The organism is Mycobacterium riyadhense, from assembly GCF_963853645.1.
GTDB classification, from domain to species: domain Bacteria; phylum Actinomycetota; class Actinomycetes; order Mycobacteriales; family Mycobacteriaceae; genus Mycobacterium; species Mycobacterium riyadhense.
Map to the genome: position 1 here is coordinate 1,726,188 of NZ_OY970456.1, position 230,686 is coordinate 1,956,873.

General features: G+C 66.3%; 178 protein-coding genes, 2 tRNA genes and 5 pseudogenes (2 of these 185 only partly in view). 118 read left to right on the forward strand and 67 right to left on the reverse strand.

The window, feature by feature from the left end; translation table 11 throughout:
* The 3 genes in view from AADZ78_RS07880 to AADZ78_RS07890 are tightly spaced (each overlapping or abutting the next) and all read right to left on the reverse strand, a layout consistent with a single transcriptional unit that may run on beyond the window.
* A protein-coding gene (locus tag AADZ78_RS07880; RefSeq protein WP_085249290.1) for a bifunctional 3-(3-hydroxy-phenyl)propionate/3-hydroxycinnamic acid hydroxylase crosses the window boundary here: on the reverse strand, positions 1-229 show its start. 1,328 nt of this gene lie to the left of the window's left edge; the window shows 229 of its 1,557 coding nt (coding positions 1-229); it begins with the start codon at positions 227-229; its stop codon lies beyond the left edge, outside the window.
* The gene (locus AADZ78_RS07885) at positions 226-1,164 is read right to left on the reverse strand and encodes a fumarylacetoacetate hydrolase family protein (RefSeq protein WP_085249289.1); all 939 of its coding nucleotides are present in this window, start codon (positions 1,162-1,164) and stop codon (positions 226-228) included. The genes AADZ78_RS07880 and AADZ78_RS07885 overlap by 4 nt, the downstream gene beginning before the upstream one ends.
* On the reverse strand, positions 1,161-2,291 hold the full coding sequence (locus tag AADZ78_RS07890; protein WP_085249288.1) for a VOC family protein: 1,131 nt from the start codon (positions 2,289-2,291) through the stop codon (positions 1,161-1,163). The genes AADZ78_RS07885 and AADZ78_RS07890 overlap by 4 nt, the downstream gene beginning before the upstream one ends.
* A 103-nt stretch (positions 2,292-2,394) precedes the next feature.
* On the opposite strand from AADZ78_RS07890, the gene AADZ78_RS07895 reads away from it, so the two are divergent.
* On the forward strand, positions 2,395-3,108 hold the full coding sequence (locus tag AADZ78_RS07895) for a TetR/AcrR family transcriptional regulator (protein WP_085249287.1): 714 nt from the start codon (positions 2,395-2,397) through the stop codon (positions 3,106-3,108).
* Here AADZ78_RS07895 and AADZ78_RS07900 read toward each other — a convergent pair.
* The 4 genes from AADZ78_RS07900 to AADZ78_RS07915 all read right to left on the reverse strand — a co-directional run bounded on the left by AADZ78_RS07900 (position 3,039) and on the right by AADZ78_RS07915 (position 7,187).
* Positions 3,039-3,422 carry a hypothetical protein gene (locus AADZ78_RS07900; RefSeq protein ID WP_085249286.1) on the reverse strand — a complete coding sequence of 128 codons (384 nt, stop codon included), beginning with the start codon at positions 3,420-3,422 and terminating at the stop codon, positions 3,039-3,041. The two genes, AADZ78_RS07895 and AADZ78_RS07900, sit on opposite strands and share 70 nt — an antisense overlap.
* 33 nt (positions 3,423-3,455) lie before the next feature.
* Positions 3,456-4,703 carry a glycosyltransferase family 4 protein gene (locus tag AADZ78_RS07905; protein ID WP_085249285.1) on the reverse strand — a complete coding sequence of 416 codons (1,248 nt, stop codon included), beginning with the start codon at positions 4,701-4,703 and terminating at the stop codon, positions 3,456-3,458.
* Between the two features lie 94 nt (positions 4,704-4,797).
* Positions 4,798-6,381, reverse strand: coding sequence for a glycoside hydrolase family 57 protein (locus tag AADZ78_RS07910; RefSeq protein WP_085249284.1), 1,584 nt, complete (start codon positions 6,379-6,381; stop codon positions 4,798-4,800).
* Positions 6,378-7,187: a class I SAM-dependent methyltransferase gene (locus AADZ78_RS07915; RefSeq protein ID WP_085249283.1), complete on the reverse strand. Its 810-nt coding sequence runs from the start codon at positions 7,185-7,187 to the stop codon at positions 6,378-6,380. The genes AADZ78_RS07910 and AADZ78_RS07915 overlap by 4 nt, the downstream gene beginning before the upstream one ends.
* A 206-nt stretch (positions 7,188-7,393) precedes the next feature.
* On the opposite strand from AADZ78_RS07915, the gene AADZ78_RS07920 reads away from it, so the two are divergent.
* The 15 genes and pseudogenes from AADZ78_RS07920 (at position 7,394) to AADZ78_RS28975 (ending at position 23,041) form a co-directional block, all read left to right on the forward strand.
* Entirely contained in the window at positions 7,394-8,194 is an 801-nt protein-coding gene (locus tag AADZ78_RS07920; protein ID WP_085249282.1) for an electron transfer flavoprotein subunit beta/FixA family protein, read from the forward strand.
* Positions 8,195-8,232: 38 nt separating this feature from the next.
* Positions 8,233-9,189, forward strand: coding sequence for an electron transfer flavoprotein subunit alpha/FixB family protein (locus tag AADZ78_RS07925; RefSeq protein WP_085249281.1), 957 nt, complete (start codon positions 8,233-8,235; stop codon positions 9,187-9,189).
* Between the two features lie 147 nt (positions 9,190-9,336).
* Positions 9,337-10,173: a GNAT family N-acetyltransferase gene (locus tag AADZ78_RS07930; protein WP_085249280.1), complete on the forward strand. Its 837-nt coding sequence runs from the start codon at positions 9,337-9,339 to the stop codon at positions 10,171-10,173.
* Positions 10,173-11,012, forward strand: coding sequence for a lysophospholipid acyltransferase family protein (locus AADZ78_RS07935; RefSeq protein ID WP_085249279.1), 840 nt, complete (start codon positions 10,173-10,175; stop codon positions 11,010-11,012). Before AADZ78_RS07930 ends, AADZ78_RS07935 begins: the two co-directional genes overlap by 1 nt.
* A 33-nt stretch (positions 11,013-11,045) precedes the next feature.
* Positions 11,046-12,224 (forward strand): cysteine desulfurase family protein, encoded by a 1,179-nt coding sequence (locus tag AADZ78_RS07940; protein ID WP_085249278.1) that lies wholly within the window; start codon positions 11,046-11,048, stop codon positions 12,222-12,224.
* Positions 12,225-13,316, forward strand: coding sequence for a tRNA 2-thiouridine(34) synthase MnmA (gene mnmA / locus AADZ78_RS07945; RefSeq protein ID WP_085249277.1), 1,092 nt, complete (start codon positions 12,225-12,227; stop codon positions 13,314-13,316).
* Between the two features lie 181 nt (positions 13,317-13,497).
* Positions 13,498-13,602: pseudogene (locus tag AADZ78_RS28970) on the forward strand (PE family protein); the annotation flags it as partial.
* Positions 13,599-14,900 carry a PPE family protein gene (locus AADZ78_RS07950; protein ID WP_085249276.1) on the forward strand — a complete coding sequence of 434 codons (1,302 nt, stop codon included), beginning with the start codon at positions 13,599-13,601 and terminating at the stop codon, positions 14,898-14,900. The pseudogene AADZ78_RS28970 and the gene AADZ78_RS07950, both read left to right, overlap by 4 nt.
* A gap of 1,319 nt (positions 14,901-16,219) precedes the next feature.
* A complete protein-coding gene (gene ltrA, locus AADZ78_RS07955) occupies positions 16,220-17,650 on the forward strand; it encodes a group II intron reverse transcriptase/maturase (protein WP_085253361.1) in 1,431 nt (476 codons plus the stop codon).
* A gap of 135 nt (positions 17,651-17,785) precedes the next feature.
* A complete protein-coding gene (locus AADZ78_RS07960) occupies positions 17,786-18,967 on the forward strand; it encodes an IS110 family transposase (protein ID WP_420873325.1) in 1,182 nt (393 codons plus the stop codon).
* A 1,237-nt stretch (positions 18,968-20,204) separates the two neighbouring features.
* Positions 20,205-20,519: a PE family protein gene (locus tag AADZ78_RS07965; RefSeq protein WP_085252640.1), complete on the forward strand. Its 315-nt coding sequence runs from the start codon at positions 20,205-20,207 to the stop codon at positions 20,517-20,519.
* The gene (locus tag AADZ78_RS07970; protein WP_085252647.1) at positions 20,516-21,802 is read left to right on the forward strand and encodes a PPE family protein; all 1,287 of its coding nucleotides are present in this window, start codon (positions 20,516-20,518) and stop codon (positions 21,800-21,802) included. The genes AADZ78_RS07965 and AADZ78_RS07970 overlap by 4 nt, the downstream gene beginning before the upstream one ends.
* Positions 21,803-21,863: 61 nt before the next feature.
* Entirely contained in the window at positions 21,864-22,157 is a 294-nt protein-coding gene (gene esxG / locus AADZ78_RS07975) for a type VII secretion system protein EsxG (protein WP_085252641.1), read from the forward strand.
* A 39-nt stretch (positions 22,158-22,196) separates the two neighbouring features.
* Complete coding sequence (locus AADZ78_RS07980; RefSeq protein WP_085252642.1) at positions 22,197-22,487, forward strand: WXG100 family type VII secretion target; 291 nt, start codon at positions 22,197-22,199, stop codon at positions 22,485-22,487.
* 278 nt (positions 22,488-22,765) lie between these two features.
* The gene (locus AADZ78_RS28975) at positions 22,766-23,041 is read left to right on the forward strand and encodes a hypothetical protein (RefSeq protein ID WP_085252643.1); all 276 of its coding nucleotides are present in this window, start codon (positions 22,766-22,768) and stop codon (positions 23,039-23,041) included.
* On the opposite strand, the gene AADZ78_RS07990 is transcribed toward AADZ78_RS28975, so the two are convergent.
* The gene (locus AADZ78_RS07990) at positions 23,038-23,667 is read right to left on the reverse strand and encodes a sensor domain-containing protein (protein ID WP_085252644.1); all 630 of its coding nucleotides are present in this window, start codon (positions 23,665-23,667) and stop codon (positions 23,038-23,040) included. The two genes, AADZ78_RS28975 and AADZ78_RS07990, sit on opposite strands and share 4 nt — an antisense overlap.
* Positions 23,668-23,716: 49 nt before the next feature.
* On the opposite strand from AADZ78_RS07990, the gene AADZ78_RS07995 reads away from it, so the two are divergent.
* Positions 23,717-24,730: a methionine synthase gene (locus AADZ78_RS07995; RefSeq protein WP_085252645.1), complete on the forward strand. Its 1,014-nt coding sequence runs from the start codon at positions 23,717-23,719 to the stop codon at positions 24,728-24,730.
* A 6-nt stretch (positions 24,731-24,736) separates the two neighbouring features.
* Here the strand turns inward: AADZ78_RS07995 and AADZ78_RS08000 are convergent, their stop codons facing one another.
* Positions 24,737-26,386: a PE family protein gene (locus tag AADZ78_RS08000; RefSeq protein ID WP_085252646.1), complete on the reverse strand. Its 1,650-nt coding sequence runs from the start codon at positions 26,384-26,386 to the stop codon at positions 24,737-24,739.
* A 143-nt stretch (positions 26,387-26,529) separates the two neighbouring features.
* Positions 26,530-28,212 (reverse strand): PE family protein, encoded by a 1,683-nt coding sequence (locus tag AADZ78_RS08005; protein WP_204903437.1) that lies wholly within the window; start codon positions 28,210-28,212, stop codon positions 26,530-26,532.
* Between the two features lie 160 nt (positions 28,213-28,372).
* Between AADZ78_RS08005 and AADZ78_RS08010 the strand changes: the two genes are divergently transcribed.
* The 7 genes from AADZ78_RS08010 (at position 28,373) to AADZ78_RS08040 (ending at position 35,833) form a co-directional block, all read left to right on the forward strand.
* Entirely contained in the window at positions 28,373-28,864 is a 492-nt protein-coding gene (locus AADZ78_RS08010) for an SRPBCC family protein (RefSeq protein ID WP_085250873.1), read from the forward strand.
* The gene (locus AADZ78_RS08015) at positions 28,861-29,175 is read left to right on the forward strand and encodes an ArsR/SmtB family transcription factor (protein WP_204807975.1); all 315 of its coding nucleotides are present in this window, start codon (positions 28,861-28,863) and stop codon (positions 29,173-29,175) included. Before AADZ78_RS08010 ends, AADZ78_RS08015 begins: the two co-directional genes overlap by 4 nt.
* Positions 29,176-29,220: 45 nt before the next feature.
* Entirely contained in the window at positions 29,221-31,290 is a 2,070-nt protein-coding gene (gene ligA, locus AADZ78_RS08020; protein ID WP_085250871.1) for an NAD-dependent DNA ligase LigA, read from the forward strand.
* A gap of 6 nt (positions 31,291-31,296) precedes the next feature.
* Positions 31,297-31,725 (forward strand): tautomerase family protein, encoded by a 429-nt coding sequence (locus AADZ78_RS08025; RefSeq protein ID WP_085250870.1) that lies wholly within the window; start codon positions 31,297-31,299, stop codon positions 31,723-31,725.
* 19 nt (positions 31,726-31,744) lie between these two features.
* Entirely contained in the window at positions 31,745-32,356 is a 612-nt protein-coding gene (locus tag AADZ78_RS08030; protein ID WP_139828747.1) for a TetR/AcrR family transcriptional regulator, read from the forward strand.
* Between the two features lie 172 nt (positions 32,357-32,528).
* On the forward strand, positions 32,529-32,933 hold the full coding sequence (locus AADZ78_RS08035) for an MmpS family transport accessory protein (RefSeq protein WP_085250869.1): 405 nt from the start codon (positions 32,529-32,531) through the stop codon (positions 32,931-32,933).
* Positions 32,930-35,833, forward strand: coding sequence for an RND family transporter (locus AADZ78_RS08040; RefSeq protein ID WP_085250868.1), 2,904 nt, complete (start codon positions 32,930-32,932; stop codon positions 35,831-35,833). Before AADZ78_RS08035 ends, AADZ78_RS08040 begins: the two co-directional genes overlap by 4 nt.
* Here the strand turns inward: AADZ78_RS08040 and AADZ78_RS08045 are convergent.
* A complete protein-coding gene (locus AADZ78_RS08045) occupies positions 35,830-36,486 on the reverse strand; it encodes an amino acid-binding protein (RefSeq protein WP_139828743.1) in 657 nt (218 codons plus the stop codon). The two genes, AADZ78_RS08040 and AADZ78_RS08045, sit on opposite strands and share 4 nt — an antisense overlap.
* A gap of 103 nt (positions 36,487-36,589) precedes the next feature.
* Here AADZ78_RS08045 and gatC point away from each other — a divergent pair, with 103 nt between their 5' ends.
* The 3 genes from gatC (at position 36,590) to AADZ78_RS08060 (ending at position 39,494) form a co-directional block, all read left to right on the forward strand.
* A complete protein-coding gene (gatC, locus tag AADZ78_RS08050) occupies positions 36,590-36,889 on the forward strand; it encodes an Asp-tRNA(Asn)/Glu-tRNA(Gln) amidotransferase subunit GatC (RefSeq protein WP_085250866.1) in 300 nt (99 codons plus the stop codon).
* A complete protein-coding gene (gene gatA / locus AADZ78_RS08055; protein WP_085250865.1) occupies positions 36,886-38,367 on the forward strand; it encodes an Asp-tRNA(Asn)/Glu-tRNA(Gln) amidotransferase subunit GatA in 1,482 nt (493 codons plus the stop codon). Before gatC ends, gatA begins: the two co-directional genes overlap by 4 nt.
* Before the next feature lie 95 nt (positions 38,368-38,462).
* On the forward strand, positions 38,463-39,494 hold the full coding sequence (locus AADZ78_RS08060) for an ATP-dependent 6-phosphofructokinase (RefSeq protein WP_085250864.1): 1,032 nt from the start codon (positions 38,463-38,465) through the stop codon (positions 39,492-39,494).
* Between the two features lie 13 nt (positions 39,495-39,507).
* Here the strand turns inward: AADZ78_RS08060 and AADZ78_RS08065 are convergent, their stop codons facing one another.
* Genes AADZ78_RS08065 through AADZ78_RS08075 form a run of 3 tightly spaced genes read right to left on the reverse strand, consistent with a single transcriptional unit; the run spans position 39,508 to position 43,423 of the window.
* A complete protein-coding gene (locus AADZ78_RS08065) occupies positions 39,508-42,339 on the reverse strand; it encodes an RND family transporter (protein ID WP_085250863.1) in 2,832 nt (943 codons plus the stop codon).
* Positions 42,336-42,770 carry an MmpS family transport accessory protein gene (locus AADZ78_RS08070; protein ID WP_085250862.1) on the reverse strand — a complete coding sequence of 145 codons (435 nt, stop codon included), beginning with the start codon at positions 42,768-42,770 and terminating at the stop codon, positions 42,336-42,338. The genes AADZ78_RS08065 and AADZ78_RS08070 overlap by 4 nt, the downstream gene beginning before the upstream one ends.
* Entirely contained in the window at positions 42,767-43,423 is a 657-nt protein-coding gene (locus AADZ78_RS08075; protein WP_085250861.1) for a TetR/AcrR family transcriptional regulator, read from the reverse strand. Before AADZ78_RS08075 ends, AADZ78_RS08070 begins: the two co-directional genes overlap by 4 nt.
* Before the next feature lie 617 nt (positions 43,424-44,040).
* Here AADZ78_RS08075 and AADZ78_RS08080 point away from each other — a divergent pair.
* The 4 genes from AADZ78_RS08080 (at position 44,041) to AADZ78_RS08095 (ending at position 48,344) form a co-directional block, all read left to right on the forward strand.
* A complete protein-coding gene (locus tag AADZ78_RS08080) occupies positions 44,041-44,895 on the forward strand; it encodes a MinD/ParA family ATP-binding protein (RefSeq protein ID WP_239656768.1) in 855 nt (284 codons plus the stop codon).
* Between the two features lie 219 nt (positions 44,896-45,114).
* Positions 45,115-46,098, forward strand: a complete 984-nt coding sequence (locus AADZ78_RS08085) for a MinD/ParA family ATP-binding protein (protein ID WP_204903436.1) — start codon at positions 45,115-45,117, stop codon at positions 46,096-46,098.
* Between the two features lie 77 nt (positions 46,099-46,175).
* The gene (gene gatB, locus AADZ78_RS08090) at positions 46,176-47,687 is read left to right on the forward strand and encodes an Asp-tRNA(Asn)/Glu-tRNA(Gln) amidotransferase subunit GatB (protein WP_085250859.1); all 1,512 of its coding nucleotides are present in this window, start codon (positions 46,176-46,178) and stop codon (positions 47,685-47,687) included.
* 72 nt (positions 47,688-47,759) lie between these two features.
* The gene (locus AADZ78_RS08095; RefSeq protein ID WP_085250876.1) at positions 47,760-48,344 is read left to right on the forward strand and encodes a flavin reductase family protein; all 585 of its coding nucleotides are present in this window, start codon (positions 47,760-47,762) and stop codon (positions 48,342-48,344) included.
* Between the two features lie 9 nt (positions 48,345-48,353).
* Here the strand turns inward: AADZ78_RS08095 and AADZ78_RS08100 are convergent, their stop codons facing one another.
* A complete protein-coding gene (locus AADZ78_RS08100; protein ID WP_085250858.1) occupies positions 48,354-49,475 on the reverse strand; it encodes a PQQ-dependent sugar dehydrogenase in 1,122 nt (373 codons plus the stop codon).
* Between the two features lie 202 nt (positions 49,476-49,677).
* Here AADZ78_RS08100 and AADZ78_RS08105 point away from each other — a divergent pair, with 202 nt between their 5' ends.
* Positions 49,678-50,532: a DoxX family protein gene (locus tag AADZ78_RS08105; protein ID WP_085250857.1), complete on the forward strand. Its 855-nt coding sequence runs from the start codon at positions 49,678-49,680 to the stop codon at positions 50,530-50,532.
* 23 nt (positions 50,533-50,555) lie between these two features.
* Here AADZ78_RS08105 and AADZ78_RS08110 read toward each other — a convergent pair whose 3' ends face one another.
* A complete protein-coding gene (locus tag AADZ78_RS08110; protein WP_204079280.1) occupies positions 50,556-50,933 on the reverse strand; it encodes a PH domain-containing protein in 378 nt (125 codons plus the stop codon).
* 265 nt (positions 50,934-51,198) lie between these two features.
* Between AADZ78_RS08110 and AADZ78_RS08115 the strand changes: the two genes are divergently transcribed.
* From AADZ78_RS08115 to ilvC, 3 genes are read left to right on the forward strand one after another with little or no spacing between them, the layout of a single operon-like run.
* A complete protein-coding gene (locus AADZ78_RS08115; RefSeq protein ID WP_085250856.1) occupies positions 51,199-53,055 on the forward strand; it encodes an acetolactate synthase large subunit in 1,857 nt (618 codons plus the stop codon).
* Positions 53,055-53,573, forward strand: a complete 519-nt coding sequence (gene ilvN / locus AADZ78_RS08120) for an acetolactate synthase small subunit (RefSeq protein ID WP_085250855.1) — start codon at positions 53,055-53,057, stop codon at positions 53,571-53,573. The genes AADZ78_RS08115 and ilvN overlap by 1 nt, the downstream gene beginning before the upstream one ends.
* Before the next feature lie 33 nt (positions 53,574-53,606).
* Positions 53,607-54,608, forward strand: a complete 1,002-nt coding sequence (gene ilvC, locus AADZ78_RS08125; RefSeq protein WP_085250874.1) for a ketol-acid reductoisomerase — start codon at positions 53,607-53,609, stop codon at positions 54,606-54,608.
* Between the two features lie 66 nt (positions 54,609-54,674).
* On the opposite strand, the gene wrbA is transcribed toward ilvC, so the two are convergent.
* From wrbA to AADZ78_RS08140, 3 genes are all read right to left on the reverse strand, one after another.
* Positions 54,675-55,277 carry an NAD(P)H:quinone oxidoreductase gene (gene wrbA, locus AADZ78_RS08130; RefSeq protein WP_085250854.1) on the reverse strand — a complete coding sequence of 201 codons (603 nt, stop codon included), beginning with the start codon at positions 55,275-55,277 and terminating at the stop codon, positions 54,675-54,677.
* Positions 55,278-55,323: 46 nt separating this feature from the next.
* Entirely contained in the window at positions 55,324-58,083 is a 2,760-nt protein-coding gene (locus AADZ78_RS08135; protein ID WP_204903435.1) for a PE family protein, read from the reverse strand.
* Positions 58,084-58,257: 174 nt separating this feature from the next.
* The gene (locus tag AADZ78_RS08140) at positions 58,258-59,700 is read right to left on the reverse strand and encodes a phytoene desaturase family protein (RefSeq protein ID WP_085253564.1); all 1,443 of its coding nucleotides are present in this window, start codon (positions 59,698-59,700) and stop codon (positions 58,258-58,260) included.
* Between the two features lie 54 nt (positions 59,701-59,754).
* Here AADZ78_RS08140 and serA point away from each other — a divergent pair, with 54 nt between their 5' ends.
* Positions 59,755-61,341, forward strand: coding sequence for a phosphoglycerate dehydrogenase (serA, locus tag AADZ78_RS08145; protein WP_085253565.1), 1,587 nt, complete (start codon positions 59,755-59,757; stop codon positions 61,339-61,341).
* A gap of 2 nt (positions 61,342-61,343) precedes the next feature.
* Positions 61,344-62,354, forward strand: a complete 1,011-nt coding sequence (locus AADZ78_RS08150) for a 3-isopropylmalate dehydrogenase (protein WP_085253600.1) — start codon at positions 61,344-61,346, stop codon at positions 62,352-62,354.
* Here AADZ78_RS08150 and AADZ78_RS08155 read toward each other — a convergent pair.
* Complete coding sequence (locus tag AADZ78_RS08155) at positions 62,351-63,640, reverse strand: MFS transporter (RefSeq protein WP_308204477.1); 1,290 nt, start codon at positions 63,638-63,640, stop codon at positions 62,351-62,353. The genes AADZ78_RS08150 and AADZ78_RS08155 overlap by 4 nt on opposite strands.
* Positions 63,641-63,860: 220 nt before the next feature.
* Between AADZ78_RS08155 and AADZ78_RS08160 the strand changes: the two genes are divergently transcribed.
* From AADZ78_RS08160 to AADZ78_RS08175, 4 genes are all read left to right on the forward strand, one after another.
* The gene (locus AADZ78_RS08160) at positions 63,861-64,658 is read left to right on the forward strand and encodes a fumarylacetoacetate hydrolase family protein (RefSeq protein ID WP_085253566.1); all 798 of its coding nucleotides are present in this window, start codon (positions 63,861-63,863) and stop codon (positions 64,656-64,658) included.
* On the forward strand, positions 64,655-66,133 hold the full coding sequence (gene gltX / locus AADZ78_RS08165; protein ID WP_085253567.1) for a glutamate--tRNA ligase: 1,479 nt from the start codon (positions 64,655-64,657) through the stop codon (positions 66,131-66,133). Before AADZ78_RS08160 ends, gltX begins: the two co-directional genes overlap by 4 nt.
* Before the next feature lie 94 nt (positions 66,134-66,227).
* Positions 66,228-66,299 (forward strand) — tRNA-Gln (locus tag AADZ78_RS08170).
* Positions 66,300-66,372: 73 nt separating this feature from the next.
* Positions 66,373-66,445 (forward strand) — tRNA-Glu (locus AADZ78_RS08175).
* 76 nt (positions 66,446-66,521) lie between these two features.
* Here the strand turns inward: AADZ78_RS08175 and AADZ78_RS08180 are convergent.
* From AADZ78_RS08180 to AADZ78_RS08190, 3 genes are all read right to left on the reverse strand, one after another.
* Positions 66,522-67,022 carry a PPOX class F420-dependent oxidoreductase gene (locus AADZ78_RS08180; RefSeq protein ID WP_085253568.1) on the reverse strand — a complete coding sequence of 167 codons (501 nt, stop codon included), beginning with the start codon at positions 67,020-67,022 and terminating at the stop codon, positions 66,522-66,524.
* Positions 67,023-67,097: 75 nt separating this feature from the next.
* Positions 67,098-71,318, reverse strand: a complete 4,221-nt coding sequence (locus tag AADZ78_RS08185; RefSeq protein ID WP_085253569.1) for a PE family protein — start codon at positions 71,316-71,318, stop codon at positions 67,098-67,100.
* 425 nt (positions 71,319-71,743) lie between these two features.
* Positions 71,744-74,104: a PPE family protein gene (locus AADZ78_RS08190; RefSeq protein WP_169726434.1), complete on the reverse strand. Its 2,361-nt coding sequence runs from the start codon at positions 74,102-74,104 to the stop codon at positions 71,744-71,746.
* Between the two features lie 360 nt (positions 74,105-74,464).
* Here AADZ78_RS08190 and AADZ78_RS08195 point away from each other — a divergent pair.
* A pseudogene (locus AADZ78_RS08195) lies at positions 74,465-74,575 on the forward strand (transposase); the annotation flags it as partial.
* A gap of 137 nt (positions 74,576-74,712) precedes the next feature.
* On the opposite strand, the gene AADZ78_RS08200 reads toward AADZ78_RS08195, so the two are convergent.
* Positions 74,713-75,630, reverse strand: a complete 918-nt coding sequence (locus tag AADZ78_RS08200; RefSeq protein ID WP_085253572.1) for a helix-turn-helix domain-containing protein — start codon at positions 75,628-75,630, stop codon at positions 74,713-74,715.
* 232 nt (positions 75,631-75,862) lie between these two features.
* Positions 75,863-76,564: an IclR family transcriptional regulator gene (locus tag AADZ78_RS08205; RefSeq protein WP_085253573.1), complete on the reverse strand. Its 702-nt coding sequence runs from the start codon at positions 76,562-76,564 to the stop codon at positions 75,863-75,865.
* Positions 76,565-76,620: 56 nt separating this feature from the next.
* Here AADZ78_RS08205 and leuC point away from each other — a divergent pair, with 56 nt between their 5' ends.
* The 3 genes from leuC (at position 76,621) to AADZ78_RS08220 (ending at position 79,546) form a co-directional block, all read left to right on the forward strand.
* Positions 76,621-78,042, forward strand: a complete 1,422-nt coding sequence (gene leuC / locus AADZ78_RS08210; protein ID WP_085253574.1) for a 3-isopropylmalate dehydratase large subunit — start codon at positions 76,621-76,623, stop codon at positions 78,040-78,042.
* Positions 78,043-78,077: 35 nt separating this feature from the next.
* A complete protein-coding gene (leuD, locus tag AADZ78_RS08215) occupies positions 78,078-78,674 on the forward strand; it encodes a 3-isopropylmalate dehydratase small subunit (RefSeq protein ID WP_085253575.1) in 597 nt (198 codons plus the stop codon).
* 224 nt (positions 78,675-78,898) lie between these two features.
* Complete coding sequence (locus AADZ78_RS08220) at positions 78,899-79,546, forward strand: HU family DNA-binding protein (protein ID WP_085253576.1); 648 nt, start codon at positions 78,899-78,901, stop codon at positions 79,544-79,546.
* Positions 79,547-79,604: 58 nt separating this feature from the next.
* Here the strand turns inward: AADZ78_RS08220 and AADZ78_RS08225 are convergent, their stop codons facing one another.
* The 3 genes from AADZ78_RS08225 to cofC all read right to left on the reverse strand — a co-directional run bounded on the left by AADZ78_RS08225 (position 79,605) and on the right by cofC (position 83,544).
* Positions 79,605-80,549 (reverse strand): NUDIX hydrolase, encoded by a 945-nt coding sequence (locus AADZ78_RS08225; protein WP_085253577.1) that lies wholly within the window; start codon positions 80,547-80,549, stop codon positions 79,605-79,607.
* A gap of 81 nt (positions 80,550-80,630) precedes the next feature.
* Positions 80,631-82,865 (reverse strand): RNA degradosome polyphosphate kinase, encoded by a 2,235-nt coding sequence (locus tag AADZ78_RS08230; protein ID WP_085253578.1) that lies wholly within the window; start codon positions 82,863-82,865, stop codon positions 80,631-80,633.
* A gap of 37 nt (positions 82,866-82,902) precedes the next feature.
* Complete coding sequence (cofC, locus tag AADZ78_RS08235) at positions 82,903-83,544, reverse strand: 2-phospho-L-lactate guanylyltransferase (RefSeq protein WP_085253579.1); 642 nt, start codon at positions 83,542-83,544, stop codon at positions 82,903-82,905.
* A gap of 134 nt (positions 83,545-83,678) precedes the next feature.
* Between cofC and AADZ78_RS08240 the strand changes: the two genes are divergently transcribed.
* Positions 83,679-84,695 carry an NAD(P)H-dependent glycerol-3-phosphate dehydrogenase gene (locus AADZ78_RS08240; RefSeq protein ID WP_085253580.1) on the forward strand — a complete coding sequence of 339 codons (1,017 nt, stop codon included), beginning with the start codon at positions 83,679-83,681 and terminating at the stop codon, positions 84,693-84,695.
* 40 nt (positions 84,696-84,735) lie between these two features.
* Positions 84,736-85,857, forward strand: coding sequence for a D-alanine--D-alanine ligase family protein (locus AADZ78_RS08245; protein WP_085253581.1), 1,122 nt, complete (start codon positions 84,736-84,738; stop codon positions 85,855-85,857).
* 149 nt (positions 85,858-86,006) lie between these two features.
* On the opposite strand, the gene AADZ78_RS08250 is transcribed toward AADZ78_RS08245, so the two are convergent.
* Positions 86,007-86,543 (reverse strand): DUF3515 domain-containing protein, encoded by a 537-nt coding sequence (locus AADZ78_RS08250; protein WP_085253582.1) that lies wholly within the window; start codon positions 86,541-86,543, stop codon positions 86,007-86,009.
* Between the two features lie 52 nt (positions 86,544-86,595).
* On the opposite strand from AADZ78_RS08250, the gene AADZ78_RS08255 reads away from it, so the two are divergent.
* From AADZ78_RS08255 to AADZ78_RS08275, 5 genes are all read left to right on the forward strand, one after another.
* Complete coding sequence (locus AADZ78_RS08255; protein ID WP_085253583.1) at positions 86,596-87,564, forward strand: thiamine-phosphate kinase; 969 nt, start codon at positions 86,596-86,598, stop codon at positions 87,562-87,564.
* 91 nt (positions 87,565-87,655) lie between these two features.
* Complete coding sequence (locus AADZ78_RS08260; protein WP_085253584.1) at positions 87,656-87,946, forward strand: DUF1330 domain-containing protein; 291 nt, start codon at positions 87,656-87,658, stop codon at positions 87,944-87,946.
* Positions 87,943-88,626: a uracil-DNA glycosylase gene (locus AADZ78_RS08265; RefSeq protein WP_085253585.1), complete on the forward strand. Its 684-nt coding sequence runs from the start codon at positions 87,943-87,945 to the stop codon at positions 88,624-88,626. Before AADZ78_RS08260 ends, AADZ78_RS08265 begins: the two co-directional genes overlap by 4 nt.
* Before the next feature lie 5 nt (positions 88,627-88,631).
* Positions 88,632-89,564 carry an NADP-dependent oxidoreductase gene (locus AADZ78_RS08270; protein WP_085253601.1) on the forward strand — a complete coding sequence of 311 codons (933 nt, stop codon included), beginning with the start codon at positions 88,632-88,634 and terminating at the stop codon, positions 89,562-89,564.
* Positions 89,565-89,566: 2 nt separating this feature from the next.
* The gene (locus tag AADZ78_RS08275) at positions 89,567-90,217 is read left to right on the forward strand and encodes a nitroreductase (protein WP_085253586.1); all 651 of its coding nucleotides are present in this window, start codon (positions 89,567-89,569) and stop codon (positions 90,215-90,217) included.
* A 4-nt stretch (positions 90,218-90,221) separates the two neighbouring features.
* On the opposite strand, the gene AADZ78_RS08280 is transcribed toward AADZ78_RS08275, so the two are convergent.
* A complete protein-coding gene (locus AADZ78_RS08280; protein ID WP_085253587.1) occupies positions 90,222-90,881 on the reverse strand; it encodes a TetR/AcrR family transcriptional regulator in 660 nt (219 codons plus the stop codon).
* A gap of 104 nt (positions 90,882-90,985) precedes the next feature.
* On the opposite strand from AADZ78_RS08280, the gene AADZ78_RS08285 reads away from it, so the two are divergent.
* On the forward strand, positions 90,986-92,299 hold the full coding sequence (locus tag AADZ78_RS08285) for a cytochrome P450 (protein ID WP_204081521.1): 1,314 nt from the start codon (positions 90,986-90,988) through the stop codon (positions 92,297-92,299).
* Between the two features lie 5 nt (positions 92,300-92,304).
* Here the strand turns inward: AADZ78_RS08285 and AADZ78_RS08290 are convergent, their stop codons facing one another.
* Entirely contained in the window at positions 92,305-92,991 is a 687-nt protein-coding gene (locus tag AADZ78_RS08290) for a response regulator transcription factor (protein WP_276062929.1), read from the reverse strand.
* Positions 92,988-94,205: a sensor histidine kinase gene (locus tag AADZ78_RS08295; RefSeq protein ID WP_139829115.1), complete on the reverse strand. Its 1,218-nt coding sequence runs from the start codon at positions 94,203-94,205 to the stop codon at positions 92,988-92,990. The genes AADZ78_RS08290 and AADZ78_RS08295 overlap by 4 nt, the downstream gene beginning before the upstream one ends.
* 134 nt (positions 94,206-94,339) lie before the next feature.
* Between AADZ78_RS08295 and AADZ78_RS08300 the strand changes: the two genes are divergently transcribed.
* Together AADZ78_RS08300 and AADZ78_RS08305 are read left to right on the forward strand one after the other, a co-directional pair.
* The gene (locus AADZ78_RS08300; RefSeq protein WP_139829116.1) at positions 94,340-94,738 is read left to right on the forward strand and encodes a hypothetical protein; all 399 of its coding nucleotides are present in this window, start codon (positions 94,340-94,342) and stop codon (positions 94,736-94,738) included.
* Positions 94,701-97,577 carry an RND family transporter gene (locus tag AADZ78_RS08305; protein ID WP_372510516.1) on the forward strand — a complete coding sequence of 959 codons (2,877 nt, stop codon included), beginning with the start codon at positions 94,701-94,703 and terminating at the stop codon, positions 97,575-97,577. Before AADZ78_RS08300 ends, AADZ78_RS08305 begins: the two co-directional genes overlap by 38 nt.
* Positions 97,578-97,639: 62 nt before the next feature.
* Here AADZ78_RS08305 and rpmB read toward each other — a convergent pair whose 3' ends face one another.
* Positions 97,640-97,834, reverse strand: coding sequence for a 50S ribosomal protein L28 (gene rpmB, locus AADZ78_RS08310; RefSeq protein ID WP_085253589.1), 195 nt, complete (start codon positions 97,832-97,834; stop codon positions 97,640-97,642).
* A gap of 174 nt (positions 97,835-98,008) precedes the next feature.
* On the opposite strand from rpmB, the gene AADZ78_RS08315 reads away from it, so the two are divergent.
* Genes AADZ78_RS08315 through AADZ78_RS08325 form a run of 3 tightly spaced genes read left to right on the forward strand, consistent with a single transcriptional unit; the run spans position 98,009 to position 102,599 of the window.
* Positions 98,009-99,679, forward strand: coding sequence for a DAK2 domain-containing protein (locus AADZ78_RS08315; protein WP_085253590.1), 1,671 nt, complete (start codon positions 98,009-98,011; stop codon positions 99,677-99,679).
* Between the two features lie 2 nt (positions 99,680-99,681).
* Entirely contained in the window at positions 99,682-101,889 is a 2,208-nt protein-coding gene (recG, locus tag AADZ78_RS08320; RefSeq protein ID WP_085253591.1) for an ATP-dependent DNA helicase RecG, read from the forward strand.
* Positions 101,886-102,599, forward strand: a complete 714-nt coding sequence (locus AADZ78_RS08325; protein ID WP_085253592.1) for an HNH endonuclease family protein — start codon at positions 101,886-101,888, stop codon at positions 102,597-102,599. Before recG ends, AADZ78_RS08325 begins: the two co-directional genes overlap by 4 nt.
* On the opposite strand, the gene AADZ78_RS08330 is transcribed toward AADZ78_RS08325, so the two are convergent.
* Both AADZ78_RS08330 and AADZ78_RS08335 read right to left on the reverse strand, forming a co-directional pair.
* Complete coding sequence (locus tag AADZ78_RS08330; protein ID WP_139829117.1) at positions 102,600-103,445, reverse strand: aldo/keto reductase; 846 nt, start codon at positions 103,443-103,445, stop codon at positions 102,600-102,602. It lies immediately after the preceding gene.
* A gap of 6 nt (positions 103,446-103,451) precedes the next feature.
* A pseudogene (locus AADZ78_RS08335) lies at positions 103,452-103,710 on the reverse strand (aldo/keto reductase); the annotation flags it as partial.
* A 121-nt stretch (positions 103,711-103,831) separates the two neighbouring features.
* On the opposite strand from AADZ78_RS08335, the gene AADZ78_RS08340 reads away from it, so the two are divergent.
* The 6 genes from AADZ78_RS08340 to coaD all read left to right on the forward strand — a co-directional run bounded on the left by AADZ78_RS08340 (position 103,832) and on the right by coaD (position 111,059).
* Positions 103,832-104,953, forward strand: coding sequence for an alpha/beta hydrolase (locus tag AADZ78_RS08340; protein WP_085253593.1), 1,122 nt, complete (start codon positions 103,832-103,834; stop codon positions 104,951-104,953).
* Between the two features lie 62 nt (positions 104,954-105,015).
* Complete coding sequence (locus tag AADZ78_RS08345; RefSeq protein ID WP_085253594.1) at positions 105,016-105,780, forward strand: DsbA family protein; 765 nt, start codon at positions 105,016-105,018, stop codon at positions 105,778-105,780.
* 5 nt (positions 105,781-105,785) lie between these two features.
* Positions 105,786-106,424: a vitamin K epoxide reductase family protein gene (locus tag AADZ78_RS08350; protein ID WP_085253595.1), complete on the forward strand. Its 639-nt coding sequence runs from the start codon at positions 105,786-105,788 to the stop codon at positions 106,422-106,424.
* A gap of 12 nt (positions 106,425-106,436) precedes the next feature.
* On the forward strand, positions 106,437-109,820 hold the full coding sequence (locus AADZ78_RS08355; RefSeq protein WP_085253596.1) for a pyruvate carboxylase: 3,384 nt from the start codon (positions 106,437-106,439) through the stop codon (positions 109,818-109,820).
* 73 nt (positions 109,821-109,893) lie between these two features.
* Positions 109,894-110,448, forward strand: a complete 555-nt coding sequence (gene rsmD / locus AADZ78_RS08360; RefSeq protein WP_085253606.1) for a 16S rRNA (guanine(966)-N(2))-methyltransferase RsmD — start codon at positions 109,894-109,896, stop codon at positions 110,446-110,448.
* Positions 110,449-110,573: 125 nt separating this feature from the next.
* On the forward strand, positions 110,574-111,059 hold the full coding sequence (gene coaD / locus AADZ78_RS08365; protein ID WP_085253597.1) for a pantetheine-phosphate adenylyltransferase: 486 nt from the start codon (positions 110,574-110,576) through the stop codon (positions 111,057-111,059).
* A 33-nt stretch (positions 111,060-111,092) separates the two neighbouring features.
* Here the strand turns inward: coaD and AADZ78_RS08370 are convergent, their stop codons facing one another.
* From AADZ78_RS08370 to AADZ78_RS08390, 5 genes are all read right to left on the reverse strand, one after another.
* Entirely contained in the window at positions 111,093-111,278 is a 186-nt protein-coding gene (locus tag AADZ78_RS08370) for a hypothetical protein (RefSeq protein WP_085253598.1), read from the reverse strand.
* Positions 111,279-111,384: 106 nt separating this feature from the next.
* Positions 111,385-112,296, reverse strand: coding sequence for a formyltetrahydrofolate deformylase (purU, locus tag AADZ78_RS08375; protein WP_085253599.1), 912 nt, complete (start codon positions 112,294-112,296; stop codon positions 111,385-111,387).
* A 71-nt stretch (positions 112,297-112,367) separates the two neighbouring features.
* Positions 112,368-113,729: an HNH endonuclease signature motif containing protein gene (locus AADZ78_RS08380; RefSeq protein ID WP_204903433.1), complete on the reverse strand. Its 1,362-nt coding sequence runs from the start codon at positions 113,727-113,729 to the stop codon at positions 112,368-112,370.
* 90 nt (positions 113,730-113,819) lie between these two features.
* Positions 113,820-115,040, reverse strand: coding sequence for a permease (locus AADZ78_RS08385; protein WP_085252367.1), 1,221 nt, complete (start codon positions 115,038-115,040; stop codon positions 113,820-113,822).
* Between the two features lie 28 nt (positions 115,041-115,068).
* Positions 115,069-116,892 (reverse strand): PE family protein, encoded by a 1,824-nt coding sequence (locus AADZ78_RS08390; RefSeq protein WP_204800809.1) that lies wholly within the window; start codon positions 116,890-116,892, stop codon positions 115,069-115,071.
* Between the two features lie 144 nt (positions 116,893-117,036).
* On the opposite strand from AADZ78_RS08390, the gene AADZ78_RS08395 reads away from it, so the two are divergent.
* Positions 117,037-117,723: an LppX_LprAFG lipoprotein gene (locus AADZ78_RS08395; protein WP_085252374.1), complete on the forward strand. Its 687-nt coding sequence runs from the start codon at positions 117,037-117,039 to the stop codon at positions 117,721-117,723.
* Here the strand turns inward: AADZ78_RS08395 and AADZ78_RS08400 are convergent.
* The 5 genes from AADZ78_RS08400 to fadD28 all read right to left on the reverse strand — a co-directional run bounded on the left by AADZ78_RS08400 (position 117,720) and on the right by fadD28 (position 125,988).
* The gene (locus tag AADZ78_RS08400) at positions 117,720-118,370 is read right to left on the reverse strand and encodes a TetR/AcrR family transcriptional regulator (RefSeq protein WP_085252373.1); all 651 of its coding nucleotides are present in this window, start codon (positions 118,368-118,370) and stop codon (positions 117,720-117,722) included. The genes AADZ78_RS08395 and AADZ78_RS08400 overlap by 4 nt on opposite strands.
* Before the next feature lie 10 nt (positions 118,371-118,380).
* Entirely contained in the window at positions 118,381-119,529 is a 1,149-nt protein-coding gene (locus AADZ78_RS08405; protein WP_085252372.1) for an aromatic ring-hydroxylating oxygenase subunit alpha, read from the reverse strand.
* A 148-nt stretch (positions 119,530-119,677) separates the two neighbouring features.
* Positions 119,678-121,474 (reverse strand): IS1634 family transposase, encoded by a 1,797-nt coding sequence (locus AADZ78_RS08410; RefSeq protein ID WP_420873311.1) that lies wholly within the window; start codon positions 121,472-121,474, stop codon positions 119,678-119,680.
* Positions 121,475-121,612: 138 nt separating this feature from the next.
* Positions 121,613-124,237 carry an MMPL family transporter gene (locus AADZ78_RS08415; RefSeq protein ID WP_085249916.1) on the reverse strand — a complete coding sequence of 875 codons (2,625 nt, stop codon included), beginning with the start codon at positions 124,235-124,237 and terminating at the stop codon, positions 121,613-121,615.
* Between the two features lie 8 nt (positions 124,238-124,245).
* Complete coding sequence (fadD28, locus tag AADZ78_RS08420) at positions 124,246-125,988, reverse strand: fatty-acid--AMP ligase FAAL28/FadD28 (protein ID WP_085249945.1); 1,743 nt, start codon at positions 125,986-125,988, stop codon at positions 124,246-124,248.
* Positions 125,989-126,295: 307 nt separating this feature from the next.
* On the opposite strand from fadD28, the gene pks2 reads away from it, so the two are divergent.
* Positions 126,296-132,580, forward strand: coding sequence for a sulfolipid-1 biosynthesis phthioceranic/hydroxyphthioceranic acid synthase (pks2, locus tag AADZ78_RS08425; protein WP_085249917.1), 6,285 nt, complete (start codon positions 126,296-126,298; stop codon positions 132,578-132,580).
* Positions 132,581-132,657: 77 nt separating this feature from the next.
* On the opposite strand, the gene AADZ78_RS08430 is transcribed toward pks2, so the two are convergent.
* The 11 genes and pseudogenes from AADZ78_RS08430 to AADZ78_RS08480 all read right to left on the reverse strand — a co-directional run bounded on the left by AADZ78_RS08430 (position 132,658) and on the right by AADZ78_RS08480 (position 165,354).
* Entirely contained in the window at positions 132,658-133,917 is a 1,260-nt protein-coding gene (locus AADZ78_RS08430; RefSeq protein ID WP_085249918.1) for a phthiocerol/phthiodiolone dimycocerosyl transferase, read from the reverse strand.
* A gap of 21 nt (positions 133,918-133,938) precedes the next feature.
* Positions 133,939-134,769, reverse strand: a complete 831-nt coding sequence (locus AADZ78_RS08435; protein ID WP_085249919.1) for an ABC transporter permease — start codon at positions 134,767-134,769, stop codon at positions 133,939-133,941.
* Positions 134,766-135,623: an ABC transporter permease gene (locus AADZ78_RS08440; RefSeq protein WP_085249920.1), complete on the reverse strand. Its 858-nt coding sequence runs from the start codon at positions 135,621-135,623 to the stop codon at positions 134,766-134,768. The genes AADZ78_RS08435 and AADZ78_RS08440 overlap by 4 nt, the downstream gene beginning before the upstream one ends.
* Entirely contained in the window at positions 135,620-136,615 is a 996-nt protein-coding gene (locus AADZ78_RS08445) for an ATP-binding cassette domain-containing protein (RefSeq protein ID WP_085249921.1), read from the reverse strand. The genes AADZ78_RS08440 and AADZ78_RS08445 overlap by 4 nt, the downstream gene beginning before the upstream one ends.
* A gap of 10 nt (positions 136,616-136,625) precedes the next feature.
* The gene (locus tag AADZ78_RS08450) at positions 136,626-141,038 is read right to left on the reverse strand and encodes a type I polyketide synthase (protein ID WP_085249922.1); all 4,413 of its coding nucleotides are present in this window, start codon (positions 141,036-141,038) and stop codon (positions 136,626-136,628) included.
* A complete protein-coding gene (locus tag AADZ78_RS08455) occupies positions 141,035-146,488 on the reverse strand; it encodes a type I polyketide synthase (RefSeq protein WP_085249923.1) in 5,454 nt (1,817 codons plus the stop codon). The genes AADZ78_RS08450 and AADZ78_RS08455 overlap by 4 nt, the downstream gene beginning before the upstream one ends.
* Entirely contained in the window at positions 146,485-152,874 is a 6,390-nt protein-coding gene (locus tag AADZ78_RS08460) for a type I polyketide synthase (RefSeq protein WP_085249924.1), read from the reverse strand. Before AADZ78_RS08460 ends, AADZ78_RS08455 begins: the two co-directional genes overlap by 4 nt.
* A 5-nt stretch (positions 152,875-152,879) precedes the next feature.
* A complete protein-coding gene (locus AADZ78_RS08465) occupies positions 152,880-157,403 on the reverse strand; it encodes a type I polyketide synthase (RefSeq protein ID WP_085249925.1) in 4,524 nt (1,507 codons plus the stop codon).
* Positions 157,403-162,175 (reverse strand): type I polyketide synthase, encoded by a 4,773-nt coding sequence (locus AADZ78_RS08470; protein WP_085249926.1) that lies wholly within the window; start codon positions 162,173-162,175, stop codon positions 157,403-157,405. Before AADZ78_RS08470 ends, AADZ78_RS08465 begins: the two co-directional genes overlap by 1 nt.
* Entirely contained in the window at positions 162,172-163,923 is a 1,752-nt protein-coding gene (gene fadD26 / locus AADZ78_RS08475) for a long-chain-fatty-acid--AMP ligase FAAL26/FadD26 (RefSeq protein WP_085249927.1), read from the reverse strand. Before fadD26 ends, AADZ78_RS08470 begins: the two co-directional genes overlap by 4 nt.
* A 682-nt stretch (positions 163,924-164,605) precedes the next feature.
* A pseudogene (locus tag AADZ78_RS08480) lies at positions 164,606-165,354 on the reverse strand (thioesterase II family protein).
* Positions 165,355-165,597: 243 nt separating this feature from the next.
* Here AADZ78_RS08480 and sepIVA point away from each other — a divergent pair.
* The 11 genes from sepIVA (at position 165,598) to AADZ78_RS08535 (ending at position 178,795) form a co-directional block, all read left to right on the forward strand.
* Positions 165,598-166,335 (forward strand): cell division protein SepIVA, encoded by a 738-nt coding sequence (sepIVA, locus tag AADZ78_RS08485; protein ID WP_085249946.1) that lies wholly within the window; start codon positions 165,598-165,600, stop codon positions 166,333-166,335.
* An 87-nt stretch (positions 166,336-166,422) separates the two neighbouring features.
* Positions 166,423-167,004 carry a YceD family protein gene (locus AADZ78_RS08490; RefSeq protein ID WP_085249929.1) on the forward strand — a complete coding sequence of 194 codons (582 nt, stop codon included), beginning with the start codon at positions 166,423-166,425 and terminating at the stop codon, positions 167,002-167,004.
* Positions 167,001-167,714 (forward strand): ribonuclease III, encoded by a 714-nt coding sequence (rnc, locus tag AADZ78_RS08495; protein ID WP_085249930.1) that lies wholly within the window; start codon positions 167,001-167,003, stop codon positions 167,712-167,714. Before AADZ78_RS08490 ends, rnc begins: the two co-directional genes overlap by 4 nt.
* A gap of 2 nt (positions 167,715-167,716) precedes the next feature.
* Entirely contained in the window at positions 167,717-168,577 is an 861-nt protein-coding gene (mutM, locus tag AADZ78_RS08500; RefSeq protein ID WP_085249931.1) for a DNA-formamidopyrimidine glycosylase, read from the forward strand.
* Between the two features lie 87 nt (positions 168,578-168,664).
* The gene (locus AADZ78_RS08505; RefSeq protein WP_085249932.1) at positions 168,665-169,078 is read left to right on the forward strand and encodes an OsmC family protein; all 414 of its coding nucleotides are present in this window, start codon (positions 168,665-168,667) and stop codon (positions 169,076-169,078) included.
* Positions 169,065-169,346 (forward strand): acylphosphatase, encoded by a 282-nt coding sequence (locus AADZ78_RS08510; protein WP_085249933.1) that lies wholly within the window; start codon positions 169,065-169,067, stop codon positions 169,344-169,346. The genes AADZ78_RS08505 and AADZ78_RS08510 overlap by 14 nt, the downstream gene beginning before the upstream one ends.
* Positions 169,347-169,413: 67 nt before the next feature.
* Positions 169,414-173,031: a chromosome segregation protein SMC gene (gene smc, locus AADZ78_RS08515; protein ID WP_085249934.1), complete on the forward strand. Its 3,618-nt coding sequence runs from the start codon at positions 169,414-169,416 to the stop codon at positions 173,029-173,031.
* Positions 173,032-173,077: 46 nt separating this feature from the next.
* A complete protein-coding gene (gene ftsY / locus AADZ78_RS08520) occupies positions 173,078-174,352 on the forward strand; it encodes a signal recognition particle-docking protein FtsY (RefSeq protein ID WP_085249935.1) in 1,275 nt (424 codons plus the stop codon).
* Positions 174,353-174,566: 214 nt separating this feature from the next.
* On the forward strand, positions 174,567-175,985 hold the full coding sequence (locus AADZ78_RS08525; RefSeq protein WP_139828626.1) for an ammonium transporter: 1,419 nt from the start codon (positions 174,567-174,569) through the stop codon (positions 175,983-175,985).
* Between the two features lie 2 nt (positions 175,986-175,987).
* A complete protein-coding gene (gene glnB, locus AADZ78_RS08530) occupies positions 175,988-176,326 on the forward strand; it encodes a nitrogen regulatory protein P-II (RefSeq protein ID WP_036354580.1) in 339 nt (112 codons plus the stop codon).
* A gap of 24 nt (positions 176,327-176,350) precedes the next feature.
* A complete protein-coding gene (locus AADZ78_RS08535) occupies positions 176,351-178,795 on the forward strand; it encodes a [protein-PII] uridylyltransferase (RefSeq protein ID WP_085249937.1) in 2,445 nt (814 codons plus the stop codon).
* Here the strand turns inward: AADZ78_RS08535 and AADZ78_RS08540 are convergent.
* Positions 178,792-180,468 (reverse strand): DEAD/DEAH box helicase, encoded by a 1,677-nt coding sequence (locus AADZ78_RS08540; RefSeq protein ID WP_139828627.1) that lies wholly within the window; start codon positions 180,466-180,468, stop codon positions 178,792-178,794. The two genes, AADZ78_RS08535 and AADZ78_RS08540, sit on opposite strands and share 4 nt — an antisense overlap.
* A gap of 384 nt (positions 180,469-180,852) precedes the next feature.
* On the opposite strand from AADZ78_RS08540, the gene ffh reads away from it, so the two are divergent.
* The 5 genes from ffh (at position 180,853) to AADZ78_RS08565 (ending at position 188,150) form a co-directional block, all read left to right on the forward strand.
* Positions 180,853-182,427, forward strand: coding sequence for a signal recognition particle protein (gene ffh, locus AADZ78_RS08545; protein WP_085249939.1), 1,575 nt, complete (start codon positions 180,853-180,855; stop codon positions 182,425-182,427).
* The gene (locus AADZ78_RS08550; protein WP_239655362.1) at positions 182,423-183,508 is read left to right on the forward strand and encodes a metal-dependent hydrolase family protein; all 1,086 of its coding nucleotides are present in this window, start codon (positions 182,423-182,425) and stop codon (positions 183,506-183,508) included. The genes ffh and AADZ78_RS08550 overlap by 5 nt, the downstream gene beginning before the upstream one ends.
* A gap of 331 nt (positions 183,509-183,839) precedes the next feature.
* Positions 183,840-185,606 carry a serine/threonine-protein kinase gene (locus tag AADZ78_RS08555; RefSeq protein WP_085249941.1) on the forward strand — a complete coding sequence of 589 codons (1,767 nt, stop codon included), beginning with the start codon at positions 183,840-183,842 and terminating at the stop codon, positions 185,604-185,606.
* A 71-nt stretch (positions 185,607-185,677) separates the two neighbouring features.
* Positions 185,678-187,519 carry an N-acyl-D-amino-acid deacylase family protein gene (locus AADZ78_RS08560; RefSeq protein ID WP_085249942.1) on the forward strand — a complete coding sequence of 614 codons (1,842 nt, stop codon included), beginning with the start codon at positions 185,678-185,680 and terminating at the stop codon, positions 187,517-187,519.
* Between the two features lies 1 nt (position 187,520).
* Positions 187,521-188,150, forward strand: coding sequence for a TetR/AcrR family transcriptional regulator (locus AADZ78_RS08565; protein WP_085249943.1), 630 nt, complete (start codon positions 187,521-187,523; stop codon positions 188,148-188,150).
* Positions 188,151-188,174: 24 nt separating this feature from the next.
* Here the strand turns inward: AADZ78_RS08565 and AADZ78_RS08570 are convergent, their stop codons facing one another.
* Positions 188,175-189,047 (reverse strand): D-alanyl-D-alanine carboxypeptidase family protein, encoded by an 873-nt coding sequence (locus AADZ78_RS08570; RefSeq protein WP_085249944.1) that lies wholly within the window; start codon positions 189,045-189,047, stop codon positions 188,175-188,177.
* Between the two features lie 138 nt (positions 189,048-189,185).
* Between AADZ78_RS08570 and AADZ78_RS08575 the strand changes: the two genes are divergently transcribed.
* Positions 189,186-190,814: a transposase gene (locus AADZ78_RS08575; protein ID WP_085250103.1), complete on the forward strand. Its 1,629-nt coding sequence runs from the start codon at positions 189,186-189,188 to the stop codon at positions 190,812-190,814.
* Positions 190,815-190,912: 98 nt separating this feature from the next.
* On the opposite strand, the gene AADZ78_RS08580 is transcribed toward AADZ78_RS08575, so the two are convergent.
* Positions 190,913-191,212, reverse strand: a complete 300-nt coding sequence (locus AADZ78_RS08580) for a MoaD/ThiS family protein (protein ID WP_085250344.1) — start codon at positions 191,210-191,212, stop codon at positions 190,913-190,915.
* On the reverse strand, positions 191,205-192,386 hold the full coding sequence (locus AADZ78_RS08585; protein ID WP_204903432.1) for a WD40/YVTN/BNR-like repeat-containing protein: 1,182 nt from the start codon (positions 192,384-192,386) through the stop codon (positions 191,205-191,207). Before AADZ78_RS08585 ends, AADZ78_RS08580 begins: the two co-directional genes overlap by 8 nt.
* Positions 192,387-192,466: 80 nt before the next feature.
* Here AADZ78_RS08585 and AADZ78_RS08590 point away from each other — a divergent pair, with 80 nt between their 5' ends.
* The 5 genes from AADZ78_RS08590 (at position 192,467) to trmD (ending at position 195,072) form a co-directional block, all read left to right on the forward strand.
* Positions 192,467-192,886 (forward strand): nuclear transport factor 2 family protein, encoded by a 420-nt coding sequence (locus AADZ78_RS08590; protein WP_085250343.1) that lies wholly within the window; start codon positions 192,467-192,469, stop codon positions 192,884-192,886.
* Between the two features lie 174 nt (positions 192,887-193,060).
* Positions 193,061-193,573 carry a 30S ribosomal protein S16 gene (gene rpsP / locus AADZ78_RS08595; protein WP_085250342.1) on the forward strand — a complete coding sequence of 171 codons (513 nt, stop codon included), beginning with the start codon at positions 193,061-193,063 and terminating at the stop codon, positions 193,571-193,573.
* An 8-nt stretch (positions 193,574-193,581) separates the two neighbouring features.
* Positions 193,582-193,824 carry an RNA-binding protein gene (locus AADZ78_RS08600; RefSeq protein WP_085250341.1) on the forward strand — a complete coding sequence of 81 codons (243 nt, stop codon included), beginning with the start codon at positions 193,582-193,584 and terminating at the stop codon, positions 193,822-193,824.
* Between the two features lie 25 nt (positions 193,825-193,849).
* Positions 193,850-194,383 carry a ribosome maturation factor RimM gene (gene rimM, locus AADZ78_RS08605; RefSeq protein WP_085250340.1) on the forward strand — a complete coding sequence of 178 codons (534 nt, stop codon included), beginning with the start codon at positions 193,850-193,852 and terminating at the stop codon, positions 194,381-194,383.
* A gap of 2 nt (positions 194,384-194,385) precedes the next feature.
* Positions 194,386-195,072, forward strand: coding sequence for a tRNA (guanosine(37)-N1)-methyltransferase TrmD (trmD, locus tag AADZ78_RS08610; protein ID WP_085250339.1), 687 nt, complete (start codon positions 194,386-194,388; stop codon positions 195,070-195,072).
* A 79-nt stretch (positions 195,073-195,151) separates the two neighbouring features.
* Here the strand turns inward: trmD and AADZ78_RS08615 are convergent, their stop codons facing one another.
* Positions 195,152-196,108 carry a hypothetical protein gene (locus tag AADZ78_RS08615; protein WP_085250338.1) on the reverse strand — a complete coding sequence of 319 codons (957 nt, stop codon included), beginning with the start codon at positions 196,106-196,108 and terminating at the stop codon, positions 195,152-195,154.
* Positions 196,109-196,483: 375 nt separating this feature from the next.
* On the opposite strand from AADZ78_RS08615, the gene rplS reads away from it, so the two are divergent.
* The 16 genes and pseudogenes from rplS to AADZ78_RS08695 all read left to right on the forward strand — a co-directional run bounded on the left by rplS (position 196,484) and on the right by AADZ78_RS08695 (position 212,755).
* A complete protein-coding gene (gene rplS, locus AADZ78_RS08620) occupies positions 196,484-196,825 on the forward strand; it encodes a 50S ribosomal protein L19 (RefSeq protein ID WP_085250337.1) in 342 nt (113 codons plus the stop codon).
* A gap of 79 nt (positions 196,826-196,904) precedes the next feature.
* On the forward strand, positions 196,905-197,729 hold the full coding sequence (gene lepB / locus AADZ78_RS08625; protein WP_085250336.1) for a signal peptidase I: 825 nt from the start codon (positions 196,905-196,907) through the stop codon (positions 197,727-197,729).
* 13 nt (positions 197,730-197,742) lie between these two features.
* A complete protein-coding gene (locus AADZ78_RS08630; protein ID WP_085250335.1) occupies positions 197,743-198,471 on the forward strand; it encodes a ribonuclease HII in 729 nt (242 codons plus the stop codon).
* A gap of 94 nt (positions 198,472-198,565) precedes the next feature.
* Complete coding sequence (locus AADZ78_RS08635) at positions 198,566-198,871, forward strand: DUF2469 domain-containing protein (RefSeq protein WP_067243032.1); 306 nt, start codon at positions 198,566-198,568, stop codon at positions 198,869-198,871.
* A gap of 129 nt (positions 198,872-199,000) precedes the next feature.
* The gene (locus AADZ78_RS08640) at positions 199,001-199,981 is read left to right on the forward strand and encodes an NAD-dependent epimerase/dehydratase family protein (RefSeq protein ID WP_085250334.1); all 981 of its coding nucleotides are present in this window, start codon (positions 199,001-199,003) and stop codon (positions 199,979-199,981) included.
* Positions 199,974-202,337 (forward strand): FdhF/YdeP family oxidoreductase, encoded by a 2,364-nt coding sequence (locus tag AADZ78_RS08645; protein WP_204903520.1) that lies wholly within the window; start codon positions 199,974-199,976, stop codon positions 202,335-202,337. The genes AADZ78_RS08640 and AADZ78_RS08645 overlap by 8 nt, the downstream gene beginning before the upstream one ends.
* Positions 202,337-203,158: a formate dehydrogenase accessory sulfurtransferase FdhD gene (gene fdhD / locus AADZ78_RS08650; RefSeq protein ID WP_085250332.1), complete on the forward strand. Its 822-nt coding sequence runs from the start codon at positions 202,337-202,339 to the stop codon at positions 203,156-203,158. The genes AADZ78_RS08645 and fdhD overlap by 1 nt, the downstream gene beginning before the upstream one ends.
* A gap of 112 nt (positions 203,159-203,270) precedes the next feature.
* Positions 203,271-203,648 (forward strand): YraN family protein, encoded by a 378-nt coding sequence (locus AADZ78_RS08655; RefSeq protein ID WP_085250350.1) that lies wholly within the window; start codon positions 203,271-203,273, stop codon positions 203,646-203,648.
* Entirely contained in the window at positions 203,648-205,159 is a 1,512-nt protein-coding gene (locus tag AADZ78_RS08660; RefSeq protein ID WP_085250331.1) for a YifB family Mg chelatase-like AAA ATPase, read from the forward strand. Before AADZ78_RS08655 ends, AADZ78_RS08660 begins: the two co-directional genes overlap by 1 nt.
* Positions 205,156-206,331 (forward strand): DNA-processing protein DprA, encoded by a 1,176-nt coding sequence (gene dprA / locus AADZ78_RS08665; protein WP_085250330.1) that lies wholly within the window; start codon positions 205,156-205,158, stop codon positions 206,329-206,331. The genes AADZ78_RS08660 and dprA overlap by 4 nt, the downstream gene beginning before the upstream one ends.
* Positions 206,332-206,403: 72 nt before the next feature.
* Positions 206,404-206,842 (forward strand): annotated as a pseudogene (locus AADZ78_RS08670) (IS607 family transposase).
* A gap of 1 nt (position 206,843) precedes the next feature.
* Positions 206,844-208,229 (forward strand): IS607 family element RNA-guided endonuclease TnpB, encoded by a 1,386-nt coding sequence (tnpB, locus tag AADZ78_RS08675; protein WP_239656322.1) that lies wholly within the window; start codon positions 206,844-206,846, stop codon positions 208,227-208,229.
* A 50-nt stretch (positions 208,230-208,279) separates the two neighbouring features.
* A complete protein-coding gene (locus AADZ78_RS08680) occupies positions 208,280-209,128 on the forward strand; it encodes a siderophore-interacting protein (protein WP_085250329.1) in 849 nt (282 codons plus the stop codon).
* A gap of 34 nt (positions 209,129-209,162) precedes the next feature.
* Positions 209,163-210,323, forward strand: a complete 1,161-nt coding sequence (locus AADZ78_RS08685) for a lactate 2-monooxygenase (RefSeq protein WP_085250328.1) — start codon at positions 209,163-209,165, stop codon at positions 210,321-210,323.
* A gap of 32 nt (positions 210,324-210,355) precedes the next feature.
* Positions 210,356-211,264 carry a tyrosine recombinase XerC gene (locus AADZ78_RS08690; RefSeq protein WP_085250349.1) on the forward strand — a complete coding sequence of 303 codons (909 nt, stop codon included), beginning with the start codon at positions 210,356-210,358 and terminating at the stop codon, positions 211,262-211,264.
* A gap of 288 nt (positions 211,265-211,552) precedes the next feature.
* A complete protein-coding gene (locus tag AADZ78_RS08695; RefSeq protein WP_139828679.1) occupies positions 211,553-212,755 on the forward strand; it encodes a PPE family protein in 1,203 nt (400 codons plus the stop codon).
* A 9-nt stretch (positions 212,756-212,764) separates the two neighbouring features.
* Here the strand turns inward: AADZ78_RS08695 and AADZ78_RS08700 are convergent, their stop codons facing one another.
* Complete coding sequence (locus AADZ78_RS08700) at positions 212,765-213,223, reverse strand: M23 family metallopeptidase (protein ID WP_169726287.1); 459 nt, start codon at positions 213,221-213,223, stop codon at positions 212,765-212,767.
* 319 nt (positions 213,224-213,542) lie between these two features.
* Between AADZ78_RS08700 and rpsB the strand changes: the two genes are divergently transcribed.
* The 4 genes from rpsB to AADZ78_RS08720 all read left to right on the forward strand — a co-directional run bounded on the left by rpsB (position 213,543) and on the right by AADZ78_RS08720 (position 217,304).
* Positions 213,543-214,379: a 30S ribosomal protein S2 gene (rpsB, locus tag AADZ78_RS08705; protein ID WP_085250326.1), complete on the forward strand. Its 837-nt coding sequence runs from the start codon at positions 213,543-213,545 to the stop codon at positions 214,377-214,379.
* 12 nt (positions 214,380-214,391) lie between these two features.
* Positions 214,392-215,207, forward strand: coding sequence for a translation elongation factor Ts (gene tsf, locus AADZ78_RS08710; protein WP_085250325.1), 816 nt, complete (start codon positions 214,392-214,394; stop codon positions 215,205-215,207).
* Positions 215,208-215,250: 43 nt separating this feature from the next.
* Entirely contained in the window at positions 215,251-216,651 is a 1,401-nt protein-coding gene (locus AADZ78_RS08715; RefSeq protein ID WP_085250324.1) for an amidase, read from the forward strand.
* 173 nt (positions 216,652-216,824) lie between these two features.
* Entirely contained in the window at positions 216,825-217,304 is a 480-nt protein-coding gene (locus AADZ78_RS08720) for an MPT63 family protein (RefSeq protein WP_085250323.1), read from the forward strand.
* 38 nt (positions 217,305-217,342) lie between these two features.
* On the opposite strand, the gene AADZ78_RS08725 is transcribed toward AADZ78_RS08720, so the two are convergent.
* On the reverse strand, positions 217,343-218,080 hold the full coding sequence (locus tag AADZ78_RS08725) for a winged helix-turn-helix domain-containing protein (protein ID WP_085250322.1): 738 nt from the start codon (positions 218,078-218,080) through the stop codon (positions 217,343-217,345).
* A gap of 378 nt (positions 218,081-218,458) precedes the next feature.
* Here AADZ78_RS08725 and pyrH point away from each other — a divergent pair, with 378 nt between their 5' ends.
* The 7 genes from pyrH to AADZ78_RS08760 all read left to right on the forward strand — a co-directional run bounded on the left by pyrH (position 218,459) and on the right by AADZ78_RS08760 (position 223,743).
* Positions 218,459-219,226 (forward strand): UMP kinase, encoded by a 768-nt coding sequence (pyrH, locus tag AADZ78_RS08730; RefSeq protein ID WP_085250321.1) that lies wholly within the window; start codon positions 218,459-218,461, stop codon positions 219,224-219,226.
* Positions 219,227-219,294: 68 nt separating this feature from the next.
* Entirely contained in the window at positions 219,295-219,852 is a 558-nt protein-coding gene (gene frr, locus AADZ78_RS08735; RefSeq protein ID WP_085250320.1) for a ribosome recycling factor, read from the forward strand.
* A 32-nt stretch (positions 219,853-219,884) separates the two neighbouring features.
* The gene (locus tag AADZ78_RS08740) at positions 219,885-220,799 is read left to right on the forward strand and encodes a phosphatidate cytidylyltransferase (RefSeq protein WP_085250319.1); all 915 of its coding nucleotides are present in this window, start codon (positions 219,885-219,887) and stop codon (positions 220,797-220,799) included.
* Positions 220,800-220,818: 19 nt separating this feature from the next.
* Positions 220,819-221,916 (forward strand): 23S rRNA (adenine(2503)-C(2))-methyltransferase RlmN, encoded by a 1,098-nt coding sequence (gene rlmN, locus AADZ78_RS08745; protein WP_085250318.1) that lies wholly within the window; start codon positions 220,819-220,821, stop codon positions 221,914-221,916.
* 57 nt (positions 221,917-221,973) lie between these two features.
* Positions 221,974-222,483 (forward strand): protein disulfide oxidoreductase, encoded by a 510-nt coding sequence (locus AADZ78_RS08750; RefSeq protein WP_085250317.1) that lies wholly within the window; start codon positions 221,974-221,976, stop codon positions 222,481-222,483.
* Between the two features lie 4 nt (positions 222,484-222,487).
* Positions 222,488-223,345, forward strand: coding sequence for a cytochrome c biogenesis CcdA family protein (locus AADZ78_RS08755; protein ID WP_085250316.1), 858 nt, complete (start codon positions 222,488-222,490; stop codon positions 223,343-223,345).
* 17 nt (positions 223,346-223,362) lie between these two features.
* Positions 223,363-223,743 carry a hypothetical protein gene (locus AADZ78_RS08760; protein WP_085250315.1) on the forward strand — a complete coding sequence of 127 codons (381 nt, stop codon included), beginning with the start codon at positions 223,363-223,365 and terminating at the stop codon, positions 223,741-223,743.
* 3 nt (positions 223,744-223,746) lie between these two features.
* On the opposite strand, the gene AADZ78_RS08765 is transcribed toward AADZ78_RS08760, so the two are convergent.
* The 4 genes from AADZ78_RS08765 to AADZ78_RS08780 all read right to left on the reverse strand — a co-directional run bounded on the left by AADZ78_RS08765 (position 223,747) and on the right by AADZ78_RS08780 (position 227,277).
* Positions 223,747-224,001 (reverse strand): DUF2631 domain-containing protein, encoded by a 255-nt coding sequence (locus AADZ78_RS08765; protein WP_085250347.1) that lies wholly within the window; start codon positions 223,999-224,001, stop codon positions 223,747-223,749.
* Positions 224,002-224,062: 61 nt separating this feature from the next.
* Positions 224,063-224,659 carry a fasciclin domain-containing protein gene (locus AADZ78_RS08770; protein ID WP_085250314.1) on the reverse strand — a complete coding sequence of 199 codons (597 nt, stop codon included), beginning with the start codon at positions 224,657-224,659 and terminating at the stop codon, positions 224,063-224,065.
* A gap of 108 nt (positions 224,660-224,767) precedes the next feature.
* Positions 224,768-226,510, reverse strand: a complete 1,743-nt coding sequence (locus tag AADZ78_RS08775) for a cytochrome c biogenesis protein DipZ (RefSeq protein WP_085250313.1) — start codon at positions 226,508-226,510, stop codon at positions 224,768-224,770.
* A 101-nt stretch (positions 226,511-226,611) separates the two neighbouring features.
* On the reverse strand, positions 226,612-227,277 hold the full coding sequence (locus AADZ78_RS08780; RefSeq protein ID WP_085250312.1) for a fasciclin domain-containing protein: 666 nt from the start codon (positions 227,275-227,277) through the stop codon (positions 226,612-226,614).
* A gap of 69 nt (positions 227,278-227,346) precedes the next feature.
* Here AADZ78_RS08780 and dxr point away from each other — a divergent pair, with 69 nt between their 5' ends.
* The 3 genes in view from dxr to ispG are tightly spaced (at most 35 nt apart) and all read left to right on the forward strand, a layout consistent with a single transcriptional unit that may run on beyond the window.
* On the forward strand, positions 227,347-228,573 hold the full coding sequence (gene dxr / locus AADZ78_RS08785; protein WP_085250346.1) for a 1-deoxy-D-xylulose-5-phosphate reductoisomerase: 1,227 nt from the start codon (positions 227,347-227,349) through the stop codon (positions 228,571-228,573).
* A 35-nt stretch (positions 228,574-228,608) separates the two neighbouring features.
* Positions 228,609-229,823, forward strand: a complete 1,215-nt coding sequence (locus AADZ78_RS08790) for a M50 family metallopeptidase (RefSeq protein WP_085250311.1) — start codon at positions 228,609-228,611, stop codon at positions 229,821-229,823.
* A gap of 23 nt (positions 229,824-229,846) precedes the next feature.
* On the forward strand, positions 229,847-230,686 hold the 5' portion of the coding sequence (gene ispG / locus AADZ78_RS08795) for a flavodoxin-dependent (E)-4-hydroxy-3-methylbut-2-enyl-diphosphate synthase (protein ID WP_085250345.1). It continues 306 nt past the right edge of the window; the window shows 840 of its 1,146 coding nt (coding positions 1-840); it begins with the start codon at positions 229,847-229,849; its stop codon lies off the right edge, out of view.

Here is a 230,686-nt window from a genome sequence, read left to right on the forward strand (position 1 = left end):
CCAGCGCCGCGCGCGTTATCGCAGCAAACTCGTCGCCGATGCCAAGCCGACCCATGATCCGTCGGATCTCGTCGTCGAGGTGCACCGCCCGCGGTTGCGGGTACACGGTTTCCCACCGGTCAAGAAGCAGGCACGAAATGCCGTATTGGGCAAGCAAGGTTGCCGCCGTGACGCCGGTCGGGCCGGCGCCGACGATGACGACCGGCGCTGAGCGCGGTGATGGGTTCACTTGTACCGCACTACCGTGCGTTGGCTGCCCAGGTCGATCGTGCCGTCGTCGGTGGCCACGCTGGCCTCGACGATGTCGCCGTCATGCAGATACCTGGGATTCTTGGCCTGCTGCTTGAAGAAGGCCGTCCACTTGACCGGGGGCGGCAGCAGGGAACTGATGATCTGCACCGTTTTTGGGGGAGCGCTGAACGCGGTACCCACCGGTGTACCCGTCAGCAGCAAATCGCCAGGTTGGAGGTGTTGAAACCGGGTGAGTGCCTGCAGTGCTTGCAGGGGTGAGTAGATGATGTCGCCACCGACCACCATGTCTTGCCTGGTTTCGCCGTTGACCTGCAATCGGAGCCGCAGGTCGCCGAAACGATTGAGTTCGTCGGCGTCCAGCAACACCATCGCCGGGCCGACGGGAGTGAACGTCGGATACGACTTAGCCTCGTAGAACTGGGTTTTGGGAAGCTGGATGTCACGAGCCGATACATCGTTGGCGACCACCAGACCGGCAACGAAATCGGACAGATTGGCCGCGGTGATGGTGGCGCCGACAGGCAGCTCTCGGCCGATGACTAACCCGATTTCGACCTCGTAGTCCAGAAACTGGACATGATCGGGTTTGACGATGTCGTCGAACGGCCCGCTGATCGAGCCCGAGGCTTTGCGGAAGAACGTCAATGGGGTCGTCTTCGGGTCCATGCCGGAGTCGTTGACGTGTGAGGCAAAGTTTGTCATCTGAGCCACCACCCGGCATGGCGCCGTCACTGGTGAGACGAGCTGCAGGCTCTCCACGGGCACAACGTCATCGCCTTGCGCTGCCGCGTTGATGGCCTCGCGGTCGGCGAGCAACTGCGCGGTGCTGACCGCGTCGGTAGCGACTTGGACTGCCCCACTGGATACTTGCACCCACCAGTCGTCACTGGTGCGCAGCACTGAGACGGTCATGAGTTGGCTGCTTTCATCAGGCCGATCAGGCGGCGGCAATCGAGCTCGTTGTCGGCGCGCAGTGCGCTGACGGCTGACAGCGCCTCGCGCGGTAAGGATTTGGGACTAGTGCCGAGGAAATCTTTGGTCGGCGCAGGCCCCCACTGAGCTAGTCGCGAGGCGGCGAACGGTGCCCAGCCCGGCTCCACGGAGCAGTCGAACATGTCTCCGTCGCTGAAGTGCTCGACCATGAACCCGTCTGGGTCGCGCCAGTAGTCGAATATCTGGCTGCCCTCAATGTGGCGGCCGATTCCCCAAGACCGGTGATAACCGCACTCGGCGAGGTATTCGCCGCCCGCCGCCAGGCTGTCGAGATCGCAAACCTGATATGCCGAATGCACATAACGGTTGGCCGCTCCCAATGACAGCGCCAGCGTGTGGTGGTCGGCGGGCGTCGTGCCGCGATCGCAGCGGATGAAGCTCATGGTCGGTCCCCGGTCGCGCTGGCCGGAAATGAACAGGAAGTCGCTGACGATCATTCCCAGGGTGTCGAGGTACCAATTGAGCGTCTGTAGATATGCGGGGGTCTGCAGAACCAGGTGCCCGAGCCGTTGCACCTTGGCGGGTCTACGTGGCGGGCGCTGGGTTGCGTTGACGCGCTTGAGATCATGCGCGACGTTGAGGGTGCGCGGCGCCTGTGCCGGCAACGGCTCGAGCTGATGGGTGCCCGCCACCACGCGAACGGTGAACCCGTTTGGATCCATGAGGTCGACGGCTCGGCCGCCAAGCATCGGTGGCAGACCGCGCGCCTGACGTCCCGTCGCGCCCACCAGCCGCAGCAGATCGCTGTCGTCTTGGGCGGTGAAGGCGGCCGCAGTGAAGCGAGACCGGCGCCCGCGACGGATCAGCATGCACGGTACCCCCGCGTCAGCGCCGCGCAGGTGCAGCACGTTCGGCGTGCGGGCGGCGATGGCGAACCCGAATGCCTTGCCGAAGGTCTCGGTGCGATCGAGATCGGGCTTTTCGAACTCCAGCCACGCGATGTCGTGAACCTTGATCACGGGATTACGCGAGCGGCCGGGATGCTCGCCTCTATGGGCGCCGTTCTCGCTGTGTAAGCCACTGTGTGCTGCGACGTCCTGCGTCATGAAGCGTCTCCAACCTCTGCTAGTTGAAGATATCTTCATTCACGAACCGTCCGTCAGTCAAGATTTGTGAAGAAATATTCACAAGTGAGGTAAGCTGTCGTCTGTGGCAAACGCCAACGCGTCACCCAACCGCCTGCAAAGGCGCAAACAACGCACCCGCGAAGCTCTGATCAGCGCAGCGCAGGGATTCATCGCCACCGGCAAGCTCAATGTGCCGATCCAGGACATCAGTCAGGCCGCCGATGTCGGCGTCGGCTCGTTCTACAACCACTTCGAGAGCAAGGAAGAGCTCTTCGAAGCCGCCATTAATGAAGTACTCGACGCCCACGGGGCTTTGCTCGATGCGTTAACGGCATCGATCGACGATCCCGCCGAAGCCTTCGCTATTAGTTTTCGGCTGACGGGGCGCATGTTTCGTCGGCCGGACAGCCGCATCGTTCTCAACCACGGACTGCGCATGATTACCGCCGACCGTGGGTTGGCGCCACGCGCCAAGCGCGACATCGCGGCCGCAGCCGCGGCCGGGCGATTTCGGGAGGCCGACCCGCAACTGGCGATGGCGGTCGCCGCAGGCGCGCTGCTCGGTCTCGGTCAATTGCTGCAAGACGAACCCGACCGCGACGCGGCACGGGCCACAGACCAAGTCACGGAGGATTTGTTGAGGATGTTCGGGCTGTCCGCCGACGACGCGCACCGATTGTGCAACATGCCGCTGGATGTCGATGCGCTCAGCGAGGACCGGGACGCCTACGTCGCACCCGTGAGCGCGGCGACCAGTCCCTCGGTATCTGCGACCGTCACCGTCAGTGCTGAGTGATCCTTCAGGCCGATCACCCGGTGGATACGGGGGTCGAAGTGGACGCAAACCCCGGCATCTGCGTTGGTTCCGAAGGTGAGCCCGTCATCGACGAACGACAGTCGGGGGCCGACCGCCGTCCACCATCGGTACGGGCCGGTGATGTGCGCGTCGCGCACGTGAGATAGCGGGGCTTCGGCGCGAAAGGGCCCGTAGCGGGCGACGAACCGGCCGTCGTCGGTCAGCGTCACGCCTTGGCTACCCGGCCATCGAAACGGCAGCCAGAGTGGGGCAAGCCGAGGATCGTACCGATAGGGAAAGTGGCGATTCGTCACACGACGAGGCTACTGGTGGCAGGTCGGCCCGGATCAACGGTCCGGTAACGCGTGTTCGACGATGGGCAGCCGTGGCTGCGGTTGGCGTTCGCCGCGCTTGGCGGCCAGGTATACCTGCGCGGTCTCCTCGGCGACCGTCTGCCACGCGAAGTCGGAAGTGAGGCGTTCTCGGGCCGCGTGGGCGCGTCGCTGCGCGGCGGCCGGATCGTCGAGCACGGTCCGCACCGCGGCAGCCAACCTCAACACGTCGCGCGGTGGACACGACACCCCGGTGTGCCCGTTGATCACCGCTTCGCCCAGGCCACCGATGTTCGATGTCACCAGTGGGGTACCGGCCGCGGCGGCTTCCAATGCCACCAGCCCGAACGGTTCGTAATGGCTGGGCAGCACCGCGGCGTCGGCGCGGTGCAGCGCGGCGAGCAGTTCGTCGTGGTGGAGGTGACCGACGAACCGGGTTGCCTTGAGCACCTTGTGTTTACGGGCTTGTTCGATGAGCCATTCCTGTTGGGTACCGTCGCCGGCGATGGTCAGCGTGGTACGGGGGTGGTGGCGCCTGATCCGGGGCAGCGCTGCGATGGCATCGTGCACGCCCTTCTCGTACTCCAGCCGTCCGACGTAGAGCAGCTCTGGCGGCCCGCTGCGAGAGTGGGGGCGGGCCGCGAATGGCCAGCGTGCCGCGTCAATGCCGTTGCGGATCACCGTGATTTCGGCAAGGCCGGGTCCGAACAGTTCGGTGATCTCGTCACGCATCGACGCTGAACATGTTATGAGCGAATCGGATTCACGCACCAGCCACGACTCGACCGCGTGGACCTGACGGCTCAGCGCCCCCGAGACCCAGCCGGAGTGCCGCCCGGCCTCCGTCGCGTGAATCGTGGAAACCATTGGTACGTCGTAGAATTGGGCCAGTGCAATGGCCGGATGGGCAACCAGCCAGTCGTGTGCGTGGACCACATCGGGGCGCCACGGCCGGTCGGACCCGTATCGCTTTAGGGACAGACCCGTGCGGATCATCGCGTGGCCCATCGCCAGAGTCCACGCCATCATGTCGTCGCCGAAGGTGAACTCGTGCGGGTCCTGTGCCGCCGCGATCACCCGGACGCCCTCGCTGACCTCATCAGAGGACGGGTGTGTGCTGGGGTCGGTGCCGGTGGGGCGGCGAGACAGCACCACGACGTCGTGTCCGGCCTCGGCCAGCGCGGTCGACAGGTGATGCACGTGCCGGCCCAGCCCGCCGATCACGACCGGCGGGTACTCCCACGACACCATCAGGATCTTCATGCGCGTGTCCTATTCCGCTGCGAGGGTGCGCAAAATGCCGCGTGCGGCGGCGTGTCGCCGTACAAACACGCGCGCTCGCCGGACAAGGGGGCGCTCACCGCGGCAGCCTACGGGCATCCAAAGCGCCGAAGAGGCCGTCGGCGCGATTCCATCCGTCGGCCAGCTTTTGTGCGCTGTCGCGCCGGCCGGAGGCCAGCGCGCCGGCGATCTCCCGGGTGGCATGTGCATGCAAGTGCGCGCGGTAGCGGGCGTAGTCGGCCGCGGAATCCTTGCTCACCATGAACGGCCAGTCGCTGGACACGGTCAGCAGCGTCTCGCGCAGGATCTGGTCGGCCACGTGATCGCGGGGGAGTGGTCCGTCCAGCGATGCCGTTTGCGTCCCCAGAGCCTTGTCGACGGTGGACAGCGCGGTGTCGACAACTTCGGCGTTGAGCTGGACCAAATCGGCCACCTTCTCGCCGTTCCACACCTGCCAGTCCTTGCCGGAACCCCAAGAGCTGGGCGGTAATTCGACGGCATCGCCGACGAATCCGTCGTGGAGTGCGTCGCGTAGGGTGCCCACCCGCACGCCGGCGGCCGGCAACGCCCGTAGCACCCGCTGCAGCCACGTCGGTCCCTCGTACCACCAATGGCCGAACAACTCGGTGTCGAAGGCCGCGACCACATGGGCGGGTCGGCCGATGCGCTGGGACTCCGACAGCAGCCGGTTGCGTACCACGTCGACAAAGTCGGCGACGTGGACGTCAACCGCGCGATCGGCGCGTTCGGGTTCGTAGGGCGCCTTGGCGTCCGACGAAACATTGCGGCCGGTTACCCGGGCCGGCTTGAGACCGGTGAGGTGGTCGTAGGTGTGGAAATCGCGATAGGCGGCGTGTCCGGGGTAGCCGGATTTCGGCGACCACACCCGGTAGCTGACCTGCAGGTCACGCCCGAACGCGACCACGTCGCTGTCGCCAACCGGCCTGCCTAAAGCGGTGTCGCCGTGCAGGGACGGGCCGTCGACCATAAAGTGGCTGACCCCCGCGGCGGCGTAGTCGTGCTCCATACCCGGTGCGTAGGCGCATTCGGGTGCCCAAATCCCGGTTGGGGTGTGGGCCAGCCGGTGCCCTGCGTCGGCCAGGCCTTCGCGCAGCGCGAACTCGCGCAGCCGCGCCGCCAGCAGCGGCTGGAATGGGTGGGCCAACGGGCCGCCCAGCAGCTCGACGGTGCCGGCGTCGATCAGGCCGCGCAGCAACGGGCTGCCGCCGTGGCGCCACAGCGTGGCGAAGTCGTCAAGCGCTACATCCGCTTCGGCGCACTCGCGAATGCCGAAGGCCCGCAACGCCTTCGGTGTGCACGACAGATAACTTGCCGATTCCGAGCGCGGAGCAGAGCGCACACTGGCAGCCTCCTCCGCACGCAGCCGCCAGTTGGCCAGCCAGTGGTGCATACCGTCGAGGCAGTACGGGTCGTCGAGCTGGGCGTTGACCACCGGTGTCATGCCGAGCGTGATCAGGCCGTGGCGATCTTCGTCGGCCAGCGTCTGCAACACCCGCAGCAACGGCAGGTAGGCCGCCGCCCATGACTGGTAGAGCCATTCCTCGCCGACCGGCCAGCGGCCGTGATGCGCCAGCCACGGCAGGTGCGTGTGCAGCACCAGTGTGAACAGGCCGGGCACTGGCGTTGCGGACGACATCAAGAGCGCACCGCGATTGCAATGAGGTCCAAACTGGCTTCTATGTCACCCATGCCGCGGGGCACTATGTCGAAGTCGGCGGTGGTCACCGCCGCGACGTCGGCGGCCAGCTGGGGCGGCCAGGGTGCTCCGTCGTCGCTGGCCAGCGCTTGCGCGATCTGGGCGTCGATGATCGAGCCGCCGTGGCGAGCGTCCATCTCCTGCAGGCGTGGGCCATGAAACAACCCGCACATGTCCACCTCGCAAAAGCCCCCGTCGACCAGCAATTCGGTGAGCTCGTCGGCATTCAGCTCGCGGGTGTGAAACGGGTTGATCGGGGTGTCGCGGCCGGGCGAGAAGGTGATCCGGTTGGGGGTGGACACCATCAGCAGCCCCGAGGGGCGCAACACCCGGGCGCACTCGCGAACGAACTGGCCCTGGTCCCACAGATGCTCGATGACCTGGAAGTTGACCACGACGTCCACCGAAGCGTCGGGCAGCGGCAACTCCGCCAGGTTCGCCCGCATCACCTCGACCCGGGGGTAGCGGTGGCGGACATGCGCAACCGCGGCCTCGTCGTAGTCCACCGCGATCACCCGGCGTGCGACGCCGGCGATCAGGTTGGCGCCGTAGCCCTCTCCGCAGCCGGCTTCCAGCACGTCGCGGCCCGCGCAGCGGGTAGCCAGCCGCTCGTATACCACTTCGTGGCGGCGAAACCAGTAGTTCTCGATGTCCAGATCGGGAATGGTGCGCTCGCCCGTCAGCGTCAACACCGCATCGACCGCCGGGGGTTTGTCGGCGGCGGGTACGTCGGGGACGAATGCGCTCATTGCTAAGGCAGGCTAACCCCTAGGCTCCGATTCGCGAACCGGGCACCGGATGCGGGAAGCAGAACCTGCACTACGACCCGCTATGGTGTGAGGGCAGACCGCACGAAGTTACCGTCTAGTAACATACCGGTGCGGTTGCGAATCGCGTGACCGAAGTCCTGCAGTCCACCGCTGTGGGACGCCTTTGAGGAGGACGAGCCACACTCATGACGAACATCGTGGTCCTGATCAAGCAGGTCCCAGACACCTGGTCGGAGCGCAAGCTCACCGACGGCGATTTCACGCTGGACCGCGAGGCCGCCGACGCGGTGCTGGACGAGATCAACGAGCGCGCCGTGGAAGAGGCACTGCAGATCCGGGAGCGAGAGGCCGCCGACGGCATCGAAGGGTCGGTGACCGTGCTGACCGCAGGCCCCGAGCGAGCCACCGAGGCTATTCGCAAGGCACTTTCTATGGGCGCCGACAAGGCCGTCCACCTCAAGGACGACGGCATGCACGGGTCCGACGTCATCCAGACCGGATGGGCTCTCGCGCGTGCGCTGGGCACCATCGAAGGCACCGAACTGGTCATCGCCGGCAACGAAGCCACCGATGGCGTCGGCGGCGCGGTGCCCGCCATCATCGCCGAATACCTCGGCCTGCCGCAGCTCACTCACCTGCGCAAACTGGCCGTCGAGGGCGGCAAGGTCACCGGCGAGCGGGAGACCGACGAGGGCGTGTTCACCCTGGAGGCCACCTTGCCCGCGGTGGTTAGCGTCAACGAGAAGATCAACGAGCCGCGCTTCCCATCGTTCAAAGGCATCATGGCCGCCAAGAAGAAGGAAGTGACGGTGCTCACCCTCGCCGAGATCGGCGTCGAGAGCGACGAGGTCGGGCTGGCCAATGCCGGGTCGACGGTGCTGTCGTCAACGCCGAAGCCGCCCAAGACCGCTGGCGAGAAGGTGACCGACGAGGGCGAGGGCGGTAACCAGATTGTCCAGTACCTGGTTAGCCAGAAGATCATCTAACGAGCGCTAATCCCCTGAGACGAGAAGAGCGATAACCCATGGCTGAAGTATTGGTGCTCGTCGAGCACGCTGAAGGTGCGTTGAAGAAGGTCAGCGCCGAATTGATCACCGCCGCGCGCGCGCTGGGCGAGCCGGCTGCCGTCGTGGTCGGGGCGCCGGGGACGGCCGCGCCGCTGGTTGACGGGCTGAAGGCGGCCGGTGCCGCCAAGATCTATGTCGCCGAGTCCGACGCCGTCGACAATTACCTGATCACGCCCGTCGTCGACGTGCTGGCCGCGCTGGCCGAATCGAACACTCCGGCCGCCGTGTTGCTGGCTGCAACCGCCGACGGCAAGGAGATCGCCGGCCGGCTCGCGGCCCGGATCGGTTCGGGTCTGCTGGTCGACGTGATCGAGGTGCGAGAAGGTGCGGTGGGCGTCCACAGCATCTTCGGTGGGGCGTTCACCGTCGAGGCGCGCGCCAACGGCGACACCCCGGTGATCACGGTGCGGGCCGGGGCCATCGAGGCCGCGCCGGCCGATGGCGCGGGTGAGCAAGTCAGCGTGGAAGTGCCGGCTGCGGCCGAGAACGCGACCAAGATCACCTCTCGCGAGCCCGCGGTTGCCGGTGACCGGCCGGAACTCACCGAGGCCACCGTGGTGGTGTCCGGTGGTCGTGGCGTCGGGAGCGCGGAGAACTTCAAGGTGGTCGAGGAGCTGGCCGACTCACTGGGCGCCGCTGTCGGGGCGTCGCGTGCCGCGGTGGACTCCGGCTACTACCCGGGCCAGTTCCAGGTGGGCCAGACCGGCAAGACGGTGTCGCCGCAGCTCTACATCGCGCTGGGGATTTCCGGGGCGATTCAGCACCGCGCCGGGATGCAGACGTCCAAGACCATCGTTGCGGTCAACAAGGACGAGGAGGCGCCGATCTTCGAGATCGCCGATTACGGGGTGGTTGGTGACCTGTTCAAGGTTGCACCGCAATTGACCGAGGGGATCAAGGCCCGCAAGGGCTAAGTTCTCTGGCCGAGCAGACGTAAAAGCTCCCAAAACCGGGCGGTTTTGGGAGCTTTTACGTCTGCTCGGCCCATTTGTCACCTGGCGTGCACCGACATGTCAGCGCCCCGATGCCGATTAGCTGACCGGCTGCGCCACGTTGTTGGCATGACCGTTGCTTCAGTACTAATACCCAGCGATAAGCCGCGAGGCCTGGCGACACGGTCGTCGTCCGGGCCGCACTATTCCCTGTTGCTGTCCACCGACCCTTCGCTCATCGAAGCCGCGCAGCGGCTCCGCTACGACGTCTTTAGCAGCACACCCGGCTTTTCTCTTCCCGCGGCCAGCAACGGCCGAGATGTCGACCGTTTCGACGAGTACTGCGACCACCTGCTGGTCCGCGACGACGACACCGGTGAGTTGGTGGGTTGCTACCGGATGTTGCCGCCGGCGGGAGCCATCGCCGCCGGAGGCCTCTATACGGCCACGGAATTCGACGTGCGAGCACTCGACCCGCTGCGGCCGTCGCTGGTGGAGATGGGCCGAGCGGTGGTACGCGAAGGTCACCGCAACGGTGGGGTGGTGCTGCTGATGTGGGCGGGCATCCTCGCGTACCTGGACCGATGCGACTACGACCACGTGACCGGCTGCGTGTCGGTACCGATCGGTAGCGGCGACGGTCCGCCGGGGAGCCAGATCCGCGGCGTGCGCGACTTCGTGCTAAGCCGTCACCCTGCCGAATACCGGGTGCGCCCCTATCGGCCGGTGAGCATCGACGGCAAGGGCCTGGACGACATCGCACCGCCGAAACGACCGGCGATCCCGCCGCTGATGCGTGGCTACCTGAGACTCGGCGCGCGGGCATGTGGAGAGCCGGCCCACGATCCGGACTTCGGGGTGGGTGACTTCTGCGTGCTGCTGGCCAAGCAGCACGCAGATACCCGCTATCTCAAGCGACTGCGGTCGGTTTCCGCGGCCTCAGGGATTGTGGACGGAGCGGCCTGATGGACAGGCTGGCCGGGCACCCCTGGCTGCCGCAAGCATCGTGTGACGCCAGTTGCGTGACCATCGGCGACGCCGCGCACATGCGGCGGCCGCTGGTGGTGTTGCGGGTGGCGCTTCGAGTCACGCTGGCGTTGCTGCTCGCACCGGGCGTGCCATTGCTTGGCGTTCCGCTGCCCGGCCGCAACCACGTGCAGCGTGCCTATTGCCGGTTGGTGCTGCGCTGTTTCGGTGTCCGGATCACGGTGTCGGGCAGTCCAATTCGCAATCTGCGCGGCGTCCTTGTGGTCAGCAGCCACATATCCTGGCTGGACGCCTTCGTCATCGGTTCGGTGTTGCCGGGTTCGTTTGTCGCCCGCGCAGATATGTTCACGGGGCGGGCCACCGGGATGGTGGCCCGGATCCTGAAGATCATCCCGATCGAGCGGGCCAGTCTGCGACGGCTGCCCGGTGTGGTGGACACGGTGGCCCGCCGGCTCCGTGCCGGCCACACGGTCGTGGCCTTTCCGGAGGGCACGACCTGGTGCGGTCTGGCGTCCGGGGCCTTTTACCCGGCAATGTTCCAGGCCGCGATCGATGCGGCCCGCCCGGTGCAGCCACTTCGGCTGGCATATCACCATGTGGATGGCACCGTGTCGACCGCACCGGCTTACGTTGGCGACGACAAGTTGTTGCGGTCCGTCGGCCGAATGCTGCGCGTGCGCCGCACGGTGGCCTGGGTGTGCGTCGAATCCCTGCAACTACCGGGTACCGATCGGCGAGCCCTGGCTGGCCGTTGTCAGTCCGCGGTGGACGTCGGGAAGCCGCGGCACCCAGGTCACGGGCACGCGCTGGTGGCCTGAGCCCTCGGCAGGACCGGTATCCTGGGGCGCGTCATGGTCTACCTGGATCACGCCGCTACCACCCCGATGCACCCCGCCGCCATCGAGGCGATGACAGCTGCGCTTGGCACCGTCGGCAACGCGTCGTCGCTGCACACCACCGGACGTTCGGCCCGTCGGCGGATCGAGGAATCGCGTGAACTGATCGCAGACAAGTTGGGGGCTCGTCCGTCCGAGGTGATCTTCACCGCAGGGGGCACCGAGAGCGACAATCTGGCGGTCAAGGGTATCTACTGGGCGCGCCGTGACGCGGAGCCAAGCCGTCGGCGCATCGTCACCACCGAGGTGGAACACCATGCCGTATTGGACTCGGTGAACTGGCTCGTCAAACACGCAGGCGCCCAGGTGACTTGGCTGCCCACGGGCGCCGACGGCTCGGTGTCGGCCGCCGGGCTGCGCGAGGCGCTGCAGAGCCACGACGACGTCGCACTGGTGTCGGTCATGTGGGCCAACAACGAGGTGGGCACTATCATGCCGACCGCCGAATTAGCATCTGTCGCAGCTGAATTCGACGTCCCCATGCATAGTGATGCCGTTCAGGCGGTCGGACAGCTTCCGGTCGACTTCGGTGCCAGCGGGCTTTCTGCGATGAGCGTGGCGGCGCACAAGTTCGGGGGCCCCCCGGGGGTTGGTGCGTTGCTGTTGCGGCGCGATGTGTCGTGTGTACCGCTGTTGCACGGCGGCGGTCAGGAGCGCGATATCCGCTCTGGCACACCGGATGTCGCCAGTGCTGTCGGAATGGCGGTGGCTGCGCAGATCGCGGTGGACGGGTTGGAAGCCAACGGCGTTCGGCTGCGCGCGTTAAGGGACCGCCTGGTCGATGGTGTGCTCGCCGATATCGACGATGTTCGCCTCAACGGCGCCCTCGACCCGCTGCGGCTGCCGGGCAACGCGCACTTCACCTTCCGCGGCTGCGAAGGCGACGCGCTGTTGATGCTGTTGGACGCCAACGGAATCGAATGCTCCACGGGATCGGCCTGCACCGCGGGTGTGACGCAGCCGTCGCACGTGCTGATCGCGATGGGCGCCGACGCTGCGAGCGCTCGCGGATCGCTGCGGCTTTCGCTGGGCCACACCAGTGTTGACGCTGACATCGACGCTGCTCTGCGGGTGTTACCCGGGGCGGTAGCGCGTGCACGGCGTGCCGCCCTGGCCGCTGCGGGGGCTTCCTAAGTGAAGGTTCTCGCCGCAATGAGCGGGGGCGTCGACTCGTCGGTTGCCGCCGCCCGCATGGTCGATGCCGGCCACGACGTGGTTGGCGTGCACCTGGCATTGTCATCGGCGCCCGGCGCGCTGCGCACCGGCTCGCGCGGCTGCTGCTCCAAAGAAGACGCATCAGATGCCCGTCGCGTCGCCGATGTGCTGGGAATCCCATTCTATGTTTGGGATTTCGCGGAGAAGTTCAAGCAAGACGTGATCGACGATTTCGTGTCGTCCTATGCCCGCGGCGAGACCCCCAATCCCTGTGTGCGGTGCAATCAGCAAATCAAGTTCTCGGCGCTGTCGGCGAGAGCGTTGGCGTTGGGATTCGACACCGTAGCCACCGGCCACTATGCCCGGCTGTCCGATGGGCGGCTGCGCCGCGCCGTCGACCGGAACAAGGATCAGTCCTACGTGCTGGCCGTTTTGACCGCCGAGCAACTGCGCCACGCCGCGTTCCCGATTGGGGACACCCCTAAGCCGCAGATCCGCGCCGAGGCGGCCCGTCGCGGCCTGGCGGTGGCCGACAAGCCGGACAGTCACGATATCTGCTTCATTCCGTCCGGGAAAACCAAGGCGTTTCTCGGTGAGCGGATCGGTATTCGCCGCGGAATCGTGGTCAATTCCGACGGCGCAGTGCTGGCCGAACATGACGGGGTGCACGGATTCACCATCGGCCAGCGCAAAGGTCTGGGCATCGCCGGGCCGGGGCCAGACGGTCGCCCGCGTTACGTGACGGCGATCGACGCCGACACTGGCACCGTGCACGTGGGCGAAGCGGCCGACCTCGAGGTGCATGCGCTGATCGGGCGGGCACCGGTTTTCACCGGGGGAGCCGCGCCGGCGGGTCGGATCGAGTGTGCGGTTCAGGTGCGCGCGCACGGTGAAATGGCCAGTGCGGTAGCGGAATTGGTCGGCGACGAGCTTGTCGTGCAGTTACATACCCCGCTGCGCGGTGTGGCCCGAGGCCAGACGCTGGTGCTGTACCGTCCGGATCCCGACGGTGACGAGGTGCTGGGCAGCGCCACCATCGCCAACACCTCGCGGTTGTCGACAACTCACTGACAGGGTTTGTCGCGCCGGTTGTCCGGGTCCGCAACCTACGGAAACGTCACTTCCCCCTACGTAATAGTAGTAATATGCAACTATTGCCAATAGCAATAATCTGCGGTATCCAGAACGGGTGCAGTTGCTTATTTCGTCGGTTGGCATGAGTTTTTGGCCGTACAGGCAAGCGAGACAGCGGAAGCTTTCCCGCTCCGGGGTCGCTGTCGGTGATGCCGGTATCGGGTATGTCGCCGGTGCCGTAGCAGCCGCGTCGACGGCTTTGATCTCGGGTGGCTCGCTATGACGGCGCCGGTCTGGATCGCATCGCCGCCGGAGGTGCATTCCGCGCTGCTGAGTTCGGGTCCGGGCACTGGCTCGTTGCTGGCAGCCGGGGCAGCATGGGCGTCGGCGAGCATCGAATACGCTTCTGTAGCAGAAGAGCTGACTGCAGTGCTAGCCGCCGTGCAGGCTGGAGCATGGCAGGGTCCGAGTGCTGAATGCTATGAGGCCGCGCATGTGCCATATGTGGCCTGGTTGATCCAGGCCAGCGCCGACACCGCGGCACTTGCCGCCCAGCATGAGGCTGTGGCGGCAGCGCACGTCAGCGCGCTTGCGGCTATGCCGACGTTGGCGGAGTTGGCCGCTAACCATGTCACGCATGGGGTGTTGGTGGCTACGAATTTCTTTGGGATTAACGCGATTCCGATCGCGGTCAATGAGGCCGACTATGTGCGGATGTGGATCCAAGCGGCTGCCACGATGAGCGTCTATGAGGTGGTCTCGGGTACGGCGGTAGCGTCAGCGCCACACGCCACCCCGGCGCCGGTGCTGGTCAAACCCGGTGCCGGTGCCGTCGGCAATATCGCGGCCACCGTCGCGCAAACGCTCACACCATTTCCGTGGCTACAAATAGAGCTATTCTTAGAAGGAGTTTTCTTGCTATACCAGCAATATCTGTACGCGTTGATTTCCGAGCTCCCTGCCGTCTCTCTTGTTGGGCTACAGCTTCTTTTGGATTTACTGAGTTTGAATCCCATTGGATTCATGATCACTTTGATGGCCAACGCACAACTATTGATCGACTTCGGTTACAATGTCGCTGTCGTCTTGGGCGGATTGTTTTATGCTGTCGCCGGTGTTACGCAGATTATTGTGCACTGGATTCTTGGGAATTTCTCCGGTGTTGTTCCGGCCTTAGTTGGGGCGATGGCTGTGACGGGTGGCGTGCTCACCCCGGGAGTGGGCGCGATAGCCGATGCAGCGGCCGTGGCTGGTATGGCTAACGTGGCCGGGGTTGGTGTGGCGCCTGTCGTCGCCGTTGCAGTAAGCAGCGTGGCGCCATCGGGGCTGGGTGCTTCTGGAGTGGTTTCGCACGCGCGGTTGGCTTCCGCGGTGGAGCCGAGTTCGGTGGGCACGTCGGGATCGGTGCTGGCTTCCGGTCGCGGAGCTGGGACATTGGGGTTTGCCGGGACGGCCGGTAACGAGATGGGCGCGCAGCCTTCCGGTTTGACGCTGCTGCGGGGTGATGAGCTTACTGGCGGTCCGCGGGTTCCGATGTTGCCGAGCACCTGGGATCCTGGTTTGGTCGGCGCGGTGACCTAACGGGGTTACGTGAGTTTGACGATGTGACGGCTACGGTTGTTCACGCCGAAAATATTTGGTCCCCAACGCGACATCCCTACTCGGTCACCTCGGTTCGAATGTCGGCTTGGCTCACGATTCGGAGCTCGGCATCGCTGGAGCCCGCTTACCTGTGAGTATGGTTCGGGACGCGTCCAGAGTTGCGCACTAAACCCAGACCTGCGGCGCGCCGCTGGAGTCTTCCTGGTGGGCCGGTCACTCAAGCGCACCTGGACGCGACGATAGCGAGCCGGGGCTACTCCGAACTGCGGTGGCGCGCACCAGGACTCAAAATTTGGCGCGAGGTTGTGCTCTGGCTGTCTGTATTGCTCTGTAGTCACATCTGCAACTCTGGCCTGCGCCGGAGGCTATGGTCTCGCTGCCCACCTAATGGGAATGGATCGGCTGTAGTCGTTGACCGTGCTTTATGGATGGTCATCGGCGAGGCTGATTTGGTGAGCCGCCGGCCGGTGAGCACTATTGCCCACCAGGAACGATTGATTCCTTCTGGGGAGACCGTTGCCCCGGTCCGGTCGTGGGTCAGTTGTAGCGCTACTGGGATGTTGTGCCATGCGAGCACTGGACCATTAGGCCGCAGCCGGGTGGCTTCAGGCTCGAACAAAGAGTAGTTCGATCCAGTGAGGAGAAGGTGGTGAGGTGATGTTGTTTGTTGGCGATGACTGGGCCGAAGACCATGTGCGCCACGAGGCGTCTGAAGTCGAATGGAGGTGAGAGACCTTCGTCGCCCTGTCGTCGCAGCGGCTGGGTGAAGCTGGGGGCAGCCTGATCCAGGAGATGCTGGTGAGGGTGGGAGCAGCCCTGACAACGCCGGGACGCGTCGGCACTGCCAGACGGTGCGGGTCCGGTCAGCAAGACGAGAAGGTGTACGCGAGAAATCAGTGTCTGACGCCCCTTAACGGCCCACCAGCTCAAATCTGGCGGATATGGGCTGGTCGCGGTGCGTACCCGACTCCGTTGTGTGGAGTCGGGGAACTCCTGGTCGCGATGTGACAACCGGCCAGGAGGCCACGGTGAAGACCTGCGGTGTAACCGTGGCGATGCCGCAGGGGTAGAGCTGGACGCCTCGCTCGTCGATCGACTTTGAGATGAACGTGGGAACCGTCCGGTGTCGCCCTTCACTGCCCGTGCAGCCAGCGCGGGGGAAGGGCAGGTCCATCGTCGGCTGATGGCACCGGCCGGGGCGGAGGCTTCGTAGTAGTCCGAGGCCGGGAAAGCCGGTCACATGGCGAAGGGAGCCAGCAAGTCAGTAGCCGAAGTGCTGGAATACCGGGAGAACGCTGGTGAATACGAGTGAACCACTGCTGGGCTTATTGCACGCTCGGCAGCGGGTACTGGAGATCCAGACCAAGCTGCACCGTTGGGCGAACGACGATCCTGATCGTCGCTTCGATGATTTGTTTAACCTCGTCGCCGATCCCAGCTTTCTGTTGATGGCATGGGAGCGGGTGGAGGGCAACAAGGGCGCGCGCTCGGCCGGAGTCGACGGCAAGACCGCCGACTCCGTTCGGGAATGCATCGGCGTGGAGAGACTCCTCGTCGAGCTGCGGGATCAGTTGCGGTCCCGCAGTTTTCGCCCGCGGCCGGTCAGGGAACGGATGATCCCCAAACCGGGGTCGCGTAAGCGGCGTCGGTTGGGTATTCCGACCGTGGCCGACCGGGTGGTGCAGGCGTCCTTGAAGCTGGTGCTGGAGCCGATCTTTGAGGCGGATTTTCAGCCGTGCTCATACGGTTTCAGGCCCAACCGGCGTGCGCACGACGCCGTGGCTGAAACACGTTTTCTGGCATCCAAGAGCTACGAGTGGGTGTTGGAGGGCGATATCGCGGCCTGTTTCGACGAAATTTCGCATTCGGCCTTAATGGATCGGGTGCGGTCACGAGTCGGAGATAAGCGTGTGCTCGCGCTGGTGAAGGCGTTCCTGAAGGCGGGCATTCTCACCGAGATTGGCACCGTTCATGAGAGCGTCACCGGCACCCCACAAGGTGGGATCCTTTCGCCGCTGCTGGCCAATGTGGCGCTGTCGGTCCTCGACGAGCATTTCGCCGAGTCACCCGGCGGACCACGATCGACCACCAAGCAGCGGTGGACTCGCCGCCAGAAAGGTCTGCCCAACTATCGGCTTTACCGGTACGCGGACGACTTCGTGATTCTGGTGGCCGGGACACGGTCGCAGACTGAGGCGCTGCTTCCCGAAGTAGCGGCTGTCTTGTCCACTGTCGGCCTGCGGTTGTCGGTGGACAAGACGTTGATCACCCACATCGACGAGGGCTTCGACTTTCTCGGTTGGCGCATCCAGCGTCACCAGAAACGGGGCACCAACCGGTATTTCGTCTACAACTATCCGGCCAAGAAGGCCCTGCGGTCGATCAAGGCCAAGTGCAAGACGATCTGCCGGATGAATGTCAGCCTGCCACTGGCGGTCCTCCTGCACCGGCTCAATTCGGTGTTGCGGGGCTGGACCGCCTACTTCCGCGCCGGGGTGTCGGCCCGGGCCTTTCAGTACCTGCGCATGATCGTGTGGCGTCAGGTGTTTGGCTGGCTCCGGCGCAAGCACCCGAATTCGGGGTGGAAGAACCTGCGCCGCCGCTACTGCGACGGTGGCTGGTGGCCACGTGACGGAGAGGTCGTGTTGTTTAATCCCGATTCGGTAGTCACCACGCGTTACCGTCCCAGGGGCTCAACGATCCCTTCACCGTGGCCGTTGGCAAGCTGATCAGATCAACTGCTCGACGGGGCTTGTGGAGAGCCGGATGCGGGGCCAACTCGCACGTCCGGTTCGGGAGGGCGGCATGAAGAAACGGGCCGGGAGTAATCCCGAAACCGCGCTTCATGTCGACCCCACCACGACGTGTATCTGATGGACGAGGCTGGCGCACGTTTGGCCGCAACGCGATTACCTGAGGGGTTGACCGGGATCGGGCAGTTCCACGAGTTGCTCGCCGAGCATGCCGACGATCCCGGCGAGGTGATCATCGGGATCGAGACCGACCGCGGCGTGTGGGTGGGTGCGCTGGTCGCGGCCGGTTATCAGGTGTACGCGGTCAATCCGAGGTCGGTGGCCCGGTACCGGGACCGCCATGGGGTTTCGGGCGCGAAATCCGACGCCGCTGATGCGAAGTTACTGGCCGATCTGGTCCGCACCGACCGCCACAACCACCGCCCACTCAGCGCCGATAGTTCGCAGGGCGACGCGATCCAGGTGCTGGCCCGTGCCCATCAGGGCCTGATCTGGACGCGGGCGCGCCAGTCGGCCACACTGCGCGCCAACTTGTTGCAGTACTATCCGGCGGCCCTAGAAGCGTTGCCCAGTCTGGGCGACCGGGATCGCGACCGCGACGCGCTGGCAGTGCTGGGCCGAGCTCCCACCCCCACACAAGGTGCCCGGTTGAGTCTTAGCAAAATCGGATCGGCGCTTAAAGCCGGTGGGCGCCAACGCAACATCGACGAACGCGCTCGCCAGATCCAAGCGGCCCTGCGCACCGAGCAACTGGCCGCCCCCGAGGCCGTCACACAGGCCTGCGGCGCCATCACCAGCGCCACGGTCAACGTGCTGATCGAACTCACCGATCAGATCAGCCAGTTGGAAACCACGCTGGCTGAGCATTGTGAAAAGCACCCGGACGCCGACATCTACCGCTCCCTGCCAGGACTTGGTGTCATCCTCAGCGCCCGGGTGCTCGGTGAGTTCGGGGACGCCCCGAACCGCTACACCACCGCCAAGTCTCGCAAAAACTACGCCGGCACATCACCGTTGACCGTCGCGTCGGGAAGACAAAAACTGGTGCGGGCCCGCTACGTCCGCAACGACCGCCTCTACGACGCCATCGACCGCTGGGCGTTCGCCGCCCTGCAATGCAGTCCCGGTGTGCGCGCCTACTACGACCAACACCGCGCCGCCGGCGACACCCACCACCAAGCCCTACGGGCCTTGGGTAACCGCCTCGTGGGCATCCTGCATGGTTGTCTACGTCACCAAACCCTCTACAACGAAGACACCGCCTGGGCCCACCGACAACTCACCGCCGCTTGACTCTTCCAACGTACCCGCGACAACTGGGGTTTCTGCAGGTCATTCCCGAAGCAGAGGGCCGCGCGGTCAAGACCCCACGGCTGCGTTTGTTTTTGCTTGTTTTGAAGCTTCCTGGTCCTGGCTGGGCGGGCGTCGAAGTCGGCGTCGGGGTCAAGGTTCGGGCGCAGCCCGACCGCGTAGCGGCCGTAGGGCCTTGACGGCGGCGCCGTTCGGCGCATGCTGTTCAGGGCAAGGGAGATCGAGATCGCTTGTGCTGCTTTCGGCTTTTGGGGTTGACGATATTGGTCGTTGACGCTCTTCAGTGCCCGGTTTGCCGGGTTGCGGCCCAAACCGACAACCCACCGCCGCTTGACTCTTCCAACGCTGGGATGTCTATCCGCGACAACGCGGTTTGTGCAGGTCAACGCCACCCCGAAACCCGCGCGGCCACCACCAACGTGGGCACAACACCGCAGCTCAGGCGATTGTCGCTAGGAGCCGGGCACATCGGGTGTGTCACCGGGCGCAGCGACACATGTGACTGTTGTGACCGTGCGATCTGCCCGATTTATGGTGCGCACCAATTTTGAGCCAGTCAGGCTGTCGAGCACATGGGATCCGGGTTTCGTCGGCGCGGTGACTCAACAGGGTTACCTGAGTTTGACGATGTGACGGCTAGGCTTCGTCGCCGGAAATATTTGGTCACCAACGCGACATCCTCACTCAGTCACCTCGGTTGAAATACCGGGAAGGAGTGCGACCGGCGGGGCCGCGCCGTCGAGAGTGTGCTGGCCCTAGATTGACGACGTTCGTCTCAATGATGCAGCCGACCCGTTTTCGCTTCTGGGCCACGCTTACTTTATATTTCGCGGTCGCCAAGATGATGCGCGACTGATGCTGTTGGGCACCAACAGAAGCTGGTGTGCGACTTTCCCTGGGGCGCTAGAACGTTGGCGCTGACGAGGCCCAAAGCGATTGTCCTGGTTGCGATGAGCGGTGATGGCGACTTGTCGCCCGCCGCCCGCTGCTCGGAATCGTGCTCTGCCTTGGCGGTCAAGTGGCGCCAAAAACGTACGGAGCCGTCGCTTTTGCCTACGTAACCGTAACTATATGAAACAGTTGACAATGGCTATGAATGTTGGGTTTTATGACTGTGCGAGATCGACAACCCTGACGTGTGCAGGTCGGTCAATTCGCCGGTATGGCACGAGTTTTGGCCGTACCGGCAGGCGAGCCATGTTCGGAAGGAGTATCGGGTATGACGTTGCGGGTGGTTCCGGAAGGTTTGGCGGCGGCCAGTGCAGCGGTGGAAGCGTTGACGGCCCGGTTGGCGGCTATGCATGCTGCGGTGGCGCCTGTGGTTACGGCGGTGGTGCCGCCGGCGGCTGATCCGGTGTCGCTGAAGACCGCGGTCGGGTTTAGCGCCGTAGGTGTTGAGCATGCGGCGGTCGCGGAAGAAGGGGTCGAAGAGCTCGGCCGCTCGGGGGCCGCTGTGGGTGTGTCCGGCATTAGTTACGCTGCTGGTGACGCCGCGGCGGCGGCGTTGTATTTGGGCTCGGGTGGATGGGCATGAGCGCGCCGGTCTGGATTGCTTGCCCGCCGGAGGTGCATTCGGCGTTGTTAAGCGCTGGTCCGGGGCCTGCTTCGCTGCAGGCGGCCGCCGCGGGCTGGACGTCGTTGGGCACCGAATACGCGTCGACGGCACAAGAACTCACGGTGATCCTGGCTGCGGTGCAAGCCGGTGCCTGGGAGGGACCCAGCGCCGAGATGTATGTGGCCGCGCACGCGCCGTATCTGGCGTGGCTGATGCAGGCCAGCGCAGACAGTGCGGCAACGGCCGCTGGGCATGAGGCGGCAGCGGCGGCCTACGTCGGTGCGTTGGCGGCGATGCCGACGTTGGCGGAACTGGCCGCTAATCACGTCACGCACGCGGTGTTGTTAGCGACGAATTTCTTTGGGATCAACACGATTCCGATCGCGGTCAATGAGGCTGACTATGTACGGATGTGGATCCAGGCCGCTACCACGATGAGCGTCTATGACGCCGTCTCGACTGCGGCGTTGGTCTCGACACCGCGCACCAGCCCAGCACCGGTCATCGTCAAACCCGGTGTGGGTGAGGCTGGGGAGATCCTGACCCTGTCCGGTCAAATCGGACTCGACCCCTGGTACTGGGTCGATTTGGCTATTACTTACATAGTCGCGGCGCTTGAAGATGTCGCAGTCATCGGGTTGATACTGGCCATTTCGGCGCTATTGGCCTTTGTGGCCATCGCGGTCATCGCGATCGCCGCGCTCTTGGTAATTGTTCTCATTCCGGTACTTCTGTTCAACATGGTTGTGCTGCTTGGCTGGGCGGCTGTCTACCTTGCCATTGCGGCGATCGAATTCATCATTCAATGGATTATCGGACACCTAATTGTCGCAATTGGCTTGTCGTCGGCGGTCCTGCCCGCTCTGGTCAGCCCGTTGACCGCCGCGGCCGTTGCCCCGGTGGGTGCGGCGGCCGCGATACCGGCCGTTGCTTCCGTTGGGGGCGTAGCCGGTGGGGTAGGGGCAGCGCCCGTGTCGGCCGTTGCCGTAAACAGCGTGACGCCGTCGAGTGATGCTCCGACGGTGGCGCCGCAAACAAGGTTGGTTTCGGCGGCGCACCCCGGCTCTGGGGGCGTGTCGGGGTCAGTGGTGGCTTCTGATCGGGGTACTGGCACGTTGGGGTTCGCCGGCACCGCCGGCAAGCAAACTGTCGGGCAGCCTTGCGGGTTGACGGTGTTGCGGGGTGATCAGCTTGGCGGCGGTCCGCGGATGCCGATGCTGCCCAGCAGCTGGGAGGCAGATCTGGTGGGGGCGGTGATTTAGAGGGGGTAGCCGAACTTAGCGATATGGCCTAGCAACAGAAACCTAAATCGAGAGGATCATTATGAGTTTGTTGGATGCCCATATTCCGCAGTTGGTCGCGTCGCAGTCGGCGTTTGCTGCTAAGGCGGGGTTGATGCGGCACACGATCGGTGAGGCTGAGCAGTCGGCGATGTCAGCGCAGGCGTTTCACGTCGGCGAATCGGCGGCGGCGTTTCAGGCTAGCCATGCCCGGTTTGTGGCCGCGGCCACCAAGATCAACACCTTGTTGGACATTGCGCAGGCCAACTTGGGCGACGCCGCGGGTGCCTATGTGGCCGCCGACGCCGCCGCCGCGTCCACCTACACCGGGTTCTGAGTCGCCGGCTCACCGCTACACCAACCGAAAGGACTTGTTATGTCGCAGATTATGTACAACTACCCCGCCATGATGTGGCATGCCAGCACGATGTCGGGTTACGCGGGCACCCTGCACAGCCTGGGTGCGGATATCGCCAGTGAGCAGGCCGCGCTGTCGAATGCCTGGCAGGGCGACACCGGGATGACCTATCAGGGTTGGCAGACGCAGTGGAACCAGGCCATGGAGGAATTGACGCGGTCATATCAATCGATGGCCAGCACACACGAGTCCAACACCATGGCTATGTTGGCCCGCGACACCGCCGAAGCCGCCAAGTGGGGAGCCTAGCTGAACCCAACGCCGTTGAACTCACCGTCGAATCCGTGGGTCCTGGCCATCACCACACCGTATCGGGATGCCCAGAACGCGATGCCTGGACGGCTGGTCAAACTGGGGAATTGACCGTTTCGGACCGGTGGGTCGACCTACGTTATGCGGGCTTCGGGGCCACGGTGCCCGGGCACTGTTGCGCGGAATCGTCGTACCGCGTGGCGATTTCGGAGACAAGACTGTGGTCGCGATGCGCAGCGCGTAATCGGCGGCGGCCCGCGTTCGAGGAGTTCACCATGCCGGTACAGGTCGGGGCGCGGGCTGGTGAGTGGCTTCGGGGCGGGGCCTCGCTCACGGAAGTCATTGAATACCAGGGTATCCCGGCATTGGCCCGACCGGTGGTGGAATCAGTGTTCGGCAGCCCGAGCGGTCACGTCGAGATCGTCGTCGGCTGTCGCCACGGGCGACGCCCACTACGTGACCAGATTTCGACGTTCGTCGATCCAGGGCTTTCGCCGCGTCATGACCGCGCGGTCGGCCGATCCCAAAGTCGTTGGCGGATAGGCGGCTAACCCGGCATATTGGCGACGATGTTCGTCATCACGATGTCGGACACCGATTCCGGGAAGCCGCAAAAGGTGACTTCCAGCAGGGCCACCGACAGGACGCGGTAGTCGCGGCCGCAGCCGCCCGGCCGCAGGTGCAGTGAGTCACCGTCGGCCCTCCACCTGCTGACCAACAGCCAGCCGCTCGAACTGTCCGCACAATTCGCGACAGTGTTGACCAGGGCGTCGAAGGCGTGCCGGGCGGTGCTGGCGTCGCGGTAGGCGGCAGCGCCTTCGGAGATCAGACGGCCGTCCGGCGGGTCCTGGAAGGTGGTCTTGTGAAACGCCGCAATGTCGGGCCCGAAGGTGGCGGTCTCGGCGAATATAAACCGGCAGTCCCGCGGCGCGGTCTCGGCGAGGGAGTCGATGTCCACCGGTTGCGTGCCGTCCATCGAGGGGATGATCGTCAGGTGGTCACCGGCGCCGGTGATCGCCTGCATTCGCGATTGGTCCAAGAGCAGCGCGCCGACGTCGAGCACGCCCAAGGGCTGAACACCGAACGCTGGCAGCGCGGTGCCACCCACCACCCGTGTGCACGCCGCTGTCAGTAACTCTGCGGAAAATAACAGCAGCGGACGCATCCACCTCGCCATTTGCCACCCTTCTCGCTCGAACCTACCCGATGTCGAATACGGTTGCCGGGTGAGCCATTTCGCAACCGCCACCGGCATCGGTTCGTGGCCGGGCACCGACGCGCGGCAGGCCGCCGAGGTTGTCGTCGGCGAGTTGGCGGGCACTTTGGCTCATCTCGTCGAGCTACCCGCCAGGGGAGTGGGGGCCGACATGCTGGGGCGAGCCGGCGCCCTGCTCGTCGACGTGGCCGTCGACACGGTGCCACGCGGGTACCGTATCGTCGCCCGGCCCGGGGCCGTGACGCGGCGGGCCGTCAGCATGCTCGACGAGGACATGGACGCCCTGGAAGAGGCGTGGGAGACGGCAGGTCTGCGCGGCGGCGGCCGGGTGGTCAAGGTGCAGGCTCCCGGACCGGTGTCGCTGGCCGCGGGATTGGAGCTGGCCAACGGCCACCGGGCGATCACCGACGCGGGTGCCGTGCGTGACCTGGCGGCGTCGTTGGCCGAAGGCGTAGCCGCGCACCGCGCGGCGCTCGCCCGTCGCCTCGATGCAACGGTCGTGGTGCAGTTCGACGAGCCGTCGCTGCCGGCGGCATTGGGCGGACGGCTGACGGGGGTGACGGCGCTGAGCCCGGTCGCCCCGCTGGACGAAGCGGTGGCCGGCGCACTGCTCGATACCTGCGTCGGCGCAGTGGGCCCGGACGTACTGCTGCATAGCTGCGCCGCCGAGTTGCCATGGAACCTGTTGCAGCGCAGCGGTATTAGTGCTGTATCGGTGGATGCGGGCACACTGCGTGCGGCGGATTTGGACGACATCGCGGCATTCGTCGAGTCGGGCCGCACCATGGTGCTGGGCGTGATCCCGGCGAGCGCGCCGCAGCGGCGACCGTCGGTGGAAGAGGTTGCCGCCGCGGTGGTCGCGGTCACCGATCGTCTCGGCTTCGGCCGCTCGGTACTGCGCGATCGCGTCGGCGTCGCCCCGGCATGCGGCCTGGCCGGTGCAACCCAGGAGTGGGCCCGCACCGCGATCGAACTCGCCCGCAAAGCCGCCGAGGCGTTCGCCGAAACCCCGGACGCGATCTGACCTGCGTCAGCCCGGATGTCCAGGGGAGCCGTGCGCGCCGGTAGCGCCTTGATCCCCGACGCCGCCGGCCTTTCCGGTATTGAATCCGGTTCCGGGGTCGCCGCCCGACCCGCCGCTGCCGCCGGTGCCACCGCTGCCGCCGGCCCCGGCGCCACCGGCGCTGCCCGTGTTGCCGCTGAACAGTCCGCCCTGGCCGCCTGCGCCGCCGTTGCCGCCGTTTCCGCCGGCGCCGCCGGTGCCGCCGTCGCCGCCGGTGCCGCCGTCACCACCGTTGCCCTGCTGGAGCGGGCTGAGGCCGCCGGTCCCGCCGGCGCCGCCCGTCCCTCCGGTAGCACCGGTACCGCCGCCGCCGGCGGTGCCGCCGAGGCCGCCGCTGCCGCCATCACCGACCAGCAGCCCACCACGCCCGCCGGCGCCTCCGTTCCCGCCGCCACCGCCGGCCCCGCCAGCGGCGCCGACACCGCCGGTGCCGCCGTCGCCGCCGCGGCCGCCGATATTGCCGTTGCTGCCGTTGCCGCCGTCGCCGCCGCGGCCGCCGCTGGCACCGGTGCCGCCGACGCCACCGGTCCCGCCCTCGCCGCCGGAACCGTTGGCGCCCGCCGCGGAGCCGCCGGTGCCGCCCTCACCGCCGGCACCGCCGGCACCGCCGGCACCCCCGGGACCACCCTTGCCGCCGGCGGCAAAGGCGTTGAGGGCGACGGCGTTGCCGCCGTCGCCGCCGTCGCCGCCGGGCGCGCCATCCCCACCGGTGCCGCCGGCCCCGCCGGTGCCCCCGTTGACGGTAGAAGTCGTCGACCCACCGTTGCCGCCGGCCCCGCCGTTGCCGCCTTGCTCCCCGATGGCGGTGCCGGGATTGCCGGGCCCGCCGTTCCCCCCGCTGCCATTGGTGCTGGATAAGCCTTCGGCGCCGGGGCCGGCCTGGCCATTGGGCGGAGCGGGGCCGGGGTTGACACCGGCTGCCCCGGTGGCACCGGCCCCGCCGGCCCCGCCGGCGCCGCCGGTACCGAACAGCCCGGCATTGCCGCCGGCGCCGCCGTCACCACCGGCCTGGCCCGCTAGGGTCGCGGCGCCGCCGGCGCCGCCGGCACCGCCGTTGCCGTACCACCACCCGCCGGAACCGCCGCGCCCGCCGGCCTGCCCGGGCCCGCCATTGCCGCCCTGGCCGCCGGCGCCGATCAGCCCGGCGTCACCGCCGGCCCCGCCGGCTTGGCCGGCCACCCCGTCACCGCCGCGGCCGCCGTTGCCGTACAGCAGCCCGCCGGCCCCGCCGGGCTGCCCCGGCCCGCCGTTGGCGCCGTTGCCGATCAGCGGGCGGCCCAGCAGCGTCTGGGTGGGCGCGTTGATCGCGTCCAACAACAGCTGCCCCGGCGCTGCGTTAGCGGCCTCGGCCAGCCCATACTGGGCCGCACCGGCGGCCAGGGCCTGCACAAACCGGTCGTGAACCGCCGCCGTCTGGGCGGCCAGCGCCTGATAGGCCTGGGCGTGCCCGGAAAACAGTGCCGCAATCCCCGCCGACACTTCATCGGCGGCGGCCGCCAGCACCGAGGTGGTCGAGGCCGCCGCCGCGGCATTCGCCGTAGTGATTGCCGATCCGATCCCGGCCACATCTCCGGCCGTTGCCGCGAGCGACTCCGGCGTAACGAACACAAACGACATCGCTGTCCTCCCAACACGAATCGGCACCGCGACGGTCGCGTTGGCACCCAAGCCGCGGTATCCGTGGATGGTATCGCCCCCCGGGGCACGGCATGCGGCGTTTGCCCGAACCGAGCGCGGTAGCCTCGGCTTTGATGGACCTGTCAGCCCGGATGTCCAGAAGCGCCGACCGCTCCGGTGGCGCCTTGATCGCCGGCGCTGCCGGCGATGCCGTTGACGGACCCGGTTCCGCCGGCACCGCCCCCGCCGCCGGCCCCGCCGACGCCGCCCTGACCACCAGCCCCACCCGGGCCTGAACTGCCCGCGTGACCGCCCAACAGTCCACCCGCACCGCCGCTGCCCCCGTTGCCGCCAACTCCACCGTCACCGCCCGCGCCGCCGACGCCGCCGTCGCCGCCGGCCCCACCCACGTTGCGGTGGTCGGAAGGACCGCCGCCGTTGCCGCCATGGCCTCCCATGCCGCCGGAATCGCCGCCGCCACCCTGGCCGCCGACGCCACCAGCACCGCCCGCGCCGCCATCGCCGAATAGCAGGCCGCCACGCCCACCGGCGCCACCGGTGCCGCCGACGCCGCCGATGCCGCCCTGGGCACCGGCACCCCCGACTCCTCCGGCGCCGCCGACGCCCCCAACCGTAACGTCGCCAATCGCCTTGTTGTCTGCCGATCCACCGTTGCCACCGGCACCCCCGGCGGCGCCGAGGCCGCCGGCCCCGCCGGCCCCGCCGGCACCTCCAACGGCGATGCTGGTCGCGTTATTGGCTTGGGCGAACCCGCCATCACCGCCGTCGCCTCCCGGGGCTCCGGCGCCGCCGGCGCCACCGACACCGCCGGTGCCGCCGTACGAGGTGCTGAGGTCCTCGGTGGTAGTGGCCTGACCGCCTTGACCGCCCGTGCCGCCGGGCGCCCCGGTGCCGCCCGCGCCCCCGGCGCCCCCGATGCCGCCGACGGCGTTTCCAGAGCCTCTGTTGCCATCGCCACCTGCGCCGCCGTTGCCGCCTTGCTCGCTGGTGGTGGTGCCGTCGTGGCCGGGCGAGCCGTTCCCGCCGTTGCCATTGGCGTTGTCGGCGCCATCGTTCCCTTTGGCCGCCTGGGTGAACGGCGGCTGTGCGGTGGGGTTTACCCCCGCGGCGCCGGTGGCCCCGGACCCACCGGCCCCGCCGGCCCCGCCCGTGCCGAACAACCCGGCGTTGCCGCCCGCGCCGCCGTCACCGCCCGACTGGCCGGCGGCGCTGGCGATGCCGCCAGCGCCCCCGTTTCCGCCGTTGCCGTACAACCACCCACCATTGCCGCCCGCGCCGCCGGCCGCGCCCGCACCGCCGGTCCCGCCCATCCCGCCGTTGCCGATCAGCCCGGCGTTGCCGCCGGCGCCGCCGGCCTGACCCGACAAGCCGACCCCGCCGTTACCGCCGTTGCCGTACAACAGCCCGCCGGGTCCGCCCGGCTGCCCCGGCGCCCCGTCGGCGCCGTTGCCGATCAGCGGACGTCCCAGCAGCAGTTGGGTGGGCGCGTTGATCGCGTTGAGTAGCTGCTGCTCCAGCGTGGCGTTGACGGCCTCGGCGGACACATACTGATCCACGCCGGCGGCCAGGGTGCGCACAAACTGGTCGTGAAATGCCGCCGCCTGCCCCGCGACTGTCTGATACGCCTGGGCGTGCGCGCGGAACAGGGCGGCGATGGCCACCGATACCTCATCAGCGGCGGCCGCCACCGCACCTGCGGTCGGGGCCGCCGCGGCGCCATTGGCCGCGCTGATCGTCGAACCGATCCCGCTCAACTCTCCGGCCGCCGCCGCTAACACCTCAGGCACCACGGTCGCAAACGACATACCTCACCTCCACGCCCCCGAATTTGGTGACGCCGATCGTATCGCGTTGTGGGGCGCGGTATCCCGCGATTGTGCGCGCTCATCTGAGACCAATACGCAATCAAATGGTTGCGTAACTGGCCGAGTTGTGGTGGACTAATAGGCAACCAGGAGGCTGCATATGAGTACCGATCGAATCGAGAAGCGCGTCGTGTTGCGTGCGCCGCTGGACCGGGTATGGCGGGCCATCACCGACTCACAGGAATTCGGGCGCTGGTTCCGCGTCCGCTTCGACCAGCCGTTTGTCGCGGGAACGTCGATCACCGGGGTCATCACCCCAACCGTCGTCGACGACGAGATCGGCAAGCGTCAGGAGGCGCACAGCGGGGTGAAAAGCACCTGGCACATCGTGGCCGTTGAACCGCAGCGGCGGTTTGCCTACCGCTGGCATCCGTTCGCCATCGACCCCGACGTCGACTACGACCTGGAGCCGACCACGTTGGTCGAGTTCATGTTGTCGGAGACACCGGACGGGGTACTGCTCACCATCGTCGAATCCGGATTCGACGCCATCCCTGAGGCACGCCGCACCGCCTCCTATGAGGCCAACGCCGAAGGCTGGGCGATGCAAACCGATCTCGTCCGCAGGTACCTGGAAGAAATGCGGGTGTGAGCGCCATCGGTGCGCAGGTCTTCGACGCGCTCGGGGACCCGAATCGACTACGAATCATCGTCCGCTTGTGCGAGGTCGGACCGTGCTCGACTTCGCAAGTCACCCAGGCGATTCCGGCCACTCGGCAGGCGGCCAGCAAGCACCTGCAGCTACTCGAGGCTGCGGGATTGGTCACCAGCAGGCGACGCGGTCGCGAACGTGTTTGGACGGTACAAACCGAACCGCTGGCCCGGGCGAGCGACTACCTCACCCAGTTGTCGCGTCGGTGGGACGCCGCGGTGGATCGGCTGCGGGCGTACGTCGAGGACTGACGTGTCAGCTCGCTTCGATAGCCTGCCAAGGTGAGCTCACCCGACATGCTGCGCCCAGAAGTGCTGCGGCAGTGGCAGGAGTTAGCCGAAGAGGTCCGCGAACACCAATTCCGTTACTACGTGCGCGACGCGCCCATTATCAGCGACGCGGAGTTCGACAAGCTACTGCGCAAGCTGGAAGCGCTCGAGAAAAAGCATCCTGAGCTACGCACGCCCGATTCACCCACCCAGCTGGTCGGCGGGGCCGGCTTCGCAACCGACTTCGAGTCGGTCGAGCACCTCGAACGGATGCTCAGCCTCGACAACGCATTCAGCGCCGAGGAACTTGGCGCCTGGGCCACCCGCATCCACGCCGAGGTCGGTGATGCCGCGCACTACCTGTGTGAGCTCAAGATCGACGGCGTCGCACTGTCATTGGTCTATCGCGGCGGGCGCTTGACCCGGGCGGCGACTCGAGGCGACGGCCGCACCGGCGAGGACGTCACGCTGAACGCTCGCACCATCGATAACATCCCCGAGCGCCTCACCGCCAGCGACGACTACCCGGTGCCCGAAGTTCTCGAGGTCCGCGGCGAGGTCTTCTTTCAGCTCGAAGACTTCCAGGCGCTCAACGCGAGTCTCGTCGAGGCGGGGAAGGCGCCGTTCGCCAACCCACGCAACAGCGCGGCGGGATCGCTACGCCAGAAAGACCCGGCGGTCACAGCCCGGCGCAAGCTGCGGATGATCTGTCACGGGCTCGGCCACACCGAAGGCTTTCGCCCGGTCACCCAGCATGACGCATACCTGGCGCTAAAGGACTGGGGGCTCCCGGTTTCCGAGCACACGAAAGTCGTCAACGACATGGCCGGTGTGCAGGAGCGCATCGAGTACTGGGGCGAGCATCGCCACGAAGTGGCCCACGAAATCGACGGTGTCGTCGTCAAAATCGACGAGGTGGTACTGCAGCGCCGGTTGGGTTCCACCTCGCGGGCCCCCCGCTGGGCCATCGCCTACAAGTACCCGCCCGAGGAAGCGCAGACCAAGCTGCTCGACATCCGGGTGAACGTCGGGCGCACCGGGCGGGTCACGCCGTTCGCGTTCATGACACCGGTGAAGGTTGCGGGATCGACGGTGGCACAAGCCACCTTGCACAACGCCTCGGAGGTCAAGCGCAAGGGCGTGCTGATCGGTGACACGGTGGTTATCCGCAAGGCCGGCGACGTGATTCCCGAGGTGCTGGGACCTGTGGTCGACCTGCGCGACGGGTCCGAACGCGAATTCGTCATGCCCACAACGTGTCCCGAATGCGGAACCACCCTGGCGTTCGAGAAGGAGGGTGACGCCGACATTCGCTGCCCCAACGCGCGGCGCTGCCCGGCGCAGCTGCGCGAGCGGGTATTTCACGTCGCCAGCCGCGCGGCATTCGACATCGAAGCACTGGGTTATGAGGCCGGCGTGGCGCTACTGCAAGCGCAGGTGATCACCAGCGAGGGAGACCTGTTCGCACTTACCGAGGATGACCTGTTGCGCACCGAGCTGTTTCGGACCAAGGCTGGTGCGCTGTCCGCCAACGGTAAACGGCTGTTGGCCAACCTCGACAAGGCAAAGGCCGCCCCGTTGTGGCGGGTGCTGGTGGCGCTGTCGATCCGCCACGTCGGGCCGACGGCTGCGCGCGCGCTGGCCACCGAGTTCGGCTCCCTCGAAGCGATCGTTGATGCGTCCACCGAGCAGCTGGCGGCGGTCGAGGGTGTGGGCGCGACCATCGCCGCGGCGGTCACCGAATGGTTCACCGTCGACTGGCACCGCGAGATCGTCGACAAGTGGCGGGCGGCCGGGGTGCGTATGGCCGACGAGCGCGACGAGAGTGTGCCGCGCACGCTGGCCGGGTTGACCGTGGTGGTCACCGGCTCGCTGACCGGCTTCTCGCGCGACGACGCCAAGGAGGCGATCGTGGCGCGCGGCGGCAAGGCCGCGGGTTCGGTGTCGAAGAAAACCTCCTTCGTCGTCGCCGGGGACTCGCCGGGATCCAAGTACGACAAGGCCGTTGAGCTCGGCGTGCCCATTCTCGACGAGGACGGGTTCCGGAAACTCTTGGCGGAAGGACCCCCTGACACCGACGCGGCAGAAGTGCCATAGTGGTTGATGCCGTTCTATCAATGTCTGGTCCCAGCGGGATCGCTCAGCGCCGATACCCGCGCACAACTGGCGAAAGCCATCACCGAAATCCATTGCGACGTAACGGGTGCACCGCGCGGATTCGTCAACGTCATGTTCGCCGAGTACGACCCCACCTGCTACTTCACCGCCGGTAGACTCAACACCTGTTCGGTGATCAACGGCAACATTCGCGCCGGCAGAGATCGCGAGACGCGGGCGCGACTGCTCACCGAGCTGTCGGAGGCGTGGGTGGCGATCACCGGGCAGGATGCCCGCTCCCTGTTGATCGGCTTGAACGACGTAGACCCCACCTCGATCATGGAGGCCGGGCTGATCATGCCCGCCCCCGGCGAAGAGGCGCAATGGCTGGAACAAAACCAGGAAGTGCTTGGCGAGCTCCTCGCCAGCCAATAGCGATTACCGGGGTGGTTCTATCGTGGGCATCATGACCCAGGCTGCCGACCGGTCCGCGGACCTATCGCCGTGGTCGCCCCGCGAGGCCGAGTTGCTCGCGGTGACTTTGCAGCTGCTGCAGGAGCACGGCTACGACCGCTTGACGGTTGATGCCGTGGCCAACACCGCGCGTGCCAGCAAGGCCACCGTGTATCGACGTTGGCCGTCGAAAGCCGAATTGGTGTTGGCCGCATTCATCGAAGGCGTCCGTCAAGTCGCGGTTCCCCCGAATACCGGCACGCTGCGCGGTGATTTGCTCAAACTTGGCGAGATCTGCTGCCAGCAAGCACACCAACAGGCCAGCACCATGCGTGCGGTGCTTTTCGAGGTATCTCGCCACCCCGCGCTCAACGAGGCCATGCAGCATCAATTCATCGATCAGCGCGAAGCCTTGATCAAGAACGTGCTTCAAGATGCCGTCGACCGCGGAGAGATCGTCGAAGCCGCCATTACCGACGATCTGTGGGATCTGTTGCCCGGGTACCTCATTTTCCGGGCCATCGTCTCGGGTCGTCCGCCCACCTGTCGCACCGTGCAAGCGCTCGTCGACGACTTCATCATCCCCGGGCTCACCCGATCCACCGGGCGTTGAGCCGTCAAAGTGTACGCTCACGTCTCTTGTGCAGTACGGTTCAGTACCGTACTGTCATAGGCGTCGATCATGCTCGAAGCGTCGCCGTCCGAGACGTAGGCGTATCACCCGATCATCGAAAGGGCTACGGGTGAAGGGGATTTCGATTACGGCGCTCGTTAAACGAGGGTGGATGGCGGTGGTCGCGGTGGTCGTCGTGGCGATCGCGGGATTTGCGATCTACCGCCTGCACGGAATCTTCGGCTCTCACAACAACGTGTCGGCCAACAGTGGCATCTCCAACGAGATCATTCCGTTCAACCCCAAGCACGTGGTTCTCGAGGTCTTTGGCGCACCGGGCGCCGTCGCAACCATCAACTACTTGGATGTCAACGCGCAGCCGCAGCAAGTCCGGGACGCGCCCCTGCCCTGGTCGTTCACCATCACCACGACCGAGCCCGCGGTGGTCGGCAACGTTGTAGCACAGGGCAACGGCGACACCATCGGCTGCCGCATCACCGTCAACGGTGAAGTCAAAGACGAACGCACCGTCAACACACCGACCGCCTACACCTTCTGCCTGGACAAATCCGGATGACCGACTCACAACCCACGCGGCCTCGCATACCGCACACCATCCGCCGGCTCTCGGTGCCGATCCTGTTGTTCTGGATTGCGTTGGCCGCCGTCACCAACTCCGTGGTGCCCCAACTGGAGGAGATCGGCAAGACCCACAACGTCGCGTTGATCATGTCCGATGCACCCTCGCTGCAGGCGACCAAACGCATCGGCCAGGTGTTTCACGAGTTTGACACCGACAGCTCGGCCATGGTCGTCCTGGAAGGTGACAACCCCCTCGGCGCGGACGCGCACCGTTACTACGACGGGTTGGTCCGCCAGCTCGAACGGGACCGCAAGCATGTCCAGCACGTTCAGGACTTTTGGGGCGACACCCTGACCGCGGCGGGATCACAGAGCGCCGACGGCAAGGCGGCGTACGTGCAGCTGAATCTCGCGGGTAATCAAGGGTCGGCGTTGGCCAACGAGTCCGTCGGAGCTGTCCGCGACATTATCGAGCACACGCAACCGCCACCGGGTGTCAAGGTCTACGTCACCGGCGCCGCCCCGCTCATCTCGGATCAGTTTGACGTGGGCAGCAAGGGGACCGCAAAGGTCACCGCGATAACCGTCGGGGTGATCGCAGTGATGCTGTTCTTCGTTTACCGCTCCTTCCTCACCACGCTTCTGGTGCTCGCCACGGTCCTCATCGAGATGGCCGCCGCCCGGGGACTCGTCGCGGTTCTTGGGCACGCCGGGATCATCGGGCTGTCGACGTACTCGACGAATCTGCTCACGTTGCTGGTGATTGCCGCCGGAACGGACTATGCGATATTCCTCGTCGGCCGCTACCAGGAAGCCCGTGGTGCCGGCGAGGATCGAGAAACCGCTTACCACACCATGTTTCGTGGAACGGCCCACATCGTCTTGGGTTCGGGCCTGACCGTCGCCGGTGCCGTATTTTGTCTGAGCTTTACCCGGCTGCCCTATTTCCAAAGCCTGGGAGTTCCTGCCGCACTGGGCATTCTCGTTGCGCTTGCCGCCGCGCTCACCTTGGCCCCTGCCGTCATAACGCTCGGCGCTCTGGTGGGCATCTTCGAACCCAAACGCATGATGAGAACACGCGAATGGCGCCGGATCGGCACGGCCATTGTCCGCTGGCCCGGACCCGTTCTGGCGGTGGCCCTTGCGTTGGCATTCGTGGGTCTGCTCGCCCTGCCGGGATACCAGACGAGTTATGACACGCGTCCCTACATGCCGGCCAGCGCCCCGGCCAATGTCGGATATGCGGCCGCCGAGCGGCACTTTTCCCGGGCCCGATTGGAGCCCGAATTAATGATGATCGAGACGGATCACGACATGCGGAACCCAGCCGACATGCTCATCCTGGACAAGGTCGCCAAGGCGGTGTTCCACGTACCCGGTATCGCCCAGGTGCAGTCGATTACCAGGCCGTTGGGAACTCCACTCGACCACAGTTCGCTCGCGTTTCAAATCAGCGCGCAAAGCGCCAACCAGATCGAAAATCTTGGGTACCAACGAGATCGCGCCAACGACGTGCTGCGGCAGGCCGCGGAGCTGTCGAAAACGATCGACATTCTCAAACAGCAATACGCCCTGCAGCAGGAGCTGGCGACCACCACCCACAGCGAGGCCGAAAGCTTCCACGACACGATCGCCACCATTAATGACCTGCGAGACAAGATCGCGAATTTCGACGACTTCTTCCGGCCGATTCGCAGCTACTTCTATTGGGAAAAGCATTGCTACGACATCCCGGTCTGCTTTGCGATCAGGTCGGTGCTAGACGCGCTCGACGGGATCGATCAGCTCGCGGAAAAATTTGAAGACCTCACGGCTACCTTGGACAGACTCGATGCGCTGCAGCCCAAACTTGTGGAGTTGATCCCGCCCCAGATCGCCAGCCAGCAGACCAATCACGAGTTGACCATGGCGAACTACGCCACACTTTCGGGCATCTATGCCCAGACGGCGGCGGCGATCGAAAACGCGACGGCGCTCGGTCGCGCTTTCGACGTGGCGAAAAACGACGACACCTTCTACCTGCCGCCCGAGGTTTTCACCAACCCCGATTTCAAACGCGGCCTGAAATTGTTCCTCTCGCCCGACGGCAAGGCCGCGCGCATGATCGTCACCCATGACGGTGATCCCGCGACGCCCGAGGGCATCTCGCATATCGAGCCGATCAGAAAGGCGGCGCACGAAGCCGTCAAGGGCACCCCGATGGCCGGCGCCCAGGTCTATCTGGGTGGCACCGCGGCCACCTACAAGGACATCCAGGACGGCGCCAAATATGACCTGATGATCGCCGGAATCGCCGCACTCGCTCTGATTCTGCTGATCATGATGATGATCACCCGAAGTTTGGTGGCCGCGCTGGTCATCGTGGGCACGGTGGCCCTTTCGCTCGGCGCCTCGTTTGGGCTCTCTCTATTGGTCTGGCAATACATTTTCGGCATCCAGCTGTACTGGGTCGTTCTTGCGCTTGCCGTGATCCTGCTGCTGGCCGTCGGATCCGATTACAACCTGTTGTTGATATCCCGGTTCAAAGAGGAAATCGGTGCCGGACTCAAGACCGGCATTATCCGTGCGATGGCCGGTTCCGGCTCGGTCGTCACGTCCGCCGGCCTGGTTTTTGCCGTCACGATGTGTGCGTTCGTGTTCAGCGGCTTTCAGGTTCTCGGTCAGATAGGCACCACTATCGGCCTCGGGCTGTTGTTCGACACGCTGATCGTGCGGTCCTTTATGACGCCGTCAATCGCGACGGTGCTCGGTCGCTGGTTCTGGTGGCCCCAGCGCGTACGTCCACGTCCGGCCAGCACAATGCTCCGCCCGTACGGGCCGCGTCCGGCCGTTCGCCAGCTACTGCTGTGGGAAGACGACGACCCGGCGGTCACCGACGCTGCCCGCGGTAGCTAGCGCAGCATCGTCGCCACGATGCCGGCCAGATAGCCCAACCGGGCCACCTCCGAAGGCCGGAATTCCGGGCCTGGACGGCCCAGGACCACCGCGGTGTGGGGATCGCCCAGCGGCGCCGCGACCATGGTGGTGTCCATATCGCGCCAGGCCTGCGGCACCCACTCGGCGCCCCCGTCCAGCGGCGCGGCCCGCTCAATGGGCAGCCACGGCGCGGAATCCGCCCGGGTCTCCGGCGCGCCCGGGCTGCCCGCGAGGCGCAGCAGCTCTGCGTCGGAGCTGCGCAACACCGTGCACCAGCTCACCCGCAGCACCCTGGGCGCCTCGTCGACCAGAACCTGCAGCCTGGACGCATTGTCGTGGGCGGCTGCGACATGGTCGAGGAGCTCCAGCTCGCGGTGTGCTTCCAGGAGACCCGAATGGGGGCGGACGCTGTCCACGCGGACGCCGGTCAGTGACTCGGCGGCGGTAATCAGCGTGTCGGGCATCGCTCCCGGGGGCAATTCGACCACCAGATCGTCGATGGCATATCCCGAGCTGCGCTCGACGACGTCCAGCGACAGAATGTCGGCCCCCACCGACCCGAGTGCGACCGCCAGCGACCCCAGGCTGCCCGGTCGGTCGAGTAGCTCGATGCGCAACAGATACGACGGCACGGCCAACACTGTTGCACAGGCATGTATCCGTGGCATTTCGGCCGGGCCGGGCGGGCGAACGTGAAGCCAGCCCCACGCTCGCGAACGGTTAGGCTTTTCGCTCGTGTCACAAATCTCTCGCGACGAGGTTGCTCACCTAGCCCGACTCGCTCGGCTGGCGTTGACCGATGCCGAGCTGAACAGCTTCGCCGGCCAGCTCGACGCCATCCTGACCCACGTCAGCCAGATCCAGGCGGTCGACGTCACCGGCATCGAAGCCACCGACAACCCACTCAAGGACGTCAACGTCACGCGCCCGGACCAGACCGCGCCGTGCCTGACGCAGCAGCAGGCGCTCGACCAGGCGCCGGTAGCCGTCGACGGCCGCTTCGCCGTCCCGCAGATCCTGGGCGAAGTCGAGTGACGGACATGATCAGATCGGACGCCGCCACGCTGGCCGCCAAGATCGCCACCAAGGAGCTGTCCTCCACAGAGCTCACCCAGGCCTGCCTGGACCAGATCCAGGCGACCGATGACCGGTATCACGCCTTCCTGCATGTGGCGGTCGACGAGGCATTGAGCGCCGCGGCCGCCGTCGACAGGGCATTGGGCGCAGGGGAGCGGCTGCCGTCACCGCTGGCCGGGGTGCCGCTGGCGCTCAAGGACGTGTTCACCACCGTCGACATGCCCACCACCTGTGGGTCCAAGATCCTTGAGGGCTGGCGGTCGCCGTATGACGCCACGCTGACCGCGCGGCTGCGTGAGGCCGGGATCCCGATCCTGGGCAAGACCAACATGGACGAATTCGCGATGGGCTCGTCGACGGAAAACTCCGCCTACGGCCCAACCCGCAACCCGTGGAATGTCGACCGGGTGCCCGGTGGCTCCGGTGGTGGCAGTGCGGCGGCGCTGGCTGCGTTCCAGGCGCCGCTGGCCATCGGCTCCGACACCGGCGGCTCCATCCGGCAGCCGGCCGCGTTGACCGCGACCGTCGGCGTCAAACCCACCTATGGAACGGTTTCGCGCTACGGGCTGGTGGCGTGTGCGTCGTCGCTGGACCAGGGCGGTCCCTGCGCGCGTACCGTGCTGGACACCGCGCTGCTGCATCAGGTGATCGCCGGCCACGATCCCCGCGACTCGACGTCTATCAACGCCGAGATCCCCGACGTCGTGGGCGCCGCGAAGGCTGGCGCGGCCGGTGACCTGAGCGGTGTGCGGATCGGCGTGGTGAAACAACTGCGCGGTGAGGGCTACCAGCCCGGCGTGCACGAGTCCTTCGAGGCCGCGGTTGAGCAACTGACCGCACTGGGCGCGGAGGTGAGCGAAGTCGACTGCCCGCACTTCGAATACGCGCTGGCCGCTTACTACCTGATCTTGCCGTCGGAGGTGTCGAGCAACCTGGCGCGCTTCGACGCCATGCGCTATGGGCTGCGGGTCGGCGACGACGGCACCCGCAGCGCCGAGGAAGTGATGGCGCTGACCCGGGCCGCGGGCTTCGGTCCAGAGGTCAAGCGACGCATTATGATCGGCGCCTACGCATTGTCGGCCGGCTACTACGACGCCTACTACAACCAGGCGCAGAAGGTGCGCACGCTGATCGCCCGCGATCTCGACGAGGCCTACCGGTCCGTGGATGTGTTGGTGTCGCCGGCGACTCCGACCACCGCGTTCGGCCTGGGCGAAAAGGTCGACGATCCGCTGGCCATGTATCTGTTCGACCTGTGCACCTTGCCGCTCAACCTCGCTGGCCACTGCGGTATGTCGGTGCCGTCAGGGTTGTCTCCGGACGACGGACTGCCAGTGGGCTTGCAGATCATGGCACCCGCATTGGCCGACGACCGGCTATATCGGGTCGGCGCCGCTTACGAGGCCGCCCGCGGCCCGTTGCCCTCGGCTATCTAGGGCGAGCAGACGCAAAAGCACCCAAAACGAGCCGTTTTGGGGTGCTTTTGCGTCTGCTCGCGCCACCTAAGCCGGCCGCGAGGCAAGATGAAGGCATGCGGATCGGAGTTCTCACGGGGGGCGGAGACTGTCCCGGCCTCAATGCCGTCATCCGGGCGGTGGTGCGCACCTGCGACGCTCGCTACGGCTCGTCGGTGGTCGGATTCCAGGACGGGTGGCGCGGGTTGCTGGAGAACCGGCGCATGCAGCTGCGCAACGACGACCGCAACGACCGGCTGCTGGCCAAGGGCGGAACGATGCTGGGCACCGCGCGCGTGCACCCCGACAAGCTGCGCGCCGGGCTGGACCAGATCAAGCAGACCCTCGACGACAACGGCATCGACGTACTCATTCCGATCGGCGGTGAAGGCACCCTGACCGCCGCGCACTGGCTATCGGAGGAGAACGTTCCCGTGGTCGGTGTCCCGAAGACCATCGACAACGACATCGACTGCACCGACGTGACTTTCGGCCACGACACCGCGTTGACGGTGGCCACCGAGGCCATAGACCGGTTGCACAGCACCGCCGAATCCCACCAGCGGGTGATGCTGGTGGAGGTGATGGGCAGGCACGCCGGCTGGATCGCATTGAACGCCGGGCTGGCGTCCGGCGCTCACATGACGCTGATCCCCGAACAGCCCTTCGACGTCGAAGAGGTGTGCCGGCTGGTCAAACGGCGTTTCCAGCGTGGCGACTCCCACTTCATCTGCGTGGTGGCCGAAGGGGCGAAGCCCATCGCGGGGTCGATGCAGTTGCGCGAGGGCGGAATTGACGAGTTCGGCCATGAGCGATTCACCGGCGTAGCCGCCCAGCTGGGCGCCGAGGTGGAGAAACGCATCAACAAGGACGTCCGGGTGACCGTGCTGGGCCACGTCCAGCGCGGCGGCACTCCGACGGCCTACGACCGGGTGCTGGCCACGCGGTTCGGGGTCAACGCCGCCGACGCGGCGCATGCCGGTGAGTACGGCCAGATGGTGTCGTTGCGCGGGCAGGACATTGGTCGGGTGCCGCTGGCGGATGCGGTGCGTCGGCTCAAGCTGGTGCCGGAAAGCCGGTACGACGACGCGGCCGCCTTCTTCGGATAACGCACGCTGGAGCCTACGAGCCCACCAGTGCTGCGATGTGTCGAGGTTGCGCCGGAGTCGGGACCGGCAATGGCCTGGTGCGTACGTGCTGCGGCCACCAGAACCAGCGACCCAACAGCGCCGCGATCGACGGTGTCATGAACGAACGCACGACCAGCGTGTCGAACAGCAGGCCCATCCCGATGGTGCTGCCCACCTGGGCGAGGATGAGCAGCGCGCTGGCGCCCATGGAGATCATCGTGAACGCGAATACCAGGCCTGCCGAGGTGACGACGGCGCCGGTGCCCGCCATGGATCGGATGATGCCGGTTTTGATGCCGGCGTGGATTTCCTCCTTGAACCGCGATACCAGCAGCAGGTTGTAATCGGATCCCACCGCCAACAGGATGATCACCGACATCGCAAGGATCATCCAGTGCAGATCGAAGCCCAGGATGTACTGCCAGATGAGCACCGACAGCCCGAACGACGTGCCGAGGGAGAGCACCACCGTCCCGACGATGACCGCCGCGGCGATCACGGCGCGGGTCAAGATCAGCATCACGATGAAGATCAGGACTAGGGCTCCCACGCCGGCGATCAGCAGGTCGTAGGTGGATCCCTCTTTCATGTCTTTGGCGGTGGCCGCGGTGCCGGCGATATAGATGCGTGCGTTCTCCACCGGCGTGCCCTTGATGGCCTCGAAGGCCGCGTTGCGGATCGAGTTGACGTGGGCAATGCCTTCGGGGGTGGCCGGGTCTCCGAGGTGAGAAATGATGAACCGCACCGCTTTTCCGTCCGGCGAGATGAACATGTCCATGCCCCGTTTGAAGTCGGGATTGTCGAACACCTCCGGAGGCAGGTAGAACGAGTCGTCGTTCTTGGAGGTATCGAAGGCCTGACCCATCGCGTTGCCCTTGCCCTGCATCGCGGCGCCCTGGTCCTGAATTCCGGCCATCGTGCTGTGCATCGACAGCATCATGTTGTGCATCGATTTCATCATCGAGACCATCGGGGTCAGCAGTTTCAGCATCTGCGGCATAATCGCGTCGAGTTTGTCCATCTGCGCTACCAGTTCTCCGATGGAGTCGCTGATCGTGTCGATGCCATCTAAGGTGTCGAACACCGAACGCAGTGCCCAGCACACCGGGATGTCGAAACAGTGCTTCTCCCAATAGAAATAGCTGCGGATGGGCCGGAAGAAATCATCGAAATCTGATATGCGGTCCCGCAGGTCGTTGACCTCGGCCACCATGGATTTCGTCTGCTCAACGAGGTTATGGGTAATGCCGGTGAGCTCCTTCATGATCCCGATCATGGTTTCCATCGTGGTGACCATGGTCTCCATCTGGTCGGCCATGACCAGCATGCTGTCCATTTGGCGCTGCATGTAATCCCGCGTCAACTCCTGCCCGACGGCCTGCATGCCCATCTGATAGGGAATCGACGTGTGGTCGATCGGGGTGCCCAACGGCCGGGTGATGCCCTGCACCCGCGCGATGCCCGGAGTGTGAAAAACGTTGCGGGCAATGCGTTCGATGATCAGCATGTTCGCCGAGTTGCGCAGATCCTGGTCGGCTTGCACCATCAGGACTTCCGGATTCATCCGGGCCTGGGAGAAATGCCGGTCGGCGGCGTCGAATCCCTCCATCGCGCTCATGTTTTTCGGCATGAACTTCCGGTCGTTGAAACTGGTCTTGTAGCCGGGGAGCGCGATCAGCCCGACCAGTGCAAGGGCACACGCCGCGGCCAGGATCGGCCCCGGCCAACGGACCACTGCCGTCCCCACTCGTCGCCAACCACGGGTGCGCGCAGCACGTTTCGGCTCGAAGAGTCTGAACCGGCTGCCGACCACCAACATTGCCGGTGCCATGGTCAGCGACGCCAGCACCGCCACCATGATGCCGATCGCGAGCGGAACACCCAGCGTCTGGAAATAGGGCAGCCGGGTGAAGTGCAGGCAGTACGTCGCACCCGCGATCGTTAGGCCCGAACCCAGGATTACGGGCGCGGTACCGCGATACATGGTGTAGAAGGCGGTTTCGCGATCCTCACCGGCGTTGCGGGCCTCGTGGTAGCGGCCCAACACGAAGATCGCGTAGTCGGTGCCCGCCGCGATGCCCAACATGGTCAGGAGGTTCACCGAGAACGTCGACAACCCGATGAGGTCGTAGTGCCCAAGCGCGGCCACAACACCGCGGGCCGCCGCGATTTCCAGGAACACCATCACCAGGACCAGCACCACCGTGGTAACCGAGCGATACACGATGAACAGGCTGACCAAAATGACCACCACCGTGATCGCGGTGACCAGCCGCAGGCTGGTATCCCCGATGTGGTGCTGATCGGCGATGAGCGCGGCCCCGCCGGTGACATAGACGTGGAGGCCGGCCGGTAGCGGTGTGCTGTCGACGATTTGGCGGACCGCGGCGATCGACTCGTTGGCCAGCGATTCACCTTGGTTGCCAGCGAGGTTGAGCTGGACATACGTGGCTTTGCCGTCGCTGCTTTGGGCTCCGGCGGCGGTCAGCGGGTCTCCCCAGAAATCCTGAACGTGCTGGACGTGGGCTTTCTCGGCCTTGAGCTTTTTGACCAGATCGGCGTAGTAGCGGTGCGCTTCATCGCCAAGCGGCTGGTCGCCCTCGAGCACAATCATCGCCGAGGCGTCGGAGTCGGACTCCTTGAAGACACGTCCGATGTGCTTCATGGCTTGCATCGACGGAGCATCCGCCGGACTTAGTGACACCGAGTGCTCCTGGCCCACATCCTCCAGGGACGGCACGGCGACGTTGAGCAGCACGGCCAGCGCCACCCAACCTAACAGGAGGGGCACCGCGAACGCGTGGATGAACCGGGGAATGCTCATGCCGACTTCACCTGGCAGAAGGTGAAAGCGTCGACGCCGTGAGTGGACTTCTCGTCTTTGACCTTGCCGTCAACGGTGATCCGGCAGCCGATCGTGTGGGTGTTTCCCTGGGCCAGCAGGATCGGACTGGTCGCCGGGGCCGTCGTTGTCAGCGTGAGCGTCCATGGCAGCGGGACCTGTTTGAGGCTTCGTGGATTGGCCGACAGGTCAAGGTAATTGATGGTGGCGAGGGTGCCCGGTGGTCCGAAGACTTCGTAGGTCACCTGCTTCGGGTCAAATGGCACCGCGTCTTTCGCGATCCCGGAGCCTTCGCGGGTGATCTCGTTGTTTGACCCAAAAACCCCGTGCATTCGGTGAATCACGAAACCCCCTAGCGCGAGCACCACCAAGACCAACAGCGGGAGCCAATACCGCCGCACCCTCTGCATCATGAGAGCCCTTGACGATTGGCGGTCAGATGCGCCGTGACCATGTCGGCCATTTCGCGGGCCCACTGTTGCCACGTCAGGCCGTCCGGCAACCAGGGTGATATCGCGGCGCGGTGGGTGCCGGCCGCAAGCACGGTGCGAAACGCAATGTTGAGCGCGACCACGGGATCCGGGTGGCGGATCTGCTCCTGATGAGCCGTCGCAGCATCGACGAACCGCTGCTGCAATCCGGTGACAGCGCGCAGCCCTTGCTCCGGCGGATCAGCGCTGCGTGCACTGGCCAGCAGGGCGGGAATGAGCCGGCCGTTTTGATTCAGGGTCTCGGCCAGCGCCGTGGCAAAGGCGTCGATGACACCACCCAGTGACGGCTCGGCCGTGTCAAATGCCGCGGCGACGGCCTCTTCGAGTCGCTCGGCGAGCGCCTGTTTTACCGCCTCGATCAACTGCTCCTTGCTCGCGAATCGTCGGTAGACGCCACCAACGGATACCCCGGCGTGGTTGGCGACGCGGGCGATCGTGAGCTCGTCGAGCCCGTCATTGATCAAGACGTGTTCGGCGGAGGCGAGTAACCGTTGCAGCGCTGCGCGGCTGCGTGCCTGCTGGGGCGGATGGAATCCGGATGGAGCCGACCGGTCAGTGACTGGCGGTGCCGACATGGCTGGGGGTCACAAGGCCGGATCCTTTTGCGAATGCATCACGAAAAGTGTTTTGGTGCACCGCCACCACCTCTTAACAAGAATGCGAATTACTGTTCGCATATTACGAGCCGGGTCGTTCATGCTCAATACCCTTACTGGGTTGTGCCCGATCTGTACGGCTTACAACAAATCGGCCACAGCGGTCGAACCTTAGGGTTTCCAATGAGGAAACACGACGAGGTTTCCGAGAAGACAAACCGGGTAACGCACGATGCATGAATAACCGCGGTCGATATCGCGGTGAAGCACCGCAGCGCCTTCCGGCGCCGGAGCCCCAGGGCCCACCAACACCGCGCCCAGGCCCGCCCGCGCGGCGTGATGGCCCGCGAATGGACGTCGCAACCGTGCCTCGGCGCGTCCAGCAGCCGGGTAATCCCGGCTACCAACGGCCGCTTGAATCGGGGCGCGCGCCGGCGCCCACGGCTCCGGCTCAACGGCCTCCGGTCAGACGTGCGCGATCGCGGTCGCCGGTTGCACGCGAGGATCGCTGGGCACTCGACCTCGACGCGCGGGAAACCAGTGACAGCGGCAGGTTCAATTGGCGCGGTTTGCTACATCGCTTCTTCCGGGTCGCTGTGCGCCCCGGAAGAGGCGAGATATATCTGCGCTGGCTGCGGGATCGGGCCGGGAGACCAGTGGGGTGCGCCTTTCCCGTCGCTGTCCTCAACCTCAAGGGCGGCGTGGGCAAGACCACGATCGTGGAAGCGCTCGGGTCGACCTTCGCCGACGTCCGTAACGGCGGGGTCATCGCCGTGGACCTCGATTCCGGGGATCTTGCTGAGCGGCACGGTCGCCGACACCGAGTGAATATGATCGACATCCTCGCTGACGGATCGATTACCCGGTATCTCGATGAGCGGGCGCACGCGTACAAGAACGGTTCAGGCCTCGACGTGTTGGGTTTGCCCGACTATGCACCCAGTGAGTGGCGGATCGAGCATGACGACTTCGTCAAAGCGTTCTCGGCGCTCAAGAAGCATTACTCGGTCGTGTTGGTGGACTGCGTCAAGTCGATGAAGTCCACTGTCATGAAGGCGGTCCTTTTGGAGTCCCGAGCCCTGGTGATCGTCAGTGACGCCTCAGTCGACGCCCTGAAAAAGACGAGAGTCACGCTGAATTGGTTGCGCGACAACGGATATCAGCGACTGCTTGAATCGACTGTGCTGGTGGTAAACCATACCGACAGACGTAGGACCAACGCGTCGGTGAGCACGGAACTTGGCCAGCTGGTTGGCCGGGTGGCGTGCGTTGTGATGTTGCCTTTTGATCGGCACTTGCGTGACGGCACCCAGGTTACCCTCGAGCAGATGAGCCGGAAGAGCAGGCTCCGCTACCTCGAACTGGCCGCCGTGCTGGGCGACATGTCTTCCGGAGCGGCCCTGCAGCGAGATCACCCGGCAGAAATCGGCGCCAATCCGCTGTCAGTCTGACTATTGTCGGTTTCCGACCGACGCAGACTGGCTATTCCGTCGGGTATGAGCGACCGCGGTCGTTTTCATGGAGACCGTCCCACGAGGCGGCCGTCGTCCAGTTGGCGTGTTCGCGTCAATTGGACGTCGACAACGGTGCCGCAGTTCTATCGCGCGGATGGGGCAGGGTACCGGTTGCCACCCGAGTCGTCGCGGCCGTTGGCAACGAGCCCGTCAGCAATGCGGGCGCCCGAACCGGTTCCGCGCGAACGGATTCCGGGTGGGACGGCGCTCGACGGCCTCGACCCGCGGGACACCCGGGAAGCGGCCAGGGCAAGCTGGCGCGACGTGATTTATCGGATTACCCGGATCGATCTCGGTCGGATTAAAGGCTCGGCCTATGAACTCGGGTTGCGCGACCAAATCCGTACACCGGTTGGCGGCGCATTTCCCATCGCCGTGCTCAACCTCAAGGGTGGGGTTGGCAAGACTGTGGTGGTTGAGGTGCTGGGCTCAACGTTCGCCGATGTCCGCGACGACCGAGTGATCGCCGTTGATATCGACGGCGGGGATTTGTCCGATCGGCACGGCCGGCGCAGCCGTCTGAGCATGGTCGATCTCGTCAGGGACTGTTCGGTCACTCGGTACGTGGACGTGCGGGCGCATACGTTCATGAACAGCTCGGGGCTGGAAGTGCTCGGTCTGCCCGAATATGCGAACACTCATTGGCGGTTGGAGCGTCCCGACGTCGTCAAAGTGTTTTCCATTCTGCGCAAGCATTACTCGGTAGTCCTGGTGGACTGCGTGAAGGCGCTCAAGTCCAGCGTGATGGAGGCCGTCTTGCCGGAGGCGCAGGCGCTTGTGGTGGTCAGCAGCACCTCGATCGACGCTGTTCGGAAGACGAGAACCACGCTGGAGTGGTTGCGTAACAATGGATATCAGAAATTAGTTGGGTCAACGGTACTAGCCATAAACCACACCGAACCTGCCCAACTGAGCGTCTTGTCGGGTAAGGAACTTGAGCGACTGTCCGCTCTGGTGGCCGCCACGGTGGTGCTGCCGTTCGATCGGCATGTACACGAGGGCAAAGAGATCGGCCTGGACCGGCTGAGCAGGAAAAGTCGCCGCTGTTACTTAGAGATGGCGGCCGCCCTGGCCGAGATGTTCCCCAGCGGCGGTAGAGAGCGCCGCCAACCAGTCGGCGCGCATTCACCCTCCCGCTGACCGACCAGGTGCGGCGACCCGCCTCGGCCGGCTCCGCCCCGCTTCGAGCCACCGGCCAAGTCGTTAGGATCGAGCGCATGAGTGTTGCTACGGGCGCTGACCTGCTGGATTACGACGACGTCGTCGCGCGCTTCGATCCGGTGCTCGGCCTAGAGGTCCATGTCGAGCTCTCCACCGTGACCAAGATGTTCTGCGGCTGCGCCACCGCCTTCGGTGCCGAACCCAACACCCAGGTGTGCCCGGTGTGTCTGGGTCTGCCCGGCTCGCTGCCGGTGCTCAACCAGGCGGCGGTGGAGTCCGCGATCCGGATCGGGCTGGCGCTGAACTGCGAGATCGTGCCCTGGTGCCGCTTCGCGCGCAAGAACTACTTCTACCCAGACATGCCGAAGAACTACCAGATATCGCAATACGACGAGCCGATCGCCGTCAATGGCTACCTTGATGCGCCTCTGGATGACGGCACCACCTGGCGGGTGGAGATCGAGCGTGCGCACATGGAGGAAGACACCGGCAAGCTCACCCACATCGGCAGTGAGACGGGCCGCATCGAAGGTGCGACTGGCTCGCTGATCGACTACAACCGCGCCGGCGTGCCACTGATCGAAATCGTCACCAAACCTATCGTGGGAGCCGGAGCCCGAGCGCCGCAGATCGCCCGCGCCTATGTGACGGCGCTGCGAGACCTGTTGCGCGCGTTGGATGTATCCGATGTGCGGATGGACCAGGGCTCGATGCGGTGTGACGCCAATGTGTCGCTAAAGCCTACGGGGGCAACCGAGTTCGGCATCCGTACCGAGACGAAAAACGTCAACTCGCTGAAGAGTGTCGAAGTCGCGGTGCGTTACGAAATGCAACGCCAAGGCGCCGTCTTGGTTGCCGGCGGTCGGATCACTCAGGAGACCAGGCACTTTCACGAGGCCGGGTACACCAGCCCGGGCCGCGCAAAGGAGACCGCGCAGGACTATCGGTATTTCCCGGAGCCGGACCTCGAGCCCGTCGCGCCCAGCCGCGAACTGGTCGAGCGACTGCGCCAGACCATCCCCGAGTTGCCGTGGTTGAGTCGCAAGCGGATTCAGCAGGAGTGGGGTATTTCCGACGAGGTAATGCGCGATCTCGTCAACGCCGGTGCGGTCGAGTTGGTCACCGCCACCATCGAACACGGCGCGCCCAGCAAGGAAGCCCGCTCCTGGTGGGGGAACTTCCTGGTGCAGAAGGCCAACGAGGCCGGCGTGCAACTCGACGAACTGGCCATCACTGCAGCCCAGGTCGCCGCGGTGATCGCACTGGTCGACGAAGGCAAGCTGTCCAACAAGCTGGCCCGCGAAGTCGTGGAGGGTGTGCTAGCCGGCGAAGGCGAACCCGAGGAGGTGATGACCGCTCGCGGCTTGGCGCTGGTTCGCGACGATTCACTCACCCAGGCCGCCGTCGACGAGGCCCTGGCAGCCAATCCTGATGTGGCGGAAAAGATTCGCGGCGGCAAGGTGGCCGCTGCGGGAGCGATCGTCGGTGCGGTGATGAAGGCCACCCGGGGACAGGCCGATGCGGCCCGGGTTCGCGAACTCGTCCTGGCGGCCTGCGGTCAGGGCTGAGTACCTAAGAGCTCGCCCAGTGATCGCTGCAAAGGAGTAGGCGAAGACGTCGTGGCGGTTCATGATGGTCGTATGGTCGGTGAAGCGTTCGATGACTTGATGGCGATGCTGGACGGCCCGGTGTTCGTCGTGACCACCCAGGCAGACGGCCACCCTTCGGGTTGTCTGGTCGGCTTTGCCACTCAAACGAGCGTGCAGCCCCCGAGTTTCATGGTCGGTCTGCCCAGGAGCAGCGGCATCTCAGACGTGGCGAGCCGATCCGAGCACCTGGCGGTGCATGTGCTTGCGCAGCGCCAGCATGTGCTGGCCGAACTGTTCGCCAATCAAACCGACGACCAGATCGATCAATTCGTGCGTTGCAAGTGGCGCGCCGGCCCCTATGGGACGCCGATTCTCGACGACGCGGTCGCCTGGTTCGTCGGTCGGATCGCCAGTCGCAGTGAAGTTGGCGATTATGTGGCCTACCTGTTGGAACCGGTCAGCGTGTGGGCTCCCGAGTCAGAGGAGGATCTGCTCTACCTCTCCGACCTCGACTTTGATATCGATGACAACGACGACCCCGGCCAGGAGGCCGCACAGCAGCGGTTCTACAACCGCGAAAGGGGCGAAGCGACACGCCGATACGGCGGCGTGAGGTTCACCCTCGACGTACCCTGACCGGGCGCGTTAGGTCTTGTCGTCGTTGTTCCGCGGGAAGCCGCCACCCTGCGGGAACAGCGGGAACACCACGTCGTCGAGCTTCTCGGCGTCACCGGCGGTCTTGTTGATGGTCGCCCCCCAGACGTTGCCGTCCGGTGACATTCGCAACGCCCACGCGTGGGCGTGAGTGTCCTTGCGAACGACGTCCGGTTCACCGGTGACCGCGCCGGTCGACGGCGCTAGCCGGACCGCCACCGTCAGCTTGGTGTTGATCAGGTTGACCAGCACGGTGCCGTCCATGGCCGCACACCCGGCCACGCCGGGCTTGTCCGGCCAGGTCCACACAGTGGAGACCTCGGACTTCTTGGTGATGCGCTGCAATCGGTCCGCGGTGGGGGTGCGATCGGCGACATACAGCGAGCCGTCGATGGGGTCGATGCATAGGCCGCCGCCCGAGCCGATGCCCGACAGCGCCGTCGTCGGCGGCGCCTGGCCAATGGTGGTGGGCTGTTCGATCCGCAACACCTTGCCGGCCAACGACTTGGGGTCGGCAGCCATCGCCGGGTCGCCCGCATCTCCGGTCATCACGACCAGCGTGGTGGGGCTGGTGAAGATCAGTGCCCCGGTGTTTCCGGAAGCGCCCTTAGGAATTCCGGTCAGGATGTCCTTCGGGATATCGCCGTCGGCGATCCGGATGACCCGGTTGTCCGTGGGGGTGCTGACATAGGCGTACATCAGCCGGTCTTGCGAGTACGTGGGCGACAACACGATGTCCATTAGGCCGCCATCACCGGACGGGTCGACCGGGATGACCATCTTCACCTTCGGCTCGGCGCTGATGGAAATCTCCTTGACCGCTCCGGTGGTGCGCTCGGCAACCAGTGCGGTCTTGCTGTCGACACCCATGATCAGCCCGCTGGTGCTCTCCAGGCAGCCCTGCATGACCCCGGGCGCCGGACATTCCTTGGGGAAGGGTGTCGGCGGCAGCGGCGGCGGCGGTGGCGGCGACGAACTGGGCGGGGGCCGCAGTTCCGGATTGGTTGTGAACGGCTGCGACTGGGAGTCGTTGAACCGTGCGCAGCCGCTCGACACCAGCATCGCCGCACACAGGGCAGCGATCCCGCATCGAACCGACCGCGTTATCCGCATGATCGACAGGCTACGGACATTGCGGGCATCGCCGCCACACGCCCCATCGGCACGAGCGCGGAGCCTTTTGGGGCCGATGCATGCTCATCCGGGGCCATTTTGGGCCTCGTGGTGTGCTTTTCACGGATAAAGTGCGGATTTGTCGGGTGAAAGCGCGGCTCAAATCCCCAATTCAGGTCTAAATGCCCTTACCCTGACACGCGTGACCAGTTCGCATGACTCACATTGGCAGCGGCCCGGCGATTCACCCGAGCCAGCACCGGGCCGCCCCGTCTCGGCAAGCCTGGTCGACCCCGAAGACGACTTAACCCCCGTCAGGTATTCCAGCGACTTTGGAACCAGCGGAACCGGAACCACCACCGTCATCCCGCCGTATGACCCGGTTAACTCCACCGCCGCCAGCTCGACATACAACCTGCTCGACGCTCAGGAGCCGTTGCCATACGTCCAGCCATCGGCGGCCGGTCGGCAGATTCAGGCGGCACCTGCCGCCATCGACATCGATGAGGAGGACGATCGGGTTCGAGCGGCCTCTCGGCGCGGCACCCAGAATCTCGGTCTGCTGATCCTGCGGCTCGGGCTGGGCGCGGTGCTGATCGCCCACGGGTTGCAGAAGCTATTCGGCTGGTGGGACGGTCAGGGGTTGACCGGATTCAAAAACTCGTTGTCCGACGTGGGCTACCAGCACGCCGACATCCTGGCCTATGTGAGCGCCGGCGGCGAGATCGTAGCGGGAGTGCTGCTGGTGCTGGGGCTGTTCACCCCGCTGGCCGCCGCGGGGGCGTTGGCCTTCTTCATCAACGGCCTACTCGCCAGCATGTCGGCACAGCATTCGCACCCCTTCACCTACTTCCTGCCGAACGGGCACGAGTACCAGATCACCCTCGTCGTGATGGCCGTCGCCGTCATCCTGACCGGTCCCGGCCGCTACGGCTTCGATGGCCGCCGGGGCTGGGCACACCGGCCGTTCATCGGCTCATTTGTAGCGCTGCTAACCGGCATTGCCGCCGGCATCGCCGTGTGGGTCTTTCTGAACGGCGTGAATCCGCTCGGCTGACCAGCTGGCGGCGACCCGCTGCGCTAGCGGTAAGGGTTGGGAACCCGCCCGGAACTGGCTTCGGTCAGCTGCGGCAGGGTTGAGAACGTCACAGCAGGCAATCGCAGCTCCGCACCGCTCTTGAGCTGGGCGCGCGCCCAGGAACCCCGGTGGAACCGCAGCCCATCGATGTCATCCCACCGCACCGTTTGGCTACCCAGCAGCGTCCGTGCCGTCACGCCGTGCTCGTCCGCAACTGTGCGTAGCCGGACGATTAACGCCGACAAGACCAGCGGAATGACCAACAGCGGCGCGCTCGCCGGCCAGGTGAGCACCGGCACCAGCAGGCCCAGGGTCAGGAATCCGACAGCGAAGTGCGCGATCGGCGACACCTTGATCACTACCGGCGACTCGGTAACCACTCACGCATCATTGCACCGCAAGACGATCCGGCCGTCGCCGTGTTGAGCATGACCTCATGGCGCCCGCCCGCGGATTTGACGGCTGAGCTGTGCGAAGGCTACCGTCGGACGCTATGAATACCGCCGGAAACCCCGGAATCGTAGTACTTGGTCGGCGCGTTGGTGCGTGACTAGCCGGTCGAGTACCAACGCGCAACCCTCGTGCAGCAGCTGAGCTGGCGGGGGTTTTTTCTTGCCCAACAGGACTAAGAGGACTGAAAGAACAGTGAGCGCACCTACAAAGCCACCCACCGAGCCTGCGGCCAATGGCGCGCCGAGTGCGGTGAAACCCGCCGCCACTCGCGCGGTTCAGCCGAAACGTGTTGCACCGCAGCAACTTACCGGTGCGCAGTCAGTCATCCGGTCGCTCGAGGAACTCGACGTCGACGTCATCTTCGGGATCCCCGGCGGTGCCGTGCTGCCGGTGTATGACCCGCTGTTCGACTCGCAAAAGCTGCGCCACGTGCTGGTCCGCCACGAACAGGGCGCCGGTCACGCGGCCAGTGGTTACGCGCATGCCACCGGCAAGGTCGGCGTGTGCATGGCGACGTCCGGTCCCGGGGCGACCAACCTGGTGACGCCGCTGGCCGATGCGCAGATGGACTCGATCCCGGTCGTTGCCATCACCGGTCAGGTCGGGCGTGGGCTGATCGGGACCGACGCCTTCCAGGAGGCCGACATCTCGGGCATCACCATGCCGATCACCAAGCACAACTTCCTGGTCCGCTCCGGTGACGAGATTCCCCGCGTGCTGGCCGAGGCCTTCCACATCGCGGCCTCCGGACGGCCGGGCGCGGTGCTTGTCGACATCCCCAAGGACGTACTGCAGGGCCAATGCACCTTCAGCTGGCCGCCGCGAATGGATCTGCCGGGCTACAAGCCGAATACCAAGCCGCACAACCGACAGGTTCGCGAGGCCGCCAAGCTGATCGAAGCCGCGCGCAAGCCGGTGCTGTATGTCGGCGGCGGCGTCATCCGCGGCGAGGCAACCGAGCAGCTGCGCGAACTAGCCGAACTGACCGGAATTCCGGTGGTCACCACGTTGATGGCGCGCGGCGCGTTTCCGGACAGTCACCGCCAGAACCTGGGCATGCCCGGCATGCACGGCACGGTGGCCGCGGTGGCCGCGCTGCAGCGCAGCGACTTGCTGATTGCGCTGGGAACCCGATTTGACGACCGAGTCACCGGCAAGCTCGACTCCTTCGCGCCCGAGGCGAAGGTCATCCACGCCGACATCGATCCGGCGGAGATCGGCAAGAACCGGCACGCCGACGTGCCGATCGTCGGCGACGTGAAGGCCGTCATCACCGAGCTCATCGCGATGCTGCGCCACTACGAGATTCCCGGCAGCCTCGAGATGACCGACTGGTGGGAGTATTTGGACGGCGTTCGGGCGACGTATCCGCTGAGCTACGGACCGCAGAGCGACGGCAGCCTGGGCCCCGAGTATGTGATCGAGCAGCTGGGCAAGATCGCGGGCCCGGACGCGATCTACGTCGCGGGCGTTGGCCAGCACCAGATGTGGGCGGCGCAGTTCATCTCCTACGAGAAGCCACGCACCTGGCTGAACTCCGGCGGGCTGGGCACGATGGGGTTCGCGATCCCGGCGGCCATGGGCGCCAAGATCGCCCTGCCCGACACCGAGGTCTGGGCAATCGACGGCGACGGCTGCTTCCAGATGACCAACCAGGAACTGGCCACTTGCGCGATCGAGGGCATACCGATCAAGGTGGCGCTGATCAACAACGGCAACCTGGGCATGGTGCGGCAGTGGCAGAGCCTGTTCTATGAGGAGCGGTATTCGCAGACCGACCTGGCCACGCACTCGCACCGCATCCCGGACTTCGTCAAGCTTGCCGAGGCTCTCGGTTGTGTCGGATTGCGTTGCGAGCGTGAAGAAGACGTCATCGACGTCATCAACCAGGCGCGCGCGATCAACGACCAGCCGGTGGTGATCGACTTCATCGTTGGCGCCGATGCGCAAGTGTGGCCGATGGTGGCGGCCGGCACCAGCAATGACGAAATCCAGGCGGCGCGCGGAATCCGGCCGCTGTTTGACGACGAGACTGAAGGGCACGCGTGATGGCCACGGGTTCGGCACCGAAGTCGCACACGTTGTCGGTGTTGGTCGAGGACAAGCCGGGTGTGCTGGCGCGCGTTGCGGCGCTGTTTTCGCGACGCGGGTTCAACATCGAGTCGTTGGCGGTCGGTGCGACCGAGCAGAAGGACATGTCCCGGATGACCATCGTGGTCTCCTGCGAGGACACTCCGCTCGAGCAGGTCACCAAGCAGCTCAATAAGCTGATCAACGTCATCAAGATCGTCGAGCAAGATGCTGACAACTCGGTGGCCCGGGAATTGGCCCTGATCAAGGTCCGAGCCGACGCGGGCACCCGTAGCCAGGTGATCGAAGCGGTGAACCTGTTCCGTGCCAAGGTGATTGACGTATCCCCGGAGTCGCTGACCGTTGAGGCCACCGGTAACCACGGCAAGCTTGAGGCCCTGCTGCGAGTACTGGAGCCGTTCGGTATCCGCGAAATCGCGCAATCCGGAATGGTGTCGTTGTCCCGCGGTCCCCGTGGTTTCGGCACGACCAAGTAGCAAACAAGGAGATATTCAACTGTGGCATTAGAGATGTTCTACGACGACGATGCTGACCTGTCGATCATCCAGGGGCGCAAGGTCGGTGTGATCGGGTACGGCAGCCAGGGGCACGCGCACTCGCTGAGCTTGCGCGATTCCGGTGTCCAAGTGCGCGTCGGCCTCAAGGAGGGCTCGAAGTCCCGGGCCAAGGTCTCCGAACAGGGCTTGGATGTCGACACCCCCGCCGAGGTCGCGAAGTGGGCCGACGTGATCATGGTGCTGGCTCCCGACACCGCGCAGGCCGAGATCTTCGCCAATGACATTGAGCCCCATCTCAATTCCGGTGATGCCCTGTTCTTCGGTCACGGCCTCAACATCCACTTCGACCTGATCAAGCCGCCCGCCGACGTCACCGTGGCGATGGTCGCCCCGAAGGGGCCCGGCCACCTGGTGCGCCGCCAGTTCGTCGACGGCAAGGGCGTGCCGTGCCTGATCGCCGTCGACCAAGACCCGACCGGCACGGGCGAGGCGCTGGCGCTGTCCTACGCAAAGGCCATCGGCGGGACTCGCGCCGGTGTCATCAAGACCACCTTCAAAGACGAGACCGAAACCGACCTGTTCGGCGAGCAGGCCGTGTTGTGCGGTGGCACAGAGGAATTGGTGAAGGCCGGGTTCGACGTCATGGTTGAGGCTGGCTACCCGCCAGAGATGGCCTACTTTGAGGTGTTGCACGAGCTCAAGCTGATCGTCGACCTGATGTACGAAGGCGGCATCGCGCGGATGAACTACTCCGTCTCCGACACTGCCGAATTCGGCGGGTACGTGTCGGGTCCGCGCGTCATCGATGCCGGCACCAAGGAGCGGATGCGCGGCATTCTTCGCGAGATCCAGGACGGCACGTTCGTCAAGAAGCTGGTCGCCAATGTCGAGGGCGGCAACAAGCAACTCGAGCAGCTGCGCAAGGAAAACGCCGAGCACCCTATCGAGGTCACCGGTAAGAAGCTGCGCGATTTGATGAGCTGGGTGGACCGGCCAATCACCGAAACGGCGTAGCGGGCCGCGTCGGTTCGCCGAGACTCAAACCACGCACACACTTTTCGGCGTGTCGTGTGCGCAGGTTTAGTGTCGCGATAGCCGGTCGGCGACGGACACCACCCGGCGCGCCAGGTGGTCCAGTGCGTTGGCCGTAGCTTCGTCGAGGTCGTGGATGTTCTCCCGGGTGGCGACGAGGCTCACCCCGTAGGGGTTGCCGTCGACGAACTTCAGCGGATCGGTGTAGCCCGGCGGCACGATGATGCCGCCGAAATGCATCAGCGATACATAGAGGCCCATGAGGGTGGTCTCCTGGCCGCCGTGCGGCGATTCTGTCGAGGTCCACGCCGCGTAGACCTTGTCGGCCAGCTTGCCCTGCGCCCACAGACCCCCGAGCGAGTCCATGAATGTCTGGAATTGCGATGTGGTGGAACCGAACCGGGTCGGCGATCCGAAAATCACCGCGTCCGCCCAGACGATGTCCTCGCCGGTGGCCGCGGGCAGATCCTTGGTGGCTTCGTAGTTTGCTGTCCAGGCCGGGTTCTGCGCGAACGACTCCGGGTCCCGGGTTTCGGCGATGTGGCGCACTCGGACTTCGGCGCCGGCGGCCTCGGCCGCCGCGGCGACACGCCGCGCCATCGTCGTTCCGTGACCGGTGGCGGAGTAGTAGATGATCGCGAGTTTCGTCATGGCGTCAGCCTAAGCAGTTCAACGACGCCGAACTCGCGGCGGACGATTACGGCAACCCGGTCAGCCCGTTCTGGCCGAGTAGCAGCCCGCCGGTGCCGCCGGCGCCGGCGGTGCCCGCGGGCGCGCCGGTCCCGCCGTTGCCGCCGTTGCCGCCGTTGCCGATCAGCGCGGCATCGCCGCCGCTCCCGCCGGCACCGCCGGCCTTGCCGTTGCTGGCGCCGCCGTTACCGCCGTCACCGCCGTTGCCGATGAGTCCGGACTTGCCGCCGGCGCCGCCGGTGCCACCGGTGCCAAGCACGACGCTGCCGCCGGCGCCGCCGGCGCCGCCCGCGCCGCCGGAGCCGGCGAGTATCCCAGCGTCGCCGCCGGCACCGCCGTGCCCGCCGAGAACGCGGCCGAATCCGCCGGCCCCGCCGGCGCCGCCGAAGCCAAAGAGCGTGGCGCCGTTGCCGCCGGCCCCGCCGGCCCCGCCGGTGTTGAACCCCCCGAGGCCACCAGCGCCGCCCGCGCCGCCGGCGGCACCGAACGCGAGCATGCCGGCGTTGCCGCCGACGCCCCCCTGCCCGGCGATACCGAGGTCGCTGTCCCCGCCGGTGCCGCCGTTGCCGCCGGCGCCGAACAGTCCGCCGGCGCCGCCGGCCCCGCCGGGTCCGCCGGGGTTGGCGTTGCCCGTCGAACCGCCGGCCCCGCCGGTCCCGCCGCTGCCGAACAGCCCCCCGGTGCCGCCAGCTCCGCCGGCCGCCCCCGCCCCGGCGTTGGTGCCCCTTCCGCCGGTCCCGCCGGGCCCGCCGTCGCCAAACAGCCTGCCGTCCCCGCCGGCGCCGCCGGCCCCGCCGTCGCCAAACTGGTTGAGCCCACCGATTCCGCCGGTCCCGCCGCGGTCGAACAGTCCGCCCATCCCGCCGGCGCCGCCGGCGCCGCCGGCCTTACCGATGCCATTGGAGGACCCGCCGGCCCCACCGGCGCCGCCGGCACCGAACAGCAAGGCTGCCCCGCCGGCCCCGCCGGCCCCACCGTCGCCGCTGTTGCTGGCCCCGCCCTCCCCGCCGGCGCCGCCGCTGCCGAACAAGATCCCGCCTTCCCCGCCGGCCCCGCCGTTGGCACCGGCCGCCCCGGACCCGCCGGACCCGCCGTCGCCGAATAACCACCCGCCGGGCCCGCCCGGCGCCCCGCTCCCCGGCGCCCCGTTGGCGCCGTTGCCGATCAGGGGGCGCCCGGTCAGCGTCTGGACGGGCGCATTGACCGCGGCGAGCGCCTGTTGCTGCAGGTTGTGTAGTGGGTTGGTGCTGGCCGGAGCGTTGGAGCCGTCGAGACCTAACAGCTGCCCACCAATGCCGCCGGCGCCGGTGCTACCCGCAGGTGCCCCGGTCCCGCCGTTGCCGCCGTTGCCGCCGTTGCCGATCAGCGCGGCGTTGCCGCCGGTCCCGCCCGCCCCGCCGGTGTTGCCGATGCCGGCCCCGCCGGCGCCGCCGCTACCGCCGTTGCCAATCAGCCCGGCTGTGCCGCCCGCTCCGCCGTCACCGCCGGTACCCAGCCCGGTGAGGTAACTTGCGCCGCCGGCACCCCCGGCGCCGCCCGAGCCGGTGAGCAGGCCGGCATTACCACCCACCCCCCCAAGCCCGCCGGCGGCGTTGCCGAACCCGCCGGCGCCGCCGGCGCCGCCGGCGCCGCCCGAGCCGAACAGCAAGCCGCCGTTACCGCCGCCACCTCCGGTCCCGCCGACGGTGCTGAGGCCTTCCCCGCCGGTGCCGCCGGCTCCGCCGGCCGCACCGAGGCTAAGCATGCCGGCGTCGCCGCCGACCCCGCCGACCCCGCCGGATAGCGCGCCTTGCCCGCCGGTGCCGCCGTTGCCGCCGGCGCCGAACAACCCGCCGATCCCGCCAACGCCGCCGGCCCCGCCGAGCCCGGAGCCGGTGCCTCTACCGCCCGTCCCGCCGTCCCCGCCGGCGCCAAACAGCCCGCCGGCGCCTCCGGCCCCGCCGTCCCCGCCAGCTTGGACACCGACGCCAGCCCCGACCCCACCGGATCCGCCGGTACCGCCATTGCTGAACAGCCCGCCGGTCCCTCCGGCCCCGCCGGCGCCGCCAACGGCGGCAGTGGAGAATCCGCCGACCGCGCCGGCACCGGCCGCACCGGCCAGCAAGCCGGCGGCTCCGCCGGCACCGCCGACCCCGCCAGCACCGGCCGAGGAGAATCCGCCGGCCCCGCCGGCGCCGCCGGAGCCCCACAGCCAGGCGGCCCCACCGGCGCCACCGGCCCCGCCGGACCCGATCGTGGACGACCCGCCGGCCCCACCCGCCCCGCCGGACCCGATCAGCCCGGCCGCCCCGCCGGCCCCACCGGCGCCGCCGGTGCCGGCCGCGCCCGACCCGCCGGCCCCGCCGTTGCCGATCAACCATCCGCCGTCGCCGCCGGCGGCTCCGGTACCCGCGGCGCCGTTGGCGCCGTTGCCGATCAGCGGCCGCCCGGTAGCCGCCTGCACTGGCGCGTTGACCGCGTCGAGCAGGCTCTGCAGCGGCGAGGCGGCGGCGGCCTCAGCGGCAGCATACGATCCCGCACCGGCGCTCAACGCCTGCACGAACTGGGCATGAAACGTCGCCGCCTGCGCGCTGAGCGCCTGATAGCTCTGGCCGTGGGCGGAAAACAGCGCCGCGATGGCCGCTGACACCTCGTCCTCGGCGGCGGCCAGCACACCCGTCGTCGAGGCCTCCGCGGCCGAAGTGGCCGCGCCGAGTGTGGAACCGAGACTGGCCAAATCCGAGGCCGCCGCCACCACCGCCTCGGGTACCGCAATTAGAAACGGCATTTTGCGCACCTCCCACTACGCCATGACTACCACCACCGAGGAATCGGCAGCTAAGGAGGATAGTGTCACGAGAGTGCGGCATTTTGGACACTTCCAAATAAATTCTGCACAATGTTGCCGACCCGCGACCCCGACAAATGGCTACGTGCCAACGGATTCCGGCCCCAGGAAGCCCTAAGCTGGCCCCAAAAATGGCAACGCATCGATGCCGAACTCGCGGCGCAGCAGGGTACGAGCGGCGTAATACCCGGCCATTCCATGCACGCCGGCGCCGGGCGGGGTGGCCGCCGAACACAGGTACACCCTGGGAATCGGTGTGCGCCAAGGATTTAGCCGAGGTACTGGGCCGGCGATCGCGCGCACGGTCGAATTGCTGCCCACGCCGATGTCGCCGCCGACGTAGTTGGCGTTGTGGTCAGACATCAGTGCCGCGGGCACGCTGCGCGCCGCCACGACGATGTCGCGGAATCCTGGGGCGAAGCGCTCGACGACGGCCGTGACGGCCTCGGTCGCATCGAGGGTCGATCCCGCCGGTACGTGGGCATAGGTCCACAGCGGGCGGTTGCCGCCCGCGTCGATACGGCCGGGATCGGCGATATGCGGCAAGGAGGCAAGCACCATCGGCCAGTGTGCGTGACGTCCGGCTGCTATGGCCGCCTCGGCGCGCGCCATCTGTTCTCGGCTGCCACCGAGGTGAAGCGTCGGCGCCTGCCGAAGGCGGGGGTCTGACCACGGGATGTCATCGTTGAGCACGAAGTCCACCTTGGCGACGCCGGGTCCGAAGCGGTAGCGGCGCAACGCCTTCGCATACCTAGGAGGCAGAGCGTCACCGTAGATCCGCAGCAGTGCGGTCGGTGCCGTGTCGAAGGCTACGACACCGCCCGGCGGGGCAGTGATTTCCGTGATTTCCAGGTCAGCCGTCAGCTCGCCACCGTGCGCCCGCAGATCATCGATCAGCGCGTTGGTGATCCCCTGGGTCCCACCGACCGGAATCGGCCATCCGACCGCATGGCCCAGCGTCGCCAGCATCAAACCGGCGCCAGCGGACGCCAATGACGGCAGGCGCGAAATCACATGCGCGGCAACGCCGGTGAACAAAGCGCGAGCATCCTCACCGACAAGCGACTGCCACGCTGGAGTGCCCTGGGCCAGCATCCGCAACCCGAGGCGCGCGACCGCCGGCAACGAACGAGGCACCGAACGCTTGTCGCCGAGCAGGAATGCTGCTACCGCATCGGAGTTCGCTACCAACGGACCGAGCAGGCGCCGCCACGACGCGCCGTCGTCCAACTCGGCACAGGTGCGCTCCAGATCCCGATAGGCCACCGCCGCGGGCCGTCCCGGCAGCGGGTTGGCGTAGGAGACCTCCGGTACCGTCAGCGCCACGCCGCGAGCCGCCAGGTCGAACTCGGCGAAGAACGGGGACGCCAAAGCAAGTGGATGCACCGCCGAGCACACGTCGTGTACGACTCCGGGAAATTCGGGGTCGGCCGCGCTGCGAGCGCCGCCGCCAAAGCTCGGCTGAGCCTCGACGACCTGCACCTTCAGTCCCGCGCGGGCGCAGATTACGGCCACTGCGAGCCCGTTGGGGCCGCTACCGACGACGGTGACGTCCACCCTCCGATTACAGCCGACTCTGCCGACGGCGGCATCCCCTACTACGCTGGCCGCGTGAACCTGCCTGTTGTGTTAATCGCCGACAAACTCGCCCAATCAACGGTCGCTGCCCTGGGAGACCAGGTTGAGGTGCGCTGGGTAGACGGTCCCGACCGGGAAAAGCTGCTGGCCGCAGTGCCCGAGGCCGACGCGCTGCTGGTGCGTTCGGCTACCACCGTGGACGCCGAGGTGCTCGCCGCGGCGCCGAAACTGAAGATCGTCGCCCGCGCCGGCGTCGGGCTGGACAACGTCGATGTGGACGCGGCCACGGCCCGCGGCGTGCTGGTGGTCAATGCCCCGACATCGAACATTCACAGCGCCGCGGAGCACGCTATTGCGCTGCTGCTGGCCGCATCCCGCCAGATCGCGGCGGCGGACGCTTCGCTGCGTGAGCGCGCCTGGAAGCGGTCGTCGTTTTCGGGGACCGAGATCTTCGGCAAGACCGTCGGCGTGGTGGGTCTGGGCCGGATCGGGCAGCTAGTCGCTCAGCGGATCGCAGCCTTCGGCGCGCACATCGTCGCCTACGACCCGTATGTGTCGCCCGCACGGGCGGCCCAGCTGGGCATCGAGCTGATGTCGTTGGACGAGCTACTCACCCAAGCCGACTTCATCTCGGTGCACCTGCCCAAGACGCCCGAGACCGCAGGCCTGATCGACAAGGAGGCCCTTGCCAAAACCAAGCCGGGTGTCATCATCGTCAACGCCGCGCGCGGCGGTTTGGTAGACGAGGCTGCACTGGCCGACGCGATCATCAGCGGACATGTGCGGGCGGCCGGCCTCGATGTCTTCGCCACCGAACCTTGCACCGACAGTCCGCTGTTCGAGCTGCCGCAGGTGGTAGTCACGCCGCACCTCGGGGCCTCCACCGCTGAGGCCCAGGACCGCGCCGGCACCGATGTCGCCGAGAGCGTGCGACTGGCCCTGGCCGGAGAGTTCGTTCCGGACGCGGTCAACGTCGGCGGCGGAGTGGTCAACGAGGAGGTTGCGCCGTGGCTAGATCTGGCGCGCAAACTCGGGGTGCTGGTTGCCGCGTTGTCCGACGAACTGCCGGTGTCGTTGTCGGTGCAGGTGCGCGGTGAGCTGGCCGCTGAAGAGGTGGAGGTACTCAAGCTTTCGGCGCTGCGCGGCCTGTTCTCGGCTGTCATCGAAGATCCGGTGACGTTCGTCAACGCGCCGGCCCTGGCGGCCGAACGTGGCGTAACCGCCGATATCACCAAGGCCACGGAAAGCCCCAACCACCGCAGCATGGTCGATGTTCGCGGCGTCGCCGCCGACGGCTCGGTCGTCAATGTCGCAGGCACGCTGTCGGGGCCGCAACTGACGGAAAAGATCGTGCAAATCAACGGCCGCAACTTCGACCTGCGCGCCCAGGGGACGAACCTGGTGATCAACTACATCGATCAGCCTGGCGCACTTGGCAAGATCGGCACCTTGCTCGGCATGGCCGGGGTGAACATCCAAGCCGCGCAGCTGTCCGAGGACGCCGAGGGCCCCGGCGCGACGATTCTGCTGCGGCTGGATCAGGACGTGCCCGACGATGTGCGGTCGGCGATCAGCGAGGCCGTGGGCGCTAACCGGCTTGAGGTGGTTGATCTTTCGTGAAGCTGAAGCTGGCCGTCATCGCCGGCGACGGCATCGGTCCGGAGGTAGTCGCCGAAGCCGTCAAGGTTCTCGACGCCGTCCTGCCCGGCGTGGAGAAAACCAGCTACGACCTCGGTGCGCGACGCTTCCACGCCACCGGCGAGGTGCTACCGGACTCGGTGGTACCGGAACTGCGCGAACACGACGCCATTCTGCTCGGGGCGATCGGCGACCCGTCGGTTCCCAGCGGCGTGCTGGAGCGCGGGCTGTTGCTGCGGCTGCGCTTCGAGCTGGATCACCACATCAATCTGCGACCCGCCCGGCTGTACCCCGGGGTGCGCAGCCCCCTGGCGGGCGACCCCAGCATCGACTTCGTCGTGGTGCGTGAGGGGACCGAGGGGCCGTACACGGGTACCGGGGGCGCGATTCGGGTCGGCACGGCCAACGAAGTGGCCACCGAGGTCAGCGTCAACACCGCGTTCGGCGTGCGTCGCGTGGTACAAGACGCGTTCGAGCGGGCTCAGCAGCGTCGTAAGCACCTGACACTGGTGCACAAGAACAATGTGCTGACGTTCGCCGGGGCGCTGTGGTGGCGAACCGTGCAGGAGGTCGGCGAGAAGTACCCCGACGTCGAGATCGCGTATCAACACGTGGACGCGGCCACCATCCACATGATCACCGACCCCGGTCGCTTTGACGTGATTGTCACCGACAACCTGTTCGGCGACATCATCACCGACCTGGCCGCGGCGGTGTGCGGTGGTATCGGCTTGGCCGCCAGTGGAAATATCGACGCCACCCGGACCAATCCGTCGATGTTCGAGCCGGTGCATGGAAGCGCGCCAGATATCGCCGGTCAGGGCATCGCCGATCCGACCGCGGCGATCATGTCGGTGGCGCTGCTGCTTGCCCACCTCGGCGAGGACGACGCCGCTGCCCGGGTGGACCGAGCGGTCGAGACCTACCTGGCAAGTCGCGGGAACGAACGGCTTGCCACCAGCGATGTCGGCGAACGGATTGCCGCCGCGCTTTAGCCCGGCGACGATGCAGACGGCGGAGCCGTCTGCGGGGGTGCCGGGCCGTCAGCTGTAGTCTCCAGCCCCGGCGGCAGCAATCGGGTCGGCACCAGCGGCACCGCTGCCAGCGGGAACAAACCGCACAGCGCCCATGCCAGCGGATAGGCGGACGCGCTGATCAGCGCACCGAAGAGGGGTGGCCCGGCAGCGGCCGCCAGCCGCTGCGTGGTGTTTTGGGCGCCCAGCGCGCGACCGCTCCAGAATTGTCCGGCGTACTCGGTGATCGCGGTGGCCTCCAGTCCGTTGTCCAACACGGCGAGCACAGAGATCGTGATCATGAGCAATACGTCGTAACGCGAACCGATGTTGTCGGTGAGGGCCAACGAGAACAGCGCCAACGCGGCGGCAATGGCGATGACGCGGACCGGGCGCATCCGGGAGCCGACGCGATCTGACCAGCGGCCGACGGCGATGCGGCCCACCGCTCCGAGCAGCTGCGAGATGGTCACCAAGCCGCCGGCCGCCGCGGTCGACCAGCCATGGTGATTCATCAGCCAGACCAGCATGAATGTGACGGTCACCGTCTGCGGCATCATCAGCAGCGCCGATACCACGTGAATTCGCCACAACACCGACGACCCGCGATACGGATTGGCCAATTCCGCTTGGGTGGCCGTCTTGCGGGATTTCCGCGGCGGATCGACGACGCCGATGAGGCTGGCCACCGCCGCCACCGTGCATGCCGCTGCGGGAAACATCAAGCCCGTGTGTGGACTTCGTTCGGCCAGTTCGGGAATAACCAACGCACCCACAGCGATTCCCAGCGGCTGTGCGGTCTGTCGGATACCCATGGCCAGTCCGCGCTGCTGTGGCGGGAACCAGCCGGAAACCAGCCGGCCACCGGCGCTGTTACAACTGGCGGCGGCCATGCCGCCGAGGAACAAAAAGAACCCCATCAGCACCAACGAATCGACCGAAGCCGCGGCATAGGCCGCAATCGCGGTGAGCGCCGAGCCCACAGTCATCACAATCCGCTCGCCCACACGGTCCAGTACGTAGCCCCAGCCGACCAGCGTGATCACCATGCCCCAGCTCGGCATCGACGACAACAGACCGGCTTCGGTCAGCGAGGCATCGCGCGTGGCTTTGAGCGCGGGGATCAGGAATGCGACGCCGTTGATGAACACGAAAGAGCTCGCCGTCACTCCCAGCGAGATGATGACGATCGACCAACGTGCGCCGGCGCTGGCCGGGACGTTCGACATCCACCCATGCTCGCACAGGCGGGTGAGACCTGATGGCATGCGCAGTTTGCGCACCGCTGCTGGGGGTGCGGTCAGCCATTTTGCAGCCTCGACGTTGATAGCGCATGTGCTATCGAGTTTGAGGTCGAGCCGTCTCACCCGGCTAAGCCGGGCTCGCGACCGCCGCAGTGCTGGATTGCCGGCCTCTCCCCCGCAAGCGGGAGGTGCCCCCACCTCGGGTCCTGCGGGCCCGCATCGTCACCCGGCTAGGCTCATCCGAATGCGCCTTGGTCGAATTGCCAGCCCTGACGGGGTCGCTTTCGCCAGCATCGACGGCGAGTTGGACGACCCAGGCGCGATGACCGCTCGCGAGATCGCCGAGCACCCGTTTGGCACACCGACCTTCACCGGCCGCTCGTGGCCGCTGGCCGACGTCCGGTTGCTGGCCCCGATATTGGCCAGCAAGGTGGTCTGTGTCGGCAAAAACTATGCCGATCACATCGCCGAGATGGGCGGCCTCACTGGCCCGGCACCGGCGGACCCGGTGATATTCCTCAAGCCCAACACCGCAATTATCGGACCTAATGTGCCGATTCGGTTGCCCGCCAACGCATCACCGGTGCACTTCGAGGGTGAGCTGGCGATTGTGATTGGCCGGCCGTGCAAGGACGTCCCAGCGGCACAAGCCGCCGACAACATCCTTGGCTACACCATCGGCAATGACGTGTCGGCTCGCGATCAGCAGAAATCCGACGGGCAGTGGACGCGGGCCAAAGGACACGACACCTTCTGCCCGGTCGGGCCTTGGATCATCACCGACCTGGACCCGGCCGATCTCGAACTGCGCACCGAAGTCAATGGCGAAGTCAAACAGCACAGCCGCACCTCGCTGATGATCCACGACGTCGGCGCGATCGTGGAATGGATCTCGGCCGTAATGACATTGCTGCCCGGTGATCTCATCCTCACCGGAACACCCGCAGGAGTCGGTCCCATTGAGGATGGTGACACCGTCTCCGTTACGGTCGAAGGAATCGGCACACTAACCAATCCCGTAGTCCGCAAAGGAAAGTCGTGACAGCAGCCGCCCCGGTCCGGGTACGATTCTGCCCGTCGCCCACCGGCATTCCCCATGTCGGGATGGTTCGCACCGCGTTGTTCAACTGGGCTTATGCCCGACACACGGGTGGCACCTTCGTCTTTCGCATTGAGGACACCGACGCCGAGCGCGACAGCGAGGAAAGCTATTTGGCACTGCTCGACGCGCTGCGCTGGCTCGGCCTGAACTGGGATGAGGGCCCCGAGGTGGGCGGGCCCTACGGCCCGTACCGGCAATCGCAGCGCGGCGATCTCTACCGCGACGTTGTAGACCGGCTGCTCGCGGCAGAGGAGGCCTACTACGCCTTTTCAACACCCGAGGAGGTCGAGGCCCGCCACGTCGCCGCCGGCCGCAATCCCAAGCTGGGCTACGACAATTTCGACCGACAGCTGACCGATTCGCAGCGAGCCGCGTATCTGGCGGAGGGGCGTAAGCCGGTGGTGCGGCTGCGGATGCCCGATGACGATCTCAGCTGGAACGATCTGGTGCGTGGGCCCACCATGTTCGCGGCGGGCTCGGTGCCCGATTTCGCGTTGACCCGGGCCAGCGGAGATCCGTTGTACACCTTGGTAAACCCGTGTGACGACGCGTTGATGAAGATCACCCATGTGCTGCGTGGCGAGGACCTGCTGCCGTCGACTCCGCGCCAGCTGGCTTTGTATCAGGCGCTGATCCGCATCGGGGTCGCCGATCGGGTTCCGGAATTCGCCCACCTGCCAACGGTATTGGGGGAGGGGACCAAGAAACTCTCCAAGCGCGACCCGCAGTCGAATCTATTCGCCCATCGCGACCGGGGCTTCATCCCCGAGGGGCTGCTGAATTACCTTGCTTTGCTTGGCTGGGCGATCGCCGACGATCGCGACCTGTTCAGCCTCGACGAGATGGTGGCGGCGTTCGACGTCGTAGACGTCAACTCCAACCCCGCCCGTTTCGACCAGAAGAAGGCCGACGCGCTCAACGCCGAGCACATCCGGATGCTCGACCTAGCCGACTTCACCGGCCGGCTGCGCAGCTACTTGGACACACATGGCCATCACATCGAGCTGAGCGACCCAGAATTCGCCGCGGCTGCTGAACTGGTGCAGACCCGCATCGTCGTGCTCGGTGACGCGTGGGATCTGCTGAAGTTTCTCAACGACGACCAGTACGCCATCGACCCCAAGGCCGCCGCCAAGGAATTGGGTCCCGACGCGGGTCCGGTGCTCGATGCCGCGCTTGCCGCGCTGGAGGGCGTGACGGACTGGACCACGGCGCGCATTGAGGCCGCCCTCAAGGTCGCACTGATCGAAGGCCTCGGTCTCAAACCCCGTAAGGCGTTCGGCCCGATCCGCGTCGCCGCCACCGGGACCACGGTCAGTCCGCCGCTGTTCGAATCGCTGGAGCTGCTCGGTCGCGACCGCAGCATGCGGCGGCTGCGGGCAGCGCGCGACGATGCGACGGCGAATCTTTGGTAGTCTGCACAGCGGCTTACAAAGGCCAACAAACGGCTGGCTGGGTCGTGTTGCGGTTTGCAAAACGGGGCTCTGACCAGCGGTTTTAGGTAGCCGATGGGGTATGGTGTAATTGGCAACACAGCTGATTCTGGTTCAGCCATTCTAGGTTCGAGTCCTGGTACCCCAGCAAAGTCTCACCGCGGCAAAGCGATTAGGTGCCCTTACCGGGGTGAGCTATGCTGACAGCTCGGATCGGTTACGGCCCCGTCGTCTAGCGGCCTAGGACGCCGCCCTCTCACGGCGGTAGCGTGGGTTCGAATCCCATCGGGGCTACTTTTTACTGGCGAGCAGACGCAAAATCACCCAATTTCGTGCCGAAATTGGTGATTTTGCGTCTGCTCGCCGGGCACTATTGCGCGGCCGCTGCGGTCGACCCGCCCACGGGCATGTGCGGCATCCCCAGCTTGCGGTGATCCCACGACCGGATACGGCGGCTGACGATGCGCACGCCGACGCGCTTGTGCATCATCTGGTCGACCATGGGCCGGCAATCGTCGGTGTAGGGGCCGGTGTAGCGCTCCCAGACGCTGACTCCGACTCGGTGCAGGGCGTCGGGATCGTCGACGATCTCGGCGACGCCCTCGAAGGATACCCCGCGCAGCGTGTCATAGGTATGGCCACCCTCGATCAGGAAGCTGACCCGTGGATCGCGAGCGAGGTTGACCGCCTTCTGCGACTTGGCTTTGGTTTCCAGCCAGATTTCGCCGTCGAGCACCGCGTACCACATCGCAGTCAGGTGCGGCTGGCCGTCCGCGCCGATGGTGGCCAGCGTTCCGGTGCGGCTGTGGGTGACGAAGTCGGCGATCTCAGCCTCGGACATGACGATGCGCGCGCGCTGATTGATTCCCATCGCGTCAGTGTGTCAGGCGATCACCCGGGCGAGCACCCGCGGGGCTGCGGCATGCCTGCGAGCCTTTCGCCGTGATCAGCCGCCGCCGCCGCCCCCGCCGCCGCTGCCGCCGCCGCCGCCTTCTTCACCAACGCGTTGGCCGCCGGGTTGGCCGGGCAGGCCCAGGCCACCTAGCGTGCCGTCGCCGCCTTTGCCGCCGTCGCCGCCGGTGCCGCCGCCGCCGCCCGTGCCGCCGTCGCCGCGGGGTTGATCTGGGCCGGCGCCAGGGCCGCCGAATCCGCCGTTGCCGCCGGTGCCGCCGACCCCACCGCCGCCGCCGTGGTCGCTGCCCGCGCCATCGCCGCCGTCGCCGCCGTCGCCGCCTCTGCCGCCGTTGCCGGCGTTGCCGCCGTCGCCGAGGGATTCGCCGCCCCTGCCTCCGGGGCCGCCTTCGCCGGCGTTGCCTCCGGCGCCGCCGTTGCCGCCGTTGCCGCTGGAGCCGGTAGCATCACCGCCGGCACCGCCGGTGCCGCCGTTGCCGCCGAGGCCGCCGATGCCCCCTTCCTCGTCGGCGCCGCCAGAGCCGCCACCACCGCCGATGGCGCCGTTGCCGCCGTTGCCGCCGTTGCCGGCGTCGCCTGAGCCGGAGTTGTTGCCCCCGGCGCCGCCGGTGCCGCCGGCACCGGAATTGCCGCCCCTGCCCCCGTCGCCTTCGATGGCGTTGCCGCCGCGGCCGCCGTGGCCGGCGAAACCGCCGGTGCCGCCGTTGCCGCCGTCGCCGGCGGTGCCGCTGCCGGTGGCCTCGCCGCCGGCGCCGCCAGTGCCGCCCTGCACGCCGTGACCGCCCCTGCCGCCGTCGTCGCTACCGACGCTGTCGCCGCCGATGCCACCGGGTCCGCTGTTGCCGCCGCGACCGCCGTTTCCGCCGTTACCGGTGCCGTTGCCAATGCCGCCGGCGCCACCGGTGCCGCCGGCGCCACCGGTGCCACCGGCACCGCCCGTGTGGCCGGTGCCCCGGGCGTCGCTGCCGTTGCCGCCCCTGGCGCCGCTACCGGCAGCGCCGCCGTCGCCGCCGGAGCCCCCGCCGGCTGCGCCGTTGCCGCCGTTGCCGCCGTTGCCTCCGTTGCCGCCGGCGCCTCCTTGTTCCCCCTGGCTGAGAAGCTTGGCTGTTCCGCCGTTGCCGCCGACCCCGCCGACGCCGCCCCTGCCGCCGTTTCCGCCGTCTCCGCCGCCGACGCCGTCGATGCCCTGGCCGCCCAGGCCGCCGTTGCCGCCGTTACCGCCGTTACCGCCCGCGTCGCCCGGCTCGCCGTCGCCGCCCGTGTCGCCGGCGCCGCCGTTGCCGCCGAGGCCGCCGGTGCCGCCGGTGCCGCCTCTGCCGATCCCGCCGTCAGTGCCGCCGTCGGTTCCTTTGCCGGCCGCCCCAGCGATACCGCCGGGGCCGCCTGCCCCGCCGTTCTTGCCGTCGCCGCCACTAGCAGTGCTGGAGCCGCCGGTGCCGCCGGTGCCGCCGTCGCCGCCGATGCCGCCGTTGCCGCCGTTGCCGCCATGAGCGCCGTTGCCGTCACCGGCGCCGCCGGTGCCACCCGTGCCGCCAGTGCCACCCCGGCCGGCACCCCCACCCTGAGTGGGGGAGCCGCCGGTGACGCCGTTGGCGCCGTTGGCGCCTTTCCCGCCGTTGCCGCCGGTGCCGCCGTCGCCGCCGGTGCCGATGCTGCCGCCCGTGCCGCCGTCGGTTCCTACGCCGGCCGCCCCGGCGGCGCCGCCGGTGCCGCCCTGACCGCCGTTGCCGCCGGTGCCGTTGACGACAGAAGTGTCGTCGCCACCGTTGCCGCCGACACCGCCCAGGCCGCCGGCGCCGCCCGTGCCGCCGTCGCCGCCGCCTACCCCGCCAATGCCGGCACCGCCGTCGCCGCCGGCGCCGCCTTTGCCGCCGTCGCCGCCCTGGCCGCCGGCGGTCGGGTCGGCTGCATTGGTGCCGGCCTTGCCGAACCCGCCCTGCCCGCCGGTGCCGCCGGTGCCGCCGTCGCCGCCGGCGCCGATCCCGCCTTGCGTGCCGCCGTCGGTTCCTACGCCGCCCAACCCGGCGGTGCCGCCGGTGCCGCCCTTGCCGCCGGCCCCCCCGGCACCGAAGCCGGGACCAGCCAGGCCGATGTTGTCACCGCCGTCGCCGCCGACACCGCCTTTGCCGCCGATGCCGCCGGTGCCACCGTCGCCGCCGCCTACCCCGCCGATGCCGGCGCCGCCGACGCCGCCTTGGCCGCCGGCGCCGCCCTGGCCGCCCTGTCCGCCGGCGGTGGGGTCGTCGGCAGTGACGCCGGCCTTGCCGAACCCGCCCTGCCCGCCGGTGCCGCCGGTGCCGCCGGTACCGGCGGTGCCGCCGGCACCGGCCGCGCCGCCGTCGGTTCCGCTGCCGCCTACCCCGGCGCTGCCGCCGGTACCGCCTTGGCCGCCGTCGCCACCGGCGCCGAAGCCGGGGCCAGCGAGGCCGATGTTGTCGCCGCCGGTGCCGCCTTGGCCACCCTGGCCGCCGATGCCGCCGGTGCCGCCGGCGCCGCCGCCGATCCCGCCGATGCCCTTGCCGCCGGCGCCACCCTGGCCGCCCTGGCCGCCCAAGCCGCCCAGGCCGCCGGCGGTCGGGTCGTCTGCAGTGACGCCGGCCTTGCCTTGTCCGCCTTGTCCGCCTTGTCCGCCTTGCCCGCCTTGCCCGCCGATGCCGTTCTTGCCACCCGCGCCACCGGAGGGTCCGGCTTGGCCCCCGGCGCCCCCGGTTCCGCCGATACCACCCTCACCGGGGCCGGTGCTGTCAGTGGCATCGGTCCCGCTCGTGCCCAATCCACCGGTGCCGCCGGATCCGCCGTTACCGCCGTCGCCGCCGGGGCCGCCGCCGGATCCGCCGGCCCCGCCGCTACCGCCCGCATAGGCGTTGGTTCCCGTGGCGTCACCGCCGCGCCCGCCCGTTCCTCCGTCGCCGCCGAGTCCGGAGTTGCCCCCTTTGCCGCCGAGACCGCCGGACAACCCGCCTGCACCGGGCGCGCCGCCGGTGCCGCCGGTTCCTCCGCTTCCGCCGGCGCTGCCGCTGACCAGGCCCGAGCCCCCGTCCCCACCGGTGCCGCCGGTGCCGCCGTTGCCGCCGTTGCCGCCGTTACCGCCCATCCCGCCGGGCAGTGCCGCCCCGCCGGCACCGCCTTTGCCGCCCGCACCACCGGTAATGCCCAAGCCGCCGGTGCCGGCCGTGCCTGGCGCAGCAGAGATGCCGGGGGCAGCGTTGCCCCCGTTTCCACCCAGGCCCCCGGTACCACCGGCGCCCGGGGCTCCCGCCTGTCCGGCGGCGGACAATCCGGCGCCGGCACCTCCGGCGCCACCGTGGCCCGCGGCCCCTCCGGTGCCCCCGGTTCCGCCGGTACCGGGGGTAACGCCGTCGCCACCGTTTCCGCCGATCCCACCGGCGCCGCCGGATCCCCCGACGCCGCCGGCCCCGCCTTTGCCGAACATCAGTGGGGCCTGGCCTCCTGGGCCGCCGTCGCCGCCGGCGCCACCGGTGAAGCCGATGCCACCTTGGGTGTTGGCGGGGCCGTTGGCGCCGTTGCCGCCGTTGCCGCCCATGCCGCCGGCCCCGCCGGCGCCGCCGTTGGTGAACCATCCGCCGGGCCCGCCGGCCCCGCCAACGCCGCCGGCGCCACCGACGCCGGTGGGGTTGTGGGTGCCGATCCCGCCGGCGCCGCCCGCTCCGCCGACCCCCATCAACAAACCGGCGGCCCCACCATTGCCGCCCGCGGCGCCACCGGCCCCACCGGCCCCGCCGGCCCCGCCATTGCCGATCAACCCGGCAGCCCCGCCGTTGCCGCCGGCCTGGCCGGGCGCCCCTGCCGCGCCATTGCCACCGTTGCCGATCAACATCCCGCCCGCACCGCCATTGCCGCCCGGGGTGGTCGCGTTGGCCCCGTCGCCGATCAGCGGGCGCCCCAGCATCGCCTGGGCAGGCGCGTTGATCACCTCCAGCACGCTTTGCTGAAGGGTCTGCAGCGGAGATACGTTCGCCGCCTCCGCGGCCGCATATGCGCCGCCCGTCCGGGTCAAGTTCTGTACAAGCTCGTCATGGATCAGTGCGGCCTGCGCGGCGGCCGCCTGGTAGGCCTGGGCATGTTGACCGAACAGCGCCGCGATGGCCACCGACACCTCGTCCCGGGCCGCCGCCACTAGGCCGGTGGTCACCGATGCCGCCGCGGTGTTGGCTGTGCTCAGCGACGACCCGATGGAATTCAAGTTAGCGGCAGCCGATGCCAACACCTCGGGAGTGATGATCACGAATGACATTAGCGTTGCCTACTCTCCGAATGTGACGGGTGCGAAGCATCCCGGGTTTCATACACACCTCTTACGTGTGACGACAAAACCCAATGCAGGGCAGCGAGACCACTTCCGCACGAATGGCTACCCAGAGTCCTGCTCGACCGCTTCTCGCCTTGCGCGGCGCGTCATCACTCGTAGCGGTATGACAATTATTTGTCATCTTGATGACAAATAATAAGTGTACCTGAGAGCGGAAGGCGTGTACACGGATTCGGCAATCTTCACGAAAAGTCTCCGCGAGACGCCCCTCGCCTCGGTGCATCACGTATGTATGCCCGCGAAACGGGTGACCATCGTGAGGCATGGGGAGTGGGTTGTCGATGTCGTCTCGTGCCGAGGTCACCGCGACATTCCCTCGCCTCGCCGGCCGGGTCAATTCCAGGCAGGTGCTACAGCGGTATCGCTGGCAGCAGGGTGAAGCTCGGCAAGATGGTCTGAGTGAGGTGGATCGGCGGAACGACAATTAAGGGGCTGGTGAAGGCCCCAACCTGAATGCCGCCGAGCTCGATCTGCGGCAAAGTGGTGCCGGTGAGTGGTCCGATTGCGATGGGCGGAACGGTGATTTGGGGGAGGTCGAAGGTATTGAACGCGATGTTGCCGATGGCGAGATTCGATAGATTCAGCTGCAGGCCGGTGGGCAACTCGAGATTGATCGGGTTAATCGTGAAGGTCGGCAGGGTCAACGTCCCGAGTGTTCCGTCGATCACCAAGCTATATGGGCTGCCGACGTCGGTAGCGTTTACTAATGTCAAGGACGGGATTTTAGTTGCGGGAACCCCAAAGTGTACCTGTGTATGAAACGGGTTGGGTTCGATATTAATGTCGGCGCCTTGCATGCCGATGAATGCAAATGTGTCGAGGTCTAAGCCGAAAGTATTCACTGGATTGGCGGGGTTATATAGCGATATTTCAGGCAGGGCTATTCGTGGGATTTTGATCGTCGGTAGGCTAAAGTTGCTGACGGAGATCGCGGGCACCGTGAATGTGTCCACACTAATACTAGGCAATTGCGGTCTTATGCCGATACTTGGTATGTTAATTGCGCCGATGTTGATTCCGTTTACTTGAATGTTCGGTACGTCAATTTGACCCAGGCTGAACGGCGCCAGATTAATCGGTGGAACACTTATGGCGTTCAGGTTGAACGGGGGGAACGAGATTTGGGGAATGGTTATTTGCGGAACGTCGATGGTGGCAGTGACGGCCGGCGTGGTGATGGGCCCTAGGGTGGGGCCATCGGGTCCGGGGTTAATGAGGCCGGAGAACGGGTTTGTCCACTCGATGCCGATCCTCGGGATCAGCTTGAAGAAGTCGAGGTCGAGCGAACCGCCGGTTAGGGCGAGGGGATCGGGAGTGTTGAATCCGGCGATGTCGATGGCGCCGACGGCGATGTTGGGTATCTGGAATTGTCCAATGTCGATGGGGGGAACGATCACTGGGCCAAAGGTGATATCCGACACGCCGATCGACCCGATGTCGATCGTCACGCCGGGGTTGGTGAGGGTGATCTCGGGGGTTTGCCAAGAGGGAATGGATATATCCGGGATGGTGAACCCGGTGATTTCGATGGGCGGGAGGACGAAGCCGGTGTTTCCGGTGAACTGTCCGGTGCCGAGGTCGAAGTCGCCAATATATATTCCTGGCGTGGCCGTCGGCCCCTGTACTTCGATGGCGAAGTTAACGAAGATGGTGGATGGGATGTCCAAATTAATGAAGATACCTCCCGGACCATTAACTTCTATATTCGGGACGCCATTCAGCACTACGCTGACATAATTCAAAGAAGGATTGGCGCTCGTTAGCTGGCCCATATTACCGGGGATGTTGGAGCCACCAAATGGGATCCAGAATCCGCTTGCCGGTATTTGCACTGAAGGTAGGACAAGCGGGGACGTGGCGAGTTGCGGTGTGCTGAATCCGCCGAGAGTTATGCCCGGTATGGAAATGGCGGGAAAGCTAAACGACGGTATGGTCAGAATTTGTGCCGATATAGATATGGTTGTGGGCGGTAGGCTAAAACTGCCTATCGATATTTGGGGGATGTTGAGTTCGGGAATAGAGAAGCTCCCGATGCCTAAACCTAAAAGGTTTAACGTGGGTAGCTGAAGGTTAGGGATGCTTACGGGCGGAATGGTTATCGTGGGTATCTCGACGGCCACGGCGGGCTGCGGGCCGGTCACCGTGGGGGCGGACGCGGCCGCGGCGGCCTGAGCCGGCAGGTTTGCAAGGTTCGCCAGCGGTTGGACGATAGGCGCCAACGCCGCGGTGATGGCCGAAGACTCGCCGTGGTAGCCCACCATCGCGGCTATGTCCTGGGCCCACATCAACTCGTAGTCGGCTTCGGCGGCAAAGATGGCTGGCGTGTTGAGCCCCAGCAGGTTCGAGTTCACCAGCGCGACCAGTTGGTCGCGGTTGGCCGCGATCGCCGCCGGATACACCGTCGCCGCCTGCGCCGCTTCAAACGCCGCCGCAGCCGCCCGAGCTAGGCTGGCCGCCGTCTCGGCGTGCGCGCTGGCCGCGCTGAGCCACCCTAGGTGCGGCGCGGCGGCGGCCGTCATCGCCGCCGAGGCCGCGCCCTGCCACGCGTGGCCCGCCAGCCCTGAGGTCAACGACTCGAACGAAGCCGCCGCCGAGCTCAACTCTGCGGCCAGCCCATCCCAGCCCCCCGCTGCCGCTAACAGCGGTCCCGACCCCGCGCCAGTGAACATCTGCATCGAGGTGACCTCGGGCGGCAGCACCTGGAAACTCATGTGGATCCACTCCTTGTGTTCATGCAGGCGGGGTGGGATGAAGCCCCCCGGGGTTACATGGACACCTCGTTGCGTGTGGCCATAGACCAAATGCTCGGGCGGCGAGGCCATTCCCGCGCAGATGGAAAACCCGGAATCTTGCTCGACCGCTTCTCGCCTTGCGCCACCGCCATCAGATAACGATTATTCGTCATATTGATGGCAGATATTTAATCTACCTGATGGACGGAAACGCCCACAAGGGTTTCGGCGCGCCTGCACTTTGAGGAATCCCCGGTTTCATGCATACCTCGCTACGTGTGCGCCACGGCGATGCGGGCCAGCCTTCTTGTCGCCGGCATAGCCAACGCCCGCACTCGGGCCAGAACCGACTGCGCCGCCTTCCACAAGGGACTGTGGCGCCAAGTCTGGTCGAATAATCCCAACGAACGCCTAAACCGCGAAATCCGCAGGTGCGCAGACGTTGTCGGCAACGCCGCGCTGCCCCATCAGCCACCGACGGCCTGCAAGAATTGGAGCCCGCAACATGACCAACCCCATCGCTTGTGATCAACCGTTCGACCGGAATCGAATGGCAGCCGCCCCAAGGTACCTCGAGGGGCGGATCGTCAACCGCTGCGGTACAAGGTCTTTGCACCGCAGCTGAGCGTGCCTGCCGTCGCGCGGATCTCAGCTATATAGCGTTCGCGCTCCGATTTGCTGACTTCCGCGCGCAACGGCCCGAGCTGTAGTTCGTAACTCGCCTTGCCGTCGGCGAACACCGGAGCCGCCAGATAGCCGATCGACAGCGGCTGCGCAGACGCGAGTTGCTCTTTCGTGTAAGGGATTGGAGCGAGCTCGGCAAACAGCTTGAACATTTGCCGTCGCAGCGAGCTACGCTGCGGGTTCTCCGCCAGCAGTTCGGCTACCTCGCCGAGCAAGTCGAGCACCTTTGGGTCCGACTCGCCCAACCCGTAAACCGCCACGCGGGTCGTATGTATTTGTGACAGCACATCCTTGAGGATGCGCCGATCAGCCGGGCTAGCCGTGGCCAGCCACTCGCGGCGCGCGGGCAGATCACGGTGCGCAATCACCGCCGCGCAGGCAGGCGCGCCAACCGGCAAGCGGAGGCCGGCACCGACCCCGGCCGGCATCTTGCCCCTGCCGGGGACGCTGACGAGGAAGGTCATGTCAGTGGAACCGACCCAGGCCAGCGTTGCCCCGCAACCCGCGCGCTCCGCCAATTCCTCAAGCGCGTGGCTGATCTCGGCTGAAACCGGGAAGGCTCGGTGCACTGCGTCGGCCACGCCGATCAGCCCCGGACCCAAGGCGTATCTGCGATCCGATTGCCGAGTCACCCACCCGGCACGCTCAAGCGCTAGCAGGATCGATGTCGCGGTCGATCGATTGAGCTCCAGCCGGGAGGCGATCGACGCGACCGAATTCGGCTCATGCTGGGTCGCCAGCAGTTCGATGACTGCGACTACCCGATCAGTCGGCGGCGATCCGGGCCGCTGACTTGCGTCGGCTGGGCGGGGCTCGGCCATCTCGCTCCTCTTCAGCTGTGCCGGAAGTCACCGATCATACGTCAAATACTTGTCAGCTCACCTCGACGCCGCCCTAATTAAATCTTAGGCATGAAGAGGAACACGTTCGACGCTCACGGCACACTGAGTCGTCAACTGAGTAGGCCGCACGTCAAATCCGTTGCGCGTGTGTCGAATTGGCGGACGTTGCACGTCGATGACGCCGAAACTCTGGTAGCCGTCGCAGTGATCGCTAGAGGCGGCGAGCAAGCGTGTCGGCAGCGGCCACTAGGTCTGCTGCCCAACGCGCCCCAGGGCGTCGGCCCATCCGATCGACGGGACCGGACACCGATATCGCGGCCACTACAACACCGCGGCTATCGCGCACCGGGGCCGACACGCTTGCTACCCCGGCCTCGCGTTCGGCCACGCTCTGCGCCCAGCCGCGGCGGCGTACTTCGGCCAGCGCTCGGTCAGTGAACTTCGCATGAGGTAGCACGGCCTGCTGGGTGGCAATGTCGCTGTGAGCCAGCAGAACTTTGGCCCCGGAGCCCGCCGTCATCGGCAACCGGGCCCCGACCGGGACCGTATCGCGAAGGCCTGCAGTCGGTTCCAGCGCGGCCACACAGACGCGCAACGTACCTTCGCGGCGATAAAGCTGCACGCTTTCACCGGTGGTCTCGCGCAGCTGGGGTAGCACGGACGCACTGGCGGCCAGCAGCGGATCGTTGACATGGGCCGCAAGTTCGGTGACCGCAGGGCCAAGTCGCCAACGCCCCTCGTCGTCGCGGCCCAGCAGGCGATGAACCTCCAAAGCGGCCGCCAGCCGATACGCGGTGGCCCTGGGCAGACCGGTTCGGTCGCACAGTTCGGCCAGCCCGCAGGGGGATTCCGCGACCGCGTGCAGCACGCCCACGGCTTTGTCGAGTACGCCAATACCGCTATGCTGTCTCATAAAGAGATATTAGCGTCTCGCATTGTGAGATGACGCGGAATCGAGGCCACTTCGACATGGAAAACGCAACCGACAAGCCGCGCACGCTGGCCGAGAAGGTTTGGGACGACCACGTCGTGGTACGCGGCCAAGACGGTGCGCCCGACTTGATTTACATCGACCTGCACTTGGTGCACGAAGTGACCAGTCCGCAGGCTTTCGACGGTCTGCGTCTCAACGGCCGGAAGGTGCGACGGCCCGACCTAACAATCGCCACCGAGGATCACAACGTGCCCACCGTTGACATCGACAAGCCGATCGCCGACTTGGTGTCGCGCACGCAGGTGGAGACGTTGCGTCGGAACTGCGCCGAATTCGGTGTCCGGCTGCATCCGATGGGCGATATCGAGCAGGGCATCGTGCATGTCGTCGGACCGCAATTGGGTCTCACCCAACCGGGGATGACAATCGTGTGCGGCGACAGCCACACCTCGACCCACGGCGCATTCGGCGCGCTGGCGATGGGCATTGGCACCTCCGAGGTCGAGCATGTGCTTGCCACCCAGACGCTGCCGCTACGGCCGTTCAAGACGATGGCGGTCAATGTCGATGGGCAATTGCCCGAAGGAGTGTCGGCCAAGGACATCATTCTTGCGTTGATCGCCAAGATCGGCACCGGCGGCGGGCAGGGTCATGTCATCGAATACCGCGGCAGCGCCATCGAATCGCTGTCGATGGAAGGTCGGATGACGATTTGCAACATGAGCATCGAAGCCGGCGCCCGAGCCGGCATGGTGGCTCCCGACGACACCACTTACGAATTCATAAATGGCCGGCCGCACGCGCCGACGGGCGCCCAATGGGACGCCGCGCTCGCGTATTGGCAACAACTGCGCACCGACGATGGCGCCGTATTCGACACCGAGGTATATCTCGATGCCGCGTCATTGAGCCCCTTTGTCACCTGGGGAACCAACCCCGGCCAGGGCGTGCCACTGGACGCCGCCGTACCCGATCCCGAACTGATGACCGACGACGCCGAGCGACAGGCCGCCGAGAAAGCGTTGGCATACATGGACCTTCGCCCCGGCACTCCGATGCGCGATATCGCGGTCGACGTCGTATTCGTGGGATCGTGCACAAACGGCCGCATTGAGGACTTGCGGGTGGTGGCCGACGTGTTGCGTGGGCGCCAAGTGGCCCAGGGCGTGCGGATGTTGGTTGTTCCGGGATCGATGCGGGTGCGTGCGCAGGCCGAAGCCGAAGGTCTGGGAGAGATCTTCACCGCCGCGGGTGCCGAATGGCGGTTGGCCGGATGCTCTATGTGCTTGGGGATGAACCCCGATCAGCTCGCGCCCGGGCAGCGGTGCGCGGCGACGTCAAACCGCAACTTTGAAGGGCGGCAGGGCAAGGGCGGCCGAACACATTTGATGTCACCGGCGGTTGCCGCCGCTACCGCGGTGCGCGGCACCCTTTCCGCTCCGGCCGATTTGAATTGAACTGACCCGCACGAACCCAGAAGAACAGGGAGAGCATGGAAGCCTTTCATACCCACACTGGCATTGGTGTGCCGTTGCGGCGGTCCAATGTCGACACCGATCAGATCATTCCCGCGGTCTTTTTGAAGCGCGTCACCCGAACCGGTTTCGAGGACGGCTTGTTTGCGAGCTGGCGCTCGGATCCGGCATTCGTCCTAAACCTCAGCCCCTTTGATCGGGGTTCGGTCTTGGTCGCTGGACCGGATTTCGGCACCGGATCTTCGCGTGAGCATGCGGTGTGGGCACTCATGGACTACGGATTCCGGGCGGTTATCTCGTCTCGATTCGGTGACATTTTTCGCGGCAACGCGGGCAAGGCCGGGCTGCTGGCGGCCGAAGTCGACCAAGACGGTGTGGAACTTCTTTGGAAGCTCATCGAGCAGAGTCCAGGTTTGGAAATCACTGCCAATCTTCAAGATCGAAATATCACCGCGGGAACGGTGGTGCTGCCGTTCAAGATTGACGATCACACTGCGTGGCGACTGCTCGAAGGTCTTGACGATATAGCCCTTACGCTGCGGAAACTCGACGATATCGAGTCTTTTGAGGTGGCTTACCCGGACTGGAAACCGCGCACATTGCCCACCTCCTGAAGGGTCGAGCGAGCGGAATTTTCGTCGCTTGGAACCCTCTCCGGCGTGGGCAAGCCGGACCGATTTTGAGGTCGCGCCACCGGTCAAGGGCGGCAATCGGATTGCGAAAATTCGGATCGACGTGGCCTGAAATTGCGCGTGGCTCTTGGCAATTTGCCAGGTGAGGGTTTACCGTGTTCGCTAGTCGGTTCCAAAACGAGGACCACTAGCTTCGGAGGGATTGGATGAACAAAGCAGAGCTCATAGATGTGCTCACACAGAAATTGGGCTCGGACCGTCGGCAGGCCACCGCCGCCGTCGAGAATGTCGTCGACACGATTGTGCGTGCGGTACACAAGGGTGACAGCGTCACCATTACCGGGTTCGGTGTGTTCGAACAGCGCCGCCGCGCGGCTCGCGTGGCCCGCAATCCCCGGACCGGCGAAACGGTGAAGGTAAAGCCGACGTCAGTGCCGGCGTTCCGTCCAGGCGCCCAATTCAAAGCGGTTGTGTCTGGCGCACAGCGTCTCCCGGCGGAAGGGCCCGCCGTCAAGCGTGGTGTAGTGGCGAGTGCCGCCAAGAAGGCGGCAAAGAAGGCGCCGGCCAAGAAGGCCGCGACCAAGGCGCCGGCCAAGAAAGCCGCGACCAAGGCGCCGGCCAAGAAGGCCGCGACCAGGGCGCCGGCCAAGAAAGCCGCGACCAAGGCGCCGGCCAAGAAAGCCGCGACCAAAGCGCCGGCCAAGAAAGCCGCGACCAAAGCGGTGAAGAAGGCCGCCGCCAAGGCACCGGTGCGCAAGGCGGCAACCAAGGCTCCGGCTAAAAAGGCTCCGGCCAAGAAGGCCGCGAGCAAGGCTCCGGCCAAGAAGGCTACGGCCAGGCGGGGTCGCAAGTAAGTCAGTGAGCGCAAATACCCTTCGGGCGGCAGCGATGTCCCCGAAGGGTATTTGCGTGTTAGGCCCGCACGTTGGCCGCCAATGCGCCACCGATGTGGTCGGCGGCGATGAGCCGGCCGGCCGACAGCGATAGCACCCACGTACTGCCCTTGTGGTTGCGGGCTTTGTCGGGGCGCACGCCGTCGCGCTCACACCACCATGCGATCAGATCCGGAATTACTTTGCCCTGCGAGCAGATCACCGGTGTTCCTTCTTGCGAGGCGATCCGCAGAACTCGGTGGCGGCTGCGTTTGGGATTCTTGGCATAGGACTCCTCGGTGAGGGTGGGCTCGTTGCGAATCGGCACACCCAGTTCCGCGGCGAGCGGTTCCACCGTCTGATGGCAGCGCACCCTGTCGGCGGCATAGACGTCGGTTGCGCCGAACGCGAGCAGCTGTCCAACCAGTGCCTCCGCTTGCGCACGTCCCTTTTTGTCCAACGGTCGCTTGGTGTCGTCCCCGGAGTAGCGTGCCTTGCTACCCGCCGTGCCATGTCGCACCACCAGCACCGTGTGCGTGGCCGGCGGGTGTTTGGCAAACCGGCGCAAGACCTTTCGATCTTGGGCGTAGTCGAGCCTTCTCATCGCGTCGGCAACCGGCAACCAGATCAGGTCATCGACCTCGCTTCCCGGGACGAATGAGCCGCCGATGCTGCGCGCCGCCCAGTAGTGCACCTTCTTGAGGCCGCGAGAGTTTGAGTCGATCGGGTAAGCCACCATGGTGAGTCGCCTGCCGAGGTGTGCGTGGTGACCGGTCTCCTCGAGCACCTCTCGCACCGCGCCCACTGGCGCGGTCTCGCCCGGGTCGACTTTGCCCTTCGGCAGCGACCAGTCGTCGTAACGCGGGCGGTGAATCACCGCAATCTCGACCGATTTGCCGTTGCCGGGGCGCCACAACACGGCGCCGGCGGCATGCACGATCCGGGCCCCTGGACGTCGGCGGGCCGCCGAGTTTTGGATCGACACCTCAACTCCTGCAGGTCAATTCGGCCAGGGCCGGTCGCGGTCGTGGGTGTGGCCCGGAAACCCCGGAGGCACCACACAGTGTCAGGGGCTGGTGTGTCGCTCCATCAGCGATACTTGGTGGTCGCGCACGCTGCGACCTTCTTGGGGCGAAGCGGTCCACTGCCCGTCGGGGCCGAGCTCCCAGCAGCGGGTGGACGGGTCCAGCGCGGACTCGAATAACTCGTCGAGTTGTGCGGTCAACCTGGCGTCCTTGACTTGAACCATCACCTCGACGCGGCGGTCGAGGTTGCGGTGCATCATGTCGGCACTGCCGATCCAGAATTCGTCGATGGCGCGGAAGTGCAGGATCCGTGAGTGTTCCAGGAAGCGGCCGAGAATCGATCGCACGAATATGTTTTCGGAGAAGCCTTCCGCACCTGGGCGCAGTGAACAAATGCCACGCACCACCACTTCGACCCGCACTCCTTCCCGCGACGCGCGATACAGCGCGTCGATGACCTGTTCATCCACAAGGGCATTCATCTTGAGTCGGATATGACCGTTGCCGCTATCGCGGTGGGCGGCAACTTCCCGCTCAACGCGCTCGATGATGCCGGTGCGAATCCCATGCGGCGCCACCAAAAGGTTGCGATAGGACAGCTTGCGCGAATAGCCGGTGAGCGAATTGAACAAGTCCGTCAGGTCGGCTCCGATATCGGGTGCCGCCGTCAACAGGCCGACATCCTCATACAGCCGCGCGGTCTTGCTGTTGTAGTTGCCCGTCCCGATGTGGCAGTACCGCCGGATCGCCGAACCCTCCCGGCGCACCACCAACGATGTCTTGCAGTGCGTCTTGAGCCCGACGAGCCCGTACGCCACATGCACACCCGCCTGTTCCAGTGCACGTGCCCACCGAATGTTGGCCTGTTCGTCGAAGCGGGCCTTGATCTCGACCAGTGCCACGACTTGCTTTCCGGCCTCGGCGGCGTCGATCAGGGCGCGGACGATCGGCGAGTCGCCGGAGGTGCGGTACAGCGTTTGTTTGATCGCCAGCACATTTGGGTCGGCGGCGGCCTGCTCGATGAATCGCTGCACGCTGGTGGAGAACGAGTCGTATGGATGGTGCACCAGCACGTCGCCTTCGCGCAGTGTGGCGAAGATGCTCTTGGGTGTCTCGCGCTCGGCGAAAGCGGGATGGGTGGCCGGAACGAATGTCCGATCCTTGAGCGCCGGCCGGTCGATGCCGTAGACCTGCCACAGCGACGAGAGGTCGAGCAGCCCCGGCACTTCGATGACGTCACCGGGATGCACGTCGAGTTCGCGCAGCAGTAATTCCGACATGCTCTCGGTCATGTCGTCAGCGACCTCAAGCCGCACCGGCGAACCGAACCGGCGGCGGGCTAGTTCCCGTTCCAGCGCCTGCAACAGGTCCTCGTCGCGATCCTCTTCAACCTCGAAGTCGGCGTTGCGGGTGATGCGGAATGCATGATGTTCGACGATTTCCATCCCGGGGAAAAGCACCGGCAGGAAGGCCGCGATGAGCTCCTCCATGGGCAGGAATCGGAGGACGGCCTGGCCGTCGGTCCCATCGGCCCCTTCTCTATCGGTACGACTTTCCAGTTCGACGAAGCGATCGACGTTGTCGGGCACCTTGACACGTGCGAAATGCTGTGCGCCATCCTCGGGTTGCCGCACCGTGACCGCCAGGTTCAGACTCAACCCGCTGACAAATGGGAAGGGATGCGCGGGGTCGACGGCTAGCGGGGTCAGCACCGGGAAGACCTGGTCATTGAAATAGGTCGACAGCTGCTCGCGCTCGGCCTCGTCCAGATCGGCCCACGTAACGATGTAGATGCCTTCCTCGCCGAGCGCTGGCAGGACTGCATCAAGGAACACCCGTGCATGATGGACGGCGATCTGCTGGGTCTTCTCGCCAATGAGCCGCAGCTGCTCGCGCGGTGTAAGACCGTCGGACGAGCGGACCGACAACCCCATCTCGTCGCGGCGCTTGAGCCCGGCCACCCGAACCATGTAAAACTCATCGAGGTTGGAAGCGAAAATCGCCAGGAACTTGGCTCGCTCCAACAATGGCAATGAGTTATCGGCGGCCAGTGCGAGTACCCGCGCATTGAAGTCCAGCCAGCTCAGTTCGCGGTTGAGGTAGCGATCGTCTGGCAACAGGTCGCTGATCGTGTCGGCGGTCGCGGCGGGAGGTGCTGCCAGGGCAGAGTCGTCTGAGTCCCAGGCGTTCTCGTCGGTACGCACCTCAGCTTTGATATCGGTCACTCTGCGATCATTGCCTATTGCCCAGCAGTGCTGCCACCGCTCGGCGGACATCCATTTGCTGTTGGTCTGTCGTTCATCGTACGGACGCTCAGGCGCGCCCGCTAACGGCTCGCGCGGTTGCCGGGCCTACCCCGAGCCGACGAGCGGCCGTCAGGTCGGCGGGTGTGTCGACGTCACATCGCAGGCCAGGCCATGCGCCGGTTAGCTCGATAGCGCCTGAACGGCGGTGCCGCGCGGAGGAATCCGGACCGAACCGCGGGTCGAGCGCAGTTCCGAAGGCGCACAGCACGGCCGTTCCGGTGCCCAGCCGGTCCGCGACAAAACTGCGTTGATGATGGCGCGCGGCCGAGATCGCCTCGGAAAGCTCCTGTGTCTGCAGCGCAGGCAAATCGCCTTGTAACACAACGATATTGGCGAACGAATCGGCGACGACGCGTTCGGCGGCGACGATCGCGTTGTTCAGCGGGTCGGGATCGCCCTCCGGCGTCGGGTCGGCTAGTACGTCGGCTCCGAGCTCTGCCGCTGCAGCCGCCGCGGCCTCGTCGGGTGTAATGACGGTGATTGAGCGCAATGAATCTACGCGTGCAGCAGCGGTCAGGGTGTCCACCAGCATGGCTAGCACCACGTTTTCGCGGGTCTGTGCCGAGAACACCGGGGCCAACCTGGTCTTGGCGGCGGCCAACCGCTTTACGGCGATGATCAAGCCGACATCGCCCTGGGTGCCGCTCATGCTCACGAGCGTCACACTAGCGCGATGGTGACAACCGAGCGTCCAGCTAGCGTGACGATAGCCGGTCGCTGAACTAGGGTGTAGCGGCTGCAGATGCCGCGACAGACGACATGTGAGACGGATAGGAGCGGTAGATGGCCAGCACGGGAACCGTGGCGGTGATGGGCGCCGGTGCATGGGGTACGGCCCTGGCCAAGGTGCTCGCCGAGGCCGGTGGCCCAGAGGCAGCGGTCACGATGTGGGCGCGGCGGGCTGACGTGGCCAACCAAATCAACACCACCCGGTACAACTCCGACTATCTACCCGGCGCGTTGTTGCCACCCGGTATCCGTGCCACCGCTGATGCGGCTGAGGCGCTGCACGGCGCGTCGACGGTGATGCTGGGAGTGCCGGCGCAGACGATGCGTAGCAATCTCGAGCGGTGGGCGCCACTGTTGCCAGAGGGTGCGACATTGGTCAGCCTGGCCAAAGGCATCGAACTCGGGACGCTGATGCGGATGAGCCAGGTGATCGTGGCGGTGACGGGATGCGACCCCACGCAGGTTGCGGTGATTTCCGGGCCCAACCTGGCTAGCGAGATCGCCGAGTGCCAGCCCGCCGCGACGGTCGTCGCATGCAGCGACTCCGGTCGGGCCGTCTCCTTGCAGCGGGCCCTGAACAGCGGCTACTTCCGCCCCTACACCAACGCCGATGTCATCGGCACTGAAATTGGCGGGGCCTGTAAGAACGTCATCGCACTCGCTTGCGGGATGGCGGTCGGTGTGGGCTTGGGCGAAAACACCGCGGCGGCGATCATCACCCGCGGCCTCGCCGAGATCATGCGGCTGGGGCTAGCGCTCGGCGCCAAGGGTGCAACGCTGGCCGGCCTGGCGGGGGTGGGCGATCTGGTAGCCACCTGCAGCTCACCGCATTCGCGTAACCGATCGTTGGGCGAACGCTTGGGCCGGGGCGAGCCCATGGAATCGGCAATACATGGCCAGGACGGTCATGTCGTCGAGGGGGTGACGTCGTGCGAGTCCGTGCTCGCGTTGGCCTCCAGCTACGACGTGGAAATGCCACTCACCGACGCCGTGCATCGGGTCTGCCACAAGGGACTGTCGGTGAACGAGGCGATAGCCCTGCTCTTAGGGCGCAGCACCAAGCCCGAGTGACCGACGGCGTGAGTACCCGACCCGGTAGCCTCTTTTAACTGTGAATGCCAGCGACCGCCGTGGCGAGCGTATCCGAGTTGCCGTCGTGTTCGGCGGGCGCAGCAATGAGCATGCCATCTCGTGTGTGTCCGCGGGCAGTATCCTGCGCAATCTGGATCCGCAGCGGTTCGAGGTAATCGCCATCGGTATCACCCCGGAAGGTTCGTGGGTGCTCACCGACGGTGACCCCGACGCACTGGCAATCACCAACCGGCAACTGCCGGCCGTGAGTTCCGAATCGGGCACCGAGTTGGCATTGCCGGCCGACCCGGTGCGCGGCGGCCAGTTGGTGTCGCTACCGCCCGGCGCCGGTGAGGTGCTGGGCTCGGTCGACGTGGTGTTCCCAGTGCTGCACGGTCCGTATGGCGAGGACGGAACGATCCAGGGACTGCTTGAACTTGCCGGCGTGCCCTACGTCGGCGCCGGCGTGCTGGCCAGTGCCACGGGGATGGACAAGGAATTCACCAAGAAGCTGCTGCTGGCCGACGGACTTCCGGTTGGCGCGCATGCGTTGTTGCGTCCGTCGCGACCGACGCTGGGCCCCGGTGAGTGCGAGCGCCTGGGTTTGCCGGTTTTCGTCAAACCCGCACGGGGTGGATCGTCGATCGGTGTCAGCCGGGTGACGAGCTGGGATCAGCTGCCCGCCGCGGTCGCGCTGGCCCGTCGGCACGATCCGAAGGTGATCGTCGAGGCGGCGATCAACGGTCGCGAGCTGGAGTGCGGTGTGCTCGAAAAGCCCGACGGCACAGTGGAAGCCAGTACGGTGGGGGAGATCCGCGTGGCCGGTGTGCGCGGCCGCGAGGACGCCTTCTACGACTTCGCGACGAAATACCTCGACGACGCAGCCGAATTGGACGTGCCGGCCAAGGTCGACGACGATGTCGCCGACGCGGTGCGGCACTTGGCGATGCGGGCGTTCGCGGCCATCGACTGCCAGGGCCTGGCCCGGGTGGACTTTTTCCTCACCGACGACGGCCCGGTGATCAACGAGATAAACACCATGCCGGGATTCACCACCATCTCGATGTACCCGCGGATGTGGGCGGCCAGCGGCGTGGACTACCCCACCCTGCTGGCGACGATGGTGGACACGGCACTGGCCCGCGGCGTGGGCTTGCGCTAAGCCAGATGGTGCCGACCCGCCGCGCCCGGCGCTAGCGCCGCGCTTGCGATCGGCACTAAGCCAGATGGTGCCGACCCGCCGCGCCCGGCGCTAGCGCCGCGCTTGCGATCGGCGCTAAGCCAGATGGTGCCGACCCGCCGCGCCCGGCGCTAGGGCGCGGGCGCCGGATTGATCGGCACCGCGGCGATGGTGCGGTCGATTACCTCTGACAGCTGCTGGATCGGGGTGGGCCCGGATCCAGCCGGCAGCGTCAGTGCCACGTATACCGGACGGTCCACGCAGTACCAGGTGGATCTGTTCTCGCCGGATTTCCCGGAGATCTCGAACCACTGCACCCGGTCGACCATCTGGATCGGAGAGCCCACCACGAAGTCGGCGGGGCGCTCGAGTCCGCAGCGCATGACCACGGGTTCACTGTCGCGTCCGGTGCGCCAGGCGCTGGTCCCTTCGGGGGCCGGCGCCGCGATGGATGCTCGCCGGTAGTCCCCGAGTTGCTGGGGCAACGCCGTTATGAGCGCTTGGCATGCGGGAGTCGTGGCCTGCGGCGCGGACACCGCGGGCACGGCGATCGGTTGCTGCGCAGAGTGGCGGGTGGCCGCGATCACCAGGATTATCCCGATCGCGAGCACGGCCAGCGCGACGGCGGCGATTATCAGGACGCGTGGCGGCCCGTCGGACTCGGGCACCGGCCACCTCCGATCTCATAGACTGGCGCGCGGTCCAACTTACGGAGGCGGCGTGAGCGACGACGCATCGGGTGAGTCCCCGACGCTGGCCCAGTTCGGTGAGTTCGCGGTTATCGACCGGTTGGTGCGCGGCCGCCGACAGCCCGCTGCCGTTGCAATCGGCCCCGGTGACGACGCGGCGGTCGTATCCGTCAGCGATGGTCGCAGCGTGGTATCGACCGACATGTTGGTGCAGGATCGGCATTTTCGGCTCGACTGGTCGAAACCTCACGACGTCGGCCGCAAGGCGATCACCCAGAACGCGGCCGACATCGAGGCGATGGGCGCGCGGCCCATCGCGTTCGTGGTGGGTTTCGGTGGACCCGGCGATACACCGACTGCTGAGCTGGCCGGACTGGTCGACGGAATGTGGGACGAGGCAGAGCGAATCGGCGCCGGTATCGTCGGCGGCGATCTGGTCAGTTGTCCGCAGTGGGTGGTGTCGGTGACCGCGCTAGGTGACCTTGGCGGACGGGCGCCGGTGTTGCGTTCGGGTGCCAGAGCCGGCTCGAGGCTTGCCGTCGCCGGCGAACTGGGTCGTTCTGCTGCCGGATATGCGCTGTGGCACAACGAGATTGAGGGATTCGACGAGTTGCGGCGGCGCCATCTGGTGCCGGAGCCGCCCTATGGCCAGGGCGTTGCCGCCGCGGTCGCCGGGGCCCAGGCGATGATCGACGTCTCGGACGGCCTGATCGCCGACCTACGGCACGTCGCAGCGGCATCCGGTGTGGGTATCGATGTGTCCACGGCGGCCTTGGCGGCCGACCACGGCGCGCTGACCGCCGCTGCCGCCGCCGTCGGCGCCGATCCGTGGCCGTGGGTGCTGGGCGGGGGCGAAGACCACGCCCTGGTGGCCTGCTTCAGCGGACCGGCGCCGACCGAATGGCGCGTGATCGGTCGCGTACTCGACGGGCCGGCCCGGGTGCTGGTCGACGGCGAGGAGTGGGGCGGGTACGCGGGATGGGAATCTTTCCGCCCGTGAGTTACCGCCCGAGCGTGCGCAGAATGCCAGTCCATGCGGCGTGTCGCTGCACAAACACGCACGCTCGCGGGCAAAAAAGTAGGGTGACGCGGTGACCGTCTACGCGATCGCCCAGCTGAGATTCTCCGACCGGACGGCCTATGACCGCTATCAGGCGAAGTTCATCGAGGTCTTCCGACGTCATGCGGGAACACTGCTCGCGGCCGACGAGTCGCCAGAGGTGGTGGAAGGGGAGTGGGACCGCGACAAGGTGGTGCTGATGTCTTTTCCCGATGAGGACGCATTCCGCGGCTGGGCGCAATCTGCTGAATACCAAGAGATTTCGAAGGACCGCCGTGCGGGAGCCGACACGGTGGTACTGCTGGCGAAGGGACTGGGATGACCGCGCGTCCGTTGAGTGAACTCGTCGAGCAAGGGTGGGCGGCCGCGCTGGCGCCGGTGACTGAGCAGGTGGCCCAGATGGGACAGTTCCTGCGCACCGAGATTGCGGCCGGGCGCAGGTATCTACCCGCTGGTTCGAATGTGTTGCGCGCCTTCACTTTTCCGTTCGACGAGGTACGCGTCCTGATCGTGGGGCAGGACCCGTACCCTACGCCCGGACATGCGGTAGGTCTGAGCTTCTCGGTGGCACCCGACGTCCGGCCGCTACCACGCAGCCTGGCCAACATCTTCGACGAGTACACCGCCGACCTGGGCCATCCCCAGCCCTCGTGCGGAGATCTGTCGCCGTGGGCACAGCGCGGTGTGCTGTTGCTGAACAGGGTGCTCACGGTGCGCCCCAGTAACCCGGCGTCGCATCGAGGCAAAGGCTGGGAAGCCGTCACCGAGTGCGCGATCCGTGCATTGGCCGCGCGTTCAAAGCCGTTGGTGGCGATCTTGTGGGGCCGCGACGCGTCGACGCTCAAGCCGATGCTGGCCACAGGCAATTGTGTCGCGATCGAGTCGCCGCACCCCTCACCACTGTCGGCGTCGCGCGGGTTCTTCGGCTCGCGGCCCTTCAGCCGCGCCAACGAGCTGCTCGCCGGGATGGGCGGCGATCCCGTCGACTGGCGGCTGCCGTGACCGAGATGAGGGCGTTGCGCGCGCATCGTCGGGGCGGCCCGGAGGTGCTCACAGTCGAGCACGCGCCGGTGCCGGTGCCTACCGCCGGGGAAGTCTTGGTGGCGGTACATGCCGCTGCCATCACCTTCGACGAATTATCGTGGGAGGAAACCTGGACCCGCGCCGGTGCCAGTCGGACTCCGACCATCGTGTCGCACGAAGTGTCGGGTGTCGTTGCCGATATCGCCCCGGATGTAACGGATTTCAAGGCCGGCGATGCGGTCTACGGACTGATCCAATTCGACCGTGACGGTGCGGCAGCCGATTTCGTCGCAGTGCCAGCGGCCGACCTGGCCGCCAAGCCGGCGACGGTTACGCACACGGTTGCCGCGGCCCTGCCGTTGGCCGGGCTGACCGCGTGGCAGGCCCTGGTCGACCACGCCGCGGTCCAGCCGGGCGAGTCGGTGCTGGTGCTTGGTGGGGCTGGCGGAGTCGGTGCGCTGACGGTACAACTTGCCGCCCGCCTCAACGCGCACGTCGCCGCGACCATCCGCAGCGATGCCGGTGACCTGGTCCGCGGCTTTGGTGCGCAACGGGTAATCGATGTGCGCAACGAAGCGTTCGATGAAGTCGGCGCCACCTTCGATGTGGTCATCGACACGGTCGGCGGACAGACGCTTGACCGATCCTTCGCCGTTCTGCGCCCGGGCGGACGGTTAATCACCTTGTCGGCGCCCCCGCCGGATGGCAAAGCCGACGAATATGGCGTCACGGCAACATTTTTTATTGTCGCGCCCGATCGACGGCAACTCACCGAACTCGCGGCGCTGGTCGATGGTGGCCGGCTGCACGTGGAAATCGCGCGGACCTTTCCCCTCGACCATGGCCGCGAAGCATTTGAAAGCGGCCGGCGCCCGGGTCGGCGCGCCGGCAAGACCGTCCTGGTGGTGAGGGATTAGCCATGTACGACCTCGACGCAACGATCCGGCTGCGGTGTTCGACGCGGATGTTCCTACCCGACCCGGTTCCACAACACCTGGTCGAGGAGTCACTCGAGCTGGCAGTGCGCGCGCCGTCCAACTCCAACGCGCAGCCATGGCACCTCGTCTTGACCTCTGGCGCCGCTCGGGAGCGACTGGTCGCGGCCATGCTGGAGAAGGCGAGGTCCGAACCCCCGAACGTTCCGGAATTGCCGGCCGCGTTTGCTCACCTACGACGTGAGTTGGGCGCCCAGGTGTATGGCTCGATGGGCATCGCCCGCGACGACGCCGAGGCCCGGCGCATTGCCGTGCTGCGCAATTGGGAATTCTTCCGTGCCCCGGTGGGAGCGGTCGTGTCGATGCACCGGGATTTCGGTCTGGTCGACAGCATGGGTGTCGGCATGTTCTTGCAGACTCTGTTGTTGGCTTTGACCGCGCGCGGGCTTGGCACCTGCGTTCAGGTTTCGATCGCCGGCTATCCCAACATTGTCCGCAAGCAGCTGGGCATAGCCGCCGACATGACCATCCTGTGTGGTCTGGCGATCGGCTACCCGGACCCGGACTTCCCCGCCAACTCGCTGCGTGTTGGGCGCGACAGCATGGACAAGCACGTGGTATTCCTCGACGAGTAGGACATCAGCGGGTGATCATCGGCAGCAGATAGGTGCGCACGTATGCGCGGGTGTCGTCGATGGTGGCGAGGTTGATGCTGGTGTGTGGGGTGACGATGAACGAAAGCGTGAGTCGAGCGTGCAGCTCCGCGACGGTGCGCAGGTGCCGCTCCTGTTCGGGTGTAATGGGGTTCGCGCCGTAGAGCTCGGTGCGCAATTGGGACGCTGACTGGTCGGTAGCGAAATCGAGGATGGCGCCGGCGTCGATGGTCAGGCTGGGCAGGATCGTCTCGGGCTCGGTGCGAAGTAGCTTTCGCAGCAGGGCGTGCTCCCGCAGGAAGGTCACGGTGAACACGGTGCCGTAAACCAGGCGGTCTTCCAGGGTGGTGCCCTGTGCCCGGGCCGCTGCGCTGCCGTCGAGGTAGCGGTGTGCCTCGGCGAGAACGAGGGCGTCGATGAGGGCGGCCTTGGTCGGGAAGCGGCGATAGACCGTGGCGCGGCCCAGACCGCTGCGGCGGGCGATGTCTTCCATGGTGGTGCGGCGGATCCCGACGAGTTCGGCCTGCTCAAGTGCGGCGTCCAGGATGCGAGTGGTGATTTCGTCGGGGTTCTGTAGCTGGGCAAGGACAGCGGGATCGGGCGTGGTCAGGCGTCGAACGAACGCTGCCGTTCGGGTCGCGGTCACGTGGATGCTCCTTGCTTGCTTGGGTTGCTCACCGTATCGTGAATCATACGAGACAATTATCGTAAATATGTCTCTTATGCCTCAAAAGATTTACGGGGGTTGATATGGGCGTCGGACTGTGGGCTAGATGGCTGGCCATGCATGGCATACCCCGCGCGTTCATGAAGATCCGAGCGCGACGGGGCGATCCCTTGGCCCGGCTAATTGTCGGTGATGGGCGGCGCCAGGATCCGTATCCACTGATGGAGGAAATCCGCGCGCGCGGACCGTTGGTGCGCACACCATTCACCTGGGTTAGCGTCGATCACCAGATTTGTCGGCAAGTATTGCGAGACAAACGCTTTGGTGTCACAGCGCCGGCTATGATGGACCTGCCGCGCCCACTGCGGGCGCTGATCACGCGGACCGACCCCGGCGTTGCCAACCCCGTCGAACCGCCGGCCATGGTGATCGTCGACCCGCCCGAGCACACCCGCTATCGGCAACTGGTGGCACGAAGCTTCACCCCACGCGCAATCGACCAACTCGACTCTCGGGTCGCCGAAGTGACCCAGGACCTCGTCGAGAAGCTCGCCCGCACAACACATCCCGATCTCATCGCTGACTTTGCTGCGCGGCTGCCGGTCGCGATCATCGGCGAGATCCTCGACCTCGCTGCCGATACCCATCCGCGGATGCTGGAATGGGGGCACAGCGGCGCTCCACTGTTAGACCTGGGGATCGGCTGGAAGACCTACCGGCACGCCATCGATAGCCTGCGCGGCGCCGATCGCGAGCTGCGGGATCGCTTCCATGAACTGCGCGCCGGCACGGCCGGCGACACCCCGTTCAGCCGGCTGGCCGCCGACGGCACGTTGACCGACCGCGAGTTCACCGCCAACGCCGCGCTACTGGTAGGTGCCGGGTTCGAAACCACCGTCAACTTGATCGGCAACGGCATCGTCGTGCTGCTGCAACACCCCGAGCAGCTGGCACAGCTACGCGAGGACCCGGATTTGTGGCCCACCGCCGTCGAGGAGATTCTGCGCTACGACAGTCCGGTGCAGATGACCGCCCGAACCGCACACTGCGATGTTGTGCTCGCGGGACAACGCGTCGCCGCCGGCGACATGGTGGCGCTGCTGCTCGGCGGCGCCAATCGCGACCCACACGTGTTCGCCGACCCCAGCCGCTTTGACATCACCCGCGCCAACGCGCGCGAGCATCTGGCGTTTGCGTCCGGCATCCATGCCTGCATCGGTGCCGCGCTGGCCCGCATCGAAGGAACCACCGCGCTGCGGGCCCTGTTCGAGTCCTTTCCCGAACTGCGGCTCACCGCGCCCCCACAGCGGCGGGCGTTGGCCAATCTACGCGGATTCACGCATATGCCAGCACAACTCGGCAGCAGCCGGACCACGCCAGCCGGGCTGCCGGCTTGACCGGATCAACGCGGTGCGACGATGCCGTTGTCGTAGGCGTAGACGATCGCCGCGGCGCGGTCACGCAGGTCGAGCTTTCCGAAGATCCGGCCGATATGGCTCTTGACCGTGACGCCTGAGATACCGAGTTCGTCCGCGATCTCTTTGTTGGAAAGGCCTTTTCCGATAAGCGTGAGGACGTCGAGCTCTCGGGTGGTCAGCTCGGCGATGTCACCGCCCGGTTTTCCATCAGGACCTCGGCCTGCCTTTCGGTAGGTGCTGAGCACGCGTGAGGTGACCGCCGTGTCCAGATAGCTGTCTCCTCTCGCGACAGCCCGGACTGCGCGAATCAGCTCCTCGGCCGGAGAGTCCTTGAGCACGAAGCCGGCCGCGCCCGCCCGCAGAACCCCGGACAATAACTCGTCCTCGTTGAAGGTGGTCAGTGCGAGCACCGGCGGCGCTCCATCCTGCCCCCCAACCAATCTCCGCGTCGCCTCGATGCCGTCGACGCGTCGCATTCGCAGGTCCATCACGACGACGTCGGGTCGGTGCCGGGCCACGGCCGCTGGGACCTCGTCACCGTCGGCGCATTCGGCGACGATGTTGAAACCGTCCTTGCGGCGCAGGATTCGGCGCAGCCCGGAGCGCACCAGATCCTGGTCGTCCACGAGCAGCACGGCGATCTCGGGTGCGTTGTCGGTCACAGGGATCATGGCGTGCACCGCCATGGGCGCCAGCCGGTGTCGCTGTCATGCAGCGGTATTTCGGCGCACACCGACCACCCGTCGGGTGTCGGGCCGACATCGATGGCTCCGCCGAGCAGCTCGACCCGTTGGCGCATGCCGCGTAGACCGCGACCCTCCGGCGATTTGGCGGCGGCTACCGCGGCCGGTAATCGATTATTGACGGTCAGCCTTGCTAGGCGCATTGAAATATCAAGCACCACAGTTGATTTGGAATCGGGAGCGTGTTTGGCGACGTTGGCCAGCGATTCCTGGGTGATGCGGTACAGCGCTAGGCCGACCGCTGCCGAGACGTGCTGGGTGCTTCCTTGGAGACGCAGTGCGACGGACAGGCCGGCCCGCTCGAAATCCTCTACGAGGACACTGATGTCGTCGATACCGGGTTCGGGCGTCCATTGCGCGGTCTTCGCTGGAGAACTGTCAAGGAGGCCCACGGTGCGACGGATGTCGGCCATCGCCTGCCGGCCGAGTTGCTCTGCCTGTTCGAGCGCCTCCACGGCGTCGTCGACGTCGCGATCCTGCTGCAGCACCCGCCGGGCTCCGGTCACATGCAGCAGCGTGACGGTAAGCGAGTGGGCGATGACGTCGTGCACTTCACGCGCGATGCGCCGGCGCTCGTCGGCCGCCGCGTGCTCTGCCAGCGCCTCGTGGGCCAGGATTTGTTCGGCCAGCAGCCTGCGCTGGGTGTTCATGAGGTAGCCGATCAGCCAGCCGCCCGCAACGAAACCCAGGTACAGCACCACCGGATCGAGGCGGTCTAGCGCCGCGGCGGCGAGCAACAACGCGGTCGCCGACATGGCGGCCAGGAACCCCCCGACGCCAGAGGTCAACGTCCCGACAACGCCGACCATCAGCACCAGCAATGCCGGGGCGAAATCGGCGTGAACGTGCGTTGACGTGGCGAACAGCATCACCGCGGTGGCCGCGGACCAGGTCGCCCACAGCAGCACGGGGCCGAACTTCATGTTGAAGAAATAAAACGCCAGCGCCGGCGAGACGGTCATCGCGAACGCAACCAGGGTCACCGGAAGGTCGACAGCGGGTCGCTGCAGTGTCGCGAGCAATCCGCCGAATAGCAGCATGGCATCGGTGATGATCACGAACGACCACGTGATCCCGACGGGGATCAGTTCACCCCGTCGGCGTAGCTGTTCCCGCAGGTAGCACGCTGCGGTATCGAACACTTTTCAATCGTAGGACTGCACGGCGTCCGGTCACATCCTGCTGGGGTCGGCACCCGCCTCCGCCCGTGGTAGGAGACGAAGACCGAACCCTGGCACGACGCGCGGAAGTGGTGTGACTTCCTAACGTTCGACTCATGACATGGACACTTCTGCACGACCGCATGGCATTTATGGCCCAATTGATCCGAGCCGCCGAGACCGACCCAGAGGCAGCGCTGGCAGAGCTTTCCGAGCCTTCCGGGGCAGCCAGAGCTTCCGAGGTGTCGCGGCTGTTCGGTGATGAGGAGGGATTATTGCTCTCGCTCCGGCAGCGCTGGCTGACGATGTTGGCCGCGAAGCTGGATCAGGCTGCCTACGATGGCGCTACCGCCGAACAGGCCAGAGCCGACTTGGAGACCGCGCAGCCCGGCCTGCATGCGCTGCTGGAGATTGCGGCCCGGCGATCGCTGCGAGTGCGAGCGCTGTCTCGCGGCGAGCAGCAGGCGATGGACCTGTTTGACGGATCGACGAGTGATCGCCAGACCGTTGCATGAAGGCCGATCCGCGATCCTGATCGTCGGCCTCTGGGTTGTAGCGGCAGCCGTGGGCAACTTGGTTGTGCCGCAACTGGAGCGGGTCGTCGACTCGCACTCCAGATCTTTCATGCCTCACGACGCGCCGAGCTTGATCGCCGCCACCCACGCCGCGCAATTGTTTGCTCAGACGCCGAGCAACAATTTCGTTTATCTTGTGCTGGAACGAAACACCCCGCTAACGGCGCGCGACCGCCAATTCTACGACGCGCTGACGGCCGCGCTGCATGCCGATCGGCGCCACGTGTACTCGCTAACGGACCTGTGGTCACAACCCGCGACCGCCGCAGGCGCGCAAAGTTCCGACGGGTGCGCCGTCACCATGATGGTCCGGCTCGCCGGAATGCTCGGCACGTCGCAGGCGCGCGATTCGGTGAACTCCGTGCGCGACACCGTCACCGGACTGTCACCACCGGACGGCCTGGCGGTCCACGTCACGGGTCCGGGAGCCACCATCGTGGACGAATTCGCCGCGATCGATCGGCAGATGCTCGGGATCACTGCTGCCACAGTCGTTCTCATTCTGTTCTTGTTGCTCGTGGTGTACCGGTCACCAATCGCTGCGGCGATCCCGCTGGCATCGGTCGGTCTCGGCCTGGTCGTGGCTCGGTCCGTCGTTGCCGCGCTTGGACAGTTCGATGCTGTTGAGGTGTCGCTGTTCTCGGTGGCGCTCATGGCGGCCATGACGCTGGGCGCGGGCACCGACTATGGGATCTTTCTCATCGGCCGCTATCACGAAGGCCGGCGCCGGGGCGTGGCGCCGACTCGGGCGCTGAGCGAGGCTTACCGCGCCGTAGCGCCGGTGGTGGTCGGATCGGCATTGACGGTGTCGGTGGCGCTTGCATCCCTGGGCTTCGCCGAGGTGAGCATGTTCCGTAGTACCGGGATACCTTGCGCCATAGCGATTCTCGTGACAATGACGGCGGCGCTGACGCTGACGCCTGCGCTGATGGGTCTTTCGGTGCGACGTGGATTTCTCGAACCGCGACCGTCGACGACGGCGCGATCCTGGCGTCGCGTCGGCGCCACGGTGGCACGCTGGCCTGGGCCGATTCTGGTGACCGCGGGCGCGACCACCCTAATTGCGGCGTTGCCACTGGCGGACGTGCGGGTCGGCTGGAACGAACCCGCAGCCACGCCGTCGAACACCGACTCCAGCCGCGGCTACGTCGCCGCCGACCGGCACTTTGCGGCCAATAGGTTGCTACCCGATGTCGTCACCATCCAGGCCGACCACGACCTGCGCAATCCAGCGGGACTGATCGCCATCGAACGAATCACCAGCCAGGTCATGGCAATACCGGGTGTGCGGACGGTACAGTCCGCGAGTCGTCCCGACGGCCGGGTTCCCGATGAGGCGACGTTGAGCTATCAGGGCGGCGTGGTTGGCCGTCAATTGGGCGAAGCGATCGATTCGCTGACCCAGCGACTCGGCCGGATCGCCGAACTGGACGCCGCGTTGGCACAGACGCAATCGGCGGTGCGCCGACTCGGCTCCGGACTACAAGGCGGCAGTGCGGGAATCGCCGAGATGTCCGCGGCTGCGACCGACATGCGATCCGGTCTGGATGGTGTACAACGCACTGTCACAACGGTTTCGAGCTACCTTGACCCATTGCGGGACTTCGTTGCGCGAACCCCGGACTGTGCCGCGAATCCGCTCTGCTCACCGGTCGAGCGACTGCTGGAACCCGTTGACGGTCTAATGCGGACCACGACGCAACTCGGTGACGGCGCCGCGAAGCTCAGCGGCGGGTCGGCAACGGCCTCTCACGCGATGGCGGGGCTACCGCAGGCCGTGTCGTCGATGAATGACGCACTGGCGCAAGCACGTTCGGCCACCCACGAGTTGCAGGGGCTGGCCCAAACGATTGGGCCTGCGCTGCGTCAGCTGACCGATTATCTCGCCGAGATCGATGCGCAATTCCGAGGCAGCGCCGCGGCGGGTTTCTACATGCCGCAGCGAGCGTTGTCCGATCCGCGGTACCTTGCCGTTCTGCGCAACCTGGTTTCCGCGGACGGTCACGCAACCTATCTGCTGGTCTATGGCGACGATGACGAGTGGGGGAGCGCCGGCGCCCAACGGGCCGAGCAGGTGCGCGTCGCGGTCAGGGAAGCAACGAAAGAGGGCGCCCTGATGCCAACGGGGGTCGATCTGGCCGGTGTCGGGCCCGCGACGGCCGACCTGCAACGGTCTGTCACCCGCGACACCGCATTGCTCGTGGCTGCCGGGCTGGTCCTGATCTTCCTGATTGTCGCGGCGATGTTGCGCAGCCCGATCGCTGGACTGGTGGTGGTTGGGACCGTCGTCGCGTCTTTCGCATCGGCGCTCGGCGTCAGTGTGCTGATCTGGCAGTACCTGCTTCATCAGGACCTGCACTGGGCCGTTGCACCGATCGCGTTCATGGCACTGATCGCCGTCGGCTCGGACTACAACCTACTGTTGGCGCTGCGGATCAAGCAGGAGGCTTTTTCGGGGGCGCGTACTGGTCTCAAAACGGGCATCATCCGGGCGTTTGGCGGCACCGGGGGCGTGGTGACGACGGCGGGCATCGTCTTCGGGCTCACCATGTTGGCGCTGCTGGGCAGCAGCGTGCTCAGCATCGCCCAGGTCGGCACCACCATCGCGGTCGGATTGCTGGTGGACACCCTCGTCGTTCGTGCCCTCGTCGTGCCGTCCATAGTTGCGCTGTTGGGCCGGTGGTTTTGGTGGCCAGCTGGCCTGCCCACGAGGCCAGTGGCGCGGGCGAAAGCGGAGCCGAGCGATTCGAGGGTGGCGCTCAGCGTTCGCCGAAACTGAAATTACGTACACCCAAAGCGGCGTGTCTTGTACGTAGCTGCAGTGTCGCGGTACAGCTAAAGCTAGCCGCGGGTGACCTTGCCGGCCTTGATGCAGGACGTGCAGACGTTGAGGCGCTTCTTGTTGCCGCCCGGACGTGCCGCGGCGTGCACGGTCTGGACGTTAGGGTCCCACCGGCGGCTGGTGCGGCGGTGGGAGTGCGACACCGACTTGCCGAAGCCGGGGCCTTTCCCGCAGATATCGCACACAGCGGCCATTGTTCAAGCTCCTCAAGTCTCTTGCCGGACGACAGCCCAGGATAGCTGCTGTCGCAGGCGAGCACCAAAACGATGCACCGGCGGCGCTCATGGCCTGTGCTGTCACCGCGTCTGGCTAGGCTCAATGCGCCGGCTAGAGCCGGCTAGAGCCCGGCTAGGGGAGGTGCGGTCAGGTTGGGCACGGCGGATCGACTGCTGGACGCCTCGGCGCTGCGGGACTGGGCGCACGCGAGCGTCAGCGACCTGATTACCCACATTGACGAGATCAACCGCCTGAACGTGTTCCCGGTTGCCGATTCCGACACCGGCGCAAACATGCTGTTCACCATGCGTTCCGCGGTGGCCGAGGCCGATGCCGGCGGTTTGCGGACCGGCGGGGATGTTGCCCAGGTAGCGGCCGCGCTGTCCGCCGGGGCGCTGAGTGGAGCACGCGGCAACTCCGGGGTGATCCTGTCCCAGATCCTGCGCGGCATCGCCGACGTGACCGCGTGTGCGGCCGCGGACTGCGGCGGTGTATTGACCGCGGTCGATGCTGCCGTCCTCGGCGCCGCACTGTGGCGCGGCGTCGACTTGGTCATCGCGTCGATGGGCGGCGAGGAGGTCCCCGGAACCATCGTCACTGTGCTGCGCGCCGCCGCGTGCGCGGTCGAACGCTGCGCCAACGGCGGCGAGGCCTTGGCCCGGGCGGTCACCGCCGCCGGTGACGCGGCGGTCGTCGCGCTGGAGAAAACCCCCGAGCAGCTCGATGTGCTTGCCGAGGCGGGTGCGGTCGACGCCGGCGGGCGGGGCCTGCTGGTCATGCTGGACGCGTTGCGTGCGACGATCACCGGACACGCGCCCGTCCGGTCGGTGTATGAGCCGGCGCCGCGCCCGCAGCCGGACGACGCGACAACACACGTTCCGTTGCGAAGTCGCGTGCCGCAATTCGAGGTGATGTACCTGCTGGCCGGCTGCGATGCCGGGGCGGCGGACACGCTGCGAAATCGCCTCGAGCACTTGGGCGAATCGGTGGCGATTGCGGCAGCTTTGTCCGACAGCTACTCGGTGCACGTCCACACCGACGACGCCGGTGCCGCCATCGAGGCAGGACTGGCAGCGGGACGACTCAGCCGCATCGTGGTCTCGGGGCTGAGTTCGGGCGTCTCCGGACTGCCGGCGGGCAGCTGGACGCGGGAACGCGCCGTGCTGGCCGTCGTCGACGGCGATGGTGCGGCCGATTTGTTCTCGGGGGAGGGCGCCAGCGTGCTGCGACCGAGCCCCGAGGGCGACATCAGCGCCCACCAGTTGGTGCGGGCCGTGGTAGACACCGGCGCCGCGCAAGTGATGGTGCTGCCCAACGGGTATGTGGCCGCTGAGGAGCTGGTTGCGGGCTGCACAGCGGCGACCGGCTGGGGCGTCGACGTGGTGCCCGTGCCGGCCGCGTCGATGGTGCAGGGGTTGGCCGCGCTGGCCGTGCACGACCCGGGCCGCCAGACCGTCGACGACGGCTACGCCATGGCCCGCGCCGCCGGCGCCGCTCGACACGGATCGGTACGCATCGCCGCGCAACGGGCGTTGACCTGGGCCGGCACCTGCGAGCCGGGCGATGGCCTAGGCATCGCCGGCGACGAGGTGGTGATCGTCGCCGACGATCTGCCCGCGGCGGCGATCGGTCTGCTCGATCTGCTGTTGGCGTCGGGAGGCGACTTGGTGACGGTGCTGGTAGGCGCCTGCCTGGACGAAATTGCGGCCGCCGACATTGCTGGCATCCTGGAACGGCATGTGCACGACCATCACCCCGGCACCGAGCTGGTCACCTACCGCACCGGACATCGGGGTGACGCGTTGCTGATCGGAGTTGAGTAGCCGTGGTGTCACTAGGCGATCGACTGGATAACGTCTTGGGCGCCAAGGCTGCTGTGCCCCTCGACGAGGAGTTCGGCATCCGGACCGTCGACGATCTGTTGCGGCACTATCCGCGCAGCTATACCGAGAGCGCTTCGCGCCTCGGCAGCGAGCGCCCGGAGCCCGGAGAGCACATCACCCTGATCGACACGATCACCTCAGCGGTGATGCAATCGGCGAAAAGGGACCCGTCGAAAAAGTTTCTGCGCGTCACCCTGGGCTCTGCCCGCAACAAGGTGACCGCCACGTTCTTCAACCCGAGGTTCATCAGCAAGGGGCTGACCAAGGACACGAAAGTCATGCTGTCCGGGGAAGTCAGTTACTACAAGGGCGCGATGCAGCTCACGCACCCCGCGTTCCTCATCCTCGACTCGCCGGACGGCAAACACCACGGCACGAAGTCGATGAAGGCCATCGCCGACGTGTCCCAGGCGAACAGCAGCGAGGATTTGATGTCGGCGTTCGAGCGTCGCTTCTTCCCGATCTATCCGGCCAGCGCCAAGGTGCAGAGCTGGGACATCTTTGCCTGTGTGCGTCAGGTGCTTGATGTGCTTGACCCGGTGTCTGATCCGCTACCCGACGCGCTGCGCGCCGAGCACGGCCTGATCTCCGAGGACGAGGCGCTGCGCGCCATTCACCTTGCCGAGAGCCAGTCGTTACGCGAGCGCGCCCGGGAACGCCTGACGTTCGACGAGGCCGTGGGTCTGCAGTGGGCGTTGGTAGCCCGACGGCATGGTGAACTGTCGGAATCGGGACCCCCGGCGCCCTGGCAATCCGACGGTCTTGCCGCTGAGCTACTGCGGCGGTTGCCCTTTGAGCTGACGGCGGGACAGCGCGAGGTGCTCGACGTGTTGTCCGACGGGCTCGCGGCGACCCGCCCGCTGAATCGCCTGCTGCAAGGCGAAGTGGGCTCGGGGAAGACGATCGTCGCGGTGCTGGCGATGCTGCAGATGGTGGACGCGGGTTACCAGTGCGCGCTGCTGGCGCCGACGGAAGTCCTTGCCGCGCAACATTTACGATCGATTCGCGATGTTCTGGGGCCGTTGGCCATGGGCGGCCAGCTGGGCGGGGCCGAAAACGCCACCCGGGTGGCACTGCTCACCGGCTCGATGACGGCGGGGCAGAAAAAGCAAGTTCGCGCCGAGATCGCCAGCGGTCAGGTCGGCATCGTCATCGGCACGCACGCGCTGCTGCAGGAGGCCGTTGACTTTCACAACCTGGGCATGGTGGTGGTCGACGAGCAGCACCGGTTTGGTGTCGAGCAGCGAGATCAATTGCGCGCCAAGGCTCCCGATGGCATTACCCCGCACTTGTTGGTGATGACCGCGACGCCGATACCGCGCACCGTCGCGCTCACCGTCTATGGTGACCTGGAAACCTCGACGCTGCGCGAACTTCCGCTGGGGCGCCAGCCGATCGCCACCAACGTCATCTTTGTCAAGGACAAGCCCGCCTGGCTCGACCGTGCTTGGCGGCGCATCATCGAAGAGGCGGCCGCCGGCCGCCAGGCATATGTGGTGGCGCCGCGAATCGACGAGTCCGACGACGCGGACGCTCAAGAAGGCGTCCGACCATCGGCGACCGCCGAGGGCCTGTTCGCCCGATTGCGTTCCGGCGAGCTCGCAGAGTTGCGATTGGCGCTGATGCACGGACGGCTGTCGGCCGACGACAAGGACGCGGCGATGGCGGCTTTCCGGGCCGGTGAGGTCGATGTGCTGGTGTGCACCACGGTTATCGAGGTTGGCGTTGACGTCCCCAACGCCACGGTGATGCTGGTGATGGACGCCGACAGGTTTGGAATCAGTCAGTTGCATCAGCTGCGTGGCCGCATCGGCCGCGGCGAGCATCCCAGCGTGTGTCTGCTGGCCAGTTGGGTGCCGCCGGATTCGCCGGCAGGTGAGCGGCTGCGTGCGGTCGCCGGGACCATGGACGGGTTCGCGCTCGCCGATCTCGACCTCAAGGAGCGCAAGGAGGGAGATGTACTGGGCCGCAACCAATCCGGCAAGGCAATCACGCTGCGGTTGCTGTCACTGGCCGAACACGAGGAGTACATAGTGGCCGCGCGGGACTTCTGCATCGAGGCCTACAAGAACCCCGATAACCCCGCATTGGCGCTGATGGCAGCGCGATTCACCAGCACCGACCGCATCGAGTACCTGGACAAGTCATGACCCGCCGAATGCTGCTGTGGTTGGCGGCGGCAACGGTGCTCGCGTTGGTTGTGGCCTATCAAACGCTGGGATCGTCGGCGACCAGGCATGCCGACGAGTTCGCCGCGCGTGCCGACATCCCGACCGTGCAACCCGGCACCGATGTGCTCGCGGGCATTACCGTGCTGCCCCAGCGGGCCCACCGCTACGACTACCGCAGGTCGGCTTTCGGTGACGCCTGGGACGACAACAACGATGCGCCGGGCGGGCACAACGGATGCGACACCCGCGACGACATCCTCAACCGTGATCTCGTCGACAAGACCTACGTCTCGATCAAGCGCTGTCCGGCTGCGGTGGCCACTGGCACCCTGCATGACCCGTACACGAACGCCGTGATCGCCTTCCAGCGAGGCGCCAAGATCGGCGAGTCGGTGCAGATCGACCACATCGTCCCGCTGGCCTACGCCTGGGACATGGGCGCCTATGGCTGGCCCGATCCCGAGCGGTTGCGGTTCGCCAACGATCCGGCCAACCTGCTCGCGGTGCAAGGGCAGGCCAATCAGGACAAGGGCGATTCGCCCCCGGCTCAGTGGATGCCGCCCAACAATGCCTTCGCCTGCCAGTACGCGATGCAGTTCATCGCCGTGCTGCGCGGCTACTCACTGCCGGTCGATCAGCCATCGTCCGACGTCCTGCGTCAGGCCGCGGCCACCTGCCCGACGGGCTAGCTAGCCGGCGTAGGTCAACGGGTCCTCGCCTACCCGGGTGCCGTCATTGAGTCCGTTGATGGCGTCCATGTGCTCTGCGGCCAATTCAAAATCGAACACGTCGAGGTTGCTGGCGATGCGTTCGGCTTTCGACGAGCGGAACACGACCGCATTGCCCAGTTGCAGGTTCCACCGAAGCAGGATCTGGGCGGGTGTTTTGCCGTACTCAGCGGCAGTCGATGTCACGGTTGGGTTGTCCATAAGCTTTCCGAGAACCAGCGGAGTGTAGGACTGCGTGACGACGTTGTGTTGGGCATTTGCTTTTCGCAACTCGGCCTGGTTGAGCAATGGGTGCAACTCGATCTGGTTGACCGCCGGTGTGACGAATGTGAGGTCGATGGTCGTCGAAATATGGTCCTCGGTGAAATTGGAGACGCCGATCGTCCGGGCATGTCCATTGCCGCGGGATTGGATCATGCCGCCCCACGCGTCCACATACTTGCCCACCGGCGGGGCCGGCCAGTGAATCAGGTAGAGATCGACATAGTCGAGGCCGAGTCGCTCCAGGCTGGCGGTGCAGGCGTCCTGGGCACTGTTGAAACCGTGGTCAGCGGTGGCCAGCTTGGTGGTGACGAACAATTCCGCGCGTGGAATGCCGGATGCCGCAATCGCGCGGCCCACGGCGGCTTCGTTGCCGTAGACCGCGGCCGTGTCAATGAGCCGACAGCCGATTTCCAGGGCCGCCGACACCGCACGTTCGGCCTCGTCGACCGACAATCCCGCTACGCCCATGCCAAGTACCGGCATGGTGTTCTCGTCATTAAGGGTTATCGAGGGTACGGCGGCGGCGCCCGACACGCCAGTCACGTCATCTCACCTGCCTGTGAAATTGAAGGTTCTCGGATTAGGACCAAGTCGTATTCCATCATCGCGCGAGGAGATCGACGCCATTTCGTTCGCGATGAGTGCGAAGTCGAACACGTCGAAGTTGCTCGCGATCCGTTCCGGGTTAGCCGACTTGGGGACCACGATATTACCGAGTTGGATATGCCACCTAATCAAACCCCTGGGCGGGTGTCCAGCCCCAACCGTCAGCGACGGCGGTAGCCGTCGGATGAGCCAAGAGCGATCGCCGGCTGCAGTGGTCAGGATTCGTCAACTTGGTCACCACGTACAGTTGGTCGCGGGGGCACGTCAGCGGGGATCGAACTGCCGTCGCTCAGCGTCACAGAGGGGTTTCTAGGGAGCAGCCTATGACCAAGAGTTTGCCAGGCTCACCGGACCTCCACCTCGGTGCAACGCACGCACCGATTCGGTGGACGAGTCGCATGCAGAACATCGTCACAAGCGTTGGCATCAAAGTCATTCCATGGATTCCAGAACGGGCGAAGCGGCTTTTGACGGGCGGTCGTTCGGTGGTCATCGATGGCAACACTCTGGATCCGACGCTGCACTTGATGCTGTCGGCTCAGCGGACGTTCGGCATCGACGGCCTGGTCGTCGACGACGACGCGGCTACCTCCCGATCGTTGATGCTGCAGAGCATGCTGGATATGCCCGGTCCGCAGATTCACGTCGAAGTGAACGACATGGTGCTGCCGGGGCCGGACGGTGAGCTTCGAGCTCGGCACTACCGGCCGGTCAGTGATGTTGCCGCGCCGTTGCTGGTCTTCTACCACGGTGGCGGCTTTGCGCTCGGCGATCTGGACACCCATGACGCACTGTGCAGGTTGACTAGCCGCGACGCCGGGGTACACGTGCTGTCGGTCGATTACCGCCTGGCCCCCGAACATCGCGCCCCAGCCGCCGTCGAGGATGCTTACGCGGCCTTCCAGTGGGCGTACGAGCATGCTGGTGGGCTCGGCGCGATCCCCGGACGGGTCGCCGTCGGCGGCGACAGCGCGGGCGGCAACCTGGCGGCCGTCGTGGCGCAACTGGCCCGCGATAGCGGCGGTCCCGCCCCCGTGCTGCAGTGGTTGATCTACCCGCGAACCGACTTCACCGCACAAACCCGATCCCTGAGCCTGTTCGCCCGCGGCTTCTTGCTGACCAGACGGGACATAAATTGGTTCGAATCGCAATACCTGAGGGGTTCCGGCATCGCGCGAACCGATCCCCGGGTCTCCCCGGCGCTGGCCGACTCGTTGTCTGGGCTGGCGCCGGCACTCATCGCGGTCGCGGGGTTCGACCCGTTGCGCGATGAGGGCGTGGAGTACGCGATGGCGCTGCGAGCTGCCGGGACGGCGGTGGACCTGCGTCGCATGGGTTCGTTGACGCACGGCTTCGCCAATCTGTTTCAGCTCGGGGGCGGCTGCGCCACCGGGACCAACGAGCTGATTTCGGCGCTGCGCGCGCACCTGAGCCGATGCAGCTAACGCCGCCGGTACGCTAGAGGCGCCGTCGCCCGACAAGCTCACACGTGAGGACTAGCGAACCTGTGGCCGATAAAAAGAAGCCCCCGCGGATCGACCTGAAATCGCCCGAAGGCAAGTTCGGCCGCCTGCTTCAAATCGGCGGAACCGCGGTCATCGTGCTCTTTGCCGTCGCCCTGGTCTTCTACATCGTGACGTCGCACCACAAGAAGACGGACAGCGCCACCGGGCCGGGCCATGCGGTACGGGTGACGTCGAGCAAACTGGTCACCCAACCCGGGACGAGCAACCCCAAAGTCGTGATCGCCTTTTACGAGGACTTCCTGTGCCCAGCCTGCGGCAATTTCGAACGCGGCTTCGGGCCGACCGTGTCCAAGCTGATCGACATCGGCGCTATCGCCGCCGATTACACCATGGTCGCCATCCTCAGCAGCCCGCGGAACCAGAACTACTCGTCGCGAGCGGCGGCCGCGGCCTACTGCGTAGCCGATGAATCCCTCGAGGCGTTCCGCCGGTTCCACAGCGCGTTGTTCGACCCGAACATCCAACCCTCCGAAGTCGGTAAGACCTTCCCCGACAACGCGAAGCTGATTGAAATCGCCCGCGAATCCGGCGTCGTGGGCAAGGTGCCGGACTGCATCAACAGCGGGAAGTACATCGAGATGGTCGACGGGTTGGCGGCGGCTGCAAATGTGCGCGCAACCCCGACTATCAAGCTGAATGGCAACGACTACGAGTGGTCTACGCCGGCAGCGTTGGTTGCCAAGGTCAAAGATGTCGTGGGCAATGTGCCAGGCATTGACGCCATCGTGGCCGGCGAGCCATCCTGACGATTGTGGTGTCAGCCGAACCTGCCGAGCGATCCGGCGACCTGGAAGCGGCCGCGGTAGGTGACATCGAGGTACCCGCGCCCAGCGCATGGTGGGTGCTGGTCGGCGGTGTGATCGGACTGCTCGGCTCCCTGGCGCTGACGGTGGAAAAGGTCAGGATTCTGCTCGACCCGCACTACGTGCCGCCGTGCAACATCAACCCGGTTGTGTCGTGCGGTTCGGTGATGATGACGCCGCAGGCGTCGCTGCTGGGATTTCCCAATCCGCTGGTCGGCATTGCGGGTTTCGCCGTCGTGGTGGTAACGGGTGTGTTGGCTGTGACGAAAGTTTCTCTACCCCAATGGTATTGGACCGGGTTAACGTTCGGGCTCCTGGCAGGCGCGGGGTTTGTGCATTGGCTGATTTTCCAGAGCCTGTACCGTATCGGGGCTTTATGTCCGTACTGCATGGTGGTCTGGGCGGTCACGATCACCCTGCTGACCGTGGCGGCCTCCATCGCGTTTCGGCCGGTGCTGCAGCGCCGGGAGAGCACCGTATTGCGGTTGACCTTCCAATGGCGATGGTCGATCGTCACGCTTTGGTTCACCGCGGTGCTCCTGATGATCATGGTCCGGTTCTGGAACTATTGGTCGACACTCGTTTGAGAGGGGCCAGCGGTGATTTCCAAAGTCTTGGTGGCCAACCGCGGAGAGATCGCGATCCGGGCGTTCCGCGCCGCCTACGAACTTGGTGTGGGCACCGTAGCGGTGTATCCGTACGAGGACCGCAATTCGCTGCATCGAACCAAGGCCGACGAGTCTTACCAAATCGGCGAAATCGGGCACCCGGTGCGCGCATACCTGTCCATCGACGAGATCGTCGAGACGGCTTGTCGTGCCGGCGCTGATGCTATCTACCCCGGTTACGGCTTCTTGTCGGAGAACCCCGACTTGGCCGCGGCGTGTGCGGCCGCGGGAATCACCTTCGTCGGCCCCAGTGCCGAAGTGCTTGAGCTGACCGGGAATAAGGCCCGTGCGATCGCCGCCGCCCGCGAGGCTGGCCTGCCCGTGCTGACGTCCTCGGCGCCATCGGCTTCGGTCGAGGACCTGGTCATGGCGGCCGACGGCATGCGCTTTCCGTTGTTCGTCAAGGCGGTTGCCGGCGGCGGTGGCCGCGGTATGCGCCGGGTCAACGATGTGGCCGCGCTGCCCGAAGCGATCGAAGCCGCCAGCCGGGAAGCGGAGTCGTCGTTCGGCGACCCGATGGTCTACCTCGAACAGGCGGTGCGCAACCCGCGTCACATCGAGGTGCAGATCCTCGCGGACGCTAGCGGCAATGTCATCCACCTCTACGAGCGCGACTGCAGCGTGCAGCGTCGCCATCAGAAGGTCATCGAACTTGCGCCGGCGCCGAACCTGTCAGTCGAGCTGCGCGACAAGATCTGCGCGGACGCGGTAGCGTTCGCCCGCCATATCGGATATAGCAGCGCAGGCACCGTTGAGTTTTTGTTGGATGCCAGCGGCGACTACGTCTTCATTGAGATGAATCCGCGGATACAGGTAGAGCACACCGTGACGGAGGAGATCACCGACGTCGACCTGGTCTCCAGCCAGCTGCGGATCGCTGCCGGGGAGTCGCTCGACTACCTGGGGTTAGCGCAAGAAGCCGTCCGGCCACATGGTGCCGCGCTGCAGTGCAGGATCACCACTGAGGATCCGGCCAACGGTTTTCGGCCGGACACCGGCCGGATCAGTGCGTTACGCACGCCAGGCGGGGCCGGCATCCGCTTGGACGGCAGCACCAACCTGGGCGCAGAGATTGGCGCGCACTTCGATTCCATGCTGGTCAAGCTGACCTGCCGGGGCCGTGACTTTGCGACCGCGGTGAGTCGCGCCCGCCGGGCGATGGCGGAGTTCCGCATTCGCGGGGTATCGACGAATATTCCCTTCCTGCAAGCGGTTCTGGATGACCCCGACTTCCAGGCCGGCCATATCAACACGTCGTTCATCGACGAGCGGCCGCAGCTGCTGACCTCGCGATCCTCCGCCGACCGCGGCACCAAGATCCTCAACTACCTGGCCGATGTCACAGTCAACAAGCCGCACGGCACCCGCCCGTCAAAGGTGTACCCGCACGACAAGTTGCCCGATATCGACCTGAAAGCGCTACCGCCCGCCGGATCAAGGCAGCGGTTGGTCGAGTTGGGGCCGGAGGGTTTCGCGAACTGGCTGCGCGGATCGCCGGCACTGTGCGTGACGGACACGACGTTTCGCGATGCGCACCAGTCGCTGCTCGCGACTCGGGTGCGCACCAGCGGATTGAGTTATGTGGCACCCTATCTCGCCCGGATGATGCCGCAGCTGCTGTCGGTGGAGTGCTGGGGTGGTGCGACATACGATGTGGCGCTGCGTTTCCTCAAAGAAGATCCCTGGGAGCGCCTGGCGACATTGCGCGAAGCGATGCCCAACATCTGCCTGCAAATGCTGCTGCGGGGCCGTAACACGGTCGGGTACACGCCATACCCGGCATTGGTTACGTCGGCGTTCGTCGCGGAGGCGACGGCGACCGGTATCGACATCTTCCGGATATTCGATGCGCTCAACAACCTGGATTCGATGCGCCCGGCCATCGACGCGGTGCGCGAAACGGGTTCTGCGGTAGCCGAAGTCGCGATGTGCTACACGGGGGATTTGTGCGACCCGGGTGAGCGGTTGTACACGCTGGACTACTACCTGAAGTTGGCCGAGCGGATTGTCGACGCCGGCGCACACGTGCTCGCGATCAAGGACATGGCGGGACTGTTGCGCGCGCCCGCAGCACACCGGTTGGTCGGCGCGCTGCGTAGCCACTTCGATCTGCCCGTGCACGTGCACACCCACGACACACCGGGCGGCCAGCTGGCCAGCTATATGGCCGCCTGGCACGCCGGAGCCGACGCCGTCGACGGTGCCGCCGCGCCGCTGGCGGGAACCACCAGCCAGCCCGCGCTCAGCTCGATCGTGGCCGCGGCCGCGAACACCGAGTACGACACCGGCCTGTCGCTTGCGGCGGTATGCGCGCTGGAGCCCTACTGGGAGGCGCTGCGAAAAGTGTACGCGCCCTTTGAATCCGGCCTTCCCGGGCCTACGGGTCGGGTCTATCGCCATGAGATTCCGGGTGGGCAATTGTCGAATCTGCGTCAGCAGGCGATTGCGCTGGGGCTGGGGGATCGCTTCGAAGACGTAGAGGAGGCGTATGCCGACGCCGACCGGGTACTGGGCCGGCTGATCAAGGTCACCCCGTCGTCGAAGGTGGTCGGCGATCTGGCCCTGGCGCTCGTCGGTGCCGGGATCAGCGCCGACGAATTCGCCGCCGAGCCAGCACGATTCGATATCCCGGAATCGGTGCTGGGGTTCCTGCGGGGTGAGCTCGGTGACCCGGCCGGCGGATGGCCGGAACCGCTGCGCACTGCGGCACTGGCCGGTCGCGGCCCGGCGCGGTCTGTGCAGCAGCTGACCGCGGAGGACGAGGCCGCCCTAGCGCTGACCGGTCCCAAGCGTCAGGCCACCTTGAATCGGCTGCTATTCCCTAGCCCGACAAAGGAATTCGAGGAGCATCGAGAAATCTACGGCGACACATCGCAATTATCGGCCAACCAGTTCTTCTACGGCCTGAGGCAAGGCGAAGAGCACCGGGTGAAGCTGGAGCGCGGCGTGGAGCTGCTGATCGGGCTGGAGGCCATCTCCGAACCCGATGAACGAGGCATGCGAACCGTGATGTGCATCATCAATGGCCAGCTGCGGCCGGTGCTGGTGCGCGATCGCAGCATTGCCCGCGCGGTACCGGCGGCGGAGAAAGCCGACCGCGGCGATCCCGGACACATCGCGGCACCGTTCGCCGGGGTTGTCACCGTGGCCGTGTCCGTCGGCGACCAGGTGAGCGCCGGGCAGACCATCGCCACCATCGAGGCAATGAAGATGGAAGCCCCGATCACCGCTCCCAGCGACGGCACCGTGGAGCGGGTGGCGGTGTCGAGCACCGCTCAGGTGGAGGGCGGAGACCTGCTGGTGGTGGTGAGCTGACGCGCCGGCGACGATGCAGAGCACAAAGCGATGTGGGGGTACCTCCCGCTTGCGGGGGAGAGGAGTGGCGCACTTGACCCGTATCGTCGGCGGCGTCGTCGGGGGTCGTCGCATCGCCGTGCCGCCGCGGGGGACCAGGCCGACCACTGATCGGGTACGCGAGGCGCTGTTCAACATCGTGACCGCGCACCTGGATCTGACGGGCCTGGCGGTGCTGGACCTGTATGCGGGTTCGGGCGCACTCGGGCTGGAGGCGCTGTCGCGCGGAGCGGATTCGGTGCTCTTTGTGGAGTCCGACCGGCGCACCGCGGGCGTCATCGCACGCAATATCGACACGCTGGGTCTGCCCGGTGCGACCGTTCGCCGCGGCGCGGTGGCAGCCGTGCTGGCTGCTGGAACGTCGTCGCCGGTGGATTTGGTGCTGGCCGATCCGCCCTACGACATTGGCGCCGACGAGATCGAGGCGGTTGTGGCGTCGCTGAGTGCTCACGGTTGGGTGCGGGAGGGAACCGTCGCTGTCCTGGAGCGCGCTGCCGCCCGCACCACGTTGAACTGGCCGCCCGGCTGGTCGGTGTGGCCCGAGCGTGTTTACGGCGACACCCGTCTAGAGCTAGCGGAATTCGGCTAGCCAGCCCTGCTAGCGTCATCGGTCATGGGCGTCGCTCCTCCGCATCGCTTCGTCCCGCGCAAGCGGGAGGTGCCCCCACCCACTTGTGGGGGCATGCGCCCACTGCATCGTCGCCGGTGCGCGTCATGACCGGCGCGGTATGCCCAGGCTCCTTCGACCCGGTGACGTTGGGCCACATCGACGTTTTCGAGCGTGCCGCGGCGCAGTTCGACGAGGTGGTGGTCGCCATCCTGGTCAACCCCGCCAAGAAGGGCATGTTCGACCTCGACGAGCGGATCGCGATGATCAACGAGTCGACGACACATTTGCCCAACTTGCGAGTGGAGGCTGGACAAGGTTTGGTGGTTGACTTCGTGCGGTCCCGCGGGATGAGCGCCATCGTGAAAGGACTGCGGACGGGCACCGACTTCGAGTACGAGCTGCAGATGGCGCAGATGAACAAACACGTCGCCGGTGTCGACACCTTTTTCGTCGCGACCGCACCGCGGTATTCGTTCGTGTCGTCATCGTTGGCCAAAGAGGTCGCGATGCTGGGCGGCGACGTGTCGGAGCTGCTGCCCGAACCGGTGAATCGGCGGTTGCGCGAGCGGATACACAACGAAAGGACCTAGCCCCAGGGGCTAGGTCCTTTCGGTCCGCGACGACTAGCTGGGGTCAAAGCAGGTGTAGAACGTCTGCGTTGCGTAGTCGTAGCAGGTGTAGGTGCCGTACTCGGGTTGGTGGCTGGGGGCCGCGTTGGCGGTGCCGATGGACGTTCCGAAGGCCGCCAGGCCGATTGCGGAGGCCAGCAGTGACATTCCGGCGAGGGCACGGATACGGGTGCTGAACATGGGGACCTCTCTTTCGCGTCGTTGCGCTTGTGTGGGGCGGCGGTTGCCGTGACCAAAGATTGCGGGCTGACGCTTGGCGAAACCTTCTGAAATTCTTGGGTTCGGTTCAGAAGACGACCGTCTGCTTATCGTGCACAATGACGCGGTCCTCGCAGTGCCAGAGCACGGCACGCGACAGCACCGCGCGTTCCACGTCGGCGCCAACACGCACCAGGTCATCAACCGTATGAGTGTGGTTGACGCGCACGACATCTTGTTCGATGATCGGCCCCTCGTCCAGCATTTCGGTGACGTAGTGGGCGGTCGCACCGACCAGTTTGACGCCGCGTTCCCGCGCGCGCTTATACGGCGATGCGCCAATGAAGGCCGGTAGGAACGAATGATGAATGTTGATCAGGGGGCACCCGATTGCATCGAGGAACTCCGGTGTGAGTATCTGCATGTAGCGGGCCAGTATCACCAAATCCACATTGCCGCTAAGCAATTGAAGCTGACGCTGTTCGGCTTCGGCGCGGGTGTCACGGGTGGCGGGGATGTGGATGAATGGCACGCCGAAGGGGCGCACCCGCTCGGCCAGGTCGGGGTGGTTGGCGATCACCATGACGATGGACATTTGGAGTTCGCCACGACGATTGCGCCAGAGCAGATCCAACAGACAGTGGTCCTCTTTGGATGCCATGATGGCGACCCGTTTGGGCTTGGCGGCCTCGGTAAACCGGTAGTCGATGCCGAATTTGTCGGCGACGGCAGTGGCGAACTCGCGTTCCAGCGGCTCGATGGCAGCTGTCAGTCCGGGCAAGTGGAAGATCGCGCGCTGCAGGAAAGTGCCGTCCTCCGGCGCGGTGGAGTGTTGGTCCAAGGAGATGATGTTGGCCCCGGTTTGGGTCAGGAAGGTGCTCACCGCGGCGATGATTCCCGGTCGGTCGTGGCAACGAAGCAGCAGCCGGCCGATATCGGCCGGGGGCGGGGGGCCGGCAGGTCGCTGCGGATATTTGTCAGGCTCGGTCGCCGATGGCACCCACGGCCCCCTTTGGCGGTTGGTCAAGTTTCCGCAGGCCACGATACCGCCGCCGGCGGCTGTGGCAGCAGCTACGGCTCGTCGTCGTCTTCTTCCACCAAGTGCTTTTCCGGGTGGTGGAAGGAATTCGTTCGCGGTTGGCCGTGGTCGAGGTGGGGCGGCGGTATCCATTCGGTGTCGCCGGTGGTGTTTTTGCGGGTGGTCCAGCCCTTTTCGGCCAGCGGGTGATGCCCGCCGCAGGCGAAAGTGAGGTCGTTGACGTCGGTGGTGCCACAGGTCGCGTAGGGGGTGCAGTGATGGACCTCGCAGTAATACCCCGACACGTCGCAGCCCGGTGCGCTGCAGCCGCGTTCCTTGGCGTACAACACGATTCGCTGCCCCGGCGAGGCCAGGCGCTTGGTGTGATACAAGGCGACCGCTGTGCCCTGGTCGAAGATCGCCAGAAAGTGGTTTGCGTGGCGGCCGAGGCGGATCACATCCGACATGGGCAGTATGGTGCCGCCGCCGGTCAGGCCCCGGCCGGCGGCTTTTTCCAGCTCTTGCAGCGTGGTGGTCACAATGATCGACACCGGCAACCCGTTGTGCTGACCCAGCTCCCCTGAGGCCAGCAGCCCGCGCAGCCCGGCCAGCAGGCCGTCATGCTGACGTTGGGCCTGGCTGCGGATGTCGCGGCGCACCGCCTCCTCCGGGGCTTCCCCGTCGACCACAGGGTTTTCGTCGGTCGGGTTGCACATGCCCGGGGTGGCCAGCTTGGCCAACACCGCTTCCAGGGTGGCCCGCAGCTCCGGGGTGAGCAGCCCGCTAAGACGTGACATGCCATCGAATCCCTGGTTGCCGATGCTGATCCCGCGCCGGCGGGCCCGCTCGTCGTCGGTGTAGGTGCCATCGGGGTTAAGGCAATCCATGAGCACCTGGGCGTATGTGGCCACCTGGTCGGGCCGGTACTGGGTGGCTTTACTGGCCAGGTCGGCTTCGGCGGCCTCGCGGGTGAACAGGTCCACCGCGGCGGGCAGCCGCTTAAAGAACCCGCGGATCTGGTGCACATGCTCCCCGCCGAGCAGCCCATCCCGCTGCGCTTTAGCGGTGGCGCTTAGCCGCGCCGGCAACGGCTCGCCGGTCAACGCCCGACGCTGCCCCAGATCCTGCGCTTCGGCCACCCGCCGGCCGGCCTCGGCGCGGGTGATGCGCAGCCGCTCGGCCAACGCCGCAGGCAACCTTCCCCCCAGCTCTTGCTCGCTGGATTGTTCGGCGAGCTGGTTGATCAGCGCGTGCCCGGGCACCGGCAACCGCCGCGCCGCCCGCTCCAAGCGCTCCAGAAACGCTAACCGCTCCGGGGTGGTCAACACCTCAAACGTCAACCCGCACAACCGGTCCAGCTCGGCATCGAGCGCATCGAAGACCCCCACGATGTCCTCACGCGTGCTCGAACCCATGCCCGCATACTATGAGCACCCACCGACAACAATCGGTCCAATGAAACCACTGAAACTAAAGTAGCCCAAGTGATTTGATGGCCGGCGCCGTTAGTGGCAGTGGTGGCTGTGACCGTCGTGGTCATGCTGCCCGTCGGGCGGCGAACCGCCCATCATGCGCAGCATCGGAATTCCCCCGGAGGTGACGAAGCGGACGACCAGCACCGCCGCTAGAGCAAGAAAAGCAATGTTGAGCCAGGTAGTGTAGTTCCAAGAAACGCCCGCCGTCATGACCGTGGCGTTGCGCTGGCTCGGAATGAGATGCGCTGCACCGAAAAGAAGTTCGATGAGGTAACCGGCGGCGACCATAGCGGCGTAGAAGGTGCCGAGCAGCGTCAGCATCATCCTGGTGCCGTAGTACTTGCGGTAGATATTCAAGATCGGCAGGATCAGCAGGTCGGCGAAGATGAACGCGATGACCCCGCCGAAGCTAATGCCGCCGTTCCACAGCACAGCGGCAAGGGGCACATTGCCGATAGAGCAGACGAAAGAAACGATGGCCACGACCGGACCAACAATCGGTCCCCATAGCGCCGACAACGCCGGGTGATTGGCCAAAAAGAAGTTCTTCCAGAATGTTTCGGGCACCCAAGCCGCGATTGCACCGGCGATAAGCAGCCCAAGAACCAGATCACGCAAGATCGCCAACCACTCCATCACGAACACATGCGAGACCGAGGTCAAGCCCTCCGCGGAAACCAGCCGCCGCCAGAATGAGCCTTCTCCCTTGATGGACATGTCCATGGCGGCGTGGCCTTCCATGGACCCCGCGATTCCCCGCTCGGCCTGTTCCCGAGCCGCGTCGATGAGCCGGGTGCGCACGAACAACCGGAACAAGACCGCCAACACAATGATCATCAGGGGGCCGCCGACAAACTCCGCGGCGGTGAACTGCCAGCCCATCAGCAGAGCCAGGATGATGCCCAACTCCACCACAAGGTTGGTGGAACCGATCTCGAACGCCATCGCGGCGGTGAAATTGGCGCCTTTGCGGAATAGTGATCGGGCCAAGGCCACCGCGGCATACGAGCACGACGACGATGCCGCTCCCAGTCCGGTCGCGACCGCCAGGGTGCGTGGCTTGTCGTCGCCCATCAAGCTCACGATCGTCGACCGGCGCACCACGGCCTGGACTACCGCCGATAGGGCGAAGCCGAGGATCAGCGCCCACAGGATTTCCCACGTCATGGATCCGGCCAGCGCCAACGCGTGCCCGAGCGCTCCCAGCACTTTGTCTGTCACGCGGTTCTCCCTTCGGTCGACGCCCACCATATACCCCACGGGGGTATATGCACAAGCCTTAGGCGCCCGGGAGTCCGGAGTTGCCGGCCGTGCCTATCTCGCCTGAGTTGCCGCCAGATCCTGCGAGCCCGTTGACGTGGCCGGTACCACCAGCGCCGCTCCCGCCGGGCATACCGCCGTCTCCGCCGGCGCCGCCCACTCCGCCGGCCCCCCCGATCCCGGCGCTGCCGGTGCGGCCCAGCAGCCCATGGGCGCCGCCGGCACCGCCGTTTCCGCCGTTACCTCCATTGCCGCCTGCACCGCCCTTGCCGCCGTCGCCGCCGTCGCCACCGTCGCCGCCGTCGCTGCCGGAGACGCCCGAGATACCGGCGCCGCCTTTTCCGCCCATTCCGCCCATACCGCCGGCGGCTCCCGCGCCGCCGGCTCCGCCGCTGCCACCGGCGCCGCCCGCGCCGCCGTCGCCGATCAGCAGGCCGCCACGACCCCCGGCCCCACCGGCGCCGCCGGCTAGGCCGCCATCACCGGCCGCACCGACCCCGCCGACACCACCGGTGCCTCCATCGCCAGCGCTGGCACTTCCGGTGCTGTTGCCGCCGACGCCCCCGATGCCGCCGGCTGCTCCGGTGCCGCCAACGCCACCCGTTCCGCCGCCGCCTCCGCCTCCGACTCCGCCCTTGCTTACTTCGCCGACTCCGCCGAAGCCGCCACCCGTTCCACCTCCATTGCCGCCTTGGATGATGCCGTGGAACTTGCCGATGCCGCCGAAGCCGCCGTCGACACCGCCACCGGTCTGGCCTGGCATGTCGCCGGTGTTGCCGTTGCCGCCCTTCCCGCCGACCCCGCCGCCGCCGCCACCGCCGCCGCCGGGGGTGTCGCTGCCACCGCTGCCGCCCGCGCCGCCCGTCCCACCGGGCGCGCCGGCTCCGCCAGCACCGCCGACCCCGCCGCCTCCTCCGCCGCCGCCGTTACCGTCGCCGCCTGCGCCGCCCGCCCCGCCGGGCGCTCCGTTACCGCCCGCGCCGCCGGCGCCACCGCCACCGCCACCACCGATGCCCATAGCTCCTGCTGCACCGGCGCCCCCGGTCTGCCCGGCAACGCCGTCCGAACCTGCCCCGCCTCCGGTTCCAGTGAAGGGGCTCCCTGCGGTACCGGCCTTGGCATCGGGCTGGGTCACGTGCTGCGTCGGATTGACCCCCGCTGCGCCTGCCAACCCGTCGCCGCCGGCCCCACCTGCCCCGCCGTTGCCGAACAACCCGGCATTGCCGCCGGACCCACCCATCGCGCCGGCCCCGCCGTTACCACCCGCGCCGCCGCTGCCGTACAGCCAACCGCCGTTGCCGCCTGCGCCGCCGGCAGCGCCGACCCCGCCGGCCCCACCGCGTCCTCCGGCGCCGATCAACCCCGCACTGCCGCCTGCGGTGCCGCCCACCCCGGCGGTGGTGCTGCTGTAGCCGGCGCCCCCGTTGCCGTACAACAATCCGCCGTCGCCACCGTTCTGGCCGGGTGCGGTCGCGTCGGCGCCGTTGCCGATCAGCGGGCGTCCCAGCAGCATCTGGGTGGGCGCGTTGATCGCATCGAGCACGCATTGCAAAGGGTTGGTGCTGGCGGCCTCAGCGCTGACGTACCACCCGGCGCTGGCCGTGAGCGTCTGGACAAACCGGTCGTGAAACGACGCCGCTTGGGCGCCCAGCGCCTGGTAGCCCTGGGCGTAGCAGCCGAACAGCGCGGCGATGGCCACCGACACTTCGTCTTCGGCCGCGGCCAGCACCGTGGTTGTTGGGGCTGCGGCCGCCGCGTTGGCCGCGCCGATCGTTGATCCGATCCCGGCTAGTTGTCCGGCCGTGGCCGAGAGCAGCTGTGGCGCAGTGATCACAAATGACATCGGGAACCTCACACAAGGTGATCCATACCGCGCGGGCAGCGCCCACTCATCGTAGGAGGATCTGTTTCGCGCCCTTGCGAAACCGCTCATATCGGGCGTCTAAGCTTGGCGATTCACCCAAAGTTGAGACGAGGTTTAACGGCAATGGCAACACGCGTCACTTCCATTGCGGTCATCGGAATGGCCTGTCTGATGCTTTTGCTATCCGGTTGCTCGACTGCCCCGCCTAGTTCGGAGGCGCCGAGCTCGGCCACCTCGACGGTTGACTCTCCGCTGATGGCCGATATCCGGCAGGCGGTGGACGCGACCAAGGCCTTGACCAGCGCGCACCTGGCGGTCCGAACGACGGGGCAAATCGACAGCATGCTCGGTATCACCAGCGCCGACGTCGATGTTCGGGCCAACCCGCTCACAGCGAAGGGAGTCTGCACCTACCACGACGAGGCGGGCGTCCCGTTCCGGGTCAAGGACGACACCATCTCGGTGAAGCTGTTCGACGACTGGACCAATCTCGGTTCGGTCTCCGATCTGTCGGCCTCACGCCTGCTTGACCCCATCAATGGGGTGGCGAAGATGCTGTCGGGTGTCACCAACTTGCAATCGCAAGGTCCGGAGGTGATCGACGGAGTTCCCACCACCCGCATCACCGGGACCCTCCCGCCCGACACCGTCAAAATCCTGGTTCCGGACGCTCGAAATTCGGCGCCCGCGACGGTGTGGATCGCCTCTGACGGTTCGCACCGACTCGTCCGGGCCAGCGTGGACCTTGGGTCCGGGAAGTCAGTCCAGGTCACGCTTTCCAAATGGAACGAGCCGGTGAACGTCGACTAGTTGTTAAGCCGCCCGGTGCTGGGTCGTGCCATCTGGATTTCCAAAGCATTTGCGGCAGAGCGGATCTCGGCTAGCCGAGTGGGATCCGACAGCAGCGCCGTCATCGCGAACTCGACAATCTCGTCCGGGCTGACCGCAAATTCAGGCAGGGCCAGGGCGTCGAACAACGCCTGCACCAGCCTGGCCGCCGACAATGGACTCATTGCGCGCACATCGCTTTCGGCCTGCCCCGTCTCGATCAGGCCGACGAGCGCGCGCTCTATCTCAGCGACCAGCTCTCGTTCCGTGACGAAGGCGTCCTGCTGCAGGTCAGGCGTGATAAGGATGGAAACCAGTACATAGGGCGAAGCCTGGAGATGATTCAGCGATTCCTGCAGCCAGCGGTGCAGCTTGACGACCGCGGGAACGGACATCGCGATGATGTTGGCGTACAGTTCGAGCGGCCACTCCACGGCGAGCCGGACCAGGGCCGCGAGGATGTCGCGTTTGGCCGAGAAGTGTTTATAGATGGCCGGCTGCTCCACCCCCACCGCTGCGGCGATGTCGCGCGTCGAGGTGGAGGCGTAGCCCCGCACGGCGATGAGCTCGGCGGCGGCCCCCAGGATGCGAAGTGCTGTTGGGCTCCACCGCCCGGCCTCCATCGGCATGCCGGCAAGGTTAGCCACTACCTGTCTGGTCGCCGCCTAGTGCCTGTGCCAGGTTGCGGTAGAACGCGAGCATGCCGGGTTGTTCTTTCGGGCTGAGGTGCCCGCGTTCGGCGAACCGGGAGCCCGCGCCAACCTGCACGCCCTCCAGGCCAAGCCGGTCCTCGTCATTGATCATCGCCGTCACGAACTGCGCCGTCTGGGCTGTGGCTGCCGAGTCGGCAGCCAGCTCGGGGGTGGTGAGCACTCCGCCGAGCACCTGCACCCGGTCGATGCTCAGCGGAATGAAGCCGAACCACACGACCCGCTCGCCCGCGGCGGCCAGCGCGCTGTTGGGAAACGTCCATAGCACTGACAGGTTGCTCTTTTGAACCTCGTTGAGCTGCAACGATTTCACGTCCAGCGGAAAGGTGAAGGGAACCCTGAGGCGCAGCGCCCACGGCGAATACTGCCGAACGTCCACGTCGCCTCCGCCCGGCACGAACGGCTCCAGGGTTTGCCGATGCAAGCCGAGCACGTGGTAGTTCTCGTGACCATTCTCCGACGCCAGCTTCCAGTTTGCCCGCCACTCATGCGACCACGACTCAACCTGCACCATCTCAGCGAGCCGATAGCTGGCGAACTCGTCGTTAGCGAGATCAAGATGCGCACCGATTGGTTCGGCGTCGGCATCGAGGTTCACCCACACCAGCCCGTTCCAGGTGGCCACCGCGAACTGCGGAAGCCGGCAATCCCGAGGGTTGAAGTCTTTGTTGGCAGCCATGTGGGGTGCCCCGCGCAAGCGGCCGTCGAGGCCGTATCGCCACATGTGGTATTGGCAAGTCAACGTGTCGGTGCGTCCAGCACCGGTTTCGACCAGGGGCATCATCCGGTGCCGGCAGATCGGCGAGATGGCACGCAGTTCACCATCGCCGCCCCGCACCACCATGACCCGCTCTCCGGCGATGGAAACTGCAACATAGTCGCCGGTTTCGGCGAGTTGATCGACATGCGCGACCAGCATCCAGGACCGGTTGAAGATCCGCTCCCGTTCAAGCTGCCACAGCTCCGGGGAAGTGTAGGCACTCGGCGGCAGGCTCAGTGCCGGTGGATTGTCGTCGAGGTAACACCCGATGTCTGTGAGAATGCGTCCGAGCTCGGCTCGGTTATCAGTTGATAACATGAGGACTATGTTATCGGCTGATAACCACCTGTCAAGGGCGAGCACTACACCGGCACTATGAGCCTTAGGCCGAAGTTAAGGTTGTTGAACTAGGTGAATTCCCTGGTTGACCTGGGGATTGGCTGGTTTGGGTGGGTGGTGGTTCTGGCTACGCGGCGATGGTGAGGGGGATCGGAGCGTCAATGAGGTCGAAGGCGCGGCGCTGGGTGGGGGTGGGCTCGGTGAGTTTGTCGATTTCGATGTTGGTCTGGTGGTAGCGGATCCGGTCGCGGGTGAGGGTGGCCAGGTGATTGAGCAGGTCGCGGAAGCTTCGTACCGGGTTGCCAGCCGCGTCGTGTTTGGTGGAGGCTTTGGCGTGTGCAGCTGGGGAGCGCTGCGCGGGGGCGACGGGGTTGTCCCGATGCGGCGGTGTTTCGTCGGTGAATGTCAGTGGCGCCCAGGCCTTGCGCAGGTGCCAGATGAGGTAGCAGGCCAGCATGCAGATCAGCACGTGGGCTTTGACGCGGTCCTCGAGGCGGTGGTGGATGGGGCGTAGGTCGAGGTCGTCGGTCTTGATGATGCGAAAGTCGCGTTCGATGTTGGCGAGGTTTTTGTAACCCTCCACCACGGCGGCGGGGTCGAGGACCTTGGTGTTGACGCTGGTGCGCAGCACGTAGATGCCGTCGAGGGCGGCTTGGGCGTCGATGGCGGCCTGGTCGCGGTGGTAGGTGAACTCGGTGTCGGTGATCGTGAGGTGGAAGAGCTGGCCCACCTTGAATTTTCCGCTGACCTTGCCGACTGCGATGCCGATCTTGTCGGCGCCGGACAGGGTGGCTTTGGTGACGCGTTGGGCGATGTGGGCCAGTTCCTTCTCGGTGGCAGCCAGCAGGTCGTGGCGTTTGCGGGCACGTTCGGCGGCCAGGGCGGGGTTGCGGCAGGCGATCAGCCGTTCACCGGGGTAGTCGGGGTGGGTGATCTCGGCGAGGTCCTGGGTATCGAACAGGCTCATCTGCAGCGGCCCGTCGTCGCGGGCGAGTTTGGCGATCGCGGGTGCGCGTAGCGCGGTGATCCAATCGAAGGCGGTTGGGGTGTCGGGGTTGTCGTTGAGTTCGCGCAGCGCGTCGATGCGGGCGGTGGTGATCATGCCGCGATCGCCGACCAGCACCAGCCGCTGGATGGCGAGCTTGTCCTTGATCACCTGCACGATCTGGGTGAACGCGGTCGGGTCGGCGGTGGCACCGGAAAACACGCGCACCGCGACCGGGCGGCCCTCAGGGTCGGTGAGCACCCCGTATTCGATCTGCTCGCAGCCCTTCTTGCCGTCGCGGGAGTAGCCGCGCGCGGCCAGCTCGCAGCATCGGCCGGTCACCCACGAGGAAGTCAGGTCGAACAACGCCATCCGGCCCGGGTTCACCGACTCGTTTAAATGCTTTGCCGCCAGCTTCTTTTCGATCCTATCCTGTCGGTCGGCCAGCCAGTCCATCCCGGCGTAGATCTCGTCGGTGGAGGCCTCGGCCACCCCCAAATCGACGCCGAGGGTGGTGTTGGGCCACCACGACAGGGTGGACAGCTTCGACTTGGGCCGCACCACCCGCGAGATGATCAACGCGAGCACGATATCGCGGGCTCGGCACGGCGGGCCCAGCACTGCGGCCAGCTCGAGCTTGCGCGCCATCGCGGCCACCGCCGCCACGTCCCCGTGTGGCAGCGACCGGGACTTGCTGAACTCGGAGCCGGCCGGCACCAGCGTGTGGCCCTTCAGCGTCGCCTCGATCGCATCGACGGCCTGCGGCGGCAGCATCGACAGGTTGGCCACGGTCTCGTTGCGCACCTTGGCCCCGTCTCGGTAGGTGCGGCGCAACAGTACAGACTCATAGACGCGCTCGTGGCCTTGCTTATCCACGTGAGTCTTCTTAACTCTGACTACGTGAGCTTTGCCGGTATTGCGTGGCACACCAAGAATCATAGCTGGATTCCGCTGCATTGATAGAAACGACACGCATCTATTCGTGACTACATATGAGCACACAACAACGCCCATATTGTCAGTTCAGACCACCAATACTCAGTCAAAACCATCGCAACTTCGGCTTAGGCAGACGATTCAGTTCAAGAAAGGAGCGTGGGGGGGAGTTCGATCCCCGAACACCGCTGCCGGGATGCACCTGCGCACCACGGTCAGCGTCCCTAACCCGAGAACGATGACGCTGCCGATTTGACCGAGGGCGCTGAAGGAACCGCTCGACACAAGCACCAGCCCGCCGCCGAATACGGCGCCGAGCGCCATGAGCGGCGCTAGGGCACTCCGAACCGACACCGCTGCGGCCAGAAGATACGGAATGCCGCACGCCGCGAGGATGGCGAATGACACCGGAGCCACCGAGGGGTGCAGGGCGTGGCCCAGCAGATGCTGCCACACCGCAACCGAGATCCCTAGCGCGGCAAGGTAAGAGGCCAACACCCCGAGACCGGTCGCAAAGCCGATGACGGCGCCGCGCCACATGGCGACCAGGGCCAGCACCGCGAGCAGCGTGATGGCCAGCAGCGCCGCATCGTGGGTGACGGCGCTGCGGACGGTCGCGGCCAAGTGCGCGGCCCCGTTCAGGGTGATCTGGCTGTCGACGAGGCTTCCGTACTTGGTCGCGTTGGCTGCGACGGTTTCGAGCTGCTGCGCACGCGCCGCGGCATTCAGGTCCGGTTTGTCCCCGGCGGAATAGACGAACAGCCGGGTCGCCGCGCCGTCCGACGAGAACATCGTCGCGCGCACGTTCTGGTACGACGGATCCGCCAGCGCCTTTCTGGAGAGGTAGAACCCGCCCTCGCCGGTGTCGGCGAAATCGTTGCTGAGGTTCTTCAGGAACGTCGACAACTGTACGACTTGCGGGATGGTCTGCTCGACGGTCCGTTCCAGGGTGGGCACGAAGCTGCGCAGCTGCTCTAGCGCCGACTGCATTTGCGCCACCGCGTGCGGCGTGGCGGTCAAGGCGCCCGCGGTCCTGGCCGATATCGCGGCAATGCGGTCTGCCCCATCGGAGAGCACCGCCACGTCGGCGACCACCCTGTCCAGGGGATCGACGATCTTGCGCGCTGCCGAACACAGCACGTCCGCCGGACAGTCCGCGATGCCGCCCGCCCAGTCACGCACCGGGTCCAGGTATCCCGACACCTGCACGGTGGTGTCCTTGATGTTGTGCGTGCCGGCGACCACGCGGTTGATGACTTGCTGCATTTCGGTCAGCCCGGACAGGCCGGCGGTCATGCTGGTTTCCAGCTCCTTGACCGCGGCGTTCACCTGATCGACCGCGGAAGCCAGTGACTTGATCGCATTCACCTGAGGCACAAACGTCACTGCCTGGCGATCCAGCTGATCGCCCAGCCGTCCCGCGGCCGAGGTCAGCGAGGCCTCGGTCCACGGCACGCCGGCCGGCCACGCAGCCGATTCCACCTTGCGGACGCCGGGAATTTCCATCAGCCGACGGCTCACCGCGTCGATGGCGATGAGGCCCGCCGGGTCGCGAAGGTCATGGTCGGACTTGATTACCAGCACATCGGGCAGCGATCTCCCCGGAACGAACTGGCCGCCGCCTGCCTTGGCCGAGCCGTCGAGGGAATTCCACCGCATCCCGATAACGGGCAGCGCGCAGATGACTAATACCACGCCGACAGCGACTGCCGGGTTAAGGAAGCCGGGCATGGATCGCGACGGTGTCATGGCGCGGCCGTCGCCTTGCGGGGCCGACGGCCCGGCGAACCCGATCAGCGCGGGCAATAGCGTCAACGAAGCCACAAGTGCCACAACAACTCCCACCGCGGCGAAGCCCACGCTGTGCAGCGCCGGGGTTCGGGCAAGCAGTAGTGGTCCGGTGAGCACGGCGACGCACCCCCCGGGCAGGGCTAACGCCGGCAGGGCGTCGCGGTATGCGCGCTTGGCCGTTCGGTCAGGTTCGCGGCGCGCAACCAGCATGGTGGATGCGGTGACGGTGCCGAGCGTCAGGACGGCTGCCAGGCTCACCGAGAACACCGTGTTTCCGCGCAACACCGCGGTCAGCGGCCACGCCACCGTCAGCGCCAGCCCGGCGGTCAGCAGCATGACGCCCACCGAAGACTTGGACAGCCGTGCCCGCAGCATGAGCAGGATGGCGAGCAACGTCGCGGCGGTCACGATCGCCGCGCCCTGCCACGCGGTCATACGCAGGGGCATGTCGCTGGTGGTAGCCGGGGCGGTGATGCGGGCGCGAAGCCCCGCACTCGGCGGGAGCTTGCTTATCGCCAACCGGGCGGCCTCGAGCGACTGCCGCGCTTGGGCGCTGCCCGCCTCGCCCTTCAGCCACACCATCGCGATGCCGGACCGGCCGTCGGGGCCAGTTCCCAGCGGGGCGGTGAGCGGATCTGACCACCAGTCGAGGACCGATCCCACGTGGGCGCTGTCGGCGCGCAAGGCGCTGACGACGGTGTCGTAGTAGCGCTTGTCCGCCGACCCGAGCGTGTCCCGGCCGTCAACTATCAGGTAGGCGATGGCGTTGGTGCCGGTGCCCGGGAAAGCCTGCTCTATCCGGCTGGCGGCGGCGGCCGTCTTGGCGTCTTGCGGCAGCAGCGTCGAGCCGGCATCGCCGGCTTTGGTATGCGTGAGCGAGAGAATCACATTCGCAATCACCGCCACCGCAATCCAGGCGGCGACGACGACGAGTTTGGCGAGCCGTGATCGGGGTTCGGCCTCGTCAGTACCCACGGTGATACTTACACGTCCAAGCGGGCGAACTGATCCTGCCGATACTGCTCGACACACGCCCCCCGCCTGACCTTGCCGCTGGTGGTGATGGGAATCGAGCCCGGCGGCACCAGAACCAGATCCGCGACGCGCAGACCGTGCGAACTGGATAACGCCGAGGTGACTTCGCGTTTGATGGCGCCCATCCGGTCGGCCGCCTCGTCGTCGGAATCCGCGCGCTTCTTGAATTCGATGATGGCGACCAGCTTTTCGGTGCTGCGATCGCCGGGAACCGATATCGCCGCGCAGCGGCCCCGGGTGATCTCATGGATCGTGGCTTCGATGTCGTCGGGAGAGTGGTTGCGCCCATACACGATCAGCAGATCCTTGATCCGGCCGATGATGAACAACTCGCCGTCGGCGACGAAACCTGAGTCTCCCGTTCGCAGCCACGGACCTTCTGGTGTGCCGTCGGAAGGGGTGACAATCTTCGCGCCGAACGTGCGCTCACTTTCTTCGGGGCGCTGCCAATAGCCGGCGGCGACGTTGTCGCCGTGCACCCAGATTTCTCCGACCATTCCCTCGGGACGCTCGATCGAGGTGTCGGGATCGACGATGCGCAGGATCGGCGATTGCGGCACCAGGTAGCTGACCAACGGTGTACCGGCACCGGTTGCGCACCGCTTCGCTTGGCCGTCGGCCAATTGCTCCGTTTCGAAGTCTAGGAATTTTGGTGGGTGGCCCGGCCTACTGTTCGCCACGTACACCGTTGCCTCCGCGAGCCCATACGAGGGCCGGATCACGTTGTCGCGCAGATTGAAGCGCGCAAAGCGGTCGGCGAAACGCTTGATCGCTGCGGGCTGTACCCGCTCGCTACCGCTAAGGATGGTGTTTACACCGCCCAGATCAAATCCGGCCATGTCGGCGTCCGATACTTTCTTGGCCGCCAGCTCAAAGGCGAAGTTCGGTGCCGCCGTGAAGGGTTGAGAATTGTTGGCCAACATATGCATCCACCGGGCCGAACGCTGAAGGAAAGATATCGGGCTGGTGAGCACGGCGGGATACCCGCCCAAAATCGGTGCGCAAACTCCCAGAACCAAACCCATGTCGTGGAAGAACGGCAGCCACGATACGAGCGTCACATCCGGCGGGGGGATCCCGTCGGACTCCGCAAAGAAGCCCGACATCAGCTGTTCGAAATTGGCCCGCAAGTTCTGATGCGACATCATCACGCCGGCGGGCGTACGGGTGGATCCGGACGTGTATTGCAAGTACGCGATGGGCGGGTAATTTCCATCGCCGCCACCAGATCCATTGGGGGAGTCCAGGTCTAGCGAATCAACCTCGATGATCGAGGAAACAGAATTCCCCGACTGCGCCGTAACACGCTGGGCGACATCGCCTACGACAGAAGATGTGGTGAGAACGGCAACGGGCGACGCATCGCGCAGCACCGAATCCACCCGTTCGTCGGTAGCACCACCCTGCGGCACCGAAAGCGGGACGGCGATAAAACCGGCCTGCAACGCGCCCAGAAAGGCGACGATGTAGTCGAGTCCCTGCGGAGCCAAGATCACCGCGCGATCACCCTGGGAACCGCAACCACTTAGCTCCCGTGCGACGTTGAGCGTGCGCCGATACAGCTGCGACCATGTCAGCCGCAGCGCAGCACCATCCCAGTCCTGCTCGTAATCGACAAATGTGATCGCTGTGTCGTTGGGCTGCAGACGGGCCCAATCGCGCAGCACAGCGGGAATGGAACGCACACTCATGGGCACGACGTTACCGGCGTCGTTGCGCGAGCAGACACAGAATCGCACCCACGAGCCCCTGACCGGGCGATTCTGTGTCTGCTCGGCCGCAACCAACCTGTCCACGACCTGGGAATTCGCTTCTTTGTCCTCGGCTTCCCAGTTCGACGTCTAAGCTTGAATTCCCGAGACCTGCCTATGGTATCGAGACCCGAGTCAGCTCGGGTTGGGGGTTCTGCGAGCGGCCTACGCCATTCCGTTGCCCGTATCAAAAATTCGGTGATGTGGTCGGGTAACGGTGGTTGAGCTGAGACGAGGTTGTAAAGCGATGGAAACACGTGTGACTCCTATTGCGGTCATCGGAATGGGATGTCGGCTTCCCGGGGGGATCGACTCGCCCGACTTGTTGTGGGAGTCGTTGCTGCGCGGCGACGATCTGGTGACCGAGATTCCACCGGACCGCTGGGACGCCGACAGCTACTACGACCCCGAGCCGGGGGTTCCCGGACGGTCGGTGTCGAGATGGGGCGGGTTTCTCGACGACGTCGCGGGCTTCGATCCCGAATTTTTCGGGATCAGTGACCGCGAAGCGATCTCGATCGATCCGCAGCACCGATTGCTGCTGGAGACCTCGTGGGAGGCGATCGAGCATGCCGGTCTGGATCCCGCGTCGTTGGCCGGGTCGGCCACGGCCGTGTTTACCGGGTTGACTCACGAGGACTACCTCGTGCTCACCAAGGGTGCGGGTGGTTTGGCGGGTCCGTACGCGGTCACCGGCCTGAACAACAGCGTGGCGTCCGGCCGGATCGCCCACACCCTGGGCCTGCACGGTCCGGCGATGACGTTCGACACCGCGTGTTCGTCAGGGCTGATGGCGGTGCACCTGGCCTGCCGCAGCCTGCACGACGGCGAGAGCGACCTCGCGTTGGCCGGCGGTTGTGCGGTGCTGTTGGAGCCCGACGGCAGTGTGGCGGCGTCCGCGCAGGGCATGCTTTCCCCGACCGGTCGCTGCCACACCTTTGACGTCGCGGCGGACGGGTTCGTGCGTTCCGAGGGCTGCGCGATGGTGTTGCTCAAGCGACTGCCGGATGCGCTGGCCGACGGTAACCGGATCCTCGCCGTGATTCGCGGCACCGCCAGCAATCAGGATGGTCGCTCGGAGACGATCACGATGCCGTCGGAGAAGGCGCAGGTCGCCGTCTACCGTGCGGCGCTGGCGGCGGCGGGCGTAGACCCCGAAACGGTCGGTGCGGTGGAGGCGCACGGCACCGGCACCCCCGTCGGTGACCCGATCGAGTACCGTGGCCTGGCGCAGGTATACGGCACCGCCGGCAACCGCTGCGCGGTCGGATCGTTCAAGAGCAATATGGGCCACAACGAATCCGCGGCGGGGGCAGTGGGGCTGATCAAGACGATCCTGTCGTTGCGGCACGGAGTGGTCCCACCGATGCTGCACTTCAACCGGCTGCCCGACGAACTCGCCGAGATCGAAACGGGACTTTTTGTGCCGCAAGCGGTTACCGAATGGTCGAGCACCGATGAGCGCGCACCGAGACGGGCCGCGGTGTCCTCGTTCGGAATGTCGGGGACCAACGTGCACGCCATCCTCGAGGAAGCGCCTTCGGAAGCTGTTGTACCGCCGCCCGCGGAAGCGCCCGCACAGTCCGTGGGCCCGTTGGTGTTCGCATTGTCGTCCACCTCCGCCGACGGACTGCGGCAGACCGCGCGCCGGCTCGCCGAGTGGGTGCAGGCCCGCGACATTCCGCTGCCCGACCTGGCCTACACGCTCGCGCGCCGGCGTGCGCACCGACCGGTGCGCACCACAGTGGTGGCCGCCGGCCTGCCGGAACTGACCAAGGGTTTGCAGGAGGTCGCCGACGGTGACCTCCCGTACGACGCCGCGGTGGGTCAGGGCGATCGGGGACCGGTGTGGGTGTTCTCCGGGCAGGGGTCGCAGTGGGCCGCGATGGGCGCTGAGCTGCTGGAAACCGAACCGGTGTTCGCCGCGACCGTCGCGGCGGTGGAGCCGGTGATCGCCGGAGAGTCTGGCTTCTCGGTGACCGCGGCGATGACGGCGCCACAGACCGTGACCGGGATCGACAAGGTGCAGCCGACCCTGTTCGCGATGCAGGTTGCACTGGCCGCAACCATGGAGCGGTCCTATGGCGTACGGCCGGGCGCGGTCATCGGGCACTCGCTCGGGGAATCGGCCGCGGCCGTTGTCGCGGGGGCGCTTTCGCTCGAAGACGGGGCGCGCGTCATCTGCCGTCGCTCAAAGTTGATGACCCGCATCTCCGGTGCCGGCGCCATGGCTTCGGTGGAATTGCCTGCCAAGCAAGTGAATTCGGAGCTCATGGCCCGCGGTATCGACGATGTCGCGGTCTCGGTGGTGGCCTCGCCGTCCTCGACGGTGATCGGTGGCACCACCGAGATGGTGCGCGATCTTGTCGCGCGGTGGGAGCAGCGTGACGTGATGGCGCGCGAGGTGGCCGTCGACGTGGCATCGCACTCGCCTCAAGTCGACCCAATCCTCGACGAGTTGGCCGCGGCGCTGGCCGACATAACGCCAACGGCACCCAAGGTGCCGTACTACTCGGCCACCCTGTTCGACCCGCGCGAGCGGCCAGTGTGCGACGGCCGCTACTGGGTGGACAATCTGCGCAACACCGTGCAATTCGCCGCGGCTGTGCAGGCGGCGCTGGAGGACGGCTACCGGGTCTTCGCCGAGCTGTCGCCACACCCCCTGCTTACCCACGCCGTCGAGCAGACCGCCCGCAGCCTCGACATGTCGGTGGCCGCCGTGGCCGGCATGCGGCGTGAGCAGCCGCTGCCGCACGGGCTGCGCGGCTTACTGACGGATCTGCACAGCGCGGGTGCCGCCGTGGACTTTTCGGTCCTCTATCCCACGGGCCGGCTGGTGGACGCGCCGCTGCCGGCGTGGAGCCACCGTCGGCTGTTCCTCGAAGGAGACGGTCAAGAACAGAAGGCGCAGGGCGCCTGCACCATCACCGTGCATCCGCTGCTGGGTTCCCATGTGCGGCTCAACGAGGAACCGAAGCGCCACATTTGGCAGACCGACGTCGGAACCTCGACATTGTCCTGGCTCGGTGATCATCAGGTGCACAACGTCGCTGCCCTACCCGGGGCCGCCTACTGTGAGATGGCGCTGGCCGCCGCCGAGACGGTCTTCGGCGATGCCTGCGAGGTCGGCGACATCGCCTTCGAGCAGATGCTGTTGCTCGACGAAGAAACCCCGATCGACGCCGTCGCGGCGGTCGATGCGCCGGGTGTTGTGAGCTTCGTGGTGGAGTCGAACCAGGACGGGGAAATCACCCGGCATGCCTCCGCGGTGCTGCATGCGACGGAGGATGATTCGCCGCCACCCGGCTACGACATCGCCGCCCTGCTGGCGGCGCATCCTTGCTCTGTGAACGGGTCCGAGTTGCGGGAATCGTTCGTTGAGCGCGGTGTTGCGCACGGCCCTGCGTTCAGCGGTTTGGCCACCGCGCGCACCGCGGAGACTGCGGGCAGCACCGTGCTGGCCGAGGTTGCGCTGCCCGCTTCGATCCGCTTCCAGCAGGGCGCCTACCACGTGCACCCGGCGCTGCTGGACGCCTGTTTCCAGTCGGTCGCCGCGGGTGTGCAAGCCAACGGGGGCGGCCTGTTGTTGCCATTGGGCGTTCGCCGGCTGCGCGCCTACGGACCTACCCGCAATACCCATTACTGCTATACGCGGGTGATCAGAGCTGACGCGACGGGCGGCGAGGCCGACATCGACCTGCTGGACCAGCACGGGGCGGTGCTGCTGACCGTGCGTGGGCTGCGCATGGGCACCGGAACGTCGGAAAGCGGCGAGCGTGATCGGTTGCTGCGAGAGCGGCTGCTGACGCTGGTCTGGCAGCAGCGACCGCTGCCCGACACCGCGCACGCCGAGGCCGGATCATGGTTGCTGATCGACACCTCCGAGGCCACGGACATGTTGGCGACCACGCTGACGGATGCGTTGAAAGCCCAAGGCCCCCAAGGCATCGAATGCAACATCCTGCAGTTGTCGAGGGGTGCCGAGCCCGCGACCAACGTGGAACGGTTGCGCGGTCAATTGCGTACCCGCCCCGCTGACGGAGTGGTGATCCTCTGTGGGTCAGGTGTCGGCGATCCGGATGAGCAGACTTTGCTTCAGGGCCGTGAGCAGGTGCGGCATCTGGTTCGGATCACCCGCGAGCTGGCCGAGCTGGAGGGCGAACTTCCGCGGCTGTTCGTCGTGACCAGGCAAGCCCAGCTAGTCCGGCCGGAAGACGAGCTCAACTTGGAGCACGCCGGGCTGCGCGGCCTGCTGCGGGTGATCGGCAGTGAGCATCCGCTGTTGCGCACCACCCAGGTCGACGTGGACGAGCGCACGCAGGCCGAACAGGTGGCCCAGCAACTGCTGGGCGGATCAGAGGAGGACGAGACCGCCTGGCGCAACGGCGAGTGGTACGTGGCCCGCTTGAGCCCCAGCCCGCTGAGCCACGACGAGCGGCACACCGCCATCGCCGACCACAACCGCGACAGCATGCGGATGCAGATCCGCACCCCGGGCGACCTGCAAACCCTGGAACTCGTTGCGTGTGACCGCATTCCGCCCGGACCGGGGCAGATCGAGGTCGCGGTCACCGTGTCCACGATCAATTTCGCCGATGTTCTCATCGCGTTCGGCCGGTTCCCCGTCATCGACGACCGCCAACCGCAGTTAGGTATGGACTTCGTGGGTGTGGTGACCGGGGTCGGGGACGGCGTCACCGGCCATCGGGTCGGCGACCGGGTTGGCGGATTTTCCGAAGCCGGCTGCTGGCGGACCTACCTCACCTGTGACGCCAACCTTGCCGTCACGCTGCCGCCCGGCCTGGCCGATGACCGGGCGATCGCGGCCGCCACCGCGCACGCCACCGCGTGGTACGGCCTGCACGACCTGGCCGGCATCAAGGCCGGCGACAAGGTGCTGATTCACTCCGCAACCGGCGGTGTCGGGCAGGCGGCCATCGCGATTGCGCGCCACGCCGGAGCGCAGATATTCGCGACGGCGGGCAACCCGCAGAAGCGGGAACTGTTGCGCAACATGGGCATTGAGCACGTATACGACTCGCGCAGTATCGAGTTCGCCGAGCTGATCCGGCGCGACACCGACGGGTACGGCGTGGACATCGTGCTGAACTCGTTGACCGGTGCCGCCCAACGCGCCGGACTGGAGCTGCTGGCCTTCGGTGGACGGTTCGTCGAGATCGGCAAGGCCGACGTGTATGGCAATACCCGGCTGGGGCTGTATCCGTTCCGCCGCGGCCTCACGTTCTACTACGTCGATCTGGCGCTGATGTCCATCGTGCAGCCCGACCGGGTCCGCGAGTTGCTCACCACGGTATTCCAGCTCACCGCTGACGGTGTCCTGGCTGCACCTGAGTGCACCCACTACCCGCTGGCCGACGCGGCCAATGCGATCCGGGCCATGAGCAACGCCGAGCACACCGGCAAGCTGCTGCTCGACATGCCGCGCGGCGGGCGCAGCAGTGTCGTGATGCCGCCGGAGCAGGTTCCGGTGTTCCGCGGCGACGGCGCCTACATCATCACCGGTGGCTTGGGCGGGCTGGGCCTGTTCTTCGCCTCGAAGCTGGCAGGGGCGGGCTGTGGCCGGATCGTGCTGACCGCCCGCTCGCAGCCGAATCCGAAGGCGCGGCAGGCCATTGAGCGCCTCCGCAAGGCCGGCGCGGACATCGTGGTGGAGTGCGGCAACATCGCCGAATCCGACACCGCGGAGCGTCTGGTGAGCGCGGCAACGGCCACCGGGCTTCCGGTGCGGGGCGTGCTGCACGCGGCGGCGGTGGTTGAGGACGCCACGCTGACCAACATCACCGACGAGCTGATCGACCGGGACTGGGCGCCAAAGGTTTACGGATCTTGGAACCTGCACCGCGCTACCAGCGAACAGCCGTTGGACTGGTTCTGCTTGTTCTCCTCGGGTGCAGCCCTGCTGGGCTCGCCGGGTCAGGGCGCCTACGCCGCGGCCAACAGCTGGGTCGACGCCTTCGCCCACTGGCGTCGCGCGCAGGACCTGCCGGCCAGTGCGATCGCGTGGGGTGCGTGGGGAGAGGTCGGCCGCGCCACGTTCTTGGCCGAGGGCGGCGAGATCATGATCAGCCCCGACGAAGGTGCGTACGCCTTCGAGACGTTGCTGCGCCATGACCGCACGTATACCGGTTACATTCCGATCCTGGGAGCGCCCTGGCTCGCCGATCTCGTCCGGCGCAGCCCGTGGGGCGAGATGTTCGAATCCACCGGGCAGAGCACAAGGGGCCCAAGCAAGTTCCGTGCCGAGCTGCTCGCGCTGCCGCAGGACGAATGGCCCGCCCGGCTGCGGCGGCTGATCGTCGAGCAGGCCAGCGTGATCTTGCGTCGCACGGTCGACGCCGACCGCCCCTTCATCGAGTATGGGCTGGACTCGCTGGGCATGCTCGAGATGCGTACCCACCTCGAAACCGAAACCGGGATACGGCTAAGCCCCAAGGTCATTGCCACGCACAACACCGCGCGCGCGTTGGCTCAGCACCTGGCCGACACGCTGGCCGAGGAGCCCGCTACGTAGCGCGAGCAGACGCAAAAGCCCCCATTTCCCTACGGAAATGGGGGCTTTTGCGTCTGCTCGCGCAACGCAACGCAACGTCACTCCATGACCCAGCCGTACTCCGAAGGGATAGTGCACAGCAGCGAACGTATCTCCTCGAGAGGCTTTTCCGATCCCGGCGAGTATCCGTGACGCTCGATCGTCAGCTGCCCCGCCGAAACGCCGCAGCCGTAGAAGTCGATGGGAACGGGCATGGCGCAATGGAACTGGCCCTGGAAGTCATCCAGTTCGATACCCGCGGGGGTGCGGATGTCGGGCAGCGCGCTGACGTCGGTGCAGAACACCAGTGGCGGCAGCCCAGGAGGGTTCTCCTGGAATGCCACCGTGTTGTAAAGGCCGGACTGCTGAATCAGCCCATCGGACAAGTCATTTCGAAATGTTTCGGCGATATCGCTGGCCAGATCCACGATGTCGGTATCCGGCCCGATCTCGGCGAGATACGTCGCCACTCCCACGAGGTTGGTACTGTCCGTCGGGTTCACCGGCGGGTTGAGCACATACCGCAGGTCGACGGGGTAGCAGTAGGGGATGGGCACATGCGGCGTCTCGCGAAGCTTCCACTCGGTCATCAGGATGGCCCCCGCCACCACGGTGCTGACGCTGACCCGGTTTTCCCGGCCGAACTCTACGAGGTCCGCTGTCTCCTGCTCGGTGAGACGGACTCTGGTTACCGGAACGGGTTGGGGTGAACCAGGTTTCGCACTAACCGTGGGTCGCGGCGCCGCGGGGAGGTCGTAGGCATGCAACAACGGCAAGAAGCGCTCGATGCCCGACATTCCCAGCTTCTTGACGCCTCGCTGCTCCAGCATGGCCTCCGGTGAATAAGGCACCGGCTGCGGGACTACCGGACCGGGGTCACCGTTGGTCACGACGTCGGTGTACCGGGAGAACAGCTCGTCGAGGAGCGCGGCCCCATGGTGTCCGTCGGCGATGGCGTGGTGGAGAAACACCGTTAGTTCGGAGGCCGCCTCGCCGAGCGTCAATCGCATGTTCACCAGGGACAGGCTCTGATCGAGAGGCATCTCGGCCTCGCCAACCCGCATCCCGTTGTTACCGTCGGCGACCCACATGCCGTTGTGGAGGAAGTCGTCGGCGACGATGTGGTAACTCCCATCGGAACCTTGCTCGAGGTGCGTGCCAAGCACCGGGTGGGCCTCCAGCAGCGCGTCCAACGCCTCCGACATCGCGTCGACATCGACCCGACCGCGTAGTCGCACGGTCATGGAGGTGAAGGCCTCGAACTTGGCGAACACTTCCTCGCTTGGCGCCAGCCTTCGGATCACGGATCCGGCAAACACGTTAAGACTCCTGCCCTTTCGTCAGTGCACGCAGGCCCGTCGATAGCCGATCGCCAGCGGTATCGCGCATGCCGCCGAAATGCCCGCGGCCCACAGCAGCGTGGCGATCATCGGTGCCTGAATTGGCCCGCCCAACGCCAAGCCGCGCATCGTTTCGATGGCGTAGCTCACCGGTTGATGCGCGACGATCGGCTGGACCCAGCGTGGATATTGGTTCAACGGCAACAGTCCTGTGGAGAAGAAGATGGCGAGCGCTTGCACCACCTCGACCGCCTCAACGACGAGTGTTTTCACCGTGTACAGCGCCACGGTGGTGACGATGACTGCGAATGCCGTGCCGAGTATCACTGGCACAGCGAGCCAGGTCAGGCTCATGAGCAGGCCCTGCTGAAACCGGAACCCCAGTAGTACACCGGCGCCCAGCATCACCACGGTGGTGAACAGAATCCGAATCGCCTCGGCCAGAATTCGAGCCAGCACGCCCGACGCTCGGTGCACCGGCAGCACCCATAATCGCGAAAGCAGACCCGAGGAGCGTTCGCGCATCAGGTCCATCGCGACGAATGTGGAGCCAGTGATGGCGCCGCCGAGCGCGATCAGCGGCACGATGCTGTACAGCGCGCTCCGGTGGGTCATCGCGTAGACCAGTTCGCCAAGCACGATGTACAGCGTCAGCAGGAAAAGGATTGGCAGCACCAGCGATTCGACGACGGTCACGAGGTCACGTGCCCACCGGGACAGAATCCGCTTGGTCTGCACCAGGGTTTGCGGAATCAGCAGCACCACGGAATTCTCCGGGTGCCGCCAGTGGAGCGGGCGAAACCCGACTGCCTGATCTGTCGCGGAACTCATGGCCGCCTTGACAAAACGATCACCGATGATGGCACCAGGACCACCATCACACCGAACAACCACGCCAGCGTCGGCGCCATGAGGGGCCAGGATACCGACAGGGCATTGCGGGTGGTATCCCCGGCCAGCGCGCGCAGCGCAATCACGAACTGCGAGATCGGCTGGTTGCGGACCAGGGGCTGAATCCAATGCGGGAACAGCTTGAGCGGTTGCACGCCAACCGACAACAGCCCGAAGATCATGATCGGCAACGAGAGCAGCGGCAGCATCGCGTCCGGGTTTCTGCTGGCGGTACCGATCAGGTCCGCGGCGAACGACAGCACCGCGCCGATCGCGATCACCAGGACGCAATATCCGGCGATGTGCGCCGGCCCGTAATGGAACCGGAATCCGATCACATGGCCACAGATCAGCGACCCTGCCAACCCAATCGAGCAGCGGTACACGCTGGCTGTCGTGCGGGCAAGGACCGGCGTCAGCGGTGCGATGGGCATGGACCTGAACCGGCGGTTGACACCCTCGAGCGAATCGGTTGCCGCCCGGAAGGCCGCCGACATCGCGGCGAACGCGACGGCCTGCAGTCCAATCAGCGGCGTGATGTATTGCCCCAGGCTGCTGCTGATGCCCTTGCTGCCGCCACCCACGTAATGGTTCCAGGGTATGGAGAACGGAACGTAGAAGGCCGCGGTGAAGGCTATCGATGCCCCCACCACGGTGATCAACTCACCGTTGCGCAGGGATGGTGCGATGAAGCGCACGGTGAGCACCCACCATTGCCGGAGCCGCGACGGTTGCCGTCTCGGCACCGCCGGCGCCCCCGCGGGTTCTAGGGCTGCTAGGATCGGCGCGCTCATGGCAGGGCCTCTACCGCCAGATGGCTCAAGGCGCGAGCCTCGCTGGGATCGGCCGTCATCGAAAGGAACACATCGTCGAGCGACGGCCGGCGTAGCGCAATGTCGGCCAGCTCGATATTCGCTGCGTTGAGCCGCTTTACGGCCTCGATCAGCGTGCCGGTGCCGTCCGGCGCCGGCATCGTGATCCGGTCGGATTCCGCGGTCAGCATTTCTCTTTGTTGATCGGGTAACAACGGACCGAGCGCTTCGACGATGGCGCCCAGATCCGTCAGATCCTGCGGCACTATTTCGCAGAAAGTGCCGCCGGCGCGATGCTTGAGCTCGTCCGCAGTGCCCTCCGCGATGATCGTGCCGCGATCGATCAAGATGATCCGGTCACTGAGCGCGTCCGCCTCTTCGAGATACTGCGTGGTCAACAGCGTGGCGATGCCCAATTTCTTGAAGCTGCCGACCAGGTCCCAAATGGCTTGCCGGCTCCTGGGATCCAGCCCCGTGGTGGGTTCGTCCAAGAACGCCACCTGAGGCTGGACCACCAAACCGCAGGCGATGTCGATGCGTCGGCGCATCCCTCCCGAGTAGGTGCTGACCCGCCGCTTGGCGGCATGCACGAGGTCGAATTGCTCGAGCAGTTCCTGCGCCCGCGCGCGCGCCGCTGCCTTGCTCAGGCCGTATAACCGGCCGAACACCACCAGATTCTGCTCACCGGAAAGCATGTCATCGACGGCCACCTGCTGTCCGGTGAGCATGATCGAACGGCGCACCCCGGCCGGCTCGGAAACCACGTCGTAGCCGGCGACGGTCGCGGTGCCCTGGTCCGGCCGGGTCAGCGTCGACAAGATGTCCACCATGGTGGTCTTGCCGGCGCCGTTCGGGCCAAGCAGGCCAATCACCTCTCCGCGGCCCACGTCGAAACTGACGTCATCCAGGGCCACGACGTTGCCGAACTTCTTGCGAATTCCGCGAACCACCACAGCCGCATCGTTATTGGACATCCGATTCTCCTCAGTCAAGGCTCGACAGATCCACCAGAGCGCCGGCTTCGGTTGCCCCGACCATTTCACTCTCCTCGTGCTCGGCCGCGATGGCCTCCTGGATCAGCTCGCTGAGCGCGGGCGGGAAGTTCCGCATCAGCGCTTCAGCCGTTGCTGCCGGGATCCGACGGGTGTCATACCACCAATCGAGATGTATTGAGCCGCCGGACCGATACGCCCGAAGTTCGATGGGGTGGCCCAGCCCGGGGGTCGTCTCGCGCAGCGGCATCGACAGGTCGGAATCGAATTGCACCGGCGGCGCCGCCCCTGCATCGAATGCGGAAAAGTCTGGGATCACACCGGCATACCGGAAGTGGATGTCGGGTGTGCGTTGCGCACCGAGGACGCGTCCGGTAGGTGCGTAGACATGCCGCAACAGCCCGTATCCGATGCCGTAGTGCGGCACGGCTTTGAGGGTGCTGTGTACGGCGTCGATCTGTTGAATCGCCGTCTCGCTGCGCCCCTTCGCGCATGCCAGCGCGACCGGGTAGTAGGTCGTGAACCAGCCAACGGTTCTGCGGACGTCGACGTCGGGTCGCAGCACCGAACGTCCATCGCCCGCGAGTTCCACGGCGACGACGCCCTCACCGATCGTCTGGGCGACCGTGCGGCCCAGCGCGGCAAGCAGGATCTCCTGAATCGAGCGTCGGAACCTGCGCCGAGCGTCATCGACCTCGGATGTTTGCTCGCCGTTCAGTGTTGACGACAGCCGGGTCAGATCGTCGGCCTGCGGCGGTTGGGTTACGTCGGCATCGGCCGGCCACAACGTGACCTTGCGGAAGTTCTCGAGCCAGTAGGTGCGGGTGTCCAGGGCGGCCGGATGCGTGGCGAGCGCCGCGCAGCGCAGCGACCAGTCCCGCCACCCGGTGCTGACCGGTTCCAGGGTGATCTCTTGGCCTGCCAGCCGTTGCCCGAATGCGGTGACGATGTCGGTGCCCAGAATCTGGCGACCCGCATCGTCGGCGACCATCTCGTGCACGCCAAGACCCAGGTAGTGCGGACCGCCGTGCGCGCCGGTGATATGAACGGCGGCCAGCGGCGCGTTCGAAGAACCTTGTTCCGCAATCAGTTCGGCCAGGATGGTTGTCACCGCCGCCCGCTCCTCCGGGCTTCCGGCGGCCACATCATCGGGAAGCGACCGGGTCGAGAGCCGGGTGAATTCGGAGGGCGCCTCGATGTGCTGAGCCCAGATTCCCGAGTCGTCGACGAGGCGTAGCCGCAACGCCTCGTGATGGTTGGTCACCGCGGTCAGCACCGCCTCGATGTCTTCGGGACTCACCGTCGGAGCAAGACGCAGGATCAGCGGGACACGCCAGCGGCCGGTGTCGCGCAATCCCCGGTCCAGGAAGTATGCGATGTTTGGCGGAACCGCCGGATTCGCCTCAGCCTCTGGCGGTTTCGCCAATCCGCTGGCCGCAAACGAGGCATCGACGGCTGCGGTCAGCGAAGCCAGGGTCGGGTGTTCGTACAGATCCTGCGGCGTGATGGTCAGGCCTTCGTTGGCGGCGGTCATCGCGATGCTGATCGCCATCAGGGAATCGCCGCCCAGGTCAAAGAAGTTGGCGTGACGATCGATTGAACTGACCCCCATGGACTGTTGCCAGATGCGCTGCAACGTGGCTTCGGTCTGGGACTGCCCATTGGGCGTCACCTCGACGGTGGCGGCGCCGGCAGCGACCGATGCGCCGTTGGTCGGGGCGGGCGTCCAGACCGTGGGCCTGGGATCGATCCAATGCCGTTGGCGGGCAAAGGGGTAACCGGGCAGCGAAACGATGCGTGGCCGCTCCGGGCGTAGCGGCGCCCAGTCAATGTCGATTCCCGCCGACCACAACTCACCGACACCGCGCAGGAAGGTGTCGCGGTCGTCGACGTTCTGGATGGGGTGGCGCATCAGCCGAACGGCGCGGTGCCCGGTTGACCACTTGGGGTGCCGCATCGCCGAGCCGGTCAGGCTCCCGCCGGGACCGACCTCGACCAGGATCCGTCCCGGATCGCTCAGCACCACATCGAGCTCGTCGGCGAACCTGATCGTGGAGCTGATTTGACGCGCCCAGCTGGCCGGGTCGGCCACCTGCTCGGCCGACATCCAGGTTCCGGTGAGGTTACTCAGCAACGGCGTCTGGGGAGCGCGCAGTTCCTGACGCGACAGGAAGGATTCGAACTCGCCCAGCATGGGATCCATTGCGCTGGAATGGAAGGCGTGGGTGGCGCGCACCCGCCGAACGGGGACCCCGCGCTCGGTGAGGCGTTGGGTGAACGCCCGAATCGCGTCTTTGGGTCCGGCGACAACGCAGTTTCCGGGATCGTTCACCGCGGACAGCTCGACCCCCGGCAGCAGGTACTCCGCGACGTCATCGGGGCTCAGCGCCACCGCGATCATGGCGCCCGGCGCCGACTCGTTCATCAGGCGGGCCCGCAACGAGACGGTCTTGATCGCTGTCTCGAGGTCGAATACCCCGGCCAGGGTGGCCGCGATGTATTCGCCCGTGCTGTATCCGATGTACGCGCCCGCGCGTACGCCAAAGGTGTCGACCAACTTCGCTAGCGCGTACTCGACGGTGAACAGCGCCGGTTGCGAACGGTCAATGCGCTCTAGATCCGTTGCGGTACCGCTGAATATCTCGGTGTGCAGATCGATACCCATCTCGTCGCGGAATCCCGCGGCGCAAGCGTCGAAGTGTTCGGCGAAGACGGGCTGGGTGTCGTAGAGGCCCTTGGCCATTCCCACGTGTTGAGCGCCCTGGCCGGGAAACAGGAAAACGACTCGTTCGCAGCCCGATGCGGCGGCTTCGCCATCCAAGGCGGACTCGCCGACGAAAACATTGTCGTGCTCGGCCGCACGCAGCAATGTGACCGCCTGTTCCCGGTCGTGCACGACGGCTGCCATCGTGATGTGGTGCTTGCGGCGCTCGGCGAGCGTATGGGCGACCTCGGACAGTTCCGGGGCGTCGGGCTTTTCTAGCGCGGCGGCCAAGGCGGTCCGCGACTCCCCAAGTGCGGCGGCGGTTTTAGCTGATACCAGCAGCACCTGGGGGCCGCTCGGCTCGGTGCGCGCGGGAACGCCCGGCGCTTCCTCGATCACCACGTGCGCGTTGGTGCCACCGATCCCGAACGAGCTGACCCCGGCCCGGCGCACGCCGTCGCATTCCCACGGGCCGTACTTGCTTTGCACCGTGAACGGCGTCTCGTCGAGATGCAGTTCCGGGTTGGGACTGGTGAAGTGCAGGGTGGCGGGGATCGCTTTGTGCTTCAGGCACAGAATCGTTTTGATCAGCGCCGCGACTCCGGCGGCCACCTCCAGGTGCCCGATGTTCGATTTGACGGACCCGATTACGCAGGGGCTCGGTCTGGGTTCTTCAGAGACCCCGAAAGCCGTTTTCAGCGCGGAGATTTCGATGGGATCGCCCAATGGTGTGCCGGTTCCGTGTGTTTCGACATAGCTCACGGTCGACGCATCGATGCCGGACACCGCATGCGCCTCGGCGATGCAATCGGCCTGGGCGGATGCACTCGGTGCGGCGAAACCCATTTTCACGGAGCCGTCGTTGTTTATCGCCGATCCGCGGATGACGGCGTGAATCCGGTCCCCGGCGTCGATGGCGGCCTGCAGCGGCTTGAGGGCCACCATCCCGACGCCACTGCCGAAAACGGTTCCGTCGGCGCGTACGTCGAACGGCCGGCAGTGGCCGACGGCCGAAAGCATTTGTCCCGGTGAGTGCCAGTACCCGACATGGTGTGGGACGGCAAGCGATACGCCTCCGGCGAGCGCCAGGTCGCATTCACCGCTGAGCAGGCTCATGCAGGCCAGGTGCACAGCAACCAGCGACGACGAGCACGCGGTTTGGACCGCGATGCTCGGGCCGCGCAGGTTGAACTGATGAGAGACCCGGGTTGCCAGAAAGTCCTTGTCGTTCTGCAAGAACATGCTGACCTGGTCGAAATCGAGTCCCTCGGCCATGACCTCGTTCGGGTCGCGATGCGAGAGCAGGTTGTGCAGGAGATAGCCGCTGGGCGAGCTGGTTCCGTACACGCCGATCGATCCGTCGAACCGCGCGGGATCACAGCCTGCATCTTCCAGCGTATGCCACGCGCACTGCAGGAACAACCGGTGTTGTGGATCCAGCGATCGAGCGAGCACCGGCGGAAACCCGAAGAAGTCTGCGTCGAACTCGTCGATCCCGTCGACGATCGGCGCGCGCCGCACATACTTCGGATTCGCCAGGACCTTGTCGCTGATCCCAGCGTCCCTGAGCTGTTGCTCCGAGAGCGTGACGATCGACTCCTTGCCGCGGCGAAGGTTGTCCCAGAACGCCGAAACATTGTTGGCGCCCGGAAACTTGCCGGCCATGCCGACCACCGCGATCGCGTTGTCGGGGATGCTCACTGGTTTGTTCCTCCCTGCACTCCAGGCCTGGGTCGTCGCCGCATCGCGGCTCCTTGTCGCGCCGCCGCGCGCTGCTGCGCCCGGTCGCGAACGGTGTCCGTATTTTTCAGGTTTGTCGCGCCTCGTTCGGGCGCGGAGATCCCGAGTTGGCGCATGAGGTCGGCTGCCACATCGTGCAGCGACGCGCCCTGCAACAGCAACGCCACTGGTGGTTCGGCACCGAAGTCCGCGCGGGCGGTGTTGCGGATCCGCACTGCCATCAGGGAGTCCATCCCGAGATCAAGCAACGGCATGGTGGGATCGACGGCGGATTTGTCGGCGTAGCCCATCACCGCCGCGATCCGTGCGCGCAGCTGATCCGTCATGATGCGTTGCGCTTCAACCGGATCCAGGTCGGTCAACGCGTCGGGGCCAGCCCAGTCGTCGCCACCGCCGGCGGCGTCCAGCTCCTCGACCACGGCGGCGAAGAAGTCGTGGTTGCGGATCTCCGGGAAGGCGATCAGGGCACGGTCGGGTCGCAGCCGCGCAACGCCGGTCTGGCGCCTGTTGCCGGCCAGCAGCGCTTCCATGGCCTCGATGCCCTCGGCGGGAGTGATCGGGTCGAGCACGCTGACGGCCAGCGTACGGGCCATGCCCACGTCCGACCACGGCCCCCAGTTGATCACCGCCGCCGGCAGACCGGCGGCCCGACGCCACGCGACCAGCGCGTCGAGCCACGCGTTGGCGCACGCGTAGGCCCCCTGCCCGGGGGCGCCGAGCAGTGCGGCCGTGGACGAGAAGCCAACCCACCAGTCCAGTTCGCGAGTGGCGCTGGCTTGGTGCAGCCGCAGTGCGCCAACGGCTTTGGGAGCCCAGACCCGTTCCAGGCTGTCCCGTTTCATGGAGTACAGCAGGCTATCGTCGATCACGGCTGCCGCGTGCAGGATGCCGCGCAGTTGGCGACCGTGGTCCTCGGCGGCCGCGACAAGGCCTTCCGCCATCCCAGGGGCGGCCACATCGCCTCGGACGACGACGATTTCGGCTCGGTCTTCCAACTCGGCGAGGATCCTGCGCTGCTCGTCGGCGGGTTCGCTGCGGCCGTTGAGGACCACCCGGCCCGCGCCGTTGTCCACCAGCCACCGGGCGACGACCAGGCCGAGTCCGCCGAGGCCGCCGGTGATGATGTACGACACTCCCGAGCGAACGACCGGATCGCCCACGGGCTCACCTTGTTCTGCGCGCATTAGCCGTTCGACGTATCGGTGTTCACCCCGCCAAGCGATCGCGCTGCTCAGCAGCTCGGGATCGGGTGCGGAAAGCTCGGCGTTCAAAACCTCGAGGGCCGCGGGCTTTTCCCAGGTGGCGTCCAGGTCGACCAGGGTGGCGCGCAGCTCCGGATGCTCGTAGGTCAGGACCCGCACCAGTCCCTGCAACGCGCCGATCGCCGGTCGACCCGCCTCGCCGTCGTCGACGGCCAGACCGCCCGCGGAGACCAGCCACAGCCGCGGGGATTGGCCATGCCAACCGCCGACGACCGCCCGCACCACGGTGGAGATCGACCACACCAGATCGCGCGCTTGGGCGACTTGGTCCGGGCCGGTCGGGCCGTCAGGGAGGAAAGCGATTACACCGGCGGGCGGGTGTTCGGGATCGCCCGCGGTTTCCGCGAATGCAGCGAGCATGGCGGGTTCGTCGTCGAGGCTGGCGGTGGTCACTCGGCGCGATTGGCTCCGCCACCCGGCGGTGAATGCATCCGCTGCGTCCATAGCGCCCGCGCTGAGCACGAGCCAACTGCCGGGATCGGCTTGGGCAGCAGTTGCGGCTGGGAGGGTTTTCTCGACCCACCTCGACTCGAAGATCTTTTGCGTCAACGGCAGTGGGACACTGCGGCGTTCGACGGAGCGCAGGTAGATGTCGTTGAGCTCGGCGGTCACGTTCCCGGCCTCGTCGGTCATGACGATCCTGCCGACCTTTCCCGCCCCGCCTTCGTCGAGGCTGGTCAGCTTGGCCCGGCAGCGGGCATATCGGCCCGGGTCGCGATACACCCGCAGGCTTGCGATAGAGACTGGGAGGTAACTGGACTCGGATGATCCGGCCGACCCGTCGTCCGGCATCGCGGCGGCCAGACTTTGCAGGGCGGCATCGAGCAGGGCCGGGTGGATCCGATAACCGGGATGCCGGGGAGCCTCGGCGGAAAGGGTGACTTCGGTTTCAGCCGAACCATCCGAAAGGCGGTCGATGCGGGTCAGGGCCGCGAAGGCCGGACCGTAATGTTGTCCGGCCTGCCGCAGCACGGCGTACATATCGGCCGGCGACACGGCAACTTTGGTTTGACCGGCCGCCGGTGCGGGCCGATCGGGGGTGGTGTCCGACGGTGCCGCTTCGGCTTTGGCGACGGCGTGCCGGGTCCAGTCGCCGGCGACGGAGCGCGAGTAGATCTCGATGCGAATCTTGCTGTCCCCGTTGCGAATCAGGTGAGTCGTCAGCCGGGTGTGGCGGTCCAGGGTGAGCATCTGCTCGACCTCGAGCTGGTTGATCGACACGGCAGCGACCGGCAGGCCGAGCGCCTCGCTGGCGGCCGCCAAGGCGATCTCGGCATAGCCCGCTGCCGGCATAATGGACTGGCCGAACACCCGGTGGTCCGCCAGCCACGGACACACGTCGGTTCCGACGTCGGCTTGCCACACGTGATCCTGGCTGGACGGGACTTCGACGTGCACACCCAACAACGGGTGGGCGTGGGCGCCCAAGAGGTCCGACATCGTGGACCGGTCCTCGACCCAGAACTGGGCGTGCTGCCACGTTGTCGTCGGGATGTCGGCCAGGCGAGTGCCGGGGATGGTTGGCTGGTTCTTGCGCACCGATGCGAGTTGGGTGTGGAAGGCGATGGTGTCGTCGGCGTCGCGCGCCAGGGTGCCGATGCTCCGGTAGCTGCGTTCGCGATGCGCGTCTTCCAGTGTTTCGGTGATGGCGTGGGTCAGCAGCGGGTGGGCGCTGATTTCGATGAAGGTGTGCTGGTTGGCGCCGGCGGCGATGACGGCCTGCTGGAATCGCACCGGGTTGCGCATGTTGGTGGCCCAGTGCTCTGCGCCGAAAACCGGTGTGCTGTCGATGTTTTCGTAGGTAGTCGAGATGATCGGAATCGTGGGCGTTCGCGGCCTCAAATCGGCCAGCTCCGAACGCATCGCGGGTTGCAATGCGTCCATCGCCGGGTTGTGCGGGGCCACTTCGATATTGACCCGGCTGGCGAAGCGGTCCTGGGCGCGCACGTGAGTGATCAGTTCGTCGATCTGCTCGGTCGGTCCGGCGATCACCGTCTGGCGGGGCGAGTTGTAGATCCCCAAGGTCACCTGCGGGTAGTCGGCGATCAGCGCCTCGGTGGCCGCGGCGTCGAGTTCCAGCAGCGCCATGCCGCCTTGTCCGGACAGCGGGGCCATCAGCCGCGAGCGGGTGGCGGTCACCCGCAACCCTTCGGCGGGGGTGAGCGCCCCGGCGACCACGGAGGCGGCCACCTCGCCCATGGAGTGGCCGATCACCAGGTCGGGTTGCACGCCGTAGGAACGCCACAGCGCGGTCAGCGCCAGTTGCATGCCGATCAGGCCCAGCTGGATCTGTTCGATGCCAACCAATTCTTTGCCGCCGGCGATGACGTCATGGAACGAAAAGCCGGCTTGGGCAAGGAAATCGGGTTCGAGCTCGGCGACGGCCTGGGCGAAGGCGGGTTCGTCGGCCAACAGCCGCCGACCCATGCCGGCCCACTGCGATCCGCGCCCGGAGTAGACGAATACCGTGCCCCGCCCCGGCGCGCCGTCCTGGTAGCCGACCACGCCAGGCGCGGGCCTGCCCGCGGCAACCGACCGCAGCCCGGCCACTGCTTGGGCACGGTCGCGGGCCACCACGGCGGCGAACTTGGCGTGCCGGGCGCGGTGTTGGTTGAGCGTCTGCGCCACATCGGCCAGGGCCACCTTGGCGCCGGGGCCGTCCAGCCAGTCCGCCAACGCCGTCGCCGCGGCGGCCACCCGTTGTGGCGCCTTGCCGGAGACCACCAATGTGGATACGGCGGGTTCGGGTCCACGCTGTGCGGGTGCGGGATCGGGGGCCTGCTCGATCACCACATGGGAGTTGGTGCCACTCATGCCGAACGACGACACGGCCGCCCGGCGCGGACCAGCTTGGGCCGGCCACGGCGTGCCTTCAATAGGCACGAACAGCCGCGTCGCGGATGGGTCAATTGCCGGGTTCCAGCGGGTGAAATGCAGATTCCGTGGGATGTAGCCGTGTCCCACGGCCAAGATCGCCTTGATCAATCCAGCGACCCCGGCGGCCGCCTCCAAATGACCGATATTGGTCTTGACCGCGCCGAGTGCGCAGCTACCGTCGCCGCGGCCGTAGCTGGCGGCCAGCGCTTCGAACTCGATCGGGTCGCCCAAAATGGTTCCGGTGCCGTGGGTTTCGACGTAGCGCACGCTGTCGGCGGTGACGTCGGCCTGTCTTAGCGCGGCGTTGATCACCTCCCGCTGCGCCGACGCATTGGGCGCGGTCATGCCGTTGGATCGGCCGTCCTGGTTGATCGCCGAACCGCGGATCACCGCCAGCACCCGGTCGCCGTCCCGGGTGGCGTCGGACAACCGCTTGAGCACCACGACGCCGCATCCCTCGCCGCGGGCGAAGCCATCGGCCGTGGCGTCGAAGGCCTTGGACCTACCCGTCGGCGACAGCGCCGTCCACTTGGACACCGCAATCGAGGTGAACGGAGACAGCGAAAGCTGCACCCCGCCCGCCAGGGCCACGTCGCTTTCCCGCAACCGCAGACTCTGGCATCCCAGGTGCACCGCCACCAACGACGACGAACATGCGGTGTCCACCGCCATCGCCGGGCCGCGCAGCCCGAGCAGATACGAAATCCGCCCCACCGCGGCCGAGTGCGGGGTGCCGGTGCTCAGGTACGCGTCGATCTCCGCGCGGCGTTCGATGTTGACGATGGTGTAGTCGAACGTCGACAGCCCCATGATCGCGGCGGTTTGGGTGCCGTTCAACGAATCCGGCGGCAGGCCGGCATGTTCGAGCGCTTCCCAGGCAACCTCCAGCAGCAATCGGTGCTGGGGGTCCATCGCGGCGGCTTCGCGCGGGGTGATGCCGAAGAAGTCGGCGTCGAAGCCGGCGACGTCGTCGATAAACGCCCCCCACTTGGTCGTCATCCGTCCCGGTGCCTGCGGGTCGGGGTCGTAGTACGCGTCGGCGTCCCACCGATCGGCCGGCACCTCGCCTACGGTGTCGCGGCCCTCCACCAAGAGATCCCAAAAGCTTTCCGGTCCAAACACATTGCCGGGCATCCGGCAACCGATGCCGACCACCGCGATCGGCTCGGCAACATCGGTGGGAAAAGCCGTTCCCGCACGCACGAGCTCACGCGCGAGAACTTCGCGCGCCTTCGGCGACATTTGCGCCGCGCGTTCGGCCAGACTGGTCATGACTCGGCGCCCTCCGTTGCAGCCTCGAGCTCACTTGCCGCGACTAGGTCGGACAGCAATTCCATTTCCTCGTCCGAGAGCGCTTGTTCGGCATCGCGCACCTGCTCCGCATCGGTCGCGGGTGCATAGCCGAGCCGTTCACACAACGCGCCGGCCAGATCGGTAATGGTTGGGTATGCCCAGACCAAGGCGACGGGCAACGTGGTGCCCAGGTTTGCTTCCAGCCTGTTGCGGAGTTCGAGGGCCATCAACGAGTCCAGACCGAGGGACTCCAGCGGCCGGTCGTGGTCGATCGGTTCCGTAGACCGCAGCACCGAGCGGATTTCGTCCGCGATCGCCGCGGCCAGCCGGGCTGGGCGCTCGTGGTCGGCGAGGCCGTCCAGCTCGGCCCGGATCCGGCCACTCCCGCGTTGCTCGACTCTGATCGAATCCTGCAGCTTCGCAAACAGCGACGACCCCGCTGCGGCGGGGAAGGACTGGAACCACTGCCGTGCATCGAGGGCGAACACGCCGGTGTGAGCCCGGTCGGCCGACAGCACCACCTGCAGGGCCGCGAGCCCTTGCGCGGGAGTAGTCATCGAGACGCCGAGATCGGCGAAGAACTGGGCGCGTCCCACCTCGGCCCAGGGGCCCCAGTTGATCGCGGCCGCAGGCAATCCCAGCGATCGCCGGTAGGCGACCAGACCGTCGATCCACGAGTTCGCGGCCGCGTAGGACCCCTGGCCCGGTGCGCCGAGCAGCGACGCGACCGATGAGAACGACACCCACCAATCCACGTCGGCGTGCTTGGTGGCCTCGTGCAGCCACCAACCGCCGGCCACCTTCGGCGCGAACACCCGCGCCGAGGCCGACTCGGAGATGTTCAGCACGATTTCGTCGGCGAGCACCATCGCGCTATGCACGACACCGGCCAGCCGGAAACCGGCGTCTTCGACGGCGGCCACCAGCCGCCGCGGGGTATCGGGGTCGGACAGGTCGCCGGTAACGACCTCGACGCGACCCCCTGCGGCGTTGATATCGCCGATCTCGGCGAGCACCTCCGCGCTCGGCGCCGAACGGCCGTTCACCACAACCAATCCCGCGCCGTGGGCGGCCAGCCAGCGAGCCGTCACCAAACCGAGGCCGCCCATGCCGCCGACGACGAGGTAGCCGCCGTCCGGTCTGACCAGTAGCTGAGGCGGTCGCGGCGCCAGCGCCGCAAAGCTGCCGGTCTGCGGTATCGAAAGGACGATCCTGCCGGCGTGCTCGCCCGATTCCAGCGACCGCAACGCCTCGACGACGTTGTCCAACGCGAACTCGGTGACCGGCAACGGGGCCAATTCTCCCTGCGCGGCACGCTGCAGGATCTCTTCGAGGTATTCGCGATACCGTTTCGGCTGCAGCCGCAGGTTCAAGTCGATGTCGACGACCGACAAGGACGCGCTGCGAGACAGGGCCGCCAATCCGATCGAGGTATCGGCGCGGACGTCCGTCTTGCCCAGTTGGATGAATCGGCCGCCGGGGGCCAGCAGCTTCATGCTCGCGTGAATAGCCTCTCCCGGAAGTGAATTGACGACGACATCCATCCCCGCACCGTTGGTGAGGTCGAGAATTTCTTCGACGAAGGCGGCGCTGCGCGAGTCGCCGACGTACTCGATGCCCAGCTCGGACAGCCGGTCGCGCTGGACCCGCGATCTAGCGGTCGCGTAGATCCGGGCGCCGATCATCGTGGCGATGCCCACCGCCGCCAAATCCACGCCGTCGCTTGTGGAATGGATCAACACGCGTTCGCCGCGCGTCAATCGCCCGACCGTGCACAGCGAATGCCACGCGGTGAGGTAGGCCGACCCGAATGCCGCCGCCTGGGAATCCGGCAGTGTCTGCGGGACGGGAACGACGAGATCGGCGTGCATGGTGACGTGCGAGCCAATGGTCCCGTCGCCGAAAGCGATGACGCGCTGTCCTACGTCGAGGGCGGTATCGGCGCCGACGGCGATCACCACGCCGAGAACGTCACTGCCGTTCAGTGCCGCGGTGACGACGCGGATCTCGACCTGGTCGTCGGCGGGCGGGATGCGCTTGACGGCGCGGATTTTCAGCCCGTCGAGACCGCCCGCTTCGTCGCGTTCCAGCTGGAACGCCCCGCCGGCGTCCAGATCGACGGTGACGTCCCGACTTTCGGCGGCTAGCTCACCGGCGGCGGTGGTCGGCGCGGCCACCAGCCTTCTGACGTACCGTTGCCCATCGCGCAGTGCCACCTCGTCGTCGGCGTCTGCCAGCAATTCGTCCACCAGACCCGGCAGCGCGCCGTCGGCGTCGACATCGACGAGCGTCGTCTTGAGCTCGGGGTGCTCAAATGTCAGCACCCGCGCGATGCCACGAAGCTGTGCCTGCGGCAACGTCACTGGGTCGCTGGGATTGAGCTGCTGGGCACCGCGCGTGACTATCCACAAGCGCGGACTGTTTCGGGCGCCCACCCGCGACACCGTCTTGACGATGTCGGCGATCCGCAGGGTGCGTTCGCGCGCCAGGTCCAACTGTGCGTCGATCGGCCGAGACTCGTCGACCGCCCGCGACGGGTGGACGACAACAATGCCGTCCCATTGGGTGTCGCGTCGGGTGATCGCTTCGCGGATCGCTTGCTCGTCGCCGCCGGAGACCAACTCGCACTGCCCGACCCGCTCCCGGAGCCCGGTCAACAGCGCGCCACCGGCGGCATCGTCGGCAACCAGCAGCAGCGCGCCGAGATCACCGGTCTGGTTGTCCAGCGGCACCGGCTCCCATTCCAGCGTGAACAGGCGATTGATGAGTTCGCTGGCACCGCTGCGTGATTGCAGCACCGCCATCTCGACCTCGTCGATTTCCAGCAGCAGCCGGCCATCGGCATCAGTGAGCACTACCTGGCCGAGCAGCCGATCCGGGTTTGCGGTCGGGGTCAGCGAGCCGATCGCACGCGCGCCGTCGAGCACATCCGCATGCATGCGGACACCCGCGAAGCGAACCGGAAGCACCGTTGCCTGCTGGCCCGTCTCCCCGGTTGCGAGATCCGTTGCCAGCTGGGTCGCGCCCAGTGTCTGCAACGCGATGTCCATCATGACGGGGTGCAGCACGAACTTGCGGGAACCGGCTTTGGCCGCGGCCGGCAGCCGCAGCTCGGCGTGGGCCGCGCCCGACTGTGAGACCTCGAGGCCAGCGATGCCGCGGAAGGCCGGCCCGTGTTGCTGGCCGGCGGCACGCAGCCGCTGATACAGGTCGTCGGGGTCAAGTACGGCCGCGCCCTCGCCCGCGTCGCGGTCGAGTGAGTCGCGTCGCGAAGGCGTCGCGGGGGCCAACGTAGCCGTGGCGTGTTTGATCCAGCCGGAAGTGGCGCTGCGGGTGCGGATTTCGACCCGGCACAGTCCCTCGTCGCCGGTGAGTGTGGTGACGATCAGCGTGTTGTCGGTGACGTGCATCAGCTGATCGAGGCTCAGGTCGCGGATCATCCACGACGCCGCGGGCCCGAATGTGTCCGTCGCGGCCGCCAGCGCGATGTCCGCATAGGCCGCCCCGGGTAAGACACACGTGTCGTCGACGCAGTGGTCGCCGAGCCACAGCAGGTCCGGACCGACCTCGCATTCCCACACCCGGGTGCCATTGGTGGGGTCGTTGACGCCGATGCCCAGCAGCGGATGGGCGTGCGCCGCATGCGGCGCGCCCGAGCCGGCGCTGATCCAGTGCCGGGTGTGCTGCCACGGGGTGTTGGGCAGCAGCGGATGCGGTTCGGGCGGATGCGGGGTGTCGGGTGGGCGGGTGGTGTGGGTGGCGTTGACGTTGGTGTGGAAGGTGATGGTGTCGTCGGTGTCGCGCTGTAGCGTGCCGCTGACGTGTGCGCTGGTGTCGCCGAGGGTGTCGGTGAGGGCGTAGGTGAGCAGGGGATGGGGGCTGATCTCGATGAAGGTGTGGTTGCTTTGGGCCGCCTCGCTGACCGCTTGGTGGAAGCGCACCGGGTTGCGCAGGTTGGCCGCCCAATAGTCGGCGTCCAGCAGGGGTGCTGGTTGGTCGTAGACGGTGGTGATCATCGGGATCTTCGGTGGTTGCGGCGCCAAATCGGCTAGCGCGGAACGCAATTGCGGAAGTACCGGGTCGATGATCGGGTGGTGGGAGGCGACGTCGACCTCGATACGCCGCGCCAGCAGGCCCTTTTCCGCGACGACTCCGATGACCGTGTCCACCCGCTCTGGTGGACCCGCGATCACCGATTGGCGCGGCGAGGCGTGTACTGCCAGGGTCAGCTGCGGATGTTCGGCGATCAGCGCCTGGGCGGCATCGGCGTCAAGTTCGAGCAGCGCCATCGCGCCTTGACCGGCCAGCTCGGCCATCAGCCGCGAGCGGGTGGCGATCACCTTGAGTCCGTCGGCCGGGGTAAGCGCACCGGTCACGACGGCCGCCGACACTTCGCCCATCGAGTGGCCGATCACCGCGTCGGGGGTGACCCCGTAGTGGCGCCACAACGCGGTCAGCGCGAGCTGGATGGCGACCAGCACCGGCTGGATGCGCTCGATGCCGACCAGCTCCTGACCGTCGGAAAGGGCCTGCTGCAGCGAAAAACCAGCTTGGGCAACGAAATCCGGGTCCAGCTCGGCGATTGCCGCGGCGAATGCGGGTTCCTCGGCCAGTAGCCGTCGACCCATGCCGGCCCATTGCGAGCCCTGACCCGAATACACGAACACCGTGCCCGGCCCGCCGGGGCCTTCGTTGCAGCCGACCGTGCCGGGCGCGGGCTGGCCGGCGGCCAGCGCCCGTAAGCCGGCCACCGCCTGGGCGCGCTCGCGGGCCACCACGGTGGCGAACTTGGGATGCCTGGCCCGGTGGTGGTTGAGTGTGTGCGCCACATCGGCCAGCGGGATCTCGGCGCCGGGGCCGTCCATCCAATCGGCCAATACCGCCGCGGTCGCCGCCACCCGCTGCGCCGTCTTGCCGGAGACCACCAGCGTCGACACCGCAGGCGGCGAAGCCGGTTGCGGGGCAGGAAGATCGGGCGCCTGCTCGATGACCACGTGCGCATTGGTCCCGCTGACACCGAACGAGGACACTCCGGCTCGGCGGGGCCGGCCGGTGGCCGGCCATTCCATGCCGTCCGACGCGATGCGTAGCCGCGAGACGCCCTCGCTGGCATGCGGCGTCAACTGCTGGAAGTTCAGGTGCCGGGGGATGTGACGGTTGCGCAGGGCCAGCACGGTTTTCATGAATCCGGCGATGCCCGCCGCGGCCTCGAGATGTCCGAGGTTGGTCTTCACCGACCCCAGCACCAGCGGCTGGGCGTCTTCTCGATCGCTGAAAACCTTGCTCAGCGAGTCGAGTTCGATTGGGTCGCCGAGCGGAGTGCCGGTGCCGTGCGCCTCGATGTAGTCGATGTCGGCAGGCTTCAACTTGGCCGAACTCAAGGCCTGCCGGAGTAGCGCCTGCTGCGCCGGCCCGTTGGGGACGGTAACCCCGCTGCTGGCGCCGTCCTGGTTGACCGCCGAACCACGGACCACCGCCAGGATGCGATTGCCGTCGCGCTGCGCATCGGACAACCGCTTGAGCACCACGACACCGCAGCCCTCGCTACGCACATACCCGTCGGCGGAGGCGTCGAAGGTCTTGCACTGCCCCTCGGGTGACAGCATTCCCCACCGCGAGCACGCGATGCTGGTGCCCGGGCTCAGCAGCAAGTTGGTGCCACCGACCAGCGCCGTGTCGCTTTCGCGCCAGCGCAGGCTCTGACACGCCAGGTGGATGGCCACCAGCGACGACGAGCAGGCCGTGTCGAGAACGACAGCGGGGCCCCGGGCCCCGAGCAGATACGCCATCCGCCCGGCGGCGAAGTTGGCCGCGTTTCCGGTGAGCACATAGGCGTCGAGGTCTTCGGGTCGCACCACACCGGACATGGTGAGCATGTAGTCGTAGGCGGTCACACCGACGAACACGGAGGTCTGGGTGCCGCGGATGGTGTGTGGCGGGATGCCCGCGTTTTCCAGCGCTTCCAAGGCAACTTCGAGGAACAGCCGCTGTTGCGGGTCCATCGCCGCCGCCTCGCGTGGGGTGATCGAGAAGAATTCCGCATCGAACTCATCGGGCTGCCAGCTGGTGAGGAAGCCGCCTTCCCGGTTGCAGATCGTTCCCGGGACGGTGTGGTCCTCGGTGTAAAGCGCGTCGGCATCCCACCGCTGCGGCGGCACCCGGATGATGCCGCTTCTGCCGTCCCGCAACAACTCCCAGTACTCATCGGGGTTATTCACCCCGCCGGGCAACCGGCAGCCCATCCCGACCACGGCGACCGGTTCGGTGCCGGTCTTTTCGGCGATCTCCAACCGTGCGGTGAGATCGTCGATCTTGTGCAACGCCTCGGCGATAATAGCCCGGCGATCTGGTGTCGCGGCCGTCATCGCGCCTAGCTCAACCTTTCCGAAAGCTGTTGCAACAACTCATCCTCGGTGAGATCGTCATAAGCGTCCTCGACCGGTTCGCTGTCTGCCGCAACGAGTTCGGGCAGGACGGTGGCCAGATAGTCGGTGAGGCTGTAGACGGTCGGATAGTCGAAAACCACTGATGCCGGGAGGAATTCACCGAGGCTGTCGGACAACGCGCGCTGCAGTGTCACGCTCATCAGCGAATCCATTCCGAGTTGGAAGAAACCGGTCGAAGGATCCAGTGATTCCCCTGCAGGCAGCCCCATCACCGTAGCGGCCAGCAGTGCGACCTGGTCGAGCAACATGTCGTGGCGGCGTTCCGGTTGGCACTTGCCCAGCGCGACGCGGAACTCGCTTTCCGGCAGTTTCGTGTCGCCCGGCGCCGGCAGCATGTCGTCGACGATGTGCAGTGCGCCGCGGGTGCGGTATGCGGCCGCCAGGAGCGGCCAATCCGCTGCCACCACAACGGAATGCACGCCGGCGTCCGGGCTCATCACGTACGGCAGCGCGCCGATGGCGACCTCGTCGTCCATCGGCAGCAGGCCCGATCCCACGCTGACCTGGCTGGCGTCGTGTTCGGCGTCGGCAAGGGACTTCCATAGTCCCCAGTTGACGGTCGTGGCCGGCAGCCCCATCACACGCCGCCGGTAGGCCAGCGCATCGAGGTAGCCGCTGGTGGCGGTGTAGTGGGCCAGCCACCGCGAACCGGTGAGGCCGGAGATGGAGGAGAACAACACGAAGTGGCGCACCGGCGTGCGCAGCGACAGCCGGTGCAGCACGACCGCGGCGTCCAGCTTGGGCGCGAACATGGCGCGCACGTCGTCGTCGGTCATCTCGCTGAGCAGGACCGGTTGGCCGGCGAAAGCGGCCAGGTAGATGCCCTGCAGCGGCGGCAAATCCGCGCCGAACCGGTCGAACAGCGCGCGCATCGAGGCTTCGTCGGCGGCATCGACGGCGACCGTCACGAGCGTTGTATCGTGTGCGGCAAGGCTTTCGGTGAGTTCGGCCAGCCGAGAACCGGGATTGCGCGACACCGCGACGATGGTGTTCGCGCCCATTCGTGCGAGTTGGCGGATCAGGTGCGGCCCGATGTTTCCGGTGGCGCCGATGACGAGCTGGCTGGCATCGGCGTCCAGCTTGACCGGTGCTTGAGTGGGAACGGCACGCCGGTGCAGGCGGGGTACGTGGCGTGCCCCGGCCCGGTAGACCACCTGGTCATCCGCATCGGTGGCGGCGGTCTCAGCCAACACCAGCTTGGCCACGACGCTGGTGGGCACCGAAGCATCGAAATCGATGATGCCACCCCAGATTTCGGGGTGTTCCAGGGCGAGCGTGCGTCCCATGCCCCACAGCGCGCCGTGCGTGGGGTTGGCGTGGTCGCCCTCGGAGATGGGCTGCGCATTGCGGGTCACCAGGAACAGCTTCGCCGGAATGGGTTGTGCGGCCATCACCGCGACAATCCGACGTGCCTGGTGGAAAAGCTGGTAGGTAGCGGGGACATTGAGGGGATCGCCCGTCGCCGGTGGCGCGTAGAGCACATGGTCGGCACCGCTGAGCGCCTGGGCCAGTTGGGTCGGATCGGCGTCGGCGCCCAGCGCATCCGCATTCAGTTCGGCCGCGAGGTCGGGGTCACCCATCACCAGCCACCGGGTGCCGCTTGCGATCTCGGCAGCGGGCAGCGGTTTGGGCGGCCAGATCACCTGATGTGACCAGTCATCGAGCGGGCCGGCGGTTCCGTGCCGCGCCGCGTGCGTGCTTACCGGGAACCCATTGCGGCCACCAGACGGCGCCGACCCGGTCGCCGAAGTGGTCAGCCAGTGCTGGGTGTGGTGCCACGGCGTGGTGGGGATCTGTGGGTGTGGCTCGGCGGGATGCGGCGTCCGCGGCGGTGTGGCGCGCACCGTGTTTAGGTTGGTGCGGAAGGTGACGGTGTCGTCGCTGTCGCGTTGCAGCGTTCCGGCGGCCAGGTAGTTGGCTGCGGGTTGGGCGTCTTCCAGGGTGTCGGTGATGGCTTGGGTCAGCAGCGGGTGTGCGCTGATTTCGATGAACGTGTGCTGGGTGGCGCCGGCGGCCTTGATGGCCTGCTGGAAGCGCACCGGGTTGCGCATATTGGTGGCCCAGTGCTCGGCGTCGAAAACCGGTTCGGTGTCGAGGTTTTCGTAGGTGGTGGAGATGATCGGAATCGTGGGCCGGCGCGGGGTCAGATCGGCCAGCTCCGAGCGCATCGCGGGCTGCAGCGCATCCATCGCCGGATTGTGCGGGGCCACTTCGATATTGACCCGGCTGGCGAAGCGGTTCTGCTCGCGCACCCGCGCGATCAACTCGTCGATCTGCCCGGTGGGCCCGGCGATCACGGTCTGGCGCGGCGAGTTGTAGATGCCCAGCGTCACCTGCGGGTAGTCGGCGATCAACGCCTCGGTGGCGGGCACGTCGAGGCCGAGCAGGGCCATACCGCCCTGTCCGGACAACGGTGCCATCAGCCGGGACCGGGTTGCGGTCACCCGCAGCCCCTCGGCGGGAGTCAACGCGCCGGCCACCACAGCGGCGGCCACCTCGCCCATCGAGTGACCGATGACCACATCGGGCTGCACGCCGTAGGAACGCCACAGGGCGGTCAGCGCCAACTGCATCCCGATCAGTCCGAGTTGGATGTGCTCGATGCCGACGAGTTCCGTGCCGTTGGCGAGCACGTCGTGCAGCGAGAAGCCGGCCCGCTCGACGAACACCGGTTCCAGTTCGGCGACGGCGGCCGCGAAAGCCGGCTCGTCAGCGAGCAATTGGCGGCCCATGCCGGCCCACTGCGACCCGCGTCCGGAGTAGACGAACACCGTGCCCGGCCCGGGGGGGCCGTCCCCGGGCCGCGTCACGCCGGGCGCGTGCTGGCCGGCGGCCAGCGCTCGCAATCCGGCTATCGCCTGGGCGCGCTCGCGTGCGACCACCGTGCCGAATTTGGCGTGCCGGGCGCGGTGATGGTTGAGCGTGTGAGCCGCATCGGCCAGGGCCACGTCGGCACCGGCGCCCGCCATCCAATCGGCCAGCACCGCGGCCGTCGCGGCCACCCGCTGCGGCGTCTTGCCCGTCACGACCAGGGTCGATACCTCGCCGCCGGAACCGGTTCCGCTCGCCGGCGCAAGTTCTGGACCCTGCTCGATGATCGCGTGCGCGTTGGTCCCGCCGAGGCCGAAGGAGGACACCGCCGCCCGGCGCGGACCCGAATCCGACGGCCACGCAACGTTTTCCACGGGCACGAAGAGACGGGTCGACGACGCGTCGATCGCCGGATTCCACTGTGAAAAATGTAGATTCGGTGGAATCTGGCCGCGCTGCACCGACAGCACCGCCTTGATGAACCCCGCCACGCCCGACGCCGCTTCGAGATGGCCGATGTTGGTCTTCACCGCCCCGAGCGCGCACGAGCCTTCGCCGCGGCCGTATGTGGCGGCGAGCGCCTCGAATTCGATCGGGTCACCCAACTGCGTTCCGGTTCCGTGGGATTCCACGTAGTGCACGCTTTCCGGCGCGACGTCGGCGGAACGTAACGCGTCGGCGATCACGTCGCACTGGGCCGCCGTGTTCGGCGCGGTGATGCCGTTGGAGCGCCCGTCCTGGTTCACCGCCGAGCCGCGCACCACGGCCAGCACCCGATCGCCGTCGCGCAGCGCGTCGGTGAGCCGCTTCAGGACCACGACTCCGGCGCCCTCGCCGCGCACAAACCCGTCGGCCGCCGCGTCGAACGTGGCGCAGCGGCCCTGCGGGGACAGCAATCCCCATGCCGAGATGGCGATTTGGGTCTCGGGGCGCAGCGTCACGCTGACCCCGCCCGCCAGCGCCATGTCGCTTTCCCGTAGCCGAAGGCTCTGACAGGCCAGGTGGATCGCGGTCAATGACGACGAGCACGCGGTGTCGACGGCAGCCGCCGGACCGCGCAGCCCCAGCAGGTAGGAGATCCGTCCCGCGGTGATGCTGTGCGAGTTGCCGGTTCCGGTGTAGGCGTCCACGTTGTCGGGACTGCTGGCCAGCATGGACTGGTACTCGTTGAAGTAGACGCCCATCATGACGCCGGTGCGGGTGCCGCTGAGGGAATCCGTTGGGATGCCGGCGTGTTCGAGCGCCTCCCAGGCGACCTCGAGCAACATCCGTTGCTGCGGGTCCATCGAGGCGGCCTCGCGCGGGGTGATTCCGAAGAACTCGGCGTCGAATCCCGCGATGTCGGGGACGAAACCGCCCCATTTCGTGGTCATGTGCCCGGGAGTCAACGGATCCGGGCTGTAAAATTCGTCGGCGTCCCATCGCTCGGGGGGAATGCCGGAGATCGCATTGCGGCCCTGGACCAGCAACTCCCAGAAACTCTCCGGGCCGGTCACGTTTCCGGGGAAGCGGCAGCCAATGCCGACCACGGCCACCGGCTCTGCCAGCGTGGTGCGCGAGGCTTTGGTGAATTCGTCGGTGAGGGCGGCGCGCTGCTGCGCGGTCATGTCGGAAATGCGGCTGAAAACGGTTCGCATTAGGAAGACTCGATGCGGTCGAACAGGCTATCCAACGTGCTACCCGCTGAAGCTGACAGCTTCGCAATTTGATCGATCTCTGGGTCGTCTTGCGGTGCAACAATTTTGGCGAGATAGCTCGCCAGTGATGCGACCGTTGGGTGGTTGAACAGCATGGTGGCCGACAGTTCGATGCCCACGAACATCTCGGCTTCGCGTCGAATCGCCATCGCCATCAGGGAGTTGAGTCCCAGTTCGGCCAGCGGCCGGTCGGTGTCCAGGTCCGACTCCGGAATCCGCAGTTCGCGGGCGACGATACTGCGCAGTCCAGTTTCGAACTCCTCGCGCAGCGCCGCCGGTGACAGATGCGACCAATCGCGCGCCGGGATGGGGGAGACCTCCGACGATCCCTGCAGCAGGTCGTCGACGATGCGCAGCGATCCGCGCGTCCGGTATGCGGCCGCCAGCAGCGGCCAATCCGCGTCGACGACAACGGAATGTACGCCGGCGGCCGGGCTCATCACGACGGGCAGCGCGCCGATGGCGACCGCGTCGTCCATGGGGCGCAACCCGGATTCCACGCTGACACTTGCATCGCCTTGGGTGTCGGCCAACGACTTCCACAATCCCCAATTGACCGTTGTCGTTGCCAGCCCCAGTGCGCGGCGCGCGTAGGCCAGTGCGTCCAGGTAGCCGCTGGTGGCGGTGTAGTGGGCCAGCCAGCGCGATCCGGTAAGGCCGGAGATGGAGGAGAACAAGACAAAGTGGCGCACCGGTTTCTTCAGCGACAACCGGTTCAACACGGCCGCGGCTTCGAGCTTGGGTGCGAACATGGCACGCACATCGTCGTCGGTCATCTCGCTGAGCAGGACCGGCCCGCCGCCGAAGGCGGCCAGATAGATGCCCTCCAGCGGCGGCAAGTCGGCGCCGAAGCGGTCGAACAGCACACCCATTTCGGCTGTGTCGGCGGCATCGGCGGCCACCGTGACGAGATTTGTGCCCGTTGCGGCAAGGGTTTCGGCCAGCTCCTGCAGCCGATTGCCGGGGTTGCGGGACACCGCGACGATCGTCTTGGCGCCCATCTGCGCCAGTTGGCGGAGCAAATGTGGCCCGATGTTGCCGGTCGCGCCGATGACCAGTTGGCTGGCATCTGGATTGAGTGCGACCGGCGCCTCGGCGGCCGCGGCGCGCCGCTGCAGCCGGGGCACGAGGCGCGCACCGCACCGGTAGACGACCTGGTCTTCGCCGTCGCCGCCGGTGACTTCGCTCAACACCTGGGGCGCCGCCAGCTCGGCGGGCACCGAGTCATCCAGATCGATGATGCCGCCCCATATTTCGGGGTGTTCGAGGGCCAGTGTGCGTCCCAGGCCCCACAGCACGCCGTGCGCGGGGTTGGCGCGATCGCCTTCGGAGACGGGCTGGGCGTTGCGGGTAACAACGAACAGTCGCGGTGAAGCCGGGATTTCGGCTAATGCTGCGGCAAGCCGGCGCAGCTGGTGGAACAGCTGGTAGGCCACCCCGACGTCGAGAGACTGACCGGCCGGCGGTGCGTAGAGCACGTGGTCGACGCCGTCGAGCGCACTGCGGAGCGCGGTGTCGTCCGCGAGGACGCACGACTCCACGACGTCGACACGAGATCGCGTGCCCGCGATCCGGCCCAGCTCGGCGCCGAGATCGGCATCCGCGACCACCAGCCACCTGCCGTCCACGGCCCCAGCATCCGGCTGAGCCGGCAACGGCCTGGCCGGCCAGTCCACCCGGTAGCACCACGAGTCGAGGACACCGTTGCGATACTCCGATGGCGTGGCAGCGTTTGGCGCAGAACCGTTCTGGCGCTGGGGGAGCTGACGCGTGAGGGCTGCGGTGTCGATCCAGTGACGGGTGTGGTGCCAGGGCGTGGTGGGGATTTGAGGGTGTGGCTCGGGTGGATGCGGCGTCTGCGGCGGGTGCGTCGTGCGGACCGCGTTGACGTTGGTGCGGAAGGTAATGGTGTCGTCGGTGTCGCGCTGCAGGGTTCCGACGCTTACGTACTTGCTCCCGTGTTGGGCGGTGTGCAGGGTCTCGAGCACCGCCTGAGTCAAGAGTGGATGGGCGCTGATTTCGATGAAGGTATGGTGGTCGGTCCCCGCGGCGGTGATGGCCTGCTGGAAATGCACCGGGTTGCGCATGTTGGTGGCCCAGTGCTCGGCGTCGAACACCGGCCTTGCGTCGAGGTCCGCGTAGGTGGTGGAGATGATCGGAATCGTCGGGGTGCGCGGTGCCAGATCCGCCAGCTCGGAGCGCATCGCGGGCTGCAACGCATCCATGGCCGGATTGTGCGGGGCCACTTCGATATTGACCCGGCTGGCAAACCGGTCCTTGGCGCGTACCCGGGCGATCAGCTCTTCGATCTGCTCGGTGGGCCCGGAGATCACGGTCTGTCGCGGCGAGTTGTAGATACCCAAAGTGACGTGTGGGTAGTCGGCGATCAACGCCTCCGTCGCCGCCGCATCCAGTTCCAGGAGCGCCATGCCGCCCTGTCCGGACAGCGGGGCCATGAGCCGCGCGCGGGCAGCGGTTACCCGCAGGCCCTCTGCGGGCGACAGTGCACCCGCGACGACCGCGGCGGCCACCTCGCCCATGGAGTGGCCGATCACTACGTCGGGTTGCACGCCATAGGAGCGCCACAGCCCGGTTAATGCCAGTTGCATGCCGATCAGGCCCAGCTGGATCTGTTCGATGCCGACCAATTCCTTGCCACTGGCGATGACGTCCCGCAGCGAGAAGCCGGCGGTTTCGACAAACACCGGTTCCAGTTCGGCGACCGCGGCGGCGAAAGCGGGCTCCTCAGTGAGCAATTGGCGACCCATGCCGACCCACTGCGAACCGCGCCCGGAGTAGACGAACACCGTGCCGGGCCCGGGTGAACTGTCGTGGGGGTTGACTACGCCGTGGGCCCGCTGGCCGGCGGCCAGCGCCCGCAAGCCGGCCACCGCCTGGGTACGCTCGCGCGCCACGACGGTGCCGAACGTGGCTTGCCGGGAGCGGTGATGGTTGACCGTGTGGGCCAGATCGGCCAGCGCCACCTCGGCGCCGGCGTCCTCCATCCAATCGGCCAGCACCCCCGCCGTGGCGGCTACCCGCTGCGGCGTCTTGCCCGCAATCACCAGCGTTGACACCGCCGGATCGGCGGCCGGACCCACCGCCGGCTCGGTTGCCGCAGACACTTCCTGGCCCTGCTCGATCACCACGTGCGCGTTGGTGCCGCCGAATCCGAACGACGACACGCCGGCCCGGCGTGGATGCCCCGTCTCCGGCCATTCGGTTTGTTCAGCAACGACTTTCATGCGCAAGTCGGCAAACGGAATGTGCGGGTTTGGGCTCTCGAAGCGCTGGTTCGGCGGAATCTGGCCGCGCTGCACCGCCATCACGGTCTTGATAAAGCCTGCGATACCGGCCGCAGCCTCGGTGTGACCGAGATTGGTCTTGACGGCGCCGATCAGCAGGGGAGAGTCCTCGGGACGTCCGCGACCCAGCACCGCTCCGAGAGCGCGGGCTTCGATCGGATCGCCCAGCAGTGTTCCGGTCCCGTGCGCCTCGACATAATCGACCTCATTGGGCTGCATCCCCGCATTGGTGTAGGCGGCACGCAGCACCGCCATCTGCGCGGCCGGGTTTGGCGCCATCAGCCCATTGGAGCGGCCGTCCTGATTGACCGCGGAGCCGCAGATGACGGCAAGCACGCGATCTCCGTCGCACTGCGCGTCGGTCAACCGCTTGAGCACCACTACGCCGGCACCCTCACCGCGCACGAACCCGTCGGCGGCCGCGTCGAACGCGCGGCAATGACCCGTCGGTGACAGCGCGCCGACTTGGTCGAAACCGCGAAATACCGCCGGGGACAACAACAAGTTCACACCGGCCGCGATTGCCAGGTTGGAGTCTTGGGTCCGCAGGCTCTGGCAGGCGAGGTGGATCGCGACCAACGATGACGAGCAGGCGGTGTCCACCGCCACCGAGGGACCGCGCAGGTCAAGGAAATACGACAGGCGATTGGCGATGATGCTCATCGCGCCACCGGTGTTGCTCCAGCCGTCGACCTGCGACAGATCGGTGGAAGCAATGGCGCCATATTCGCTCAGGCAAGACCCGGCGAATACTCCCGTCTGCGAGCGGCGCAGCGAGCTGGGCGGAATTCCCGCGTGCTCCAACGCTTCCCAGGCCACTTCTAGCAACAAGCGTTGCTGGGGGTCCATCTTGTCGGCTTCGCTGGGGGAGATCTCGAAGAATTCCGCATCGAACGCGTCGATGTCGGGCAGGAAGGAGCCCCACCGCGTGGTGCGGGCCAGCACGGCAGCTACCTCCGGTGACTCGCTTTCGAACGGCCGCCACCGCTCGGGTGGGATCTGCCCGATCGAGGAACGGCGTTCGCAGAGAAACTCCCAGAGCGCTTCCGGTCCGGATATCCCACCCGGAAAGCGGCACCCCATCCCGATGACGGCGATCGGCTCGTCGAGCGAGTTTCGCGCCGAGCGCCTAAGCGCCGCTTCGGATTCGGGGTCGGGCTCGGGTGCGGTGAGGTACGCGGCCAGCGCGTTGATCGTCGGGTGCTCCCAGAAGTCGATCGGAGATACGGTCTTGCCCAACAACTCTGACAACTCACCCGACAGCACCACCGCGTCGCGGGAGCTCACGCCGAGGTCGGCAAGTGACAGATTGGGATCGACCTCGTCGGGTGTACAGCCGATATTCGTGACTAGGTAGTCGACAAGCCAGTGGCGAAGGTCGGATTCGCCACCAATGCTCGCCGTCATACGGTCACATCCAGCCGCTTGAATCCGTCGCTTCGGTAACGCTCGACGCAGGCCGAACGCCGGACCTTGCCGCTGGTGGTGATGGGAATGGAACCCGGTGACACCAGAACCAGATCGGCCACGCGCAGACTGTGCGACTTCGATATCGCCGAGGTGACTTCACGCTTCACCGAGTGGAGTTTGTGCATGGCCTCCTCCTCGGAGGTTCCGCGGCGTTTCAGCTCGATGATCGCCACCAGCTGTTCGGTGATGTCGTCGGGCACCGCGATGGCCGCGACCCGGCCGCCGGTGATCTCCTGGATCGTGGCCTCGATGTCGTCGGGGTAGTGGTTGCGGCCATCCACGATGAGCAGGTCTTTGATGCGGCCCATGATGAACAACTCGCCGTTGGACATGACGCCGAGGTCGCCGGTGCGCAGCCACGGACCTTCGGGTGTTCCGGGTGCCGGATTGACAAGCTGTGCGTTGAACGTCCGCGCGGTCTGCTCGGGCTTGCGCCAATATCCCATGGCCACGTGATCGCCGTGCACCCATATCTCACCGACGGTTCCCGGCGGATTCTCGACCATGGTCTCGGGGTTGGCAATCCGCACCGCCGACGGGTCGGGTGACCCATAACTGATGAGTTCGGTAGCGACCGAACCTTCGGTTCCGCTGGCCCGGGCCTCTCCCGCCGTCAAGTTGTCGTAGTCGAAGCGGACCGTCTTGGGGACGGTTCCAGCTTCGGGAGCCGCCACGTACAGGGTGGCTTCCGCGAGCCCGTACGACGGCCGCACCGCTGTGGGGCTCAGACCGTATGGAGCGAAGCGCTCGGTGAAACGCTTCACCGTCGCGACATGGATCCGTTCACTGCCGCTGACGATTCCGACCACATCGGTGAGGTCGAGTCCGGCCATGTCCTCGTCAGACGTCCGCCGCACGGCCAATTCAAAAGCGAAATTCGGCGCCGCGGAAAAGCACCGACCGCTGGTCGCAAGCAGTTGTATCCAGCACGCCGGGCGTCGCAAAAACGACATTGGGCTCAGCAATATCGCACTGCGTCCGGCCACCAATGGTGCGCAAATTCCGAGAATCAGGCCCATGTCGTGAAACAACGGCAACCACGACACCACAGTTCCAGTCGGAGTCTTTGCGGGATCCCCGAAATATCCGTAAAGACTTTGTGTCACATTGGCGACGACGTTCTTATGCGATACGATGACACCGGCCGGCGTGCGTGTCGATCCGGATGTGTATTGCAGATAAGCTGCCCCGGTGGAATTCTGTGGGAGTACCGGCAGCTCGCGAGGCGAGTCCAAGTCAAGCAGGTCGACTTCAATGACGAATGGGGCCGGTTGGCCGTTTTGCGCGGACGCGTATTTCGTAACATCGCCCACCACAGATGAAGTCGTGAGAATGGCGACCGGTTGCGAATCACGCAGCACCGCAGAAACCCGATCGTCGTGAATGCCATACTGTGGCGTTGACAGCGGAACCGCGATAAATCCAGCTTGCAGCACCCCAAGGAAAGCGATTACATATTCCAGTCCTTGCGGGGCTAAGATTGCTACTCGATCGCCCGGCGAGCCGCACAGTTTGAGTTCTTCGGCGATGGTGCAAGCGCGTACGTAGACCTGCGACCAAGTCAAGCTCTCAGCAAATCCATTGGGATCTAATGCGTAGTCCATGTACGTGTATGCGGTGGAGTCGCCCTGCTGCTCGGCCCGCTCCTTCAGCAAAGCGGGGAGGGAAGGATCCGTCACCGGCATCGCGTTACACTCCTATTCGACTGCCTGCATTCATCTGTGATTCGTACCTGGTGAACCGTCGGTTGGATTGCACAGCCGCACTTCCCAGCGCTCTCAATCCTGCGCGGTCTGGGCTGACCAGCCCGCTCCGACGATTACACAGGTGCTCGCCATCGAGCATGACTGTCTAGCGTCAGATGGTCGCCCCTAGACTATCCCCGTTTCCCCAAGCACCTAGTCCCTATAAGCAAGGTACGCATCTCTCGCGACCGGCGCCGACAGTATTGGGAAATCCATACGCTTCCTATGGCGACTACCCATGTTATGGACGGACAGCACGGCAGTGTCACCTGCGCTGACCGCCCCAAACAGTGTAGCGCGATGTGGTTGGTGTGACTTCTGATACATCAGTGGCTGATGTTAAGTTGAGTGAGACTTGAGTCATGGTTTTGGGACGATCGTGCCGACCGTTTTTGGGACCAGCGTCCCGTTGTGACGAGAGTAACACGTTCCGCCGCGGCGCCAGGCATGCTGCGTGAGGGCGTGGACCGGGGCCGTGCAGGGGCCGCGCCCAGGCGCCCGGCCCTGCGTGGTGCGGGGCCTACCCGGGCCCTTCTGGTGCCCAACCGTGGGCGAAGGTTGGGGCGGTGGGCCGCTTGCGGGCTGACTGCCGCGGAGCGGTTCCGGCGGATCGGCGGCACAGCTAAGCCAGACCACTCCATTGGAGTGTTCTGTCTTGTATTTCTCCGGCGAGCTCCGGCAAATTGTTATTGAGGTAGAAGTGATCCCCAGGAAATACACGAAGAGCGAATTCGCCCGTCGTTCGATCGCGCCACGGTTTCATGTCTTCTTGGGTCGCAATCCAATCCCTGTCCCCAATGAAAGCGTAAATCGGGCATGACAACTTTGTCTCGGGCGGACAGTCATAGCCGGCAATGGCACGGGCGGCTCGCAACGTGGGCAGCACGCCAACGAGAAACTCTTCGTCGTCGAAAAACTCTGGGTTCGTTCTGGTCATTTGCGCGACCAAATTCAACATTTCGCGATCTGACATACCCTGGATTTGCTTGTAGCGGATATGGCCGGGCGCTGAACATGCCGACACAAAGAAGGCGGCGATCCGATGTCCTGCCGCCTGGAATCTCAACGCCACTTCGAACGCCAACATTCCGCCCATGCTGTGACCAAAGAAGGCGAAGGGAACCTCTGTCCGATTTGGTGGCTTCATCATTGCAAAGATGTCGTCAGCCAGGGCGGGAACACTTGCCAGGGGCGGCAGACCGGCCCCATCGCGCTGTCCGGGGTACTGGACCGCGATCCGCTTCAAGTCACCAGAAAACTCCCGGGAAAATGGGACATAGAATTTCGCGTCTCCACCGGCGTGCGGGAAAATATATAGCGTGGGCGTGGCTACCATTTCGTCGTTTTTGCCATTGCTTGTACGCCGTTCACCGCGCCAGCATACCGTGGGTCAAAACAGGTGCATCGACACCGGACTGGCGCCCGTCGCGGTCCGGGCGCCCGTGGTCTGTAGCAGACTAGCCGGTAGGACATGGCTGGGCTTCGTCTGCGGGGCCCGGCGAAACGTGAACCGAAATATGAAATAGGGCCCGACACACCGGAGCCGCAACCGTCGTCACACATGTAACACCAGGCACACTGGTAACAACAAAACGATGCCAGGAGGGTATGGCCGTGTACCGAGTCTTTGAGGCGCTGGACGAATTGGGCGCCATTGTGGAAGAAGCCCGTGGCGTGCCGATGACCGCGGGCTGCGTCGTGCCCCGCGGCGACGTGCTGGAGTTGATCGACGACATCAAAGACGCGATTCCCGGGGAGCTCGACGACGCGCAGGACGTCCTCGACGCGCGTGATTCGATGCTGCACGACGCCAAGGCCCATGCGGACTCCATGGTGGCCTCGGCGACCACCGAGTCCGAGTCGATGCTCAACCATGCCCGCGCGGAGGCGGACCGGATCCTCTCCGACGCCAAATCACAGGCCGACCGGATGGTCAGTGAGGCGCGCCAGCACAGCGAGCGCATGGTCGCCGAAGCTCGCGAGGAGGCGATGCGCACCGCAGCCTCGGCGAAACGCGAGTACGAGGCCAGCGTCAGCCGGGCCAAGACCGAATGCGACCGGCTGATCGAAAACGGCAATATCTCCTACGAGAAGGCCGTGCAAGAGGGCATCAAGGAACAGCAGCGCCTGGTGTCGCAAAACGAGGTGGTGCAGGCGGCCCATGCGGAGTCCACCCGGCTTATCGACACCGCCCACGCCGAGGCCGACCGGTTGCGCGGGGAATGCGACATCTACGTCGACAACAAGCTTGCCGAGTTCGAAGAGTTCCTCAACGGCACCCTTCGTTCCGTCGGCCGGGGACGTCACCAACTTCGCACCGCCGCCGGCACGCACGACTACGCCACGCGCTAACCGGGTTCGCCCGCACGGGATGATCACGCGTGGGTGCAGGACCGATGAGCGATGGACGTTTGCGGCGCGAGCCGTAGGATTTCTGTTATGGCGAGGCAGCGCAGTCAGACAGCCCAGCGACCTCTGACCGCGCCCATGGTGATTGACATCGCACGGCTGGGGCGCCGGCCGGGGGCAATGTTCACGGTGCGGGACACCGTCAGCAGTCCGTCGCGCATCGGTGTGGAGCTGATCGCGATCGAGCGGGGTGCTCCGCTGGACCTGGATCTGCAGGTGGAGTCCGTCTCCGAGGGGGTGTTGGTGACCGGGACGGTGGCCGCACCCACCACCGGTGAGTGTTCCCGTTGCCTGAGTGAGGTCCGGGGTCGTGTACAAGTCGTCCTGACCGAACTGTTCGCCTATCCCGGCAGTGCAACCGAGGCAACTACCGAGGAAGACGAGGTCGGGCACGTCGTCGACGAGAAGATCGACATCGAGCAGCCGATCATCGACGCCGTCGGCTTGGAACTGCCGTTTTCGCCCGTGTGCCGGCCGGACTGCCCGGGACTATGCCCACAATGCGGCGTTTCGTTGGCAGCCGAGCCCGGCCACCGTCACGAGCAGATGGATCCGAGGTGGGCAAGGCTGGCTGACATGTGCACGCCGGATAGCCCCGAGGTGCCGCGGTGACCTCGTCGCGACAGCCGCTGCTCGATGCGCTCGGTGTCGCCCTGCCCGATGAGCTGCTCACATTGGCGCTGACCCATCGCAGCTATGCCTACGAGAACGGCGGGCTGCCGACCAACGAGCGGTTGGAGTTTCTCGGCGACGCCGTTCTCGGGCTGACCATCACCGACGAGCTCTTTCACCGCCATCCGGAACGTTCGGAAGGGGACCTGGCCAAACTGCGGGCCAGCGTGGTCAACACCCAGGCGCTGGCCGATGTTGCACGCAACCTGTCCGACGGGGGACTTGGCGGTTACGTTCTGCTGGGGCGCGGGGAAGCGAACACCGGCGGGGCCGACAAGGCCAGCATCCTGGCCGACGGGATGGAATCGTTGCTGGGCGCGATCTACCTGCATCACGGCATCGAGACGGCGCGTGAGGTGATCCTGCGGCTGTTCCGACCGTTGCTGGACACCGCGCCCACGCTGGGCGCCGGACTGGACTGGAAAACCAGCTTGCAGGAGCTGACCGCTTCACGTGGCCTGGGCACGCCGTCGTACCTGGTCAGCTCCACCGGACCGGACCACGACAAGGAGTTCACCGCCGTGGTTGTCGTGATGGAGACCGAATACGGGTCCGGTGTGGGCCGCTCCAAAAAGGAGGCCGAGCAAAAGGCCGCGGCGGCCGCCTGGACTGTGCTGGACGCCGCCGTCCCGGGCAAAACGCCGGTGTAGGGATGCCCGAACTGCCCGAAGTCGAGGTGGTTAGGCGCGGCCTGCAGGCCCATGTGGTGGGCAAGACGATCACGGCGGTTCGGGTGCACCATCCCCGAGCGGTGCGCCGCCATGAGGCCGGTCCGGCGGATTTGACGGCGCGGCTGCTGGGCGCCCAGATCACCGGAACGGATCGCCGCGGTAAATACCTATGGTTGACGCTGGACTCCGGTGCTGACCCCGACACGGCGCTCGTCGTACATCTGGGCATGAGCGGGCAAATGTTGCTAGGGGCCGTCCCGCGCACTGATCACGTCCGGATTTCCGCGCTGCTTGACGACGGGACCGTGCTGAGCTTCGCCGACCAGCGGACCTTCGGAGGCTGGCTCCTCGCCGACCTGGTGACCGTGGACGGCAGTGTGGTGCCCGCGCCCGTCGCGCACCTGGCACGTGATCCTCTCGATCCGCGGTTTGACGCCGACGCTGTGGTGAAAGTCTTGCGGCGCAAGCATTCCGAGATCAAGCGTCAGCTCCTCAATCAAGAGGTGGTGTCCGGGATCGGCAACATCTACGCCGATGAAGCGCTGTGGCGGGCCAAGGTGAACGGAGCCCGGGTGGCGGCCACGTTGACCCGCCGACAGCTGGTCGCCGTCCTGGATGCGGCCGCGGCGGTGATGGCCGAAGCCCTGGCCAAGGGCGGGACGTCGTTCGATTCGCTTTATGTCAATGTCAACGGCGAATCGGGTTACTTCGACCGATCGCTGGACGCCTACGGTCGCGAAGGCGAAAACTGCCGGCGGTGCGGCGCCGTGATGCGCCGCGAAAAATTCATGAACCGCTCGTCGTTCTATTGCCCGAGATGCCAGCCGCCGTCTCGCCGATAGTCTCTTGCCGCGAGCGTGCGTGTCGGTGTAGCGACACGCCGCTGGACGCGGCATTGTGCGCACGTTCGCGGGAAGGGGAATAGGGACATGACGGAACTCTGGGTCGAGCGCACCGGCTCGCGCCGCTACACCGGCTACAGCTCACGCGGCGCGCAGGTACTCATCGGTTCCGAGGACGTCGACGGGGTATTCACGCCCGGCGAGCTGCTCAAGATCGCACTCGCCGCGTGCAGCGGGATGGCCAGCGACCAGCCGCTGGCCCATCGCCTCGGCGCCGACTACCAAGCGGTGGTCAAGGTATCGGGTGCGGCCGACCGCGACCAGGAGCGCTATCCGCTGCTTGAGGAGATCCTCGAGCTCGACCTGTCGAGCTTGAGCCGGGACGACAAGGAGCGCCTGCTGGTGGTTGTCAACCGAGCCGTCGACTTGGTGTGCACCGTCGGGCGCACCCTGAAATCGGGAACCAACGTCGCATTCGAGATCGCCGATGTCGGATCCTGACACGCGGCTGACGGCCTGGGTGCAGGGGCGCGTCCAGGGAGTCGGTTTCCGCTGGTGGACCCGCTGCCGGGCGCTGGAGTTGGGTCTCACCGGTTATGCGGCCAACCACGCCGACGGCCGGGTGCTGGTGGTCGCCGAGGGGCCGCGGGATGCCGGCGAAACGCTGCTGCAGCTGTTGCGGGGCGGCGGCACGCCCGGACACGTGGACAAGGTCGTCGCCGACTGGTCGCAGGCCTCGGAGCAATTCAGCGGATTCGACGAGCGGTGATCAGAAGCGCGGCGAAGCCGGGCGCGCCGGGTCACTGCCATCTGATCCAGCGGTAATCTGGCCCCTCGTGTACCTCAAGAGTCTGACGCTGAAGGGCTTCAAATCCTTCGCGGCGTCGACGACTCTACGTTTTGAGCCGGGCATCACCGCCGTCGTCGGACCCAACGGTTCCGGCAAATCGAACGTGGTCGATGCCCTGGCGTGGGTGATGGGCGAGCAGGGGGCAAAGACGCTGCGCGGCGGCAAGATGGAAGACGTAATCTTCGCCGGCACCTCGTCGCGCGCGCCGCTGGGCCGCGCTGAAGTCACCGTCACGATCGACAACTCCGATAGCGCGCTGCCGATCGAGTACTCCGAGGTGTCGATCACTCGGCGGATGTTCCGCGACGGGGCCAGCGAATACGAAATCAACGGCAGCAGTTGCCGTTTGATGGATGTCCAGGAGTTGTTGAGCGACTCCGGCATCGGCCGCGAGATGCACGTCATTGTCGGGCAGGGCAAGCTCGACGAAATCCTGCAGTCGCGGCCCGAGGATCGCCGTGCCTTCATCGAAGAGGCCGCGGGCGTGCTCAAGCATCGCAAGCGCAAGGAAAAGGCCGTCCGCAAACTCGACGCGATGGCGGCGAACCTGGCCCGGCTCACCGACTTGACCACCGAACTGCGGCGTCAACTCAAACCGTTGGGTCGCCAAGCCGAGGTGGCTCGACGCGCGGCGACCATCCAGGCCGATCTGCGCGATGCCCGGCTGCGGCTGGCCGCCGACGACCTGGTGAGCCGGCGTGCGGAGCGAGAGGCCATCTACGAGGCTGAGGCCGCGATGCGTCGCGAGCACGACGAGGCGGCCGACCGGCTATCGGTGGCTTCCGACGAGTTGGCGGCGCATGAGGAGGCGCTCGCCAAGCTGTCGGTGCGGGCCGAGTCGGTTCAGCACACCTGGTTCGGCCTGTCCGCCCTGGCCGAACGGGTCGGTGCCACGGTGCGGATCGCCACCGAACGCGCCCACCACCTCGACGTCGAGCCAGTGACCAGCAGCGACACCAACCCCAGAAAACCCGAGGAGCTGGAAGCCGAAGCCGAGCAGGTCGCCGGCGCCGAGCAGCAGCTGCTCGCGGAGCTGGCCGCGGCGCGCACTCGCCTCGACGTTGCCCGCGCGGAATTGGCGGACCGCGAGCGCCAGGCCGCCGAGGCCGACAGGGCTCACCTCGCCGCCGTCCGCGCCGAGGCGGACCGGCGCGAGGGCCTGGCTCGGCTGGCCGGCCAGGTGGAGACCATGCGGGCGCGGGTCGAATCGATCGATGACAGCGTCGCCCGGCTGTCCGAGCGGATCGAGCAAGCCGCTGCGCGCGCCGAGCAGACTCGCGCGGAGTTTGAAAGCGTGCAGGGCCGGGTCGGTGAACTGGATCAGGGCGAGGTCAGCCTCGATGAACACCACGAGCGGACGGTCGCCGCGCTGCGGTCGGCCGACGCCCGCGTCGCCGAGCTGCAGTCCGCCGAACGCGACGCCGAACGCCAGGTGGCTTCGTTGCGCGCCCGCATCGATGCGCTGTCGGTGGGAATGGAACGCAAGGACGGCGCGGCGTGGCTCGCCCGGAATCACAGTGGCACAGGGCTTTTCGGATCGGTCGCGCAGCTGGTGAAGGTGCGCTCAGGATATGAGGCGGCGCTGGCGGCGGTGCTCGGCCTGGCGGCCGACGCATTGGCCGCCGACAGCTTTGGCGCGGCCAGTGCCGCGGTCGCCGCCCTCAAGCAGGCCGACGGAGGTCGAGCGGCGCTGGTTCTGAGCGACTGGCCGGCGCCAGCCGAACCCAGGCCGGCCGCCCTAGCGGGCGGTGCCTTGTGGGCGCTGGACCTGATCGAGGCGCCGCCCCGGCTGCGGGGCGCCATGATCGCCATGCTTTCGAATGTCGTGGTGGTCAACGACCTTTCCGAGGCGCTCAATCTGGTGGCCGCGCGCCCCGGGTTGCGCGCGGTCACGCGCGACGGTGACCTACTGGGCGCCGGCTGGGTAAGCGGTGGCTCGGACCGCAAACTGTCCACGCTTGAGATCACGTCGGAAATCGAAAAGGCGCGCAGCGAGCTGGCCAACGCCGAGGCGCAGGTCGCTCAACTGAGCGCGGCGCTGTCCGGTGCACTCACCGAGCAGGCGGCCCGTCAGGACTCCGCCGAGCAGGCGCTGGCCGCGCTCAACGAATCCGACACCGCCATTTCGGCGATGTACGAGCAGCTGGGCCGGCTCGGGCAAGAAGCGCGCGTGGCCGACGAAGAGTGGAGGCGGTTGCTGCAGCAGCGCGCGGAATTGGAAGCCGGACGTGCACAGACCCTCGAGGAGGTCGTCGAACTCGAGGCGCGGCTGCGCAACGCCCAGGAGACCCAGCATGTGCAAGACGCCGAGCCCAGTCCAGCAGAGGCTCGCCAGGCGCTCGCCGCCGCCGCCGAAACCGCCCGCGGCGTCGAAGTGGAGGCCCGGTTGGCGGTGCGCACCGCTGAGGAGCGCGCGAACGCGGTGCGCGGGCGGGCGGATTCGCTGCGCCGCGCGGCCGCGGCCGAACGCGAGGCACGGGTGCGCGCCGAACAGGCGCGAGCCGCTCGGGTGCGTGCGGCCGCGGTGGCCGCGGCGGTCGCCGACGCCGGGCGCCTGTTAGCCGGGCGGTTGAACCGGGTAGTGGATTCGGCGTCCAGACTGCGCGACGAGCTGGCTGCCGAGCGCCAGCTTAGGTCGACGGCGATGGCGGCCGTCCGCGAAGAGGTGCACACGCTGAGCGCACGAGTGGCTGCCCTCACCGATTCCCTGCACCGCGACGAGGTGGCAAACGCCCAGGCAGCGTTGCGAATTGAGCAGCTCGAGCAGATGGTGCTGGAGCAGTTCGGCATGGCGCCGGCCGACCTGGTCGCCGAATACGGTCCTCACGTTGCACTAGCGCCCACCGAACTTGAGATGGCCGAGTTCGAGCAGGCCCGCGAGCGCGGCGAGCAGGTGATCGCGCCGGCCCCGATGCCGTTCGACCGGCCCACCCAGGAGCGCCGGGCCAAACGCGCCGAGCGTGAGCTGGCCGAGCTGGGCCGGGTCAATCCGTTGGCCCTGGAGGAGTTTGCTGCGTTGGAGGAGCGCTACAACTTCCTGGCCACTCAGCTCGAAGATGTCAAGGCCGCGCGCAAGGACCTGCAGGACGTCATCGCCGACGTCGACGCCCGCATCCTGCAAGTGTTCAGTGACGCGTTCGTCGATGTCGAGCGCGAATTCCGGCAGGTGTTCGCGTCGCTGTTCCCCGGCGGGGAAGGCCGGCTGCGGCTGACCGAGCCCGACGACATGCTCACCACCGGTATCGAGGTGGAGGCGCGTCCGCCCGGCAAGAAGGTCACCCGGTTGTCGTTGCTCTCCGGCGGTGAGAAGGCACTGACGGCGGTGGCGATGCTGGTAGCGATATTCCGGGCCCGCCCGTCGCCGTTCTACATCATGGACGAGGTGGAGGCCGCGCTCGACGACATGAACCTGCGCCGGCTTATCGGACTGTTCGAACAGCTACGGGATCGGTCGCAGCTGATCATCATCACGCACCAAAAGCCGACGATGGAAGTCGCCGACGCGCTCTATGGCGTGACGATGCAGAACGACGGCATCACCGCGGTCATCTCGCAGCGGATCCGCGGTCAGCAGGTGGATCGGCTGGTCGCTAGCTCCTCGTAGGTGCCCGGCGCCCCGAGCCCCCGATGTACTTGGAAGGATTGTCAGCGTGTCGGAAGGTCTGTGGATTGCCATCGCGGTCATTGCCGCCCTGGTTGTCATCGCCGCGCTGGTCTTTGGCCTGGTGCGCTACCGCCGGCGCCGGATCAGCCTGTCGGGCCGGCCCGACACCGATGTGGTCGATCGCTCCGGTGGTTACACCGCCTCATCCGGCATCACGTTCAGCCAGACACCAGTGGTCGAGCCGGGCCTGCCCGCCGTCGGCGACGATGCGACCATTCCTCACGACGCGCCCAAGCGCACCATCTCAGACGTCCACCTGCCCGAGGTTGAGCCGGAGCCCGAGGCCCCTGAGATACCCGAGGCCCCTGAGATACCCGAGGCCCCTGAGATAGCGGCCATCGCGCCGACCGAAGGCCGATTGGAACGGCTGCGTGGACGTCTGGCCCGATCGCAGACCGCACTCGGGCGCAGCGTGCTGGGACTGATTGGCGGCGGCGACCTAGACGAGGACTCCTGGCAGGACGTCGAAGACACCCTGCTGGTCGCCGACCTCGGCCCGGTCGTCACCGAGTCCGTGGTGTCGCAGCTGCGCAGCCGGCTGGCCAGCGGCAATGTCCGCACCGAGGCCGACGCTAGGGCGGTGCTGCGTGACGTCTTGATCAAGGAGCTGAAGCCCGGCATGGACCGCTCGATCCGCGCCCTGCCGCATGCCGACCATCCGTCGGTGCTACTGATCGTCGGCGTCAACGGCACCGGAAAAACCACCACGACCGGCAAGCTGGCCCGTGTGTTGGTCGCCGATGGGCGCCGGGTCGTGCTCGGCGCCGCCGACACCTTCCGCGCCGCGGCCGCCGATCAACTGCAAACCTGGGCGTCGCGGGTGGGCGCAGAGGTGGTGCGTGGGGCCGAAGGCGCCGACCCGGCATCGGTGGCCTTCGACGCGGTCGACAAGGGCATCGCGGCGGGAGCCGACGTCGTGGTCATCGACACCGCGGGCCGGCTGCACACCAAAGTCGGGCTGATGGACGAGCTGGACAAGGTCAAGCGCATAGTGAGCCGCCGCGCCTCTGTTGATGAGGTGTTGTTGGTGCTCGATGCCACTATTGGGCAGAACGGACTGGCGCAGGCCAGGGTGTTTGCCGAGGTTGTCGACATCACCGGCGCGGTGCTCACCAAGCTGGACGGAACGGCCAAGGGCGGCATCGTTTTCCGCGTCCAACAAGAACTCGGGGTGCCGGTGAAGCTGGTCGGACTCGGCGAAGGGCCCGACGATCTGGCGCCGTTCGAGCCCGCCGCCTTTGTGGACGCCCTGCTCGGCTGATCTGGACGGTGGCGACCCGCTGCGCCCAGCTGGTTGCGCTTGCGATCGCCACGGCCGTCTTGCGAACCCCACCAGCTCTTACACAGGGAGTTTTACGTTAATCCCCACGAAACATTGCTGCCCCATTTGCGCAACAACTTATGCGCATGGTTCTGGATCAGGTCGCCAGTCATGAATCTGGGGGCCGCCCAACGCTGACTGGAGGTGATAGCGAGTGAGTGACTTCCCGGTTATGGGTGTGCCCAATACGGGCGACACCGCCTGGATGTTGGCAAGTTCCGCGCTCGTGCTGCTGATGACGCCGGGCCTGGCGTTTTTCTACGGCGGCATGGTGCGTGCCAAGAGTGTGCTGAACATGATCATGATGAGCGTCAGCGCGATGGGCGTCATAACGGTGCTGTGGGTGCTCTACGGCTATTCGATGGCCTTCGGTAGTGACACCGGCAATGTCGTCGGCAACCCAACCCAGTTCTGGGGCTTGAAGGGGCTGATCGGCGGCAACGGCGCCGACGCGACCGCCACGGCCGCGGCATCGCACATCCCGCTCGTGGGCACCTTGCCGGCGACCGTGTTCGTGGCATTCCAGCTGATGTTCGCCATCATCACCGTCGCCCTGATCTCGGGTTCGGTGGCCGACCGGCTGAAGTTCAGCGCTTGGTTGATTTTCGCCGGGCTGTGGGCGACGGTGGTCTACTTCCCCGTGGCGCACTGGGTGTTCTCCTTCGACGGTGTCGTCGCCGAGAAGGGCGGCTGGATCGCCAACAAGCTGCACGCGATTGACTTCGCCGGCGGTACCGCGGTCCACATCAACGCCGGTGTGGCTGGCTTGATGCTCGCGATCGTGCTGGGCAAGCGCCGGGGTTGGCCCACGACACTGTTCCGGCCGCACAATCTGCCGTTCGTGATGCTCGGCGCCGGGCTGCTGTGGTTTGGCTGGTACGGATTCAACGCCGGATCGGCGACCAGCTCCAACGGCGCTGCCGGGTCGACCTTCATCACCACCACGGTAGCTACGGCCGCGGCCATGCTCGGCTGGCTGCTCACCGAGCGCATTCGCGACGGCAAGGCCACGACGCTGGGCGCCGCGTCGGGCATCGTCGCCGGACTGGTTGCCATCACGCCGTCCTGCTCGTCGGTCAACGTGCTGGGCGCGTTGGCGGTGGGCGTGTCGGCCGGTGTGCTGTGTGCGCTGGCGGTCGGGCTGAAATTCAGGTTTGGCTTTGACGACTCGCTCGACGTGGTCGGCGTGCACCTGGTCGGTGGCCTGGTGGGCACGCTGCTGGTGGGCCTGCTTGCCGCACCCGAGAGCGTGGCCATCAACGGCGTGGCTGGGGTGTCCAAGGGTTTGTTCTACGGTGGTGGTTGGGCTCAGCTGGAACGGCAGGCCATCGGCGCCTTCAGCGTGCTCATCTACTCCGGCGTTGTCACGCTTATCCTGGCGCTTATCCTGAAGTACACGATTGGGCTGCGTCTGGGTGCGGAGCAGGAATCCGCGGGCATCGACGAGTCTGAGCACGCCGAGAGCGGCTACGACTTCGCGGTCGCCAGCGGTGCCGTTCTTCCCCGTGCCAGCCTGTCGGACAGCATAAACGGCCTGACGGAGCGTGTGGGCGAGAAAGTGGAGGCGGAATAGAAATGAAGCTGATCACCGCGATCGTAAAGCCGTTCACCCTCGACGACGTCAAGACCAGCCTCGAAGACGCCGGAGTCCTGGGGATGACGGTCAGCGAAATCCAGGGCTACGGGCGGCAGAAGGGCCACACCGAGGTCTACCGGGGTGCCGAATATTCCGTCGATTTCGTGCCGAAGGTTCGCATCGAGGTCGTTGTCGACGATTCCATCGTCGACAAGGTCGTGGACAGCATTGTCCGGGCGGCGCGGACCGGCAAGATCGGCGACGGCAAGGTGTGGGTCAGCCCGGTGGACACCATCGTGCGGGTGCGCACCGGTGAACGCGGACCCGACGCGTTGTGAGAAGAATCGCGAGAATAGCCCGGTGTGACACGGCATCGGCCTAATCCGACCGAAAGCGCCCGCGCGGCAGTCGATTTGGCTGCCGCGCGGCGCGCTCTGTTGGCCGCTGAAGGTTCAGACGTGCCGCCCGCCGAGCTGCGGCAGGCGATGCTGGATCTACACGAGTCCTGGCTCACCGCCAAGGCGGCCGAAATCGGGATCACCGAGGACAGCGGCTTCGCGCTCGTCGGTGTCGGCGGGCTGGGTCGTCGTGAGCTGCTGCCGCATTCGGACCTGGATCTGGTGCTATTGCACGACGGCAAGTCTGCCAACGTGCTGGGTGAGGTTGCCGACAAATTGTGGTATCCGTTGTGGGACGCCAACATTCGGCTTGACCACAGCGTGCGCACAGTCAGCGAGGCGTTAGGTACCGCCAACTCCGATATGACGGCCGCGCTAGGCATGTTGGAAGCCCGCCACATCGCCGGTGAAGAGCGGCTGTCGACCGAACTGATCGGCGGGGTGCGACGGCAGTGGCGCAGCGGAATTCGTTCCCGGATGGACGAACTCGTCGAAATGACGCACGCCCGCTGGCTGCGCTTGGGCCGGATCGCGCACCGCGCCGAGCCCGACCTCAAATCGGGTCGCGGCGGCCTGCGTGACGTCCAGTTGCTCAACGCGCTGGCGCTGGCTCAGCTCATCGACCGCCATGGCATGGCTAGCGCGGACCTGCCGGCCGGTTCGCTGGACAGTGCGTACCTCACCTTGCTCGATGTGCGCACCGAATTGCACTGGGTGTCGGGTCGCGGCCGCGATCAGCTGCTGGCCCAGTTCGCCGACGAGATCAGCGCCGCCTTGGGGGTCGGTGACCGATTCGACCTGGCGCGCATGCTGTCAGACGCGGGTCGCACCATCAGTTACCACGCCGTGACCGGCCTGCGGACGGCCGTCAACGCACTGCCGCGGCGCGGCATCTCGGCCTTGGTGCGACGGCCTAGGCGGCGGCCCCTGGACGAGGGTGTCGTCGAGTACGCGGGCGAAATCGTGCTTGCCCGCGACGCCCAGCCCGAAAACGATCCCGGCCTGGTGCTGCGCGTGGCCGCCGCATCGGCCGACACCGGTGTCCCTATCGGCGCGGCGACGCTGAGTCGGTTGGCCGACGACGCCCCGGCATTGCCCATTCCCTGGCCGCGTGAGGCGTTGGACGACCTGCTGGTGGTGCTGCTGGCCGGCCCGACCGCGGTGCCAACCATTGAAGCGCTCGACCGCACCGGGTTGTGGGGTCAGCTGTTGCCGGAGTGGGAGGCGATCCGCGATCTTCCACCCCGCGACGTGTCCCACAAATGGACCGTGGACCGTCATGTCATCGAAACCGCGGTCAATGCGGCGCCGCTGACGACCCGCGTGGCGCGTCCCGATTTGCTTGCCCTGGGCGCCCTGCTGCACGACATCGGTAAGGGTCGGGGTACCGATCACAGCGTGTTGGGGGCCGAGTTGGTCCGGCAGATCGGCGAACGGCTGGGCATGGCGCCGCCAGACATCGAGACGCTCGCCAAAATGGTCCGCCATCACCTGCTGTTGCCGGCAACCGCCACCCGAAGCGACCTGAAAGACCCCAAGACCATCGAGGTCGTCGCCGAGGCGCTAGGCGGTGACCCGCAATTGCTTGAACTGCTGCACGCACTGACCGAGGCCGACTCGAAGGCCACCGGACCCGGGGTGTGGAGCGACTGGAAGGCGTCGCTGGTGGAAGAGCTGGTGCGTCGCTGCCGGATGGTGATGGCAGGGGAGCCGCTGCCGCAGGCCGAACCCACTGCGCCGCACTATCTTTCGTTGGCGGGCGACCACGGGGTCCATGTGGAGATCAAGCCGGACCAGAGCGAACGCATTCATGCGGTGATGGTGGCGCCCAACGAACGGGGACTGGTGTCGAAGGCCGCCGCCGTGCTGGCCCTGAACTCGTTGCGGGTGCATTCGGCGACGGTCAATATCCACCACGGCGTCGCGATCACGGAGTTTGTGGTGTCGCCGCTATTTGGTTCGCCGCCCGCGGTCGACCTGCTGCGTCAGCAGTTCGTGGGTGCCCTGCATGGCGACATCGACGTCCTCGACATGCTCGAGAAGCGGGACAGCGAGGCCGCCAGCTCTGCGTCCGCACGCGCCGGAGAGGTGCAGGTGGGGGTGCCCGTCACGCGCTCGACCGCCCCACCCCGCATCCTGTGGCTCAACACCGACACACCAGGCCAGCTGATCCTGGAAGTGCGTGCAATGGATCGCACCGGTCTGCTCGCACTGCTGACCCGGGCGATGGAGCGTGCCCAAGCAGACATCGTTTGGGCTAAGGTCAACACCTTTGGATCGACCGCCGCGGACGTGTTCTGTGTGACGGTGCCCGCCGATTGCGACGCCCGAATCGCGGTGGAGAAGCACCTCTTGGCCGTGTTGGGCGCCCGCGCAGATGTATTAGTCGACGAGCCCGTCGGCGATTAGTCCTGTTCAGCGTTGAGCCGCCGCACGGCGTCGATGCGTGCTTTGAGCTGGTCACGGGTCGCCGCGGCGATCGGAGGGCCCCCGCAACGGCGACGTAGTTCGTTATGGATCCATCCGTGTGGTTTGCCGGTGCGGTGGTGAGCTATCGACACCAACGTGTTGAGTTCGCGGCGCAGCTCGCGGAGTTGGCCGTGGGTGGTTAGCGGCGGGGGTGCCGTCTGACCGGCGGCTGCGCGCTTCTGCAGCTGCTCGTCCTGGCGTCGATGCAGCAGGGCGCGCATCTGCTCGGCATCGAGCAACCCGGGGATGCCGAGGTAGTCGGCCTCTTCCTCGCTTCCAGCGGGTGCGGCGGTGCCGAACGACGATCCATCGAAGATGACCTGGTCCAGTTCGGCGTCGGCTCCCAGCGATGTGAAGCCCTTCTCCGCGTCGCTCGGCTCGGTTTGGGTTCTGTTGGCCGGATCGCCGTCGAGGGGGTCATCCATCGGTTCCCGATGCGGTTTGCCGAGCACATGGTCGCGTTGGGCCTCGAGCTCACTGGCGAGCTGCAACAGGTTTGGCACCGACGGCAGGAAGATGCTCGCCGTTTCGCCCGGCCGGCGCGACCTGACGAACCGGCCGATGGCTTGTGCGAAGAACAGCGGCGTCGAGGCGCTGGTGGCGTATATCCCGACCGCAAGTCGGGGCACGTCGACGCCTTCCGACACCATGCGCACCGCAACCAGCCACCGGCCGGTACTCGCGGCGAATTCGGTGATGCGGGCCGATGATCCCGGGTCGTCGGAGAGCACGACCGTTGGTGCTTCGGAAGTCAGCTTTTTCAGCAAGGCGGCATATGCGCGGGCCGCGGTCCGGTCGGAGGCGATGATCATGCCGCCGGCGTCGGGCACGTGCGTACGCAGCTGGCGTAGCCGCTGATCGGCGGCGGTGATCACCGCCGGCATCCACTCGCCGGCGGGATCGAGCGCGGTGCGCCACGCTCGTGCGGTCTGTTCGGCGGACAGTGGCTCGCCAAGGCGCGCCTCGTGCTCTTCGCCGGCGCTGTCCCGCCAGCGCGCCTGCCCGGAGTAGGCGAGGAACACCACCGGCCGGACCACGCCGTCAGCGAGCGCTTCGGCGTAGCCGTAGGTGTGGTCGGCCCGCGAACGCTGCACTCCGTCGGAGTCGGGCTGGTAGGTAACGAATGGGATGGGGCTGTCGTCGCTGCGAAATGGCGTGCCGGTCAGCGCGAGCCGGCGGGTGGCGTCGCTGAATGCTTCGCGGATGGCGTCGCCCCACGTCTTGGCGTCACCGCCGTGGTGGATCTCGTCGAAGACCACCAAGGTCTTGCGTTGCTCGGTGCGCACCCGGTGCAGCGTCGGATGCGCAGCGACCTGAGCATAAGTGACGACGACGCCGTGGTACTCCGGCGACGTCTGAGGATTGGAATTGGAAAACCTCGGGTCAAGGGACAGACCGTGCCGTCCGGCCGCCTGGGCCCACTGGATCTTCAGGTGCTCGGTCGGCACGACGACCGTGACCTGCTCGACGGCGCGGTGGCCGAGCAGTTCGGCCGCGACGCGCAGGGCGAATGCTGTTTTCCCGGATCCGGGGGTCGCCACGGCCAGGAAATCTCGCGGCTCGGTGCCGAGGTACTTGACTAACGCCCGGCGCTGCCAGCCGCGGAGCTGCATCGACAACAGATCCCCCCATAGCTGTCCGGCGTCAGTGCGGCTGTGAAATGTAGCATGGCAACGCATTTCGGCACAGTTGCGACACATGCGCCGAAACTCAAACCGGGGCGACGTGTGCCGGCGTGTCTTCGCCGCTGCGTCAGTGTCGCGGACCGACTCGTCCGACTCTGCGGTTCCACTAGGCCTGATGGTGGTGACCCGCTTCGCCCGGCTTCGCCGCGCTCGCGATCACCACTAGGCCTGATGGTGGTGACCCGCTTCGCCCGGCTGGGACATCGCCTGCCGCGTCCGCGGCAGCACCACTAGGCCTGATGGTGGTGACCCGCTTCGCCCGGCTGGGACATCGCCTGCCGCGTCCGCGGCAGCACCACTAGGCTGGCGGGCGTGTTTGAATCGCTGTCCGACCGGTTGACCGCCGCCCTTCAGGGGCTGCGCGGCAAGGGCCGACTTACCGACGCCGATATCGATGCCACCACCCGCGAAATCAGGCTGGCGCTGCTGGAAGCCGACGTTTCGCTGCCGGTGGTTCGGGCGTTCGTGCACCGGATCAAGGAACGCGCCCGTGGTGCCGAGGTGTCGGGTGCGCTCAACCCGGCGCAACAGGTCGTCAAGATCGTCAACGATGAGCTCATCGGCATCCTCGGCGGCCAGACCCGCGAGCTGGTGTTCGCGAAGACACCGCCGACGGTGGTGATGCTCGCCGGCCTGCAAGGCTCCGGTAAGACGACGCTCGCTGGCAAATTGGCCGCACGGCTCAAAGGCCAGGGGCATACGCCGCTGCTGGTGGCCTGCGACCTGCAGCGGCCGGCCGCGGTGAATCAGCTGCAGATAGTTGGCGAGCGTGCCGGTGTGCCAGTGTTCGCACCGCACCCCGGCGCCTCGCCCGAGTCCGGACCCGGTGACCCCGTCGCCGTCGCCGCGGCGGGGCTCGCCGAAGCCCGGGCCAAACACTTCGACGTCGTCATCGTCGACACCGCCGGACGGCTGGGTATCGACGAAGAGCTGATGGCCCAGGCCGCGGCCATCCGCGATGCCGTCAATCCCGATGAGGTGCTGTTCGTCCTGGACGCGATGATCGGCCAGGATGCCGTCACCACCGCTCAGGCGTTCGGTGACGGCGTCGGATTCACCGGTGTGGTTCTGACCAAGCTCGACGGTGACGCCCGCGGTGGTGCCGCCTTGTCGGTCCGTGACGTGACCGGTGTTCCCATCCTCTTCGCCTCCACCGGCGAGAAGTTGGAGGACTTCGACGTCTTCCACCCGGACCGGATGGCCAGCCGCATCCTGGGCATGGGCGATGTGCTGAGCCTGATCGAACAGGCCGAGCAGGTCTTCGACGCTCAGCGGGCCGAAGAAGCTGCCGCCAAGATCGGCGCCGGCGAGCTGACGCTGGAAGATTTCCTGGAGCAGATGCTCGCGGTGCGCAAGATGGGGCCGATCGGCAACCTGCTGGGCATGCTGCCCGGTGCCGGGCAGATGAAGGAGGCGCTGGCCGAGGTCGACGACAAACAACTCGACCGGATCCAAGCCATCATCCGCGGGATGACGCCCGAAGAGCGGGCCGACCCCAAGATCATCAACGCGTCGCGGCGGCTGCGTATCGCCAACGGCTCGGGCGTGACGGTGTCCGAGGTCAACCAGCTCGTTGACCGCTTTTTCGAAGCACGCAAGATGATGTCGTCCATGCTCGGCGGCATGGGAATACCAGGCCTGGGGCGCAAGTCTGCGACACGAAAGTCCAAGGGGGGCAAAGGTAAGAAGGGCAAGAAGGGCGCACGAGGCCCGACGCCGCCCAAAGTCAAGAACCCATTGGGGCCGGGTATGGCCGGCGTCCCGGGCATGGCCGGCCTACCTGGCGGGTTTCCCGATCTGTCGCAGATGCCGGAAGGTCTCAACGAGCTACCGCCCGGGTTGGCTGACTTCGATCTGTCCAAGCTGAAGTTCCCGGGCAAGAATTAACCGTGCCGTGCGCCTGCACGTGCGAGGTCGGGGGCTTCCCGACGAGACGGCGATCGAACTGTGGGTCGTCGACGGCCGCATCAGCACGGGGCCGGTGGCGGGCGCGGACACCGTCTTTGACGGCGGCTGGATTCTGCCCGGATTGGTGGACGCCCACTGTCACGTCGGGTTGGGCCAGCATGGCGCCATCGAACTCGACGAGGCGATCGCTCAGGCCAGGACCGAACGCGACGTCGGCGCCCTGCTGTTGCGCGACTGCGGCTCTCCGACGGATACCCGCAGCCTCGACGATCATGAAGACCTGCCGCGCATCATCCGGGCTGGCAGGCATCTGGCCAAACCCAAGCGCTATATCGCCGGTTTTGCCGTCGAGATCGAGGACGAATCGCAGCTGCCGGCCGCCGTGGCCGAGCAGGCGCGGCGCGGCGATGGCTGGGTCAAACTGGTCGGCGACTGGATCGACCGCGAGATCGGTGATCTCGCTCCTCTGTGGTCCGGCGACGTCCTCAAGTCCGCGATCGATGCCGCACACTCCCATGGGGCACGCGTCACCGCACACGTCTTCAGTGAGGACGCGCTACCCGGACTGATCACCGCCGGTATCGACTGCATCGAGCACGGCACCGGGCTCACCGACGAGACCATCGCCCTGATGCTCGGCCACGGCACCGCGTTGGTCCCCACGCTGATCAACCTGGAGAACTTTCCGGGCATCGCCGACGCCGCGGGGCGCTACCCGACCTACGCGGCCCACATGCGCGACCTCTATGCCCGCGGCTATCGGCGGATCGCCGCGGCGCGGGAGGCGGGCGTGCCGGTCTACGCCGGCACCGACGCCGGCAGCACGATCAAACACGGACGGATCGCCGACGAGGTTGAGGCCCTCAAGAGCATCGGCATGAGTCCCACCGAGGCGCTGGGCGCGGCGTGCTGGGATGCCCGGCGCTGGCTGGGCCGGCCCGGCCTGGACGACGGGGCCCCGGCTGATCTCTTGTGCTACACCGAGGATCCGCGGCACGGGCCCGGTGTGCTGAACCAGCCCGATCTCGTGATCCTGCGCGGCAAGGTGTTTCGCACCTAGCCTCGTCAGCGATCGCAAGCGCGGTGAAGCCGGGCGCAGCGGGTCGCTGCGTTTCTAGCCGCGTCAGCGATCGCAAGCGCGGTGAAGCCGGGCGCAGCGGGTCGCTGCGTTTCTAGCCGCGTCAGCGATGGCAAGTGCGGTGAAGCCGGGCGCAGCGGGTCGCTGCGTTTCTAGCCGCGTCAGCGATGGCAAGTGCGGTGAAGCCGGGCGCAGCGGGTCGCTGCGTTTCTAGCCGCGTCAGCGATGGCAAGTGCGGTGAAGCCGGGCGCAGCGGGTCGCTGCGCATCTAGCCTGCCGCGCGGGGTGCCGGCAACGCGGTTACGATCGCGGAATGGCGTTGGCCAACGGCGCGATTTTTGCCGGTTACACCGTTGTGCGGATGCTGGGTTCCTCGGCGACGGGCCAGGTCTACCTCGTCCAGCATCCGGGATCACCGGGCTGGCAGGCGCTGAAGGTGCTTCCGCTGGTGATGTCGGCCGACGACGAATTCCGTGGGCGATTCCAGCAGGAGACGGCCATCGCCGCAAATCTCTATCACCCCAACATCTTGGAGGTCCATGACCGCGGCGAGTTCGACGGACAGCTTTGGATCGCCATGGACTACGTCGACGGCATCGACGCCGTGCAGCTCATGGCCAATCGGTTCCCCGCTGTCTTGCCGGTCGGCGAGGTGCTCTCCATCGTCACAGCGGTGGCCGAAGCTCTCGATTACGCCCACCAGCGGGGACTGCTACATCGTGATGTCAAGCCGGCAAACATCGTGCTGACAAATCCCGGGGCAGGCGAACCACGGATTCTCTTGGCCGACTTCGGGATGGCGCGCCGACTCGGCGGCCCCGACGGCGGGGCCGCCTACCCCGCGCCGGAACAACTGATGGGCGCACCGGGCGACGGACGCGCCGACCAGTACGCGCTGGCGGCCACGACGATGCACTTGCTCACCGGTGCGCCGCCGGTCGATAGTGCCGATGCCGCGCCGCCGCCGCTCAGCGTTGTGCGCCCGGACCTGGCACGCCTGGACGGCGCGCTATCCAAAGCGCTTGCCAACCAACCCGCTGACCGCTTCGGCAGCTGCCGCGAATTCGCCGCCACGCTCGCCGAACGAGCTGGTATCGCGATCGGTGACCGCAGTTCCGACGCCATCGCGACCATTGAGGACGCGGCGCCCGTGTACGTGGTGGACTACCCGGCTTACGACTGGCCGGAGATCGCGCACATCAAAGAACAAGGCGCCCCGGACCCGCCACCGCCGGCCGCGACCCCGAAACGGCGCGGCACGATCCTGCAGTCGGCAGCCGCGGCGTTGGCTCGGCGCTTGGACGAGTTTTCCACCGAGACCAAGGAATCCGCGGCGCCGAGGCGGCTTAACACGCGTCGGATCGTCGTCGGCCTCGCAGCGGCGTTGCTGCTCGTTGGCCTGTTCGCCGTCGGCATCACCATCGGGCGAGAGACGAGCACGACCTCCACGCGGGCGAGCAGTCCCGCGACAAGCGCAGCGGCCGTGCCCAGCGCCCCCACGACCACCGCCCTGGGCGCCCCGCCGGTACCACTCGACGGTACGTACCGCATCGAGGTCCAACGTTCCAAACAGACGTTTGACTACACCCCGACCCCCCAACCGCCGGACGTGAACACCTGGTGGGCAATCCGGTCGTCCTGCACGCCCACGGGGTGCCTCGCCGCGGCAAGAATGCTCGATGACAACGATCACACACTGCCGAAACCAGGCGTTCGTCCGTTAGTCATGGAGTTCGGCGACCGCCAGTGGCGGACCCGGCCCGAAACGGTGCAGTTCGCCTGCGTCGGGCGCAACGGTGTGGCGAGTACTCAGACCACGACGCAGGTACTGTCGCTGCGTCCGCAACCGGAGGGCGATCTCGTCGGTGAGATGGTCGTCACCGTGGAAACCAATGAGTGCAATCAACAGTTCGCCGTCATCCGGATCCCGGCGGTGGCAAGCCGCAGCGGCGATGTGCCGCCGTCGGTCGCCATGCCGGACCCGGCGCAAGTTCCCGCAACGTCCCCGGCTAACCCATCGCAATCCTCCACAGCCAATCCAACACCGCCGTCCACAACGGCGTCGGGCCCCGGTCGCTGATAGAACCTGACCAGCACTTTCAGTCGAGAAGCAGCGCATCCGAATAAAAAGATTGCGAGCGATCACTATCTATGTTAGGTTCGTTGCAACCTGGCCACATGGAGGAAACCGTGACTTACGACGTGATCATTCGCGACGGGCTGTGGTTCGACGGCACCGGCAGCGCGCCGCACACCCGCACGCTGGGTATTCGCGACGGCGTGGTAGCCACGGTGTCGGCGACGCCGCTCGACGAGACGGGCTGCCCGGAGGTGATCGATGCGGCGGGGAAGTGGGTCGTTCCCGGCTTCATCGACGCGCACACACACTACGACGCCGAGATCCTGCTCGACCCCGGACTGCGGGAGTCGGTGCGCCACGGGGTCACCACGGTGCTGCTGGGCAACTGCTCGCTGTCGACGGTCTACGCCAAGTCCGAAGACGCCGCCGACCTGTTCAGCCGGGTGGAAGCGGTGCCGCGCGAATTCGTCTTCGGCGCCCTGGAAAGCCGCAAGACGTGGTCGACGGCCGCGGAGTACATCCAGGCGATCAATGCCTTGCCCCTTGGGCCGAATGTGAGCTCGCTGCTTGGTCATTCGGACTTGCGCGCTGCGGTGCTGGGACTCGACCGCGCCACCGACGACGCCGTCCGACCCACCGATGCCGAACTGGACAAGATGGCGAAACTGCTCGACGAGGCACTCGATGCCGGTCTGCTCGGTATGTCCGGGATGGACTCGGCGATCGACAAGCTCGACGGCGACCGCTTTCGGTCCCGTGCGCTGCCGTCCACCTTCGCGACCTGGCGCGAGCGGCGCAGGCTGATCAAGGTGTTGCGTAAGCGCGGCCGGATTCTGCAGAGCGCGCCCGACGTGGCCAGTCCGATGTCGGCGCTGATGTTCTTCTTGACCAGCAGCCGGATACTCAACCGCCGCAAGGGTGTTCGGATGAGTCTGCTGGTCTCTGCGGATGCCAAGGCGATGCCGCTTGCGGTGTACGTCTTCGGGCTCGGCACTCGGGTGCTCAACAAGCTGCTGGGCTCTGCTGTGCGTTTCCAGCACCTGCCCGTGCCATTCGAGTTGTACTCCGATGGAATCGATTTGCCGGTCTTCGAAGAGTTCGGCGCCGGAACGGCGGCCCTTCATCTGCGAGACCAATTGGAGCGCAACGAGTTATTGGCCGATGAGCGCTACCGCCGGGAGTTCCGACGTGAGTTCGACCGCATCAAACTTGGACCGTCGTTGTGGCATCGCGACTTCCATGACGCGGTGATCGTCGAATGCCCCGATAAGTCGTTGATCGGCAAGAGCTTTGGGAAAATTGCCGACGAGCGCGGATTGCACCCGCTCGACGCGTTCCTGGATGTGCTGGTGGAAAACGGGGAGCGCAACGTGCGGTGGACAACCACCGTCGCCAACCACCGGCCCAAGCAGCTCAACAAGCTCGCCGCCGAGCCGAGCGTGCACATGGGCTTCTCCGATGCCGGAGCGCACCTGCGGAATATGGCGTTCTACAACTTCGGGTTGCGTCTGCTCAAGCGCACGTGGGACGCCCACCGGGCCGGGGCGCCGTTCTTGCCTGTCGAGCGGGCGGTGTATCGCCTGACCGGCGAATTGGCCGAATGGTTTGGCATCAACGCCGGCACCTTGCGCGTCGGCGACCGTGCGGACTTCGTGGTGATCGATCCGGCCTTCCTGGATGACTCGCTGGACGGCTACCACGAGGACGAGGTTTCGTTCTACGGGGGCTTGCGTCGCATGGTCAATCGCAACGACGCGACCGTGGTCGCCACCGGCGTGGGCGGCGCCGTGGTCTTCCGCGGAGGCGAGTTCGGAGGCCAGTTCCGCGAGGGTTACGGTCAAACGGTGAAGTCGGGCCGGTACCTGCGGGCAGGGGAGCGGCAGCAGCAGGTGGCCCTGAGCGTCGGAGCCTGAGATGGCCAGGACCCAGCAGGAACGGCGCGAGGAAACGGTCGGGCGGCTGCTCGAGGCCAGCATCGACACCATCATCGAGATGGGATACGCCAGGGCATCGGCTGCCGTGATCACCAGGCGCGCAGGGGTGTCCGTGGGGGCCCTGTTCCGCCACTTCGAGACGATGGGCGATTTCATGGCGGCAACGGCGTCCGAGGTGTTGCGTCGGCAGCTGGACACGTTCACCAAGCGTGTTGCCGAAATACCGGCAGACCGGCCGGCGCTGGACGCGGCCCTGGCCATCCTGCGGGACATCACCCGCGGACCCACCAACGCCGTGCTGTATGAGCTGATGATCGCCGCGCGCACCGACGACAAGCTCAAAGACACTTTGCGTCACGAGCTTGGGCAGTATTCCGCAAGGATTTGCGATGCCGCCCGGGCGTTGCCCGGCGCCGAGAGCATCCCGGAGGAGACATTTCCGGTCATCGTGGCGCTGCTGACCAACGTGTTCGACGGTGCTGCCGTGGTGGACGGGGTGCTGCCGCAACCAGAAATCGAGCAGCGGCGAATTCCGGTGCTGGCGGCGCTACTCACCGCAGCGTTTTTAGCGCGAGCAGACGCAAAAGCCCCCAATTTCCTGCGGAAATAGGGGCTTTTGCGTCTGCTCGCGGTACTAAAGGGAGCCGATGCTGGCCTGCGGGTTGAGCGCGAAGCCCCAGTCAAACAAGCTCGCGGCCTGATCCCAGTAAGTCGGTCCGCCCTCTTTCACCAGCCCGTACATCATCGCGATCACCAATCGGCGGCCCCCGTGGGCCGCGGCGCCGACAAACGTCTTACGCGCGGCGTTGGTGAAGCCCGTTTTGCCGCCGATTGCGCCCGGATACCGCTGCAGCAGCTCGTCCTGGTTGACGATCGGCTGATCACCGTTATCGCCGGGGAACATCGCCGAGGGCTCGGCGGTGATCTGCGCGAACTCCGGATTGGCCATGGCGGCCCGGAAAATGACCGCTAGGTCGTGTGCCGTCGACGCGCCAGAGCCGCCGGGGCCGTCCAGCCCGGATGGGGTCGCGGCGTGGGTGTTCGACGCGCCCAAGGCCGCGGCCTTGGCGTTCATCTTGCCCACGGCCACGTCCTGGCCGCCCAGCATGTGCGCCAGAGTGTTCGCGGCGTCGTTGCCCGAAACCAGCAGTAAGCCGTCGAGCAGTTGACGTGCGGTGTAGGTGCGGCCCGGCTTGACGCCGACGCAGTTGCACTCGACCTGGGTATCGGCGACGTCGGCGACGACAGTGGCGTCCAGGTTCAACTCGTCCAGGGCCACCAGCGCCAACAGCACCTTGATGGTGCTCGCGGGCGGGTGGGCCACATTCTGGTCGCGGCCGGCCAGCACCTGACCGCTGTCGAGGTCGGCCACGATCCAGGTCTGGGCCGGGCCGTCGGGGATCGGCACCGAGCCGGCGGGTTGTACATCGGTGTCTGCTGATGCGGTGCCCGCGCTGACGGCAGCGGCGATGAGCACCGCAGTGGCTGCGGCCAGGAGCGTTCGCATGGGCGCACAGTTTAGCGCTCCCGGCAGCAACGTCAGCCGCCCGACATTGCCCCGACCACTAGGACGCTGCTGATTTAGTGGCCCGGGTTTCGGCGTGCCTGACCGGGTTTGGCGCGGGTGTGCCATGAGGATCGGTGGGTGGCGTTGGGATGTGAGAATCGGCAGGGCCGGTTCGATGACGCGATGCTTCTGGTGGGTGATCAGTTGCCCGAGGGCAGCATCTATCGGCTGTTGGCCGAGCACGGCGGCGCGCTGTTCGGCGATGACTATTTCGCCGACTTGTTCAAGGCCTCGACGCGGGGCCGCCCGACTGTGCCGGCGCGCGTGGTGGCCACGGTGATGCTGTTGCAGGCCTACGAGGGCTTGTCGGATCGGGAAGCGTGTGACCGGCTGGCTTTCGACTTGCGTTGGAAGGCCGCTGCCGGGTTGACAGTGGGGGCGGAGGCTTTTCACCCCACGGTGCTCGTTGGGATGCGCAACCGGCTGCGGAAGTCCGATCGGCCGCGGCGGTTGTTCGATGACGTCAATACCACCGCCCAAGCGGCCGGGTTGTTACGGGGACGGCGGCGGGTGTTGGATTCCACCCCGTTGTTTGATGCGGTGGCCACTCAGGACACGGTGATCCAGTTGCGGGCCGCGATCCGCAAAGTACTGTCCGTGGCTGACCGGGCCGATCCTGCGTTGGCGGGTGCGGTGCGGCAGGTGCTGACCCGCGACGATGACTACGCCAGCCTGGGTAAGCCGCCGTGCGACTGGGACGACCCGAAAGCCCGAGAGTCGCTGGTGGATGCGCTGGCCCGCGATGCCCAGGCGGCGTTGGAGGTGCTGGATGGCCGCGAGTTGGACGGGCCGCTCGCCGAAGCCGCCCAGCTGCTGGGGTTGGTGGCCGGCCAAGACGTCGAGGCCGGCGAGGATGGGGTGTTTCGTATCGCCCGGCGGGTGGCCCGGGATCGGCTGATCTCCACCGTCGATGTCGAGGCCCGCCACGGGCACAAGTCACGGGCCCGTACCTTCGACGGTTACAAAAGTCACCTCAGTGTGGATCCGGATGAGGAGCTGATCACCAATGTGGCCATCACCGCGGCCAACACCGCCGATCGCGAGGTCATCGACGAGCTGCTGAACGAACCCGTCGCGGGCGCACCTGCCGATGCCGAATCGGACGATGACGATGACGACGGTAGCGACTCACAGAATGGTTCGGGGTCCAAAGGGTTTGAGGTGTATGGGGATTCGGCCTACGCCGGCGGGGCTACGCTGGATGAGCAGACCCAGCGGGGTCATGACATGCGCGCCAAAGTGCCTCCGGTGCGCAACGCCAACGGCTATTCCAAAGACCAGTTCAGGATTGATCTGGCCGGCCGCACCGTCACCTGCCCGGCTGATCACACCGTGAGCATCCGCGCTGGTGTGCGTCACCCCGTGGCGCGCTTCGGTGTGCTGTGTCAGTCGTGTCCGTTGCGGGCGGAGTGCACGAAGTCCCGTCGGGGGCGCGTGATCAGCATTCACCCGCGGGAAGCCGCGCTGCAGCACGCCAAAGCGCGCCAACGAGATCCGGCCTGGCAGCAGGACTACCGGACCTATCGGCCGGTGGTGGAACGCAAGATCAGCCACTTCACCCACCGCCCCTGGGGTGGCCGAAGAGCCCGCTGCCGCGGACACAAACGCATCCTGACCGACATCCTGGCCCGAGCCGGCGCCATCAACCTCGCCCGACTGGCCGCCCTGGGCCTACACCACGGAGCCGCGGGCTGGGCGATTGCCTGACCCCACCACCGACCGACCATCCAAGGGGTCAATTTTCAGATGCCGTCACGGGTCAGAATTCGGACGCCGTCGACGCCAACCCACCAGGGGCCATTACATCAGCGGCGTCCTAGCAACGGTTCGGCTCCCGTGGCGACCGCCTCGGGCAGCGGGTCGTCCGGTGAGTCGTGCGACAGATCCCGTTCACAGGCGAACAACCGGACAAACGCCCGGCGCTGTCCCGTCGAGCGATCGCGGATGGTGCCGCAGAGCACGGGATAGTGGCGCTCCAGCGTGTCGAGGACCGCGCGCTGGGTGACGGGCATGCCGACCGGCAGTGTCACGACGCCACCGACGTGGGCGAGGTTCCGCAAGTGGTAGGGCAGCACAACCTTGACTGCGACGGGATGTTCACTCAAGGGTCTGCACCTCCACGGAGAGCACCGCCGGAAGGTCACGCGCGATCGGCGCCCAGTTCTCCCCGGCGTTCGCCGAGGCGTATACCTGACCGGCGGTGGTGCCGAAGTATAGGCCGCACGGGTCTAACGAATCGACCGCCATTGCATCGCGCAGCACGTTGACGTAGCAGTGGCTCTGCGGCAGGCCGTCGGTTAGTGCCTCCCAGTCGTCTCCGCCCGTCCTGCTGCGGAAAACGCGCAGCTTGCCGTCCGGCGGGTAGTGCAGCGAGTCGCTGGTGATCGGCACTACATACACGGTGTCCGGCTCGTGGGCATGCACCGCGACCGGAAACCCGAAGTCGGTCGGCAGGTTGCCACTGACTTCGCGCCATGACTCGCCCGCGTCGTCGCTGCGCATCACGTCCCAGTGCTTCTGCATGAAGAGGACCTGCGGCCGGGCCGGATGCATCGCGATGCGGTGCACGCAGTGCCCGACCTCGGCGTCGGGATCGGGGATTCCCTCCGAACGCAGCCCCCGGTTGATCGGTCGCCAAGTTTTGCCGGCGTCGTCGCTGCGGAATGCCCCCGCCGCCGAGATCGCGGTGAACAGTCGGTCCGGGTCGTTCGGGTCCAGGATGATCGTGTGCAGGCACATCCCGCCGGCACCCGGCTGCCAGGACGGTGCGGAGGCGTGGCGTCGCAGCGCGGGCAGCTCCTGCCAGGTCTGGGCGCCGTCGGTGGTGCGGAACAGTCCGGCGTCCTCGACACCCGCGTACACCACGTCCGGATCGGTGGGTGAAGGCTCCAAGTGCCAGACGCGGGCAAACTCCCAGGGATGCGGGGTGCCGTCGTACCACTGGTGAGTGCCGGGCACCCCGTCGTAGTGGAACTCGTTGCCCACCGGGCGCCAGCTCGCACCGCCGTCGTCGGAACGCTGGATCAACTGTCCGAACCATGCCGTGGACTGCGACGCGTACAGCCGGTCGGGGTCGGCCGGCGAGCCGGCGACATGGTAGATCTCCCAGCCCGCGAAGTGCGGCCCTTGGATTTGCCAGTCCGCTCGGGTGCCGTCTGCGGTCAGGATGAACGCGCCTTTGCGCGTACCCACCAGCAGGCGTACTCCAGTCATGCGCGCTTCCTCCCAGACATGGATGGTGTCATGACGGTAGAGACCGACCGCAGACACCAAACTCATCGCTCGAACACCGCGGATCCGGGGCCGATCTGACGCGTGCCGAACCCAACCTCGGCTCCGCGATCGTGTTCAATCGAGCCATGTTGAGCCTGGCCGAAATTTCCGACCGCTTGGAAATCCAGCAGCTGCTGGTGGACTACTCCACCGCTATTGACTTGCGCCGATTCGACGATCTCGACAAGGTGTTCACCCCCGACGCCTATATCGACTATCGAGCCCTGGGCGGCATCGACGGCAAGTACCCCGAAGTCAAGCAATGGCTGTCACAGGTGCTGCCGAACTTCCCGGTGTATGCGCACATGTTGGGCAACTTTTCGGTCATCATCGACGGCGATACCGCGTCGTCGCGGGTGATCTGCTTCAACCCCATGGTGCTGGGCGGAGATAAAGAGCAGGTGCTGTTCTGCGGGCTCTGGTACGACGACGAGTTCGTACGCACCCCCGAAGGTTGGCGGATGACGCGCCGCGTCGAAACCAAGACCTTCCAGAAAGTGATTTAGGGGATTTCCGCGAGCAGCACCCGTTCTGGCACAATTGGCCGCTGTCCGCCAGGCGGGCCGTGCCCTTGGTCGGGGGCCGCCGGGCGGCGACACACGCGAGGCAAAACCGGATCCGGGCATCCCGCCCGGGTCGCTGAATTGCAGCGTGACACACACAGGAGAATTCGCTTAACCATGGCTGTGAAGATCAAGCTCACCCGGCTTGGCAAGATCCGCAATCCCCAGTACCGAATCGCCGTCGCCGACGCGCGCACGCGGCGCGACGGCCGTTCCATCGAAGTCATCGGCCGCTACCACCCCAAGGAAGAGCCGAGCCTCATCGAGATCAACTCCGAGCGCGCCCAGTACTGGCTCTCCGTTGGTGCCCAGCCCACCGAACCGGTCCTCAAGCTGCTGAAGATCACCGGCGACTGGCAGAAGTTCAAGGGCCTGCCCGGCGCTGAGGGCCGGTTGAAGGTCGCCCCGCCCAAGCCCAGCAAGCTCGATCTGTTCAACGCCGCGCTGGCGGCCGCCGAGGGCGGTCCCACCACCGAGGCCGCGAAGCCGAAGAAGAAGTCGCCGGCCAAGAAGGCCGCGAAGGCTGCAGAGGCCGCTCCGGGCGCCGAGGCCGAGAAGGCGGAGACGCCGGCCGAAGGCGGCGAGCAATCCGAGCCCAGCCAGCCGTCCCAGCCAGCTACCGAAAGCTGACCGGCGTCATGAGCACCGTCGTGGCCGACGCCGTCGAGCACCTCGTCCGCGGAATCGTCGACAACCCCGATGATGTCCGGGTGGACATGGTGACCAGTCGTCGCGGGCGCACCGTTGAAGTTCATGTCCACCCGGACGATCTGGGCAAAGTGATCGGGCGCGGGGGACGTACCGCGACCGCGCTGCGCACGCTGGTCGCCGGCATCGGCGGCCGCGGCATCCGCGTCGACGTGGTGGACACCGACCAGTAGCGGAACTCACTCTCATGGAGTTCCCATGGAGCTGGTAGTCGGGCGCGTGGTCAAGGCGCATGGCGTCAACGGCGAGATCGTCGTCGAGGTTCGCACCGACGATCCAGATAGCCGGTTTGCGCCGGGTACCACATTGCGTGCCAAGAGATCTCGCGGCGCCAGCCTACCCGGCGACGAAGAGCGCAGCTATGTCGTCGACGGTGCGCGTGATCATGGCGCACGGCTGCTGGTGCGATTGGTCGGAGTGACCGACCGCGACGCCGCGGACGCGCTGCGCGGCAGCCTGTTCGTCATCGACTCCGATGAGCTGCCTCCGATCGATGAGCCGGACACCTTTTACGACCATCAGCTCGAAGGACTGCGGGTCCGGACGACTGCTGGGCTCGACGTCGGCGTCGTCGCCGAGGTGTTGCACACGGCCGCCGGAGAGCTGTTGGCGGTCAAACGCGATGCGGGTGAGGTATTGGTGCCGTTCGTCAGCGCCATCGTCACGGCGGTGTCGTTGGACGACGGCATCCTCGTCGTCGACCCGCCCGAGGGCCTGCTGGATTTGACTTAGCCGTGCGCATAGACGTCATCACGATTTTCCCGGGCTATCTGGACCCGTTGCGGCAATCGTTGCCGGGCAAGGCGATTGCGTCGGGCCTGGTCGACGTGCAGGTGCACGACCTGCGGCGGTGGACTCACGACGTGCACCACTCGGTAGACGACGCGCCCTATGGTGGTGGTCCCGGGATGGTGATGAAGGCGCCGGTGTGGGGCGAGGCGCTCGACGAAATCTGTTCCGGAGAGACGCTATTGGTCGTTCCCACCCCCGCAGGTGCGTTGTTCACCCAGGCCACCGCCGCGCGCTGGAGCACCCAGACGCACCTGGTGTTCGCCTGCGGCCGCTACGAGGGCATCGACCAGCGCGTTGTCGACGATGCGGCGCGTCGGATGCGTGTCGAAGAGGTCTCGATCGGCGATTACGTGTTGCCCGGCGGGGAATCGGCGGCCGTGGTGATGATCGAAGCCGTGCTGCGACTCGTGGCTGGAGTCCTCGGGAATCCCGCTTCCCTCCAAGAGGATTCGCACTCGCCCGGCCTGGACCGGCTGCTGGAGGGGCCAAGCTACACCCGGCCGCCGAGCTGGCGTGGACTCGACGTTCCGGAGGTTCTGCTCTCCGGTGACCACGCCCGAATCGCAGCCTGGCGTCGGGAGGTTTCGCTACAGCGCACTCGGGACCGGCGCCCCGAGCTGCTGGACTGAAAACTGGCCGAGCAGACGCATAATCGCCCTGGAACGAGCGTTCCAGGGCGATTATGCGTCTGCTCGTGCGGGTAAGCGGTCAGATCCGGCCGTTGGGAAAAATCGTCTTAACGGCCTCGGTTATCGTCGCGCGCGCGGTGGCGTCATCGGAGGGCTGCAGCGACTCGATCACCATGATGTAGCGGTGGTCCGCGCCGATCACACCGGTGGACAGGTGCATCCAGTCGGCGCCGATACAGCACATCCAGCCCTGTTTGACGGCGACCGGTTCGGCGTACAAACCGTCGGGGATTCCGAATCGCTGTGGGTAGCCGTCGATCCCGGTCGGTGTTGATCGAGCTAGGTCGTTGACGATAATTCGGGCGCGCTCCATCGGTAGTCCGCCCGAGCCATCGAGCAGTCTGTCGTAGTAGCGGATCAGGTCCTGGGCCGAACTGATGGTGTTCCACCAGCGCCCGTCGCTGGGGGGTGCGGTCGATGTCAGTCCATATCGGCTCGCGACCTCGGTGATGATCGCGTCTCCGCCGTCCTGCTCCCAGAATCGTTCTGCCGCGCCATCGTCGGATGACTGCAACATGACGTCCAATGTCTGGTGGTCCTCGGGGGACAGCACGGTCTTGCCCTCGGATTCGGCAAGCAGCAGATCGTCGGCGATAAAGAGTTTGGCCACCGATGCGGTGGCGATGATCTGGGTGTTGCCGTTGGAGACCAACTGGTGGGTGGCGCGATCGAGGATCGCCACCGACAACGTGGCGCCCTTGGCGGCGGCTTGTTCGGTGGCCTGCTGGATGCGGGCCTGCACTGCGCTGAGCCCGGCGTCGGGAAGCACGTCGGGCAACGTGTCCGGCACGCCGAGCGGTGTGACGGCGCGCAGCAGCAGTTCGACCAGTTGTGGCTGAGGTTGCGGTTGTGCTTGGGAGGAATCGGGAGCGGGAGCGCTATACGTCTTCGCCTGTACCTTGGCTTCGCAGCCAGCGACCACCACCAACGTCACCGCTGCGGCGGCGGTAAGCACCGTTAGCGGCCGTGCTCGCATTCCACTCCTTCTGACATCCTTGTGACGCCATTGACAGCCGTCGACATCACAAGACGTACAGGTGGGCGGCCGCTTTGCCATCTGCCCTGGGCGTCACGCACAGCTTCGGGTTTGACTCGCGCGGTTCGACCCCAGTCATATGTACCATTTGCCGGCGCTTTCGGGCCGTCGTGAACACCGGAGTTTTCCTGTGATTTTCACTGCATGCGCACCGTCTGGCACAATTGACCAGTTGTCTCCAGCGGTTGTCGGTGCCCCGGTGCTCCCGCCTGCTAGGAGATACACCCCAGAAGCCCGAACCCATCGGCTGGGTGACCGCCACACGCCCGCGTGCGGGCGGTTCACGAAGCCGCGACCTCGAGGAAGTGTTTTCCAATGAACAGGCTGGACTTCGTCGACCAGGCGTCGCTGCGCGACGACATCCCGGCCTTCAGCCCGGGCGACACCATCAACGTGCACGTCAAGGTGATCGAGGGCGCCAAGGAACGTATCCAGGTGTTCAAGGGTGTGGTAATCCGCCGACAGGGCGGCGGCATCCGCGAAACGTTCACGGTGCGCAAGGAGAGCTACGGCGTCGGCGTGGAACGGACCTTTCCGGTGCATTCGCCGAACATCGACCATATCGAGGTGGCGACCCGCGGCGATGTCCGTCGCGCCAAGCTGTACTACCTGCGGGAACTTCGCGGGAAGAAAGCCAAGATCAAGGAGAAGCGCTGACCGGGACCGCCGTGGTGCCCATTGGGCGGTCGCCTCGGCGGTTGTCTAAGCCACGCCCTGTGCTGGCTACGCTGATCTCGTGACCGAAACAACGGACTCCCCTTCTGAGCGCCAGCCCGATGCTGGTCAATCGGAGCCGAAGCCCGCTACCGACGACTCAACGACGGAGGCTGAGGAAGCCGAAGCCGAATCGAAGCCCAAGAAGTCCACGCTGCGGGAGTTCGCGACACTGGCGGTGATCGCGGTGGTCCTCTACTACGTCATGTTGACGTTTGTGGCGCGCCCGTACCTGATCCCATCCGAGTCGATGGAACCCACGCTGCACGGGTGCGCGACGTGTACCGGCGACCGCATCCTGGTGGACAAACTCACCTACCGGTTCAGCTCACCCAAACCCGGCGACGTCATCGTGTTCAAGGGACCGCCGTCGTGGAATGTCGGTTACAAATCGATCCGGTCTTCCAACACCGCGGTGCGTTGGTTGCAGAACGCGCTTTCGTTCATAGGTTTTGTGCCTCCCGACGAAAACGACCTGGTCAAGCGCGTGATCGCGGTCGGCGGTCAGACGGTTCAGTGCCGCGCCGACACCGGCTTGACGGTCAATGGCAAGCCGCTCAAGGAGCCGTATCTGAACCCGGGCACCATGATGGCCGACCCGTCGATATACCCGTGCCTGGGCAGCGAGTTCGGCCCGGTCACCGTCCCACCGGGACGTCTGTGGGTGATGGGCGACAACAGGACCCACTCGGCGGATTCGCGGGCCCACTGTCCGATGATGTGCACCGGTGATCCGATGGCGGGAACCGTGCCGGTGTCCAACGTCATCGGTAAGGCCAGATTCATCGTGTGGCCGCCGTCGCGATGGGGTGGCGTGGGTTCGGTGAACCCCCAGCAGGGCCAGTAGCGATGGCTGGAATATGACTAAGACCTGGCCGCCGCGCACGGTGATCCGCAAATCTGGGGGTTTGCGCACCCTGGAGTCCGCGCTGCACCGCAGCGGCCTGGGCCCGGTGGCCGGGGTCGACGAAGTCGGTCGCGGTGCCTGCGCTGGCCCGCTGGTGGTCGCGGCCTGCGTGCTTGGCCCAAATCGCTTGGAAAGCCTTGCTGCTCTTGATGATTCGAAGAAGCTCACGGAGAAGGCGCGGGAAAAGCTGTTTCCGTTGATCCGCCGATACGCGCTTGCCTACCACGTGGTGTTCATCCCTTCGGTCGAGGTGGACCGCCGCGGGGTGCATGTGGCAAATATCGAAGGCATGCGGCGTGCGGTGGCCGGCTTGTCGGTCCGGCCCGGTTATGTGCTCACCGATGGCTTTCGGGTGCCTGGACTGCCGATGCCGTCGTTGCCGGTGATCGGTGGCGACGCGGCGGCCGCCTGCATCGCCGCGGCCAGCGTGCTGGCGAAAGTCAGCCGGGACCGGTTGATGGTCGCGATGGACGCCAAGCACCCCGGGTACGGCTTCGCCGAGCACAAGGGCTACAGCACCCCCGCGCACGGCCTGGCACTGACCAGGCTGGGCCCCTGCCCCGAGCACCGCTACTCGTTTATCAATGTGCGGCGGGTGGCGAGCGGATCCAACGGGAGGGTGGTGGCCGAATTCAAACCGGACCCTCCGGACGAGGAGACGACGACCGGTAAAGACTGGTAAAGACTGGTAAAGACTGATGAGGAATGATGAGACAAGAGTTCTGGTCACCGGGCACATTGGCTGGGAGAAGGACGTCTGAGCGGATGAGTGGCAGATGAGTGCAGAGGATCTCGAAAAGTACGAAACCGAGATGGAGCTCTCGCTGTACCGCGAATACAAGGACATCGTCGGCCAGTTCAGCTACGTCGTGGAAACCGAGCGCCGCTTCTATCTGGCAAACAGTGTGGAACTGATGCCGCGCAATGCCGACGGTGAGGTGTACTTCGAGCTGCGACTGGCCGACGCCTGGGTGTGGGACATGTATAGGCCGGCCCGGTTCGTCAAGCAGGTACGGGTGGTCACCTTCAAGGACGTCAACATCGAAGAGGTCGAGAAACCCGAACTGCGGCTGCCCGAATAGCCGAGTCAGGCGCACACACCGACGCCGCGCGTTCCGCATCTGTCAGCGAGGGCTCCAAGTGGCCGAGCACCGGGTCGCACACATTCGCCGGGTGTTTGGCTGGGGACGACGGCGGGAAGGTTATTCCGGGTGGGACTCACTGTGGCCGTCACCGGGCCAACCGCAGAGATCGGTACCTCGGCGGTCACCGCATTAGAGCGCGAACCCGCGGTGCAGTCGATCGTCGGGATGGCGCGCCGGCCGTTCGATCCCACGGTGCATGGGTGGATGAAGACCACCTGCATGCAGGGCGACATCCTGGATCGTGGTGCGGTGGATGCCTTGGTGGCGGACGCCGACGTCGTGATCCACCTGGCGTTCGTCATCATGGGGTCGCGCGAAGAGAGCGCACGCGTCAACCTGCAGGGCACCCGCAACGTGTTCGAGGCGACTGTTGCTGCACCGCGGCCACGGCGGCTGGTCTACACCTCTTCGGTGGCCGCCTACGGCTATCACTCCGACAACCCGGTGCCGCTCACCGAGGACGTACCGACGCGTGGGTCCCCCGAGCACTATTACTCGGAACAAAAGGCGGTGTGCGAGGCGGAGCTCGGGGAAATCACCAAGGATTCCTCGCTCGACGTATTCGTGCTGAGGCCTTGCATTGTCGCCGGCCCGGATGCCCACGCCCTAGCCGAGGCGATGCCGTGGAAGCAGCTGCCGGCCCCGGTGCGCGCGGTGAGCAAGGCGGTGCCGATATTGAAGCCGGTCGTGCCGGACCCGGGCATTCCCCTGCAGTTGGTCCATCATGACGATGTCGCGGCCGCAATCGCACTCGCCGCCACAGCTCCGGCCCCGCCCGGGGCATACAACATTGCCGGTGACGGGATCGTGACGGTTAGCGACGTGGCCAAGGCGCTCGGAGGGCGTCCGGTCCGGGTTCCTGCGGCCGCCGCGTCGGCGGCGTCTGTGGCGATTGCTCGGCTGCCGTTGGTTCCTTCCCTGCTTGAATGGCTGCATGTCGCAAGGACATCGGTGGTGATGGACACCAGCAAGGCAAAGCGGGAACTCGGCTGGTGCCCGACGCACTCTTCGGCGGAGACCCTGGCCTCGCTGGCTTCGACTGTGTGAGGCTGCCGGGCAATCGAGGTACGTTGAGGCCGTGAGGTTCCAGCGCTTCGCCGCGTCACGCGACATACCCGCCGATTACGACGAGCATGCCGTCGCGGTTTCGCCGCGTAAACACGAGGCGGCGGGGGTGCGCGCTGTGCTGGTGTCGGTGCAGCGAGGGCTGGAGCAGATGGGTGCGCTGCGCACCGCGGCGGCGCTGGCCCGGCTGAATCAGCGTCATGGGTTTGACTGTCCCGGCTGCGCGTGGCCCGAGGAGCGCGGCGGGCGCAAGTTGGCCGAGTTCTGCGAAAACGGCGCCAAAGCCGTCGCTGAGGAGGCCACCAAGCGCACCGTGACCCCGGAGTTCTTCGCGCGGCACTCCATCGCGGAGTTGTCGGCAAAACCCGAGTACTGGCTTTCGCAGCAGGGCCGCCTTGCCCACCCGATGGTGTTGCGCCCCGGAGACGACCACTACCGGCCGATCGGCTGGGATGCCGCCTATCGGCTGATCGCTGAATACCTCAAGGCCCTGAGTAGCCCCGATGAGGCCGTGTTCTACACCTCCGGACGCACCAGCAATGAGGCCGCGTTCTGCTATCAGCTGCTGGTGCGCAGCTTTGGCACCAACAACCTGCCCGACTGTTCCAACATGTGCCACGAGTCGTCGGGCTCGGCGCTCATCGAGTCCATCGGGATCGGCAAGGGATCGGTGACCGTCGAGGACGTCGTGAAAGCCGACCTGATCGTCATCGCCGGGCAGAACCCGGGCACCAATCACCCGCGCATGCTGTCGGTCTTGGAGAAGGCAAAGGCCAACGGCGCCAAGATCATTGCGGTAAATCCGCTGCCGGAGGCCGGATTGATCCGGTTCAAGGATCCGCAGAAGGTGAACGGGGTTGTGGGACATGGCATCCCGATCGCCGACGAATTCGTGCAGATCCGCCTCGGCGGGGATATGGCGTTGTTCGCCGGGCTGGGCAGGCTGTTGCTGGAGGCCGACGCGCGCGCGCCGGGCAGCGTAGTCGACCGGTCGTTCGTCGAGCGGGATTGCGCCGGCTTCGACGAGTACCGGCGTCGCGCGCTCGAGGTCGACATCGACACGGTGCTGGCCGCCACCGGCATCGAACAATCGCAGCTTGAACGCGTCGCCGCGATGCTGGTGGCATCCCAGCGCACGGTCGTGTGCTGGGCGATGGGCCTGACCCAGCACGCCCATGCGGTCGCCACCATCGGCGAGATCACCAACCTGCTGCTGCTGCGCGGCATGATCGGCAAGCCGGGCGCTGGGGTGTGTCCGGTGCGCGGGCATTCCAACGTGCAGGGTGACCGCACGATGGGCATCTGGGAGAAGATGCCCGAGGCGTTCTTGGCGTCGCTTGATCGTGAGTTCGGCATTGTCAGCCCACGCAAGCACGGTTATGACACCGTGGCCGCGATCCGTGCCATGCGCGACGGGCGGGCGACCTTCTTCATGGGAATGGGCGGCAACTTCGCGTCGGCGACCCCGGACACCGCCGTCACCGAGGCGGCCTTGCGCAGTTGTGCTCTGACCGTGCAGGTCTCGACCAAACTCAACCGCAGCCACCTTGTGCACGGCGCAACCGCGCTGATCCTGCCGACACTGGGCCGCACCGACCGCGACATTCGGGGTGGACGCAAACAATTGGTGTCGGTGGAGGATTCGATGTCGATGGTGCACCTGTCGCGCGGCAGCCTGCACCCGCCCAGCGACCAGGCGCGCAGCGAGGTCGAGATTGTCTGCCGGCTGGCCCGCACGCTGCTCGGTCCGCGGCATCCGGTGCCGTGGGAACGGTTCGCCGCCGACTACGACACGATCCGCGACGCGATCGCCGCGGTGGTCCCCGGCTGCAACGACTACAACCGCAAGGTGCGTGCCCCGGACGGGTTCCAGCTGCCGCACCCGCCGCGCGACGCGCGCGAATTCCATACCAGCACAGGCAAAGCCAACTTTGCGATCAACCCGCTGCAGTGGGTGCCGGTGCCGCCCGGCCGGCTGGTGCTGCAAACACTGCGCAGCCACGACCAATACAACACCACGATTTACGGGCTCGACGATCGCTACCGCGGGGTCAAGGGCGGCCGCCGAGTGGTGTTCGTCAACCCCACCGACATCGAGACGCTGGGTTTGACGGCAGGCGACCGCGTCGATTTGGTATCGGAGTGGACCGACGCCGAAGGTCGCCTGCAAGAGCGCCGAGTTAAAGACTTTCTGGTGGTGGCGTATTCGACTCCGGTCGGCAATGCCGCGGCCTACTATCCGGAGACCAATCCGCTGGTTCCTCTTGATCACACGGCGGCCAAATCAAACACGCCGGTGTCCAAGGCGATCGTCATCCGATTGGAGTCGGCGTCCTAGTGGGGCACGTAACGGCGCATCGGCGGGTCAAGCATCTGGCCGCCGATCAGGCGATCACCCGGCCGGAAACCCTGGCCGTAGAAGAGCCGCTGGAGATCCGCGTCAACGGGGTCCCGGTGACGGTAACCATGCGCACGCCCGGCTCGGATATTGAACTCGCGCAAGGCTTTCTGCTGACCGAAGGGGTTATTGCGCATCGCGAGGAGGTGCTGACCGTTCGCTACTGCGGCGGGCGTGATGACGACGGGGCCAACACCTACAACGTTCTCGACGTCACCCTGGCGCCCGGCGTCAAGCCACCGGCCCTCGACGTCACCCGAAACTTCTACACCACGTCGTCGTGCGGGGTCTGCGGCAAGGCGTCGCTGGAAGCGGTGCGGCTGATCAGCCGGTTCTCGCCTGGCGACGATCCCGCCGCCGTTGCCGCGGCCACGTTGCAGCGGATGCCGGACCAACTTCGCGGCGCCCAAAAGGTTTTCGCCAGCACCGGCGGGTTGCATGCCGCGGCTTTGTTCGGGGTGGACGGCGCGATGCTCGCGGTGCGCGAGGACATCGGCCGGCACAACGCCGTGGACAAGGTCATCGGCTGGGCGCTGGAACACGACCGGATACCGATGGGCGCTACCGTGCTCCTGGTGAGCGGGCGCGCGTCGTTCGAGTTGACGCAGAAGGCGCTGATGGCCGGGCTTCCCGTGGTGGCCGCGGTATCCGCGCCGTCGTCGCTGGCCGTCTCGTTGGCCGAAGAGTTCGGGATCACGTTGGTGGCGTTCCTGCGTGAGGACTCGATGAACGTCTACACCAGGGCGGACCGAATCGTCTAGTCCCCGGCCCGCGCTGTGGATGGGTGCACGACTGTGGATAGCCGGTCGCTAGCCCCGCGATGAGGTGTTCGGCGCGGCCGACATTGTCGGGCCGGGTGCGCAGTTTGGTCGCATGACGACCCAGAAGACCATGACACGAGTCCAGCTGGGAGCGCTGGGCGAGGCGCTCGCGGTGGACCATCTGATGCGGCTGGGCTTGCGGATCTTGGACCGCAACTGGCGCTGCCGCTACGGCGAACTGGACGTAATCGCCGTCGACACGACCGCGCGAACGGTGGTGTTCGTCGAGGTCAAAACGCGCACCGGCGACGGTTACGGAGGGCTGGCGCACGCGGTGCCCGAGCGCAAGGTCCGACGGCTGCGCCGGCTGGCCGGCGTGTGGTTGGCCGGTCAGGACGAGCGCTGGGCGGCGATCCGGATCGATGTGATCGGCGTGCGGATCGGGCGGCGCCGCACCCCGGAGATCATCCACCTGCGGGGAGTCGGCTGATGGCGCTGGGACGCGCATTCTCGGTCGCCGTACGCGGATTGGACGGAGAGACAGTGGAAATCGAAGCCGACATCACCTCGGGGCTGCCGGGTGTGCACCTGGTGGGGTTGCCCGACGCCGCGTTGCAGGAGTCTCGTGACCGGGTTCGAGCGGCAGTCACCAACTGCGGAAACACCTGGCCGCTGGCCCGGCTCACGCTCGCACTGTCTCCGGCGACGCTGCCCAAAATGGGATCGGTCTACGACATCGCTTTGGCGGCGGCCGTGTTGTCGGCGCAACGAAAGAAGCCGTGGGATCGTCTGGAGAAGACGGTGCTGATGGGCGAATTGTCGCTGGACGGACGGGTCCGTCCGGTGCGCGGGGTGTTGCCCGCCGTGCTGGCTGCCAAACGCGACGGGTGGCCGGCCGTCGTTGTCCCCGCGGACAACCTGGCCGAGGCCAGCTTGGTCGACGGCATCGACGTGTGGGGTGTTCGCACCCTGGGCCAATTGCAGAGTTGGCTCAGTGGGTCGGCCGGCCTGCACGACAGGATCACCTCGGCAGCTCCCACCCAGGAGACGACGGCCGATCTGGCCGACGTCGTGGGACAATCGCAAGCCCGGTTCGCCGTCGAGGTGGCCGCGGCCGGGGCGCATCACCTTATGTTGACCGGCCCGCCGGGAGTGGGCAAAACGATGCTGGCGCAACGCCTTCCGGGATTGCTGCCGCCGTTGACCGAGAGCGAGTCGCTGGAGGTCACCGCGATCCACTCAGTGGCCGGCCTGCTGTCGGGGGACACGCCGTTGATCACCAGGCCGCCGTTCGTGGCACCGCACCACAGTTCCACCGTCGCGGCACTGGTCGGCGGGGGTTCCGGAATGGCCCGTCCGGGTGCGGTAAGCCGGGCGCATCGCGGGGTGCTGTTCCTAGACGAGTGCGCCGAGATCCGCCTCAGTGCGCTGGAAGCACTGCGAACGCCGTTGGAAGACGGGGAAATTCGCCTCGCGCGTCGCGACGGCGTGGCATGCTACCCCGCTCGGTTTCAATTGGTGCTGGCCGCTAACCCATGCCCGTGCGCGCCAGCTGATCCGCAGGACTGCATCTGTGCGGCCGCGGCCAAGCGGCGCTACCTCGGCAAGCTGTCCGGCCCATTACTGGACCGGGTGGATCTGCGGGTGCAGATGCATCCGGTTCGCGCGGGGGCGTTTTCGCCTGCCGACGGGGAGTCGACGCTGGAGGTGCGCCAGCGGGTGGCGCTGGCGCGCGACGCGGCCGCGCAGCGCTGGCGACCACACGGATTCCGCACTAACGCCGAAGTCAGCGGGCCACTGTTGCGGCGGAAGTTCCGTCTCAGCAACGCCGCAATGACCCCGTTGCGCACGGCGCTGGACCGTGGGCTGCTCAGTATCCGTGGCCTGGATCGCACGCTGCGCGTTGCCTGGAGTCTGGCCGATTTGGCTGGTCGAACCTCGCCCGGGGTCGACGAAGTGGCCGCCGCCCTGAGTTTCCGGCAAGCGGGAGCGTCGCGATGAGCACTAGCGATCCCCGATTGCGGGCCTGGGCGTATCTCTCCAGGGTGGTAGAGCCGCCCTGCGCGGAGCTCGCCGCACTGGTCACCTGTGTTGGTCCGGTGGAGGCGGCCGACCGGGTCCGGCGCGGGCTGGTCACCGGCGACTTGGCACGCGACACCGAGGCCAGGCGCGAAAATGACCAAGCGGCAGCAGATCTCGAACTACTCGCTCGCCGCGGGGGGCGATTGATCACGCCCGATGATGACGAGTGGCCGGTGCTCGCGTTCGCCGCATTCGCGGGCTCCGCAGCGCGAGACAGGCCGCGCGGCGAGCCGCCGATGGTGTTGTGGGCTCTGGGCCCCGCGCGGCTGGACGAGGTGGCCCAGCGCGCCGCCGCCATGGTCGGAACTCGGGCCGCGACCGCCTACGGCGAGCACGTGGCGGCCGATCTCGCGGCCGGGCTGGTCGAACGCGACGTCGCGGTCGTTTCCGGCGGCGCCTACGGCATCGACGGCGCAGCTCATCGCGCCACGCTCAACTCCGAGGGCATCACGGTGGCGGTACTGGCCGGGGGACTTGACATCCCTTATCCGGCCGGTCATTCGGCGCTGCTGCATCGCATCGCGCAACACGGGCTGCTGTTCACCGAATACCCACCGGGTGTCCGCCCGGCCCGATATCGGTTTCTGACCCGCAACCGTCTGGTGGCTGCGATGGCAGGCGCGGCGGTGGTGGTGGAAGCCGGCGTGCGCAGCGGCGCCGCGAACACCGCCGGCTGGGCACGGGCATTGGGCCGGGTGGTGGCCGCGGTGCCGGGTCCGGTGACGTCGTCGGCGTCGGCGGGTTGTCATGCCCTGCTGCGCAACGGCGCCGAGCTGGTCACCCGCGCCGACGACATCGTCGAGTTGGTCGGTCATATCGGTGAGCTGGCGGCCGACGAAACCGGGCCCAAGGCCGTGTTCGACGGGCTCAGCGAGGCCGAACGTCAGGTGTACGAGGCATTGCCGGGCCGCGGCGCCGCCACCGTCGACGAGATCGCCGTCGCTTCCGGGCTGGTGCCCGAACGGGTACTGGGGCCGCTGGCGATGCTCGAGGTGACCGGATTGGCGGAGCGCTACGACGGCCGCTGGCGAATCGTGCGAGCCGGTCCCGCCCGGGCTTCGGCCAGTTCTTCGGAGGCGCGACTCGTATAGTCGACGGGGGTTGGGAGCTGTTGCGTTCTGAGTGGTCGGTAGTTGTCGGTGGTGTGCTGTAGGAACGGGCGTATGAGTCTGGCGGTGTGGGCCGAGCGCAGCGGTGTGGCGCGGGTGACTGCGTATCGCTGGTTTCGAGCCGGGCTGTTGCTTGTCCCGGCGCAACGAGGAGGTCGGCTCATTCTGGTGAACGATGCGGCAGCCGAGACATCACGGCGTGGGCGGACGGCGGTGTATGCGCGGGTATCCTCAGCGGACCGGAAATCCGATCGTGGTGGAGCACAGTGATCGGTTCTGTCGGTTTGGCTCCGAGTATGTTGAAGCCGCACTTGCCGCCCAGGGCCGCGCGCTGGTGGTGGTCGACTCGGCGGAGGTCGACGATGACCTCGTGCGTGATATGACCGAGATTCTGGCATCGATGTGCGTTCGGCTCTACGGCATACGCGCTGCACAGAATCGGCCCAAGCGTGCCCTTGCCGCCGCAGCTGCGGGCGACGTGGAGGCGGCCTGAGATGCCGCGTTTCGAGATCCCCGACGGATGGTGTGTGCAGGCGTTCCGGTTCACCCTGGATCCGACCGAGGACCAGGCCCGCGCGTTGGCGCGGCATTTCGGAGCTCGCCGCAAGGCCTACAACTGGACTGTCGCCGTGCTGAAAGCTGATATCCAGACGTGGCGTGAGACCGGCGTCGAGACAGCGAAACCGTCGCTGCGGGAGCTGCGGAAGCGTTGGAACACCGTCAAGAACGACGTGTGTGTCAACGCTGAAACCGGCGCGGTGTGGTGGCCTGAGTGTTCGAAGGAGGCCTACGCCGACGGTATCGATGGTGCGGTCGATGCGTACTGGAACTGGCAGACCTCCCGTGCTGGTACGCGCGCTGGGAAACGGGTCGGTTTCCCTCGGTTCAAGAAGAAGGGCCGCGACTCGGACCGCGTGACGTTTACAACTGGGGCGATGCGCGTCGAGCCGGATCGCCGCCACCTGACGCTGCCGGTCATTGGGACCGTTCGTACCCACGAGAACACCCGCCGCATCGAACGGCTCATCACGAAACGCCGAGCACGGGTGTTGGCGATCAGCGTGCGGCGCAACGGTACTCGGCTGGATGCGAGCCTACGAGTGCTGGTCCAACGCCCTGTCCAGCCTAACGTCTCGCTACCCGACTCCCACGTCGGTGTCGATGTGGGTGTGCGGCGTCTGGCCACCGTCGCCGATGCTGACGGCACGGTGATCGAACAGGTGGAGAACCCACAGCCGCTGGCCGCGGCGCTGCGCGGGTTGCGGCGTGTTTCGCGTGCCCGCTCGCGCTGCACGACAGGCTCACGCCAATATCGTGAGCGCACCACTGAACTGTCCCGCCTGTATTGCCGGGTCAATGATGTCCGAACGCATCATCTGCACGTCCTGACAACACGATGGGCTAAAACCCACGGCCGCATCGTTGTCGAAGGTCTGGACGCGGCAGGGATGATGCGGCAAAAGGGCCTTCCGGGCGCCCGCGCCAGACGGCGCGGACTGTCAGATTCGGCTCTGGGCACCCCGCGCCGGCACTTGTCCTACAAGACAGGCTGGTATGGGTCGCAACTGGTGGTCGCTGACCGCTGGTTTGCGTCGTCGAGAACCTGCCATGGCTGCGGGCATGTGCAAGACATCGGCTGGGACCAAAAGTGGCAATGCGGCAGCTGCTCGGTCACACACCAACGTGATGACAACGCCGCGATCAACCTCGCACGCTACGAGGAACCGTTAGCGTCGTCGGCCCAGTTGGGGCCGCCGTCAAGCGTGGAGCCGACCGTAAGACCGGGCCTCGCCCGGCGGGTGGCCGTGAAGCGCGGAAGGGAACCGGCCACCCGGCCGGGGAACAACCCCGAGACGGGGTGCAAGTCGCGTGACCACTAAAGATCACTCACTTGCAACGGGTTGGGTTTGGACAGGAGGAGGAGGACAGGTTGGCGGGTCGACCCCTGCACAGCTTTGAAGTTGTCGGTTCTCGACAGCTCGCGCCGCATATGGTCCGGGTGCTGCTGGGCGGCAACGGCTTCGAAACCTTCGTTCCCAGCGACTTCACCGACTCCTACGTCAAGTTGGTATTTGTCGCCGACGATATTGATGTGGCCGGATTGCCGCAGCCGTTGACGTTGGACAGCTTCGCTGACCTACATCCACAGAAGCGGCCTTCGGTGCGCACCATCACCGTTCGTAGCGTCGACACCGCGGACCGCCGGATCGCCCTGGACATCGTGACGCACGGCGACCACGGGGTGGTTGGCCAGTGGGCCGCGGCGGCCCAACCGGGCCAGCGCGTTTACCTGATGGGACCCGGCGGGGCCTACACGCCCGACCCGGCCGCCGACTGGCATCTGCTGGCCGGCGACGAGTCCGCGCTGCCGGCCATCGCCGTTGCGCTAGAAGCGTTGCCCGCCAACGCAATCGGTAAGGCATTCATCGAAGTTGCCGGCCCTGATGACGAGATCGCGTTGGCCGCACCGGAATCCGTCGAAGTGAACTGGGTCTATCGGGGCGGGCGTGCCGATCTGGTTCCTGAGGACCGTGCCGGCGATCACGCGCCGCTGATCGAGGCGGTCACCACCGCGCAGTGGCTGCCCGGACAGGTTCACGTTTTCATTCATGGAGAAGCGCAAGCCGTTATGCACAACCTGCGTCCCTACGTCCGCAACGAGCGCGGCGTGGCAGGCAAGTGGGCGTCGTCGATATCCGGTTACTGGCGGCGCGGACGCACCGAAGAGTCGTTCCGGCAATGGAAGAAAGAACTGGCTGAGGCGGAGGCGGGGCCTTGATCAGGGGCTGACTGCCCGCTGGCATTCTCATCGCATGGCATTTGGGGACTACCAGATAGAAATCTACTTCCAGGGTCTGGCCGGAGTGGTGCCATCGCTGCCGATGGCGTTCGCGGAATTGGAAGCCAAGGCAGAGATGGCCTTGCCGGCGGCGGTGTGGTCTTACGTCGCCGGGGGAGCCGGTGACGAACGCACCCAGCGGGCGAATTGCGAGGCCTTTCATCGATGGGGGTTGGTGCCGCGAATGTTGGTCGGCGCCACCGAGCGCGACCTGTCTGTCGAAATGTTCGGCCTGACCCTGCCGACCCCGCTGTTCATGGCGCCGATCGGTGTCATCGGGTTGTGCGCCCAAGACGGCCACGGCGACCTGGCTACCGCACGGGCCGCCGGTCGCACCGGCGTCCCGATGGTGGCGTCGACCCTGACGGTTGATCCTATGGAAGACCTCGCCGCCGGGTTCGGCGACACCCCTGGGTTTTTTCAGCTATACACGCCGACCGACCGCGAGGTAGCCGCAAGCCTGGTGCAGCGCGCGGAAGCGGCCGGCTACCGGGGCATCGTCGTCACGCTCGACACCTGGGTCACCGGCTGGCGTCCGCGCGACCTGAGCACCGCGAACTTCCCCCAACTCCGGGGACACTGCCTCGCCAACTACTTCAGCGATCCCGTATTCCGGGGGGGCCTGCAGCGCCCGCCGGAAGAAGACCCGCAAGGCGCGACGCTGCGCTGGGCGCAAATCTTCGGAGCCCCGCTCACCTGGGAAGACTTGGGCTGGCTACGTTCGCTGACCGATCTGCCGCTGATCCTCAAGGGCATCTGCCATCCAGACGACGTTCGGCGCGCGAAGGACGGCGGTGTCGACGGCATCTACTGCTCCACCCACGGCGGCCGGCAAGCCAACGGCGGCCTGCCCGCGCTGGATTGCCTGCCCGGTGTGGTCGAGGCGGCCGACGGGCTGCCGGTGCTGTTCGACTCGGGGATCCGCAGCGGCGCCGATGTCGTCAAGGCGCTCGCCCTGGGAGCGACCGCGGTCGGTGTGGGCCGTCCTTACGCGTACGGTCTGGCGCTCGGCGGTGTCGACGGCATTGTGCACGTGCTGCGCATGATGCTCGCCGAAATCGACCTGATCATGGCCGTCGATGGGTATCCGACACGCAAAGATCTCACCCCGGACACGTTGCGGCGCGTCGGCTGAGTTAACGCCCACATCGCTGCGACCGTGTGGGGGTGCCGGTTAAGAGCGAGGCGATCCTCGATGAGTTCGACGAATACCTGGCACTGCATTGCGGACGCTCGGCCCACACCCGCCGTGCGTATCGGGGCGACCTGCGGTCGCTGTTCGACTTTCTCGCCGACCGCGGCGCGGGCCTGGACGACCTGAGCCTGCCCGCGTTGCGGTCGTGGCTGGCCGCCACAGCCGGCGCCGGGGCCGCACGTACGACGCTGGCCCGGCGCACCTCGGCGGTCAAGGCATTCACCGCGTGGGCGGCGCGTCGAGGACTGCTGGCTGCCAACCCCGCCGCCCGCCTGCAAGTGCCTAAGGCCCGTCGTACACTGCCGGCGGTGTTGCGCCAGGACCAGGCGCTTGCAGCAATGACGGCCGCGAAGTCCGGTGCCGAGCAAGGCGATCCGCTGGCTTTGCGGGACCGGCTGATCGTCGAGCTGTTGTATGCCACCGGGATCCGGGTGAGCGAGCTGTGCGGCCTGGACGTCGACGACGTCGACACCGGGCATCGGCTGCTGCGGGTACTCGGCAAGGGAAACAAGCAGCGCACCGTGCCGTTCGGGCGCCCGGCCGCTGACGCCTTGCGCGCCTGGCTGGCCGACGGGCGTCCCGAGCTGGTCACCGCGGGGTCCGGCCCGGCACTACTGCTGGGCGTCCGCGGCCGGCGTCTCGATGTGCGGCAGGCACGCACTGTGGTGCACCAGACCGTCGCCGCGGTCGACGGTGCGCCCGACATGGGGCCGCACGGGTTGCGGCACAGCGCGGCCACTCATCTGCTCGAAGGTGGGGCCGATCTGCGGGTTGTTCAGGAGCTGCTCGGCCATTCCAGTCTGGCCACCACGCAGCTGTACACCCATGTCGCGGTTGCCAGGTTGCGTGCCGTGCATGATCAGGCCCACCCGCGGGCCTAACCCGGCGACGACGCCCGCCGCGGAGCGGCGTGAGGTGGGGCACCTCCCGCTTGCGGGGGAGAGGCGGGCCATCGGGCTTCGCTGGGAAATTGTGGCCGGAAATCAAACTTTGAGTGAACGGCGGCCGGCTGGGAAGCCATACGACTGGCGCTTGGCGCTAGATGACCGTCTAATACGCACTAGCAAGCGGCTGCGGCAACGACGCCAAATATCGCGTTATCGGTTAAGCGATGAGGGCACAGGGTGTTCGACTTCGGGGTGTTACCGCCCGAGATCAACTCCGGCCGCATGTATTCCGGCCCGGGATCGGCGTCCATGATGGCCGCCGCCACGGCCTGGGATGGGCTTGCGGCCGAGTTGGACTTGACGGCCGCCGTCTACGGGTCGGTCGTCTCGGAGCTGACCAGTTCACAGTGGATGGGGCCCGCATCGGTGGCCATGGTCGCCGCCGCCACGCCCTATGTTGAGTGGCTCAGCGCCACCGCCCGGCAGGCTGAGCAGGCAGGAATGCAGGCGCGGGCTGCGGCGGCAGCCTACGAGCTTGCCTTCCTAATGACGGTTCCCCCGCCGGTCGTCGCGGCTAACCGCGCTTTGCTGATGGCGTTGATCGCGACCAATTTTTTCGGCCAGAACACCCCGGCGATCGCCGCCACCGAGGCGCTGTACGGCGAGATGTGGGCCCAGGATGCCGCGGCCATGTACGGCTATGCCAGCGCCTCGCTGACCGCCATGGAGTTGACCCCGTTCACGCCAGCACCGACAACCACCAACCCGGCCGCATTTGCCGGGCAAGCCGCGACTGTCGGGACAGCCGCGATACCGGCTGGCGCCGCAGCGCTGACCGTATCGTCAAGCACCGCCGCCGCAGTGCCCTCAGCCGCACCAGCGATCGCGTTGCCGGCGTGGTACTGGGCGTTCGTCGATTGGATGAACGCACATTTGCCCGCTCTTTCGCCCGCGAACCGGACCACGATTGTTCGATTACTGGGGCTCTCGTATTTCGACGAGGGGATCCTGCAATCTTTTGTGGCGATGACACAAACGCTGATCCCGGGCTCTCCGTCCGCTGGTGCCGGTGACTCCGGGTCTTCGGTGGTTGACAGCTGGGGTTCGGTCTTCGCCGGTACCCGGGCGGGTCCGGTGGTCGGGGCAGGCGCTCGCGTTGGTGTCGCCCCCCCTTCCTCGCCAAACTGGTGGGCACACACTCGCGAAACGCTTGGCGTCACGGCCGGAGTGGGCAAAGGCGGGTCGATCGGGGGGCTGTCGGTGACGCCGGACTGGGCGGCGCGCGCCCGCATGATAAATCCCACTGCCTGGGGTAGGCCGGTCGAACAGGACATCACCGAGATCCTCAAGCAGCCAGGGGAAAACGCCATTCTTCGCGGGATCCCGATGGGCGGCACCAGCCACGCCGCCAGTGGTGGCGGCGGCTTTACCCACAAGTACGGATTCCGATACGCCGTGATGCAGCGCCCGCCCTTCGCCGGTTAGTGCGCGGCGTCAGCCATCACGCAACGGTTTGAGCCGTATCGGTGTGGACTGCAGCAGGCCGAGCGGATCGACGTAGTTGGCGCCCGAAGCCGGACCCCACATCGCGCCCCAATGCAGGCATGCCTGGGCCGGACAGCCCGGATGCCCGGCAACCAGCTCGCCGATTGCGGTTTGCGCCGTCACCAGCTGACCGGGCCGCACCGTCGCGCGGACGGGCTCGTAGCTGGTGTGCAGGCCGCCTGGGTGTGCCAACGAAACCACCGGCCGTCCCGCCAGCAGCCCGGCGAACACCACGGTCGCGTCGCCGGCCGCATACACCAACTGACCTGGGGCGCCGGCCAAGTCCACGCCTCGGTGCCCGGGGTGCCAATCGGGCACGGGCGCGTCGAATCCCCTGACGACCGCCGGGGGTGGCCGCAATGGCCAGCCCAGTCGCGCGTCGTCGGCATGCGCCGCCGGCGCGCCCATCAGCGCCCAGCACAGCACCAGCACTATCCGTCGCACCCGATCAGTTCAGGGCGTCCGCCTCGGCGGGGCCACTCACCGCTGGGCGTTCTGTGGAAAACGGCGCTCGGTGTAAACTGCTCGTCGCAGCTCGTACCAGCGGGCTGACTTCGCGCGCCTGCACGTGGTCTTTGAAGCCCCAGTTGCTTCAGGATCCGCAACAGCATGCCGGGGCGGTCCCGTGAGCCGGAATTCGGTGAACGGGTTCGGCATCGCAGCAGACGCCAGGGCCCGGCTTCACCCGATGCCGGGCGAACAACCGACACATAAGTAAGGCATACGCATGGCCGTAGTCACCATGAAACAGCTGCTTGACAGCGGCACCCACTTCGGGCATCAGACCCGGCGCTGGAATCCAAAGATGAAGCGGTTCATCTTCACCGATCGCAACGGCATCTACATCATCGACCTGCAGCAGACGCTGACCTTCATCGACAAGGCGTACGAGTTCGTCAAGGAGACCGTCGCTCACGGGGGTTCGGTGCTGTTCGTCGGCACCAAGAAGCAAGCACAGGAGTCCGTCGCGGCCGAAGCCACCCGCGTCGGCATGCCGTATGTGAACCAGCGCTGGCTGGGCGGCATGCTCACCAACTTCTCCACCGTGCACAAGCGCCTGCAGCGCCTCAAGGAGCTCGAGGCGATGGAGCAGACCGGTGGCTTCGAGGGCCGCACCAAAAAGGAGATCCTGGGCCTGACCCGGGAGAAGAACAAGCTGGAGCGCAGTCTCGGCGGCATTCGCGACATGGCCAAGGTGCCGTCGGCGATCTGGGTCGTCGACACCAACAAGGAGCACATCGCCGTCGGCGAGGCGCGCAAGCTGGGCATCCCGGTCATTGCGATCCTCGACACCAACTGCGACCCCGACGAGGTCGACTACCCGATCCCGGGCAACGACGACGCGATCCGCTCGGCGGCCCTGCTCACCAAGGTGATCGCCTCCGCGGTCGCCGAGGGCCTGCAGGCCCGCGCCGGCCTGGGCCGCGGCGACGGCAAGCCGGAGGCCGAAGCCGCCGAGCCGCTCCCGGAATGGGAGCAGGAGCTATTGGCCAGCGCCAGTGCCAGTGCAGCGCCCGGGGCCGAGGGCGCCAGCACAACCGAATCAACCACTGACCCCTCATAGGAAGGCTGAGCATTGGCGAACTACACCGCTGCCGACGTCAAGCGACTTCGGGAGCTGACCGGTGCCGGAATGCTCGACTGTAGGAACGCCCTGGTCGAAACCGACGGCGACTTCGACAAGGCCGTCGAGGCGCTGCGCATCAAGGGCGCCAAGGACGTCGGCAAGCGCGCCGAGCGGGCGACTGCCGAGGGTCTGGTCGCGGCGCGCGCCGGGGCTCTTATAGAGCTGAACTGCGAGACGGACTTCGTCGCCAAGAATGCGGAGTTCCAGAAGCTGGCCGACGAAATTGTCGCGGCGGCCGTGGCGTCCAAGGCCGCCGACGTCGACGCACTCAAACGGGCCAGCGCCGGCGACAAGACAGTCGAGGAGGCCATCGCTGCGCTGTCGGCCAAGATCGGCGAGAAGCTGGAGCTGCGCCGCGTCGCGATCGTCGACGGCACGGTCGAGACCTACCTGCACCGGCGGTCGGCCGACCTACCGCCGGCGGTGGGGGTGCTGGTCGGATACACCGGTTCCAACGCCGAGGCGGCACATGCGGTGGCGCTGCAGATCGCCGCGCTCAAGGCCCGCTACCTGTCTCGTGACGACGTGCCCGCAGACGTCGTGGCCAGCGAGCGCCGCATCGCAGAGGAGACCGCGAAGGCCGAGGGCAAGCCGGAGCAGGCGCTACCCAAGATCGTCGAAGGGCGGCTCAACGGCTTCTTCAAGGACTCGGTGCTGCTCGAGCAGCCATCGGTGTCCGACAACAAAAAGACCGTCAAGGCGCTGCTTGACGAGGCCGGCGTGACGGTGACTCGGTTCGTTCGGTTCGAGGTAGGCCAGGCGTAGCAAGCCAGCGCAGCCGGGCCTGCGTCGGGCTAACGTCAGTGCTATGCCTCGCGTACAAGCTTTCGGAGACGATGCCCTTGGCGACCTTGACGCGGTCGCCCTCGCCGATGCCATCCGATCCGGCCGGGTGGGCCGGGCCGAACTCGTCGACGCAGCGATCGCGCGCGCCGAAGCTGTCGATCCGGCGCTCAATGGGTTGGCGTACGCGGCCTTCGATCAAGCGCGAGCCCTAGCGTCCGGCGACGTCAAGGGATTCTTCGGCGGCGTGCCGACGTTCATCAAGGACAACGTCAACATGGCCGGAATGCCGTCGATGCGGGGCACCGACGCCTGGCAACCGTACCCGGCCGCCACCGACAGCGAGATAACTCGTGTGTTGCTGGACAGCGGGCTGGTGGCGCTGGGCAAAACGCAGATGTCGGAGTTCGGGTTCAGCGCCGCCGCTGAACACCCCCGACTGGGACCGGTCCGTAATCCGTGGAATACCGATTACACCGCGGGTGCCTCATCGTCGGGATCGGGGGCATTCGTCGCCGCCGGTGTGGTACCGATCGCGCACGCCAACGACGGCGGTGGTTCCATCCGAATACCTGCCGCCTGCAATGGATTGGTGGGGCTCAAGCCGACGCGTGGACGGTTGCCGCTGGATCCCGAGTACCGGCGGATGCCGGTGGGCATCGTGGCCAACGGGGTGTTGACCCGCTCCGTTCGTGACACCGCGGCCTGCTACCGGGAGGTCGAGCGCATCTGGCGCAACCCCAAACTGCCGCCGATCGGTGATGTCACCCGACCGGGCAAGCAGCGGCTCAAGATTGCCGTGGTGACAAGTTCGGTCCAGCGTGACGCAAGCCCCGAAGTGCGGGAACTGACGCTGAAGACGGCGGCCCTGCTGGAAGAACTCGGCCACCGAGTCGAGTGCATCGACAACACCTGGGTGCCGGCCAGCTTCGTCGACGATTTCGTGCTGTATTGGGGACTGCTGGCGCTGGCGCAAATCGGCACCGGTCGCCGCACATTCGGCAACACCTTCGACCGCACCCGGCTGGACAACCTGACGTTGGGCCTGGCTCGCCATACCAGGCGCAACATCCACCGGCTCCCGCTGGCGATCGCGCGGCTGCGCCGGCTGCGCCGACGCAGCGCACAGTTCTTCGCTGGCTACGACGCGTTGCTCACTCCCACGCTCGCCGACGTTACGCCACGGGTTGGTTACCTGGCGCCCAACGACTACCAGCAGGTGCTCGATCGGCTATCCAATTGGGTCGCGTTCACGCCGCTGCAGAACGTGACGGGGGAGCCTGCGATTTCGTTGCCGCTGGCTCAGTCCTCGGAAGGTCTTCCGGTCGGCCTGATGTTCGCGACCGGCATGGGTCACGAGGCGCGACTGCTGGAGCTGGCCTATGAACTAGAGCAGGCCCGGCCGTGGGCCCGGATTCAGGATTGAACTGGCCGAAGCGCTTCATGACGGCTTATCGCAGGTCTGGTGGCCGTGCACCAGCATGCATGTTTGAGTGCCGCGTCAAGCGGTTATGGACATGCGTGGGGGCGGTCCTCGTAATACCAATGGAGCGCGGCGCTTCAGCGAGGAACGTGGTCGACTCATATGGGAGGAGTCACATGAAGTTCACGAAAACCGCAGTCAAAACGGCGATCGGGGCCGCCGGAATAGCAGCTGCGGCCGCTTTCACCGCGGCGCCCGCTATTGCCATCCCCAGCATCCAGCAATTTGGCACGAGCGCGCCGATCGTCAGCGGGCCGCTTGTTACCGCGTACACGGTTCACAACCTAGAGCCAACCGACATGACCATCCCGGGCTACACACCGCAGGGGCAGCTGTGGCAGGCCGAGGTTACCGCCGTGGCAAATAGCGGCACGGTGACCCCGCTCGTGTCGTCCTTCAACGCGCGCACGCCGACCGGCCAGAACTACCGGGTCGTCAACAACGTGCCCGCGCCGGCCGGAATCAACCCGGCGCCGATTCCCCAGGGTGAGCAGACGAACGGGAAGATCTTCTTCGACGTCACCGGTGCGCCCCCGAACGGGGTTGTCTACAACGATGGCGTCCAGGATGTTCTCATCTGGACCAACAACGCTTAGTGCGATATTCCGGTCGACCTGGACCACGATCGCGCTTGTTATTGGGCGATCGAGTCCTCGGCTGTTTCCGTTGATGGCCAGACGGGACTTGGCATCGGCTCCCTGATTACCCATCGTGGCTGCGGTGGCGTGATCGCCATATAACCCACGCCGCGGACCGTCTCGATCATCGATTCGTGCTCGGTTCCCAGCTTTGCGCGCAGTCGTCGTACGTGTACGTCGACAGTACGAACGCGGCCCGTGCAGTCATAACCCCACACCTCATGCATGAGCCGAGTCCGGGTGAATGCCCGACCGGCATGCTGCACAAGAAAATTCAACAGTTTGAACTCGGTCAGGGTCAGGCCCAGATCCTTGCCACCCAGTGACACGGTGAAGCTGCCCGGGTGCAGGACGAGGTCGCCGAATTGGAGTGTGCCTTCGAGTGCGCTGCGTCGACGCGTAATCGCCAGCCGTAACCGGGCCTGCAGTTCCGCCGCGCCGGCGGCGGCTAGCAGCACGTCGTCGAATTGCCAATCGATGTCGACCTCCACAAAGTCGGCAGGTGCGACGACGGCAATCACCGCCAGTGCTGGCGCGTTGGCTGTCAGCCGCCGACAAACCCTGCGCGCTGCCGTCAGGTCGGTGCGCGCATCGATGACCGCGACGTCGGCAGTGGAATTCGCCCCCTCGTCGGGATCGTCCAACGGGACTCGCGGTAACACCTGGGCGAACGATTCCAGCGTCGGTAGAGCCGATTCAAATTCGGGATCATTGGAAATGAGAACAACTTCCAACAGATGTCTCCAAACCTCACCAGGGTGCTCGACCTACCAGCAGCGCTGGATACCCGGTTCAGAGCAAATCTATTCCAAGTTTGTTCAATTGAGTTCTGCCCAGCACCCACCAGCTGGGCTGATCGGCCCAGATACGGGACGCTTCCCGTGGCGTTGCGAGGGGATTCCCAACGTGCCGATTGCTCAAACATCGGGGCGGAGAAATAGTTGGTAAGAGACGGCTGCACGACACAACCGCATCGCGCGGCCCCGGCGGCTCCCCAGATTGCCAGCTGGGCAAATACTCCACCCCGCCCACGCGGGAGCGAGGCGATGAGGCAGGATAAGAGATGCCGTTCCGGGTGGTTGCCGGGATGGCACTCTCATGCGAGGAGTCTGATGAAGGAGCCCAAGCCGACGAGCACCAACGGTGTGCCGGCTTCTCCAGTTTCTGGCTCGCCGTCGAAGTATTCGCGAGTATTGCTCAAGCTCGGCGGCGAAATGTTCGGTGGCGGCCAGGTCGGGCTGGATCCCGATGTCGTGTCGCAGGTGGCCCGCCAGATCGCCGACGTGGTCCGCGGCGGCGTGCAGGTTGCCGTCGTGATCGGCGGTGGCAACTTTTTCCGTGGCGCACAACTTCAGCAGCTCGGCATGGAGCGCACCCGCTCGGACTACATGGGCATGCTCGGAACGGTCATGAACAGCCTTGCCCTGCAAGACTTCCTGGAGAAGGAAGGCATTGTCACCCGAGTCCAGACCGCAATCACGATGGGCCAGGTGGCCGAGCCCTACCTCCCGTTGCGGGCCGTCCGCCACCTGGAGAAGGGCCGGGTGGTGATCTTCGGCGCCGGCATGGGGCTGCCGTACTTTTCCACGGACACGACCGCGGCGCAGCGGGCACTGGAGATCGACGCGGACGTGGTGTTGATGGCCAAGGCCGTCGACGGTGTGTTTGCCGAGGATCCGCGGGTAAATCCCAACGCCGAACTACTCACCGCGGTCAGCCATCGCGAGGTCATTGACCGAGGGCTGCGAGTGGCGGATGCCACGGCGTTCAGTCTTTGCATGGACAATGGCATGCCGATTCTGGTGTTCAACCTGCTGACCGATGGCAATATCGCCCGAGCGGTCGCTGGTGAGAAGATCGGAACGCTGGTCACCACCTGAGAAGGAGCGGCGCCAATGATACGCGTCGGCGACGATGCAGAGCGAAGCGATGAGAAGGAGCGGCGCCAATGATAGATGAGGCACTCTTCGACGCCGAAGAGAAGATGGAGAAGGCCGTGGCAGTGGCTCGGGACGACCTGTCGACCATTCGTACCGGCCGCGCCAACCCGGGCATGTTCTCCCGGATCGCCATCGACTATTACGGCGCGACCACCCCGATCACACAGCTGGCCAGCATCAATGTTCCCGAGGCTCGGCTGGTCGTCATCAAGCCCTACGAAGCCAACCAGCTGCACGCGATCGAGACAGCCATCCGCAACTCCGATCTTGGAGTGAACCCCACCAACGATGGCACCCTGATCCGGGTGGCCGTACCCCAGCTCACCGAGGAACGCCGGCGAGAACTGGTCAAGCAGGCCAAACACAAGGGGGAGGAAGCCCGAGTCTCGGTACGCAACATCCGTCGTAAAGCGATGGAGGAACTGCACCGCATCCGCAAGGATGGCGAAGCCGGCGAGGATGAGGTCGGGCGGGCCGAAAAGGATCTCGACAAGACCACCCACCAGTACGTCGCCCAAATCGACGAGCTGGTCAAACACAAAGAAGGCGAGCTGCTGGAGGTCTAGCGGCCGCCCAGCAGCTAAGTACGTTTACGCCTGTGGCAACCACTGATGCCGACCCCGGCAGCCCAGATGAGCCGGCGCAGCCGGCCAAAGGGACCTCCCGGGCCGGACGTGACCTGCGCGCCGCGAACCTGGTGGGCTGGAGCATCGGCTTTGTCCTCATCGCGACGCTGGTGTTCGTTCCACATGTCTGGGTGGCGATTTGTGCGGCGGCCATCTTGGTTGCCAGCCACGAGGTGGTGCGGCGGCTGCGTGATGCCGGCTACCTGATACCGGTAATCCCCTTGTTGGTCGGTGGCCAGGTAACGGTCTGGCTGACCTGGCCTTATCGCGCCGTCGGGGCGCTGGTGGGATTCGCCGCCATGGTGATGGTTTGCATGATCTGGCGGCTTTTCATGCAGGACAAACGGTCGGACGGCCAAGGCGAACGCTCCGATGGTCAGCCGTCTTCGACCAACTACCTACGCGACGCCTCGGCCACCATTTTCCTGGCCGCGTGGGTGCCGCTGTTTGGCTCCTTCGCCGCGATGCTGATCTACGAACCAAAGCACGGCCCGGGGTGGGTGTTCTGCATGATGATTGCGGTCATCTCGTCCGATGTGGGGGGCTACACCGTGGGGGTGCTGTTTGGCAAGCATCCGATGGTTCCCAGGATCAGCCCGAAGAAGTCCTGGGAGGGCTTCGCCGGTTCGTTGGTCTGCGGGATCACCGCGACGATCCTGACCGGGACCTTCTTGGCCGGCAGGACTCCGTGGGTCGGTGCTTTGCTTGGTCTACTTTTTGTGCTCACCACCACGCTGGGCGACCTGGTGGAGTCCCAGGTAAAGCGTGATCTCGGCATCAAGGACATGGGTCGGCTGCTGCCGGGCCACGGTGGTTTGATGGACCGGTTGGACGGCGTGCTGCCGTCCGCGGTGGCGGCCTGGACAGTACTAACGCTGCTGCCTTAGGGCCGATACTGGACAGATCATGGTCGGTGAGCTGATATTCGAGGCGCCGCGCCGCGGCAAGCCGCCGCGGCACCTAGCCGACCTCGACGCCGCCGGACGCGCGTCGGCCGTTGTCGAATTGGGCCTGCCGGCGTTTCGCGCCAAGCAGCTCGCCCACCAGTACTACGGCCGGCTGATCGCCGATCCGCGGCAGATGACCGACCTTCCGGCGGCGGTTCGCGACCAGATCGCCGAGACCATGTTCCCCAACCTGCTCAGCGCCGTCCGCGAAGTGACCTGCGACGCTGGGCAGACACGAAAGACGTTGTGGCGGGCCATCGATGGCGTCACTGTCGAGTCGGTGCTGATGCGCTATCCACAGCGCAATACGGTGTGCATTTCGTCGCAGGCCGGCTGCGGCATGGCCTGCCCGTTCTGCGCCACCGGCCAGGGCGGCTTGACCCGCAACCTGTCGACCGCCGAGATCCTGGAGCAGGTACGCGTCGGTGCTGTGGCGCTGCGTGACGACTTCGGCGACCGGTTGTCCAACGTTGTGTTCATGGGCATGGGGGAGCCGCTGGCCAACTACACCAGGGTGCTGGCCGCAGTGCGGCGCATCACCGAGCCGCCGCCGTCGGGTTTCGGGATTTCCGCGCGATCGGTGACGGTGTCGACGGTCGGTCTGGTCCCTGGTATCCGCAAACTTGCCGATGAGCGGCTTGGCGTGACGCTGGCGCTGTCGCTGCATGCGCCCGACGACGAGTTGCGCGACACGTTGGTACCGGTCAACAACCGGTGGAAGATCAGCGAGGCGCTGGACGCCGCCCGCTACTACGCCGACGTCACCGGCCGGCGGGTGTCCGTCGAGTACGCGCTGATTCGTGATGTCAACGACCAACCGTGGCGGGCTGATCTGCTGGGTAACCGATTGCACTGTGCCCTTGGGTCCCTGGTGCATGTGAATTTGATCCCGCTCAACCCGACCCCGGGCAGCGATTGGGACGCCAGCCCCAAGCCGGTGGAGCGCGAGTTCGTCAAACATATTCGCGCGCAAGGGGTTTCCTGCACGGTGCGAGACACCCGCGGTAGGGAGATAAGTGCCGCGTGCGGACAGCTGGCCGCCGACGGCGGCCGATGAACCCTAGCGGCGGGTAATCCGTAATCAAGACAAAACACCCAGCAAGCGAGGTCAACCATGAGTTTTCGCGTTGTGTCCCCAATCAAGACGTGTGCCCCCCTTTTAGCCGCGCTCGTCCTGATGTTCGGTCTGGCCACCGCGCCGCGTGCGGCGGCCGCCGACGAGCGCCTGAACTTCACGGCCACCACCTTGGCCGGTGCTCCGTTCAATGGCGCGAGCCTGCAAGGCAAGCCGGCGGTGTTGTGGTTCTGGACGCCGTGGTGCCCGTTTTGCAACGCAGAAGCTCCCGGTCTCAGCCAGGTGACGGCGGCCAATCCAGGCGTCACCTTCGTGGGTGTTGCGGCCCATTCCGACGTCGGGGCGATGCAGAACTTCGTTTCGAAATACGGCCTGAACTTCACCAACCTCAATGACGCCGACGGCGCGATCTGGGCCCGTTACAACGTCCCTTGGCAGCCGGCATGGGTGTTCTACCGCGCGGATGGTTCCTCCACGTTCGTCAACAACCCCACCGCGGCGATGTCCCAGGAGGAGTTGTCCGGCCGGGTGGCCGCGCTGGCGTCGTAAACCGGTGGACCAGGCTCTGATTGGTTTGGCCTTCGCCGCCGGCTTGGTGGCAGCGCTAAACCCCTGCGGGTTTGCCATGCTGCCCGCTTACTTGCTGCTGGTGGTGCGCGGGGAGTCTGCCGAGCGCCGCAACCCCGTCGGCGCGTTCGGTCGAGCCCTGGCAGCCACCGTGGGCATGTCACTCGGCTTTGTGACGGTATTCGGCTTGTTCGGCGTGCTGACCATCTCGGCGGCCAGCACCGTGCAGCGCTACCTGCCCTATGTGACGGTGGTGATCGGCGTGCTGCTCATCGCTCTGGGGGTTTGGCTGCTGTCGGGTCGAGAGCTGACCGCACTGACGCCGCGACAGCGGAGCCAGCGATGGGCTCCCACGGTTCGGGTGAGTTCCATGTACGGATATGGCGTCAGCTATGCGATTGCGTCGTTGTCCTGCACCATCGGGCCGTTCTTGGCGGTCACCGGCGCGGGCCTTCGGGGCGGTTCGATCATCGGGAGCGTGGCCATCTACCTCGCCTACGTCGGGGGACTGACCCTGGTCGTCGGTGTGCTTGCGATCGCGGCCGCAACCGCCAGTTCGGCGCTGGCCGACCGCATGCGACGCATCCTGCCGTTCGTCAATCGGCTTAGCGGTGCGGTGCTGGTGCTGGTCGGGCTGTACGTGAGCTACTACGGGATTTACGAAGTGCGGTTGTTCCATGCGGCAGCAAATCCGCAGGACGGCGTGATCGCCGCGGCGGGGCGCCTCCAAGGGGCGTTGGCCGGTTGGGTACATCGGTACGGCGTATGGCCGTGGACCGGAGCATTGGCCCTGCTGGTGGCTGGCGGGCTGGTCAGCGCCTGGTACCGGCGAGCGCGTCGCTGAATTTGGGCCGAGCAGACGTGAAAGCCCCCGACACGCCGAGCGTTCGGGGGCTTTCACGTCTGCTCGGCCTGTGTCAGGCCGCCAGCGGCTCACCGACCGTCGACACGTTGCGCGGCAGCGTGGAGTCGAGCACCGCATCCGGATCGGTGGCCGTGTCAGCGGCCATTCGCGGTGCCGTCTCGGTGCAGACCGGCAGTGGCGAGGTTGCGGTCGGCGTCCCGGAAGGCACCGCGGCCCGGCTGCACGTCACCACGGGATCCGGTGTCGTCACCAACCAGTTGCAGCCGTCGGAGGGCCCCGAACGAGGCGACCAAACCCTCGTCCTGCAGATGCGCAGCGGCTCCGGCGACGTCAACATCCATCGGGCAACACCCGCCCACCAAATCGTGGACGGGTGAGCATTACCTGATCCAGCCGCGCCGCCGGCCCCACAGGTCGCGCACCAGCACGAACAGCACCACCGCGGCAAACCCGATCAGGAACCAGTCCTCGACGTGGCCGACGTGGTTGCCCCGCAGCATCGCCAGCAGAAACCCGAAGATGCACAGACCGACGATGTGCCAGGTGCGGTGATTGATCCTGCTCCAGCCCCACGCCGCGGACGGCACCTCAGCGGTGTCGACGCCGGTGAAGTGCTCCACCTCGGTACTGGCCACGGCGATTCCTCTCCGATCGGCTTGCAGGTTGCAGCACATTCTGGCACACGCCGATTTGGCGTTACCCCGACGGCATCAGCACCGTGTCGATCATGTACACCGTCGCGTTCAGGGTCTGCACGCCGCCACACACCACCGAAGCGTTGTTCGCCTTGAGGCTGTTGCCCGAACCGGTCACCGTCACCGACCCGCCTTGCACCGTGGCGTGCGTGCCCACGACTTGAGCCGGGCTCAGCTGTCCGGGGACCACGTGGTACGTGAGGATCTTATTCAGCAGCGGCGCATCGGTTTTCAGCGTGTCGATGGTCGCGGCGTCCAGCTTGCCGAACGCTTGATCGGTGGGAGCGAACACCGTGAACTGGCCACTGTTGAGTGTGTCCACCAGGTTCACCTGTGGGTTGAGCTTGCCCGAAACCGCCGAGGTCAGCGTGGTGAGCATCGGGTTGTTCGAGGCCGCCACCGCAACCGGGTCGGCCGCCATCCCTTCCACCGATCCCGGGCCGGTGGGTACCTGTTGTGCGTAGGCCTGGCAACCGGGGCCGACCAGATTGGTGGCCGGACTGGCCGCCGCGGTGGGTGCGACGGCAACCGCGAGACCGACGGCGGCCGCGGCTGCCGCGAAAGTTAGTGCTGCAGTGGTTTTTTGTTGTCGCTTCATTGCCTGGGCTCCTCAATTGTTCTCGGCGACGGTAACGCCGCCTGGATTTGTAGTGACATGAATGATTCGGAGCCGGACGGGTTTTGGATGGCCTCGCAATCGAGTCGGTCATCCATAGGTGAACGAATACACCTGCAACCCTTGGCTGGGAACCACTTCGAGCGTCCCGTCGGTCACCCGATCGCCAGCGACGATCTGGTGAGCAGTCGGCGGACCGCTGATCGGAAGCGTCGTCGAGGTTCCGTCGTGGATCACGGTGACGGTTCCGGTGCCGCCGACGACCAGATAGACGTTCTTTGCGTGGTAGTTGAGTTTGATGCTGGAGTCGTCGCTGTCGGCCGTCGCACCCTGGTAATCCAGCGACCACCGACCGCTCAGCGCGAAGGCGTTGGCTCGCAGTGCCTTCGGATAGGTGAACGTCGCCGAACCCTGATCGTAGAGCTCGCTGCCCGCGAAGTTGACCATCTTGCCCACCCCGAAGTAGGTCTCGGGAGTGAGCCCGGCCGCGGGCGTGGTGTCGGTGGTGTCCACCGGCGGCGGCAACTTCACGCCTGGATTGGCATCGACCAGCAACTGCCGGATCAGCCTTTCGGTGCCGTCGTAGTCGCCTTCGCCGAATTTGATATGGCGCACTGTGCCATTGGCGTCGATCAGATATTCGGCGGGCCAGTAACGGTTGCGGTAGTTCGTCCACGTTGCGTAGTTGTTATCCAGCGCCACTGGGTATTTGATGCCCAGGTCGGCGGCGCCGGTCGCCACATTGTTGGCGACCCTTTCGAATGCGTACTCGGGGGTGTGCACGCCGATGACCTCGAAGCCGTTGTTCTGGTACGCCTGGTACCAGCCGACGACGTGGGGGATGGCGCGTTGGCAGTTGATGCAGGAATAGGCCCAGAAGTCGATGAGGACCACCCGGCCCCGCAACGACTTGAGATCGACCGGTTTGTTGCCGGGGGTGTTCAGCCAGGACTCGATGCCCTTGATGTCTGGCGCGGGACCGCAATTTTCGAGTTCGGCGGCGCCATTGCTGCAGTTCGACAACTGCGCATTCTGATCGTTGACGAGGCCGCTGAGATTCAGCTTTTCCCGAATCTGGTTGTCACCACCGACTTTCTGCTGCAATGCGCTGGTGTAGTCGGGAATCGCTCGCTGTAGCAGCGCGGGCACGTTGAATACCAGTGCCACCGCCAGCAGAATCGTCACGACCCCCGCCGCGATTCGGATCTCACGCTGCCGACGGCGAAACGCGCTTACCCGTGCGGCCACCTGCTGGCCAGCCAGCGCGAAGAACAGCAACGGCAATGCGGCGCCGACGGCGAAGGCGCACGTGAGCACGACGGTGTTGACGCCGATGTTGGAGGTGGCCCCGGCCACTACGATCGCGGCGAGTACCGGACCCGCGCAAGGAACGTAGAGCGCACCCAACGCCAGGCCAAGACCGAACCCGTTGCCGCCGCCGGTGTCGACTCGTCTTTGCGGGATGCGAGCGAACGGCCGCTCCAGCAGCTGCTCGAACCGCGGGAAGATCAGCCCGAGACCGATCGCGACCAGTGCGACCAGCGCCACCCAGCGGATTGCGTCCTGCCGCAGGTGCAGCAGCGACAGCAAGGCGGTGCCCGCCAGGGTGACCACACTGAAGCTGAGCACCAGACCGGCGATCACTCGATACGGGCGCAAGGCTTCGGCGCGTGAGCGTTTTGGCTTGACCGCGACGGCAACGCTGCCGGAGGAATCGGGTGCGGCGCCGGTGCGGGCGCCGGAGAAGAAGATCACCGGCAGTACCGGCAGGATGCACGGGGATATGCCGGTAATGAGGCCACCGATAAGGCCGATGAGTGCGAGCGTGAACATACCCACCATTCGAAGCTGACGCCGCGGCGGATTGGTGAAAGCCAGGCACGCAACGAAAGGCGGCCCGGCAGAGCCGGGCCGCCCATAGCGTTTGCCGCGAGCTACATCGCCGGCGGCATCAGCACCGTGTCGATCATGTACACCTGCGCGTTGGCGGTGGAAACCCCGCCGCAGACCAGGCCCGCGTCGTTGACCTTGAGGTCATTGCCCGCGCCGACGACATTCACCGTGCCGCCTTGCACAGTGGCATGTTGACCGCCCACCCGTGCCGGACTGAGCTGACCGCTGACCACGTGATAGGTCAGGATCCTGTTCAATAGCGGCGCGTCGGTCTTGAGGCGCTCCACCGTCGCGGCGTCGAGTTTGCCAAACGCCTGGTCGGTGGGGGCGAACACGGTGAACTGGCCGCCGTTGAGGGTGTCGATCAGATTCACCTGGGGGTTGAGCTTGCCCGACAGTGCCGAGGTGAGCGTGGTCAGCTGCGGGTTGTTCGAGGCCGCGACCGTGACCAGATCCTGTGCCATGCCGGCCACCGAGCCGGGTCCGGAGGGCACCTGCTGGGCGTAGCTCGCGCAACCGGCGCCGATCAGGTTGGCCGACGGGTTCGCCGTCGGTGGCATGGCGGCCATTGAGGTGGCCATCGACTCGGCCGGCTTGGAGCTGGTGGAGCTGGCTACCCCGCCCTTGCTCGAACAGCCCGCCAACACCGCCACCGCGATCGCGCCGATACCGGCCGCGGCACATGCCTTGTGCTTAAAGTCCTTCATGTTGATCCGACTCCCTTGTCTGTCGTGTCGTGGGATTGCACCTCCTATTCGGCGCCGTTCGCGGCCCGGATGGGTTGCCGCGAGGGGCACAATGATGGGGTGACCAATCCGAGCGGGGGCCGCCTGCGTGTCCTGGTGCTGGGTAGTACCGGCTCGATCGGCACCCAGGCGTTGGAGGTCATCGCCGCCAATCCGGACCGTTTCGAGGTGGTTGGGCTGGCTGCCGGCGGCAAAAACCTCGACACGCTGCTGCGGCAACGCGCCGAGACCGGTGTGACCAACATTGCCGTCGCCGACGATCACGCGGCGCAACGGGCCGGCGACATCCCCTACCGCGGCGCGGATGCCGTCACCCGGCTGGTCGAGGACACCGAGGCCGACGTCGTCCTCAACGCGCTGGTCGGCGCGTTGGGGCTGCGACCTACGCTGGCCGCGCTGGAGTCGGGTGCTCGGCTGGCCCTGGCCAACAAGGAATCGCTGGTCGCCGGCGGTCCGCTGGTGTTGCGGGCAGCGCGGCCCGGTCAGATCGTGCCCGTCGACTCCGAACACTCCGCGCTGGCCCAGTGCCTGCGCGGCGGTGCTCCCGACGAGGTCGCCAAGCTGGTGCTGACCGCATCGGGCGGGCCGTTTCGGGGCTGGTCATCCGCGGACCTGGAACATGTCACCCCCAACCAGGCCGGCGCCCATCCGACCTGGACGATGGGCCCGATGAACACGCTGAACTCCGCGTCACTGGTCAACAAGGGTTTGGAGCTCATCGAAACCCATCTGTTGTTCGGCATCCCGTATGAGCGGATCGAGGTGGTGGTACACCCGCAGTCGATCATTCATTCAATGGTCACCTTCATCGACGGCTCGACCATCGCCCAGGCCAGCCCACCGGACATGAAGCTGCCGATTTCGTTGGCGTTGGGTTGGCCGCACCGGGTGCCCGGTGCGGCCACCTGCTGTGACTTCACTAGCCGACAGGTCTGGGAGTTCGAGCCGCTGGACACCGACGTTTTCCCCGCGGTCGAACTGGCCCGGCACGCCGGCGAGGCCGGCGGTTGCATGACCGCGATTTACAACGCCGCTAACGAGGAGGCGGCCGAAGCATTTCTCAAACGGCGGATCCCGTTCCCCGCCATTGTCGGCACAATCGCGGACGTGCTGCACGCTGCCGACCAATGGGCCCCGCAATGGGGCGAGGTACCAGCTACCGTGGATGACGTACTCGACGCGCAGCGCTGGGCGCGGGAACGGGCGCGGCTGGCGGTAGCCACAGCGAGCCCGGCAAACGTTTCTGGAATGGCTTGAGACGGGAATGGCTTGAGAAAGGTCCTTACTGGCTGATGATGTTCGTTATCGGCATTGTGCTGTTCGCACTCGCCATCATGATCTCGGTGGCGCTGCACGAGTGTGGCCACATGTGGGCGGCGCGCGCTACCGGCATGAAGGTACGTCGTTACTTCGTCGGCTTCGGCCCCACGTTGTGGTCGACCCGGCGTGGTGAAACCGAGTACGGAGTCAAAGCCATTCCGGCGGGCGGCTTCTGCGACATCGCCGGCATGACCCCGGTCGAGGAGCTTGCGCCCGACGAGCGTGACCGCGCGATGTACAAACAGGCGACCTGGAAGCGCGTCGCGGTGCTGTTTGCCGGGCCTGGGATGAACTTCGTGATCTGTGTGGTGCTGATCTATGCCATCGCCCTGATCTGGGGGTTGCCGAACCTGCACCCGCCCACCCAGGCCGTGATCGGCGAAACTGGCTGTGTTGCAACGGAAATGACCCAGGGCAAGCTCGAAAAATGCAGTGGCCCCGGTCCGGCCGCGCTGGCCGGCATCCGCGCCGGCGACGTCGTCGTCAAGGTCGGTGACACCCCGGTATCCACCTTCGACGACATGGCCGCCGCGGTGCGCAAACTGCACGGCACCGTTCCGATCGTCGTCGAGCGTGACGGCACCATGATCACCACCAACGTCACCATCGAATCCACCCGGCGCTGGTTGCCCAATGGCCAGGGCACTCGACTCGAGCCCAGCACGGTCGGCGCCATCGGCGTCGGCGCCCCGCACATCGGGCCCACGCAGTACGGCGTGTTCTCCGCGATACCGGCTACCTTCACGTTCACCGGCGACCTCACTGTCGAGGTGGGCAAGGCGTTGATCGCCATCCCGAGCAAGGTTGGCGCGCTGGTGCATGCCATCGGTGGCGGACAGCGTGACCCGCAAACGCCGATCAGCGTGGTCGGTGCCAGCATCATCGGCGGCGACACCGTCGACCATGGCCTGTGGGTCGCATTCTGGTTTTTCCTGGCCCAGCTGAATCTCATCCTGGGTGCGGTCAACCTGCTGCCGTTGCTGCCCTTTGATGGCGGCCATATCGCCGTCGCGGTCTTCGAGAAGATCCGCAATATGATCCGGACGGCTCGCGGCAAGGTGGCGGCCGCGCCGGTGAACTATCTCAAGCTCATGCCGGCGACCTATGTGGTGTTGGTGTTGGTCGTCGGATACATGCTGTTGACCGTCACCGCCGATCTGGTCAACCCGATCAGGCTGTTCCAGTGAGTACCGGGTCCGTCGGCCTGGGTATGCCCCAGCCACCGGCACCCATACTGGCGCCGCGGCGCACCACGCGTCAGCTGATGGTCCGTGACGTCGGGGTCGGCAGCGACTATCCGATCTCGGTGCAGTCGATGTGCACCACCAAGACCCACGACGTCAACTCGACCTTGCAGCAGATCGCCGAATTGACCGCGGCCGGCTGCGACATCGTCCGGGTGGCCTGCCCGCGTCAGGAGGACGCCGACGCCCTGGCCGAGATTGCGCGGCACAGCCAGATCCCAGTGATCGCCGACATCCACTTCCAGCCGAAGTACATCTTCGCCGCCATCGACGCCGGATGCGCTGCGGTGCGGGTAAACCCGGGCAACATTAAGGAATTCGACGGCCGGGTCGGCGAGGTCGCCAAGGCCGCCGGCGACGCGGGCATCCCGATCCGCATTGGCGTCAACGCCGGCTCACTGGACAAGCGGTTCATGGCCAAGTACGGCAAGGCCACGCCCGAGGCGCTGGTGGAGTCGGCGCTATGGGAGGCCTCGCTGTTCGAGGAACACGGCTTCGGCAACATCAAGATCAGCGTCAAGCACAACGACCCGGTGGTGATGGTCTCGGCTTACGAGCAGCTGGCCGCGCGGTGTGACTACCCGTTGCACCTCGGGGTCACCGAGGCTGGACCCGCTTTCCAGGGCACCATCAAGTCGGCGGTGGCTTTCGGGGCGCTGCTGTCCAAGGGCATCGGCGACACCATCCGGGTCTCGTTGTCGGCCCCGCCGGTCGAGGAGGTCAAGGTCGGCAATCAGATTCTCGAATCGTTGAATCTGCGGCCGCGTTCGCTCGAGATCGTGTCCTGCCCCTCGTGCGGTCGAGCG

Bases quoted from the DNA above. Each gene is read 5' to 3' on its own strand.
- AADZ78_RS08100 (WP_085250858.1), bottom strand. From the start codon at position 49,475: ATGCGGATAACGCGGTCGGTTCGATGCGGGATCGCTGCCCTGTGTGCG.
- AADZ78_RS08025 (WP_085250870.1), top strand. From the start codon at position 31,297: ATGCCGTTCTATCAATGTCTGGTCCCAGCGGGATCGCTCAGCGCCGAT.
- AADZ78_RS08445 (WP_085249921.1), bottom strand. From the start codon at position 136,615: ATGTCCAATAACGATGCGGCTGTGGTGGTTCGCGGAATTCGCAAGAAG.
- AADZ78_RS07940 (WP_085249278.1), top strand. From the start codon at position 11,046: ATGGTCTACCTGGATCACGCCGCTACCACCCCGATGCACCCCGCCGCC.
- AADZ78_RS08570 (WP_085249944.1), bottom strand. From the start codon at position 189,047: ATGCGAACGCTCCTGGCCGCAGCCACTGCGGTGCTCATCGCCGCTGCC.
- AADZ78_RS08160 (WP_085253566.1), top strand. From the start codon at position 63,861: ATGCGCCTTGGTCGAATTGCCAGCCCTGACGGGGTCGCTTTCGCCAGC.
- AADZ78_RS08270 (WP_085253601.1), top strand. From the start codon at position 88,632: ATGAGGGCGTTGCGCGCGCATCGTCGGGGCGGCCCGGAGGTGCTCACA.
- tnpB (WP_239656322.1), top strand. From the start codon at position 206,844: ATGCCGCGTTTCGAGATCCCCGACGGATGGTGTGTGCAGGCGTTCCGG.
- AADZ78_RS08750 (WP_085250317.1), top strand. From the start codon at position 221,974: ATGAGTTTTCGCGTTGTGTCCCCAATCAAGACGTGTGCCCCCCTTTTA.
- rpmB (WP_085253589.1), bottom strand. From the start codon at position 97,834: ATGGCCGCTGTGTGCGATATCTGCGGGAAAGGCCCCGGCTTCGGCAAG.
- esxG (WP_085252641.1), top strand. From the start codon at position 21,864: ATGAGTTTGTTGGATGCCCATATTCCGCAGTTGGTCGCGTCGCAGTCG.
- AADZ78_RS08635 (WP_067243032.1), top strand. From the start codon at position 198,566: ATGAGTGCAGAGGATCTCGAAAAGTACGAAACCGAGATGGAGCTCTCG.
- AADZ78_RS08440 (WP_085249920.1), bottom strand. From the start codon at position 135,623: ATGAGCGCGCCGATCCTAGCAGCCCTAGAACCCGCGGGGGCGCCGGCG.
- AADZ78_RS07885 (WP_085249289.1), bottom strand. From the start codon at position 1,164: ATGACCGTCTCAGTGCTGCGCACCAGTGACGACTGGTGGGTGCAAGTA.
- AADZ78_RS08410 (WP_420873311.1), bottom strand. From the start codon at position 121,474: ATGATTCTTGGTGTGCCACGCAATACCGGCAAAGCTCACGTAGTCAGA.
- AADZ78_RS08070 (WP_085250862.1), bottom strand. From the start codon at position 42,770: ATGATGCAGAGGGTGCGGCGGTATTGGCTCCCGCTGTTGGTCTTGGTG.
- AADZ78_RS07950 (WP_085249276.1), top strand. From the start codon at position 13,599: ATGACGGCGCCGGTCTGGATCGCATCGCCGCCGGAGGTGCATTCCGCG.
- ligA (WP_085250871.1), top strand. From the start codon at position 29,221: ATGCTGCGCCCAGAAGTGCTGCGGCAGTGGCAGGAGTTAGCCGAAGAG.
- AADZ78_RS08065 (WP_085250863.1), bottom strand. From the start codon at position 42,339: ATGAGCATTCCCCGGTTCATCCACGCGTTCGCGGTGCCCCTCCTGTTA.
- AADZ78_RS08400 (WP_085252373.1), bottom strand. From the start codon at position 118,370: ATGCCGATGGAGGCCGGGCGGTGGAGCCCAACAGCACTTCGCATCCTG.
- AADZ78_RS08790 (WP_085250311.1), top strand. From the start codon at position 228,609: ATGATGTTCGTTATCGGCATTGTGCTGTTCGCACTCGCCATCATGATC.
- wrbA (WP_085250854.1), bottom strand. From the start codon at position 55,277: ATGACGAAACTCGCGATCATCTACTACTCCGCCACCGGTCACGGAACG.
- rlmN (WP_085250318.1), top strand. From the start codon at position 220,819: ATGGTCGGTGAGCTGATATTCGAGGCGCCGCGCCGCGGCAAGCCGCCG.
- AADZ78_RS08505 (WP_085249932.1), top strand. From the start codon at position 168,665: ATGACGGAACTCTGGGTCGAGCGCACCGGCTCGCGCCGCTACACCGGC.
- AADZ78_RS08455 (WP_085249923.1), bottom strand. From the start codon at position 146,488: ATGACCAGTCTGGCCGAACGCGCGGCGCAAATGTCGCCGAAGGCGCGC.
- AADZ78_RS08085 (WP_204903436.1), top strand. From the start codon at position 45,115: ATGCGGGCGCCCGAACCGGTTCCGCGCGAACGGATTCCGGGTGGGACG.
- AADZ78_RS07920 (WP_085249282.1), top strand. From the start codon at position 7,394: ATGACGAACATCGTGGTCCTGATCAAGCAGGTCCCAGACACCTGGTCG.
- AADZ78_RS08075 (WP_085250861.1), bottom strand. From the start codon at position 43,423: ATGTCGGCACCGCCAGTCACTGACCGGTCGGCTCCATCCGGATTCCAT.
- AADZ78_RS08600 (WP_085250341.1), top strand. From the start codon at position 193,582: ATGAGCACCGTCGTGGCCGACGCCGTCGAGCACCTCGTCCGCGGAATC.
- AADZ78_RS08630 (WP_085250335.1), top strand. From the start codon at position 197,743: ATGACTAAGACCTGGCCGCCGCGCACGGTGATCCGCAAATCTGGGGGT.
- pks2 (WP_085249917.1), top strand. From the start codon at position 126,296: ATGGAAACACGTGTGACTCCTATTGCGGTCATCGGAATGGGATGTCGG.
- fadD26 (WP_085249927.1), bottom strand. From the start codon at position 163,923: ATGCCGGTGACGGATCCTTCCCTCCCCGCTTTGCTGAAGGAGCGGGCC.
- AADZ78_RS08390 (WP_204800809.1), bottom strand. From the start codon at position 116,892: ATGTCATTTGTGATCACTGCGCCACAGCTGCTCTCGGCCACGGCCGGA.
- AADZ78_RS08380 (WP_204903433.1), bottom strand. From the start codon at position 113,729: ATGGGTTCGAGCACGCGTGAGGACATCGTGGGGGTCTTCGATGCGCTC.
- AADZ78_RS08325 (WP_085253592.1), top strand. From the start codon at position 101,886: ATGACCCGCCGAATGCTGCTGTGGTTGGCGGCGGCAACGGTGCTCGCG.
- AADZ78_RS07890 (WP_085249288.1), bottom strand. From the start codon at position 2,291: ATGACGCAGGACGTCGCAGCACACAGTGGCTTACACAGCGAGAACGGC.
- rimM (WP_085250340.1), top strand. From the start codon at position 193,850: ATGGAGCTGGTAGTCGGGCGCGTGGTCAAGGCGCATGGCGTCAACGGC.
- AADZ78_RS08470 (WP_085249926.1), bottom strand. From the start codon at position 162,175: ATGACGGCGAGCATTGGTGGCGAATCCGACCTTCGCCACTGGCTTGTC.
- gatB (WP_085250859.1), top strand. From the start codon at position 46,176: ATGAGTGTTGCTACGGGCGCTGACCTGCTGGATTACGACGACGTCGTC.
- AADZ78_RS08220 (WP_085253576.1), top strand. From the start codon at position 78,899: ATGAACAAAGCAGAGCTCATAGATGTGCTCACACAGAAATTGGGCTCG.
- AADZ78_RS08655 (WP_085250350.1), top strand. From the start codon at position 203,271: ATGACGACCCAGAAGACCATGACACGAGTCCAGCTGGGAGCGCTGGGC.
- mutM (WP_085249931.1), top strand. From the start codon at position 167,717: ATGCCCGAACTGCCCGAAGTCGAGGTGGTTAGGCGCGGCCTGCAGGCC.
- AADZ78_RS08010 (WP_085250873.1), top strand. From the start codon at position 28,373: ATGAGTACCGATCGAATCGAGAAGCGCGTCGTGTTGCGTGCGCCGCTG.
- AADZ78_RS08775 (WP_085250313.1), bottom strand. From the start codon at position 226,510: ATGTTCACGCTCGCACTCATCGGCCTTATCGGTGGCCTCATTACCGGC.
- AADZ78_RS28975 (WP_085252643.1), top strand. From the start codon at position 22,766: ATGCCGGTACAGGTCGGGGCGCGGGCTGGTGAGTGGCTTCGGGGCGGG.
- leuD (WP_085253575.1), top strand. From the start codon at position 78,078: ATGGAAGCCTTTCATACCCACACTGGCATTGGTGTGCCGTTGCGGCGG.
- cofC (WP_085253579.1), bottom strand. From the start codon at position 83,544: ATGAGCGGCACCCAGGGCGATGTCGGCTTGATCATCGCCGTAAAGCGG.
- AADZ78_RS08205 (WP_085253573.1), bottom strand. From the start codon at position 76,564: ATGAGACAGCATAGCGGTATTGGCGTACTCGACAAAGCCGTGGGCGTG.
- dxr (WP_085250346.1), top strand. From the start codon at position 227,347: ATGGGTTGCCGCGAGGGGCACAATGATGGGGTGACCAATCCGAGCGGG.
- AADZ78_RS08135 (WP_204903435.1), bottom strand. From the start codon at position 58,083: ATGCCGTTTCTAATTGCGGTACCCGAGGCGGTGGTGGCGGCGGCCTCG.
- AADZ78_RS07965 (WP_085252640.1), top strand. From the start codon at position 20,205: ATGACGTTGCGGGTGGTTCCGGAAGGTTTGGCGGCGGCCAGTGCAGCG.
- AADZ78_RS08185 (WP_085253569.1), bottom strand. From the start codon at position 71,318: ATGTCATTCGTGATCATCACTCCCGAGGTGTTGGCATCGGCTGCCGCT.
- AADZ78_RS07935 (WP_085249279.1), top strand. From the start codon at position 10,173: ATGGACAGGCTGGCCGGGCACCCCTGGCTGCCGCAAGCATCGTGTGAC.
- AADZ78_RS08095 (WP_085250876.1), top strand. From the start codon at position 47,760: ATGGTCGGTGAAGCGTTCGATGACTTGATGGCGATGCTGGACGGCCCG.
- AADZ78_RS08035 (WP_085250869.1), top strand. From the start codon at position 32,529: ATGGCGGTGGTCGCGGTGGTCGTCGTGGCGATCGCGGGATTTGCGATC.
- AADZ78_RS07990 (WP_085252644.1), bottom strand. From the start codon at position 23,667: ATGGCGAGGTGGATGCGTCCGCTGCTGTTATTTTCCGCAGAGTTACTG.
- AADZ78_RS08715 (WP_085250324.1), top strand. From the start codon at position 215,251: ATGCCTCGCGTACAAGCTTTCGGAGACGATGCCCTTGGCGACCTTGAC.
- AADZ78_RS07905 (WP_085249285.1), bottom strand. From the start codon at position 4,703: ATGAAGATCCTGATGGTGTCGTGGGAGTACCCGCCGGTCGTGATCGGC.
- rpsP (WP_085250342.1), top strand. From the start codon at position 193,061: ATGGCTGTGAAGATCAAGCTCACCCGGCTTGGCAAGATCCGCAATCCC.
- AADZ78_RS08265 (WP_085253585.1), top strand. From the start codon at position 87,943: ATGACCGCGCGTCCGTTGAGTGAACTCGTCGAGCAAGGGTGGGCGGCC.
- frr (WP_085250320.1), top strand. From the start codon at position 219,295: ATGATAGATGAGGCACTCTTCGACGCCGAAGAGAAGATGGAGAAGGCC.
- AADZ78_RS07980 (WP_085252642.1), top strand. From the start codon at position 22,197: ATGTCGCAGATTATGTACAACTACCCCGCCATGATGTGGCATGCCAGC.
- AADZ78_RS08685 (WP_085250328.1), top strand. From the start codon at position 209,163: ATGGCATTTGGGGACTACCAGATAGAAATCTACTTCCAGGGTCTGGCC.
- AADZ78_RS08540 (WP_139828627.1), bottom strand. From the start codon at position 180,468: ATGCAGCTCCGCGGCTGGCAGCGCCGGGCGTTAGTCAAGTACCTCGGC.
- AADZ78_RS08565 (WP_085249943.1), top strand. From the start codon at position 187,521: ATGGCCAGGACCCAGCAGGAACGGCGCGAGGAAACGGTCGGGCGGCTG.
- rplS (WP_085250337.1), top strand. From the start codon at position 196,484: ATGAACAGGCTGGACTTCGTCGACCAGGCGTCGCTGCGCGACGACATC.
- AADZ78_RS08275 (WP_085253586.1), top strand. From the start codon at position 89,567: ATGTACGACCTCGACGCAACGATCCGGCTGCGGTGTTCGACGCGGATG.
- AADZ78_RS08200 (WP_085253572.1), bottom strand. From the start codon at position 75,630: ATGGCCGAGCCCCGCCCAGCCGACGCAAGTCAGCGGCCCGGATCGCCG.
- AADZ78_RS08395 (WP_085252374.1), top strand. From the start codon at position 117,037: ATGGCAACACGCGTCACTTCCATTGCGGTCATCGGAATGGCCTGTCTG.
- AADZ78_RS08190 (WP_169726434.1), bottom strand. From the start codon at position 74,104: ATGAGTTTCCAGGTGCTGCCGCCCGAGGTCACCTCGATGCAGATGTTC.
- AADZ78_RS07970 (WP_085252647.1), top strand. From the start codon at position 20,516: ATGAGCGCGCCGGTCTGGATTGCTTGCCCGCCGGAGGTGCATTCGGCG.
- AADZ78_RS07915 (WP_085249283.1), bottom strand. From the start codon at position 7,187: ATGAGCGCATTCGTCCCCGACGTACCCGCCGCCGACAAACCCCCGGCG.
- AADZ78_RS08510 (WP_085249933.1), top strand. From the start codon at position 169,065: ATGTCGGATCCTGACACGCGGCTGACGGCCTGGGTGCAGGGGCGCGTC.
- AADZ78_RS08660 (WP_085250331.1), top strand. From the start codon at position 203,648: ATGGCGCTGGGACGCGCATTCTCGGTCGCCGTACGCGGATTGGACGGA.
- pyrH (WP_085250321.1), top strand. From the start codon at position 218,459: ATGAAGGAGCCCAAGCCGACGAGCACCAACGGTGTGCCGGCTTCTCCA.
- coaD (WP_085253597.1), top strand. From the start codon at position 110,574: ATGACCGGCGCGGTATGCCCAGGCTCCTTCGACCCGGTGACGTTGGGC.
- AADZ78_RS08700 (WP_169726287.1), bottom strand. From the start codon at position 213,223: ATGGGCGCGCCGGCGGCGCATGCCGACGACGCGCGACTGGGCTGGCCA.
- AADZ78_RS08460 (WP_085249924.1), bottom strand. From the start codon at position 152,874: ATGACGGCCGCGACACCAGATCGCCGGGCTATTATCGCCGAGGCGTTG.
- AADZ78_RS08615 (WP_085250338.1), bottom strand. From the start codon at position 196,108: ATGCGAGCACGGCCGCTAACGGTGCTTACCGCCGCCGCAGCGGTGACG.
- AADZ78_RS08060 (WP_085250864.1), top strand. From the start codon at position 38,463: ATGCGGATCGGAGTTCTCACGGGGGGCGGAGACTGTCCCGGCCTCAAT.
- AADZ78_RS07925 (WP_085249281.1), top strand. From the start codon at position 8,233: ATGGCTGAAGTATTGGTGCTCGTCGAGCACGCTGAAGGTGCGTTGAAG.
- AADZ78_RS07930 (WP_085249280.1), top strand. From the start codon at position 9,337: ATGACCGTTGCTTCAGTACTAATACCCAGCGATAAGCCGCGAGGCCTG.
- AADZ78_RS08285 (WP_204081521.1), top strand. From the start codon at position 90,986: ATGGGCGTCGGACTGTGGGCTAGATGGCTGGCCATGCATGGCATACCC.
- AADZ78_RS08720 (WP_085250323.1), top strand. From the start codon at position 216,825: ATGAAGTTCACGAAAACCGCAGTCAAAACGGCGATCGGGGCCGCCGGA.
- AADZ78_RS08370 (WP_085253598.1), bottom strand. From the start codon at position 111,278: ATGTTCAGCACCCGTATCCGTGCCCTCGCCGGAATGTCACTGCTGGCC.
- AADZ78_RS08155 (WP_308204477.1), bottom strand. From the start codon at position 63,640: ATGCCATCAGGTCTCACCCGCCTGTGCGAGCATGGGTGGATGTCGAAC.
- AADZ78_RS08240 (WP_085253580.1), top strand. From the start codon at position 83,679: ATGGCCAGCACGGGAACCGTGGCGGTGATGGGCGCCGGTGCATGGGGT.
- dprA (WP_085250330.1), top strand. From the start codon at position 205,156: ATGAGCACTAGCGATCCCCGATTGCGGGCCTGGGCGTATCTCTCCAGG.
- AADZ78_RS08770 (WP_085250314.1), bottom strand. From the start codon at position 224,659: ATGAAGCGACAACAAAAAACCACTGCAGCACTAACTTTCGCGGCAGCC.
- AADZ78_RS08290 (WP_276062929.1), bottom strand. From the start codon at position 92,991: ATGATCCCTGTGACCGACAACGCACCCGAGATCGCCGTGCTGCTCGTG.
- AADZ78_RS08435 (WP_085249919.1), bottom strand. From the start codon at position 134,769: ATGAGTTCCGCGACAGATCAGGCAGTCGGGTTTCGCCCGCTCCACTGG.
- AADZ78_RS08585 (WP_204903432.1), bottom strand. From the start codon at position 192,386: ATGAGTTTGGTGTCTGCGGTCGGTCTCTACCGTCATGACACCATCCAT.
- AADZ78_RS08695 (WP_139828679.1), top strand. From the start codon at position 211,553: ATGTATTCCGGCCCGGGATCGGCGTCCATGATGGCCGCCGCCACGGCC.
- AADZ78_RS08040 (WP_085250868.1), top strand. From the start codon at position 32,930: ATGACCGACTCACAACCCACGCGGCCTCGCATACCGCACACCATCCGC.
- leuC (WP_085253574.1), top strand. From the start codon at position 76,621: ATGGAAAACGCAACCGACAAGCCGCGCACGCTGGCCGAGAAGGTTTGG.
- AADZ78_RS08465 (WP_085249925.1), bottom strand. From the start codon at position 157,403: ATGCGAACCGTTTTCAGCCGCATTTCCGACATGACCGCGCAGCAGCGC.
- AADZ78_RS08340 (WP_085253593.1), top strand. From the start codon at position 103,832: ATGACCAAGAGTTTGCCAGGCTCACCGGACCTCCACCTCGGTGCAACG.
- AADZ78_RS08300 (WP_139829116.1), top strand. From the start codon at position 94,340: ATGACATGGACACTTCTGCACGACCGCATGGCATTTATGGCCCAATTG.
- AADZ78_RS08490 (WP_085249929.1), top strand. From the start codon at position 166,423: ATGGCGAGGCAGCGCAGTCAGACAGCCCAGCGACCTCTGACCGCGCCC.
- AADZ78_RS08180 (WP_085253568.1), bottom strand. From the start codon at position 67,022: ATGGGAATCAATCAGCGCGCGCGCATCGTCATGTCCGAGGCTGAGATC.
- AADZ78_RS08005 (WP_204903437.1), bottom strand. From the start codon at position 28,212: ATGTCGTTTGCGACCGTGGTGCCTGAGGTGTTAGCGGCGGCGGCCGGA.
- rpsB (WP_085250326.1), top strand. From the start codon at position 213,543: ATGGCCGTAGTCACCATGAAACAGCTGCTTGACAGCGGCACCCACTTC.
- AADZ78_RS08000 (WP_085252646.1), bottom strand. From the start codon at position 26,386: ATGTCGTTTGTGTTCGTTACGCCGGAGTCGCTCGCGGCAACGGCCGGA.
- fadD28 (WP_085249945.1), bottom strand. From the start codon at position 125,988: ATGAGTGTGCGTTCCATTCCCGCTGTGCTGCGCGATTGGGCCCGTCTG.
- AADZ78_RS08590 (WP_085250343.1), top strand. From the start codon at position 192,467: ATGTTGAGCCTGGCCGAAATTTCCGACCGCTTGGAAATCCAGCAGCTG.
- glnB (WP_036354580.1), top strand. From the start codon at position 175,988: ATGAAGCTGATCACCGCGATCGTAAAGCCGTTCACCCTCGACGACGTC.
- AADZ78_RS08780 (WP_085250312.1), bottom strand. From the start codon at position 227,277: ATGAAGGACTTTAAGCACAAGGCATGTGCCGCGGCCGGTATCGGCGCG.
- AADZ78_RS08555 (WP_085249941.1), top strand. From the start codon at position 183,840: ATGGCGTTGGCCAACGGCGCGATTTTTGCCGGTTACACCGTTGTGCGG.
- AADZ78_RS08230 (WP_085253578.1), bottom strand. From the start codon at position 82,865: ATGTCCGCCGAGCGGTGGCAGCACTGCTGGGCAATAGGCAATGATCGC.
- AADZ78_RS08560 (WP_085249942.1), top strand. From the start codon at position 185,678: ATGTTAGGTTCGTTGCAACCTGGCCACATGGAGGAAACCGTGACTTAC.
- ilvN (WP_085250855.1), top strand. From the start codon at position 53,055: ATGGCCACGGGTTCGGCACCGAAGTCGCACACGTTGTCGGTGTTGGTC.
- ilvC (WP_085250874.1), top strand. From the start codon at position 53,607: ATGTTCTACGACGACGATGCTGACCTGTCGATCATCCAGGGGCGCAAG.
- AADZ78_RS08405 (WP_085252372.1), bottom strand. From the start codon at position 119,529: ATGTTATCAACTGATAACCGAGCCGAGCTCGGACGCATTCTCACAGAC.
- AADZ78_RS08385 (WP_085252367.1), bottom strand. From the start codon at position 115,040: ATGGTGGGCGTCGACCGAAGGGAGAACCGCGTGACAGACAAAGTGCTG.